214 protein-coding genes, 3 tRNA genes, 1 other RNA gene, 7 pseudogenes and 1 riboswitch (2 of these 226 only partly in view) are annotated in these 230,686 nt (G+C 55.1%); of the genes and pseudogenes, 114 read left to right on the forward strand and 111 right to left on the reverse strand.

The genetic code is table 11. The features are described 5' to 3' along the window. The 7 genes in view from rpoN to SK51_RS06815 are tightly spaced (at most 47 nt apart) and all read right to left on the reverse strand, a layout consistent with a single transcriptional unit that may run on beyond the window. Positions 1 to 540, reverse strand: partial view of an RNA polymerase factor sigma-54 gene (gene rpoN, locus SK51_RS06785; protein WP_022649530.1) — the start only. Its footprint begins 894 nt before the window's first position; only the first 540 of its 1,434 coding nucleotides appear in the window; it begins with the start codon at positions 538 to 540; the stop codon falls past the left edge of the window. Positions 541 to 587: 47 nt separating this feature from the next. Beyond that, complete coding sequence (gene lptB, locus SK51_RS06790) at positions 588 to 1,313, reverse strand: LPS export ABC transporter ATP-binding protein (RefSeq protein WP_003861862.1); 726 nt, start codon at positions 1,311 to 1,313, stop codon at positions 588 to 590. Positions 1,314 to 1,319: 6 nt separating this feature from the next. Further along, entirely contained in the window at positions 1,320 to 1,874 is a 555-nt protein-coding gene (gene lptA / locus SK51_RS06795) for a lipopolysaccharide ABC transporter substrate-binding protein LptA (protein ID WP_006812136.1), read from the reverse strand. After that, a complete protein-coding gene (gene lptC / locus SK51_RS06800; protein ID WP_022649529.1) occupies positions 1,843 to 2,418 on the reverse strand; it encodes an LPS export ABC transporter periplasmic protein LptC in 576 nt (191 codons plus the stop codon). The genes lptA and lptC overlap by 32 nt, the downstream gene beginning before the upstream one ends. Beyond that, the gene (kdsC, locus tag SK51_RS06805; RefSeq protein ID WP_017382729.1) at positions 2,415 to 2,981 is read right to left on the reverse strand and encodes a 3-deoxy-manno-octulosonate-8-phosphatase KdsC; all 567 of its coding nucleotides are present in this window, start codon (positions 2,979 to 2,981) and stop codon (positions 2,415 to 2,417) included. Before kdsC ends, lptC begins: the two co-directional genes overlap by 4 nt. 14 nt (positions 2,982 to 2,995) lie before the next feature. Beyond that, a complete protein-coding gene (gene kdsD, locus SK51_RS06810; RefSeq protein ID WP_003861853.1) occupies positions 2,996 to 3,982 on the reverse strand; it encodes an arabinose-5-phosphate isomerase KdsD in 987 nt (328 codons plus the stop codon). Between the two features lie 13 nt (positions 3,983 to 3,995). Then, positions 3,996 to 4,973, reverse strand: a complete 978-nt coding sequence (locus tag SK51_RS06815; RefSeq protein WP_003861852.1) for a calcium/sodium antiporter — start codon at positions 4,971 to 4,973, stop codon at positions 3,996 to 3,998. 227 nt (positions 4,974 to 5,200) lie between these two features. On the opposite strand from SK51_RS06815, the gene mlaF reads away from it, so the two are divergent. The 7 genes from mlaF (at position 5,201) to murA (ending at position 9,994) form a co-directional block, all read left to right on the forward strand. Further along, complete coding sequence (gene mlaF, locus SK51_RS06820; RefSeq protein WP_022649527.1) at positions 5,201 to 6,013, forward strand: phospholipid ABC transporter ATP-binding protein MlaF; 813 nt, start codon at positions 5,201 to 5,203, stop codon at positions 6,011 to 6,013. 7 nt (positions 6,014 to 6,020) lie between these two features. After that, a complete protein-coding gene (gene mlaE / locus SK51_RS06825) occupies positions 6,021 to 6,803 on the forward strand; it encodes a lipid asymmetry maintenance ABC transporter permease subunit MlaE (RefSeq protein WP_003861848.1) in 783 nt (260 codons plus the stop codon). Positions 6,804 to 6,807: 4 nt separating this feature from the next. Then, positions 6,808 to 7,356: an outer membrane lipid asymmetry maintenance protein MlaD gene (gene mlaD, locus SK51_RS06830; RefSeq protein WP_022649526.1), complete on the forward strand. Its 549-nt coding sequence runs from the start codon at positions 6,808 to 6,810 to the stop codon at positions 7,354 to 7,356. A gap of 18 nt (positions 7,357 to 7,374) precedes the next feature. Then, positions 7,375 to 8,010 carry a phospholipid-binding protein MlaC gene (mlaC, locus tag SK51_RS06835; RefSeq protein WP_023307064.1) on the forward strand — a complete coding sequence of 212 codons (636 nt, stop codon included), beginning with the start codon at positions 7,375 to 7,377 and terminating at the stop codon, positions 8,008 to 8,010. Further along, positions 8,010 to 8,303 carry a lipid asymmetry maintenance protein MlaB gene (gene mlaB, locus SK51_RS06840; protein WP_022649525.1) on the forward strand — a complete coding sequence of 98 codons (294 nt, stop codon included), beginning with the start codon at positions 8,010 to 8,012 and terminating at the stop codon, positions 8,301 to 8,303. The genes mlaC and mlaB overlap by 1 nt, the downstream gene beginning before the upstream one ends. A 126-nt stretch (positions 8,304 to 8,429) precedes the next feature. Then, positions 8,430 to 8,684 carry a BolA family iron metabolism protein IbaG gene (ibaG, locus tag SK51_RS06845; RefSeq protein ID WP_003861840.1) on the forward strand — a complete coding sequence of 85 codons (255 nt, stop codon included), beginning with the start codon at positions 8,430 to 8,432 and terminating at the stop codon, positions 8,682 to 8,684. Between the two features lie 50 nt (positions 8,685 to 8,734). Then, positions 8,735 to 9,994: a UDP-N-acetylglucosamine 1-carboxyvinyltransferase gene (murA, locus tag SK51_RS06850; protein WP_006812128.1), complete on the forward strand. Its 1,260-nt coding sequence runs from the start codon at positions 8,735 to 8,737 to the stop codon at positions 9,992 to 9,994. A 63-nt stretch (positions 9,995 to 10,057) separates the two neighbouring features. On the opposite strand, the gene sfsB is transcribed toward murA, so the two are convergent. Both sfsB and ispB read right to left on the reverse strand, forming a co-directional pair. Beyond that, the gene (gene sfsB / locus SK51_RS06855; RefSeq protein WP_022649524.1) at positions 10,058 to 10,345 is read right to left on the reverse strand and encodes a DNA-binding transcriptional regulator SfsB; all 288 of its coding nucleotides are present in this window, start codon (positions 10,343 to 10,345) and stop codon (positions 10,058 to 10,060) included. Positions 10,346 to 10,574: 229 nt separating this feature from the next. Continuing rightward, positions 10,575 to 11,546 (reverse strand): octaprenyl diphosphate synthase, encoded by a 972-nt coding sequence (ispB, locus tag SK51_RS06860; protein ID WP_023307063.1) that lies wholly within the window; start codon positions 11,544 to 11,546, stop codon positions 10,575 to 10,577. A 257-nt stretch (positions 11,547 to 11,803) separates the two neighbouring features. On the opposite strand from ispB, the gene rplU reads away from it, so the two are divergent. The 4 genes from rplU to cgtA all read left to right on the forward strand — a co-directional run bounded on the left by rplU (position 11,804) and on the right by cgtA (position 14,644). Further along, positions 11,804 to 12,115 (forward strand): 50S ribosomal protein L21, encoded by a 312-nt coding sequence (gene rplU, locus SK51_RS06865; protein ID WP_003025032.1) that lies wholly within the window; start codon positions 11,804 to 11,806, stop codon positions 12,113 to 12,115. Positions 12,116 to 12,134: 19 nt separating this feature from the next. Then, positions 12,135 to 12,392 carry a 50S ribosomal protein L27 gene (gene rpmA / locus SK51_RS06870; RefSeq protein ID WP_003861831.1) on the forward strand — a complete coding sequence of 86 codons (258 nt, stop codon included), beginning with the start codon at positions 12,135 to 12,137 and terminating at the stop codon, positions 12,390 to 12,392. Between the two features lie 95 nt (positions 12,393 to 12,487). Further along, a complete protein-coding gene (locus SK51_RS06875; RefSeq protein WP_003861826.1) occupies positions 12,488 to 13,453 on the forward strand; it encodes a DMT family transporter in 966 nt (321 codons plus the stop codon). Positions 13,454 to 13,468: 15 nt separating this feature from the next. After that, on the forward strand, positions 13,469 to 14,644 hold the full coding sequence (gene cgtA / locus SK51_RS06880) for an Obg family GTPase CgtA (RefSeq protein ID WP_003861823.1): 1,176 nt from the start codon (positions 13,469 to 13,471) through the stop codon (positions 14,642 to 14,644). A gap of 33 nt (positions 14,645 to 14,677) precedes the next feature. Here cgtA and pmrB read toward each other — a convergent pair whose 3' ends face one another. Genes pmrB through dacB form a run of 3 tightly spaced genes read right to left on the reverse strand, consistent with a single transcriptional unit; the run spans position 14,678 to position 17,816 of the window. Beyond that, positions 14,678 to 15,721 (reverse strand): two-component system sensor histidine kinase PmrB, encoded by a 1,044-nt coding sequence (pmrB, locus tag SK51_RS06885; protein WP_023307062.1) that lies wholly within the window; start codon positions 15,719 to 15,721, stop codon positions 14,678 to 14,680. Beyond that, positions 15,718 to 16,380 carry a two-component system response regulator PmrA gene (gene pmrA, locus SK51_RS06890; RefSeq protein ID WP_003861819.1) on the reverse strand — a complete coding sequence of 221 codons (663 nt, stop codon included), beginning with the start codon at positions 16,378 to 16,380 and terminating at the stop codon, positions 15,718 to 15,720. The genes pmrB and pmrA overlap by 4 nt, the downstream gene beginning before the upstream one ends. A gap of 2 nt (positions 16,381 to 16,382) precedes the next feature. Further along, entirely contained in the window at positions 16,383 to 17,816 is a 1,434-nt protein-coding gene (gene dacB, locus SK51_RS06895; RefSeq protein ID WP_003861817.1) for a serine-type D-Ala-D-Ala carboxypeptidase, read from the reverse strand. 228 nt (positions 17,817 to 18,044) lie between these two features. Between dacB and greA the strand changes: the two genes are divergently transcribed. Next, positions 18,045 to 18,521 carry a transcription elongation factor GreA gene (gene greA, locus SK51_RS06900; protein WP_014171793.1) on the forward strand — a complete coding sequence of 159 codons (477 nt, stop codon included), beginning with the start codon at positions 18,045 to 18,047 and terminating at the stop codon, positions 18,519 to 18,521. 151 nt (positions 18,522 to 18,672) lie between these two features. On the opposite strand, the gene yhbY is transcribed toward greA, so the two are convergent. Continuing rightward, a complete protein-coding gene (gene yhbY / locus SK51_RS06905; protein ID WP_003861814.1) occupies positions 18,673 to 18,966 on the reverse strand; it encodes a ribosome assembly RNA-binding protein YhbY in 294 nt (97 codons plus the stop codon). A 127-nt stretch (positions 18,967 to 19,093) separates the two neighbouring features. Between yhbY and rlmE the strand changes: the two genes are divergently transcribed. The 6 genes from rlmE (at position 19,094) to SK51_RS06935 (ending at position 24,685) form a co-directional block, all read left to right on the forward strand. Next, entirely contained in the window at positions 19,094 to 19,720 is a 627-nt protein-coding gene (rlmE, locus tag SK51_RS06910) for a 23S rRNA (uridine(2552)-2'-O)-methyltransferase RlmE (RefSeq protein WP_003861812.1), read from the forward strand. A 102-nt stretch (positions 19,721 to 19,822) separates the two neighbouring features. Beyond that, entirely contained in the window at positions 19,823 to 21,757 is a 1,935-nt protein-coding gene (ftsH, locus tag SK51_RS06915) for an ATP-dependent zinc metalloprotease FtsH (RefSeq protein WP_003861810.1), read from the forward strand. A gap of 98 nt (positions 21,758 to 21,855) precedes the next feature. Next, the gene (gene folP / locus SK51_RS06920; protein WP_022649520.1) at positions 21,856 to 22,704 is read left to right on the forward strand and encodes a dihydropteroate synthase; all 849 of its coding nucleotides are present in this window, start codon (positions 21,856 to 21,858) and stop codon (positions 22,702 to 22,704) included. Beyond that, positions 22,697 to 24,034: a phosphoglucosamine mutase gene (glmM, locus tag SK51_RS06925; protein ID WP_003861804.1), complete on the forward strand. Its 1,338-nt coding sequence runs from the start codon at positions 22,697 to 22,699 to the stop codon at positions 24,032 to 24,034. Before folP ends, glmM begins: the two co-directional genes overlap by 8 nt. Before the next feature lie 222 nt (positions 24,035 to 24,256). Further along, complete coding sequence (gene secG, locus SK51_RS06930; protein WP_003861803.1) at positions 24,257 to 24,589, forward strand: preprotein translocase subunit SecG; 333 nt, start codon at positions 24,257 to 24,259, stop codon at positions 24,587 to 24,589. A 9-nt stretch (positions 24,590 to 24,598) separates the two neighbouring features. Beyond that, positions 24,599 to 24,685, forward strand: a tRNA-Leu gene (locus tag SK51_RS06935). A gap of 187 nt (positions 24,686 to 24,872) precedes the next feature. Here SK51_RS06935 and argG read toward each other — a convergent pair. Further along, positions 24,873 to 26,219 (reverse strand): argininosuccinate synthase, encoded by a 1,347-nt coding sequence (gene argG / locus SK51_RS06940; protein ID WP_022649518.1) that lies wholly within the window; start codon positions 26,217 to 26,219, stop codon positions 24,873 to 24,875. A gap of 287 nt (positions 26,220 to 26,506) precedes the next feature. Here argG and SK51_RS06945 point away from each other — a divergent pair. The 12 genes from SK51_RS06945 to mtr all read left to right on the forward strand — a co-directional run bounded on the left by SK51_RS06945 (position 26,507) and on the right by mtr (position 40,210). Next, positions 26,507 to 26,583, forward strand: a tRNA-Met gene (locus SK51_RS06945). Between the two features lie 207 nt (positions 26,584 to 26,790). Beyond that, positions 26,791 to 27,243, forward strand: coding sequence for a ribosome maturation factor RimP (gene rimP, locus SK51_RS06950; RefSeq protein ID WP_014833432.1), 453 nt, complete (start codon positions 26,791 to 26,793; stop codon positions 27,241 to 27,243). A gap of 28 nt (positions 27,244 to 27,271) precedes the next feature. Next, the gene (gene nusA, locus SK51_RS06955; RefSeq protein WP_003861798.1) at positions 27,272 to 28,774 is read left to right on the forward strand and encodes a transcription termination factor NusA; all 1,503 of its coding nucleotides are present in this window, start codon (positions 27,272 to 27,274) and stop codon (positions 28,772 to 28,774) included. A gap of 24 nt (positions 28,775 to 28,798) precedes the next feature. Beyond that, positions 28,799 to 31,486 carry a translation initiation factor IF-2 gene (gene infB / locus SK51_RS06960; RefSeq protein ID WP_022649517.1) on the forward strand — a complete coding sequence of 896 codons (2,688 nt, stop codon included), beginning with the start codon at positions 28,799 to 28,801 and terminating at the stop codon, positions 31,484 to 31,486. A gap of 106 nt (positions 31,487 to 31,592) precedes the next feature. After that, positions 31,593 to 31,997 (forward strand): 30S ribosome-binding factor RbfA, encoded by a 405-nt coding sequence (gene rbfA, locus SK51_RS06965; protein ID WP_003861793.1) that lies wholly within the window; start codon positions 31,593 to 31,595, stop codon positions 31,995 to 31,997. After that, complete coding sequence (gene truB / locus SK51_RS06970; RefSeq protein WP_023298718.1) at positions 31,997 to 32,947, forward strand: tRNA pseudouridine(55) synthase TruB; 951 nt, start codon at positions 31,997 to 31,999, stop codon at positions 32,945 to 32,947. Before rbfA ends, truB begins: the two co-directional genes overlap by 1 nt. 154 nt (positions 32,948 to 33,101) lie before the next feature. Then, complete coding sequence (gene rpsO / locus SK51_RS06975) at positions 33,102 to 33,371, forward strand: 30S ribosomal protein S15 (protein WP_003861789.1); 270 nt, start codon at positions 33,102 to 33,104, stop codon at positions 33,369 to 33,371. A gap of 242 nt (positions 33,372 to 33,613) precedes the next feature. Beyond that, complete coding sequence (gene pnp, locus SK51_RS06980; RefSeq protein WP_022649515.1) at positions 33,614 to 35,752, forward strand: polyribonucleotide nucleotidyltransferase; 2,139 nt, start codon at positions 33,614 to 33,616, stop codon at positions 35,750 to 35,752. Between the two features lie 110 nt (positions 35,753 to 35,862). Further along, entirely contained in the window at positions 35,863 to 36,747 is an 885-nt protein-coding gene (gene nlpI / locus SK51_RS06985) for a lipoprotein NlpI (protein WP_003861782.1), read from the forward strand. A gap of 107 nt (positions 36,748 to 36,854) precedes the next feature. Then, positions 36,855 to 36,935 (forward strand): protein YrbN, encoded by an 81-nt coding sequence (gene yrbN, locus SK51_RS25160; RefSeq protein WP_097397692.1) that lies wholly within the window; start codon positions 36,855 to 36,857, stop codon positions 36,933 to 36,935. Continuing rightward, on the forward strand, positions 36,928 to 38,823 hold the full coding sequence (locus SK51_RS06990) for a DEAD/DEAH family ATP-dependent RNA helicase (protein ID WP_048206627.1): 1,896 nt from the start codon (positions 36,928 to 36,930) through the stop codon (positions 38,821 to 38,823). Before yrbN ends, SK51_RS06990 begins: the two co-directional genes overlap by 8 nt. Positions 38,824 to 38,965: 142 nt before the next feature. Then, entirely contained in the window at positions 38,966 to 40,210 is a 1,245-nt protein-coding gene (gene mtr, locus SK51_RS06995) for a tryptophan permease (protein WP_023307060.1), read from the forward strand. Between the two features lie 84 nt (positions 40,211 to 40,294). Here mtr and SK51_RS07000 read toward each other — a convergent pair whose 3' ends face one another. From SK51_RS07000 to ubiU, 3 genes are all read right to left on the reverse strand, one after another. Continuing rightward, a complete protein-coding gene (locus SK51_RS07000) occupies positions 40,295 to 41,302 on the reverse strand; it encodes a luciferase-like monooxygenase (RefSeq protein ID WP_023307059.1) in 1,008 nt (335 codons plus the stop codon). Positions 41,303 to 41,379: 77 nt separating this feature from the next. Next, on the reverse strand, positions 41,380 to 42,258 hold the full coding sequence (locus SK51_RS07005) for a U32 family peptidase (RefSeq protein ID WP_023307058.1): 879 nt from the start codon (positions 42,256 to 42,258) through the stop codon (positions 41,380 to 41,382). 7 nt (positions 42,259 to 42,265) lie between these two features. After that, complete coding sequence (gene ubiU / locus SK51_RS07010) at positions 42,266 to 43,261, reverse strand: ubiquinone anaerobic biosynthesis protein UbiU (protein WP_003861773.1); 996 nt, start codon at positions 43,259 to 43,261, stop codon at positions 42,266 to 42,268. A gap of 221 nt (positions 43,262 to 43,482) precedes the next feature. Here ubiU and ubiT point away from each other — a divergent pair, with 221 nt between their 5' ends. Further along, on the forward strand, positions 43,483 to 44,007 hold the full coding sequence (ubiT, locus tag SK51_RS07015; protein WP_023307057.1) for a ubiquinone anaerobic biosynthesis accessory factor UbiT: 525 nt from the start codon (positions 43,483 to 43,485) through the stop codon (positions 44,005 to 44,007). Then, positions 44,001 to 44,504, forward strand: coding sequence for a GNAT family N-acetyltransferase (locus SK51_RS07020; RefSeq protein WP_022649509.1), 504 nt, complete (start codon positions 44,001 to 44,003; stop codon positions 44,502 to 44,504). Before ubiT ends, SK51_RS07020 begins: the two co-directional genes overlap by 7 nt. Here the strand turns inward: SK51_RS07020 and SK51_RS07025 are convergent. Then, on the reverse strand, positions 44,491 to 44,820 hold the full coding sequence (locus SK51_RS07025) for a GIY-YIG nuclease family protein (protein ID WP_023307056.1): 330 nt from the start codon (positions 44,818 to 44,820) through the stop codon (positions 44,491 to 44,493). The genes SK51_RS07020 and SK51_RS07025 overlap by 14 nt on opposite strands. Positions 44,821 to 44,834: 14 nt before the next feature. Between SK51_RS07025 and SK51_RS07030 the strand changes: the two genes are divergently transcribed. After that, the gene (locus SK51_RS07030) at positions 44,835 to 45,269 is read left to right on the forward strand and encodes a YhbP family protein (protein WP_022649508.1); all 435 of its coding nucleotides are present in this window, start codon (positions 44,835 to 44,837) and stop codon (positions 45,267 to 45,269) included. On the opposite strand, the gene SK51_RS07035 is transcribed toward SK51_RS07030, so the two are convergent. Beyond that, positions 45,249 to 45,767 carry a type 1 glutamine amidotransferase domain-containing protein gene (locus SK51_RS07035; protein WP_015571965.1) on the reverse strand — a complete coding sequence of 173 codons (519 nt, stop codon included), beginning with the start codon at positions 45,765 to 45,767 and terminating at the stop codon, positions 45,249 to 45,251. The genes SK51_RS07030 and SK51_RS07035 overlap by 21 nt on opposite strands. Positions 45,768 to 45,895: 128 nt before the next feature. Between SK51_RS07035 and SK51_RS07040 the strand changes: the two genes are divergently transcribed. Together SK51_RS07040 and SK51_RS07045 are read left to right on the forward strand one after the other, a co-directional pair. Further along, entirely contained in the window at positions 45,896 to 46,540 is a 645-nt protein-coding gene (locus SK51_RS07040; RefSeq protein WP_022649507.1) for an NAD(P)H-binding protein, read from the forward strand. Between the two features lie 40 nt (positions 46,541 to 46,580). After that, positions 46,581 to 47,618, forward strand: a complete 1,038-nt coding sequence (locus SK51_RS07045) for a permease (RefSeq protein ID WP_023307055.1) — start codon at positions 46,581 to 46,583, stop codon at positions 47,616 to 47,618. Positions 47,619 to 47,668: 50 nt separating this feature from the next. Here SK51_RS07045 and dolP read toward each other — a convergent pair whose 3' ends face one another. From dolP to SK51_RS07065, 4 genes are read right to left on the reverse strand one after another with little or no spacing between them, the layout of a single operon-like run. Beyond that, complete coding sequence (gene dolP, locus SK51_RS07050; RefSeq protein WP_022649505.1) at positions 47,669 to 48,244, reverse strand: division/outer membrane stress-associated lipid-binding lipoprotein; 576 nt, start codon at positions 48,242 to 48,244, stop codon at positions 47,669 to 47,671. A 9-nt stretch (positions 48,245 to 48,253) separates the two neighbouring features. Beyond that, on the reverse strand, positions 48,254 to 48,844 hold the full coding sequence (gene diaA, locus SK51_RS25165) for a DnaA initiator-associating protein DiaA (RefSeq protein WP_003861754.1): 591 nt from the start codon (positions 48,842 to 48,844) through the stop codon (positions 48,254 to 48,256). Positions 48,845 to 48,865: 21 nt separating this feature from the next. Beyond that, entirely contained in the window at positions 48,866 to 49,261 is a 396-nt protein-coding gene (locus SK51_RS25170) for a YraN family protein (protein ID WP_022649504.1), read from the reverse strand. Beyond that, positions 49,219 to 51,357, reverse strand: coding sequence for a penicillin-binding protein activator (locus tag SK51_RS07065; protein WP_023307054.1), 2,139 nt, complete (start codon positions 51,355 to 51,357; stop codon positions 49,219 to 49,221). Before SK51_RS07065 ends, SK51_RS25170 begins: the two co-directional genes overlap by 43 nt. Positions 51,358 to 51,418: 61 nt before the next feature. Between SK51_RS07065 and rsmI the strand changes: the two genes are divergently transcribed. Further along, entirely contained in the window at positions 51,419 to 52,282 is an 864-nt protein-coding gene (rsmI, locus tag SK51_RS07070; protein WP_023307053.1) for a 16S rRNA (cytidine(1402)-2'-O)-methyltransferase, read from the forward strand. 67 nt (positions 52,283 to 52,349) lie between these two features. On the opposite strand, the gene SK51_RS07075 is transcribed toward rsmI, so the two are convergent. The 11 genes from SK51_RS07075 to kbaZ form a co-directional block, all read right to left on the reverse strand. Then, the gene (locus tag SK51_RS07075) at positions 52,350 to 54,239 is read right to left on the reverse strand and encodes an alpha-galactosidase (RefSeq protein WP_023307052.1); all 1,890 of its coding nucleotides are present in this window, start codon (positions 54,237 to 54,239) and stop codon (positions 52,350 to 52,352) included. Positions 54,240 to 54,255: 16 nt separating this feature from the next. Next, positions 54,256 to 55,428 carry a MalY/PatB family protein gene (locus SK51_RS07080; protein ID WP_023307051.1) on the reverse strand — a complete coding sequence of 391 codons (1,173 nt, stop codon included), beginning with the start codon at positions 55,426 to 55,428 and terminating at the stop codon, positions 54,256 to 54,258. A gap of 12 nt (positions 55,429 to 55,440) precedes the next feature. Next, positions 55,441 to 57,012 (reverse strand): maltose/glucose-specific PTS transporter subunit IIBC, encoded by a 1,572-nt coding sequence (gene malX, locus SK51_RS07085; RefSeq protein ID WP_022649499.1) that lies wholly within the window; start codon positions 57,010 to 57,012, stop codon positions 55,441 to 55,443. Positions 57,013 to 57,128: 116 nt separating this feature from the next. Continuing rightward, a complete protein-coding gene (kbaY, locus tag SK51_RS07090) occupies positions 57,129 to 58,001 on the reverse strand; it encodes a tagatose-bisphosphate aldolase subunit KbaY (protein WP_003861740.1) in 873 nt (290 codons plus the stop codon). 12 nt (positions 58,002 to 58,013) lie between these two features. After that, entirely contained in the window at positions 58,014 to 59,159 is a 1,146-nt protein-coding gene (locus tag SK51_RS07095; protein ID WP_023307050.1) for an SIS domain-containing protein, read from the reverse strand. A gap of 246 nt (positions 59,160 to 59,405) precedes the next feature. Continuing rightward, positions 59,406 to 60,539, reverse strand: coding sequence for an N-acetylglucosamine-6-phosphate deacetylase (gene nagA, locus SK51_RS07100; protein ID WP_023307049.1), 1,134 nt, complete (start codon positions 60,537 to 60,539; stop codon positions 59,406 to 59,408). Continuing rightward, positions 60,536 to 60,970, reverse strand: a complete 435-nt coding sequence (gene agaF / locus SK51_RS07105; protein WP_023307048.1) for a PTS galactosamine/N-acetylgalactosamine transporter subunit IIA — start codon at positions 60,968 to 60,970, stop codon at positions 60,536 to 60,538. The genes nagA and agaF overlap by 4 nt, the downstream gene beginning before the upstream one ends. A gap of 16 nt (positions 60,971 to 60,986) precedes the next feature. After that, the gene (agaE, locus tag SK51_RS07110) at positions 60,987 to 61,865 is read right to left on the reverse strand and encodes a PTS N-acetylgalactosamine transporter subunit IID (RefSeq protein WP_022649494.1); all 879 of its coding nucleotides are present in this window, start codon (positions 61,863 to 61,865) and stop codon (positions 60,987 to 60,989) included. Beyond that, positions 61,855 to 62,634, reverse strand: a complete 780-nt coding sequence (gene agaW, locus SK51_RS07115; protein ID WP_003861730.1) for a PTS N-acetylgalactosamine transporter subunit IIC — start codon at positions 62,632 to 62,634, stop codon at positions 61,855 to 61,857. The genes agaE and agaW overlap by 11 nt, the downstream gene beginning before the upstream one ends. 10 nt (positions 62,635 to 62,644) lie before the next feature. Continuing rightward, positions 62,645 to 63,118 carry a PTS N-acetylgalactosamine transporter subunit IIB gene (agaV, locus tag SK51_RS07120; protein ID WP_003861728.1) on the reverse strand — a complete coding sequence of 158 codons (474 nt, stop codon included), beginning with the start codon at positions 63,116 to 63,118 and terminating at the stop codon, positions 62,645 to 62,647. A 20-nt stretch (positions 63,119 to 63,138) separates the two neighbouring features. Continuing rightward, the gene (gene kbaZ, locus SK51_RS07125) at positions 63,139 to 64,446 is read right to left on the reverse strand and encodes a tagatose-bisphosphate aldolase subunit KbaZ (RefSeq protein WP_032676534.1); all 1,308 of its coding nucleotides are present in this window, start codon (positions 64,444 to 64,446) and stop codon (positions 63,139 to 63,141) included. A 239-nt stretch (positions 64,447 to 64,685) separates the two neighbouring features. Between kbaZ and SK51_RS07130 the strand changes: the two genes are divergently transcribed. Next, on the forward strand, positions 64,686 to 65,489 hold the full coding sequence (locus tag SK51_RS07130; RefSeq protein WP_015571958.1) for a DeoR family transcriptional regulator: 804 nt from the start codon (positions 64,686 to 64,688) through the stop codon (positions 65,487 to 65,489). Positions 65,490 to 65,596: 107 nt separating this feature from the next. On the opposite strand, the gene garD is transcribed toward SK51_RS07130, so the two are convergent. Beyond that, positions 65,597 to 67,168 (reverse strand): galactarate dehydratase, encoded by a 1,572-nt coding sequence (gene garD, locus SK51_RS07135; protein WP_023307046.1) that lies wholly within the window; start codon positions 67,166 to 67,168, stop codon positions 65,597 to 65,599. A 366-nt stretch (positions 67,169 to 67,534) separates the two neighbouring features. Between garD and garL the strand changes: the two genes are divergently transcribed. The 11 genes from garL (at position 67,535) to SK51_RS07185 (ending at position 81,326) form a co-directional block, all read left to right on the forward strand. Further along, a complete protein-coding gene (gene garL, locus SK51_RS07140) occupies positions 67,535 to 68,305 on the forward strand; it encodes a 2-dehydro-3-deoxyglucarate aldolase (RefSeq protein ID WP_032676532.1) in 771 nt (256 codons plus the stop codon). Positions 68,306 to 68,326: 21 nt separating this feature from the next. Beyond that, entirely contained in the window at positions 68,327 to 69,217 is an 891-nt protein-coding gene (gene garR / locus SK51_RS07145) for a 2-hydroxy-3-oxopropionate reductase (RefSeq protein ID WP_022649490.1), read from the forward strand. Positions 69,218 to 69,273: 56 nt separating this feature from the next. After that, positions 69,274 to 70,419 (forward strand): glycerate 2-kinase, encoded by a 1,146-nt coding sequence (gene garK / locus SK51_RS07150; protein WP_022649489.1) that lies wholly within the window; start codon positions 69,274 to 69,276, stop codon positions 70,417 to 70,419. Between the two features lie 32 nt (positions 70,420 to 70,451). Then, positions 70,452 to 70,828: RNase P RNA component class A (gene rnpB / locus SK51_RS23645), an RNA gene on the forward strand. A gap of 672 nt (positions 70,829 to 71,500) precedes the next feature. Then, positions 71,501 to 72,421, forward strand: a complete 921-nt coding sequence (gene tdcA, locus SK51_RS07155; RefSeq protein WP_023298702.1) for a transcriptional regulator TdcA — start codon at positions 71,501 to 71,503, stop codon at positions 72,419 to 72,421. 96 nt (positions 72,422 to 72,517) lie between these two features. Further along, a complete protein-coding gene (gene tdcB, locus SK51_RS07160; RefSeq protein ID WP_023298701.1) occupies positions 72,518 to 73,507 on the forward strand; it encodes a bifunctional threonine ammonia-lyase/L-serine ammonia-lyase TdcB in 990 nt (329 codons plus the stop codon). 10 nt (positions 73,508 to 73,517) lie between these two features. Beyond that, a complete protein-coding gene (gene tdcC, locus SK51_RS07165) occupies positions 73,518 to 74,849 on the forward strand; it encodes a threonine/serine transporter TdcC (RefSeq protein ID WP_023307044.1) in 1,332 nt (443 codons plus the stop codon). Positions 74,850 to 74,879: 30 nt separating this feature from the next. Further along, the gene (gene tdcD / locus SK51_RS07170; protein WP_023307043.1) at positions 74,880 to 76,088 is read left to right on the forward strand and encodes a propionate kinase; all 1,209 of its coding nucleotides are present in this window, start codon (positions 74,880 to 74,882) and stop codon (positions 76,086 to 76,088) included. Between the two features lie 15 nt (positions 76,089 to 76,103). After that, complete coding sequence (pflB, locus tag SK51_RS07175; RefSeq protein ID WP_032676528.1) at positions 76,104 to 78,398, forward strand: formate C-acetyltransferase; 2,295 nt, start codon at positions 76,104 to 76,106, stop codon at positions 78,396 to 78,398. Positions 78,399 to 78,672: 274 nt separating this feature from the next. After that, a complete protein-coding gene (locus tag SK51_RS07180; protein WP_022649483.1) occupies positions 78,673 to 80,004 on the forward strand; it encodes an SLC5/6 family protein in 1,332 nt (443 codons plus the stop codon). Between the two features lie 20 nt (positions 80,005 to 80,024). Continuing rightward, a complete protein-coding gene (locus SK51_RS07185) occupies positions 80,025 to 81,326 on the forward strand; it encodes an L-cysteine desulfidase family protein (RefSeq protein WP_048206628.1) in 1,302 nt (433 codons plus the stop codon). A 94-nt stretch (positions 81,327 to 81,420) separates the two neighbouring features. On the opposite strand, the gene SK51_RS07190 is transcribed toward SK51_RS07185, so the two are convergent. After that, a complete protein-coding gene (locus tag SK51_RS07190; protein WP_023307038.1) occupies positions 81,421 to 82,122 on the reverse strand; it encodes a pirin family protein in 702 nt (233 codons plus the stop codon). Between the two features lie 104 nt (positions 82,123 to 82,226). Here SK51_RS07190 and yhaJ point away from each other — a divergent pair, with 104 nt between their 5' ends. After that, entirely contained in the window at positions 82,227 to 83,129 is a 903-nt protein-coding gene (gene yhaJ / locus SK51_RS07195) for a DNA-binding transcriptional regulator YhaJ (RefSeq protein ID WP_022649480.1), read from the forward strand. 47 nt (positions 83,130 to 83,176) lie between these two features. On the opposite strand, the gene SK51_RS07200 is transcribed toward yhaJ, so the two are convergent. From SK51_RS07200 to SK51_RS07260, 12 genes are all read right to left on the reverse strand, one after another. After that, complete coding sequence (locus SK51_RS07200) at positions 83,177 to 83,542, reverse strand: DUF805 domain-containing protein (RefSeq protein WP_023307037.1); 366 nt, start codon at positions 83,540 to 83,542, stop codon at positions 83,177 to 83,179. Between the two features lie 106 nt (positions 83,543 to 83,648). After that, complete coding sequence (locus SK51_RS07205) at positions 83,649 to 84,635, reverse strand: glutathione S-transferase family protein (RefSeq protein WP_023298697.1); 987 nt, start codon at positions 84,633 to 84,635, stop codon at positions 83,649 to 83,651. Positions 84,636 to 84,707: 72 nt separating this feature from the next. Continuing rightward, positions 84,708 to 85,100: a DoxX family protein gene (locus SK51_RS07210; protein ID WP_006812075.1), complete on the reverse strand. Its 393-nt coding sequence runs from the start codon at positions 85,098 to 85,100 to the stop codon at positions 84,708 to 84,710. Positions 85,101 to 85,354: 254 nt separating this feature from the next. Then, on the reverse strand, positions 85,355 to 85,651 hold the full coding sequence (locus SK51_RS07215; protein WP_022649477.1) for a YqjK-like family protein: 297 nt from the start codon (positions 85,649 to 85,651) through the stop codon (positions 85,355 to 85,357). Then, positions 85,648 to 86,046: a phage holin family protein gene (locus SK51_RS07220; protein ID WP_003862647.1), complete on the reverse strand. Its 399-nt coding sequence runs from the start codon at positions 86,044 to 86,046 to the stop codon at positions 85,648 to 85,650. Before SK51_RS07220 ends, SK51_RS07215 begins: the two co-directional genes overlap by 4 nt. Positions 86,047 to 86,048: 2 nt before the next feature. Further along, positions 86,049 to 86,354, reverse strand: a complete 306-nt coding sequence (locus tag SK51_RS07225; protein WP_008503141.1) for an ElaB/YgaM/YqjD family protein — start codon at positions 86,352 to 86,354, stop codon at positions 86,049 to 86,051. A 29-nt stretch (positions 86,355 to 86,383) separates the two neighbouring features. Further along, a complete protein-coding gene (locus SK51_RS07230; RefSeq protein ID WP_017382428.1) occupies positions 86,384 to 86,752 on the reverse strand; it encodes a DUF1090 domain-containing protein in 369 nt (122 codons plus the stop codon). A gap of 143 nt (positions 86,753 to 86,895) precedes the next feature. Further along, on the reverse strand, positions 86,896 to 87,279 hold the full coding sequence (gene mzrA / locus SK51_RS07235) for an EnvZ/OmpR regulon moderator MzrA (RefSeq protein WP_022649476.1): 384 nt from the start codon (positions 87,277 to 87,279) through the stop codon (positions 86,896 to 86,898). 2 nt (positions 87,280 to 87,281) lie between these two features. Beyond that, on the reverse strand, positions 87,282 to 87,944 hold the full coding sequence (yqjA, locus tag SK51_RS07240) for a DedA family general envelope maintenance protein YqjA (protein ID WP_022649475.1): 663 nt from the start codon (positions 87,942 to 87,944) through the stop codon (positions 87,282 to 87,284). A 341-nt stretch (positions 87,945 to 88,285) separates the two neighbouring features. Beyond that, complete coding sequence (gene exuR / locus SK51_RS07245; RefSeq protein WP_023298695.1) at positions 88,286 to 89,062, reverse strand: transcriptional regulator ExuR; 777 nt, start codon at positions 89,060 to 89,062, stop codon at positions 88,286 to 88,288. Between the two features lie 119 nt (positions 89,063 to 89,181). Beyond that, a protein-coding gene (locus SK51_RS24930; RefSeq protein WP_105318584.1) for an IS3 family transposase occupies positions 89,182 to 90,539 on the reverse strand; the annotation gives its coding sequence in 2 pieces (ribosomal slippage) (positions 89,182 to 90,077 and positions 90,077 to 90,539; 1,359 coding nt in all). A gap of 163 nt (positions 90,540 to 90,702) precedes the next feature. Next, positions 90,703 to 92,001, reverse strand: a complete 1,299-nt coding sequence (locus SK51_RS07260; protein WP_023307035.1) for an MFS transporter — start codon at positions 91,999 to 92,001, stop codon at positions 90,703 to 90,705. A gap of 475 nt (positions 92,002 to 92,476) precedes the next feature. On the opposite strand from SK51_RS07260, the gene uxaC reads away from it, so the two are divergent. Then, positions 92,477 to 93,889 (forward strand): glucuronate isomerase, encoded by a 1,413-nt coding sequence (gene uxaC, locus SK51_RS07265; protein ID WP_023307034.1) that lies wholly within the window; start codon positions 92,477 to 92,479, stop codon positions 93,887 to 93,889. A gap of 17 nt (positions 93,890 to 93,906) precedes the next feature. Further along, positions 93,907 to 95,394, forward strand: a complete 1,488-nt coding sequence (locus SK51_RS07270; protein ID WP_023307033.1) for a UxaA family hydrolase — start codon at positions 93,907 to 93,909, stop codon at positions 95,392 to 95,394. 139 nt (positions 95,395 to 95,533) lie between these two features. Here the strand turns inward: SK51_RS07270 and sstT are convergent, their stop codons facing one another. The 4 genes from sstT to SK51_RS07290 all read right to left on the reverse strand — a co-directional run bounded on the left by sstT (position 95,534) and on the right by SK51_RS07290 (position 99,840). After that, entirely contained in the window at positions 95,534 to 96,775 is a 1,242-nt protein-coding gene (sstT, locus tag SK51_RS07275) for a serine/threonine transporter SstT (RefSeq protein WP_023298692.1), read from the reverse strand. A 275-nt stretch (positions 96,776 to 97,050) separates the two neighbouring features. Next, positions 97,051 to 98,016, reverse strand: a complete 966-nt coding sequence (locus SK51_RS07280; RefSeq protein ID WP_022649470.1) for a TerC family protein — start codon at positions 98,014 to 98,016, stop codon at positions 97,051 to 97,053. A gap of 251 nt (positions 98,017 to 98,267) precedes the next feature. Continuing rightward, complete coding sequence (locus SK51_RS07285) at positions 98,268 to 99,266, reverse strand: Gfo/Idh/MocA family protein (RefSeq protein WP_022649469.1); 999 nt, start codon at positions 99,264 to 99,266, stop codon at positions 98,268 to 98,270. A 70-nt stretch (positions 99,267 to 99,336) separates the two neighbouring features. After that, positions 99,337 to 99,840 (reverse strand): M48 family metallopeptidase, encoded by a 504-nt coding sequence (locus tag SK51_RS07290; RefSeq protein ID WP_023298690.1) that lies wholly within the window; start codon positions 99,838 to 99,840, stop codon positions 99,337 to 99,339. Between the two features lie 83 nt (positions 99,841 to 99,923). On the opposite strand from SK51_RS07290, the gene rlmG reads away from it, so the two are divergent. Continuing rightward, a complete protein-coding gene (rlmG, locus tag SK51_RS07295) occupies positions 99,924 to 101,060 on the forward strand; it encodes a 23S rRNA (guanine(1835)-N(2))-methyltransferase RlmG (RefSeq protein ID WP_023298689.1) in 1,137 nt (378 codons plus the stop codon). Positions 101,061 to 101,192: 132 nt separating this feature from the next. Here rlmG and SK51_RS07300 read toward each other — a convergent pair whose 3' ends face one another. The 3 genes from SK51_RS07300 to lsrR all read right to left on the reverse strand — a co-directional run bounded on the left by SK51_RS07300 (position 101,193) and on the right by lsrR (position 105,958). After that, positions 101,193 to 103,214 (reverse strand): NADPH-dependent 2,4-dienoyl-CoA reductase, encoded by a 2,022-nt coding sequence (locus SK51_RS07300; protein WP_023307032.1) that lies wholly within the window; start codon positions 103,212 to 103,214, stop codon positions 101,193 to 101,195. Between the two features lie 152 nt (positions 103,215 to 103,366). Then, positions 103,367 to 104,953 carry an autoinducer-2 kinase gene (gene lsrK, locus SK51_RS07305; RefSeq protein WP_023307031.1) on the reverse strand — a complete coding sequence of 529 codons (1,587 nt, stop codon included), beginning with the start codon at positions 104,951 to 104,953 and terminating at the stop codon, positions 103,367 to 103,369. Positions 104,954 to 104,986: 33 nt separating this feature from the next. Continuing rightward, positions 104,987 to 105,958, reverse strand: a complete 972-nt coding sequence (lsrR, locus tag SK51_RS07310; RefSeq protein WP_022649464.1) for a transcriptional regulator LsrR — start codon at positions 105,956 to 105,958, stop codon at positions 104,987 to 104,989. 215 nt (positions 105,959 to 106,173) lie between these two features. Here lsrR and lsrA point away from each other — a divergent pair, with 215 nt between their 5' ends. The 6 genes from lsrA to lsrG are packed head-to-tail and all read left to right on the forward strand — an operon-like array spanning position 106,174 to position 111,859. Beyond that, positions 106,174 to 107,661 carry an autoinducer 2 ABC transporter ATP-binding protein LsrA gene (lsrA, locus tag SK51_RS07315; protein WP_032676525.1) on the forward strand — a complete coding sequence of 496 codons (1,488 nt, stop codon included), beginning with the start codon at positions 106,174 to 106,176 and terminating at the stop codon, positions 107,659 to 107,661. Then, positions 107,658 to 108,689, forward strand: coding sequence for an autoinducer 2 ABC transporter permease LsrC (lsrC, locus tag SK51_RS07320; RefSeq protein ID WP_032676523.1), 1,032 nt, complete (start codon positions 107,658 to 107,660; stop codon positions 108,687 to 108,689). The genes lsrA and lsrC overlap by 4 nt, the downstream gene beginning before the upstream one ends. Further along, positions 108,690 to 109,667: an autoinducer 2 ABC transporter permease LsrD gene (lsrD, locus tag SK51_RS07325; RefSeq protein WP_023307028.1), complete on the forward strand. Its 978-nt coding sequence runs from the start codon at positions 108,690 to 108,692 to the stop codon at positions 109,665 to 109,667. Between the two features lies 1 nt (position 109,668). Continuing rightward, the gene (lsrB, locus tag SK51_RS07330; protein WP_023307027.1) at positions 109,669 to 110,670 is read left to right on the forward strand and encodes an autoinducer 2 ABC transporter substrate-binding protein LsrB; all 1,002 of its coding nucleotides are present in this window, start codon (positions 109,669 to 109,671) and stop codon (positions 110,668 to 110,670) included. An 11-nt stretch (positions 110,671 to 110,681) separates the two neighbouring features. Next, positions 110,682 to 111,569, forward strand: a complete 888-nt coding sequence (gene lsrF, locus SK51_RS07335) for a 3-hydroxy-5-phosphonooxypentane-2,4-dione thiolase (RefSeq protein WP_023307026.1) — start codon at positions 110,682 to 110,684, stop codon at positions 111,567 to 111,569. Further along, on the forward strand, positions 111,566 to 111,859 hold the full coding sequence (gene lsrG / locus SK51_RS07340; protein ID WP_022649458.1) for a (4S)-4-hydroxy-5-phosphonooxypentane-2,3-dione isomerase: 294 nt from the start codon (positions 111,566 to 111,568) through the stop codon (positions 111,857 to 111,859). The genes lsrF and lsrG overlap by 4 nt, the downstream gene beginning before the upstream one ends. 85 nt (positions 111,860 to 111,944) lie before the next feature. On the opposite strand, the gene ygjG is transcribed toward lsrG, so the two are convergent. Then, positions 111,945 to 113,324: a putrescine aminotransferase gene (ygjG, locus tag SK51_RS07345; RefSeq protein ID WP_022649457.1), complete on the reverse strand. Its 1,380-nt coding sequence runs from the start codon at positions 113,322 to 113,324 to the stop codon at positions 111,945 to 111,947. A gap of 422 nt (positions 113,325 to 113,746) precedes the next feature. Between ygjG and SK51_RS07350 the strand changes: the two genes are divergently transcribed. Then, a complete protein-coding gene (locus SK51_RS07350; protein ID WP_023307025.1) occupies positions 113,747 to 115,267 on the forward strand; it encodes a methyl-accepting chemotaxis protein in 1,521 nt (506 codons plus the stop codon). Between the two features lie 239 nt (positions 115,268 to 115,506). Continuing rightward, a complete protein-coding gene (locus tag SK51_RS07355) occupies positions 115,507 to 117,066 on the forward strand; it encodes a methyl-accepting chemotaxis protein (protein WP_048206632.1) in 1,560 nt (519 codons plus the stop codon). Here the strand turns inward: SK51_RS07355 and SK51_RS07360 are convergent. Further along, positions 117,063 to 117,557, reverse strand: a complete 495-nt coding sequence (locus SK51_RS07360) for a PadR family transcriptional regulator (protein WP_017382401.1) — start codon at positions 117,555 to 117,557, stop codon at positions 117,063 to 117,065. The two genes, SK51_RS07355 and SK51_RS07360, sit on opposite strands and share 4 nt — an antisense overlap. Positions 117,558 to 117,702: 145 nt before the next feature. On the opposite strand from SK51_RS07360, the gene SK51_RS07365 reads away from it, so the two are divergent. After that, positions 117,703 to 118,467: a siderophore-interacting protein gene (locus SK51_RS07365; RefSeq protein ID WP_023307023.1), complete on the forward strand. Its 765-nt coding sequence runs from the start codon at positions 117,703 to 117,705 to the stop codon at positions 118,465 to 118,467. Here the strand turns inward: SK51_RS07365 and SK51_RS07370 are convergent, their stop codons facing one another. Beyond that, a complete protein-coding gene (locus tag SK51_RS07370; protein ID WP_023307022.1) occupies positions 118,468 to 119,637 on the reverse strand; it encodes a coiled-coil domain-containing protein in 1,170 nt (389 codons plus the stop codon). A gap of 450 nt (positions 119,638 to 120,087) precedes the next feature. Then, positions 120,088 to 120,579: an Hcp family type VI secretion system effector gene (locus SK51_RS07375; protein WP_023307021.1), complete on the reverse strand. Its 492-nt coding sequence runs from the start codon at positions 120,577 to 120,579 to the stop codon at positions 120,088 to 120,090. 206 nt (positions 120,580 to 120,785) lie between these two features. On the opposite strand from SK51_RS07375, the gene SK51_RS07380 reads away from it, so the two are divergent. The 5 genes and pseudogenes from SK51_RS07380 to SK51_RS23600 all read left to right on the forward strand — a co-directional run bounded on the left by SK51_RS07380 (position 120,786) and on the right by SK51_RS23600 (position 122,991). Continuing rightward, positions 120,786 to 121,178, forward strand: coding sequence for a polymorphic toxin type 44 domain-containing protein (locus SK51_RS07380; RefSeq protein WP_023307020.1), 393 nt, complete (start codon positions 120,786 to 120,788; stop codon positions 121,176 to 121,178). Next, the gene (locus SK51_RS07385; RefSeq protein WP_023307019.1) at positions 121,156 to 121,620 is read left to right on the forward strand and encodes a hypothetical protein; all 465 of its coding nucleotides are present in this window, start codon (positions 121,156 to 121,158) and stop codon (positions 121,618 to 121,620) included. Before SK51_RS07380 ends, SK51_RS07385 begins: the two co-directional genes overlap by 23 nt. A gap of 77 nt (positions 121,621 to 121,697) precedes the next feature. Further along, positions 121,698 to 122,096, forward strand: a complete 399-nt coding sequence (locus tag SK51_RS23595; RefSeq protein WP_050582625.1) for a hypothetical protein — start codon at positions 121,698 to 121,700, stop codon at positions 122,094 to 122,096. 8 nt (positions 122,097 to 122,104) lie between these two features. Beyond that, a pseudogene (gene lysC / locus SK51_RS25565) lies at positions 122,105 to 122,218 on the forward strand (Rz1-like lysis system protein LysC); the annotation flags it as partial. Positions 122,219 to 122,271: 53 nt separating this feature from the next. Then, on the forward strand, positions 122,272 to 122,991 hold the full coding sequence (locus SK51_RS23600; protein ID WP_050582624.1) for a hypothetical protein: 720 nt from the start codon (positions 122,272 to 122,274) through the stop codon (positions 122,989 to 122,991). A gap of 573 nt (positions 122,992 to 123,564) precedes the next feature. Here SK51_RS23600 and SK51_RS07400 read toward each other — a convergent pair. Together SK51_RS07400 and SK51_RS07405 are read right to left on the reverse strand one after the other, a co-directional pair. Further along, the gene (locus SK51_RS07400) at positions 123,565 to 124,137 is read right to left on the reverse strand and encodes a serine acetyltransferase (RefSeq protein ID WP_023307017.1); all 573 of its coding nucleotides are present in this window, start codon (positions 124,135 to 124,137) and stop codon (positions 123,565 to 123,567) included. Positions 124,138 to 124,365: 228 nt separating this feature from the next. Continuing rightward, positions 124,366 to 124,441: transfer RNA gene (locus tag SK51_RS07405), tRNA-Ile, on the reverse strand. A gap of 124 nt (positions 124,442 to 124,565) precedes the next feature. Between SK51_RS07405 and mug the strand changes: the two genes are divergently transcribed. Further along, entirely contained in the window at positions 124,566 to 125,072 is a 507-nt protein-coding gene (mug, locus tag SK51_RS07410; RefSeq protein WP_023306981.1) for a G/U mismatch-specific DNA glycosylase, read from the forward strand. A 102-nt stretch (positions 125,073 to 125,174) separates the two neighbouring features. Here mug and rpoD read toward each other — a convergent pair whose 3' ends face one another. The 3 genes from rpoD to rpsU all read right to left on the reverse strand — a co-directional run bounded on the left by rpoD (position 125,175) and on the right by rpsU (position 129,249). Beyond that, positions 125,175 to 127,019 carry an RNA polymerase sigma factor RpoD gene (rpoD, locus tag SK51_RS07415; protein WP_006812010.1) on the reverse strand — a complete coding sequence of 615 codons (1,845 nt, stop codon included), beginning with the start codon at positions 127,017 to 127,019 and terminating at the stop codon, positions 125,175 to 125,177. 153 nt (positions 127,020 to 127,172) lie between these two features. Beyond that, positions 127,173 to 128,918 carry a DNA primase gene (dnaG, locus tag SK51_RS07420; RefSeq protein ID WP_003862574.1) on the reverse strand — a complete coding sequence of 582 codons (1,746 nt, stop codon included), beginning with the start codon at positions 128,916 to 128,918 and terminating at the stop codon, positions 127,173 to 127,175. Between the two features lie 115 nt (positions 128,919 to 129,033). Beyond that, positions 129,034 to 129,249, reverse strand: a complete 216-nt coding sequence (gene rpsU / locus SK51_RS07425; RefSeq protein ID WP_001144069.1) for a 30S ribosomal protein S21 — start codon at positions 129,247 to 129,249, stop codon at positions 129,034 to 129,036. A gap of 236 nt (positions 129,250 to 129,485) precedes the next feature. Between rpsU and tsaD the strand changes: the two genes are divergently transcribed. Then, positions 129,486 to 130,499 (forward strand): tRNA (adenosine(37)-N6)-threonylcarbamoyltransferase complex transferase subunit TsaD, encoded by a 1,014-nt coding sequence (tsaD, locus tag SK51_RS07430; RefSeq protein WP_022649449.1) that lies wholly within the window; start codon positions 129,486 to 129,488, stop codon positions 130,497 to 130,499. 87 nt (positions 130,500 to 130,586) lie between these two features. Here the strand turns inward: tsaD and ureG are convergent, their stop codons facing one another. The 10 genes from ureG to plsY form a co-directional block, all read right to left on the reverse strand. Next, the gene (gene ureG, locus SK51_RS07435) at positions 130,587 to 131,204 is read right to left on the reverse strand and encodes an urease accessory protein UreG (protein ID WP_023298635.1); all 618 of its coding nucleotides are present in this window, start codon (positions 131,202 to 131,204) and stop codon (positions 130,587 to 130,589) included. Positions 131,205 to 131,213: 9 nt separating this feature from the next. Continuing rightward, the gene (locus SK51_RS07440; protein ID WP_023306980.1) at positions 131,214 to 131,888 is read right to left on the reverse strand and encodes an urease accessory protein UreF; all 675 of its coding nucleotides are present in this window, start codon (positions 131,886 to 131,888) and stop codon (positions 131,214 to 131,216) included. After that, positions 131,888 to 132,427 carry a HupE/UreJ family protein gene (locus SK51_RS07445; RefSeq protein WP_003862561.1) on the reverse strand — a complete coding sequence of 180 codons (540 nt, stop codon included), beginning with the start codon at positions 132,425 to 132,427 and terminating at the stop codon, positions 131,888 to 131,890. Before SK51_RS07445 ends, SK51_RS07440 begins: the two co-directional genes overlap by 1 nt. A 9-nt stretch (positions 132,428 to 132,436) precedes the next feature. Then, entirely contained in the window at positions 132,437 to 132,901 is a 465-nt protein-coding gene (ureE, locus tag SK51_RS07450) for an urease accessory protein UreE (RefSeq protein ID WP_023306979.1), read from the reverse strand. Positions 132,902 to 132,910: 9 nt separating this feature from the next. Then, positions 132,911 to 134,614, reverse strand: coding sequence for an urease subunit alpha (ureC, locus tag SK51_RS07455; RefSeq protein ID WP_023306978.1), 1,704 nt, complete (start codon positions 134,612 to 134,614; stop codon positions 132,911 to 132,913). Continuing rightward, positions 134,607 to 134,921 (reverse strand): urease subunit beta, encoded by a 315-nt coding sequence (locus tag SK51_RS07460; RefSeq protein WP_015571906.1) that lies wholly within the window; start codon positions 134,919 to 134,921, stop codon positions 134,607 to 134,609. The genes ureC and SK51_RS07460 overlap by 8 nt, the downstream gene beginning before the upstream one ends. A 10-nt stretch (positions 134,922 to 134,931) precedes the next feature. Continuing rightward, positions 134,932 to 135,234, reverse strand: coding sequence for an urease subunit gamma (locus SK51_RS07465; protein WP_003862556.1), 303 nt, complete (start codon positions 135,232 to 135,234; stop codon positions 134,932 to 134,934). Between the two features lie 10 nt (positions 135,235 to 135,244). Then, positions 135,245 to 136,072 carry an urease accessory protein UreD gene (locus tag SK51_RS07470; RefSeq protein WP_023306977.1) on the reverse strand — a complete coding sequence of 276 codons (828 nt, stop codon included), beginning with the start codon at positions 136,070 to 136,072 and terminating at the stop codon, positions 135,245 to 135,247. 155 nt (positions 136,073 to 136,227) lie between these two features. Continuing rightward, positions 136,228 to 137,694 (reverse strand): MFS transporter, encoded by a 1,467-nt coding sequence (locus tag SK51_RS07475; RefSeq protein WP_023306976.1) that lies wholly within the window; start codon positions 137,692 to 137,694, stop codon positions 136,228 to 136,230. 91 nt (positions 137,695 to 137,785) lie between these two features. Beyond that, on the reverse strand, positions 137,786 to 138,400 hold the full coding sequence (gene plsY / locus SK51_RS07480; RefSeq protein ID WP_022649440.1) for a glycerol-3-phosphate 1-O-acyltransferase PlsY: 615 nt from the start codon (positions 138,398 to 138,400) through the stop codon (positions 137,786 to 137,788). Between the two features lie 107 nt (positions 138,401 to 138,507). Here plsY and folB point away from each other — a divergent pair, with 107 nt between their 5' ends. Continuing rightward, positions 138,508 to 138,885, forward strand: a complete 378-nt coding sequence (folB, locus tag SK51_RS07485) for a bifunctional dihydroneopterin aldolase/7,8-dihydroneopterin epimerase (RefSeq protein ID WP_023306975.1) — start codon at positions 138,508 to 138,510, stop codon at positions 138,883 to 138,885. Between the two features lie 98 nt (positions 138,886 to 138,983). After that, complete coding sequence (gene bacA, locus SK51_RS07490) at positions 138,984 to 139,805, forward strand: undecaprenyl-diphosphate phosphatase (RefSeq protein ID WP_003862545.1); 822 nt, start codon at positions 138,984 to 138,986, stop codon at positions 139,803 to 139,805. Between the two features lie 13 nt (positions 139,806 to 139,818). Here bacA and SK51_RS07495 read toward each other — a convergent pair whose 3' ends face one another. Continuing rightward, entirely contained in the window at positions 139,819 to 141,060 is a 1,242-nt protein-coding gene (locus tag SK51_RS07495) for a multifunctional CCA addition/repair protein (RefSeq protein WP_023306974.1), read from the reverse strand. A 60-nt stretch (positions 141,061 to 141,120) separates the two neighbouring features. Continuing rightward, on the reverse strand, positions 141,121 to 141,741 hold the full coding sequence (locus SK51_RS07500) for a TIGR04211 family SH3 domain-containing protein (RefSeq protein ID WP_001303390.1): 621 nt from the start codon (positions 141,739 to 141,741) through the stop codon (positions 141,121 to 141,123). Positions 141,742 to 141,978: 237 nt separating this feature from the next. On the opposite strand from SK51_RS07500, the gene SK51_RS07505 reads away from it, so the two are divergent. From SK51_RS07505 to hldE, 3 genes are read left to right on the forward strand one after another with little or no spacing between them, the layout of a single operon-like run. Beyond that, entirely contained in the window at positions 141,979 to 143,280 is a 1,302-nt protein-coding gene (locus tag SK51_RS07505) for a CYTH domain-containing protein (RefSeq protein WP_023306973.1), read from the forward strand. 21 nt (positions 143,281 to 143,301) lie between these two features. Beyond that, on the forward strand, positions 143,302 to 146,157 hold the full coding sequence (gene glnE, locus SK51_RS07510; RefSeq protein WP_022649435.1) for a bifunctional [glutamate--ammonia ligase]-adenylyl-L-tyrosine phosphorylase/[glutamate--ammonia-ligase] adenylyltransferase: 2,856 nt from the start codon (positions 143,302 to 143,304) through the stop codon (positions 146,155 to 146,157). Between the two features lie 40 nt (positions 146,158 to 146,197). After that, positions 146,198 to 147,628, forward strand: coding sequence for a bifunctional D-glycero-beta-D-manno-heptose-7-phosphate kinase/D-glycero-beta-D-manno-heptose 1-phosphate adenylyltransferase HldE (gene hldE / locus SK51_RS07515; RefSeq protein WP_023298624.1), 1,431 nt, complete (start codon positions 146,198 to 146,200; stop codon positions 147,626 to 147,628). A gap of 114 nt (positions 147,629 to 147,742) precedes the next feature. On the opposite strand, the gene ubiK is transcribed toward hldE, so the two are convergent. Beyond that, positions 147,743 to 148,039 carry a ubiquinone biosynthesis accessory factor UbiK gene (gene ubiK, locus SK51_RS07520; protein ID WP_000566823.1) on the reverse strand — a complete coding sequence of 99 codons (297 nt, stop codon included), beginning with the start codon at positions 148,037 to 148,039 and terminating at the stop codon, positions 147,743 to 147,745. Positions 148,040 to 148,159: 120 nt separating this feature from the next. After that, a riboswitch (FMN riboswitch) is annotated at positions 148,160 to 148,310 on the forward strand. A 105-nt stretch (positions 148,311 to 148,415) separates the two neighbouring features. Here ubiK and ribB point away from each other — a divergent pair. Beyond that, the gene (ribB, locus tag SK51_RS07525) at positions 148,416 to 149,069 is read left to right on the forward strand and encodes a 3,4-dihydroxy-2-butanone-4-phosphate synthase (protein WP_003862538.1); all 654 of its coding nucleotides are present in this window, start codon (positions 148,416 to 148,418) and stop codon (positions 149,067 to 149,069) included. Positions 149,070 to 149,113: 44 nt separating this feature from the next. Here the strand turns inward: ribB and SK51_RS07530 are convergent, their stop codons facing one another. From SK51_RS07530 to zupT, 5 genes are all read right to left on the reverse strand, one after another. After that, positions 149,114 to 150,175, reverse strand: coding sequence for a type 1 fimbrial protein (locus tag SK51_RS07530; protein WP_032621917.1), 1,062 nt, complete (start codon positions 150,173 to 150,175; stop codon positions 149,114 to 149,116). Then, positions 150,159 to 150,920 (reverse strand): fimbrial biogenesis chaperone, encoded by a 762-nt coding sequence (locus SK51_RS07535; RefSeq protein ID WP_023306972.1) that lies wholly within the window; start codon positions 150,918 to 150,920, stop codon positions 150,159 to 150,161. The genes SK51_RS07530 and SK51_RS07535 overlap by 17 nt, the downstream gene beginning before the upstream one ends. Before the next feature lie 9 nt (positions 150,921 to 150,929). Next, the gene (locus tag SK51_RS07540) at positions 150,930 to 153,374 is read right to left on the reverse strand and encodes a fimbria/pilus outer membrane usher protein (RefSeq protein WP_048206634.1); all 2,445 of its coding nucleotides are present in this window, start codon (positions 153,372 to 153,374) and stop codon (positions 150,930 to 150,932) included. A 76-nt stretch (positions 153,375 to 153,450) separates the two neighbouring features. Then, complete coding sequence (locus tag SK51_RS07545) at positions 153,451 to 154,011, reverse strand: fimbrial protein (protein WP_022649431.1); 561 nt, start codon at positions 154,009 to 154,011, stop codon at positions 153,451 to 153,453. Positions 154,012 to 154,277: 266 nt separating this feature from the next. Next, a complete protein-coding gene (gene zupT, locus SK51_RS07550) occupies positions 154,278 to 155,051 on the reverse strand; it encodes a zinc transporter ZupT (RefSeq protein WP_023306970.1) in 774 nt (257 codons plus the stop codon). Between the two features lie 130 nt (positions 155,052 to 155,181). Here zupT and ygiD point away from each other — a divergent pair, with 130 nt between their 5' ends. Then, positions 155,182 to 155,970, forward strand: coding sequence for a 4,5-DOPA-extradiol-dioxygenase (ygiD, locus tag SK51_RS07555; protein WP_023306969.1), 789 nt, complete (start codon positions 155,182 to 155,184; stop codon positions 155,968 to 155,970). A gap of 81 nt (positions 155,971 to 156,051) precedes the next feature. On the opposite strand, the gene SK51_RS07560 is transcribed toward ygiD, so the two are convergent. From SK51_RS07560 to tolC, 3 genes are all read right to left on the reverse strand, one after another. Further along, positions 156,052 to 157,212, reverse strand: a complete 1,161-nt coding sequence (locus SK51_RS07560; protein ID WP_022649428.1) for a glutathionylspermidine synthase family protein — start codon at positions 157,210 to 157,212, stop codon at positions 156,052 to 156,054. Between the two features lie 2 nt (positions 157,213 to 157,214). After that, positions 157,215 to 157,880, reverse strand: a complete 666-nt coding sequence (locus SK51_RS07565) for a DUF1190 family protein (RefSeq protein WP_006811983.1) — start codon at positions 157,878 to 157,880, stop codon at positions 157,215 to 157,217. Between the two features lie 627 nt (positions 157,881 to 158,507). After that, the gene (gene tolC, locus SK51_RS07570; protein ID WP_023306968.1) at positions 158,508 to 159,986 is read right to left on the reverse strand and encodes an outer membrane channel protein TolC; all 1,479 of its coding nucleotides are present in this window, start codon (positions 159,984 to 159,986) and stop codon (positions 158,508 to 158,510) included. 203 nt (positions 159,987 to 160,189) lie between these two features. On the opposite strand from tolC, the gene nudF reads away from it, so the two are divergent. From nudF to parE, 5 genes are read left to right on the forward strand one after another with little or no spacing between them, the layout of a single operon-like run. After that, positions 160,190 to 160,822 (forward strand): ADP-ribose diphosphatase, encoded by a 633-nt coding sequence (gene nudF, locus SK51_RS07575; protein ID WP_022649425.1) that lies wholly within the window; start codon positions 160,190 to 160,192, stop codon positions 160,820 to 160,822. Next, the gene (locus SK51_RS07580) at positions 160,819 to 161,241 is read left to right on the forward strand and encodes a DUF1249 family protein (RefSeq protein WP_003862516.1); all 423 of its coding nucleotides are present in this window, start codon (positions 160,819 to 160,821) and stop codon (positions 161,239 to 161,241) included. Before nudF ends, SK51_RS07580 begins: the two co-directional genes overlap by 4 nt. A 27-nt stretch (positions 161,242 to 161,268) precedes the next feature. Further along, on the forward strand, positions 161,269 to 162,096 hold the full coding sequence (gene cpdA, locus SK51_RS07585; protein ID WP_032676514.1) for a 3',5'-cyclic-AMP phosphodiesterase: 828 nt from the start codon (positions 161,269 to 161,271) through the stop codon (positions 162,094 to 162,096). Beyond that, positions 162,096 to 162,677 carry an esterase YqiA gene (gene yqiA / locus SK51_RS07590; protein ID WP_023306967.1) on the forward strand — a complete coding sequence of 194 codons (582 nt, stop codon included), beginning with the start codon at positions 162,096 to 162,098 and terminating at the stop codon, positions 162,675 to 162,677. The genes cpdA and yqiA overlap by 1 nt, the downstream gene beginning before the upstream one ends. Positions 162,678 to 162,705: 28 nt before the next feature. Further along, positions 162,706 to 164,598: a DNA topoisomerase IV subunit B gene (gene parE / locus SK51_RS07595; RefSeq protein ID WP_023306966.1), complete on the forward strand. Its 1,893-nt coding sequence runs from the start codon at positions 162,706 to 162,708 to the stop codon at positions 164,596 to 164,598. 126 nt (positions 164,599 to 164,724) lie between these two features. Here the strand turns inward: parE and SK51_RS07600 are convergent, their stop codons facing one another. Further along, positions 164,725 to 166,854, reverse strand: a complete 2,130-nt coding sequence (locus tag SK51_RS07600; protein WP_032671488.1) for a TonB-dependent siderophore receptor — start codon at positions 166,852 to 166,854, stop codon at positions 164,725 to 164,727. A gap of 384 nt (positions 166,855 to 167,238) precedes the next feature. Between SK51_RS07600 and SK51_RS07605 the strand changes: the two genes are divergently transcribed. From SK51_RS07605 to SK51_RS07625, 5 genes are read left to right on the forward strand one after another with little or no spacing between them, the layout of a single operon-like run. Further along, the gene (locus tag SK51_RS07605; RefSeq protein WP_023306964.1) at positions 167,239 to 168,051 is read left to right on the forward strand and encodes an ABC transporter ATP-binding protein; all 813 of its coding nucleotides are present in this window, start codon (positions 167,239 to 167,241) and stop codon (positions 168,049 to 168,051) included. Continuing rightward, positions 168,048 to 169,031, forward strand: a complete 984-nt coding sequence (locus SK51_RS07610; protein ID WP_022649420.1) for a FecCD family ABC transporter permease — start codon at positions 168,048 to 168,050, stop codon at positions 169,029 to 169,031. Before SK51_RS07605 ends, SK51_RS07610 begins: the two co-directional genes overlap by 4 nt. After that, positions 169,028 to 170,068, forward strand: coding sequence for a FecCD family ABC transporter permease (locus SK51_RS07615; protein WP_023306963.1), 1,041 nt, complete (start codon positions 169,028 to 169,030; stop codon positions 170,066 to 170,068). Before SK51_RS07610 ends, SK51_RS07615 begins: the two co-directional genes overlap by 4 nt. 9 nt (positions 170,069 to 170,077) lie before the next feature. Further along, positions 170,078 to 171,028 carry an iron-siderophore ABC transporter substrate-binding protein gene (locus SK51_RS07620; RefSeq protein WP_023306962.1) on the forward strand — a complete coding sequence of 317 codons (951 nt, stop codon included), beginning with the start codon at positions 170,078 to 170,080 and terminating at the stop codon, positions 171,026 to 171,028. Beyond that, positions 171,025 to 171,900 (forward strand): MurR/RpiR family transcriptional regulator, encoded by an 876-nt coding sequence (locus SK51_RS07625; RefSeq protein ID WP_015571883.1) that lies wholly within the window; start codon positions 171,025 to 171,027, stop codon positions 171,898 to 171,900. Before SK51_RS07620 ends, SK51_RS07625 begins: the two co-directional genes overlap by 4 nt. 466 nt (positions 171,901 to 172,366) lie before the next feature. Here the strand turns inward: SK51_RS07625 and SK51_RS07630 are convergent, their stop codons facing one another. Then, positions 172,367 to 173,206, reverse strand: a complete 840-nt coding sequence (locus tag SK51_RS07630) for an AraC family transcriptional regulator (protein ID WP_022649417.1) — start codon at positions 173,204 to 173,206, stop codon at positions 172,367 to 172,369. A 166-nt stretch (positions 173,207 to 173,372) separates the two neighbouring features. On the opposite strand from SK51_RS07630, the gene SK51_RS07635 reads away from it, so the two are divergent. The 3 genes from SK51_RS07635 to SK51_RS07645 are packed head-to-tail and all read left to right on the forward strand — an operon-like array spanning position 173,373 to position 177,700. Further along, positions 173,373 to 175,187 carry a DUF2264 domain-containing protein gene (locus SK51_RS07635; RefSeq protein WP_023306960.1) on the forward strand — a complete coding sequence of 605 codons (1,815 nt, stop codon included), beginning with the start codon at positions 173,373 to 173,375 and terminating at the stop codon, positions 175,185 to 175,187. Between the two features lie 31 nt (positions 175,188 to 175,218). Beyond that, a complete protein-coding gene (locus SK51_RS07640) occupies positions 175,219 to 176,484 on the forward strand; it encodes an oligosaccharide MFS transporter (protein ID WP_022649415.1) in 1,266 nt (421 codons plus the stop codon). A gap of 28 nt (positions 176,485 to 176,512) precedes the next feature. Then, positions 176,513 to 177,700: a glycoside hydrolase family 88 protein gene (locus tag SK51_RS07645; RefSeq protein WP_048206635.1), complete on the forward strand. Its 1,188-nt coding sequence runs from the start codon at positions 176,513 to 176,515 to the stop codon at positions 177,698 to 177,700. Positions 177,701 to 177,712: 12 nt separating this feature from the next. Here the strand turns inward: SK51_RS07645 and SK51_RS07650 are convergent, their stop codons facing one another. The 6 genes from SK51_RS07650 to qseB form a co-directional block, all read right to left on the reverse strand. Beyond that, a complete protein-coding gene (locus SK51_RS07650) occupies positions 177,713 to 178,240 on the reverse strand; it encodes a hypothetical protein (RefSeq protein WP_023298611.1) in 528 nt (175 codons plus the stop codon). Positions 178,241 to 178,279: 39 nt separating this feature from the next. Further along, positions 178,280 to 178,720, reverse strand: a complete 441-nt coding sequence (lysM, locus tag SK51_RS07655; protein ID WP_022649412.1) for a peptidoglycan-binding protein LysM — start codon at positions 178,718 to 178,720, stop codon at positions 178,280 to 178,282. A gap of 151 nt (positions 178,721 to 178,871) precedes the next feature. Then, positions 178,872 to 179,186, reverse strand: coding sequence for a putative quinol monooxygenase (locus SK51_RS07660; protein ID WP_003862506.1), 315 nt, complete (start codon positions 179,184 to 179,186; stop codon positions 178,872 to 178,874). 30 nt (positions 179,187 to 179,216) lie between these two features. Next, entirely contained in the window at positions 179,217 to 179,798 is a 582-nt protein-coding gene (locus SK51_RS07665; RefSeq protein ID WP_022649411.1) for an NAD(P)H-dependent oxidoreductase, read from the reverse strand. Between the two features lie 104 nt (positions 179,799 to 179,902). Further along, the gene (gene qseC / locus SK51_RS07670) at positions 179,903 to 181,252 is read right to left on the reverse strand and encodes a quorum sensing histidine kinase QseC (RefSeq protein WP_023306956.1); all 1,350 of its coding nucleotides are present in this window, start codon (positions 181,250 to 181,252) and stop codon (positions 179,903 to 179,905) included. Next, positions 181,249 to 181,908, reverse strand: coding sequence for a quorum sensing response regulator transcription factor QseB (gene qseB, locus SK51_RS07675; RefSeq protein ID WP_022649409.1), 660 nt, complete (start codon positions 181,906 to 181,908; stop codon positions 181,249 to 181,251). Before qseB ends, qseC begins: the two co-directional genes overlap by 4 nt. Positions 181,909 to 182,047: 139 nt before the next feature. Between qseB and SK51_RS07680 the strand changes: the two genes are divergently transcribed. The 5 genes and pseudogenes from SK51_RS07680 to SK51_RS07700 form a co-directional block, all read left to right on the forward strand. Continuing rightward, the gene (locus tag SK51_RS07680) at positions 182,048 to 182,449 is read left to right on the forward strand and encodes a YgiW/YdeI family stress tolerance OB fold protein (protein WP_022649408.1); all 402 of its coding nucleotides are present in this window, start codon (positions 182,048 to 182,050) and stop codon (positions 182,447 to 182,449) included. 118 nt (positions 182,450 to 182,567) lie between these two features. Continuing rightward, on the forward strand, positions 182,568 to 184,826 hold the full coding sequence (parC, locus tag SK51_RS07685; protein ID WP_023298608.1) for a DNA topoisomerase IV subunit A: 2,259 nt from the start codon (positions 182,568 to 182,570) through the stop codon (positions 184,824 to 184,826). Between the two features lie 163 nt (positions 184,827 to 184,989). Next, positions 184,990 to 185,727 carry a 1-acylglycerol-3-phosphate O-acyltransferase gene (gene plsC / locus SK51_RS07690; protein WP_022649406.1) on the forward strand — a complete coding sequence of 246 codons (738 nt, stop codon included), beginning with the start codon at positions 184,990 to 184,992 and terminating at the stop codon, positions 185,725 to 185,727. Between the two features lie 61 nt (positions 185,728 to 185,788). After that, positions 185,789 to 187,201 carry a cell division protein FtsP gene (gene ftsP, locus SK51_RS07695; protein WP_023298607.1) on the forward strand — a complete coding sequence of 471 codons (1,413 nt, stop codon included), beginning with the start codon at positions 185,789 to 185,791 and terminating at the stop codon, positions 187,199 to 187,201. Positions 187,202 to 187,352: 151 nt separating this feature from the next. After that, positions 187,353 to 188,528, forward strand: a pseudogene (locus SK51_RS07700) (YgiQ family radical SAM protein); the annotation flags it as partial. 135 nt (positions 188,529 to 188,663) lie between these two features. On the opposite strand, the gene SK51_RS07705 reads toward SK51_RS07700, so the two are convergent. Further along, on the reverse strand, positions 188,664 to 189,299 hold the full coding sequence (locus SK51_RS07705) for a hypothetical protein (RefSeq protein WP_023279901.1): 636 nt from the start codon (positions 189,297 to 189,299) through the stop codon (positions 188,664 to 188,666). Between the two features lie 613 nt (positions 189,300 to 189,912). On the opposite strand from SK51_RS07705, the gene SK51_RS07710 reads away from it, so the two are divergent. From SK51_RS07710 to SK51_RS24940, 6 genes and pseudogenes are all read left to right on the forward strand, one after another. After that, a complete protein-coding gene (locus SK51_RS07710; protein WP_007897923.1) occupies positions 189,913 to 191,160 on the forward strand; it encodes a tyrosine-type recombinase/integrase in 1,248 nt (415 codons plus the stop codon). Beyond that, positions 191,147 to 192,070, forward strand: a complete 924-nt coding sequence (locus tag SK51_RS25570; RefSeq protein ID WP_230679785.1) for a hypothetical protein — start codon at positions 191,147 to 191,149, stop codon at positions 192,068 to 192,070. Before SK51_RS07710 ends, SK51_RS25570 begins: the two co-directional genes overlap by 14 nt. 102 nt (positions 192,071 to 192,172) lie before the next feature. Next, a complete protein-coding gene (locus SK51_RS25575) occupies positions 192,173 to 192,913 on the forward strand; it encodes a hypothetical protein (RefSeq protein ID WP_223866366.1) in 741 nt (246 codons plus the stop codon). After that, entirely contained in the window at positions 192,901 to 195,018 is a 2,118-nt protein-coding gene (locus SK51_RS07720) for a hypothetical protein (RefSeq protein ID WP_048206636.1), read from the forward strand. Before SK51_RS25575 ends, SK51_RS07720 begins: the two co-directional genes overlap by 13 nt. A 3-nt stretch (positions 195,019 to 195,021) precedes the next feature. Further along, a complete protein-coding gene (locus SK51_RS07725; RefSeq protein WP_017384060.1) occupies positions 195,022 to 195,450 on the forward strand; it encodes a hypothetical protein in 429 nt (142 codons plus the stop codon). Between the two features lie 90 nt (positions 195,451 to 195,540). Continuing rightward, positions 195,541 to 196,229 (forward strand): annotated as a pseudogene (locus SK51_RS24940) (IS3 family transposase); the annotation flags it as partial. Between the two features lie 546 nt (positions 196,230 to 196,775). Here the strand turns inward: SK51_RS24940 and SK51_RS07735 are convergent. Together SK51_RS07735 and SK51_RS07740 are read right to left on the reverse strand one after the other, a co-directional pair. After that, positions 196,776 to 197,084, reverse strand: coding sequence for an ArsR/SmtB family transcription factor (locus SK51_RS07735; RefSeq protein ID WP_032415288.1), 309 nt, complete (start codon positions 197,082 to 197,084; stop codon positions 196,776 to 196,778). A gap of 95 nt (positions 197,085 to 197,179) precedes the next feature. Beyond that, entirely contained in the window at positions 197,180 to 198,304 is a 1,125-nt protein-coding gene (locus tag SK51_RS07740) for an alkene reductase (protein ID WP_023279877.1), read from the reverse strand. Between the two features lie 260 nt (positions 198,305 to 198,564). Here SK51_RS07740 and SK51_RS07745 point away from each other — a divergent pair, with 260 nt between their 5' ends. From SK51_RS07745 to SK51_RS07765, 5 genes are all read left to right on the forward strand, one after another. Next, the gene (locus tag SK51_RS07745) at positions 198,565 to 199,497 is read left to right on the forward strand and encodes a LysR family transcriptional regulator (RefSeq protein WP_158287950.1); all 933 of its coding nucleotides are present in this window, start codon (positions 198,565 to 198,567) and stop codon (positions 199,495 to 199,497) included. Positions 199,498 to 199,579: 82 nt separating this feature from the next. Then, a complete protein-coding gene (locus SK51_RS07750) occupies positions 199,580 to 200,455 on the forward strand; it encodes an MBL fold metallo-hydrolase (RefSeq protein WP_017384065.1) in 876 nt (291 codons plus the stop codon). A gap of 106 nt (positions 200,456 to 200,561) precedes the next feature. Further along, positions 200,562 to 201,413: a DMT family transporter gene (locus tag SK51_RS07755; protein ID WP_023279882.1), complete on the forward strand. Its 852-nt coding sequence runs from the start codon at positions 200,562 to 200,564 to the stop codon at positions 201,411 to 201,413. A 75-nt stretch (positions 201,414 to 201,488) separates the two neighbouring features. After that, positions 201,489 to 202,325 carry a helix-turn-helix transcriptional regulator gene (locus SK51_RS07760; RefSeq protein WP_023279881.1) on the forward strand — a complete coding sequence of 279 codons (837 nt, stop codon included), beginning with the start codon at positions 201,489 to 201,491 and terminating at the stop codon, positions 202,323 to 202,325. Between the two features lie 294 nt (positions 202,326 to 202,619). Then, on the forward strand, positions 202,620 to 203,279 hold the full coding sequence (locus SK51_RS07765) for an SDR family oxidoreductase (RefSeq protein WP_007897903.1): 660 nt from the start codon (positions 202,620 to 202,622) through the stop codon (positions 203,277 to 203,279). A 41-nt stretch (positions 203,280 to 203,320) separates the two neighbouring features. Here SK51_RS07765 and SK51_RS07770 read toward each other — a convergent pair. After that, positions 203,321 to 203,917: pseudogene (locus SK51_RS07770) on the reverse strand (LysR substrate-binding domain-containing protein); the annotation flags it as partial. Between the two features lie 447 nt (positions 203,918 to 204,364). Further along, a complete protein-coding gene (locus SK51_RS23990; RefSeq protein ID WP_022649401.1) occupies positions 204,365 to 204,691 on the reverse strand; it encodes a four-helix bundle copper-binding protein in 327 nt (108 codons plus the stop codon). A 431-nt stretch (positions 204,692 to 205,122) separates the two neighbouring features. Between SK51_RS23990 and SK51_RS07780 the strand changes: the two genes are divergently transcribed. Both SK51_RS07780 and SK51_RS07785 read left to right on the forward strand, forming a co-directional pair. After that, a complete protein-coding gene (locus tag SK51_RS07780) occupies positions 205,123 to 206,256 on the forward strand; it encodes a glutathione-independent formaldehyde dehydrogenase (RefSeq protein WP_022651297.1) in 1,134 nt (377 codons plus the stop codon). A 569-nt stretch (positions 206,257 to 206,825) separates the two neighbouring features. Continuing rightward, positions 206,826 to 207,125: pseudogene (locus tag SK51_RS07785) on the forward strand (IS66 family transposase); the annotation flags it as partial. A gap of 71 nt (positions 207,126 to 207,196) precedes the next feature. On the opposite strand, the gene SK51_RS07790 reads toward SK51_RS07785, so the two are convergent. Continuing rightward, positions 207,197 to 209,848: an excinuclease ABC subunit UvrA gene (locus SK51_RS07790; RefSeq protein ID WP_012561117.1), complete on the reverse strand. Its 2,652-nt coding sequence runs from the start codon at positions 209,846 to 209,848 to the stop codon at positions 207,197 to 207,199. Between the two features lie 616 nt (positions 209,849 to 210,464). On the opposite strand from SK51_RS07790, the pseudogene SK51_RS07800 reads away from it, so the two are divergent. Beyond that, a pseudogene (locus SK51_RS07800) lies at positions 210,465 to 211,598 on the forward strand (IS3 family transposase). A gap of 199 nt (positions 211,599 to 211,797) precedes the next feature. On the opposite strand, the gene fghA reads toward SK51_RS07800, so the two are convergent. The 5 genes from fghA to SK51_RS07825 form a co-directional block, all read right to left on the reverse strand. Then, positions 211,798 to 212,634 (reverse strand): S-formylglutathione hydrolase, encoded by an 837-nt coding sequence (gene fghA, locus SK51_RS07805; protein WP_012561110.1) that lies wholly within the window; start codon positions 212,632 to 212,634, stop codon positions 211,798 to 211,800. 64 nt (positions 212,635 to 212,698) lie between these two features. Then, on the reverse strand, positions 212,699 to 213,097 hold the full coding sequence (locus tag SK51_RS07810; protein WP_012561111.1) for a VOC family protein: 399 nt from the start codon (positions 213,095 to 213,097) through the stop codon (positions 212,699 to 212,701). A 43-nt stretch (positions 213,098 to 213,140) separates the two neighbouring features. Further along, positions 213,141 to 214,250, reverse strand: a complete 1,110-nt coding sequence (frmA, locus tag SK51_RS07815) for an S-(hydroxymethyl)glutathione dehydrogenase (RefSeq protein ID WP_017384070.1) — start codon at positions 214,248 to 214,250, stop codon at positions 213,141 to 213,143. A 34-nt stretch (positions 214,251 to 214,284) separates the two neighbouring features. Beyond that, on the reverse strand, positions 214,285 to 214,560 hold the full coding sequence (gene frmR, locus SK51_RS07820; RefSeq protein ID WP_017384071.1) for a formaldehyde-responsive transcriptional repressor FrmR: 276 nt from the start codon (positions 214,558 to 214,560) through the stop codon (positions 214,285 to 214,287). Positions 214,561 to 214,673: 113 nt separating this feature from the next. Continuing rightward, positions 214,674 to 215,371 (reverse strand): IS1 family transposase gene (locus tag SK51_RS07825; RefSeq protein WP_223195083.1). Its coding sequence is split into 2 segments (ribosomal slippage): positions 214,674 to 215,122 and positions 215,122 to 215,371, totalling 699 coding nucleotides; the frame shifts between segments, so codons are not numbered across the junction. Positions 215,372 to 215,771: 400 nt separating this feature from the next. Here SK51_RS07825 and acuI point away from each other — a divergent pair. After that, positions 215,772 to 216,755 (forward strand): acrylyl-CoA reductase (NADPH), encoded by a 984-nt coding sequence (acuI, locus tag SK51_RS07835; RefSeq protein WP_023280857.1) that lies wholly within the window; start codon positions 215,772 to 215,774, stop codon positions 216,753 to 216,755. A 62-nt stretch (positions 216,756 to 216,817) separates the two neighbouring features. On the opposite strand, the gene acuR is transcribed toward acuI, so the two are convergent. Next, positions 216,818 to 217,474: an acrylate utilization transcriptional regulator AcuR gene (gene acuR / locus SK51_RS07840; RefSeq protein ID WP_023280966.1), complete on the reverse strand. Its 657-nt coding sequence runs from the start codon at positions 217,472 to 217,474 to the stop codon at positions 216,818 to 216,820. Between the two features lie 423 nt (positions 217,475 to 217,897). Continuing rightward, on the reverse strand, positions 217,898 to 218,194 hold the full coding sequence (locus tag SK51_RS07845) for a helix-turn-helix transcriptional regulator (RefSeq protein ID WP_017384073.1): 297 nt from the start codon (positions 218,192 to 218,194) through the stop codon (positions 217,898 to 217,900). 858 nt (positions 218,195 to 219,052) lie between these two features. Between SK51_RS07845 and SK51_RS07850 the strand changes: the two genes are divergently transcribed. Continuing rightward, positions 219,053 to 219,541, forward strand: coding sequence for a P-loop NTPase fold protein (locus tag SK51_RS07850; RefSeq protein ID WP_023280967.1), 489 nt, complete (start codon positions 219,053 to 219,055; stop codon positions 219,539 to 219,541). A gap of 44 nt (positions 219,542 to 219,585) precedes the next feature. After that, positions 219,586 to 220,697 (forward strand): IS3 family transposase gene (locus SK51_RS07860; protein ID WP_154957020.1). Its coding sequence is split into 2 segments (ribosomal slippage): positions 219,586 to 219,844 and positions 219,844 to 220,697, totalling 1,113 coding nucleotides; the frame shifts between segments, so codons are not numbered across the junction. A 1-nt stretch (position 220,698) separates the two neighbouring features. Here SK51_RS07860 and SK51_RS07865 read toward each other — a convergent pair. Then, positions 220,699 to 221,846, reverse strand: a protein-coding gene (locus SK51_RS07865; RefSeq protein ID WP_088581786.1) for an IS3 family transposase whose coding sequence is annotated in 2 segments (ribosomal slippage) — positions 220,699 to 221,609 and positions 221,609 to 221,846 — 1,149 coding nt in all. Because the reading frame shifts where the segments join, the coding sequence is not laid out codon by codon here. Between the two features lie 246 nt (positions 221,847 to 222,092). On the opposite strand from SK51_RS07865, the gene SK51_RS07875 reads away from it, so the two are divergent. The 3 genes and pseudogenes from SK51_RS07875 to SK51_RS07885 form a co-directional block, all read left to right on the forward strand. Next, a complete protein-coding gene (locus tag SK51_RS07875; protein WP_157843391.1) occupies positions 222,093 to 224,807 on the forward strand; it encodes a P-loop NTPase fold protein in 2,715 nt (904 codons plus the stop codon). Between the two features lie 204 nt (positions 224,808 to 225,011). Continuing rightward, positions 225,012 to 225,341, forward strand: a complete 330-nt coding sequence (locus tag SK51_RS07880; protein WP_000140246.1) for a hypothetical protein — start codon at positions 225,012 to 225,014, stop codon at positions 225,339 to 225,341. Between the two features lie 114 nt (positions 225,342 to 225,455). Beyond that, a pseudogene (locus SK51_RS07885) lies at positions 225,456 to 226,469 on the forward strand (radical SAM protein); the annotation flags it as partial. 89 nt (positions 226,470 to 226,558) lie between these two features. Here the strand turns inward: SK51_RS07885 and dkgA are convergent. Continuing rightward, positions 226,559 to 227,386: a 2,5-didehydrogluconate reductase DkgA gene (gene dkgA / locus SK51_RS07890; protein ID WP_023306942.1), complete on the reverse strand. Its 828-nt coding sequence runs from the start codon at positions 227,384 to 227,386 to the stop codon at positions 226,559 to 226,561. Positions 227,387 to 227,491: 105 nt separating this feature from the next. Continuing rightward, entirely contained in the window at positions 227,492 to 228,655 is a 1,164-nt protein-coding gene (gene yqhD / locus SK51_RS07895; RefSeq protein WP_048206638.1) for an alcohol dehydrogenase, read from the reverse strand. 195 nt (positions 228,656 to 228,850) lie between these two features. Here yqhD and SK51_RS07900 point away from each other — a divergent pair, with 195 nt between their 5' ends. After that, complete coding sequence (locus SK51_RS07900) at positions 228,851 to 229,750, forward strand: AraC family transcriptional regulator (RefSeq protein ID WP_017382749.1); 900 nt, start codon at positions 228,851 to 228,853, stop codon at positions 229,748 to 229,750. Positions 229,751 to 229,795: 45 nt separating this feature from the next. On the opposite strand, the gene yghB is transcribed toward SK51_RS07900, so the two are convergent. Then, on the reverse strand, positions 229,796 to 230,455 hold the full coding sequence (gene yghB, locus SK51_RS07905) for a DedA family general envelope maintenance protein YghB (protein ID WP_015571869.1): 660 nt from the start codon (positions 230,453 to 230,455) through the stop codon (positions 229,796 to 229,798). 142 nt (positions 230,456 to 230,597) lie between these two features. Next, positions 230,598 to 230,686, reverse strand: partial view of a cystathionine beta-lyase gene (metC, locus tag SK51_RS07910; RefSeq protein WP_023306940.1) — the end only. Its footprint extends 1,099 nt past the window's final position; the window shows 89 of its 1,188 coding nt (coding positions 1,100-1,188); the start codon falls outside the window, past its right edge; it ends in the stop codon at positions 230,598 to 230,600.

Raw genomic sequence — 230,686 nt, forward strand, 5'->3', positions numbered from 1 at the left:
TTTCAGGACGGCTTCGATCTCTTCCAGTTCAATCTCGTCATCGCCGATGCTTTCCAGAATCTCGTCCAGCGTCACGGTCAAATAGCCCGTGTCGTCAACGGCATCGACAATCGAGGTGGCAATGGCGCGATCGGTATCGGAGAAAGGCGTCAGCTCCACCTGCCACATCAGGTAGTCCTGAAGCGACTGGGTAGTTTCGCCCTGGTAGACCGGGAGTTCATCGTCCTGGTAATCTGCACGCGTCCCGGAAGGGGTACCCGCGGTGTAGATTTCATCCCAGCTGGCATCCAGCGGCAGTTCCTCCGGCATCTCTTTCTGTTCGAGCGCATCTACGGAGTCGAGCGTTTCTGTGTCCTGCGTCTGCTGAGCGTCTACCTCGTCATGAAGATCGGTTTGCTCCAGCAGCGGATTGCTGTCCAGCGCCTGCTGGAGCTCCTGCTGGAGTTCTAACGTGGACAGCTGCAACAGACGGATTGCCTGTTGTAGCTGCGGCGTCATGGCCAGTTGCTGGCTGAGCCGTAATTGCAAACCTTGCTTCATGTTCAGAGCGTTTTTCTCCGGTTCGGCGTGACTTAACCTCTACCCTATCAGAGTCTGAAGTCTTCCCCAAGGTACACGCGCTTAACATGCTCATCTTCGAGGATTTGCTGTGGCGTGCCGTGGGCAATCAGATGGCCCTGGCTCACTATGTAGGCGCGCTCACACACGGCCAGCGTTTCACGAACGTTGTGGTCCGTGATCAGTACGCCAAGCCCGCTGTCGCGCAGGTGCTCAATAATACGTTTGATATCGATAACGGAGATGGGGTCAACGCCCGCAAACGGTTCATCCAGCAGGATAAATTTCGGGTTTGCTGCCAGCGCGCGCGCAATCTCAACGCGGCGGCGTTCACCACCGGACAGCGCCTGACCGAGGCTGTCACGCAGATGTTCGATATGAAACTCTTCCATCAGCTCGTTCGCACGGTCAGTGCGCTGCTCGCTGGTCAGATCGTCACGGATCTGAAGCACGGCCATCAGGTTGTCGAACACGCTTAAGCGGCGGAAGATGGAGGCTTCCTGCGGCAGATAGCCGATGCCACGACGCGCGCGGGCATGCAGTGGCAGCAGACTGATATCTTCATCATCGATGATGATGTTGCCGGCGTCACGCGGGACGATGCCCACCACCATGTAGAAGGTCGTGGTTTTACCCGCCCCGTTAGGGCCAAGCAAACCCACGATTTCGCCGGAGTTGACGGTCAGACTGACATCTTCGACGACGCGGCGGCCCTTATACGCTTTCGCGAGGTTTTTTGCAGTTAAAGTTGCCATAACGAATTAGTTACTCTTTTTCTGTGCCGGAGCCTGGCCGTTGTTCTTGTCCTGCAATTGCGAAGGCACAAGAACGGTCGTGACGCGTTTGCCTTTTTCACTGGAGGCCTGCATTTTCTGCTCTTTCACCAGATAAGTGATTTTGTCGCCTTTGATATTGCTGTCCAGCTGTTCCAGGTAAGCATTACCGGTCAGGATGACCAGATCCTTCGCCAGTTCATAGTGCATATGCGAGGCATGGCCTTTCACCGGCTTGCCGTTGTCCTGCATCTGGTAGAAGGTGGCCGGGTTGCCATAACCATCGATAATCTCTTTGCCCTGCTCGCCGCCCGGTCGGGTAACGACCACTTTGTCGGCGTTGATTTTGATGGTGCCCTGGGTCATGACCACGTTGCCGGTAAAGGTGACGACGTTACCCTGCATATCCAGAGACTGGGTATCGGATTCAATATGAATCGGCTGTTCGGTATCGCCAGTCACAGCAAGCGCGGGAAGACTGGCCGCCAGCAGCGCGCTGGCGATAACAACTTTAAGGCTGAGTTTGTTTGTTTTGAATTTCATAGGAGGTTCTAACCTTTTCAATCAGCTCGGCGTTTTTGCTGCGTAAGTTCCCGCGCATTCTTAAACCGCTGGAATTAAATGTTGTGCCATACAGGGTGACTAAATCCTGCGACGTGACATCCTGGGTGACCAGGTTGATCTGGGCGTTATCCGTCGTAATTTTTCGCAGTTGCGCGTCAGCGGTCAGGGCGTTGACTTCAACGTGACCATACAGGTAAAGCATACGGTCATTTGTCAGTTTTGCCCGGTCAGACTTGATAGACCACGTCGGCACTTTGTCCGTATCAAAGGTGGTCATGACCGGTTGGGTAAACCACGAAGTACCGTCATCTGAAAAATATTCTACATGCTGAGCAACGAGGCGATAGTTCAGCGCACCTTCCGGGCTATAGACCACGGTGTCGCTGTGATCGCTTTTATAGGTCGGGTCGCTCGTGTTAACCACTTCCGCTTGCGTATCTTCGCGGTCAGCGAGGTTTACGCCAATCAGTACCAGGGCGACAAGCGCAAGCAGAATGATAACCCAACGTCTGGTTTTACTCATATCGATTGCCCTTTCGCCTCATCAAGCTTGCCCTGCGCCAGCAGAAGCAGATCGCAGACTTCACGGACGGCGCCGCGGCCACCGTGAATATGGGTAACGTAATCAGCACGCGGGATCAGCAGCGGGTGCGCGTCAGCCACGGCGATGCTCAGACCCACCTCCGCCATGACTGGCCAGTCGATCAAATCATCCCCGACGTATGCCACATTCTCTGGTGCAATGGCCAGTTTTCCCAACAGATCCCGGAAGGCTACCATCTTATCAGACTGCCCCTGATAGAGATGGGTAATGCCCAGCGTTTCACACCGATCTTCTACCAGTTTAGCTTTCCGCCCGGTGATGATTGCAACTTCAATACCGGACGTGAGCGCACAGCGGATACCGTAACCGTCGCGAACGTTAAAGGCTTTCAGCTCTTCGCCGTTATTGCCCATATAAATCAGACCGTCGGAGAGCACACCATCCACATCGAGGATCAGCAGGCGGATATTTTCCGCCTTTGCCATCATGTGGGCGCTCACCGGGCCATAACAGGTTGCAAGGGATGCACCCGCATTACTCATTGTCTTATCCTTCATTACACTACGCCAGCGCGCAGCAGATCATGCATATGTACCACACCCAGCAGTTGGTCGCCATCGGCAACCATCACTGAGGTAATATGACGGGACTGCATCAGGTTCAGTACATCTACCGCCAGCGTGCCCGGACGGACGCGGATCCCGCCTGGTGTCATTACATCAGCGATGCCCAGCGTTCGGACATCCACACCCATATCGAATACCCGGCGCAGGTCGCCGTCGGTGAAAATGCCCTGAATTTTCATCAGATCGTCGCAGATAACCGTCATGCCCAGGTTTTTACGGGTAATCTCCAGTAACGCGTCGCGCAAAGAGGCCTCTTTGCTGACGTGCGGGATCTCATCCCCGGTGTGCATAATATCGTTGACCCGCAGCAGCAGTTTGCGCCCGAGCGCGCCGCCGGGGTGAGACAGAGCGAAATCTTCAGGCGTAAAACCGCGGGCTTCCAGCAGCGCAACGGCAAGGGCATCGCCCATCACCAGCGCGGCGGTTGTGCTGGAGGTCGGCGCCAGCCCCAGCGGACAGGCTTCTTTAGGCACCTTCACGCACAGGTGAATATCTGCCGCACGCGCCATGCTGCTTTCCGGGCGGCTGGTCATGCAAATCAGCGGTACGTGCAGACGCTTCAGCACCGGGATCAACGCCAGGATTTCATTCGATTCCCCGGAGTTGGACAGCGCAATAACCACGTCCTGCGGCGTAACCATGCCGAGGTCACCGTGCGCGGCTTCACCGGGATGAACGAAGAATGACGACGTGCCGGTACTGGCAAAGGTCGCCGCCATTTTGCGCCCGATATGGCCGGATTTGCCCATTCCCATCACCACGACTTTACCGGCGCAGTAGAACATCTTCTCACAGGCCAAACTAAAATCCTGATTAATGTACTGATCTAACTGCGCCAGACCTTCACGTTCAATCTCCAGAACGTCTTTGCCTGCTTTCTGAAAGTCAAAACCCGGCTGCAATTCTATTTGCGACATAATGCGTTTCCGTTTACCCAGAGAGAAGTGGCGAGAGCCAGTACAGCATCGCCAGCCATACGATAAATCCACCCGTCAGCAGCGCGCCCGCGCCTTTGCCGATCTGCTCTTTTCGCCGCCAGCAGAGCAGGGCGAAAATTACGCTGACCAGTAGCATCACACCGTAATCGCGCGTGAAGACCATAGGGTTAAACGGCCCCGGTGAGATTAATGCCGGCAGCCCCGTCACGATCGCGATATTGAAAATATTCGAGCCAATGATATTGCCGATGGCGATATCATCTTCCCCTTTACGCGCCCCGGCGATGGCGGTAGCCAGCTCTGGCAGGCTGGTGCCGATGGCGATGACCGTCAGACCGATTGTCAGTTCGCTCATCGCAAACGCGTTCGCCAGCACCGTCGCGTTATCGACCACCATCCGCGTGGCCATTGGCATTATAATCAGCGCGACGCCCAGCCACAGCAGGGCGACGGGTAAGGTCCCTTCCCGTGGCAGTTCGGCGAGATGCTCACGCGTGAGGCTATCGTTACCCTGTTTTTCCGCCAGACGTGCGATCTTCACGCTGTAAAGCAACCAGATCACGGCCAGGGCGAGCAGGAATATACCGTCACCGACGCTCAGCACCCCGTCATAAAGCACATAGCCTGCCAGCAGACTGACGACTAACATTAGCGGCAATTCACGACGCAAAACATCGGAATGTACGCGAAATGGATGCAGTAATGCGGCTAAGCCTAAAATCAGCAAGATATTGACGATGTTAGAGCCAATCGCAGTGCCAATAGCGAGGTCGACCTGGCCATGCAACGAGGCTGAAACAGAAACAATGATTTCAGGAAGCGATGTGCCTACACTGACCACCGTCATCCCAATAATGATGGGCGGCATGCCAATGAGTCGACAGAGAATGGATGCGGCAAAGACCAAACGGTCAGCACTGTAGACCACCAACAGTAAACCAATTATTAACAGTGCTGTTGCTAAAAGCATCAAAAGTCCTTTCTTCAGGTATACTCGCTGGTCCACTGCGCACGAATTTTAGCGCCAGATGAAGTCTGAGACGTGACGAATTCCTAATTTTGACTTTATGCGCCGGAAAAGTAAAACAAATGCCAGCTTTCGCTAACCCCAATAGTGAATATTCTGTAAAAATGCGGGGTTTAGGGCTGATTTACGCTTCATGCCAGCAGTGAAGCAAGGTAAGTAAGGAACCATAAATGAGCCAAACGATGGCGAATATAGTCGATGTCCGGGGCGTCAGTTTTTCTCGCGGCAACCGGGTGATATTTGATGATATTTCGCTGACCGTGCCGCGCGGTAAAATCACCGCCATCATGGGGCCGTCAGGGATCGGTAAAACGACGTTGCTGCGTCTTATCGGCGGGCAAATCCCCCCTGATAGCGGCGAAATTCTCTTCGACGGTGAAAACGTCCCGGAGATGTCTCGCTCGCGCCTCTACACGGTTCGCAAACGGATGAGCATGCTCTTTCAGTCGGGTGCGCTGTTCACCGATATGAACGTATTTGACAACGTGGCCTATCCGCTGCGTGAGCATACCCATCTTCCTCCTGCGCTGTTGCACAGCACGGTGATGATGAAGCTCGAAGCCGTGGGGTTGCGGGGGGCTGCGAAACTTATGCCGTCCGAACTCTCGGGTGGGATGGCGCGCCGCGCCGCGCTGGCGCGTGCTATTGCCCTGGAACCCGATTTAATCATGTTCGATGAACCGTTCGTTGGGCAGGACCCTATCACCATGGGCGTGCTGGTGAAGTTAATCTCGGAGCTGAACAGCGCCCTTGGCGTCACCTGCGTGGTGGTTTCCCACGACGTGCCGGAAGTGCTGAGCATTGCTGATTACGCCTATATTGTGGCTGACAAAAAGATCGTCGCCCACGGCAGCGCTCAGGCGTTGCAGGAGAATGGCGATCCGCGCGTGCGGCAGTTCCTGGACGGTATCGCAGATGGGCCGGTGCCTTTCCGCTATCCGGCGGGCGACTATCATGACGATTTACTGGGAATAGGGAGTTAATCCACTCATGCTGTTAAATGCGTTGGCGGGTCTTGGACACCGTGGCCTAAAAACCATCAGTACGTTCGGGCGTGCCGGATTAATGTTGTTCAACGCGCTGGTTGGCAAACCGGAGTTCCGCAAGCATGCGCCGTTACTGGTGCGGCAGCTTTATAACGTCGGCGTGCTGTCGATGCTTATCATCATCGTGTCGGGTCTGTTTATTGGCATGGTGCTGGGGTTGCAGGGGTATCTGGTGCTGACAACCTACAGCGCGGAAACCAGCCTTGGCATGCTGGTGGCGCTCTCGCTGCTGCGTGAACTCGGGCCGGTTGTAGCAGCGCTGCTGTTCGCCGGGCGTGCCGGATCAGCGCTGACGGCTGAAATTGGCCTGATGCGCGCCACAGAGCAGCTCTCCAGTATGGAGATGATGGCGGTCGATCCGCTGCGCCGGGTGATCTCGCCGCGCTTCTGGGCCGGGGTTATCTCCTTGCCGTTACTGACTATCCTCTTTGTGGCGGTAGGTATCTGGGGAGGCGCGCTGGTTGGCGTCAACTGGAAAGGCATTGATGCCGGGTTCTTCTGGTCTGCCATGCAGGACGCCATCGATCTGCGGATGGATCTGGTGAACTGTCTGATCAAGAGCGTGGTTTTCGCTGTGACGGTTACCTGGATTGCGTTGTTTAATGGTTACGATGCCATTCCGACGTCGGCGGGCATTAGCCGTGCAACGACGCGTACTGTCGTACATTCGTCGCTGGCCGTTTTAGGTCTGGATTTTGTGCTCACCGCACTGATGTTTGGGAATTGAGTTCATGCAAACGAGAAAAAATGAAATTTGGGTTGGCGTGTTTTTGCTTCTGGCGCTGCTGGCCGCGCTGTTTATCTGCCTGCGCGCGGCGGACATCACCTCTGTTCGCACCGAGCCGACGTATCGCGTCTACGCGACTTTCGATAATATCGGCGGCCTGAAGGCGCGCTCACCGGTCCGTATTGGTGGCGTCGTTATTGGACGTGTCGCTGACATTACGCTTGATGAGAAAACCTATCTGCCGCGCGTCGCAATGGATATCGAAGAACGCTATAACCACATTCCGGACACCAGCTCGCTCTCTATCCGCACCTCTGGCCTGCTGGGGGAGCAATATCTGGCCCTTAACGTTGGTTTTGAAGATCCTGAGCTGGGAACGTCTATCCTTAAAGACGGTAGCGTAATCCAGGATACCAAGTCAGCGATGGTGCTGGAAGATATGATTGGTCAGTTCCTTTACAACAGTAAAGGGGATGATAAAAAGTCTGACGATGCCCCTGCGCAGAGTGAAGACCACACCAACGTCGAACCGACGCCAGGCGCGACGAATTAATTTCAGGAGAAGTCATTCATGTTTAAACGACTGTTAATGGTTGCCATGCTGGTCATTGCCCCTCTAACCGCGGCGCACGCTGCGGATCAGAGTAACCCGTACAAACTGATGGATGAGGCCGCGAAGAAAACCTTCGACCGTCTTAAAAACGAACAGCCAAAAATCCGCGCTAACCCTGATTATCTGCGTGATGTGGTGGATCAGGAACTGCTGCCGTATGTGCAGATCAAGTACGCGGGCGCACTGGTGCTGGGCCGTTACTACAAAGACGCGACCCCGGCGCAGCGCGAGGCTTACTTTGCGGCGTTCCGTGAATACCTGAAACAGGCTTACGGCCAGGCGCTGGCGATGTACCACGGGCAGACCTATCAGATTGCTCCTGAACAGCCGCTGGGCGATGCCACCATCATTCCTATCCGCGTGACGATTATCGATCCAAACGGTCGTCCACCGGTACGCCTGGACTTCCAGTGGCGTAAAAACAGCCAGACCGGAAACTGGCAGGCGTACGACATGATCGCTGAAGGCGTCAGCATGATCACCACTAAACAGAACGAGTGGAGCGATCTGCTGCGCACCAAAGGCATCGATGGCCTGACGGCTCAGCTTCAGTCCATCTCTCGTCAGAAAATTACCCTGGACGAGAAGAAGTAATGTCACAGCAGCTTAGCTGGGCGCGTGACGGCGAGACGTTGACGCTGACGGGAGAGCTGGATCAGGATCTGCTTAACCCGCTGTGGGACGCTCGCCATAACGCGATGCAGGGCGTGACGTTGATTGATCTCCATGGCGTCACGCGGGTAGATACCGCCGGTATCGCCCTGCTGGCGCACCTGGTGGCCACGGGCAAAAAGCAGGGGAGTAGCGTCACCCTGACGGGGGTAAGCGATAATGTCGTAACCCTTGCACAGCTTTACAATTTGCCTGAAGACGTATTACCTCGCTAACTTTTTCAGTACGTTACTTCCGAAAGCCCCGACAGTTTACGCGTCGGGGCTTTTTGCTTGTTTAAGACCGCGCCACTTTGCTCTAAGATGTTGAGCTTGTTTTCACTATCAGATGATGTAGACCCCATGGAAAATAATGAAATCCAGACAGTGCTGATGAATGCACTCTCCCTTCAGGAAGCCCACGTCTCTGGCGATGGCAGTCACTTCCAGGTTATTGCTGTGGGTGAGATGTTCGACGGAATGAGTCGCGTGAAGAAACAGCAGGCTGTGTACGCGCCGCTGATGGAATACATTGCGGATAACCGCATCCACGCCCTGTCGATTAAAGCGTTCACCCCACAGGAGTGGGCACGCGATCGCAAACTAAACGGTTTTTGAGCTGAGGGCGAAGCGCCCGCAGCACGGTTGAATTTATAAGAGAGCAAACGATGGATAAATTTCGTGTACAGGGACCCACGCGTCTCCAGGGCGAAGTCACAATTTCTGGCGCTAAAAACGCCGCGCTGCCCATTCTTTTCGCTGCGCTGCTCGCAGAAGAGCCGGTAGAGATCCAGAACGTACCGAAGCTGAAAGATATCGACACGACCATGAAGTTGCTCGGCCAGTTGGGCACCAAAGTGGAGCGTAACGGTTCCGTCTGGATCGATGCCAGCAACGTGAACAACTTCTCAGCGCCTTATGAGCTGGTGAAAACCATGCGTGCTTCCATCTGGGCGCTTGGCCCGCTGGTGGCGCGTTTCGGTCAGGGACAGGTTTCACTGCCGGGCGGATGCGCTATCGGCGCCCGTCCAGTCGACCTGCATATCTTCGGTCTGGAAAAGCTGGGCGCGGAGATCAAGCTGGAAGAGGGGTACGTTAAAGCGTCCGTCAATGGTCGCCTGAAAGGCGCGCACATTGTCATGGACAAAGTGAGCGTGGGCGCAACGGTAACCATCATGTCGGCTGCTACGCTGGCAGAAGGCACTACCATCATCGAAAACGCCGCCCGAGAGCCGGAAATCGTGGATACCGCGAACTTCCTGGTCGCGCTGGGGGCGAAGATCAGCGGGCAGGGCACAGACCGTATCACCATCGAAGGCGTTGAACGTCTGGGTGGTGGTGTGTACCGCGTACTGCCAGACCGTATCGAAACCGGTACTTTCCTGGTAGCGGCTGCCATTTCTGGCGGTAAGATTGTTTGTCGTAACGCACAACCGGATACCCTGGATGCGGTGCTGGCGAAACTGCGCGATGCGGGTGCGGACATTGAAATTGGTGAAGACTGGATCAGCCTCGATATGCACGGGCAGCGTCCTAAAGCCGTTAACGTGCGCACTGCGCCACATCCGGCATTCCCGACGGATATGCAGGCACAGTTCACCCTGTTGAACCTGGTGGCCGAAGGCACAGGCTTCATCACGGAAACTATCTTCGAAAACCGTTTCATGCACGTACCGGAACTGATCCGTATGGGTGCGCATGCTGAGATTGAAAGCAACACGGTCATTTGCCACGGCGTTGAAAAACTGTCCGGTGCGCAGGTGATGGCGACCGATCTGCGCGCGTCTGCGAGCCTCGTACTGGCAGGTTGTATTGCAGAAGGGACTACCGTTGTCGATCGTATCTACCACATCGATCGTGGTTACGAGCGTATTGAAGACAAACTGCGCGCGCTGGGTGCGAATATCGAGCGTGTGAAGGGCGAGTAATCGTTCCGGCACCCCCCTGCCAGAACAGGCCGGGGGATTGCTGTTCCTGTAAATCCGGGTGCATCAGTCCTGATGTGCTTTCTTCGCTTTGCTCTGGCGCATCATGCGCGTTCTGTCGATAAATTCATGAGTAATGGGATCGTGATAGCGTGACGGCCATATCACCCACGGATGCGTATCCAGCGCCGTCGCAATAATCAGTTCCCCCTTCGGCCATGGGCGGGTCAGGGCGTTTGCCAGCGTCGACGAGCTCAGCCCATGACGACGTGATTCGGCAGCCAGCGATGTCCCTTTTTTACGCAGTGCCGCAATAATGTCCGCAGAATGCCAGTCGATGAATTTTGTGTCCATAATGCTGTCCTTGTGTTCGTTATCGTCCACGTCGTTTCGTGTGAAAAGACAGCATTACTATACTCACTTCGAACATCTGTTCTAAAAAGTTCATGTTACGAGAAGCAATATTCAGAATAAGGCACGGCTTTATACATACGGCCTGTAACCTGATGAGCTTACGCGTAAATGTAATTTATTGGTGCGTACTGGAACCTCCCTACGAGATCGCAGGGAGATGAGGAGGGGATTAACGGTCGCGCTGGACGGCGATGTGCGCGAGGCCGATTAGCGCATCACGCCATGGGCTGTCGGGAATGACCTGAATTGCGGCGATGGCTTTGTCTGCTTCTTCTTCAGCACGCTGACGCGTCCACTCAAGGGAACCACAGATGGCCATTGTTTCCAGTACCGGTTCCAGAAGATGGCGACCATTTCCCTGCTCGATAGCCTCCCGGATCATTTTCGCCTGCTCTGGTGAGCCATTGCGCATCGCGTGGAGCAGCGGCAGCGTTGGCTTGCCTTCGTTCAGGTCATCGCCAACGTTTTTACCGAGCGTTTCGCCATCCGCGCTGTAGTCCAGCAAATCATCAATCAGCTGGAACGCGGTGCCGAGGTAACGGCCATAGTCCTGAAGCCCTTTTTCCTGAGCTTCGCTACAGCCTGCCAGAATGCCGGAGCACTGCGCGGCGGCTTCAAACAGACGTGCGGTCTTGCTGTAAATCACCCGCATATAGTTTTCTTCGGTGATATCCGGGTCGTTGACGTTCATCAACTGTAGGACTTCGCCTTCAGCGATAACGTTTACGGCTTCTGACATCACTTCCAGCACCTTCAGCGAGCCAAGGCTGGTCATCATCTGGAAGGCTCGGGTATAGATAAAATCCCCTACCAGAACGCTTGCCGCATTACCAAACGCGGCATTGGCGGTGGCTTTGCCACGACGCATGTCTGATTCATCCACAACATCGTCATGAAGCAGGGTGGCGGTGTGGATAAATTCGATCAGCGCCGCGATCGTGACGTGGGCATTTCCCTGATAGCCAACCGCGCGTGCGGCCAGAATGGCAATCATCGGACGAATACGTTTACCGCCGCCGCTGACGATGTAATAGCCCAACTGATTGATCAGCTGAACGTCAGAGTTGAGTTGCTCCAGGATTGCTGCATTCACACCCGCCATATCTTGCGCGGTTAACTCATTGATTTTTTCTAAATTCATCGCAAAAGCCGGGCTTTTTATCCTGTTTATCCCACACGAGATGGGTACACAAAGGGTTTCGGTTTATAAATAGTATTGCTGATTGTACTGAAAAAATGGCTCAGATAAACGTTACCGTACGTGTTGTGTTTTTTTTCTTCATGTATTGATGGTAGCACTTGTCAAAGGCTCGCGTTTTGCGTAATATTCGCGCCCTATTGTGAATATTTATAGCGCACTCTGAATCATACGAGGATGTGCGCGGAAGCGGAGTTTATATGTACGCGGTTTTCCAAAGTGGTGGTAAACAACACCGAGTAAGCGAAGGTCAGACCGTTCGCCTGGAAAAGCTGGACATCGCAACTGGCGAATCTGTTGAGTTCGCTGAAGTTCTGATGATCGCAAACGGTGAAGAAGTCAAAATCGGCGTTCCTTTCGTTGATGGCGGCGTTATCAAAGCTGAAGTTGTTGCTCACGGTCGTGGCGAGAAAGTTAAAATCGTTAAGTTTCGTCGTCGTAAACACTATCGTAAGCAGCAGGGCCACCGTCAGTGGTTCACTGATGTGAAAATTACTGGCATCAGCGCCTAAGACCTGAGGAGAGATTTAAATGGCACATAAAAAGGCTGGCGGCTCCACACGTAACGGTCGCGATTCAGAAGCTAAACGCCTGGGCGTTAAGCGTTTCGGTGGCGAATCCGTTCTGGCGGGTAGCATCATCGTTCGTCAGCGTGGCACCAAGTTCCACGCGGGTACCAACGTAGGTTGCGGTCGTGACCACACTCTGTTTGCTAAAGCAGACGGTAAAGTGAAATTTGAAGTTAAAGGCCCGAACAACCGTAAATACATCAGCATCGTTGCTGAGTAAGGTTTTCTCGGTCCGGTAACGGATTAAAGCCCCGCAACGTGTTGCGGGGCTTTTTACATTGGAAACCCGGAAAATTTTCTGTAGGGAAAACGGGCATGAAGCAGCAGGCCGGCATTGGTATTCTTTTGGCGCTCACTACCGCGATGTGCTGGGGTGCGCTGCCAATTGCAATGAAGCAGGTACTGGAAGTGATGGAACCGCCCACGGTGGTGTTTTATCGCTTCCTGATGGCAAGTATAGGCCTGGGCGCCATTCTGGCCGTCAAAGGTAAGCTGCCACCGCTGCGCATCTTCCGAAAACCGCGCTGGCTGGTGTTACTGGCTATCGCGACGGGCGGTCTGTTCGGTAACTTCATTCTGTTCAGCTCTTCCCTGCAATATCTTAGCCCTACAGCGTCGCAGGTGATTGGTCAGCTATCACCGGTCGGCATGATGGTCGCCAGCGTATTCATCCTCAAGGAGAAGATGCGCGGTACGCAGATCATCGGGGCAAGCATGCTGCTTTGCGGTCTGGTGATGTTCTTTAACACCAGTCTGATCGAGATTTTTACCCGCCTGACGGATTACACCTGGGGTGTCATTTTTGGGGTGGGTGCAGCAACGGTCTGGGTGAGTTATGGCGTCGCGCAAAAGGTGTTATTGCGTCGTCTTGCCTCACAGCAGATCCTCTTTTTGCTGTACACTTTGTGTACACTGGCATTATTGCCGTTAGCTAAGCCGGGGGTGATTACCCAGCTCAGCGACTGGCAACTGGCGTGCCTCATTTTTTGTGGGCTGAACACGCTGGTCGGTTATGGCGCGCTGGCTGAAGCCATGGCGCGCTGGCAGGCAGCACAGGTGAGCGCCTTAATCACGCTTACCCCGCTGTTTACGCTGTTATTTTCAGATTTGTTATCAATGGCCTGGCCCGATGTCTTCGTCAAGCCGATGCTCAACCTGTTGGGTTATCTCGGTGCGTTTGTCGTGGTTGCGGGCGCGATGTATTCCGCCATTGGTCATCGTCTCTGGGGGCGTTGGCGCAAAAATGAAGCGGTTGTAATAGTCCCCCGCTCAGGCGAATGAGTTACGGAGAGTAAAATGAAGTTTGTTGATGAAGCGACGATTCTGGTCGTGGCAGGTGATGGCGGTAACGGTTGTGTAAGCTTCCGCCGTGAAAAATATATTCCTCGTGGCGGTCCTGACGGCGGTGACGGTGGGGACGGTGGCGACGTGTGGCTGGAGGCGGATGAAAACCTCAACACGCTGATCGACTACCGTTTCGAAAAATCTTTCCGCGCCGAACGTGGGCAGAATGGCCAGAGCCGCGACTGTACCGGTAAACGCGGTAAAGACGTGACGATCAAAGTGCCGGTAGGTACGCGTGTCATCGATCAGGGCACGGGCGAAACCATGGGTGATATGACCAAACACGGTCAGCGCCTGATGGTGGCGAAAGGCGGCTGGCACGGTCTGGGTAACAGCCGTTTCAAATCTTCCGTTAACCGTACCCCGCGTCAGAAAACCATGGGTACCCCGGGTGATAAGCGCGACCTGCAACTGGAACTGATGCTGCTGGCGGATGTGGGGATGCTGGGTATGCCAAACGCCGGTAAATCGACGTTTATCCGTGCGGTCTCTGCGGCGAAACCAAAAGTGGCGGATTATCCGTTTACGACGCTGGTACCGAGCCTGGGCGTTGTCCGTATGGATAACGAGAAGAGCTTCGTGGTCGCTGACATCCCGGGTCTGATTGAAGGGGCAGCAGAAGGCGCCGGTCTGGGGATTCGCTTCCTGAAGCACCTTGAGCGTTGTCGCGTACTGTTGCACCTCATCGACATCGATCCAATCGACGGTTCCGATCCGGTTGAAAACGCCCGTATCATTATCGGTGAGCTGGAGAAATACAGTGAAAAACTGGCGCAAAAACCGCGCTGGCTGGTATTTAACAAGATCGACCTGATGGATAAAGCGGAAGCTGAAGCGAAAGCGAAAGCGATTGCCGAAGCGATGGGTTGGGAAGATAAGTACTACCTGATCTCTGCCGCCAGCCAGGTTGGCGTGAAAGATCTCTGCTGGGATGTGATGACCTTTATCATCGAGAATCCGGTTGTTCAGGCAGAAGAGGCGAAACAGCCTGAAAAAGTCGAATTCATGTGGGATGACTACCACCGCCAGCAGCTCGAAGAGCTGGAAGCGGAAGAAGATGATGAAGACTGGGACGATGACTGGGATGAAGACGACGAAGAAGGCGTCGAGTTCATCTACAAGCACTAACCTCAGTATAAAGCCCCTTAACGGGGCTTTTTTTTATCCTATTTTCGCCGGTAACCAACAGCTGGCGATGAGGCCGCCCTCAGCGCCGTTCTCCAGCGTTAAATAGCCATGATGGAGCTGTACGATACGCTGTACGATGCTCAGCCCAAGGCCGCTGCCGCCGTAGCGCTGGTCGAGACGTCGGAAAGGTTCGGTGATCGACTGGCGGTGTGCCTCATCAATACCCGGCCCCTGATCGGTAACGCTCACCTGGGTACCACTTTCCGTCGCTGTTAATGCCACTTCAATGGTTGTGCCTGCCGGGCTGTAGCGGGCGGCATTCTCCAGAAGGTTCCTTAGCATCAGACGTAACAGGACGGCGTCCCCCTGAACCGTCAGCGCGCTGTGGGCCGGCCATATCACCGTATGCTCTTTGGCTTCATGCTCCAGGCTAAGCGGAGCAATGATCGTCTCAGTCCAGTTCACGGTATCGTAATGGCCGCTGGCCATCGCCTGTCCGGCACGCGCCAGCATCAGCAGCTGTTCCACCGTGTGCATCAACTGATCGATCCGGTTTATCAGTGGCGTGGCCTGCGGGGAACCGGACTGAGCCATCAGTTCCAGATGGAGCCTGATCCCCGCAAGCGGCGTACGTAACTCGTGTGCCGCATCGGCGGTAAACAGGCGTTCCTGTTGAATAGTGTGGTCCAGCCGGGCGAGGAGTTGGTTGAGGGACGTGGTTACTGCGCCTATCTCTTCCATATCAGAATACATCGGCAGGGGAGTCAGATTATCCGCCGAACGGTTCGCAAGGCTGGCGCGAAGTTTGTTGAGTGGTCGGGTGATCCAGGTGACGGCCCAGAATGAGAAGAGCAGGGTAAAACCGACCATCACCAGAGAAGGGACCAGCAGGGAGGCAATGGCTTCGCGGATCTCTTTTTCGACATGGTTGTTGCGCGCTTTCGCAGACAACGTTTCATTCACCAGAAAACCGATTTGCTCGCGGCTCTCATGCCACAGCCAGACTACGCTAACCAGTTGAAAAAATAGCAGTATAACCGCCAGCAACACCATTAATCGCCGGCGCATACTGTTCATTTCTGGCTCTCCAGACGGTAACCCACGCCACGTACGGTTTTGATGCGATCTTTACCGAGCTTGCGGCGCAGATTATGAATGTGAACTTCAAGCGTGTTTGATCCTGGATCGTCCTGCCAGGAGTAGATGTCCTGTTGCAGCGTTTCACGGTGCACGGTCTGCCCGCTGCGCATGATCAGGCGCGTCAGCAGAGCGAACTCTTTTGGGGTCACTTCCACAGGCTGAGACTGGCGCAGCACCTGCTGAGTTTGCAGATTGAGGGTGATATCCCCGTCCGTTAGCAGGTTGTCGCTGTGGCCCTGATAGCGGCGGATTAACGCCCGTACGCGAGCCTGTAGCTCGGCAAGGGCGAAGGGTTTTACCAGATAATCGTCAGCGCCAGAATCCAGCCCGTTAATTCTGTCTTCAATGGCATCGCGGGCGGTGAGAATCAATACGGGATTCTCCACTCCGCGACGACGCCACTGGCAGAGCAGCGTCGCGCCGTCTTTATCCGGCAGTCCCAAATCCAGGATCACAAGGCTGTATTCTCCGCTCTGGATCAAGGCATCTGCTTCAGCCGCCGTGGCGGCACAATCCAGGGCGTAGCCCTCATTCCCCAGTGCCAGCGCTAACCCTTCCTGTAATAACAGATCGTCTTCAACTATCAGTAGTTTCATCGCTAGTTATTCTGGTAGATGTCCTTATAGAGCCTGCTTTCGAAACGCACCAGTGGAATACGACGATTGCGCTGGTCAGCCGGTTCGACGGCATAGCCGGAAAGATACTGCACAAAGGCCATGCGTTGCCCGCTGGCTGTCGTGATAAAACCGGCAAGGTTGTAAACGCCCTGCAGGGAACCCGTTTTGGCTGACACTTTGCCATCCACGCCTGCAGCGTGAAGGCCCGCACGGTACTGAAGTGACCCATCGTGTCCGGCGAGCGGCAGCATTGTAATAAAGTTTAGCTCAGCGTCATGCTGAGCGATGTACTGCAACACCTGCATCATGGTGGCCGGTGAGATCAGGTTATGGCGCGATAAACCAGAACCGTCGACAGCGATCGTATTGCCCAGATCGATACCCGCCTGCTGGCGCAGGATCTGACGTACGGCATCAGAACCGGCCCGCCAGGTTCCTGGCACACCAAAGCGTGCGTGCCCAATCATACGGAACACGGTGTCGGCAATCATGTTATCCGACTTTTTCAGCATAATCTTAAGCAAATCATGCAGTGGCGCGGACTGTTTGCTGGCAATCACCGTGCCTGGTTCATTCACCTGCGTCTGGCGCAGCAGCGTTCCGGTGTAGGTTATGCCCGCCTGCTTCAGTTCATCTTTAAAAATGGCACCGGCATAGCCTGCGCCATCCTGAATGGCAAAGGCCAGCGGGAGGGGATCGGCCCGCTGGGTCAGGCAGCCGGTGAGCGTATAGCGATTGAGATCGCCCGGTACCACGTCGAGCTCACAATACTGTGCCTCCGGGGAGCCTTTCGCCAGCGTCCGCACCTGGCTGAACATCGTGACCGGGTAGTAAGACGCCACGCGGATAAACGCTAAGTCATTGGGTTTTGGCGCGCTGTAAAGCGATACGGAGAAGCAGTTACGGTCAACAATGGCGGCGGCTGGCGGGGCGCTAAAGCACTGCGTCATGTCGTTCCATGGCCAGCCAGGCGCTTTATCGTGGCTGGCGAAAATGGAGGTGTCGATCAGCACGTTGCCATCAATTTTTGTTACGCCGGATTTTTTCAGTACCGCCACCATGTTGCGGACATCCTGGCGCTTAAAGGTGGGATCGCCACCAAAACGGGCGATAAGATCGCCTTTCAGTTCGCCACCCTCAACGTTACCTCTGGTTTCAAGGGTGGTAGTAAAACGGAAGTCAGGCCCGAGCTGGAGCAGGGCGGCGAGGGCAGTGATCACCTTCTGGGTACTGGCAGGCAGCGCCATCTGTTGACTGTGATAGTCAATCTCGGGAGCCTGCGCGCCAACCTTCTGCACCATCAGGGCAAGGTTCGCGCCGGCGGGCAGTTGATTAATGTACTCATCAACATTCGCGGCCTGAACGGTGAACGTTATACTGGTAGTCAATCCGATGATAAAACTGGAAAATCGCATAATCTCGCGCTAACAACCCGAAAACAAACCGTCATACTACGGTGCATGGCACTGTAAAGTAAACGATGACCCATAGTGAACTTCGCGGTAAAATGCGTATCAAATTGAAAAATTGCTGCTGACCTGGGGCGTTGCTCCCGGGTCGGTTTTCTTTTTGCTTCTGGCCTGTTCAGGTGGGCTGGAGCAGGGAACACTGCTCCCAACAGGAATGTTTAAGAGGTATAACAAATGCAAGCTATTCCGATGACCTTACGTGGTGCCGAAAAACTGCGCGAAGAGCTGGATTTTCTGAAATCCGTACGTCGCCCTGAAATCATCGCCGCTATCGCGGATGCGCGTGAGCATGGCGACCTGAAAGAGAATGCTGAATACCACGCGGCGCGTGAGCAGCAGGGTTTCTGCGAGGGGCGTATCAAAGATATCGAAGCGAAACTGTCCAACGCGCAGGTTATCGATATCACTAAAATGCCAAACAACGGTCGCGTGATCTTCGGCTCTACCGTCACCGTCCTGAATCTGGACAACGACGAAGAGCAAACCTATCGCATCGTGGGTGATGATGAAGCGGACTTCAAACAGAACCTGATTTCGGTGAACTCCCCGATTGCTCGCGGCCTGATTGGCAAAGAGCAGGATGATGTTGTGACTATCCGCACCCCAGGTGGCGAAGTGGAATACGAAATTATTAAGGTTGAATACCTGTAATTCGCTTCTCTTCTAAGATGTTGATACATTGTAAAGAAAAGAAAAAGGCCGCATAGCGGCCTTTTATCAACTCAAGGAGCATGGCATTTTGCTCGCCTGCTGAAAGAAATCCCTCGTTTCACACAGAAAATGTGTTTGATTCAGGATATCCTTAACGTGGCAGCGAGATTTTGCGCTCTTTAGATGGGCGATAGAGCACCAGCGTTTTACCGATGACCTGTACATTACAGGCGCCGGTTTCGCGCACGATGGCTTCCACGATCAGGTTTTTAGTGTCTCTGTCTTCAGAGGCGATTTTCACCTTGATCAGCTCGTGGTGTTCCAGCGCTTGTTCAATCTCGGCAAGCACCCCTTCGGTCAAACCATTGTTGCCAAGCATCACTACAGGCTTGAGCGGATGTGCCAGACCTTTAAGGTGCTGTTTTTGTTTAGTACTCAGATTCATCGTATATTTTTGCTTACGTTGGGATTGAAAACGGTTCATTCTACCGCCATCTCCCTAATATCGCCAAATAGCTGCGTAGAAATTTACGTCACAGGCAAGTAACGATGAACCAGGACGGAAATGTTAAATGACAGGTAAAAAGCGTTCTGCCAGCTCCAGCCGCTGGCTTCAGGAACACTTTAGCGATAAATATGTTCAACAGGCGCAGAAAAAGGGGTTACGTTCCCGCGCCTGGTTTAAACTTGATGAAATACAGCAAAGTGACAAACTTTTTAAACCGGGAATGACGGTGGTCGACCTCGGTGCGGCACCTGGCGGATGGTCCCAGTATGCGGTTACGCAGATCGGCGGAACGGGCCGAATCATCGCATGCGATCTTTTACCAATGGATCCCATCGTCGGTGTCGACTTCCTTCAGGGCGACTTTCGTGATGAATTAGTGCTTAAAGCATTACTTGATCGTGTAGGTGACAGTAAGGTCCAGGTTGTCATGTCGGATATGGCACCAAATATGTGTGGAACACCGGCGGTGGATATCCCCCGCGCCATGTATCTGGTGGAACTAGCGTTAGAAATGTGTCGTGATGTACTAGCGCCTGGTGGTAGTTTTGTTGTGAAGGTGTTTCAGGGCGAAGGTTTCGAGGAGTATCTTAAGGAAATTCGCTCCCTGTTTGCGAAGGTCAAAGTTCGTAAGCCGGACTCTTCCCGGGCCCGTTCCCGTGAAGTGTATATTGTAGCGACCGGGCGAAAATGATAACCGGTAGATTTCAGGCGAAAGTTTGAATGAAACTGGATATAGAGTATCCTGACGCTGTTTTTAACACAGTTGTAATATGAGGTTAATCCCTTGAGTGACATGGCGAAAAACCTAATACTCTGGCTGGTCATTGCCGTTGTGCTGATGTCAGTTTTCCAGAGCTTTGGGCCCAGCGAGTCGAATGGCCGCAAGGTGGATTATTCTACCTTCCTGCAAGAGGTCAATCAGGACCAGGTTCGCGAAGCGCGTATCAACGGACGTGAGATCAACGTTACCAAGAAAGATAGTAACCGTTACACGACTTACATCCCGGTGAACGATCCTAAGCTGCTTGATAACCTTCTGACCAAAAACGTCAAAGTGGTAGGCGAGCCGCCGGAAGAACCAAGCCTGTTGGCTTCTATCTTCATTTCCTGGTTCCCGATGCTGCTTCTTATCGGTGTCTGGATCTTCTTTATGCGCCAGATGCAGGGCGGTGGTGGCAAAGGTGCCATGTCGTTCGGTAAGAGCAAGGCGCGTATGCTGACGGAAGACCAGATCAAGACCACCTTTGCTGACGTAGCAGGTTGTGACGAAGCAAAAGAAGAGGTGGGTGAACTGGTTGAATACCTGCGCGAGCCGAGCCGTTTCCAGAAACTGGGCGGTAAGATCCCGAAAGGCGTCCTGATGGTCGGCCCTCCGGGTACCGGTAAAACCCTGCTGGCAAAAGCCATTGCGGGTGAAGCGAAGGTCCCGTTCTTTACTATTTCAGGTTCTGACTTCGTTGAAATGTTCGTGGGTGTCGGTGCATCTCGTGTGCGTGACATGTTCGAGCAGGCTAAGAAGGCAGCACCGTGCATCATCTTCATCGATGAAATCGACGCCGTTGGCCGCCAGCGTGGCGCAGGCCTGGGCGGTGGTCACGATGAACGTGAGCAGACCCTGAACCAGATGCTGGTTGAAATGGACGGCTTTGAAGGTAACGAAGGTATCATCGTTATCGCGGCAACTAACCGTCCAGACGTACTCGACCCTGCGCTGCTGCGTCCAGGCCGTTTCGACCGTCAGGTTGTGGTCGGTCTGCCGGATGTTCGTGGTCGTGAACAGATCCTGAAAGTGCATATGCGTCGCGTACCGTTGGCGCCAGATATCGACGCGGCAATCATCGCGCGTGGTACTCCAGGCTTCTCCGGGGCGGATCTGGCTAACCTGGTCAACGAGGCAGCACTGTTTGCCGCTCGCGGTAACAAGCGTGTAGTGTCCATGGTGGAATTTGAGAAAGCGAAAGACAAAATCATGATGGGTGCGGAACGTCGCTCCATGGTGATGACGGAAGCGCAGAAAGAGTCCACGGCATATCACGAAGCGGGCCACGCGATTATCGGTCGTCTGGTGCCGGAACACGATCCGGTACACAAGGTGACGATCATTCCACGCGGTCGTGCGTTGGGTGTGACCTTCTTCCTGCCTGAAGGTGACGCGATCAGCGCCAGCCGTCAGAAGCTGGAAAGTCAGATTTCAACCCTGTACGGCGGTCGTCTGGCAGAAGAGATCATCTACGGTGCGGAACATGTTTCCACCGGTGCGTCGAACGATATTAAAGTGGCGACAAACCTGGCACGTAACATGGTGACCCAGTGGGGCTTCTCCGACAAACTCGGTCCGCTGCTCTATGCAGAAGAAGAGGGCGAAGTATTCCTGGGCCGCTCCGTGGCAAAAGCGAAACATATGTCCGATGAAACGGCTCGTATCATCGACCAGGAAGTGAAAGCGCTGATTGAGCGTAACTACGCTCGCGCCCGTCAGATCCTGAATGACAATATGGACATCCTGCATTCGATGAAAGATGCGCTCATGAAATATGAGACCATCGATGCGCCGCAAATTGACGACCTGATGGCTCGCCGCGAAGTGCGTCCGCCAGCAGGCTGGGAAGACCCAGGCGCGTCTAACAATTCTGACAACAATGGCACCCCGCGTGCACCGCGTCCGGTCGATGAACCGCGTACGCCAAACCCGGGCAACACCATGTCAGAGCAGTTGGGCGACAAGTAAGTCACTGCTGTTGAAGCGTTTGTCTGTACATCAAACCCTGGAGCGTGCTCCGGGGTTTTTCTTTTTTATATAACCATGAAAATAACAGGGATTTAGCCATGAAACTCTTCGCCCAGGACTCGCATCTCGACCTTTCACATCCGCATGTGATGGGAATCCTGAATGTCACGCCTGATTCCTTCTCTGACGGCGGCACGCATAACTCGCTTATCGACGCGGTTAAACACGCGAATTTAATGATCAACGCGGGTGCCACCATCATTGACGTTGGAGGGGAGTCAACGCGGCCTGGCGCGGCGGAGGTTTCGGTGGAAGAAGAGCTGGCGCGCGTGGTGCCGGTGGTGGAGGCTATCGCCCGGCGCTTTGAAGTGTGGATCTCCGTTGATACCTCCAAACCCGAAGTGATCCGTGAAGTGGCGAGAGTGGGTGCTCACATTATTAATGATATCCGCTCGCTGACCGAGCCGGGCGCAATTGAAGCCGCCGCTGAAACCGGGCTACCGGTGTGTCTGATGCATATGCAGGGCCAGCCTAAGACAATGCAGGAGGCGCCAAAATATGAAGATGTGTTTGCCGACGTCACCCGCTTCTTTATTGAGCATATCGAACGCTGTGAACGTGCGGGTATCGCAAAAGAGAAATTGCTGCTCGACCCGGGCTTCGGTTTCGGTAAAAATCTCTCACACAATTACGCGTTGCTTGCGCGCTTATCAGAGTTTCATCAGTTCGGCCTGCCACTGCTAGTGGGAATGTCGAGAAAATCGATGATTGGTCAGTTGTTGAATGTCGGGCCGAACGAACGTCTGAGCGGCAGTCTGGCCTGCGCGGTGATTGCCGCGATGCAAGGTGCACACATCATTCGCGTCCATGACGTAAAAGAAACAGTAGAAGCCATGCGTGTGGTGGAAGCCACACTGGCAGCGAAGGAAAACAAACGCTATGAGTAATCGTAAATATTTTGGTACCGATGGCATCCGTGGGCGCGTAGGCGATGCGCCAATTACCCCTGACTTTGTCCTGAAGCTGGGTTGGGCGGCGGGTAAGGTACTGGCGCGTCATGGCTCCCGTAAGATCATTATTGGTAAAGATACCCGTATTTCGGGTTATATGCTGGAGTCCGCGCTGGAAGCCGGGCTGGCGGCGGCGGGGCTTTCAGCTTCCTTTACGGGGCCAATGCCGACCCCTGCTGTTGCCTATCTGACTCGTACCTTCCGTGCGGAAGCGGGCATCGTGATTTCAGCTTCTCATAATCCGTTCTATGACAACGGTATCAAATTCTTCTCCATCGACGGCACTAAACTGCCGGATGACGTGGAAGAGGCGATTGAAGCGGAAATGGAGAAAGAGATCACCTGTGTCGACTCCGCTGAGCTGGGTAAAGCCAACCGTATTGTCGATGCCGCAGGCCGCTACATTGAATTCTGCAAAGGCACGTTCCCGAATGAACTGAGCCTGGCACACCTCAAAATTGTAGTGGACTGTGCAAACGGTGCGACCTATCACATTGCGCCGAATGTTTTCCGCGAGCTGGGTGCGAAAGTGATCACCATCGGCTGCGAGCCGGACGGTCTGAACATCAATGAAGAAGTCGGCGCGACAGACGTGCGTGCCTTGCAGGCGCGTGTACTGGCTGAAAAAGCCGATCTGGGTATTGCCCTGGATGGCGATGGCGATCGTGTGATCATGGTTGACCACGAAGGTAACAAGGTCGATGGCGATCAGATCCTCTACATCATTGCGCGTGAAGGCCTGCGTCAGGGGCAACTGCGCGGTGGCGCGGTGGGCACGCTGATGAGCAATATGGGTCTGGAGCTGGCGCTGAAACAGCTGGGCATCCCGTTTGTTCGCGCGAAAGTGGGTGACCGCTACGTGCTGGAAAAACTTCAGGAAAAAGGCTGGCGCATTGGCGCGGAAAACTCCGGCCACGTGATCCTGCTCGATAAAACCACCACCGGTGACGGCATTGTGGCGGCGCTTCAGGTTGTTGCCGCGATGGCGCGTAACCATATGAGCCTGCACGATCTGTGCAGCGGCATGAAAATGTTCCCGCAGATCCTGGTGAACGTGCGTTTCACCGCTGGTAAAGGCGACCCGCTGGAAAATGATAACGTGAAAGCGGTGATGGCAGAGGTGGAAGCGACGCTTGGCAGCCGTGGACGCGTCCTGCTGCGTAAGTCGGGTACCGAGCCGCTGATCCGCGTGATGGTGGAAGGTGAAGACGAAGCGCAGGTAACTGAATTTGCGCACCGCATTGCGGATGCAGTGAAAGCTGCATAATCTTTCAGAATAAGTGTTTAAAAAGGCGGCGTTTGCCGCCTTTGTTTTAAGCAATTAATGGCTTTTTGCTGTTTTTTTCCGCAGTTGATACAATGCCTCGAAAATGCCCTTGCGAAGGTGATTCGCTTTGGTTAGTATTCACACCCGCTTCAGTGGGAAACAAAATCCTGCTAATTGGTCGAAGCATTGGTATGCGGCAAATCCGCAAGGAACAGGTTGATTATGTACGAAGCTCTTTTAGTTATTTTCCTTATTGTAGCCATCGCTCTCGTAGCGCTGATTATGCTGCAGCAAGGTAAAGGCGCTGATATGGGAGCCTCCTTCGGAGCAGGCGCTTCCGGTACGCTGTTCGGTTCAAGTGGTTCTGCGAACTTCATGACCCGTACGACGGCGATTCTGGCTACGCTGTTCTTCATCATCAGTCTGGTGCTGGGCAATATCAACAGCAACAAGACCAGTAAAGGAAGCGAGTGGGAAAATCTGAGCGCGCCAGCAAAAACTGAGCAAACTCAGCCAGCTGCACCGGCTAAGCCAACCAGCGATATCCCGCAGTAAGTATTCAGTACCGAGGTGGTGGAATTGGTAGACACGCTACCTTGAGGTGGTAGTGCCCTAACGGGCTTGTGGGTTCGAGTCCCATCCTCGGTACCAATATTCCAGAAGAAAGACGTCGCAAGACGTCTTTTTTTTCGTCTGTACATTCTGTGTTTCCGATCTATTGTAGGGCGGGTAAGCGCAGCGCCGCCCGCCGTTTTGCCCGGTGGCGCTGCGCTTACCGGGCCTACGAAGACCACAAAAAAGGCGCCCATTGGGCGCCTTTTGCATGTCTTGCTGTCGATCACTTCTTATCGCTGTGTTCCAGGTTCTCAACCTGCGGCAGACCATTACCGGAATTCGCGGAGAGCAGGCCATTCTCAACATAGTTGAACAGCTTCTCACGGGTATCGGTGATGTCCAGGTTACGCATGGTCAGCTGGCCAATACGATCGTCCGGAGAGAATACTGACTCACCTTTCTCCATGGTCAGACGCTCTGCTTTATAGGTCAGGTTGTCAGACACGGTATTGAGGATGGAGTAATCATTGCCGCGACGCAGTTCCAGCGTCACTTCGCCGGTGATTGCGCTCGCCACCCAACGTTGCAGGGCGTCACGCAGCATCAGCGCTTGTGGATCAAACCAGCGACCCTGATACAGCAGTTTGCCCAGCTGACGGCCATGAGCGTGATACTGCTCAATGGTGTCTTCGTTGTGAATACCGGTCAGCAGACGCTCGTAAGCGATGTGCAGCAGCGCCATCCCCGGAGCTTCGTAAATGCCACGGCTTTTCGCTTCGATGATACGGTTTTCGATCTGATCGCTCATACCCAGACCGTGACGACCGCCGATGCGGTTTGCTTCCAGCATCAGTTCAACATCGTCTGAGAAGGTTTTACCGTTCAGGGCAACCGGATGACCGCGTTCGAAACGCACGGTCACTTCTTCCGCCGGGATCTTCACGTTCTCATCCCAGAATTTTACGCCCATGATCGGGTTAACAATTTTTACGCTGGAGTTCAGGAATTCCAGGTCTTTCGCTTCGTGCGTCGCACCCAGCATGTTGGAGTCGGTTGAGTAGGCTTTCTCAACGGACATCTTATAGTCAAAGCCGCAGGCAATCATAAACTCAGACATTTCATGACGGCCACCCAGTTCGTCGATGAAGTCGGTATCCAGCCACGGTTTGTAGATCTGCAACTCGGCGTTGGTCAGCAGACCGTAACGATAGAAACGTTCAATATCGTTGCCTTTATAGGTACTGCCATCACCCCAGATGTTCACGCCATCTTCTTTCATGGCGGCGACCAGCATGGTGCCGGTGACAGCACGACCCAGCGGAGTGGTATTAAAATAGGTCAGGCCGCCGGTAGTGTTATGAAAAGCACCGCACTGGATAGCGGCAATGCCTTCAGCGACCAGTTGCTTACGGCAGTCAATCAGACGTGCGTTCTCTGCGCCATACTCCATGGCACGACGAGGGATCGCGTCATAATCTTCCTCGTCCGGCTGACCCAGGTTCGCAGTATATGCATACGGAACCGCTCCCTTCTGGCGCATCCACAGCAGTGCAGCGCTGGTATCCAGGCCGCCTGAGAAAGCGATGCCAATACGTTGTCCTACCGGAAGATGCTTGAGAATCGTCGTCATAGAATAAAACCCTGCTTGATTGACTGATTAGAGACCGCTTTCGCTCTCTTGTGCATTTTTATGCAAAATAAATGAGTATTCATTTAATCATCTTTTGTCGAAGACCGGAAGAGACTCGTGCGTTTTTTGTAAAAAAATTGGTCTGTTCTGTCTGGCAGAAGCTGGGTTGACAGGTGGGGTCAACTATCAATATACTAAACGCCGATTTTACGTCCCGTCTTCGGTACCAAATCCCAGCATTATTTGCAAATTCTGTCCAAAACGCGTAGAATTTGCCACGTTTCAGGCGCGGGGTGGAGCAGCCTGGTAGCTCGTCGGGCTCATAACCCGAAGGTCGTCGGTTCAAATCCGGCCCCCGCAACCACTTTCCTATAAAGTTCTTTTTCAAATATACTGTGAAGACTTAGAGCCTTCGTAGCTGGATTTGAAAAAATTCTTTCGGAAAGTGCTCCAGGCCACAGTTGTGGCTATAGGGTTCAGTTATCTAAAGCCCCGATTTATCGGGGTTTTTTGTTATCTGACTACAGAATAACTGGGCTTTACGCCCTTTTTTTATGTCTTGGGGGTGGGCTTGTCCACATTAGAGCAAAAATTAACAGAGATGATTACTGCACCGGTCGAAGCACTGGGCTACGAACTGGTCGGCATCGAATTCGTTCGCGGCCGCACATCGACGCTGCGCATCTATATTGATAGTGAAGATGGCATCAATGTTGATGATTGTGCTGATGTCAGCCACCAGGTGAGTGCGGTTCTTGATGTTGAAGATCCGATTACCGTTGCGTACAACCTGGAAGTTTCCTCACCTGGCCTCGATCGTCCGATGTTCACGGCCGAGCACTATGTGCGCTTTACCGGTGAAGAAGTGGCTCTCGTTCTGCGTATGGCCGTACAGAACCGCCGTAAATGGCAGGGAATTATCAAAGCCGTTGATGGTGAAATGATCACGGTGACAGTCGAAGGCAAAGATGAAGTGTTCGCGCTGAGTAATATCCAGAAGGCGAACCTGGTTCCCCACTTTTAACAGTCTGGATTGAGGTGAAAAGCCCGCGATGAACAAAGAAATTTTGGCTGTTGTTGAAGCCGTCTCCAACGAGAAATCACTGCCGCGTGAGAAGATTTTCGAAGCGCTGGAAAGTGCACTGGCTACAGCAACCAAGAAAAAATACGAACAAGAGATCGATGTTCGCGTAGAAATCGATCGTAAAAGCGGTGACTTCGATACATTCCGTCGTTGGGTAATCGTTGAAGAAGTGACCCAACCGACCAAAGAGATCACGCTGGAAGCGGCACGTTTTGAAGACGAAAGTCTGAACGTGGGTGACTACGTTGAAGATCAGATTGAATCTGTCACCTTCGACCGTATCACCACCCAGACCGCGAAGCAGGTTATCGTGCAGAAAGTTCGCGAAGCCGAGCGCGCGCTGGTTGTCGATCAGTTCCGCGATCAGGAAGGCGAAATCATCACTGGCGTGGTGAAGAAAGTGAACCGCGATAACATCTCTCTGGAGATCAAATCCGAAGGGCTGCCGGGTAACGCTGAAGCCGTTATCCTGCGTGAAGACATGCTGCCGCGTGAAAACTTCCGCCCAGGCGACCGTATTCGTGGTGTGCTGTATGCCGTACGTCCTGAAGCACGCGGTGCACAGCTGTTCGTGACGCGTTCTAAACCAGAAATGCTGGTTGAACTGTTCCGTATCGAAGTGCCGGAAATCGGCGAAGAAGTTATCGAAATCAAAGCGGCGGCCCGCGATCCGGGCTCCCGTGCGAAAATTGCGGTGAAAACCAACGACAAGCGTATCGACCCGGTCGGTGCTTGCGTCGGTATGCGTGGCGCACGTGTTCAGGCGGTTTCTACCGAACTGGGCGGCGAGCGTATTGATATCGTTCTGTGGGACGACAATCCGGCGCAGTTCGTGATCAACGCAATGGCACCGGCTGATGTGGCGTCTATCGTTGTTGACGAAGACAAACACACCATGGATATCGCTGTAGAAGCGGGCAACCTGGCGCAGGCGATTGGCCGTAACGGTCAGAACGTACGTCTGGCGTCACAGCTGAGCGGCTGGGAACTCAACGTGATGACCGTTGATGACCTTCAGGCCAAGCATCAGGCTGAAGCCCACGCGGCGATCGATACCTTCACCAAATACCTGGACATTGACGAAGACTTCGCCACTGTGCTGGTTGAAGAAGGTTTCTCTACGCTGGAAGAACTGGCCTACGTGCCAATGAAAGAGCTGCTGGAAATTGACGGTCTGGATGAACCAACCGTTGAAGCCCTGCGTGAACGCGCTAAAAACGCACTGACCACCCTGGCGCTGGCTCAGGAAGAAAGCCTTGGCGATAAGAAGCCGGCTGATGACCTGCTGAATCTGGAAGGTCTTGATCGTGCGATTGCGTTCAAGCTGGCTGCCCGTGGTGTTTGTACGCTGGAAGATCTCGCTGAGCAAGGCGTTGATGACCTGGCTGATATCGAAGGTTTAACCGACGAGAAAGCCGGCGAACTCATCATGGCCGCACGTAATATTTGCTGGTTCGGCGACGAAGCGTAATAAACTGTAGCAGGAAGGAACAGCATGACTGATGTAACTGTAAAATCGCTGGCTGCTGAGATTCAGACCTCCGTGGACCGCCTGGTACAGCAATTTGCTGATGCAGGGATCCCGAAGGCCGCTGATGACTCGGTGACCGCGCAAGAAAAACAAACCTTGTTAGCGCACCTGAACCGTGAACACGGCTCTACGCCTGACAAGTTAACGCTGCAGCGCAAAACGCGTAGCACGTTGAACATCCCTGGTACCGGTGGCAAAAGCAAATCGGTACAAATTGAAGTCCGCAAGACGCGCACCTTTGTAAAACGTGATCCGCAAGAGGCAGAACGCCTTGCTGCGGAAGAGCAGGCACAGCGTGAAGCGGAAGAACAAGCTCAGCGTGAGGCAGAAGCCACTGCCAAACGCGAAGCAGAATTAAAAGCTGAACGTGAGGCCGCAGAAAAAGCGAAACGCGACGCCGGTGAAAAAGCGAAGCGTGACGCTGCGGAAAAAGACAAAGTGAGCAATCAACAGACCGACGAAATGACCAAAACTGCCCAGGCTGAAAAAGCCCGCCGTGAAAATGAAGCTGCCGAGCTGAAGCGTAAAGCGGAAGAAGAAGCCCGCCGCAAGCTTGAAGAAGAAGCTCGCCGCGTCGCCGAAGAAGCGCGTCGCATGGCAGAAGAAAACGAGAAGAACGGTGTGAATACCGCTGAACCAACTGAAGACAACAGCGATTATCACGTAACCACTTCTCAGCATGCGCGCCAGGCAGAAGACGATAACGACCGTGAAGTTGAAGGTGGTCGTGGCCGTACTCGCAGTACAAAAGCGGCGCGTCCTGCGAAAAAAGGTAACAAGCACGCTGAATCTAAAGCTGACCGTGAAGAAGCACGTGCAGCGGTTCGCGGTGGTAAAGGCGGTAAGCGTAAAGGTTCCGCTCTGCAGCAGGGCTTCCAGAAGCCAGCTCAGGCCGTTAACCGTGACGTTGTGATCGGCGAAACCATCACCGTTGGCGAACTGGCTAACAAGATGGCGGTGAAAGGCTCTCAGGTCATCAAAGCGATGATGAAGCTGGGCGCAATGGCCACCATCAACCAGGTCATCGACCAGGAAACCGCACAGCTGGTTGCCGAGGAGATGGGCCACAAAGTTATCCTGCGTCGTGAAAACGAGCTGGAAGAAGCAGTAATGAGCGACCGTGATACGGGCGCAGCGGCTGAACCGCGCGCACCGGTTGTGACCATCATGGGTCACGTTGACCACGGTAAAACCTCTCTGCTTGACTACATTCGTTCTACTAAGGTTGCCTCCGGCGAAGCGGGTGGTATTACCCAGCATATCGGTGCTTACCACGTAGAAACCGAAAACGGCATGATCACCTTCCTGGATACCCCAGGCCACGCAGCGTTTACCTCAATGCGTGCTCGTGGTGCTCAGGCAACGGATATCGTTGTTCTGGTTGTTGCTGCCGATGATGGCGTGATGCCACAGACCATTGAAGCTATCCAGCACGCGAAAGCGGCGCAGGTGCCTTTGGTTGTTGCAGTCAACAAAATCGATAAGCCAGAAGCCGATATGGATCGCGTTAAGAACGAACTGTCACAGTACGGCGTTATGCCGGAAGAGTGGGGCGGTGAAGCGCAGTTCATCCCTGTATCTGCAAAAGCAGGTACCGGTATCGACGACCTGCTGAACGCTATCCTGCTTCAGGCTGAAGTTCTGGAGCTGAAAGCGGTTCGTAAAGGTATGGCGAGCGGCGCGGTAATCGAATCCTTCCTGGATAAAGGTCGTGGTCCGGTTGCAACCGTTCTGGTTCGCGAAGGTACTCTGCACAAGGGCGACATCGTTCTGTGTGGTTTCGAATACGGTCGCGTTCGTGCGATGCGTAACGAACTGGGTCAGGAAGTGCTGGAAGCGGGTCCGTCCATCCCAGTGGAAATCCTCGGCCTGTCCGGTGTTCCGGCTGCCGGTGACGAAGTAACCGTGGTACGTGACGAGAAGAAAGCACGTGAAGTGGCGCTGTATCGTCAGGGTAAATTCCGTGAGGTGAAACTGGCTCGCCAGCAGAAATCTAAACTCGAGAACATGTTCGCCAACATGACTGAAGGCGAAGTTCACGAAGTGAACATCGTTCTGAAAGCGGACGTACAGGGTTCTGTGGAAGCGATCTCCGACTCCTTGCTGAAACTGTCTACCGACGAAGTGAAAGTGAAGATCATCGGTTCTGGCGTAGGTGGTATCACCGAAACCGACGCAACCTTGGCAGCCGCGTCCAACGCTATCCTGGTTGGCTTCAACGTTCGTGCTGACGCATCTGCGCGTAAAGTTATCGATGCTGAAAGCCTGGATCTGCGTTACTACTCCGTCATCTATAACCTGATTGACGAAGTGAAAGCAGCGATGAGCGGCATGCTGTCTCCTGAGCTGAAACAGCAGATCATCGGTCTGGCTGAAGTACGTGACGTGTTCAAATCACCGAAATTCGGTGCGATCGCGGGCTGTATGGTTACCGAAGGGACCATTAAGCGTCACAACCCAATCCGCGTACTGCGCGACAACGTGGTTATCTACGAAGGTGAGCTGGAATCCCTGCGCCGCTTCAAAGATGACGTTAACGAAGTTCGTAACGGCATGGAATGTGGTATCGGTGTTAAGAACTACAACGACGTTCGCGTTGGCGATATGATCGAAGTGTTCGAGATCATCGAAATTCAGCGTACCATCGCGTAATCTTCGTCAACTGAAGATTAATTAGCGTAGGCCGGGTAAGCGAAGCGCCACCCGGCAGTAATTTTAAAAAGGGGCTTAAGCCCCTTTTTTGTCTGGAGAATTTATTATGGCGAAAGAATTTGGTCGCCCACAGCGCGTCGCGCAGGAGATGCAGAAAGAGATCGCTCTCATTCTGCAACGTGAAATCAAAGATCCACGCGTGGGGATGATGACCACCGTGTCTGGCGTGGAAATGTCCCGCGACCTGGCGTACGCCAAAGTGTTTGTGACATTCCTGAATGACCAGGATGAAGACGCCGTGAAGAACGGCATTAAAGCGCTGCAGGAAGCCTCTGGTTTCATCCGCTCTCTGCTTGGCAAAGCGATGCGTCTGCGTATTGTGCCGGAGCTGACCTTCTTCTACGACAACTCGCTGGTTGAGGGTATGCGTATGTCCAACCTGGTGACCAGCGTGGTGAAACATGACGATGAGCGTCGTGTTAACCCGGCGGACGACAGCAAGGAGGACTGATGAGTCGTCCTCGTCGTCGCGGTCGTGACGTGCATGGCGTGCTGTTGCTGGATAAACCACAGGGCGCATCCAGCAACGACGTGCTGCAAAAAGTAAAGCGTATTTATAACGCCAATCGCGCGGGGCACACCGGCGCGCTGGATCCGCTGGCAACCGGGATGCTCCCGATCTGCCTGGGTGAAGCGACAAAGTTTTCCCAGTATCTGCTGGATTCCGATAAGCGCTACCGCGTGATTGCCAAACTGGGCCAGCGCACGGACACTTCCGATGCGGATGGTCAGGTCGTTGAAGAGCGTCCGGTAACCTTCAGCGCAGAGCAACTTGATGCGGCGCTGGAGAGCTTCCGGGGCGACACAATGCAGGTGCCGTCGATGTATTCGGCGTTGAAATATCAGGGCAAGAAGCTTTACGAATATGCGCGTCAGGGCATTGACGTTCCGCGTGAAGCCCGTCCGATTACCGTGTATGAGCTGTTGTTCATTCGCCACGAAGGTGATGAGCTGGAGCTGGAAGTGCACTGCTCGAAAGGGACCTACATCCGCACCATCATTGACGACCTCGGTGAAAAGCTGGGCTGCGGCGCGCATGTGATTTATCTGCGTCGTCTGGCGGTCAGCAAGTATCCGGTCGAACGTATGGTAACGCTTGAGCATCTGCACGCCCTGGCTGAACAGGCGCAAGCGCAGGGAATTGCGCCGGCAGATCTGCTGGATCCGCTGCTGATGCCAATGGACAGTCCGGCAGCAGATTTCCCGGTTGTTAATCTTCCTTTAACATCGTCCGTTTATTTTAAGAACGGAAACCCGGTCCGCACAACGGGGGCGCCGCTTGAGGGCCTGGTCCGTGTGACGGAAGGGGAGGAAGGCAAGTTTATCGGGATGGGCGAAATGGACGGTGAAGGGCGCGTTGCCCCGCGTCGTCTGGTCGTCGAATACCCGGTCGAAGCGTGACGGTGATAACGCCTCACCTTGCGATAAGCAGGGGAGACGAGTAGAATATCGCCGCTTAACGCCTGGTAAATTGTTTAACAATCTGCGGGGCGTACATGGGATAGCTGAATTAGAGATCGGCATCCTTACATTCTTTATACTTTGGAGTTTGAAAATGTCTCTAAGCGTTGAAGCTAAAGCTAAAATCGTTTCTGAGTTTGGTCGTGGTACTAACGACAGCGGTTCTACCGAAGTTCAGGTTGCACTGCTGACTGCACAGATTAACCACCTGCAGGGTCACTTTGCAGAGCACAAAAAAGATCACCACAGCCGTCGTGGTCTGCTGCGTATGGTTTCTCAGCGTCGTAAACTGCTCGACTACCTGAAGCGTAAAGATGTTGCACGCTACACCGCGCTGATCGAGCGTCTGGGTCTGCGTCGCTAATTCTTGCGAGTTTCAGAAAAGGGGGCCTGATGGCCCCTTTTTTCAACCAGACGGCAGCAATTCAGGGGAAACTATTGTATTGTTGCTATAAATGATCTTCATTGCAGAGGTTCGCGCGGCTAATGAGAGGCTTCACCCATGGGGGTGTCGGTTGTCATTAGTCGCGAGGATGCGAAGAAGGTCGGGTTAAATCGTCAGCACACCTGAGGTGTGCTTTCAAACATTTAAGAAAGGACAGAATTTTGCTGAATCCGATCGTTCGTAAATTCCAGTATGGTCAGCATACCGTCACGCTGGAAACCGGCATGATGGCTCGTCAGGCTACTGCTGCCGTAATGGTAAGCATGGATGACACTGCTGTATTCGTTACCGTAGTTGGCCAGAAAAAAGCTAAACCAGGTCAGGACTTCTTCCCACTGACCGTGAACTACCAGGAGCGTACCTACGCTGCCGGTAAAATCCCGGGTGGCTTCTTCCGTCGTGAAGGCCGTCCAAGCGAAGGCGAAACCCTGATCGCGCGTCTGATTGACCGCCCGGTTCGTCCGCTGTTCCCGGAAGGTTTCGTCAATGAAGTGCAGGTTATCGCAACCGTTGTTTCCGTTAACCCACAGGTTAACCCGGACATCGTAGCGATGATCGGTGCGTCTGCTGCCCTGTCACTGTCTGGTATCCCATTCAATGGCCCAATCGGTGCCGCGCGCGTCGGTTACATCAACGACCAGTACGTGCTGAACCCAACTCAGGAAGAGCTGAAAGAGAGTAAGCTGGACCTGGTTGTTGCCGGTACTGAAGCAGCAGTTCTGATGGTTGAATCTGAAGCAGAACTGCTGAGTGAAGACCAGATGCTGGGCGCAGTGGTCTTCGGCCACGACCAGCAGCAGATTGTTATCCAGAACATCAACGACCTGGTGAAAGAAGCTGGTAAACCACGTTGGGACTGGCAGCCAGAAGCGGTAAACGACGCGCTGAACGCACGCGTAGCTGCACTGGCAGAATCTCGTCTGAGCGATGCATATCGCATTACAGACAAACAGGAGCGTTATGCTCAGGTTGACGTGATCAAAGATGAAACCATCGCAACCCTGATCGCGGAAGACGAAACGCTGGACGCTAACGAGCTGAGCGAAATCCTGCACGCTATCGAGAAAAACGTTGTTCGTAGTCGCGTACTGGCAGGCGAGCCGCGTATTGATGGCCGTGAAAAGGACATGATCCGTGGTCTGGATGTGCGTACTGGCGTGCTGCCACGTACTCACGGTTCCGCGCTGTTCACCCGTGGTGAAACCCAGGCGCTGGTTACCGCTACCCTGGGTACTGCACGTGACGCACAGAACATCGATGAACTGATGGGCGAGCGCACTGACAGCTTCCTGTTCCACTACAACTTCCCTCCGTACTCTGTGGGCGAGACCGGTATGGTTGGCTCACCGAAGCGTCGTGAAATTGGTCACGGTCGTCTGGCGAAGCGCGGCGTGCTGGCAGTAATGCCAGAAGCAGACAAATTCCCGTACACCGTACGTGTCGTGTCTGAAATCACTGAATCCAACGGTTCTTCTTCCATGGCTTCCGTGTGTGGTGCCTCTCTGGCGCTGATGGATGCAGGCGTGCCGATCAAAGCCGCCGTTGCGGGTATCGCAATGGGTCTGGTGAAAGAAGGCGACAACTTCGTTGTTCTGTCTGACATTCTGGGTGACGAAGATCACCTGGGTGATATGGACTTCAAAGTGGCGGGTTCCCGCGACGGTATCTCTGCCCTGCAGATGGATATCAAAATTGAAGGTATCACCAAAGAGATCATGCAGGTTGCTCTGAACCAGGCTAAAGGTGCGCGTCTGCACATTCTGGGCGTGATGGAACAGGCTATCAACGCACCACGCGGTGATATCTCTGAATTCGCTCCGCGTATTCACACCATCAAGATCAATCCAGACAAGATCAAAGATGTTATCGGTAAGGGCGGTTCTGTTATCCGTGCACTGACCGAAGAAACGGGCACCACCATCGAAATCGAAGATGACGGTACTGTGAAAATCGCAGCAACCGACGGTGAGAAAGCGAAATATGCTATCCGCCGTATCGAAGAGATTACAGCAGAAATCGAAGTGGGCCGTATCTACAATGGTAAAGTGACCCGTATCGTTGACTTTGGTGCATTCGTTGCCATCGGTGGCGGTAAAGAAGGTCTGGTACATATCTCTCAGATCGCTGACAAGCGCGTTGAGAAAGTGACCGATTACCTGCAAATGGGTCAGGAAGTACCGGTGAAAGTTCTGGAAGTTGACCGCCAGGGCCGTATCCGTCTGAGCATTAAAGAAGCAACCGAGCAGTCTCAGCCTGCTGCGGCGCCGGAAGCTCCGGCTGCTGAACAGCAAGGCGAGTAAGGTTGCCATTTGCCCTCCGCGCAGGCGGAGGGCTTATTATCAGGCAGGACGCCTTGTTAAGCCGCCGGGGGACAGGACGTTCATCCAATAGTTGTCTTCGGGAGTGGGAAATGAAGCCTTTTTTGCGCTGGTGTTTCGTTGCGACAGCTTTAACGCTGGCAGGATGCAGCAACTCTGCCTGGCGTAAGAGCGAAGTCCTCGCAGTGCCATTGCAACCGACTTTGCAGCAGGAAGTGATTCTGGCACGCATGGAACAAATACTTGCCAGTCGGGCTTTAACCGATGACGAACGCGCACAGCTTTTATATGAGCGCGGAGTGTTGTATGATAGTCTCGGTCTGAGGGCATTAGCGCGAAATGATTTTTCACAAGCGCTGGCAATTCGACCTGATATGCCTGAAGTATTCAATTACTTAGGCATTTATTTAACGCAGGCAGGCAATTTTGATGCTGCCTATGAAGCGTTTGATTCTGTACTTGAGCTTGATCCAACTTACAACTACGCGCACTTGAATCGCGGTATCGCATTGTATTACGGCGGTCGTGATAAGTTAGCGCAAGATGATCTGCTGGCGTTTTATCAAGACGATCCTAATGATCCTTTCCGCAGCCTGTGGCTTTACATCGTTGAGCAGAAGCTCGATGAGAAGCAGGCCAAAGAAGCACTGAAACAGCGCTTCGAGAAATCGGACAAGGAACAGTGGGGATGGAACATTGTCGAGTTCTACCTGGGCAACATTAGCGAAGCAACGCTGATGGAACGCCTCAAGGCGGACGCAACGGATAACACCTCGCTCGCTGAGCATCTCAGTGAAACCAACTTCTATTTAGGTAAGTACTACCTAAGTCTGGGGGATATGGACAGCGCTACGGCACTGTTCAAATTAGCGGTTGCTAACAACGTACATAACTTCGTTGAGCACCGTTATGCATTGTTGGAATTATCGCTCTTGGGCCAGGAGCAAGACGACCTGGCAGAATCGGACCAGCAATAGCTGACGACATAAACATCAGCCCGTAATCTTTTGATTGCCATCACCTTCACTGGTGAGGGCGTTGTTGTTCGTCAATACACCTAATTTGAGCCGGTTCACACTTTTCAATGAAAATTGCTAATCATTTTCACGATGAGCTAAGTAGACTGGCCGCCATTAATATCGAGGCACTTGTACTACATGGCTGAATTCGAAACCACTTTTGCAGATCTGGGCCTGAAGGCTCCTATCCTTGAAGCCCTTAACGATCTGGGTTACGAAAAACCATCTCCGATCCAGGCTGAGTGTATCCCACACCTGCTTTCTGGTCGTGACGTGCTGGGCATGGCCCAGACCGGTAGCGGTAAAACCGCAGCATTCTCGCTGCCGCTGCTGAACAACATTGATCCGGACCTGCGTGCGCCGCAGATCCTCGTCCTGGCTCCAACCCGTGAACTGGCTGTTCAGGTTGCTGAAGCAATGACGGAATTCTCTAAACATATGCGCGGCGTAAACGTGGTAGCCCTGTACGGCGGCCAGCGTTATGACGTGCAGTTACGCGCCCTGCGCCAGGGCCCACAGATTGTTGTCGGTACGCCGGGCCGTCTGCTGGATCACCTGAAGCGCGGTACCCTGGACCTCTCTAAGCTGAGCGGCCTAGTACTGGATGAAGCAGATGAAATGCTGCGTATGGGCTTCATCGAAGACGTTGAAACCATCATGGCGCAGATCCCGGAAGGTCATCAGACCGCTCTGTTCTCTGCAACCATGCCAGAAGCGATCCGTCGCATTACCCGCCGCTTCATGAAAGAGCCGCAGGAAGTGCGTATTCAGTCTAGCGTGACCACTCGCCCGGACATCAGCCAGAGCTACTGGTCTGTATACGGCATGCGCAAAAACGAAGCGCTGGTCCGTTTCCTGGAAGCGGAAGATTTTGATGCGGCGATTATCTTCGTACGTACCAAAAACGCGACCCTGGAAGTTGCTGAAGCGCTGGAGCGTAGCGGCTACAACAGCGCAGCGCTGAACGGCGACATGAACCAGGCGCTGCGTGAGCAGACTCTGGAGCGTCTGAAAGACGGTCGTCTGGATATCCTGATTGCAACCGACGTGGCAGCACGTGGTCTGGACGTTGAGCGTATCAGCCTGGTTGTAAACTACGATATCCCAATGGACTCCGAGTCTTACGTTCACCGTATCGGCCGTACCGGTCGTGCGGGTCGTGCGGGCCGTGCGCTGCTGTTCGTTGAGAACCGCGAGCGTCGTCTGCTGCGTAACATTGAACGCACCATGAAGCTGACCATTCCAGAAGCTGAGCTGCCAAACGCAGAACTGCTGGGCAAACGCCGTCTGGAAAAATTCGCCGCGAAAGTACAGCAGCAGCTGGAAAGCAGCGATCTGGATCAGTACCGTGCGCTGCTGTCCCAGATCCAGCCTGTCGCTGAAGGCGAAGAGCTGGACATGGAAACACTGGCCGCAGCACTGCTGAAAATGGCGCAGGGCGAACGTAGCCTGATCGTGCCACCTGATGCACCGATGCGTCCTAAGCGTGAGTTCCGTGACCGTGACGATCGTTTCGAACGTCGTGGCGACCGTAACGACCGTGGTCCACGCGGTGACCGTCCAGAGCGTGGTGGTGAAGACCGTCCACGTCGCGAGCGTCGTGACGCTGGCGAAATGGAACTGTATCGCATTGAAGTGGGCCGTGATGATGGTGTTGAAGTTCGTCACATCGTTGGCGCGATCGCTAATGAAGGCGACATCAGCAGCCGTTACATCGGTAACATCAAGCTGTTCGGTTCACACTCAACGATCGAGCTGCCAAAAGGCATGCCGGGCGAAGTACTGCAGCACTTTACTCGCACCCGCATTCTGAACAAGCCAATGAACATGCAACTGATGGGTGATGCACAGCCTCGCTCTGACCGCGGTGGCGAACGCCGTGGCGGTGGTCGCAGCTTCGGTGGCGAGCGTCGTGAAGGCGGTCGTAGCGAAGGTCGCACTGGCGAACCTCGTCGTTTCTCCGGCGAGCGCCGTGAAAATCGTGGCCCACGCCGCGAAGAAGGCACCAGCCGTCGTCGTTCCGGTGACGCGTAAGCCTTTTCGCTTTTGACGTAAAGTAAAATATACAGCCCCGATAGTTGTTATCGGGGCTTTTTTTATTCCTTTTGTACTCTTGTACTGGTACAGTGCATCACATTAAAATGCACACCACATTTTTGACTGGAGATAAGGCCGCATGGCAACACTAACCACCACCCAAACGTCACCTTCGCTGCTTGGCGGCGTGGTGATCATCGGCGGAACCATTATTGGTGCCGGGATGTTCTCCCTGCCAGTGGTTATGTCCGGTGCGTGGTTCTTCTGGTCGCTGGCGGCGCTGGTTTTCACCTGGTTCTGCATGCTCCATTCCGGGCTGATGATCCTTGAAGCAAACCTGAACTACCGCATTGGCTCCAGCTTCGACACCATCACCCGAGATCTGCTGGGCAAAGGCTGGAACCTGGTGAACGGGTTGTCCATCGCGTTTGTACTCTATATCCTGACCTACGCGTACATTTCAGCGAGCGGGTCGATTCTGCATCACACCTTCTCCGAGATGTCGCTGAACGTTCCGGCGCGTCTGGCGGGTCTCTGCTTCGCGCTGGGCGTGGCGTTTATCGTCTGGATGAGTACCAAAGCGGTCAGCCGCATGACGGCGATCGTGCTGGGCGCCAAGGTCATCACCTTCTTCCTGACCTTCGGCAGCCTGCTGGGGCACGTCACGCCGGCCACGCTGTTTAACGTTGCGGAAGTGAACACCTCCTACACGCCATACCTGCTTATGACGTTGCCATTCTGTCTGGCGTCGTTCGGCTACCACGGCAACGTACCGAGCCTGATGAAGTACTACGGCAAGGATCCGCGCACCATCGTGAAATGCCTGATTTACGGCACGCTGCTGGCGCTGGGGCTGTATTTGATCTGGCTGCTGGGGACGATGGGTAACATCCCGCGTCCGGAATTTATCGGCATTGCGCAGAAGGGCGGTAACATTGATGTGCTGGTACAGGCGCTGAGTGGCGTGCTGAACAGTCGCAGTCTGGATCTGCTTCTGGTGGTCTTCTCTAACTTTGCGGTGGCGAGCTCATTTCTCGGCGTGACGCTGGGCCTGTTTGACTACCTGGCAGATCTGTTTGGTTTTGATGACTCTGCGATGGGGCGCTTCAAAACGGCGCTGTTAACCTTCCTGCCGCCGATTGTGGGCGGCCTGCTGTGGCCGAACGGTTTCCTGTACGCCATCGGCTATGCAGGACTGGCGGCTACCATCTGGGCGGCGATTGTACCGGCGCTGCTGGCGCGTAAATCACGTAAGCGCTTCGGCAGCCCGAAATTCCGCGTGTGGGGCGGAAAACCGATGATTGCGCTGATCCTGGTATTTGGTATCGGCAACGCGGTGGTGCACATGTTGTCGAGTTTTAATCTGTTGCCTGTGTATCAGTAAACAGAAAGCCCGGTGGCGCTACGCTTACCGGGCCTACAGGGATCGCGTAGGCCGGATAAGGCGAAGCCGCCATCCGGCAAAAAACTACCCCACCAACTCCTCTTTCACCTGCATCGCCAGATCAAATGAATGCAAACGCGCCTGATGATCGAAAATCTGGCCGTTGACCATAATTTCATCCGCCTGCGTTTCTCGTAGCACTGCCTCCAGACCGTGACGCACCTTCGCCTTATCACCCACCAGCGACATGCTCAGGGCCTGCTGCACGCCATACTGCTCGGAGGCCGACCACAGCTGATGCATATTTTCTACCGGTGGCGGCAACTGGCCCGTCTCGCCGCGACGCAGCTTCACAAACGCCTGCTGCATGGAGGTAAACAGGAATTCCGCGTCGCGGTTGCTGTCGGCGGCAATGATATTGATGCACACCATCGCATACGGCTTCTCAAGACGCTCGGAAGGCTTGAAGTTTGTGCGGTAGAGATGCAGAGCCTGATGCAGCATATCCGGTGCGAAGTGGGAAGCGAACGCGAACGGCAGCCCCAGCTGAGCGGCAAGCTGTGCGCTGTACAGACTTGAGCCTAACAGCCATACCGGGATCTTTTCCCCGTACCCCGGCACAGGACGCACGTGCGGGTTCGGATCCCGCGCGTCAAACCAGTCCACCAGCTCGGCCACATCGCGCGGGAAGTTATCGATATCGCCGCTCATATGGCGACGCAGGGCGCGCATGGTCGGCTGGTCGCTGCCCGGCGCGCGGCCAAGCCCTAGATCAATACGGCCCGGATAAAGGGTATTCAGCGTCCCGAACTGCTCGGCAATCACCAGCGGGGCATGGTTCGGCAGCATCACGCCACCGGAGCCAAGGTGCAAAGTAGTGGTATTCGCCGCCAGATAGCCAATCAGTACTGAGGTGGCGGCGCTGGCGATGCCCACCATATTATGATGCTCCGCCAGCCAGTAGCGGTGATAGCCACGTTTTTCGGCAAGCTGAGCCAGATCCAGAGAGTGCGAAAAGGCTTCTCTTGCCGAGGAGCCTTGTGGAATCGGTGCCAGATCCAGCACCGAAAACGGAATGGTTTTGTCAGTCATAACAGCTCACTTTGTCGACGGTCAATCTTTAATACTGCATTAAAAAATGATAACCGTTGTTAACAAAGTGAGCTTTTTTACCCCTGCAATTCCAGCCCGGCGAGACGTTTCCAGTAACCGTTGCAGTCGCTGTTTGCCGTCAGCGGCAGCGGCGAGGCGCCGTTTTCGTTGGCACGGAAGGCGTCCAGCATGGTGAACACGCCGGTATCGAGCGGCGAAAGACGCACCATATCCACCAGCCCATGCATTGACGCCAGCTCGTTGCCGAGGTTATAGACGTAACCGCTCATAGTCTGAATGCCGTTGAGGACAAACACCTGCTGATTCTCCTGTGACAGCATGCTGCGTCCGTTCGGGTACTTAATGCAGCAGGTTTCACACTCGTCTTTCGGGCGATCTTCGGAACGCGCGGTGAAGCAGCGGGCAGAGTAGGCCAGCGGCAGATGGCCGTAGCTCAGCACTTCGACTTCAAACTGATTGCGAATGCCCAGCTCGTCACACTGATTTAGCAGGTTGACCAGCCAGTCGCGGGAGAGCTCAACCGGCATGCACCAGCGTGTCATCCCCTGTTTGAGCAGCAGGCGCAAGGTCACCGCGTTATAGCAGTTCAGCGCATGTCCGGCGACAAACGGCAGCTTACGCTCGGCGCACATGTTCACCACGCCCAGGTCGCTCGCCTCCAGCAGGAACTCACCGTTTTCGACGTAGCGCTTCAGCTCGCCCAGTTCAGAGGACGCCTGCACCAGCGCCAGCGTCGAGAGCACCACCTGCTTGCCGCTGCCGGCCAGGCTTTTCGCCATATCCAGCCAGTCGCCCACTTTGGTGGCGCGGCGCTTGCTGCACACCGCTTCGCCGAGGTAAATCACATCGGCGCTGCTGTTAGCCGCCTGCTGGTAAAAAACTTCCAGCGTCTCTTTTGGCCAGTAGTAAAGCACCGGCCCTAATGAATATTTCATGATTATCTCACTGCCATTTACGGTGATACGCGCCGAGCGTGGTTTGCGTGCCTTCGGACATCGCGCCGAGCGTCTCCATCCAGGCCGCCTGCGGGGCGTAGTTTTGCGGGTCCGCCATGCAGCGGTCGATGGCCTGACGCCACACCTTCGCCACCTGGCTCACGTAGGCCGGGCTACGCTGGCGGCCTTCGATTTTCACCGAGGCAATGTTGGCGGCCAGCAGTTCCGGCAGCAGCTCCAGCGTGTTGAGGCTGGTGGGCTCCTCCAGCGCGTGGTAGCGCTCGCCGTCCACCAGATAGCGGCCTTTGCACAGCGTCGGGTAGCCCGCGTTTTCACCGTCCTGATAGCGGTCGATTAACACATCATTCAGGCGCGACTCCAGTCCCTGCGGCGTTTGCTGCCAGCGAACGAAGCGGGCAGGCGAGCAGGCACCGACGGTATTTGGCGATTCCCCGGTAAGATAGGAAGAAAGATAGCAGCGGCCTTCGGCCATGATGCACAGGCTGCCGAAGGCAAAAACCTCCAGCGGCACTGGCGTGACGCGCGCCAGTTGCTTAACCTGATGAATAGAGAGCACGCGCGGCAGCACCACGCGAGCCACGTCAAAGTGTCGATGATAAAAACGCACGGCCTCTTCATTGGTGGCCGATGCCTGAACAGAGACGTGGCGCTCAATATGCGGATAACGTTCTGCCGCATACTCAAGCATAGCGAGGTCGGCCAGGATCAACGCATCGGCGCCCAGCTGGGCCGCCATATCCACGGCGCGCTGCCAGCGGGCGTAGCCATCAGGATGGGCAAAGGTATTGATGGCGATGTGCAGTTTGCGCCGGTGCTGGTGAACGAAGTTAACGGCTTCCTGAAGCTTTTTCTCCGTAAAGTTAAGACCCGCAAAATGGCGGGCATTGGTATCATCTTTCAGCCCGATATAGACCGCATCGGCCCCATTTTCGATGGCCGCCTTAAGCGCCGGAAGGTTTCCGGCAGGGCAGAGCAGCTCCATAATTTATCCCGATGTTGTCGATCGCAGGGATCGTAAAAAATGTTAACGAGCTGGGATTTTAATTAACCCATACGCGACAATTTTTGATTTAAGGCAGCTAATGGCGTATTGATGGCACCAATAATGAGGTATACCGGACAACGGTTTGTTGATTTACGCCGCTATCTTCTTGTCGGGATATGGCAAAATAGCAGGACTATAGCTATCAGGGAGTAAAGCTCGTGCTGGATAAACTGCGTTCACGTCTCGTACAATTTGGCCCATCAATGCTGAGCGTGCCGGTAAAACTGGCGCCGTTCGCGCTTAAACGCCAGGTGCTGGAACAGGTACTGAGCTGGCAGTTCCGCCAGGCGCTACAGGACGGTGAGCTTGAGTTTCTGGAAGGCCGCTGGTTAAAGATTGAAGTACGCGATATCGGGTTGCGCTGGTTTACTTCCGTAGAGAACGATCGGCTTATCGTCCGTGAAACCGCCGAGGCGGATGTCAGCTTTAGCGCGGATGCCAGCGATCTGCTGATGATCGCCGCGCGCAAACAGGATCCGGACACCCTTTTCTTCCAGCGTCGTCTGGTGATTGAAGGCGACACGGAGCTCGGTCTGTACGTCAAAAATTTAATGGATGCCATTGAGCTGGAGCAGATGCCGAACGCACTGCGTATGATGTTGATGCAAATGGCAGATTTCGTTGAGGCCGGGCTAAAAACCCCGCCGGACAGTAAACACACTTCAGTAGGTGAACCATGCTGATTCGAGTCGAAATTGGGATTGATGCGCCGGGTATCGATGCGTTGTTACGCCGCTCTTTTGCAGGCGACGCCGAAGCTCAACTGGTTCACGATCTTCGCGAAGATGGCCTGATTACGCTGGGCCTGGTTGCCACCGACGATGAGGGGCAGGTGGTCGGCTACGTGGCGTTCAGTCCGGTGATTGTGCAGGGCGAAGAGTTACAGTGGGTCGGCATGGCGCCGCTGGCGGTGGATGAAAACTACCGTGGACAGGGCCTGGCACGCCAGCTGGTCTATGAAGGGCTGGATTCCCTGAATGAATTCGGCTATGCCGCTGTCGTCGTTCTGGGCGATCCGGCGTTCTACGAGCGTTTAGGCTTTGAGCCAGCGTCCAGATACGATCTGCGCTGCCACTGGCCAGGCACGGAAACATCTTTCCTGGTACATCCTCTGGCGGACGATTCGCTCGATGGGGTTACCGGTCTGGTGGAGTACCACGATCATTTCAATCGTTTTTAAGCAGGCTTTCGCGTAGCGCCTCGAAAGAGCCGTCCCCGTTGACGAGACGCTCTTTCTGGCGCTTCGTCAGCTGCTTGATGCGGTATTCCAGCCTGAGCGCCAGGGATCTGTCGCCCACGGCGGCTGAAAACGCCAGCTGAAGTTCACCTTTCCCCCGCAGTGCTTTCGCCCCTTTTCCCGTTTGATGTTGTAAAAAACGCCGTGCCACATCGGTAGTGATCCCGGTGTAGAGTGCGTTATCAGGGGTTCGGACAAGATAGAGAAACCAGCACACGGTAAACAGATTCAGTATGTTAAGGTGAACGCACCATAGCATGAGAGAGAGCGAAAATGGAAACACTGGCCGCCATTAACCGCTGGCTGGCAAAGCAGCATGTTGTGACCTGGTGCGTCTGTAAAGACGAGGAGATGTGGTGCGCAAATGCCTTTTATTACTACGATCCCGAGCGCGTGGCCTTTTACGTGATGAGCGAAGACAAAACGCGGCATGCGCAGATGACGGGCCAACAGGCAAAAGTGGCGGGCACGGTAAATGGTCAGCCTAAAACCGTTGCGCTGATCCGCGGGGTCCAGTTCAAAGGCGAAATTCGTCGCCTGGAAGGTGAGGAAAGCGACGCCCAGCGTAAACGCTATACGCGCCGCTTCCCGGTGGCCGCAGCGCTAAAAGCCCCGGTGTGGGAAATCCGCCTCGATGAGCTGAAATTTACCGACAACACCCTGGGCTTTGGCAAGAAGCTGCACTGGTTACGCACCGAGCAGGCGTAGCGCTTCGCGGTTAAACGCTGGAAGATCGTCCGGCGTACGGCTGGTGATCAGCTGATCGTTATCGTTCACCACTTCCTGATCGTAGAACTCGGCACCGGCGTTTTTCAGATCAATAACGATCGGTTTCACCGCGGTGAGCTTACGCCCGCGTACCACCTCGGCGCTGATCAGCAGCTGCGGGCCGTGGCAAATGGCAAACACCGGTTTACCGGTGCCGACGAAGTCACGGGTAAAGGTGACGAAACGCTCGTCCCCGCGCAGGGAATCCGGTGAATGGCCGCCCGGTAACAGCAGGGCGTCGAAATCCGACGGGCTGACGTTATCAATGGATTCGTCAATGGTCACGCTGGCTTCTCCCTTGTGGCCCTTCACGGTTTTACCCGCTTCTTTTTCGATGGTGACCACCTCGTGGCCCGCCTTGCGGAATGCCTCTGCTGGCGACGTAAATTCTGAATCTTCAAACTCGTCGGTAATCAAGACTGCGATTTTTTTACCCATGCTTCCTCCGTTGTTTTCGCTTCAGACTGTTTTTTTCCCGTTTGTGGTAAATACTTACCGGTAACAGACTTTTAAGTGTGGTAGAGCAGGCCCAGATCGCAAACGGACAATTCTGTAAAGGGGACAAGATGAGTCAGGTACTGATTACCGGCGCAACCGGGCTGGTGGGTGGACATTTGCTGCGGCTGTTGATCCAGGATCGGCATATCAACTATATCGCCGCCCCGACGCGTCGCCCGCTGTTGGATATCACCGGCGTCTATAACCCGCACGATCCCCAGCTTACCGACGCGCTGGCGCAGGTGCAGGATCCCATTGATATCGCCTTTTGCTGCCTTGGCACCACCCGACGGGAAGCGGGCAGTAAGGAAGCCTTTGTCCATGCAGATTACACGCTGGTGGTAGATACCGCCCTGACGGCCAAGAAGCTGGGTGCTAAGCATTTCCTGGTGGTCAGCGCGCACGGCGCGAACGCAGGCTCGCCGTTTTTTTACAACCAGGTGAAGGGCAAAATGGAAGAGGCGTTAATCGCGCAGCAATGGGAGCGCCTGACCATCGTGCGGCCTTCCATGCTGATGGGCCACCGCGACGAACGGCGTTTTAACGAGTCTTTTTTCGCTCCGCTGTTTCGCATCCTGCCAGGTAACTGGAAGTCCATCGAGGCGCGGGATGTCGCGCAGGCGATGCTGAAAGAGGCACTGGCTCCGTCGCAAGAGGGGGTTAATATTATCCCTTCGGCAAAACTGCGTGAAATCGCGCAGGGCGAGGCGTAAACTTCCCCGGCTTATTAAATAACACCTTCCGGGGAATGGTATGACTGGTCAGTCTTCATCTCAGGCGGCAACACCTGTTCAGTGGTGGAAGCCCGCACTCTTCTTTCTCGTGGTCATCATTGGCCTCTGGTATGTGAAATGGCAGCCGTACTACGGTAAAGCCTTCACCGCCGCCGACACCCACAGCATCGGTAAATCGATTCTCGCGCAGGCCGATTCCAGCCCGCTTCGCGCGGCGTGGGATTACGCAATGGTCTATTTTCTTGCCGTCTGGAAAGCGGCGGTATTGGGCGTATTGCTGGGCTCGCTGATTCAGGTACTTATCCCGCGTAACTGGCTGATAAAAACCCTGGGACAACCGCGCTTGCAGGGCACGCTGCTGGGAACGATTTTCTCCCTGCCGGGCATGATGTGCTCCTGCTGCGCTGCACCGGTGGCGGCGGGTATGCGCCGACAGCGCGTGTCGATGGGCGGTGCGCTTGCCTTCTGGATGGGTAACCCCCTGCTGAACCCGGCAACGCTGGTGTTTATGGGCTTCGTTCTCGGCTGGCATTTCGCGTTTATCCGTCTGGCGGCTGGCCTGCTGACGGTGGTGCTTGTCGCTACGCTAGTGCAGCACCTGGTGAAAGACAACGAGGCCGGGCCTGCCTCCGTTGAGCTGGACCTCAGCGATCCGCAGGGCAGTTTCTTAGCTCGCTGGGGCAAAGCGCTGTGGCAGCTTTTCTGGAGCACAATCCCGGTCTATATCCTGGCCGTACTGGTGCTCGGGGCGGCGCGCGTCTGGCTGTTCCCGCATGCGGATGGCGCTATCGACAACACGCTGATGTGGGTGATTGCGATGGCGGTGGCCGGTTGCCTGTTTGTGATCCCAACCGCGGCGGAGATCCCGATTATTCAGACCATGATGATGGCTGGCATGGGTACCGCACCGGCGCTGGCGCTGCTCATCACGCTGCCGGCGGTGAGCCTGCCGTCGCTGATCATGCTGCGTAAGTCATTCCCGGCGAAAGCGCTGTGGCTGACGGCGGGGCTGGTGGCGTTGAGCGGAGTGATTGTGGGGAGTATGGCGCTGGTGTGAAAGAAAGCCCGGTGGCGCTGGCGCTTACCGGGCTTACAGTCAGGTGTGAATTACTTGATATAAGTAAAGGCGGTGGTGACGTGCTTCACGCCGCTCACCCGGCTGGCGATATCCGCCGCCGCTTTCCCTTCACGTTCTGTCACCAGGCCCAGCAGGAACACTTCGCCGTTCTCCGTGGTTACTTTCACGTTTGAGGATTTCACCTGGTCGGTACCCAGCAGCTGGGAACGCACTTTGGTGGTGATCCAGGTATCAGATGACGCGGTGCCGAGACCAATCGGCTGGCCCTGGCGGATCTCGTTAAACACTTCCGCCGTACCTTCTACGCCCATCGCGATCTGTTTGGCGCGCGAGGCGAGTTCAGGGGTTGGCGCCTGGCCTGCCAGCAGAACTTTACCCTGATAAGCCGTCACGTTAATGCGTGCTTCCTTCTTGATCTGTTCGTCTTTCGACAGCGCACTGTTTACGCGCAGCTCAAGCGTACCGTCATCCACCTGCGTCCCAACGGTACGCGGATCGGTCGCTGCTTTGGTGCCGACCGCTGCGGTACCGACTACAGCGGCAGCGATGCATCCCTGAAGCAGTAATGCAGACATCACGACTGCAAGGGCCGATAAAACCTTCATGAGAACTCCTTAATCATCCTGGTGAGGGAAAAGCGTGTTATCGATCAGATCGCATAAGCAGTTCACCGTGAGCATATGCATCTCCTGGATGCGGGCGCTACGGTGCGAAGGAATGCGGATCTCCACATCCTGCGGCCCCAGCAGGCCAGCCAGCTCACCGCCGTCGTAACCGGTCAGGGCGACAATCGTCATGTCCCGGGTTACTGCCGCTTCAACCGCCTTAACGATATCCCGGCTGTTACCGCGCGTGGAGATCGCCAGCAGCACGTCTCCGGCATGGCCTAAGGCGCGCACCTGCTTGGCGTAAATTTCGTCATGCAGACGATCGTTGGCAATCGCAGTTAAGACCACGTTATCGGTGTTTAGTGCAATGGCAGGTAAACTCGGTCGCTCGGTTTCGAAGCGATTGATCATGCTGGCAGCAAAATGCTGTGCGTTGGCGGCGGACGTGCCATTGCCACAACAGAGGATTTTGTTGCCGTTGAGCAGCGACTGAACCAGCGTCATCGCTGCACGCGAGATCGCGTCCGGAAGGGCTTCCGCTGCGGCAATCTGCGTTTGAATGCTTTCTGTGAAGCACACTTTTATTCGTTCGAGCACGGTATCCCTTTAAAATCTTATTTATGCGTCTTCGCCAAACGCGTTTTTAAGCCAGTCGATCGCATTTCCGGTGAAGGCTACCACATCGAAACGGCAATCCACAGTATCAAAACTCCCATTATGGCGGGCAAGCCACAAGTGGGCAGTCTGTAATAATTTTTGTTGTTTGGCGAGCGTCACGCTGGCGGCAGCACCGCCAAAACGGGACGACTGTCGGTAGCGTACTTCAACAAACACGATGGTTTGACCGTCTTTCATAATCAGGTCAATCTCGCCGCCGCGCCCGCGAACGTTGGCGGCGACAAAGCGCAGTCCTTTGCCTTCAAGCCAGCGGCGCGCTTTTAGCTCCCACGCGTCGCCGGTCTCTTTGCGGCTTAACTGGCCGGGACGATCTGCCCCTGCTGGTATTTGAGCCATGATAACTTCCTGTTAATCACACAATCCTGATCGGCGGTCAGATCGCCGGTATTCCCGTTAAGCTCAAAGCCCGGTACCTGGCGCATCTGGGTAAAGTGGTTTGCCAGCGCCCAGGCATCGACGCCCATCGCGTACAGACGCGCCAGGGAATAATCATTGCGCACCGCGCCCAGCGCCTGCTGCATCAACTGCGGGTTGCTGCCTGCCAGCATAGGGATCTCGCTGTATTGCAGTCCTTCCATTTCCAGACGGAAATCCGGGCCTGCGGTACCCTGTGCGCTGCGGGAGCTGGCGTAGAGCGTTGCGCCGCTCTGGCTGCCGTTACGCATGGCGATCATTGGTTTGATAAAGGCGATCTCTTCCGGCGTAGCGACGATGTATGCCGAATCCACTTTACCGCCGCCGCTGATTTGCGCGTCGGTAGGAGGGGCTGGGATCGTCAGACCGCCGATGGTGACGCTCTGCTGCTGCGGCAGGCTGGCGGATACCGGGCTACCGTTGAGGGCAATACCTGCCCCGCCGTTCACGCCCGCTCTCAGTTCGGAAGCTGAGCCAAATTTCTGCTGCAACACCACGCCACCGCCAAGGGTCTGCCACTCTTGCGCAAAGGCGTTGGCAACGCGGTCGCCCAGCGTGCTGCGTGGGATCAGCAGCAGCGGCGCCTGTTTGCCCTGCTCGTGGATATGACGGGCCGCATCGCGGGCTTCATCCTCCGGAGAGAGGGCGAAGTAACAGATATTGGCGCGGTTCTGAACCTGCTCAGGCTGGTTAAGCGCCAGCACGTTCAGCGTGGTGTTGCTCTTCATCAGCGCTTCCACGTTGTTTTTCAACAGCGGGCCGACAACGATGCTGGCCCCGTCCTGCTGAACCTGCGCCAGCACCTGGTCAAGCGGCTGGGCGCTGGTGTCGTAGATTTTCAACTCTGCACCAGGGTTAGCGCTGGTGGTGGCCACAGCCTGCGGCTGGGCTGCTGGCTGCTGTTCCGGCTGCGCGGTTTGCGGCTGAGGTTGTTCTGCCGTCGCGGGCGCCGGAGTTTCAGCCGGGGCCTGTGTTGCCGCAGGCGCTGAGGTAGCGGGTTGCGTCGTTGGGGCGGTAACCGGATTCTGCATGGTGCCCTGGGCAGGGGTTTGCGCGGTGGTCAGGTCGCTGGTTTCGGCGGCTGACGGACTGACGACGTCATTCACATTCGCCGCCTGTGCTGCCTGCGCCGGAACGGCGCTGCCGGTGACGGCGGTAGTGCCGTTTTTCGCGGCTTCAAAACCTTGCTGAATGGCGCGGCCAAACACCGCTGCCTGGCCGTTTAACGGCAGCAGCAGGGCGATTTTGCTGGTGGAGGCGGGCTTAAAGTTTTGCACGTTCACCAGCTGCGTTGGCAGCATTTTTGCTCCCGGGTTTTGCGGGTAGCGCTTTTGCCAGTCGGTAATGCCGGCTTTCAGCATGTTCGGATCGCTGCGGTTGTTGAACCACATCTGTTGCAGATCCAGCCAGCCTTGCAGGACATTTTCATCGGCGTTGATCACCAGCGCTCTGGCCTGATCCTGGGTCATGGAGGCGAGTGCCTGCCAGGTTGCGTCAATATTTTTCTGCTTGTCCGCACCCGCAAGCAGAGGCTCCTGGGCAATCAGCGCGCGGAGAAGCGTCAGGGAGGGGCGACCCTGCTCAGCGGTGATACCGGCCTGCCAGAAACGGGCCTGCTGATTCTTATCCAGCGCGCTCAGTTCGATAGTGCCGAGGATCTTCTTCGCGCCGTCGAAATCTTTCTGCGCGACCTTCAGTTCTGCCGACAGCAGCGTCTGCTCATGGTGCTGATCGTCGTTAAGATCCTGCGGCAGCTGGCTGAACAGCTCGGCGGCCTGCTGGGTTTTTCCTTCCTTCAGCAGTGCACGAATGGCGAGTAATTGCCAGTTGATCCTGGTATCATTTGAACTCTGCGACATTTGTTGCAGATAAAAGCCAGAATCAGCCTGAGCGGATCCCTGCATATGAGCAGTGCTCTGGTCAGGTGCCTGGGTGCCGCAGCCGGTAAAGATCAGGGCTGCCAGCAGGAGGGGCACGCTGTGCGCGGCTTTTTTTCGAAGAAACGTTAACGGTACCATACTGTATCCAGTGATTTTTTTACGCAATGCTCAATATTAAATCGGCAATACGGACGAAACAATGAAACAACACGAAACGGCAGATAATTCTCAAGGCCAGCTTTATATTGTACCTACTCCTATCGGGAATTTGTCTGATATTACCCAACGTGCACTCACTGTATTGCAAGCTGTTGATTTAATTGCTGCTGAAGACACCCGTCATACCGGTTTACTGCTGCAGCACTTTGCCATTAACGCCCGTTTGTTTGCCCTGCACGATCACAATGAGCAACAAAAAGCCGAAACGCTGGTGGCGAAGTTGAAAGAAGGGCAGAACATCGCGCTGGTCTCCGATGCGGGTACGCCGCTTATCAACGATCCGGGCTACCATCTGGTGCGCACCTGCCGTGAAGCAGGGATCCGCGTTGTGCCGCTGCCGGGGCCGTGTGCTGCTATTGCCGCATTAAGTGCGGCGGGCCTGCCGTCCGATCGTTTCTGCTACGAAGGTTTCCTGCCTGCTAAATCCAAAGGCCGTCGCGACGTGTTAAAGGATCTGGAAGCAGAGCCGCGTACCCTGATTTTTTACGAATCAACCCACCGCCTGCTGGAAAGCCTGGAGGATATGGTTACCGTCTGGGGCGAATCCCGCTACGTGGTGCTGGCGCGCGAGCTGACCAAAACCTGGGAAACCATTCACGGCGCGCCGGTTGGCGAACTGCTGGCGTGGGTGAAAGAGGATGAGAACCGCCGCAAGGGCGAAATGGTGCTGATTGTCGAAGGGCATAAAGCGCAGGAAGACGCCCTGCCTGCCGATGCGCTGCGTACGCTGACCCTGCTACAGGCTGAACTGCCCCTGAAAAAAGCGGCGGCGCTGGCGGCGGAGATCCACGGCGTGAAGAAAAATGCGCTGTATAAATATGCGCTGGAGCAGCAGGGGGAGTAAGCCCCTGCCGCCTGTTTTGCCGGGTGACGGCTTCGCCTTACCCGGCCTACACCGTGTCAAAGCCTTACTATTTTCCCGGAATCGCCTCAAACACCAGCGTTTCCAGCGGTTGCAGCGTAATCACCACAGCGTTTTTATATTCCTCTGGTACGGTCGAATTACTGCCGTACACGGCTTTCAGGGTAAACTGCGAGCGCTCTCCTGCCGGGATCTCAAAATCTTTGGTTAAATCCAGGTAGTAACGTTGCGGCTTATCCGACGGGTTGCGTAAACCAAAAATCGCTTTGTCTTTACTCCATGAGGCCCAGCCGTAAACCTCAAGCGAAGTTGGGTCACCGCCAATCCAGTGCGTATCCACCAGCACGCTGGCATTCTCACGCGACCACTTCGCCGCCTGTGCCAGGGTGTCCCACTTCGCCTTGTTAAGCATGGACGGCGTGATGTACAGCTCCTGAAGTTGAGTTCCGGTCGCGAAGTAGCTCCAGACCTGATCGGCAAAATCACCGTCCGTTTGTACTTTCTCCAGTCCATAGTAAGCGTTCTCTGCACTGACGATCCCGTGGTACATCAGGGAGTTCAGCGGGAACAGCGGGCCTTTGCGTACGATGGAGCGATAAGTTTCGGCATCCCGGTAGGTCATCCACTGCTGCACTGGCGTGCCGGGACCGTACAGGTTGATATCATCGCCCTGACGCCAGATTGAATCAGCATAGAACAGCCAGGACGGGCTCGCGTCGGTCCCGGTGGTCAGGTTGATAAACAGGTTCGGGTTTGCGCTGCGCATGTTGTGCAGCAGGGCAATGGACGCGTCAAAATCCGATGCAAATGGGCTGCCCTTGATATGCGAATTGGCGTTACCCATTCCGTCGAGTTTGAACGAGGTAATGTGCTCGTTTTTGATCAGCTTAATGATCTGATCGTTAAAGTTTTTAAAGTAGTTCGGCCCCGACAGCGCCAGCTTGCCGTCTACGGTTTCGAAACCATACTCTTTTGCATGCGAGACGCGAATATCGCGCGGCTTGTTGTAACCGCCCCACGGTGAAAGCCACAGCCCAACCGAGCTATGCAGGCTATCGGCTTTTTCCCTGACTTTGCCAAAACCGTTGCTGAATGCCGGGCCAAACAGCCAGCGTCCGGTGCGATCGTCCCAGCCATCGTCCAGCAGGAACGCGTCCAGCGCCACCCCGCGTCCGGCAATAAATTCTTTATTCCATTCGTCCATCCGCCCAATGACATCCTGCTCGGAGTAAGGAGTAAAGAAGCCAATGTCCATCCAGCTGTTGTAGTGCAGATAAGGCTTATAAGGCCGCGGGCGCACGGCATCGATAAACTGGTTTACGCTTCGCCGCAGCTGATTAGTTTCCGGGAAAGTGCCGAACCAGGTGGTAAAACTGACCGGTGTCTCAGGCAGAATTGGCGTTTTCAGCTCCACGTTGAGGTTCGTGGTGGCTTCATAAGCGTAAGTATTCACAATCGGTTTGTCTGGCAGGATGAAGAACGAGTCGGCCACGATTGGCGAGCTGTTAATCGCCCCGTCAACGTAAGGTGCCTGAGACTGCTTCTTCGTCGGGAAGAAGGTCATTTTCGCTACGTCCCGCGGCTGCCCGACGGCGGCGATGGTGTAGCCGATGCTGGCGTATTTTCCCTTCACCAAGTTCAGTTTCACCGTTACGTTAAAATCCGGATGCGTAAAGTCGATGACTATCGCGTTGTCCTGCTTTTCGACGTGCTTGATTTTGAAATCAGCGGTGTGGATTTTTGTTTCATCCGGCAGCGTCAGAAAGAACAACTCCTGGGGCGTGAGCGGATGGTTAGCTTTGCTGTCCGTTACTACTACCGTTGCATTTGCATCATCAAACGAAAGGGCAATATTGTTGTTACTGAGCGCGTAGTTTGCTGCCGCCGCGCCATGAGAAACACAGAGAGCCAGCAGCGAGAGAGTGAGCCTTGTTTTCATCGGGGTAAGATCCTTATCAGTAATGCTTCAGCATTCGGTTGATGGACTGTTCCAGCCAGTAGCGCTGGGTGCCGAAGTTAATACGCAGGTAGTTTTCGCCGTTTTGTACGTAGTGGCTGCCATCTTCGATGACCACGCCAGCCTGTTTGGCGAAATGTTGGGTTAGCGCCGTCGCACTGCGATCGTCCGCACTGACGTCTATCCAGGCGAGATACGACGACTCCGGGTTCATCATCTTCCATGCAGGGAAGTGGGTCTGGATGGCATCCGCAAGGTAGCGGGCATTGCCGCGCAGATAACCATTCAGCGCGTCGAGCCATGGCAGACCTTGCTGATAGGCCAGAATAATCCCCCACACGCCGAAGATATTCGGCGAGGTAATGGAGTTCTTCTCCAACTGCTGGCGGAAACGCTGGCGCAGCGAATCGTCTGGAATCATTGAGTAGGATGTTTTTAGCCCGCCAAGGTTGAAGGCTTTATTGGGGGAGGTCAGCACAATCAGGTTGTCCTGGGCGGCACAGCCCGAAGTCAGACAGCTGACGAATGTACCGTCCAGAATGTGCTCGGCGTGAACCTCATCAACCACCAGAATCGTGCCGTAGCGCTTACAGAGATCGGACACCTGGCGTATCTCATCCGCGCGCCAGATGCGGCCCGAGGGGTTATGCGGCGAGCAGAAGAACCACAGTTTTGGACGGTGAGTTTTGAGCTGAACTTCAATCAGATTAAAATCCAGCTGATAGCGGTTTTCCTTCACGCTCAGCGGATTTGCAAGCACCCGCACGCCCTGTCGCTGTGTCGCCATCGCAAACGGGTCATACACCGGGGTGTTCATCATCACGCAGTCGCCGGGATTGCAGAACGCCTGAACCGTATAGTGCAGCGTAGAAACGGTGCCGTAGGTCAGGGTGATCCATGACTTATGCACCTCAACCTGATGACGGGTGCGCTGGAAGGCGATGACCGCATCGTAGAATTCGTCGAAGCACCAGGTGTAACCGAAGGTGCCATGCTCCACGATGCGCTGGAAGCCTTCAATCACGGCGGGTGGCGAGGTGAAATCCATGTCTGCTATCCACAGCGGGATAAATCCCTCCGGGACATCACCGAAACGCGAACACACAAACGCATGATCCCATTTACGGCATTTATCGCTTTTACGCTCAATGATTCTGTCGAAATCAAACACAACGACCCCCTGTTAAATTAAGGCTTCAATGCCGGATTTGACGCTCTGCACCTGTGGGCCGATGATCACCTGAACGCTGTGGGCATCAAGCACCACGACTGACAAGGCGCCAGCGGCCTTCAGCGCCTGCTGGTCGATAAGCCCCATATCTTTCACCACCAGACGTAAGCGGGTAATGCAGTTGTCGAGCGACTCAATATTCTCTTTACCGCCAAGCGCGCGAAGAATAAGCCCATGATCGTATTTTGATTTTCCACGTGCCCGGGTATTGGCTTCCACCGCCTGGAGCGCACCCTGCGCGTCAACCTCACGGCCTGGCGTTTTTATATCGTGCTTGAGGATGTACCAGCGGAAGACGAAGAAGTAGATAGCAAACCAGGCAATACCCACCGGGAACAGCAGATACCATTTGGTCGACATCCCCTGCATGACGCCGAAGATCAGCAGATCCAGAATACCGCCGTCAGTGTTGCCGATGGTGACGCCGAGCAGCGCCATCACCATCAGCGCCAGGCCAGACATAACGATATGAAACGCGTAAAGCACAGGGGCAATAAACAGGAACAGGAACTCAATCGGCTCTGAAATACCCGTGACAACTGAAACCAGCACGCCTGAAAGCAGCAGCCCTTTAATCACCGGACGGTTTTCCGGGCGCGCGGTGCGGTAGATAGCGTAAGCCACGGCAGGCAGGCCGAAGATAAAGGTCGGCATAAACCCTTGCGATAAAAATGCTGTAACGTGCGGGCTAAACGGCAGGCCCGCTTTCAGCTCGGCGTAGAAAATGTTCAGCGCACCGGCCACTTCCTGGCCGTTAACCATCTCAATGCCGCCCGCCGGGGTGAAGCGCACCATCGCCAGCAGGATGTGATGCAGGCCAAAAGGTTTGAGTAGCAGCACGCCCACGCCATACAGGAACGGCCCAAAGACGCTGGTGCTCTGGATGATATGACCAATCCCGGCAATGCCCATTGCCACATATTCCCACAGCAGGGGGATGACCAGGCCGACCAGCGACAGGGTGAGGGCGGTAACAATCGGTACAAAACGAATGCCGCTAAAGAAGGCAAATGCGTCGTGCAGCACCGTGTCCTGGAAGCGTTCGTGCAGGAAGTAGGTGATCACCCCTACCACAATACCGCCGAGCACGCCCATCTCCAGCGTTTGAATGCCAAGCACGATGGATTGTCCCACCTGTCTCATGGTGGCGGCATCCGCAAGCTGGTGGGTGGCGGTCAGGTAGTAGTTGATGCTCATGTTCATCAGCATGTAGCCAACGAATCCGGCAAAAGCGCCCACCGCTTTATTACGTCTGGCAAGGCCCATTGGGATCGCCATGGCAAACATCAGCGGCAGATAGGTAAAAGCAAAGCCACCGACCATGGCGATAAAACCAAAGGTGAGCTGCGTTAACTCGCCGCCCAGAAAGGGAAAACTTTTGATGGTGGAAGGGCTGGTGACAGAACTACCGATACCTAACAACAACCCCATAAAGGCCAATAGCGAAACCGGGAACATAAACGTCTTTCCCAGGCTCTGGAAAAACTCCCACGCTTTCGATTTAAACGACTTTTCCTGTGTCATGTAGGGACTCCTCGGATTTTTAGGATAATGGAAGGCGCTGTCCGGCTTAAGGACGCGCCTTCATATTTGCGAGGCTTATAGTTATTTTTTAGGTACTAACGTTATGCGCGATGGGTTCAGGCTTCAGCCGGAAGCAGCAGCCGGTTCGCCGAGCCGCAAACGGTGATTTTGCTTCTGACCACCTCTTTCATGGCATCCATGCCGACGCGCATGTAGAAGCGCGGATCGTTGCCCTGTGGGTTCTCGGCAAACCAGGCTTTGACTGCGTCAGAGAAGGCGATTTTCAGCTCTGTTGCGACGTTAACTTTGCAGACGCCCAGCTCAATGGTGCGGCGCACATCCTCATCCGGAACATCGCTCGCACCGTGCAGTACCAGCGGCACTGTCACTACCTCGCGGATCTCGGCCAGCCGCTGGAAGTCGATTTTTGGGCGTTTGGTATAGAGGCCGTGCGCGGTTCCGATGGCAACGGCGAGGCTGTCCACGCCTGTCAGTTCGACAAAGCGTTTTGCTTCCTGCGGGTCTGTCAGGAACGCGCTTTCGGCGTCGACGCTCATGTCATCTTCCACTCCACCCAGTCGGCCCAGTTCGGCCTCGACGCTACAGTCGTTGAGGTGACAGAAATCGACGACCGATTTCACCAGCTTGACGTTTTGTTCGAAGGGGTAATGGCTACCGTCGATCATTGCGCTACGTACGCCGGCATGGACTTTGCGGCGAATGTCATCCAGCGATTCGTGGTGATCGAGGTGTAGCGCCAGCGGCATGTCATAAGTAAGGGAATATGCGCTGCACAAGGCGTAGATCTCTTCCAGCGCAATATGTTTAAACGTCCCCGGCGTACCCGCGAGGATCACCGGGGATCGCATTTCGCTACAGACTTCGAGGATCGCCTGGATCGTCTCGGCGTTATGAATGTTAAAGGCCGGAACGGCATAGCCCTTTGCCTGTGCGTCCTGCAAAAGATATTTGGTGGAAATAATACTCATGAGCCTGTCCTCTTAAGCCTGCCACGGATGAATAACGACGCCCTGGACCACACGGTTAACCGTACCGCTGGCGGATGGCGTATCTGGCGTATTGCCAACGTGCAGAGACTGGGTCAGTGCGAAGACCTGGGCGTACATCAGGAAGCAGAACGCCTGCTCCATATCGTTAAATGAACGAGAAGGCGGCAGCAGGATATGCGGGCCAGCTTCAATGACCGGATCCGTTTCGGCTGCAATCGCTACTACCCGCATAGCCTGACGATCGCGACGTAGCTCGGCGAGCAGATCCAGATCGTACTGACGCGTGTACGGATGGCTGGAGACAAACACGACGACCAGCGTTTCGTTGTCCACCAGTGACTTAGGCCCGTGACGGAAACCCGTTGGCGAATCGTAGAATGCCGCCAGCTTGCCGGCGGTCAGCTCCAGCACTTTCAGCGCAGACTCCCGTGCGGCGCCCTGTAATCCACCGCTGCCCAGATAAACAATGCGTTTCCACGGTTCGTTACCAAAGACGCCGGGGCTGAAATCGCCAAGCGAAGTGAGGATCGCCTGACAGCGATCGGACACGTTCCGGAACGTTTTGCTGTTGATCGTTTCCGGTGCGAATACCGCCAGGCAGCTCGCCATCATGGTGGTGATGCTGCTTGTCATCGCGAACCCGCGATCGTGCGTTTCGGCTGGCATGAGCAGAGCGCAGGCGTTATCGCTGTCGACGGCATTCTGGTACAGGCTGCCCGCTTCATTACAGGTGATCGACAGGTGGTAGCACTCCGGTACGAACTGATTCGCCAGCTCAACGGCGGCGACGCTCTCCGGGCTATTGCCAGAACGGGCGAAAGAGACCAGAAGCAGCGGGTGCGTAGGGCTGAAATAATCCATCGGGTTGGTGACCAGATCGGTCGTAGGTATCGCGGTGATGTTTTTCCCCGTGTGGCTGGCAAGCCATGGCGCAATGATGTCGCCGATAAAAGCGGACGTACCCGCGCCGGTCAGAACGATCCGCAGATCGGGCTTGCGCAACAGTGGCGTCAGAAAACTGTCGATCGACGCGCGCAGATTATCAATATTGTTGAGCGAGCGAAGCCAGCTGGCTGGCTGCTGGCGGATCTCTTTTTCGGTCCAGGTGCCGGTGGTGGCGGTAGTGGTTTGTGGCATAACTCAGTCCTTAGTCGTGTGAATTCCACATCAGACGCTGGCAAACGTGTCGCTATCTTTCGTTTCGTTTCACTTGTTCACTTTAGCAGTTAAATAAAATCTATAGAAAAGAAATCGAAAGTTCAATGGCGTAAAAGAAATAAAACGAAAAGTGTGATCGCGAAAGGAAAGGAGAAAATCAAGGAAAGGAAAAGAAAGGCCTTACGATCGTCTTCCGTAAGGCCAACAGGGCACACTGTGAAAGGGCTACAGGGAAAGAGCCTGACCCTGGATCCAAATCTGCCGGAGGTGTAAACCCGCATCCAGCGCAATAATATTGGCGCGTTTGCCAGGCGCTAACGATCCCAGCAGGTGATCCATACCGAGCAGACGGGCGGGATGCAGTGAAGCCATATGGATAGCTTGCTCTGGGGCGACCCCCGTATGCTCCACCATATTTCGCACGGCGGCATCCAGCGCGAGCGTGCTGCCCGCCAGCCCGCCTGAGGCCGTGCGGACAACGCCGCCCTGCATCTCGACATTTCCACCACACAACGTATAGCGTCCATCAGGCATACCCGCCGCCTGCATGGCATCGGTAATCAGCACCGTACGATCCTTCGCGCAGCAACAACACAGCCGCATGGCTCCAGGATGAACGTGATGCCCGTCGGCAATAAGCTCCAGCCACGCGCGTGGGTCCGTAAGGCCAGCGCCAACCATGCCGGGCTCCCGGTGGTGTAACCCCGTCATGCCGTTGTAGCAGTGCACCAGCCCGGCTGCGCCTGCATCAAATGCGGCCAGGGTTTGCGCGTATGTAGCGGCGCTGTGGCCCAGCATGACGCGTATCCCTTTTTGCTTGAGGTGATGGATCGCCTTCAGGGCTTCCGCTTTTTCCGGAGCAAGCGCCACTACCCGCAGCGTGTTCTGCGAAACCGCAATCAGATCATCAAGTTCCGCGAGATCCAGTTCGCGAAACAGTTCTTGCGGATGTGCCCCTTTGTTCTGCGGCGTAAAGTACGGGCCTTCCAGATAGCTGCCCAGGACCTGCGCACCGGGGCCACCGACATGACAGCGTCGGGCAATGCGCCGTAACGCGCTATGGATCGCCTCCAGCGGAGCGGTGACGGTGGTAGGCAGAAACGCCCCCACGCCTTCACGCGCTTTATGCATGGCTAACCGGTCCAGCACGTCGGGGGCATCATCCATCACATCCACACCCGCGCCGCCGTGGACGTGGATATCAATGTATGCCGGGCAAAGCAGGTCTGCCTCGCGGGTGTTAACCCCTGCCGGAATCGGCTCGATGGCGGTGATGACGCCCCTATCCATGCGCAGCTGATGGTCATCCAGCCAGCCCTGCCCGGTAAGCAGACGACGCGCGCGCAGCAGCTGGCTCATATCCCTTCCTCGGCGGGCGCTTCCTCGCGACAGCGTGCAAGCTCATCCACCAGGCTGGTCAGGCCGCGATGGCCGCACTCCAGCGCCTGCAAACGAAATGCTTCACTGCTTAACCCGTCGCGCTCCAGAACCATCTCCAGCAAAAGCTGGAGATTGGTGCCGGTGATCACTTCGCTGCCGGGGTGTTGCATCGCGAGGGTAGAGGCCACACGAAACGGCGTACCGCCGAGAAGATCGGTGAGAAACACGATATCGTGTTCTGCATCCAAATCATTCACTGCCTGCTTAAGCTGCGCGGTCAGCCGCGCAGTGGTGGAGCTTTCCGGAAAATCGATGGCGATAAACTGCGGCTGTTCGCCGAGGATTTGCTTCATCGCCTGTTCCAGCCCGCTGGCAAAACCGCCATGACCCGTCAAAATAATGCCTAACATCGCAACCTCTTTGCTTTTACAGGAAGTGACAGAATTTACCGACAACGCCCAGCACCACGGTGATACCAATCAGGCGCAGCGGGCTCCAGCCACGGCGTACCAGCCAGAACATGGTCAGGGTGTAGACCAGCGGCAGAAAGGCGGGCATCAGTTTGTCGATCACGTCGGTTTGCAGTTTGACGACCGCATCCCCGGCTTTAATCTCGAGTGTGGTATTCAGGCGCACATAGGTTGCCACCAGTGCACCAATCACCGTCATCCCGACAATGGACGCAGCATGACCAACCTTTTTGGTGTTGGCCTTGATCAGCGGGATCGCGGCGACACCCATCCGGTAGGCATAGTGCGCCAGACCAAAACGCAGGCCGAGATGCACCACGTTAAACAGCACGATAAAGACCACGGCGCCAAGAATGGATCCCTGTAGCGCCAGGCTGGCGCCAATCCCCCCGCAAATAGGCAGCAGGGTTAGCCAGAACATGGCGTCACCAATGCCACCGAGCGGTGCACCGACGGCAATTTTAGTGCTCTGGATGCTGTTCACATCCTGCTTGGAACGCTCCATTGCCAGAATAATGCCGATGACGAAGGTCACCAGGAACGGGTGGGTGTTAAAGAAGCCCATATGGCCTTTCATGGCGCGCGCCAGGTCCCGCTTATTGGTGTGGATCTTTTTCAGCGCGGGCAGTAGCCCATACAGCCAGCCGGAGGCCTGCATTCGCTCGTAGTTGAACGAGGCCTGTAGCAGCATGGAACGCCAGGCGACACGGTTAATATCCTTTTTCGTTAGCTCAGCGCCAATACTCTGGTCTTCGTAGACGTTTTCATTCACGCCGGTCAGCAGCGTCTCTTCACTTTCAGACACGCCCGGCAGGGTGGTTGGATTAGATGCCATCTTCAAATTCCTCTTTCTGGGCCGCAGGCGCCGTCGGTTCAGGCGATTTGCGCAGCAGGTCGATCAGCGCCATCGCCAGCGCAGCCGCGGCAATCGCCAGCACCGGCAGTTTCAGCCAGGCCGCGGCGACAAAGCCGATAATGAAGTAAGGGATGTAGACGTTTTTCATCATGATCTTCAGCAGCACGGCGAAGCCGATAGCTGGCATGATACCGCCCGCGACGCCCAGACCGTCGATCAGACGTTCCGGCAGGACATCAATGGCGGTTTTCGCGTGTTCAGCCCCGAAGTAGATGGGCAGAAACGCACACAGGAAGTAGAAGACGCCGAGCGCCAGCAGTGCCAGATAGTTGACCCGTTCAATACCACGGGTGTCTGCGTTAGCCGCCATGCGATCGCAGCGGGACATCACGCCGGACATCACCGAGAAGAGGAAAGTGATCCCCATCTGAACCGCCACGGCAAACGGCACGGCGACTCCAACTGCGACATCCGGTTTCACGCCTGTGGTAATGGCAAATGTGGTGCCAACGATGGTGCCGATAATCACGTTTGGCGGCTGCGCGCCCGCCAGCGGCGCGAGACCCATCCAGACCAGTTCTAACGTACCGCCGGTCAGAATTCCGGTGTGCAGATCGCCCAGAATCAGGCCAACCAGTGGCCCGAGCACCACCGGACGGTGCATGTGTGTTAAGCCGTTAAACATATCCAGGCCCGCGATAAAGGCGAGAAGCCCCAGCGCGAAAGCCTGCAACAGACTGATTTCCATTGTGAATCCCTCAGAGCAGTTTAAAGAGATCCAAAGCAGTCTCTGTTGGAACGCCCTGAACGAAGCATTCCACTCCGGCCGCCTTCAGGCCGTTAAACGCGGCGATATCGTTCGCGTCTACAGATACCGTTTTGGCAATTTGCTGTTTGCCACTGGCATAATGCATATTTCCGACGTTGATACGGGTGATAGGCACGCCGCCCTCGACCAGCGTTAAAAAATCAGCCGGTGTTTTACAGACCAGCAGAATTTTCTGCCGATCGGCGGCGCGATGAATGTTGTCGATCACTTTTTGCAGGGACCAGAAACGCACGGCGATGCCTTCCGCAAGCACCATCTCCATCAGGTTTTGCTGAACCGGATCGTCTGCAACCTCGTCATTTGCCACCAGCACCAGGTTCGCCCCCGCAAACCCCACCCACTGTACGCCCACCTGACCGTGGATCAGGCGTTCATCAATGCGGCATAAGACAATGTTTGGCATAGCGTTTTCCTCTTTTTTAATTATGCGTGTTGAGTCGTTACGCCTTCGCAGGCGGTATGGTACTGCTGGAGTATGTCCTGAATGTGGTCGAGAATGAGCTCCCGTGGTATGGACCTGAGAGCACCCTCGCGAACTTTGCTGTACTGCAACGGCAGATACTGGCTGATCAGCGGCAGCGGGATCGGTTCATCCGCCAGGTTGCGTACCAGTCGCTCAAAAGCCTCGTCAATCTGGCTGTCTGGCCAGTAATAGCGCACGCGGTCGGAATAGCTGTAACCGCGGGCCAGGCGACGGGCATTGCCGTCGCCGTGATAGTGGCTTTGCCAGTATTCCGGGCGATCGAGCATCACGTTTTCCAGGACGTGACGCAGTCCTGAGCAGGCTTTTGCCGGCAAAAGCTCTTCTTCAATTGCAGCCAGTGAGAACAGCGCTTCGCGCAGCGCGAAGGTTAGCGCAGGGCCGACTTTCAGAATGGCGAAGTGATCTTTCACCAACTGGCGCAGCGCCTGCGGCGTCTGGTAATCGGTAGAGTGTGCTTCAAATACGAGCGTGTCGTAGGCTTCAACCATCTTGCTCAGTGCGACGGCTTTATGCGGTTGATAGTCACAAACATGCGCATGGTCGAACTCAACGCCAGGCTGAACCACCAGGCCAATAATGCGCGGCCAGATGTCGCTTAACCCTTCCTTCTCGAATGCGTGGCGGTGTGCCTCAAGCGTGGCACGTGCCGCCTCTGGTGTGGTGACCTCAAGCTCGGTCAGCGTTTCGTGTGCCCCACCGGGAACCGGAACTTCCGTGCCGATAACGTAGACCAGATCCGCTACGCCAAATTGCTCGATACAGGTGGTTTCGGCAATTTTAGCCAGCCGAGCGGCACGCCCGGCAACGATTGCATCGGTTAAAGGAACCGGATCGTCTTCGCAGGACATGCTGCAATCGAGGTGAATTTTTTTAAATCCGGCCGCCACGTAGCTTCTGATCAGATCGTCGGCGTTCGCCATCGCCTGCAAAGCTGGCAGGTTTTGCCAGCGGTTAGGACCTAAATGATCGCCGCCAAGGATCAGCTGTGAGGTGGGGAAACCGAGGGATCCCGCCAGATTGCAGACAAACCCATAAAAATCGGCGGGCGTCATACCGGTATAGCCGCCAAATTGATCCACCTGGTTTGAGGTGGCTTCAATCAGCAGAGGCGTCTGTTGTGAATGGGCGTAACGAATTGCAGCTTCAAGTACCAATGGATGTGCGGAACAGACGGCGTAAATCCCGTTTGTATTCCCCCGTTTATGTTGTTCCACCATTTCTGTCAGATGTTTCACTTTCCTCTCCATTTCGGATGGTGTTGGTATTCATCTTTCGTTTTGTTTCATTTGATACTGCATTATGGTGGGGTAAAAATAAAACGAAAGATAATAGTTTTCCGATCTGTTTCACAAAAGAAACATAATGAAAGGTTTCAGCGGCGGTTAAGCTTGCGTCTGCTCACCATACAGGGCTTGCATTCCCTCAAAAGAAAGGCGTTAATAAGCAAAACGAAATGAAACGAAAGTTTATTTACTAAGGAGCTCGTATGAGCAGCACCGATTCATCCGCAGAGAAGCGCATCACCGGCACCAGTGAAAGGCGAGAGCAGATCATTCAGCGGTTGCGGGCGCAGGGAAGCGTGCAAGTTAACGATCTTTCTCTTTTATACGGCGTGTCGACGGTGACGATCCGTAACGATCTGGCCTTTCTGGAAAAGCAGGGGATTGCCGTTCGCGCTTACGGCGGCGCGCTGATTTGTGAAGGTAATGCCCCCGGCGTGGAGCCGTCCGTTGAGGACAAAAGTTCCCTTAATACGGCTGTGAAGCGCAGCATCGCGCAGGCGGCGGCTGAACTGGTGAAGCCGGGTCATCGCATTATTCTGGACTCCGGCACCACAACCTTTGAAATTGCCCGCATGCTGCGCCAGCATACCGATGTCATTGCCATGACCAACGGGATGAACGTGGCAAACGCGCTGCTGGAAGCGGAGGGAGTGGAGCTGCTGATGACCGGCGGGCACTTGCGCCGTCAGTCGCAGTCCTTCTATGGTGACCAGGCGGAGCAGTCCTTACAGAATTACCATTTTGACCTGCTGTTCCTGGGCGTCGATGCCATCGATCTCGATCGGGGGGTGAGTACGCACAACGAGGATGAAGCCCGTCTGAACCGGAAAATGTGCGAGGTGGCGGAGCGTATTATCGTTGTCACTGATTCCAGCAAGTTTAACCGTTCAAGCCTGCATAAAATCATTGATACTCAGCGGATCGACATGATTATCGTTGATGAAGGTATTCCGGCGGAAAGCCTGGAAGGGTTACGCAAAAGCGGGATCGATGTGGTGCTGGTCTAAAGAGGCTTTTCCCCTCACCCTAACCCTCTCCCCATAGGGGAGAGGGGACTGCTCGGTGCGGTTTTTTTACCCTCTCCCCGGTGGGGAGAGGGCAGGGTGAGGGGCCATCATGTCACCGGTGCCGGGTTAAACACCGCCAGCGAGTTATGCAATCCCCATTGATCGGAGAAGGTTTTCTTCCGCCCGCTTGCCACATCCAGAATGAAGTGGAACAGCTTCCAGCCCACCTCTTCAATACTCTCTTCCCCGGTGGCGATGGTGCCCGCGTTGATATCCATTAAGTCATACCAGCGGTTTGCCAGCTCGGTGCGGGTCGCCATTTTGATCACCGGTACCGCCATCAGGCCGTACGGCGTGCCGCGTCCGGTGGTAAAGACCTGTACCGTAATGCCGGATGCTACCTGCTGGGTGCCGCACACGAAATCACTGGCAGGCGTTGCCGCGTAGATCAGACCGCGTTTGGTTGGTCGCTGGCCAGGTGAGAGCACTTCCACAATCGCGCTCTGGCCGGATTTGGCAATCGACCCGAGGGCCTTTTCCACCACGTTCGCCAGGCCGCCTTTCTTGTTACCCGGGGACGGGTTGGCGCTGCGGTCGGTTTTGCCCATGTCGAGATAGTTATCGTACCAGGCCATCTCCTCCAGCAGGCGTTTGCCCACCTCTTCGTTAACGGCGCGCGGCGTGAGCAGGTGGATAGCATCACGCACTTCGGTGACTTCGGAGAACATCACCGTGGCGCCGCAGCGCACGAACAGATCGGAGGCATAACCTACCGCCGGGTTAGCGGTGACGCCGGAAAACGCATCGCTGCCGCCACACTGTGTCCCAACCACCAGTTCAGAGGCCGGGCAGGTTTCACGCTGGCGTTTGTTCAGCTTCTCCAGATGGCGCTCTGCCACCTGTAAAATGTCGTCGACCATCGATCTGAAGCCGACATGGTGTTCATCCTGAAGACGCACAATACTGGCCTCGTCAACCGGAATGGCTTTCACATCCTCAGTACCCTGCAACAGGCGTTCTGGCTGCAATTTTTCACAGCCGAGGCCAATCACCATCACCTCGCCGCCAAAGTTCGGGTTAAGGGCGATATTGTGGATCGTGCGGATCGGCACGACCGCTGCGGGCGCGTTGATCGCCACGCCGCAGCCGTACAGGTGGTTAAGCCCCACCACGCCGTCAACGTTGGGGTATTTCGGCAGCAGATCGCGCTCAATAATTTTCACCACGTAATCCACGACACCCGCCACGCAATGCACGCTGGTGGTGATGCCAAGCAGGTTTTTGGTTCCCACACTGCCATCCGCGTTGCGGTAACCTTCGAAGGTATAACCCTCCAGCGGAGGTAACGGCTCAGGGACGCGGGTAGCCAGCGGCAACGTCTCCAGCGGCGGGGCGGTGGGCAGTTCAACCAGCGACTCCTCAATCCAGCTACCCTGCGGGATAGCGCGCACCGCATAGCCGATGACTTCGCCGTAGCGCACGATTTCGCCCTGCGCCGGGATATCGACCAGTGCGACTTTGTGCCCCTGCGGAATGTGCTCAATCAGCTCCAGCCCGTCCGGAAAGCGGGTACCCGCTTTTAAGCCATTGTCGTTGACAATAATCGCCACGTTATCGGTATCGTGCACTTTTATATAGAACGCCGTCGGCGACGCCTGTCGAATTTCAATATCGGCCATTGTTCACTCATCTCCAGCAAAATATCTGATACTAAATATAGCCAGATGGTTAATCGTTTCTTATTGAGGAAATAAAGAATGTCAGGAGAGGAAAAGTGAGAATGTGATCGCGATCGCTCCCGAAACACTAATCGTTGATTCTGTGCATCAGCGCCCACTGCATTGGGCATATGCTCAAAATAGCGTGCTAACCCCGTTGGATAATTGAGCATTGAGACAATGTGCTGCCGGGTGGTGACGATTATACTGAATGACGATTTTATAACGCCAAAATTCAGTCAGTAAATAAATATAACGCTGACGCTGAGTCGGAATAAATAAGAAAAGCTACTGGCTAAAACTGCGGAATTAAAAAAGGTATACGTAATGAGTAACGACATCTTCCCGAATAAATTTAAAGCGGCCCTTGCGGCGCATCAGATTCAGATTGGCTGCTGGTCTGCGCTGGCCAACCCCATCAGCACCGAAGTGCTGGGCCTGGCCGGATTCGACTGGCTGGTGCTGGACGGCGAACATGCGCCAAACGATATCAACACGTTTATTCCGCAGCTGATGGCGCTGAAAGGCAGCCACAGCGCGCCGGTGGTGCGTGTACCTACCAACGAGCCGGTGATCATCAAGCGTCTGCTGGATATCGGCTTCTACAACTTCCTGATCCCGTTTGTTGAAACGGAAGAAGAAGCGGTGCTGGCCGTAGCTGCCACCCGCTATCCGCCGGAAGGGATCCGCGGCGTGTCTGTCTCGCACCGCGCCAACATGTTTGGCACCGTGCCGGACTATTTCGCCCAGTCCAACAAGAACATCACCATTCTGGTTCAGATCGAGAGCCAGCAGGGGGTCGATAACGTCGACGCCATTGCCGCGACCGTAGGTGTCGACGGTATTTTCGTCGGCCCGAGCGATCTGGCGGCCGCCTTTGGTCATCTGGGCAACGCCAGCCACCCGGACGTGCAGCGGGCAATCCAGCACATTTTTGCCCGTGCCAAAGCGCACGGTAAACCGTGCGGCATTCTGGCGCCGGTGGAAGCCGATGCCCGCCGCTACCTGGAGTGGGGCGCAACGTTTGTCGCCGTCGGCAGCGACCTCGGCGTATTCCGCGCCGCCACGCAGAAATTAGCAGACGCTTTTAAAAAATAACCATCATTGAGGAAACAGATTATGACGCTGAAAGTGGGTTTTATTGGCCTGGGTATCATGGGCAAACCAATGAGCAAAAACCTCATCAAAGCAGGTTACTCACTGGTGGTTTTAGATCGTAATTCAGACGCGGTGGCAGAAGTGATTGCGGCTGGCGCAGAAACGGCGACAACTGCAAAAGCGATCGCCGAGCAGTGCGATGTCATTATCACCATGCTGCCAAACTCCCCGCACGTGAAAGAGGTGGCGCTGGGTGAGAACGGCATTATCGACGGCGCGAAGCCGGGTCTGGTGGTGATCGACATGAGTTCTATCGCGCCGCTGGCGAGCCGCGAAATCAGTGAGGCGCTGAAAGCGAAAGGCGTGGAGATGCTGGATGCGCCGGTCAGCGGCGGCGAACCGAAAGCCATCGACGGTACTCTGTCGGTGATGGTGGGGGGCGATAAAGCCGTGTTCGACAAATACTACGACCTGATGAAAGCCATGGCTGGCTCCGTGGTGCATACCGGTGAAATTGGCGCAGGCAACGTCACCAAGCTGGCAAACCAGGTGATTGTGGCGTTGAACATCGCGGCCATGTCCGAAGCACTGACGCTGGCCACCAAAGCGGGCGTTAATCCGGATCTGGTCTATCAGGCCATTCGCGGTGGTCTTGCGGGCAGCACCGTGCTGGATGCCAAGGCACCGATGGTGATGGATCGTAACTTCAAGCCGGGCTTCCGCATCGATCTGCACATTAAAGATCTGGCGAATGCGCTGGATACCTCCCACGGCGTGGGCGCGCAGTTGCCGCTGACTGCCGCCGTCATGGAGATGATGCAGGCGCTGCGTGCGGACGGTCTGGGCACCGCCGATCACAGCGCGTTAGCGTGCTATTACGAAAAGCTGGCGAAGGTTGAAATTGCTCGCTAATGACGTCCCGCCCGGTGGCGTTACGCTTACCGGGCCTACGGCTCAGGCATACAACTATGAAAATCGTAATCGCGCCAGACTCTTATAAAGAAAGCCTGTCTGCCACTGAGGTGGCGCAGGCGATAGAAAAAGGATTTCGGGAAATTTTCCCCGACGCTCATTACGTGTCTGTTCCCGTTGCTGACGGCGGAGAAGGTACGGTTGAAGCGATGATCGCCGCGACGCAGGGCACCTGGCAGCAGGCTGTCGTCACCGGCCCGTTAGGGGAAAAGGTGAAGGCCAGCTGGGGGATCTCGGGCGACGGTACCACCGCGTTTATCGAGATGGCCGCCGCCAGCGGCCTGGTACTTGTTCCTCCCGCGCAGCGTAACCCGCTGGTCACGACGTCGCGCGGGACGGGGGAGCTGATCCTCCGCGCGCTGGATAAAGGCGCGCGCAACATCATTATCGGTATCGGCGGGAGCGCAACCAACGATGGGGGCGCGGGTATGATGCAGGCGCTGGGCGCGAGGTTTACGGATGCGAACGGGACGGAGATCGGCTACGGCGGCGGCAGCCTGATGGCGCTGAACCGTATTGATATTTCTGATCTTGATCCGCGTCTTCAGGGGTGCGCAATCCGCGTCGCCTGTGACGTGACGAATCCGCTGGTCGGTGAAAGCGGCGCGTCGCGTATCTTTGGCCCGCAAAAAGGCGCCACGGAGGAGATGATCCTCGAACTCGACGCCAGTCTTAGCCACTACGCCAACGTGATCAAAAAATCGCTGCGCATTGACGTCAACCCGGTTCCGGGGGCAGGAGCGGCGGGCGGCATGGGCGCGGCGCTGATGGCCTTCCTGGGCGCTGAGCTGAAAAGCGGCATTGAGATTGTCACTCAGGCGCTCAATCTTGAAGAACATATTCACGACTGCACGTGGGTGCTGACGGGAGAAGGGCGCATCGACAGCCAGAGCATTAATGGCAAAGTGCCTGTCGGCGTGGCGAGCGTCGCCAAAAAATACCATAAGCCAGTGATAGGGATTGCCGGAAGTCTGACGCAGGATGTGGGTGTGGTGCATCAGTACGGCATCGACGCGGTGTTCAGCGTATTGACCCGCATCGGTTCACTGGAAGAGGCGTTCCAGGGAGCGTACGACAACATTTACCGCGCCTCGCGCAATATCGCGGCCACATTGCAGGTAGGCATGCGTAGCCAGGGGTGACAGCGGCGCGCAAACCCTCTATACTGCGCGCCGAAGCTGACCAGACAGTCGCCGCTTCGTCGTCGTCCCTTTCGGGGGAGACGGGCGGAGGGGAGGAAAGTCCGGGCTCCACAGGGCAGGGTGCCAGGTAACGCCTGGGGGGGAAACCCACGACCAGTGCAACAGAGAGCAAACCGCCGATGGCCCGCGTAAGCGGGATCAGGTAAGGGTGAAAGGGTGCGGTAAGAGCGCACCGCGCGGCTGGTAACAGTCCGTGGCACGGTAAACTCCACCCGGAGCAAGGCCAAATAGGGGTTCACATGGTACGGCCCGTACTGAACCCGGGTAGGCTGCTTGAGCCAGTGAGCGATTGCTGGCCTAGATGAATGACTGTCCACGACAGAACCCGGCTTATCGGTCAGCTTCAACTTCTTACGAAACCCCGCTTCGGCGGGGTTTTTGTTTTCTGAAGGTTGCAGGCCGGGTAAGCGAAGCGCCAAACAACATCAATTCTCAGTTTTGCGACGCTAAGCACATTTCACTACTTTACCGATTATGCGTTCCTTTCATCTGCTGCGCATGATCGTAATCACAAAATTTAACGCTATAAAATTAGAAAATTTTAGTGTTGAACAGATGTTGTTAATGTTGAATCAGTGATGCTGAATGTTATTCATTTGATAATTTAATATTGAATCTAAAAACATTCTTCTGGTGAATGTGTGATATATCCCACTCTTTAACCGGAAGCTGAGAAAATATTCCTGATAAAGTTGATAAACCACAAAAATGTTTTAAAAGAATAATGATGGTTTATTAACCTTTAATTGCCTGAAAGATAGTCTTTATTAATATTGTTAAGGCAAAAAAATTCATGCTGGTTATTGCCATAAAATAAATTTATTACCGCGGATTTTGTTGATCAATATCAGCGTAATTGCGTATTTTTAGCTATCTAACTGTTTGAATAATAAGATTATAAATCGATTTTAAATGTGGTTGTAAAAAGGGCATCCTGGCAAATTGTGAGTAACAGCACATACCCCCTGAAACAATATTGGGTAGAATCCGCTGCGTCATAGGGAAATAAGCGCAGAATATTATGAATACTATTATTCTACCGAAAACACAGCACCTCGTGGTATTTCAGGAAGTCATCAAAAGTGGCTCTATAGGTTCTGCTGCAAGACAACTGGGGCTGACGCAACCTGCCGTCAGCAAAATCATCAGCGACATCGAATCTTACTTTGGGGTGGAAGTGATGGTGCGTAAAAACACCGGCGTAAAACTCACTGCCGCCGGTCAGGTGCTGCTGTCCTACGCTGAGTCGATCACCCGCGAAATGAAAAACATGGTGAGCGAGATCAACAGCCTCAGTTTCAGTACCGTCATGGACGTCTCCTTCGGCTATCCGTCGCTGATTGGCTTCACCTTCCTGTCCGGGATGATCAAAAAATTCAAGGAAGTGTTCCCGAAGGCGCGCGTCTCAATGTATGAAGCGCAGCTCTCTTCATTCCTGCCCGCCATTCGCGATGGCCGGCTGGATTTCGCCATCGGCACGCTAAGCGACGGGATGTTGCTTCAGGATCTTCACGTTGAGCCACTGTTTGAATCTGAGTTTGTGCTGGTGGCGAGTAAATCACGAACGTGTACCGGCCCGACCAGACTGGCATCGCTCACGCACGAGCAGTGGGTGATGCCGCAAACCGATATGGGCTACTACAACGAACTCCTGACCACCCTGCAAGATAACCACATCAGCATTGAAAACATCGTCCAGACCGATTCTGTCGTCACCATCTATAACCTTGTCCTCAATGCCGATTACCTGACGGTGATCCCCCGTGACATGATTGCGCCATTCGGCTCGGACCAGTTTATTGTCCTGCCGGTGGAAGATGCATTACCTGTGGCGCGTTATGCTGCCGTGTGGTCAAAAAATTACAGTATTAAAAAATCGGCGTCAGTATTAGTTGAACTGGCAAAACAATATTCGTCGATGAATATCGAAAAACGACGATAGAAATAATGATGATTTAAAATACCCGGAGCGACGATTTTTAACGCTCTGATACCCTGACTTTGCCTGAAAACAATGAATTATTATAACGAGGATATTATGCACATTACTTACGATCTCCCGGTGACCATTGACGATATTCAGGACGCCAGAAAAAGACTGGCGGGAAAGATCTATAAAACCGGTATGCCGCGCTCAAATTATCTGAGCGAACGGTGTAAGGGTGAGATATTCCTGAAATTTGAAAATATGCAGCGTACCGGTTCGTTTAAAATACGTGGGGCGTTTAATAAATTAAGCTCGCTGACCGATGCGGAAAAACGCAAGGGCGTGGTTGCCTGTTCCGCAGGGAACCACGCGCAGGGGGTGTCGCTCTCCTGCGCCATGCTCGGCATCGACGGCAAAGTGGTAATGCCTATGGGCGCGCCGAAATCCAAGGTGGCCGCCACGCGCGACTACTCCGCCGAAGTAGTGCTGCACGGCGAGAACTTTAACGACACTATCGCCAAAGTGAGCGAAATCGTCGAGATGGAAGGGCGCATATTTATCCCGCCTTACGACGATCCGAAAGTGATCGCCGGTCAGGGCACCATCGGCTTGGAAATCCTCGAAGATTTATACGACGTGGATAACGTGATTGTTCCCATCGGCGGTGGTGGTTTAATTGCCGGTATTGCGACAGCAATTAAATCCATCAACCCAACTATCAATATTATCGGCGTGCAGTCTGAAAACGTGCACGGAATGGCGGCGTCGTATCAGACCGGTGAAATAACGAACCACCGCATTACCGGCACATTAGCGGACGGCTGCGACGTGTCTCGCCCGGGTAATTTAACCTTCGAAATCGTTCGTGAACTGGTTGACGACATTGTGCTGGTCAGCGAAGACGAGATTCGCAACAGCATGATCGCGCTTATTCAGCGAAATAAAGTGGTTACGGAAGGTGCTGGCGCGCTGGCGTGCGCGGCGTTATTAAGCGGCAAGCTGGACCACTATATTCAGGGCCGAAAAACCGTCTGCATTATTTCCGGCGGCAATATTGATCTCTCCCGTGTTTCCCAAATTACCGGCTTCGTTGACGCATAAAGGATGACTTATGAGCAACACAGAAAGCATTATCGTTGGCCAGACAAAAACGTCCACCTGGCGTAAATCGGATACCACCTGGACGCTCGGCCTGTTTGGTACCGCCATTGGCGCAGGCGTGCTGTTCTTCCCTATCCGTGCAGGCTTTGGCGGCCTGATCCCTATCCTGCTGATGCTGGTACTCGCGTTCCCGATTGCGTTTTACTGCCACCGCGCGCTGGCGCGTCTGTGTTTGTCCGGCAGTAACGTCTCCGGCAACATCACCGAAACGGTGGAGGAGCATTTTGGTAAGACCGGCGGGGTGGTGATCACCTTCCTCTACTTCTTTGCTATTTGCCCGCTGCTGTGGATTTACGGCGTCACCATTACCAACACCTTTATGACCTTCTGGGAAAACCAGCTCCAGATGCCTGCCCTGAACCGCGGCGTGGTAGCGCTGTTCCTGCTGCTGCTGATGGCCTTTGTGATCTGGTTCGGTAAAGACCTGATGGTGAAGGTGATGAGCTACCTGGTGTTCCCGTTCATCGCCAGCCTGGTGCTGATTTCTCTCTCGCTGATCCCGTACTGGAACTCAGCGGTGATCGACCAGGTTAACCTGAGCGATATCGCCTTCACCGGTCATGACGGCATTCTTGTCACGGTGTGGCTGGGGATTTCCATTATGGTCTTCTCCTTCAACTTCTCGCCTATCGTCTCCTCGTTTGTGGTCTCCAAGCGCGAAGAGTACGAGCCGGAGTTTGGTAAAGAATTCACCGAGCAGAAATGTTCCAAAATCATCGGTCGCGCCAGCCTGCTGATGGTGGCGGTGGTGATGTTCTTCGCCTTTAGCTGCCTGTTTACGCTCTCTCCGCAGAACATGGCGGACGCCAAAGCGCAGAACATTCCGGTGCTCTCTTACCTGGCGAACCACTTTGCGTCGATGTCAGGCAGTAAATCCACGTTCGCCACGGTGCTGGAGTACGGCGCGTCCATCATCGCGCTGGTCGCTATCTTTAAATCCTTCTTCGGTCACTACCTGGGCACGCTGGAGGGGCTGAACGGCCTGATCGTTAAGTTCGGCTACAAGGGCGACAAGAAGAACGTCTCCGTGGGCAAGCTGAACACCATCAGCATGGTCTTCATCATGGGCTCCACCTGGATTGTGGCCTATGCCAACCCGAACATTCTGGACCTTATTGAAGCCATGGGCGCGCCAATTATCGCCTCTCTGCTGTGCCTGCTGCCGATGTACGCCATCCGCAAAGCACCGGCGCTGGCGAAATACAAAGGCCGGACCGAGAACATCTTCGTAACCGTGGTCGGCCTGCTGACCATTCTGAACATCGTGTACAAATTGTTTTAAACCAAAGCTCAGGAAGAGCGGAGCCATACCATGATTGAGTTTCCGGTAGTACTGGTCATTAACTGCGGATCGTCCTCTGTTAAGTTTTCGGTGCTGGACGCCGCAGGCTGCGATGCCCTGCTGACGGGCATTGCGGACGGCATCAACACAGAAAAAGCCTTTATTTCCGTGAATGGGGGTGAGCCAGTCAGACTGGCTCATCAGGACTACGAAGGGGCGCTGGCCACCATCGCCCTGGAGCTGGAGAAGCGCGACCTGATGGGCAGCGTGGCTTTGATTGGCCATCGCATTGCCCACGGCGGCGATCTCTTCAGCGAGTCGACCCTGATCACGGAAGAGGTGATGGAGCAGATCCGCCAGGTCTCCCCGCTGGCGCCGCTGCATAACTACGCTAACCTGAGCGGCGTGGAAGCCGCAGAGCGACTCTTCCCCGGGGTGCAGCAGGTGGCGGTATTTGATACCAGCTTCCACCAGACCATGGCGCCGCAGGCGTATCTGTACGGCTTGCCGTACCGCTATTTTGAAGAGCTGGGCGTGCGCCGCTACGGCTTCCACGGCACCTCTCACCGCTACGTGGCGGCGCAGGCGCACGCGCTTCTCGGGCTCTCCGCCGAAGACAGCGGCCTGGTGATTGCCCATCTCGGCAACGGGGCGTCCATTTGCGCGGTGCGTAACGGCAGAAGCGTGGACACGTCCATGGGGATGACGCCGCTTGAAGGACTGGTGATGGGCACGCGCTGTGGCGACGTAGATTTTGGCGCGATGGCGTGGATTGCCCGGCAGACCGGCCAGACGTTCGAGGATCTGGAGCGCGTGGTCAACAAAGAGTCCGGGCTGCTGGGGATCTCCGGCATCTCCTCCGATTTGCGCGTGCTGGAGAAAGCCTGGCATGACGGCAACGAGCGGGCGCGGCTGGCGATAAAGACCTTTGTCCACCGCATAGCGCGGCATATCGCCGGTCATGCCGCATCCCTGCACCGTCTGGATGGCGTGGTGTTTACCGGCGGGATCGGTGAGAACTCCGTGCTTATCCGCGCGCTGGTGGTGGAGCACCTGAAGGTGTTTGGCATCATCCTCGACGAGTCCAAAAATGCCCTGCCGGGCAGCGCGGGTGAGCGCGTGATCTCCACCGAGTCGTCCCGCGCGGCCTGCGCGGTGATCCCTACCAATGAAGAAAAAATGATCGCGCTGGATGCCCTCCGTCTTGGGAAGGTCACCCCGGCTGCGGCTTACGCCTGATAAAGCGAGAATCTGATGAAAGTAACAATCGATACGGGCGTCGCGCCTTACAGCGACGCATGGGCCGGGTTTCGCGGTGAAGAATGGAAAAACGCCGTTAACGTGCGCGATTTTATTCAGCATAACTACACCCCTTATGAAGGCGATGAAGCTTTCCTCGCGCAGGCGACGCCAGCAACGACGGCGCTGTGGCAGAAGGTGATGGTCGGCATTCGCCAGGAGAATGCTACTCACGCTCCGGTGGATTTTGACACCAACATCGCCACCACCATTACCGCGCACGGGCCGGGCTATATTGACCAGGAGCTGGAGACGATCGTCGGCCTGCAAACCGACAAGCCGCTCAAGCGGGCCCTGCATCCGTACGGCGGAATCAATATGATCCGCAGCTCATTCGAAGCCTACGGTCGCGAGATGGATCCGCAGTTTGAATATCTCTTCACCGACCTGCGCAAAACCCACAACCAGGGCGTATTTGACGTTTATTCCCCGGAGATGATGCGCTGCCGAAAATCCGGCGTGCTCACCGGTCTGCCGGACGGCTACGGGCGTGGACGCATCATCGGCGACTACCGCCGCGTGGCGCTGTACGGCATCAGCTATCTGGTGCGCGAGCGGGAACTTCAGTTCGCCGATCTCCAGGGGAAACTGGAGCGCGGAGACGATCTGGAGGCCACGATCCGCCTGCGCGAGGAGCTGGCGGAGCATAAACGTGCGTTGCTCCAGATCCAGCAGATGGCGGCGAACTATGGCTTTGATATTTCACGTCCGGCGACGAATGCGCAGGAAGCGGTGCAGTGGGTCTACTTTGCCTACCTTGCCGCAGTGAAATCCCAGAACGGCGGGGCGATGTCGCTGGGGCGCACGGCCTCGTTCCTCGATATCTACATTGAACGCGACATGCAGGCAGGAAGGCTGAACGAGGTGCAGGCTCAGGAGCTGATCGACCACTTCATCATGAAGATCCGCATGGTGCGCTTCCTGCGCACGCCGGAGTTCGACACGCTCTTCTCCGGCGATCCGATCTGGGCCACGGAAGTGATCGGCGGCATGGGGCTGGATGGCCGTACGCTGGTGACCAAAAACAGCTTCCGCTATCTGCATACCCTGCACACCATGGGGCCTGCGCCGGAGCCAAACCTGACGATCCTCTGGTCCGAACAGCTGCCGATCGCGTTCAAGAAATACGCCGCGCAGGTCTCGATCGTCACCTCCTCGCTGCAATACGAGAACGACGATCTGATGCGTGCCGACTTTAACAGCGACGACTACGCCATTGCCTGCTGCGTCAGTCCGATGGTGATCGGCAAGCAGATGCAGTTCTTCGGCGCACGCGCCAACCTGGCGAAAACGCTGCTGTACGCGATTAACGGCGGGGTGGATGAGAAGCTGAAGATCCAGGTGGGGCCGAAAACCGAGCCGCTGCTGGATGAGGTACTGGATTACGACACCGTAATGGCGAGCCTCGATCACTTCATGGACTGGCTGGCAGTGCAGTACATCAGTGCGCTGAATCTCATTCACTACATGCATGATAAATACAGCTACGAAGCCTCGCTGATGGCGCTGCACGACCGGGACGTTTACCGCACCATGGCCTGTGGCATTGCCGGGCTGTCGGTGGCGGCGGATTCCCTGTCGGCCATCAAGTACGCCACGGTAAAACCGGTGCGCGACCACACCGGTCTGGCGGTCGATTTCGTCATCGAAGGCGACTATCCCCAATACGGCAACAACGACGATCGCGTGGACAGTATCGCCTGCGATCTGGTTGAGCGCTTTATGAAGAAAATCCAGGCGCTGCCGACGTACCGCAACGCCGTGCCGACGCAGTCGATTCTGACCATCACCTCCAATGTGGTTTACGGGCAGAAGACCGGCAACACGCCGGACGGACGTCGCGGCGGTACACCGTTTGCGCCTGGCGCCAACCCGATGCACGGGCGCGACAGAAAAGGAGCGGTGGCGTCGTTGACCTCGGTCGCCAAGCTGCCGTTCACCTATGCCAAAGACGGGATCTCCTACACCTTCTCCATCGTGCCGCAGGCACTGGGCAAGGACGAGCTGGTGCGCAAAACCAACCTTGTCGGGCTGCTGGACGGGTACTTCCACCACGAAGCGACCATCGAGGGCGGGCAGCACCTGAACGTCAACGTGATGAACCGGGAGATGCTGCTGGATGCCATCGCCCATCCGGAGAACTATCCGAACCTGACGATCCGCGTTTCAGGCTATGCGGTGCGGTTTAACGCTCTGACGCGCGAGCAGCAGCAGGACGTGATTTCGAGGACGTTTACGCAGGCGATCTAACACAGGCTCCATCTTCAGCCTCCTCAGATGAGGAGGCTTTTAATTTTGTGAACACCGTCAATTTTAGAAAACTCGCTCTCTTTTCTGCTATCCCGAAGTAATATTTTCCTCTCGCCTAAGGAAATCCCTATAAAAGTTGTGACTTTTTTCTCCCGCGCTCCGGATATGATCTCCCCATACCAATAACTCACACCTGCACCCTCTGACTCGCAATCGCTGGCGATCGGAACCTTATAAAAACAAATCGTTACCCTACAAAATAAGCGAGTGCCCAATGAATATGGCAACAAACAGCAGTGTGATTGTGAGTGATTCCCCTGCGGCAAGGCGGGCGGGAATGAGCGAAAGCGAATGGCGAGAGGCGATTAAATTCGACAGCACCGATACGGGCTGGGTCATCATGAGTATTGGGATGGCTATCGGCGCGGGCATTGTTTTTCTTCCGGTGCAGGTTGGATTAATGGGGCTATGGGTATTTTTACTCTCGTCGATAATTGGTTATCCGGCCATGTACCTGTTCCAGCGCCTGTTTATTAATACGCTGGCGGAATCACCGGAATGTAAAGACTATCCGAGCGTTATTAGCGGATATTTAGGCAAAAACTGGGGCATCTTATTGGGTGCACTTTATTTCGTGATGCTGGTGATCTGGATGTTTGTCTATTCGACGGCCATTACCAACGACAGCGCATCCTATTTACACACCTTCGGCGTAACCGACGGTTTGCTCTCGGAAAATCCGTTCTACGGCTTATTCCTGATCTGCATTCTGGTCGCCATTTCGTCGCGCGGTGAAAAGCTGCTGTTTAAAGTCTCCAGCCTGATGGTGCTGACCAAATTATTTGTGGTGGCGGCGCTGGGGCTTTCGATGATTGGCCTCTGGCATTTAGCCAACGTCGGCATGCTGCCGCCAATGGGGCTGCTGATTAAAAACGCCATTATTACGCTGCCTTTCACCTTAACCTCCATTCTGTTTATTCAGACATTAAGCCCGATGGTGATTTCCTATCGTTCAAGGGAAAAATCCGTTGAGGTGGCGCGTCATAAAGCGCTGCGGGCAATGAATATCGCCTTTGGCGTGCTGTTTGTGACGGTCTTTTTCTACGCTGTCTCCTTCACCCTGGCGATGGGGCACGACGAGGCGGTAAAAGCCTACGAGCAGAATATTTCCGCCCTGGCAATCGCAGCACAGTTTATCAGCGGTGACGGCGCGGGCTGGGTCAAAATTGTCAGCGTAATCCTCAATATTTTTGCCGTGATGACCGCGTTCTTTGGCGTCTATCTCGGCTTTCGTGAGGCGACGCAGGGCATTGTGATGAACATCCTGCGCCGCAAAATGCCGGCGGAGAAAATCAATGAAAATGCCGTCCAGCGCGGGATTATGCTGTTCGCCATCCTGCTGGCCTGGAGCGCGATTGTGTTAAACGCGCCGGTGCTGAGCTTCACTTCCATCTGTAGCCCTATTTTCGGGATGGTGGGCTGCTTAATTCCGGCGTGGCTGGTCTACAAAGTGCCCGCACTTCATAAATATAAAGGCGTATCGCTGGTGATTATTGTGATTACCGGGCTGCTGCTTTGTGTTTCTCCTTTCCTCGCCTTCTCATGAGGTTAAATAAGGTCGTAACGATGTCTGAGCAAATTAATCCTTTATGGAACCATTTTATTCGCGCGGTGCAGGAAGAGGTAAAGCCTGCGCTGGGCTGTACCGAACCCGTCTCGCTGGCGCTGGCGTGCGCGATGGCTGCCGGACAGCTTGACGGTGAGGTGACGCGTATCGAGGCGTGGGTATCGCCGAACCTGATGAAAAACGGGCTTGGCGTAACGGTGCCCGGTACCGGTATGGTCGGTTTACCCATCGCGGCCGCGCTGGGGGCGACAGGCGGTAATGCACACGCCGGGCTGGAGGTGTTGAAAGACGCGTCGTCCGAGGCGCTAACGCGCGCCAAAGCACTGCTGAACGCGGGTCTGGTGCAGGTAAAATTGCAGGAGCCGTGCGATGAGATCCTCTATTCACGTGCCTGCGTTTACGTCGGTGAATCCTCGGCGATGGTGACCATCGCTGGCGGGCACACTCGCGTGGTGGAGGTAGTTTGTCAGGGCGAAACGCGCTTCAGGCTTGACGATAATCAGAGCCAGAACAGCGACGATCCGCTGGAGGTGCTCTCGACCACCACGCTGTCGCAGATCCTTGAGTTTGTAGAGCTGGTGCCGTTCGACGCGATCCGCTTTATCCTCGATGCGGGACGGCTGAACGATGCGCTCTCCCGCGAAGGTTTACGTGGCAACTGGGGGTTGCATATTGGTGCGACGCTCAATAAACAGCGCACACGCGGATGGATGGCGCAGGATCTGGGTTCAGACATTGTTATCCGCACCAGCGCAGCTTCGGATGCCCGCATGGGGGGCGCGACGCTGCCGGCGATGAGCAACTCGGGTTCCGGGAATCAGGGCATCACCGCCACCATGCCGGTGGTGGTGGTGGCTGAGCACGTTCAGGCCGATGACGAACGGCTGGCGCGGGCGCTGATGCTCTCGCACCTGTCGGCGATCTATATCCATTACCAGCTTCCGCGCTTGTCCGCGCTGTGTGCGGCGACAACAGCCGGAATGGGGGCTGCGGCGGGGATGGCGTGGCTGATGGGCGGATCTTACCAGACTATTGCCATGGCGATCTGCAGTATGATCGGCGACGTCAGCGGGATGATCTGTGACGGGGCGTCTAACAGTTGCGCAATGAAGGTCTCGACCAGCGTCACCAGCGCCTGGAAAGCCGTGATGATGGCGTTGGATGATACTGCCGTGACGGGTAATGAGGGGATTGTGGCGCACGACGTGGAGCAGTCGATTGCGAACCTGTGCGCGCTGGCGTGCCGCTCGATGCAGGCAACGGACCGGCAGATTATTGAGATTATGGCGAGTAAGGTGTAAAAATTTCCCCTCACCCCAACCCCTCTCCCCATAGGGGCGAGGGGCTCGATCGTTCCCTCTCCCCTTTGGGGAGAGGGCTAGGGTGAGGGGGGGGTTAAACCGGCAAATCAATCAGCAGCGCGCGCAGCGGCGTATCCGCCACCAGGGTGATATTCGCTTCATCACGAATAAACGCGCCGTCGCCGCAGATGAGCGCCTCTTTTTCTTCCGCGTGCGTCACCGCATGCACCGTACCGTGAATGGACTGCAGATAGGCGCGCGGACCATGAAGCTGGAAGCTCGCCTGTTCACCTTTCTTCAGCTCGATATGATGCAGCCACACCTGCTGGCGCAGCTGCAGGCTGCCTTTGCTGCCATCAGGGGAGGCAATCAGCTGCTGTTTATCGTCCTTCAGATCGATTTTTTGCACCAGCGGATTTTCCCGCTCCGGACAGGCATCCAGCCACAGCTGCATGCGGGTCAGCGTTTTGTCTTTGCTGAGGTTATGCTCGCTATAGCTAATACCCGGCTGCGTGGAAATTAACAGCGCCTCGCCAGCCTTCGCCTGGACATGATTGCCCTCGCTATCGCGGTATTCTGCCTCGCCTTCCAGGATTAGGTTCAGGATATCGACTTTCGGGTACGTGCGCGGCTGGAAGGACGCGCCCGGGGCGAGCACTTCCTGGTTCAATACGCGCAGTGAAGCGTAACCGAGAAGTTTAGGGTCAAAGTAGTGTCCAAAGGAAAAGGTGTAGCGGGCCTGCAACCAACCGAAATCGGCTTGTCCGCACTGTTTCGCTGTTCTTGTCGTAATCATAAACTTGACCTCTCTTTACACTAAATCAATGGTAAAGGTATGGACGCTGCATTGTTAGCCAGATATTCTGCCTGGTATGTTCAAATTTCCTGAATGAGAACGAGATGGCTAAAGAGAGAGCATTGACGCTTGAGGCGCTTCGCGTCATGGACGCGATTGACAGGCGCGGCAGTTTTGCCGCGGCGGCAGATGAACTGGGGCGCGTTCCGTCTGCGCTGAGCTATACCATGCAAAAGCTGGAGGAGGAGCTGGATGTTGTGCTCTTCGATCGCTCTGGTCATCGAACAAAATTCACCAACGTTGGGCGGATGCTGTTGGAGCGCGGCCGCGTATTGCTGGAAGCGGCGGATAAACTGACGACCGATGCCGAAGCGCTGGCCCGCGGCTGGGAAACCCATCTGACGTTAGTGACCGAAGCGCTGGTGCCCACCGAGGCGCTGTTCCCGCTGGTGGACAGACTGGCCGCGAAAGCCAATACCCAGCTGTCGATCATCACCGAGGTACTGGCCGGGGCGTGGGAGCGTCTTGAGACGGGCAGGGCGGATATCGTCATTGCGCCGGATATGCATTTCCGCTCATCGTCAGAAATTAACTCGCGCAAACTGTACAGCGTGATGAACGTTTACGTCGCTGCGCCGGGTCACCCGATCCATCAGGAGCCGGAACCGCTCTCTGAGGTCACGCGCGTGAAATACCGCGGCGTGGCGGTGGCGGATACCGCGCGCGAGCGCCCGGTGCTAACGGTGCAGTTGCTGGATAAACAGCCGCGTCTGACGGTGACGTCGCTGGAAGATAAGCGTCAGGCGCTGCTGGCGGGGCTGGGCGTGGCGACCATGCCGTATCCGTTCGTCGAAAAGGACATTGCAGAGGGACGGCTGCGCGTTGTCAGCCCGGAATACACCAGCGAAGTGGATATTATTATGGCGTGGCGTCGTGACAGCATGGGCGAAGCCAAATCATGGTGTTTACGCGAAATTCCGAAGCTTTTCACGCAATATAATAAATAAAATCGTAATTTGTAGGCCCGGTAAGCGAAGCGCCACCGGGCTTTTTTTTATGCGCAGATCTTCGGATCCGGACCAAAGCGGTTTTCTCCCGGCGTTCCGCTCTGACAGTTGAAAATCAAAATCACAATCCAGCCGACAAGCGGGATCAACAGCAACAGCAGCCACCACGCCGAACGATCGGTGTCGTGAAGACGACGAAACAGTACGGCCCATGAAGGCAGCAGAACCAACACACCATAAATGGTGGTGAGAATGCCTTCGCCCCCCTCGCGTTCCCAGCCGAGGATTTTGTCCACAATACCCAGCACCATAATCAGGACGAAGTTCACCAGAACGAACATCCAGTACTCTTTACGGCGGGCACGGCCACCAAATCCAACGTAGTTGCGCAGTACTTTTAAATACCAGTCCATTTTTCCTTGCCTCTTAGTCAGTCAATCACTTGTTTTCTAAGCGATCGAGGTAAGGATAGATGTATGCCGTGAATTAAAAAAGGGAATCAATTGATTCCCTAAATAATTATCCGAAACGCACGTCGCGCCCGTGTGGTTCATCCAGATCCTGCCACGGACCAATGGAGATAATGCCCGTTGGGTTGATGGTCTTATGACTGCGGAAATAATGGGTGCGAATATGGTCAAAATTGACCGTCTCCGCAATACCCGGCATCTGATAGATGTCGCGCAGGAAACCGTGCAGGTTCAGATAATCGCTGATGCGATGCTTGTCGCACTTGAAGTGGGTGACATACACCGGATCGAAGCGGATCAGCGTCGTCCACAGGCGGATGTCTGCTTCGGTGAGGCGATCGCCCGCTAAATAACGATGCTGGCCGAGGATCTGCTCCAGACGTTCCAGGGATCCAAACACGTTGCCGACCGCTTCGTCGTACGCTTCCTGACTGGTGGCAAAACCGGCTTTATAGACGCCGTTGTTGACGTTGTCGTAGATCCAGCCGTTCAGCTCGTCAATTTTCTCGCGCAGCTCAACCGGATAGTAATCCCCGGCGCGGGCGCCGTGCGCATCAAACGCGGTATTGAACATGCGAATGATTTCAGCGGATTCATTGCTGACGATCGTCTGGTTTTTCTTGTCCCACAGCACAGGCACCGTTACGCGTCCGGTGTAGTGCGGATCGGCGCGCAGATAGAGCTGATACAGGAAATCGTGATGATAAAGCTCATCACCCGTCGCGGCCGGGAAGTCACTGTCGAACGTCCAGCCGTTTTCCAGCATCAGCGGGTTGACCACCGAAACCGGAATTAGCGATTCGAGACCTTTAAGTTTGCGCACAATCAGCGTGCGGTGCGCCCACGGACAGGCGAGAGAAACATACAGATGATAACGATCTTTCTCCGCCGCAAAGCCCCCTTCGCCACTCGGGCCGGGTGCGCCGTCGGCGGTCAGCCAGTTACGGAAGGCCGAAACAGAGCGCTTAAAGCGTCCACCGGTGGATTTGGTGTCATACCAGACATCCTGCCAGACGCCGTCTACGAGTTGTCCCATTTTTTACTCCTCCGTCAGATAGCAAAAGCGAGGAGATGTCTCCTCGCTTTGAATTTAATCAGTATAGCGTGCTTACCACTTCTTATTCAGAAGACGGTCGATGCTGTAGGCGCCCGGACCCGTGATAGCCAGCAGCAGGAAGCCACCCGCGATGGTCAGGTTTTTCATGAACATCAGGGAGTTCACGCCTTCCGCAAAGTTGCTGTGGAAGATGAACGCGGTCAGCAGGGTAAAGCCTGCGGTGAACAGCGCCGTGGTGCGGGTCAGGAAACCGAACAGCACTGCCAGGCCGCCGCCGAACTCAAGCAGGATGGTCAGTGGCAGCAGGAAACCCGGTACGCCCATCGCTTCCATATACTGCTGAGTGCCCGCATAGCCGGTAATTTTGCCCCAGCCTGCGGTGATGAACAGCACAGGCATCAGAATACGCGCTACCAATACACCAACATCTTCTAATTTTTTCATTTTACTCTCCAGGAAACCACATCAGCGGCTAAACGTTATTTGCGTGCAAATTCGGGTAGATACCGCGTCTTTGCTGTCGATGGAGAGGAGTGTAAACGGGGCGGATGGCAATTGTTAGCAAGGAAAACTGTCAATCTTTTTCAAAGATATTGAGTAAGGGAGCATAGAGAGATTTTGCCTGGTGACGGCTACGCCTTACCCGGCCTACTTTTTTACCGTAGGCCGGGTAAGCGCAGCGCCACCCGGCGAGAAGGCTAGCGCAGCTGCTGCTGACGAATCGTTGCTTTCACCAGACGCCATGCGCTCCAGACACCAAAGCCACGGCGTGCCCAGCGAATCAGCATGTTTGGATGACGAATCGTCCAGATCGCCATCACGCTGCTACCCACCAGCGCCCACGAACGCAGGCTCAGAAGAGTATTCCAGCCGCGATCGTAACGCTGGGTCAGCTCCAGCCAGTCGCGACGGCTGGCGGACAGGTCCAGCCGCTGCTGCTGGATCTGGCTCAGCAGATACGCTTTCCGCTTTTGACGTTCGGCTTTGTCGCTCACGACTTATCATCCTCCAGCAGGGCGCGGTCGTTGGCCAGCTCCTGGCGAGTATGGCGCAGGAAGGTCGACGTGCGCGCTTTATGCAGGGTCCAGATACCGCCTATCAGCGCCGCCACCAGCAGAACCACGGTAGTCGCAATCATCGCGTTCAGTCGATACTGTGGATCGATAGCCCAGATGATTAACACCATCAGGCTCATCAGACCAAACGCGGCAAAGAGCATCGTAAGCCCAAGCATGAGCAGCATCTGGAAGAGATTGGCTTTCTCCTCTTCCAGTTCCACTACCGCAAGCCGGACGCGCGTTTCGGCAATCCCGACCAGCGTCGTAAGAATACGCTGGCCGATGCCGAGGACGTTTTTAGCAGGCCCTTGTGCGTGACGTGGATCTTCCATAATCAACGACGCGTCAGCAGGACACCCAGCACCACACCCACTGCGGCACCAATACCAACGCCTGTCCATGGATTGTCACGTACATATTCGTCTGCGCGCGCAGCCGCTTCGCGGGTCTGTTTCGCCAGTGCATCACCGGTTTCACCCAGACGGTAACGGCTCTCTTTCAGTGCCTGCTCCGCTTTGCTGCGCAGTTTGCTGACTTCTTCTTTCGATTTATCGGCAGAAGAGTTCAGCACCTCTTCCAGGGTGTCCGCCAGGGATTTCAGCTCAGCGCGCAGATGTTCTGAAGTTGTATCTTTTGACATGATTCTCTCCTGTTGAGATTTCCGTTAACTCAATAATCGCGAGCTTCCAGCGCTTTCAGTTCGTCCTGCGCCTCTTGCAACTTCCTCTCGCGCTTGGCAATTTTTTCCGCATCACCTTTCTCTTTCGCTTCTTGCAGGTCTTGACGGCGCTCGGCTATCTCGTCCTTCTGTTCAGCGATTTTTTCCTGATGATCGGCACGCAGCTTGCTGTCCGTACAATTGTCTTTCACTTCGCTCAGCGCTTTTTTCAGTCCGTCGATCCGGTGCTGATTGTTATGCTTTTCGGCATAACTGATTTCGCGTTGAATATCCTGTTCTTTCTCCTGACAAAGAGACATAGCGAAGGAAGCTGTGCTTAAAGAAAAAAGGGCCAGAGCCAGGGTGATGCGGTATTTCATTATAGAAACCTTCCATTGTGTTACGGCGTAAGCCGTGTTCCAGAACTATGCGGAGAACATCTGAGGGGTGCTCCGCGTACTTAAGCATAGTAAGTAAACGGGAGTTTCACCAAAGTGGGTGAAAATATTCGGAATATTAGTCGTTAGCCAAATCGATGCGACGTGTCGCGTAACCGTGACATCCAGGAGGCTACGTGGCTGTCATCATCCTGTTGCGCGATGATGTAACCCTGCGGCAACGTGCGGTCCAGCACCGCTTTCGCCGCGGCGCTTTGCGCACTGGAGTCAAATTTTATCAGCAGTACATCGTCTTGCGGCGTGATGCTCTTAAAGCGGATCCCGTTAGCGTCCAGATGATGCCAGATGGAAAAACCATCCGGCACGCTGGTTCCTTGACTCACAGGACGGATAGTCAGCGTCGACTCCTGGTGCTGTAGGGCAGACCATAGCAGGATGAGAGCGCTGAACATCATTAGCGCGACGATGGCGTAAGAGAAGCGGCGCAGCGCGAGCGGGGAGATAACCATCGTTAACCCCTGGCTCCGTATTTCTTTTTCCACAGTACGACCAGTGAACCGACCAGGCCAAACACCAGCAGGACGACGGGCAGCAGCATCAGGCAAGACATCAGCTGGTCTTCATATTTCATAAAGACCGGCGTTTTACCGAGCGCGTAGCCGAGCGTGGTCAGGATCAGAACCCATAGCAGGCCGCTCATCCAGTTAAAGAACTGGAAGCGCGCGCTGCTCAGGCCGGACAAGCCCGCAATGGTCGGCAGCAGGGTGCGTACGAATGCGATAAAGCGGCCAATCAGCAAGGCGGAGAGCCCGTGCTTATGGAAAAGGTGGTGCGCTCGCTGGTGATAATGTGCCGGAAGATGCGAAAGCCAGTTCTGAACGATTCGCGTGTTGCCCAGCCATCGCCCCTGAATATAACTCACCCAGCAACCCAGGCTGGCGGCAATGGTCAACAGCAGAACCGTTTGTGGGAAAGCCATCGCCCCTTTTGCACAGAGCACCCCAACCAGCACCAGCAGGCTGTCGCCCGGTAAAAAGGCAGCAGGCAGCAGACCGTTCTCAAGGAACAGGATCATAAATAACACAAAGTAGAGCATGCCAATCATGGACGGGTTGGCCAGCGTTTCGAAATCCTGAGCCCAGAGGGCGTTCAGTAGTTGGGTCAAAAGTTCCATTCAGTGTTCCTGGAAATCGGTTAACGTCACGCCTGTCATTCGGGAAAACAGCACGGCGACATTGTTATGATTTCATTATGGTCGCTCGCGGACACAATGATGTGTGGCCAACACTGTTCCCTGTTAATTGGCTGGTTAGCAAGCACTAACTTACAAAATAACGAAGTGAATCCAATTGTAACAAAGCCCGACGTTCTGCGTCACAGAATTTGAGGGGAAACACGATTTTGGCGTAAGCCACGGAGGGGAGCGAGAGATTTTACAAAGGCTGACACTATAGAGGTTTTCTTACCCTGTCTGGCCGGAAGGCGCGGCGGTGCGCCTGCCAGCAGTTCAGGAGGTTATTTTGCGACATTGGTCGCGGTATCGAGGTGAACCACCGGATTATCAGCAAAAAGATAGCGGTCAGCGTTAAATTCAAAGTCATCACTCGTTTCATTAAAAAGCATCTGCTTGGTGTTCTCCAGATGCTGCCACATTGCCAGTTTCGCCGCATGCGGATCTTTACGAATCAGGGCCTTAAGAATCTGGTCGTGGTCGTCACACCAGTTATCTACCGTGCGGGAATCAATGTGATCATGCAGTTTCTTCCAGTACGGGTTGTGAACGCGCTGAGTCCACATTTTTTCAACGATTGCCGCCAGCGCTGTGTTCTGAGTCGCAAGGGCGACCTGAACGTGGAATTGCAGGTCCCATTCGGAATCGCGGAAACATTTTTCTTTACGCGCATGATCCTGGATTTCCATCAGCTTCATGATGTCCTGCTTGGTGACCTGCGTCGCTGCGAATTCTGCGATATTGCTTTCAATCAGCTGGCGAGCCTGGAGAAGCTCAAACGGACCGTAGCTGGCAAATTCCAGACTTTCGTCCGGCGTGGGGGAGTGTTTCGCCTGGCTGGAAATCACGTGAATACCGGAACCTTTGCGTACCTCAACATACCCTTCAACTTCCAGCATGATGATGGCTTCGCGGACCACCGTGCGGCTGACGCTTTTTTCATCCGCAATAAAACGCTCAGCGGGAAGTTTATCACCGACAAGATAGACCCCTTGCTCGATGCGATCTTTCAGCTCGGCGGCAAGTTGTTGATATAAACGACGTGATTCGGTGATTTCCATATGCGCTCCAGGCAGGGTACGGCGAATGATTTGTTATACCACTTTTGCGTGCCACTCTCCAGATTTCGCCATTAAAAAAGCCGCCCGGATGAAGTGAACCCCATATATTGGACACGTTCTTAACTGGCGGCTGACATGGCCTGGGTTCGGTATTGTACCGGACTCAGGCCGTTTAGTTTTAGCTTGATTCGTTCGTTGTTGTAGTAGTGGATATACTCTTCCACCGTTTTTCGTAGATGGTCTGTATTTTCAAACTCTTCGTGGTACCAACATTCTGTTTTCAGCAGACCAAAAAAATTTTCTATCACTGCATTGTCCAGACAGTTCCCTTTGCGCGACATGCTTTGTTCTATGCCTTTAGCTTTAAGTTTCTCCTGATACCGTGCCATCTGATACTGCCAACCCTGATCAGAGTGCAGTACCGGTCTGTCACCCGGTTTCAGCCTCTTGACGGCTTTGCTGAGCATGTTTTCGACCAGATTCATTCCCGGATGCGTCGTCATATTCCAGGCTATTATCTCGCTGTTATACAGATCAAGCACTGGTGACAGATACAGCTTTGTCCCTTTTACGTTGAACTCTGTCACATCCGTGACCCATTTCTGGTTTGGACTGCTGGCCTTAAAATCACGTGCAAGGGTATTTGGCGCTACTTTACCGTAGGTGCCTTTGTATGACTGATACTTTTTGCTTCTCAGGCATGAGGCCAGCCCCATCTTGCGCATCAGTTTCCGTACTGTTTTATGATTAATGCCATAGCCTTCATTACGCAACGCCAGGGTAATGCGCCGGTAACCATATCGTCCTTTATGATAGTGGAACAGTGCGGCTATTCTTTGCTGTTCGCCCTCATAGCGCTCTCCACGGCTATCTGCTTTGACATGCCAGTAGTACGTGCTGCGAGGTAATCCTGCTATATGAAGCAGCATTCTCAGGTTATGGTTTCGCCTCAATTCGGTAATTATTTTTGCTTTGTCTTCTGCTTTTCCCGAATCAAGGCCTGAAGCTTTTTTAGGTAGGCATTCTCAACACGCAGGTATTCAAGTTCTTCCTCAGCGTTCTGGAACGCTGGACGGGGATTATTAAGTTCTTTATCTGAAGTTTCGTTCTTCCCTGACTTCATCTGGCGTCCTCTGGGTTTATCCTGTAGGGCAATGATACCGCCAGTACGGTAAAGACGCTCCCATTTGCTGACAGTACAAGCGGCTGCAATACGAAACTCCGCCGCAGCTTTCCGGGATGATTTGTTGTGTTGCTGCATCCAGAGCACGACAGACTCTTTAAACTCGGCAGAGTAAGCCCTGGTAGGAATGGTAAAACTGTCCATCCCATTCACTTTCCAGTGCTCAGTCCAGCGTCTGACCGCTCCGTGATCAACGCCGAACAACCGCGCTGTTTTCTTTGCACCATCACTGCTGAACAGATAGTGGAGTACGACTTGCTGCTTGAATTCAGGTGAGTATTTTTTTCTGCCCATTGAAACGCAAAACCCCTAATCGTTGGATGTCCAACTTTCGGGGTTCACTTCACGGAGGCGGCTTTTGCGACATTTTTGCCGGGTGGCGCTACGCTTACCCGGCCTACGGTTTTATCGGGTGTTGTAGGCCGGGTAAGGCGAAGCCGCCACCCGGCACAACAAGCTAACTCTGCGTCGCCGGTCCCCCAAGGGACTCTTTCGCCAGTTCCTCGGCGGATTTACTCTTCAGCACCGTCCAGATAACCACTGCACCCAGCAGGTCGAAGATGGCCAGTACCGCGAACAGCGGGCTGAAGCCGATGGTGTCTGCCAGCGCGCCGACCACGAGGGCGAACAGGGTACTTGCGGTCCAGGCGGCCATCCCGGTCAGACCGTTGGCGGTGGCAACTTCGTTACGACCAAACACGTCGGACGAGAGCGTAATCAGCGCGCCAGACAGAGACTGGTGAGCAAAGCCCCCGATACACAGCAGGGCGATAGCCACGTAAGGACTGGTGAACAGGCCAATCATGCCAGGGCCAATCATCAGCAGGGCGCCCATGGTGACCACCATCTTACGGGACACAATCAGGTTCACGCCAAACCAGCGCTGGAACAGCGGTGGCAGGTAGCCGCCGACGATACAGCCCAGGTCTGCAAACAGCATTGGCATCCAGGCGAACATCGCGATCTCTTTCAGGTTAAAGCCGTAGACTTTGAACATGAACAGCGGGATCCAGGCGTTGAACGTACCCCAGGCCGGTTCCGCCAGGAAGCGTGGCAGGGCGATACCCCAGAACTGACGGGTACCCAGGATCTGCCAGACGGACATTTTCTTGCCGTTGTCGGTCTGATGATGAGATTCCTGACCATTGATAATGTAGTCACGTTCTTCGGTAGACAGCTTTTTCTGGTCGCACGGGTGTTTATAGAAGATCAGCCACGCCATGGCCCAGGCAAAGCTCAGCACACCGGAGATGATGAACGCCATCTGCCAGCTGTGCATCACAATCGCCCACACCACCAGTGGCGGAGCAATCATCGCCCCGATGGAGGAGCCCACGTTGAAGTAACCGACAGCGATTGAACGCTCTTTTGCCGGGAACCATTCAGAGCTGGCTTTCAGACCCGCGGGGATCATCGCCGCTTCGGCAGCACCTACCGCACCACGCGCCAGCGCCAGTCCGCCCCAGCTGCCGGCCAGCGCGGTCGCCCCACAGAAGACGGCCCAGGCTACAGCGAAGAAGGCATAACCAATTTTTGTACCCAGAATATCAAGAACATAACCTGCAACAGGCTGCATTACGGTGTAAGCGGCAGAGTAAGCCGCAATGATGTAAGAGTATTGCTGCGTGGAGATATGTAACTCTTCCATCAACGTTGGCGCCGCTGCTGCCACGGTGTTACGTGTCAGGTAGCCCAGCACGGTGCCGAGCGTCACCAGTGCGATCATGTACCAACGTAACCCTTTAATTTTACGCATGTAAAACCTCATCGTTATGTTATTTCCGTGTCGGGACACGGCAACAACTCAACCGTTGCCGGGAGCTGTTCTGTAACGGGAGGGGCGTAACCGGGAACCTGTCCCGGAACGGCCCGAACCTTGCCATAAGTCATCGTGCTAAGTCGGCTTCCGTACCGTTAAATCCGATGTAACAAACACCGGTAATGCATTCCGTCGGCTTATAGTTTGCGACGGCGAAAAGATAACTTGTCATACAACTTTAAAAGGTGAGTGACATCACAAAAGAGTGAATCTTTGTAGGGATATTATGAGGCGTGCGCAAAGCCAGATCTGGCGCGGTCTGCAAGAAGGTTTACCCCTTTGAGGGTAATTTATTTGTCGACGTTTATTGATCTAACTCACGAAAAAAACGTCGGACTCTGGAAATTGGTGTGATAACTTTGCAGCATCTGAACATAAGCTTTCTGACGCTCCCGTAATGAGGAAGACGATAATGACACCGTTTATGACCGAAGATTTCCTGTTAGATACCGAATTTGCTCGCCGCCTGTACCACGACTACGCAAAAGATCAGCCGATTTTCGACTACCACTGCCATTTACCGCCGCAACAGGTTGCCGAAAATTACCGTTTCAAAAACCTGTATGATATCTGGCTGAAGGGTGACCATTATAAATGGCGCGCGATGCGCACCAACGGCGTGGCCGAGCGCCTGTGTACCGGCGACGCGACCGATCGCGAGAAGTTTGACGCCTGGGCCGCTACCGTTCCCCACACCATCGGTAACCCGTTATACCACTGGACGCACCTCGAACTGCGTCGTCCGTTTGGCATCACCGGCAAGCTGCTCTCTCCCGCCACGGCGGATGAAATCTGGGATCAGTGCAACGAACTGCTGGCGCAGGATAGCTTCTCGGCGCGCGGCATCATGCAGCAGATGAACGTGAAGATGGTGGGCACAACCGACGATCCGATCGACTCCCTGGAGCACCACGCGGTTGTCGCGAAGGACAGCACCTTTGACATCAAAGTGCTGCCAAGCTGGCGTCCGGATAAAGCCTTCAACATTGAGCTGCCGACCTTTAATGACTACATGACGAAGCTGGCGGAAGTATCGGATACCGATATCCGTCGTTTCGCCGATCTGCAATCCGCGCTGACCAAACGTCTGGATCACTTTGCCGCACACGGCTGTAAAGTGTCTGACCACGCGCTGGACGTGGTGCTGTTCGCGGATTCCAGCGAAGCCGAGCTGGACAGCATCCTGGCGCGTCGTCTCTCAGGCGAAGCCCTGAGCGAGCATGAAGTCGCCCAGTTCAAAACCGCGGTGCTGGTGTTCCTCGGTGCGGAATATGCCCGTCGCGGCTGGGTTCAGCAGTACCATATCGGCGCGCTGCGTAATAACAACCAGCGTCAGTTCAAACTGCTGGGCGCGGACGTAGGCTTTGACTCCATCAACGACCGCCCTCTGGCGGAAGAGCTGTCAAAACTGCTGAGCAAACAGAACGAGCAAAACCTGCTGCCGAAAACCATTCTCTACTGCCTGAATCCGCGCGATAACGAAGTACTGGGCACCATGATCGGCAACTTCCAGGGCGAAGGGATGCCGGGCAAGATGCAGTTCGGTTCCGGCTGGTGGTTTAACGATCAAAAAGACGGCATGGAGCGTCAGATGACGCAGCTGGCGCAGCTCGGCCTGTTGAGCCGCTTCGTTGGCATGCTGACTGACAGCCGCAGTTTCCTCTCCTATACCCGCCATGAATATTTCCGCCGCATTCTGTGCCAGATGATTGGCCGCTGGGTGCACGCGGGTGAAGCGCCAGCGGATATCCAGCTGCTGGGCGAAATGGTGAGAAACATCTGCTTTAACAATGCGCGTGACTACTTCGCCATTGAATTGAACTAAGGCCGTTTGAGGTTGATATGCAATACATCAAAATCCATTCGCTGGATAACGTTGCCGTCGCGCTGGCAGATTTAGCCGAAGGGATGGAAGTGACCTTCGACAACCAGTCGGTGACGTTACGCCAGGCCATTGGACGTGGACATAAGTTTGCCCTGATCCCCATCGCGAAAGGGGAGAACGTGGTGAAGTACGGTTTGCCCATCGGTCATGCGCTGGCGGATATTGCGCCGGGTGAATACATTCATTCCCACAATACCCGCACCAATCTCAGCGATCTGGACGAGTACAGCTATCAACCTGACTTCCAGCCAGAAGAAGGACAGGCGGCCGATCGTGAGGTACAGATTTACCGCCGCGCCAGCGGCGAGGTGGGGATCCGCAATGAGCTGTGGATCCTCCCGACTGTCGGCTGCGTGAACGGGATCGCGCGTCAAATTCAGACGCGTTTCCTGAAAGAGACTAATGATGCTGAAGGCACCGACGGTGTGCATCTGTTCAGTCACACCTATGGATGCTCCCAGCTGGGTGACGACCACATCAATACTCGTACCATGCTGCAAAACATGGTGCGCCACCCGAACGCGGGCGCGGTGCTGGTGATCGGCCTCGGCTGCGAGAACAATCAGGTCGACGCCTTCCGCGACACGCTGGGCGAATTTGACCCTGAGCGCGTGCACTTTATGGTGTGTCAGCACCAGGACGACGAAGTGGAAGCGGGCGTTGAACAGCTGCACCAGCTGTACGAGGTGATGCGTCACGACAAGCGCGAGCCGGGCAAGCTGAGCGAACTGAAGTTTGGCCTGGAGTGCGGCGGATCTGATGGCCTTTCCGGCATTACCGCTAACCCAATGCTCGGTCGCTTCTCGGATTACGTGATTGCTAACGGCGGCACTACGGTGCTGACCGAAGTGCCGGAGATGTTCGGCGCAGAGCGCATTCTGATGAGCCACTGCCGCGACGAAGAGACCTTTGAGAAGACCGTCACCATGGTGAACGACTTCAAACAGTACTTCATCGCCCATAACCAGCCGATATACGAGAACCCCTCGCCGGGGAACAAAGCGGGCGGGATCACCACGCTTGAAGAGAAATCCCTGGGCTGCACCCAAAAAGCGGGCGCCAGTCAGGTGGTAGACGTGCTGCGCTATGGTGAACGGCTGAAAACGCACGGCCTGAACCTGCTCAGCGCACCGGGCAACGATGCGGTCGCCACCAGCGCGCTAGCGGGAGCGGGCTGTCATATGGTGCTGTTCAGTACCGGGCGCGGTACGCCGTACGGCGGGTTTGTGCCGACGGTGAAAATCGCCACTAACAGCGAACTGGCGGCGAAGAAAAAGCACTGGATCGACTTTGACGCGGGCCAGCTGATCCACGGCAAAGCGATGCCGCAGCTGTTGAGCGAATTCGTGGACACGATTGTGGAATTTGCCAGCGGCAGGCAGACCTGCAACGAGAAGAACGACTTCCGCGAGCTGGCGATCTTTAAGAGTGGTGTAACGCTATAAGTCGGGTGCGGGCTGGTGCCCTCACCCCGGCCCTCTCCCACAGGGAGAGGGTGCAAACACTAAAAACGGCAACACATGTTGCCGTTTTGCATTTACCTTGTAGGCCCGGTAAGGCGTAGCCGCCACCGGGCTTTTCTTTTTAACTGCGCAGGGCGTTCTTCGCTAAACGCGCATCTTCCGCCTGACAGGCTGCGGCGGTAAACAGCACGTCGGTAGAGGAGTTCAGCGCGGTTTCGCAGGAATCCTGCAATACGCCGATAATGAAACCGACCGCGACAACCTGCATGGCAATCTCGTTCGGAATACCGAACATGTTACAGGCCAGCGGGATCAGCAGCAGAGAGCCGCCCGCCACGCCGGATGCGCCACAGGCACACAGTGATGCAACGACGCTCAGCAGCAGCGCGGTTGGCAGATCTACCGGAATACCCAGCGTATGCACCGCCGCCAGCGTCAGCACGGTGATGGTAATCGCCGCACCGGCCATGTTCACGGTTGCACCCAAGGGAATCGACACCGAATAGGTATCGCGGTCCAGGTTCAGCTTCTCCGCCAGCGCCATGTTCACCGGTATGTTCGCCGCTGAGCTGCGGGTGAAGAAGGCATACACGCCGCTCTCGCGCAGGCAGGTCAGCACCAGCGGATACGGGTTGCGGCGGATCTGCCAGAACACCAGCAGCGGGTTGATCACCAGCGCCACCAGCAGCATACAGCCGACCAGGACGACCAGCAGCTGCGCGTAGCCCCACAGTGCGTCGAAACCGGTGGTGGCCAGCGTCGAAGAAACCAGACCAAAGATACCGACTGGTGCAAAGCGAATCACCAGCTTCACCATGAAGGTCACTGCATTGGACAAATCGTTAACCAGGTTTTTCGTGGTCTCGTTGCCATGACGCAGCGCGAAGCCCAGACCAATCGCCCAGACCAGGATGCCAATGTAGTTTCCGTTCATCAGTGCGGTGATGGGGTTAGAGACCATGCTCATCAGCAGGCCGCGAAGGACTTCCACAATCCCGGACGGCGGGGTGATATCACCGGCCGCGCTGGTCAGGTGCAGCGTGGACGGGAACAGGAAGCTAAACACAACGGCCGTTAAGGCAGCAGAGAAGGTTCCCAGCAGATACAGGAACAGAATAGGGCGAATGTTGGTTTTTTGTCCGTGCTGATGGTTGGCAATCGACGCCATCACCAGCATCAGCACCAGTACCGGGGCGACGGCCTTCAGTGCGCCAACGAAAAGGGTGCCGAGCAGTCCCGTCGCTTCCGCCGCAGGTTTTGACACCATCGCCAGCAGAATACCCAGTACCAACCCGACCAGAATTTGTTTTACAAGACTGCCCTGCGCCAGGCGCGCAAGCAGGCCCTTAGATTGTGTGCTCATACGTTATTCCTGAGTGAAATTGCGTTCCATCCTGGATGTGCTCTAAGTCACATTTGTATCCGGATGTAAGTATTTGTTTGCCTGGTTGAGTATCAGGGAAAGCAGCGAAAGGCGGAAGCGTAAAATGCTGGATTTTACGTGTTGCGTCATGTTTTTTAACTATTGGTTAACGAAAGTGCCGGGTGGCGCTGCGCTTACCCGGCCTGCATTGCATTTCCCCCTCTCCCCGTGGGAGAGGGGTGGGGTGAGGGCATCAGCCCGCACCGAACGTTGCACTAAGCCTGCTGCTTCTTATCGTGCTGGCGGTTAACCCAGGTATTGATAATCAGCGTCACCAGCAGAATGCCAAACACCACGCCGAGCGAAATGGCGATCGGGATATGGTAGAAATCAACAATCAGCATCTTGATACCGATAAAGACCAGAATCACCGACAGACCGTACTTCAGCATTGAGAAGCGCTCTGCCGCGCCCGCCAGCAGGAAGTACATCGCACGCAGGCCGAGGATCGCGAACAGGTTCGAGGTCAGGACGATGAACGGGTCGGTGGTAACCGCGAAGATAGCCGGGATACTGTCCACCGCGAAAATCACGTCGCTCAGCTCGACCAGAATCAGCACCAGCAGCAGCGGGGTGGCGAACAGCAGGCCGTTCTTACGCACGAAGAAATGCTCGCTCTCGATCTTGTCCGTCATGCGCAGATGACCCCGGATCCACTTCACCAGCGGCTTATCACCGATACCGGTATCGTCTTCTTTCGCCAGCGCCATTTTGACCCCGGTGAACAGCAGGAACGCACCAAACACGTACAGCAGCCATTCGAACTGGGTAATCAGCCAGCTACCGGCGAAGATCATGATGGTACGCAGGATGATGGCGCCTAGCACGCCGTATACCAGCACGCGGCGTTGCAGGGCCGCAGGCACGGCGAAGTAACTGAACAGCATCAGCCAGACGAAGACGTTATCAACCGCCAGCGCTTTTTCAATCAGATAGCCGGTGAGGAAGGCGAGTGCCTGAGGATCGGCCACCGCGCGACCTTCGGTTGAGGCCAGATACCACCAGAAGGCGGCGCAGAAAAGAAGTGAGAGGGTAACCCATACCAGCGACCAGACGGCGGCTTGCTTAACGCTCATGCCGTGTTCGCCGCGACGACCCTGCAAAAAGAGGTCGATCGCCAGCATGATGAGCACGACAACCGCGAATCCGCCCCACAGCATTGGAGTGCCGACAGAATGCATACTATTTTCCTTACACATAAAAAACAAAAACGGCTATGGTCAGAAGACGATAGCCGTTAGCTTTTTATGCATAGACCTCGCCTTCCGGCAAGGTCTCACTTACAACCACGAAGGTTGCCCGGCGACCGGATGCGGTTTTGCACGCATCGTAATGACGATCCACCGGCGAAGAAGTTACTCCCCTTTGCAGGTAACAAATTATGTCAGACCATCGATTTCGTCAATGGTCTGCACGATTTCATTACACAGCTTTACGCGACGGCTTCCACATTCACGCCGTCTGCGGGGAAGATTACGCCGGTCTGTCGGCGGATCTCCGTTTGCAGCTTCGCCGTGGTGCGGCTGATCGCCAGTCCCGGGTGGTTCACTTCGTTGTCTTCTACCAGACGGGCGAAGACCTCTGCCTCATAAAGCATAGTGTTAATATGCTGAGGCTGTGTCAGCTCCTGCGCTTTTCCGCCGCGCGGGACGATGCTGAGCTTCTGGCATTCGGAGATTTTTTCGATCACCAGCGAGCCGTCTTCGCCCTGAATTTCGCTTGGCAGCACGGAGTCGCTGACCTTCGAGTGCTGCAACGTCACGCTGAAATCACCGTAGTCCAGCACCACAACGCCGTGTGCATCCACGCCGCTCTCCAGCAGGCTGGCGGTGGCTGTCACGCCGTGTGGTTCCCCCCACAGCGCAACCGCAGAGGCCAGGCAGTAAAAACCGATATCCATAATCGAGCCATTCGAGAAGGCCGGGTTAAAGGTGTTCGGGTTTTCGCCGTCCAGATAGCGCTGGTAGCGCGAGGAATACTGGCAGTAGTTGATAAAGGCTTTACGCACTTTGCCAATTTTCGGCAGGGACTGCTGCAACAGCAGGAAGTTGGGCAGGCTGGCGGTTTTGAACGCTTCAAACAGCACCACCTGGTTTTCGCGGGCAAGCGCAATGGCGGCTTCCACTTCGTGGATATTCGACGCCAGCGGCTTCTCGCAGATCACATGCTTTTTATGGCTGAGGAACAGCTTCGTTTGCGGGAAGTGCAGAGCATTCGGGCTGGCGATATAGACCGCGTCAATGGCGTCGCTTTGCGCCATCTCATCGAGTGAGGTGAACAGATGTTCAACCAGGTAGTCATTTGCAAAACTTTGCGCCTGCTCAAGGCTGCGGGAATAGACTGCGGTGAGCTTATATTTGCCGGTTTCGTGGGCGGCGTCGACGAACTGGCGCGTGATCCAGTTCGTACCGATGACTGCGAAACGTATCATAAACGTTTACGTACTCCGTAGCAGGGAACCTAAAGCCACTGTAGCACGTCCTCATGACATTTCGCGTGCGCTACTGCGCATTACTCTTTAACGATAAATGCGTCAGCCACAAACGGGTATCAAACTCCAGCTGGTGGTACTGCGGCTCCATATGGCAGCACAGGGAATAGAACGCTTTGTCGTGATCTTTCTCTTTCAGGTGCGCCAGCTCGTGCACCACGATCATCCGCAGAAAGGCTTCCGGCGCATTGCGAAAGACGGTCGCGACGCGGATCTCCGCCTTAGCCTTCAGCTTGCCGCCCTGCACGCGGGAGATGGCGGTATGCAGGCCGAGCGCGTTTTTCAGCACGTGGATCTTGTTGTCGTACATCACCTTGTTGATCGGCGGGGCGCTCTTCAGATACTGGCTTTTCAGATCCTGCGTATACTGCCAGAGGGCTTTGTCAGTCGCGAAATCATGCGTGCCCGGGTAGCGTTTTTCCAGCACCGCGCCGAGCTTTCCCGCGGCGATCAGGTCGCGAACCTGGGATAGTAATTGCTCCGGGTAGCCCTGGAGATAAGTCAGCTGGTTCATCAAAACCCCAAAATAGTGTGAAAACGGGTATACTCACGCACCCTTTTCAGGGATACGCCAAATTTTACCATTCAGGAGGGCCGATGAGCCACTTAGACAACGGTTTCCGTTCACTCAACCTTAAACGTTTCCCGGAAACGGACGACGTGAACCCGCTTCAGGCGTGGGAAGCGGCGGATGAATATCTGCTGCAGCAGTTGGATGAGACTGAAATCCGCGGCCCGGTTCTGATCCTGAATGACGCGTTTGGCGCGCTGGGCTGTGCGCTGGCGGAACATGCGCCTTACAGTATCGGCGATTCTTACTTAAGCGAGCTGGCGACGCGTGAAAACCTGCGTCACAACGATATCGACGAATCCAGCGTGAAGTTCCTCGACAGCACCGCGGACTACCCGCAGGCGCCAGGGGTGGTGCTGATTAAAGTGCCCAAAACCATGGCGCTGCTGGAGCAGCAACTGCGCGCGCTGCGTAAAGTCGTGACGCCAGAAACGCGCATCATCGCGGGCGCCAAGGCGCGTGATATTCACACCTCGACGCTGGAACTGTTCGAGAAAGTGCTCGGCCCGACCACTACGACGCTGGCCTGGAAAAAAGCGCGCCTGATCAACTGTACCTTCAGCGCGCCGGAACTGGCCGACGCGCCAGAGACCCTGAGCTGGAAGCTGGAAGGGACCGACTGGACCATCCACAACCACGCGAACGTCTTCTCCCGTACCGGTCTGGATATCGGCGCACGCTTCTTTATGGAACATCTGCCGGAAAACCTGGAAGGGGAGATTGTCGATCTCGGCTGCGGTAACGGCGTGATTGGCCTGACGCTGCTGGCGAAGAACCCGGAGGCCAGCGTGGTGTTCAGCGACGAATCGCCAATGGCGGTGGCTTCAAGCCGTCTGAACGTGGAAACCAATCTGCCGGAGGCGCTGGATCGCTGCGAGTTTATGATCAATAACGCGCTGTCCGGCGTAGAGCCTTTCCGCTTCAACGCGGTGTTTTGCAATCCTCCGTTCCACCAGAAGCACGCCCTGACGGATAACGTCGCGTGGGAGATGTTCCACCACGCGCGCCGCTGCCTGAAAATCAACGGCGAACTGTACATCGTGGCGAACCGCCATCTGGACTACTTCCACAAGCTGAAGAAGATTTTCGGTAACTGCGTCACCATTGCCACCAATAACAAATTCGTGGTGCTGAAATCGGTGAAGCTGGGGCGTCGTCGGTAAGATCGCTTTGCCTGGCGGCGCTTCGCTTGCACAGGCCTACGGTTTCAAATGCCCGGTGGCGCTTCGCTTACCGGGCCTACAATGGCCTCGGACCCGTAGGCCCGGTAAGCGAAGCGCCACCGGGCGATGCCGTTAAATACTCAGCGCCAGTTTTGTCCCCTGCGCAATCGCCCGCCGCGCATCCAGTTCCATCGCCACGTCGCACCCGCCGATCAAATGCACCGTTTTACCCGCTTCGCGCAGCGGATCGGCCAGATCGCGCTTTGGCTCCTGCCCGGCGCACAAAATCACATGATCCACGCGCAGCAGCTGCGGTTCACCACCGATCAGCACATGCAGCCCGTCGTCGTCGATCTTCTGGTAGCTCACCCCCGGGATCATCTTTACCCCGCGCGAGAGCAGGGTGGCGCGGTGGATCCAGCCTGTGGTTTTCCCCAGCCCTTCACCCGGCTTGCTGGCTTTACGCTGGAGCATCACGATCTGACGCGGGCTTTTCGGCAGTTGCGGACCTTCCGGGCGTAAACCACCGGACTGACTGAGACTGGTATCAATGCCCCATTCCACGCAGAACTCAGCGATGTTCTGGCTGGTGGCTTCGCCCGGCTGGCTTAAATACATCGCGGTATCAAAACCGATCCCGCCGCAGCCGATGATCGCCACCTTCTCGCCAACCGGCGCTTTGTCGCGCAGCACGTCCAGATAGCTCAATACCTTCGGATGATCGATGCCTTCGATCGCAGGGGTGCGCGGGGCGATCCCACTCGCGAGGATCACCTCGTCGAAACCGATCAGATCCGCCGCGCTGACAACCTGATTGAGCCGCAGATCGACGCCCGTCACCTCGATCATCCGGCGGTAATAGCGCAGCGTTTCATAGAACTCCTCTTTGCCGGGGATCTGTCTGGCGATAGTAAACTGCCCGCCGATTTCCGCCAGCGCATCAAACAGCGTCACGCTGTGCCCACGCGAGGCGGCATTGACCGCAAACGCCAGGCCAGCGGGTCCTGCGCCCACCACGGCCAGACGCTTCTTGTTGGTCGCAGGAACGATCGGCATTTTGGTTTCATGGCAGGCGCGGGGATTCACCAGGCAGGAGGTGACCTTGCCGACGAAGATCTGATCCAGACACGCCTGGTTACAGCCGATACAGGTGTTGATCTCATCCGCACGGCCGCTTTGCGCTTTGGAGAGCAGTTCGGCATCCGCGAGGAACGGACGCGCCATCGACACCATATCGGCGTCGCCGCGGGAGATCACATCGTCCGCCACCTGCGGATCGTTAATGCGGTTAGTGGTCACCAGCGGAACGGAGACTTTGCCTTTCAGCTTGCGCGTTACCCAGCTGAACGCCGCACGCGGCACCGGCGTGGCGATGGTGGGGATGCGCGCTTCGTGCCAGCCAATCCCGGTGTTGATAATGGTGGCACCGGCGGCTTCAATCGCCTGCGCCAGCTGCACGGTTTCGTCGAAGGTGCCGCCGCCTTCCACCAGGTCGAGCATCGACAGGCGGAAGATGATAATAAAATCCGCACCCGCACGTTCACGCACCGCACGCACCACCTCCACGGCAAAACGCATGCGGCGGGCATAGTCACCACCCCATTCGTCGTCGCGCTGGTTGGTGCGCGCGGCGAGAAATTCGTTGATCAGATAGCCCTCGGAGCCCATCACCTCCACGCCGTCGTAACCCGCTTCTCGCGCGAGCGCGGCGCAGCGAGCAAAGTCATCTATCAGCGCCAGGATCTCGTCATGGCTGAGGGCATGGGGAGTAAAGCGGTTAATCGGCGCCTGAATAGCCGAGGGGGCAACCAGGTTCGGCTGATAGCTGTAGCGCCCGGTATGCAGAATTTGCAGGGCGATTTTGCCGCCCTCGTTGTGAACCGCGTCGGTCACCATGCGGTGGTGCGGCAGCTGTGTCGCATCGTTCAACACCGCGCCGCCCTCCATCGTCACCCCGGAAGGGGCAGGGGCTACGCCGCCAGTGACAATCAGCGCCACCCCGTGGCGCGCGCGCTCGGCATAGAAGGCTGCCAGACGTTCAGCCCCGTCCGGACGCTCCTCCAGCCCGGTGTGCATTGAGCCCATTAACACGCGGTTTTTGAGGGTAGTGAACCCCAGATCGAGAGGGGCGAATAACGACGGGTAGCGGCTCATAGTCTCTTCCAGTGTAAAATTATTGTTATGTGGTCGGATGAGTTACTAATTTAGCCAGCGGCGGCAGAAAGGTAAAAGCGGGATCGAATGATTGTGATAGATCTCAAAGAACTTCACCCCTCACCCCGGCCCTCTCCCCTCTGGGGAGAGGGTTAGGGTGAGGGGCGTGTGTCGCGCATCAGGCCCGGCGCCTGCCACATCGACGTGGTCAGCCCGCTGTCCACCAGCCCGAGCTGGTCCGCGTATACCGCCTGCCATTTCTGCATCATGCCGTCGTACAGCTCGCGGTGCTGCGGGTTTGGCGTGAACTCGCGGCTCCACTTCACCAGCCGCTCGCCCGTCGAAGCCATATCCGCGAACAGCCCCGCGCCAGCTCCTGCGGCAATGGCGCAGCCGAGCGCCGTTGCCTCTTTGACTTCTGGCACGCGCACCGGCAGGCCGGTGACGTCGCTTAAAATCTGGCTCCACAGGGCGCCCTTTGCGCCGCCGCCCGCAAACACCAGGCTCTCAAACGTCACGCCGGAGAAGCGCGAAATCTGCGCCAGGTTGCAGGCCGAGACGATCGCCGCGTTCTCCTCCAGCGCGCGGAACAGCGTCGCTTTGTTGCACTTTTCCGGGTCAATGGAGAGGTTAATAAACGACGGTGCCGCGTGGTACCACTGCTTAAAATGCATCGCGTCGGAGAAGATCGGCATCACCCCGTGGGAGCCCGGCGGGACGCGGCTCGCCATCTCTTCGAGCAGGGAGTAGGGGTCCATTCCCATGCGTTCGGCAATCAGCTTCTCTTCGGCGCAGAAGGCGTCGCGGAACCAGCGCATGGTCAGCCCGGTAAAGAAGCTGATCGACTCTGCCTGCGCCATGCCGGGGATAACGTGCGGGTTTACGCGGATGTTAATCTCAGGGTCGGTGCGCACCTGCGGCAGGTTCACCACCTGTTGCCAGAAGGTGCCGCCCAGCACCGCCGTTTGTCCGGCGCGCACCACGCCCAGCCCCAGACAGCCCAGCTGCACGTCGCCGCCGCCCATCACCACCGGGGTGCCCTCGCGCAGGCCGCTCTGTTGTGCGGCTGCTTTGGTGATGGCCCCCAGCACGGTGCCGGTCTCTTTTACCGGGGAGAGGATATCGGCGCGCAGCCCGGCCATGTCGAGCAGCGCCGGACGCCAGTCGCGGGAGAAGAGATCCAGCATGCCCGTCGTGCCCGCATTGGACGGGTCCACCGCCAGCTCGCCGGAGAGCTTCGCCGCCAGCCAGTCGCTGATCATAGTAATGGTGGCGGCTTTACGATAAATATCCGGACGATGGTGCGCCAGCCACAGCAGGCGCGGCATGGCGCTGAGGGCAAGCGTCTGGCCGGAAACGTCATACACTTCGGATTCAAACCGGTAGTCGTGGATCTCTTTGAGTTCAGCTACCTCGCGGCTGGCGCGGGCGTCGACGTTGGCGCAGGCCCAGATAGCCTCGCCGTTGCGGTCGTACAGCACAATCCCTTCGCGCATCGAACAGCAGGCGACGGACTGAATATCCGCCGCGCTCAGGCGCGCGCGCTCCAGCGCCTGATGAATACACCGGCAGGCCAGCTGCCAGTTGGTGTCGAGGTCGAACTCCATCGAGCCCGGCACGTTCTCGACGCTCAGGTGTTTCCACTCGGCCTGGCCAACGGCAATCTGGTTGCCCTGCAAATCGAAAATAACGGCGCGAACGCTGCCTGTCCCTGCATCTAACGCTAAAAGGTAACTCATGAGCATGCCTCATTGTTAGCGCAGGGAGGGCTCTTAAATGGCCAGAGCCAGCACCGCGCGGGCTGTCGTCTCTTCCGTCACCAGGCCATTAATACGGCGGCCCTTCAGTGCGGCATAAATCGCATCGGCTTTCTCTTCCCCCCCGGCCACGCCTACGATGGTGGGCAGCTGTGCCAGTTCATCGAGCGTGACGCCCAGTAGTTCTTTGTGGATCTCCAGCTCCTCGACGCATTCCCCTTCGGCATTGAGGAAATAGCCAAGGATATCGCCGACCGCGCCCTTGCGGGCGTACATCAACTGTTCACCTTCGCTGATATAGCCGGAGCGCAGTATCGTCGCGTCACGGCGCTGGTTCACCGAGCCAATGCCGACCACCGCCACGTCAGCGGCGGTGGCGGCGAGGATCACGTCCCGCACGCTGGTTTCGCGCTTTAAGATCCCGGCGACTTCAGCGGATGACACGCGAAGCGGGGCAGGGATCATGCTGACGCTACAGGCCGCATCCAGCTGGCCGATACCGGTCATATACGGCCCCACGCCGCCGGAGAGCGTCACCAGGCGGATCTGCTGTGAGCTAATAAAGCCGCTCAGGTGTTGCAGGCTGCTCATGGTGGTTTCACCGAAGCCCACCGCTAACAGCTGGCCGGGCTCCAGCACGCCCATCAGCGACTGGGCCGCGCCAATGCCTAACCGCACGTTCATCGGCGGCGTATTCAGGGCGGGCATCACGCGCACCAGCTTCAGGCCAAATCGTTGTTGCAACTCGGTTTCCAGCGCCAGGCAGCCCTCGTAGCGGGAGTTTATCTGCACGCGGATCACCCCGGACTGACGGCCTTTCTCCAGCAGGCGGGAGATCTTCAGGCGCGGCAGCCCGAGCCGCTCGCCGATGTCGTTCTGGGTCAGCCCGTCGTGGTAGTAGCACCAGGCCACGCGCGCCACCAGCTCCTCTTCCGCCAGTGCCAGCCCGGCAAACCGTCCTTCTTCCGCAGTGCGTTTATCGCTCATAGTTGAACTCTTATAAAAATTTAGATCATATGTTCGTGATGGTGCGGCGTGAAAATGTGAGCCACGCGACAAAACGGATCTTTTCGATCCTTTCCGGTTTATCTGAATCTCAATCGATAAAACTGTGATCCCTGCACGGTTGTAAATATAGTTCACCGTCTACGCTTTTGAACATTATTAAATCTAAAAATCATTTGTTCAATAGCGGAGCGATGATGACACCACTTCTCGAGGCACGTGACATCTGCAAACAGTTCTCTGGCGTGCCTGTGTTAAAAGGCATTGATTTCACGCTGCTTGCTGGGCAGGTGCATGCGCTGATGGGCGGTAACGGCGCGGGAAAATCGACGTTGATGAAAATCATCGCCGGGGTTGAAACGCCGGATCGCGGTGAGCTTTCGGTTGCGGGCGAGTCTTTTGCACGGCTTACCCCGTCGCAGGCGCACCGGTTAGGCATTTATCTGGTGCCACAGGAGCCGCTGCTTTTCCCCAACCTGACGGTGCGGGAAAACATCCTGTTTCGTCTGCCGCGCGAACGAGATCGGGAAAAGCGGCTGGCGGAGAAACTCCAGCAGCTGCAATGTCAGCTTAATCTCGATGCCGCTGCCAGCACTCTGGAAGTCGCGGATCAGCAGATGGTGGAGATCCTGCGCGGGCTGATGCGCAACGCCAGAATTCTGATCCTCGACGAACCCACGGCATCGCTCACGCCGGGCGAAACCGAACGCCTGTTTCGCCAGATCCGCGCGCTGCAGGATCTCGGCGTTGGCATTGTTTTTATCTCGCACAAGCTGCCGGAAATTCGCATGCTTTCGAGCCACGTCTCGGTGATGCGCGACGGCGCGGTGGTGCTGAGCGGCGAAACCGCGCACTTTGACGATAACGCCCTGATCGCCGCGATGACGCCGGTCAGCCGGGAAAAGTCGCTAAGCGATACGCAAAAGCTGTGGCTGGCGCTGCCGGGCAACCGCCGAACCCAGGCGCAGGATTTCCCGGTGCTGCGGGTGGAGGATCTCACCGGGGAAGGGTTTATCGATCTCAGCCTTGAGATTTACGCCGGGGAGATCGTCGGTCTGGCCGGGCTGGTGGGGTCCGGGCGTACCGAGTTTGCCGAAACGCTTTACGGCCTGCGTCCGGTACGCGGCGGGCGAGTGTGGCTGGAGAACCAGGAGATCACCGCCGATCCGGTCAGTTCCCGTCTGGAAAAAGGGCTGGTTTATCTGCCGGAAGACAGGCAGGTGTCCGGCCTGTTTCTCGACGCGCCTGTCCGCTGGAACACCGTGACGCTGAACGAGCCGTCGCTCTGGCAGCAGCGAAAGCGGGAGTCTGCGGTAGTGGAGCGTTACCACCGGGCGCTGGGGATCAAGCTCAACCATGCGGATCAAACCGTGCGCACGCTCTCCGGTGGTAATCAGCAGAAGGTGCTGCTGGCGCGCTGCCTGGAGGCTAATCCTTTATTGCTGATCGTCGATGAACCGACGCGCGGCGTGGACGTATCGGCGCGCGCCGATATCTACCAGCTGCTGAAAAGCGTGGCGGCGCAGAACGTGGCAGTGCTGATGATCTCAAGCGATCTCGATGAATTTCCCGGCCTCGCGGATCGGGTGCTGGTAATGCATCAGGGCGTGCTCAGCGGCGAACTGCCGCGCCAGGCCGTCAGCCTCGATCGGATGATGACGCTGGCGTTTGGAGGGCAATCATGAAGATCTTACTGAAAAACCGCGAGCTGAGCGCGTTTCTCGCCATTCTGGCCCTGTTCGCCGTGCTGGTGGCGCTGAACCCGTCCTACCTTAGTTTACAGACCCTGGGGATGATCTTCGCCAGTTCGCAGATCCTGATTTTGCTGGCCATCGGCGCGGCGCTGGTGATGCTGACCCGTAATATCGACGTCTCCGTCGGCTCCACCGTCGGGCTGTCCGCCATTGCCGTCGGCGTGGCGCTCAACAGCGGCTACAGTCTGCCCGTTTCCATTCTCTTCGCGCTGTCGATTGGCGCGCTGGCGGGGGCGTTCAACGGTTTTCTGGTGGTGGGGCTGCGCATTCCAGCGATTGTCGCCACCCTCGGCACGCTGGGGCTGTATCGCGGAGCGATGCTGCTCTGGACCGGCGGGAAGTGGATTGAAGGGCTGCCGCCGGGGCTGAAATCCCTCTCTGAGCCTGCCGCCGTCGGCATTTCGCCGCTCGGCATTGTGGTGTTGATAATCGTGGTCACAGGCGCGTGGATACTGTCGCGCACCGCCTTTGGTCGTGATTTCTACGCCGTGGGGGATAACCTCGCCGCCGCGCGTCAGCTGGGCGTGGCGGTGAACCGCACCCGCATGATCGCCTTTACCCTCAACGGCATACTCGCGGCCTGCGCCGGGATCGTCTTTGCCGCGCAGATTGGCTTTGTGCCCAACCAGACCGGCAGCGGGCTGGAGATGAAGGCCATCGCCGCCTGCGTGCTCGGCGGCATCTCGCTGCTGGGCGGCACCGGCACGCTGATCGGCGCCTTCCTCGGCGCGTTCTTCCTCACCCAAATCGACACCGTGCTGGTGCTGTTCAGGCTGCCGGCCTGGTGGAATGACTTTATCGCCGGGCTGGTGCTGCTGGGCGTGCTGGTGCTCGACGGGCGGCTGCGTCAGGCGCTCTCACGGCATCAGCGGGCGCTGAAATACAGCCGTTTCCAGCCGGGTAACAGAGGGGGAAAGCACGTCACCCCGTTTCCCAAACGCAACAAAGAGGTGGCGTAAATGAGGCTTAACTGGGAAAGCGCGCTGCTGTTTTTACTGGTGCTGGAGATCCTGCTCTTCGGCGCCATCAACCCGCGCATGCTCGACATCAATATGCTGCTGTTCAGCACCAGCGACTTTATCTGCATTGGTATCGTGGCGCTACCGCTCACGCTGGTGATTATCAGCGGCGGGATCGACATCTCCCTCGGCTCAACCATCGGCCTGTGCGCTATCGCGCTGGGGGTGATGATGCAGGCGGGGTGGCCGATGGCGGTCGCCATCCCGCTGACGCTGCTGCTCGGCCTGCTGTGCGGACTGTTGAATGCGGCGCTGATCCACTACACCGGCATCAGCCCTTTAGTGATCACCCTCGGCACGCTTTACCTCTACGGCGGCGGGGCGCTGCTGCTCTCCGGCATGGCGGGCGCGACGGGCTACGAGGGGATCGGCGGCTTTCCGGACAGCTTCACGGCGTTCGCTAACCTCACGGTGTTGGGCCTGCCGATCCCGCTGGTGCTGTTCGCGGTGATTACCGCTTTCTTCTGGCTGATTACCCATCGCGGGCGCTTTGGTCGACATCTGTTTTTAATTGGCCAGAATCCGCGCGCGGCGCGCTATGCGGCGCTGTCGGTGAACGGTATGCCGTATGCGCTGTACGGCCTGGTGGGCGTGGCCTCGGCGATTGCCGCGCTGGTGATGGTCTCCTATTTCGGCTCCGCGCGTTCGGATCTGGGGCGCGATTTACTGATGCCTGCGCTCACCGCCGCCGTGCTCGGCGGAGCGAATATCTACGGCGGCTCAGGTTCGGTTGTCGGTACGGCGCTGGCGGCGCTGCTGGTGGGGTACCTGCAACAGGGTTTACAGATGGTTGGCATCCCCAACCAGGTGTCGAGCGCGCTGTCAGGGGCGCTGCTGGTTGTGGTGGTGATGGGGCGTTCGCTGAGTCTGCACCGTGAATGGGTGCGTTCTCTCTTCAGAAAACTATCCGGAGCGTAAGATGAAAACAAAACTGCTCGTCCTGGCAATGGCCCTCAGCTTCGCTTCGGCGCAGGCGGCGGACCGCATTGCCTTTATCCCGAAACTGGTGGGTGTGGGATTCTTCACCAGCGGCGGCAACGGCGCGAAAGAGGCGGGGAAAGAACTTGGCGTGGACGTGACTTACGACGGCCCGACCGAGCCGAGCGTCTCCGGCCAGGTGCAGTTGATCAATAACTTCGTCAACCAGGGCTATAACGCCATCATCGTCTCTGCCGTGTCGCCGGACGGTCTCTGCCCGGCGCTGAAGCGCGCGATGCAGCGCGGCGTGAAGGTCCTGACCTGGGATTCCGACACCAAACCGGAGTGCCGCAGCATTTACATCAACCAGGGCACGCCGGAACAGCTGGGCGGCCTGCTGGTGGAGATGGCAGGCAAGCAGGTCACCAAACCGAACGCGAAAGTGGCGTTCTTCTACTCCAGCCCCACCGTCACCGACCAGAACCAGTGGGTGAAAGAGGCGAAGGCCAAAATCGAGAAAGACCATCCCCAGTGGCAGGTCGTCACCACGCAGTTTGGCTATAACGACGCCACCAAATCCCTGCAAACTGCCGAGGGGATCTTAAAAGCCTATCCGGATCTGGATGCGATCATCGCCCCGGACGCCAACGCCCTGCCGGCGGCGGCACAGGCGGCGGAAAACCTGAAGCGGGAAGGGGTGGCGATTGTCGGCTTCAGCACGCCAAACGTGATGCGTCCGTACGTTGAGCGCGGCACGGTGAAAGCCTTCGGCCTGTGGGACGTGGTGCAGCAGGGCAAAATTGCGGTCAATGTCGCCGATCGTTTGCTGAAAAAGGGCGATCTTAACCCTGGCGACAGCGTGGAGGTGAAAGATATCGGGACGCTGAAGGTCGAGCCGAACAGCGTGCAGGGCTACCAGTATGAGGCGAAGGGCAACGGCATCGTGCTGCTGCCGGAGCGGGTGGTGTTCACCAAAGAGAACATCAACAAATACGATTTCTGACGGGGGAGCAAATGGCTGATTTAGACGACATCAAAGACGGCAAGGATTTTGGCATCGGTACGCCGCAGCAGAATGTGCCGTACACCCTGAAGGGCTGCGGTTCGCTCGACTGGGGCATGCAGTCCCGGCTTTCGCGCATTTTCAACCCGCAGAGCAACCGCACGGTGATGCTGGCCTTTGACCACGGTTACTTTCAGGGACCGACCACCGGTCTTGAGCGTATCGATCTCTCCATCGCGCCGCTGTTTGGCGAAACCGACGTGCTGATGTGTACCCGCGGCATCCTCAGGAGCCAGGTACCTGCCGCGACGAACAAACCGGTGGTGCTGCGCGCCTCCGGCGGTAACACGATTCTGGGCGAGCTGTCTAACGAGTGCGTGGCGGTTGCGATGGAAGACGCGCTGCGCCTGAACGTCTGCGCGGTGGCGGCGCAGGTCTATATCGGAAGCCCGTTTGAACATCAGTCGATCAACAACATCATCAAGCTGGTGGATGCGGGGGCACGTTACGGCATGCCGACGCTGGCGGTGACGGGCGTGGGTAAAGAGATGGCGCGCGACGCGCGCTATTTCTCGCTCGCCAGCCGCATCGCTGCCGAAATGGGGGCCCAGTTCGTCAAAACCTACTACGTGGACGAGGGCTTTGAAAAAGTGACCGCCAGCTGTCCGGTGCCGATTGTTATCGCGGGCGGCAAAAAGCTGCCGGAGCATGAGGCGCTTGAGATGTGCTGGCGGGCGATTGACCAGGGCGCGTCCGGCGTGGATATGGGGCGCAACATCTTCCAGTCCAGCGCGCCGCTCGCCATGCTGAAGGCGGTGAAGAAAGTGGTTCACGAGAATATGAGCGCCCGTGAGGCGTTCCAGTTCTGGCAGGAAGAGAAACAGGGAGAAGCAAAATGAACGTGACGCTGGTGGAAATCAACATCAAACCCGAGCGGGTGGATGAGTTTCTGGAGGTATTTCGCGCCAACCACGAGGGGGCGATCCAGGAGCCGGGAAACCTGCGCTTTGACGTCTTGCAGGACCCGAGGGTGAAAACCCGGTTCTTTATCTATGAGGCCTATAAAGACGAAGAGGCAGTGTTGGCGCATAAGCAAACGCCACACTATCTGGCGTGCGTGGACAAGCTTGAAGAGTTGATGTCAGAGCCGCGCAAAAAACGCTGCTTTGTGGGGTTGTTGCCGGAGTAGCGTTTTGCCCGGTGGCGCTGCGCTTACCGGGCCGACATCTGCAGTATGTTGTAGGCCGGGTAAGCGTAGCGCCACCCGGCGTTTTTTACGCCTCTTCCACGCTCACCCGCAGCGCCGCCAGCGCCTTACGCGCCGCCTTCAGCACCTGCTCACACTGCTCAATGGTGAGCGTCAACGGTGGCTCAATGCGGATGGTTTTCGAGTTGTTGAGCGTTCCCGCCACCAGTACCCGCTGGCGGAACATCTCGCTTGCGAAGCTATAACCGGTTTCGTTATCAACGAACTCAATCGCCATCAGCATCCCTTTCCCGCGTGCATCCTGTACCAAATCCGGGTATTCCCGGCCCAGCTGACGGAAGCCGTCCAGCAGCATGTCGCCTTTCTGCTCCGCCTGCGCAGGCAGGTTTTGCTCCAGCAGCACGTTGATGGTGGCCAGCGCTGCCGCACAGGCCAGCGGGTTACCGCCAAAGGTGGTGGTATGTAAGAACGGGTTGTCGAATAGCACCGAGAAGACCTCCTCAGTGGCGACCGTTGCGCCAATCGGCATCACGCCGCCGCCGAGCGCTTTCGCCAGGCATAAAATGTCTGGCTGAACGTTCTCATGCTCGCAGGCGAACATCCTGCCGGTACGCCCCATCCCGGTCTGCACTTCGTCGAAGATCAGCAGCGCGCCAAACTCATCGCACAGCTGACGCACGGCGGGCAGATAGCCCTGCGGCGGGAGGATCACGCCTCCTTCGCCCTGAATCGGCTCCAGGATCACCGCCGCCACGTCGTCGCCGGTTTTACGGCATTCACTCAGCATGGTGCGCATGGCGTTGATGTCGCCGAACGGTACGTGGCGGAAGCCCGGCAGCAGCGGCATAAACGGTTTGCGGAAGGTGGATTTGGCGGTAGCAGACAGTGCGCCCAGGGATTTCCCGTGGAACGCGCCGCTGGTGGCGATAAAGGTGAATTTCCCGCGCGGCGACTGGTACGCTTTGGCGAGTTTAATCGCCGCTTCGACCGATTCGGTGCCGCTGTTGCTGAAGAAGCTGTATTTCAGCTTACCGGGCGTTAAGGCTGCCAGCGTTTTCGCGAGCATGGCGCGAAGCGGATCGAGCAGTTCCTGGCTATGGAGAGGTTGTTTCGCAAGTTGATTCTGTACGGCGGAAACCACAACTGGATTACGGTGCCCCACGTTGAAAATACCAAAACCACCCAGGCAATCGATAAACTCCTGTCCCTGGGTGTCGACAAGCGTATTCAGACTCCCCGCTTGCCACTCTACGGCTCCGTAATCCCCGCCGGCGGTAACAGATTTGCGATACTCCAGAAAACCAGGATTCACATGCTCTTTAAAGTAATCAATGACCTCACGGTTAAGTTGTTTCATCTCCTCATGATCAAGCGTTCGCTTTTCAATGAGATTCAGTGCGTGCGCGGTACAGGCAAGAGCCGAGGCGCTGGAAGGTAACCTGTTCAAAATATGCTCCCGGGGATCGCGTATCACATGATACTGAGTTAAGTATTGCAGGGATTACGCCACCTCAGATGCCTTAACAAAAATCGGGATAAACGCCAGGTGAAATCAGAGTTGCACAATATTTAATCATGCCATCGCGCGCCGCACGGGATAAGGGATAACGAGCCGGGGATGGGGTTTCGTCAATTGCACTGCTCCAGGGCAGGAAATGCGCCTTAAGTGTGCGCCGGGGGATCATGCTTTGTAGGTAGTTTAGTGTCGAAAGTATTTTAAATCAATTAATTAGAAAAGCGTACGAAAAGTGCGGTTTAACCGAGATTTGCGATCTCAATCATATTTAACAACTAAAGATAAATTTTTTATCGCCGAAAAAACATAAGCCACAAAATTAACATTCAAATAACCTGCAAGGGATGCTCACTATGTCCTCTCCTGACTATGTCACCCAGAATGAATATCCGCTGGACGATGACACCACGCTTATGTCGACCACCGACCTCCACAGCTACATGACCCACACTAACGACACCTTTGTGCAAGTGAGTGGCTTTACGCTTCAGGAGTTGCTCGGGCAGCCGCACAACATTGTGCGCCACCCGGATATGCCGAAAGCGGCTTTTGCCGACATGTGGTACACGCTGAAAAAGGGCGAGCCCTGGAGCGGGATTGTCAAAAACCGACGTAAAAATGGCGATCACTATTGGGTACGCGCCAATGCGGTACCAATGGTGCGTAACGGTCAGATGACGGGCTATATGTCCATTCGTACCCGCGCCACCGAGGACGAGGTCGCCGCGGTGGAGCCGCTTTATAAGGCGCTCAATGAAGGACGTAGCAAAAAACGCATTCATAAAGGGCTGGTGGTGCGCAAAGGCTGGCTCGGCAAATTACCGGCGATGCCGCTGCGCTGGCGCGTGCGTAGCGTAATGGCGGTACTTTTTGCGGTGATGGCCGCAACGCTGGTTGCCAGTGCCGCAGGCTGGGCTTCGCTGGTGGCGGCAGCCGTGGTGATGCTGCTTGGCACCCTGGTGTTTGAGCAACAGATTGTCCGCCCGGTGGAAAACGTCGCACGGCAGGCGCTCAGGGTCGCTACCGGCGAGCGTAACAGCGTGCAGCATCTTAACCGCAGCGATGAACTGGGGCTGACGCTGCGGGCCGTCGGACAACTGGGGCTGATGTGCCGCTGGCTTATCAACGACGTCTCCAGCCAGGTGGTGAGCGTGCGCGACGGCAGCGACAGGCTGGCGCAGGGTAATGAAGATCTCAACGACCGCACGCGCCAGACCGTGGCTAACGTGCAGCAGACCGTGGCAACAATGAACCAGATGGCGGCGTCGGTGCAGAGTAACTCTGAGACCGCAGCCGAAGTCGACAAGCTGTCGATGGCTGCCAGCAGCGCGGCCACGCAGGGCGGCACCGTGATGCAGACCGTGGTGAAAACCATGGATGACATTGCCGACAGTACCCAGCGCATTGGCTCTATTACCTCGCTTATCAATGACATCGCCTTCCAGACCAATATTCTGGCGCTGAACGCCGCGGTTGAGGCGGCACGCGCGGGCGAACAGGGGAAAGGCTTTGCGGTGGTGGCGGGCGAAGTGCGTCATCTTGCCAGCCGCAGCGCGAACGCGGCTAACGATATTCGCAAGCTGATCGACGCCAGCGCCAGCAAAGTGCAGTCGGGCGCCGATCAGGTCCACGCCGCGGGACGTACCATGGATGATATTGTCGAGCAGGTGAAAAACGTCACGCAGCTTATCGCGCAGATCAGCCACTCCACCTCCGAGCAGGCGACAGGCCTGACAGAGCTGACCCGTGCCGTGGCAGAACTGGACAGCATTACGCAGAAAAATGCTGACCTGGTCGAAGAGAGCGCGCAGATTTCCGCGATGGTTAAGCACCGGGCCGGACGTCTTGAAGATGCGGTTACCGTGCTGCATTAAGAAATGCATGCTTCGATAAAGCCGTTTATTCCTCCGGGGTAAACGGCTTTTTTGTTTTTCAGAATAAGTTATGTTGTTAATGAAATATTAAGTAACTAAAAAAAATACCCGATTTTTAATTGCTACGCCCCGGATTCATTGAAAGTGAGAAATAAAAAAACGATCAAAGTCATAAAGTTATCGCGTTTCCTACCGATAACAGCGATCGTCTGAGAAATAATCACATCGATGGGGTAAATATGTTCATACATGACGTAAAGATCGGCACGAAATTATTTCTGGCGTTTGGATTATTTATTGTCCTGATGGTCGTCAGCGCAAGCTTGTCTCTGATGAGCCTGAATCGGGCAAACAATGGAATGCAAACCATTCTTACCAGCGACTATCCAACTACGGTAAAAGCGAACCAGTTAATCGACAACTTCCAGGAATTTATCAGCACGCAGCAGCTCATGCTGCTGGACGAACAGGGAATGTACACGACGCAATCAGAACAGCGTCTGAAGGCGATAAGCGAGCGCATCACCGCAATCCTGAGCGAGCTGGACAACGCTCTCAAGGATAAAAAATCCCAACAGGTGCTGGCGGACATCCACGGCGTACGCCAGCAATATCTTGACTCGCGCTACCGCATTTTGCAGGCCGTGCAGAATAACGACCGTGCAGGCGCGATAAACGAGATGATGACCAACACCCTGGACCTGCAACAGTCTTATAAAGCGAAAGTGCAGGCGCTGATTGCGATCCAGGATCATGAAATGCAGAGTGCGGGCGAGCAGGTGGAAGGCGATTTCCGCACTAATCGTCTGCTGCTGATCCTGATTACGCTTTTCAGCGTCGCGGCAGCCAGCCTGACTGGCTGGTTCATTGTGCGATCCATTACCCGCCCGCTGAACGACGCGGTGAATTTTGCGGAGGCCATCGCCGATGGCGATCTCACCGGCAGCATTACCTCGCACGGTAAAGATGAAACTGGACTGCTCCTCACCGCACTGATGGAGATGAAAACGCGCCTGCTGGAGATTGTGCAGCAGGTGCAAACCGGATCGGAAAACATCTCCAGCGCCGCCGCGCAGATTGTCGCAGGCAACCAGGATCTGGCTGCCCGCACTGAGGAGCAGGCCAGTTCCGTTGAACAGACGGCCGCGTCGATGGAGCAGATTACCGCCACGGTGAAGAACACCGCGTCCCACACCGGAGAAGCGACGAACCTGTCTGCCGATGCGGCTGCCGTGGTCAAAAACAACGGCGAGATGATGAAGCAGGTCACCAGCAAAATGCGCCTGATTAACGAAACATCGAACAGGATGTCCGACATTATCGACCTGATCGACGCCATTGCCTTCCAGACCAACATTCTGGCGCTGAACGCGGCGGTCGAAGCGGCGCGCGCAGGTGAGCATGGTCGCGGCTTTGCGGTGGTGGCGGGTGAGGTACGCCAGCTCGCGCAGAAAAGTGCAACATCTGCGAGTGAGATCCGCCAGCTGATTGAAAGCTCCACAAGCCAGACGCAGGACGGCATGAACCTTGTGGAGAAAGCCAGCGGGCTTATCAACGGCATGGTCGGCAACGTGGAAGAGATGGACGACATCCTGCGTGAAATTCGCCAGGCCAGCCATGAACAGAAGGAAGGTATCTCGCAGATCAACAGCGCGATTGGCCTGATAGACGCCACCACCCAGCAGAACTCCGCGCTGGTGGAGGAGTCCGTTGCGGCGGCGGCATCCCTTAACGAACAGGCGATGCACCTCAAAGAGCTGGTCCGCGTGTTCCGCGTGAGCGACGGCGTGCTGGCTTAATCCAGCTGGGAGATCTCCAGTGCCGCGCGGTCAATCACGCCGATAATCTGTTTTAACTGCGCGTCGCTGAGTTCTCCCTGATTAACCTTCAGATCCAGAACCGCTTTGAAGTTATCCAGCGCCCGCTTCATCTGTGGGTTTTTGCGCAGCTGGAACCCGACGGAGCGCGCCTTGATACGCGTCTGGATCTGCTCCAGCTGTTCCCGATTGTCATCCAGCCATTGCTGCCCGGCGGCGTTAATCGCAATCCGCTTACGGCCGTTCTCTTCTTCGGTAATGGTGATCAGCGCCTGATCCTGCAAGTAATCCAGCGTCGGGTAGATCACGCCAGGGCTTGGCGTGTAATGTCCCTGCGTCAGGTTCTCGATCTCTTTAATCAGCTCATAACCATGGCTCGCGTTGCGGGTCAGGATATCCAGGATCACCAGCCGCAAATCACCATGGCCAAAAAATCGTGGCCGGCGTCCGCCGCCGTCGTGTTCGTGTCGCATGTTTCTTCCTCAATTTGATATATCTAAACTATATCTAAGATATATTCAGATGCAATCTAAAAGATCTTGATTTCTGAGTTAATAGCAATCATTATCATTAAAAATTCATTCCGATATATCGTATTCACCTGAGAAGGGCATCAACATGGCATCTACCCGTTACCCTCAACGTGTCCGCAATGACCTGCGTTTTCGTGAGCTGAACGTGATGCGCACTGAGCGAGTCAGCGCAGGATTTCAGCGCATTGTACTAGGCGGCGAGGCGCTGGAGGGCTTTAGCTCTCGCGGCTTTGACGACCATACCAAAGTCTTTTTCCCGGCACCGGGCACCCCTTTCGTGCCGCCTGTGGTGACCGATGAAGGCATCGACTGGGGCGACGGGGTGCGTCCGCAGGCTCGTGACTACACCCCGCTGTACGATGACGAAAAACACGAGCTGGCGCTCGATTTTTTCGTGCATGATGGCGGCATTGCCAGCAAATGGGCGGTAGAGGCGAAGGTGGGCGACAAGCTGACCATCGGCGGTCCGCGTGGTTCGCTGGTGGTGCCGGAAGATTACGCCTGGCAGTTGTACGTGTGCGACGAGTCGGGTATGCCCGCGCTGCGCCGCCGTTTAGAAAGCATCGCAAAACTGCCTGTTCCCCCGGCGATCCACGCCATCGTCACCGTGGGCGATGCGGCGTACCAGGACTATCTGGCGCACCTGAGCGGGTTCAACATCACCTGGGTTATCGGCCACAACGAGCAGGCGGTAGCCGACCATCTTGCAGCGCTGGCCGTGCCGGAAGAGGATTACTTTATCTGGCTGACCGGAGAGGGGAAGGTGGTGAAACGCCTGAGCCGTCAGTTTGAAACCGACGCAATTGACCCACAGCTGGTACGTGCCAGTGCGTACTGGCACGCCAAATAATCAGGCTGCGGGATCCAGCTGCGCTTCGCTCACCTGATGTTCGAGCGAGGCGCATACCTCTCTCAGCGCTTTCTCCTGCTGGGCAAAGTAGGCTTCCATATTGCTGAGCGACGAGACGAGCAGCCAGGACTCTTCCTTCTCCAGCTCTGCCAGCTCGTTCACCAGGGTGTCGATTTGCTCACGCACCTGCGCCATTTTTTTGCGAATACGTTCCAGGTCGTTCAGCCTGTCGCTCGCCATCATCGGCTCAAACCCTTGTTGCAGACGGGCGACCAGCGAGCGAATGGCCTTCACGTCGCCGCGCTGTTTGGCCTGGTTGAGTTGCACCATCATCCTGTTGGCTTCCTCTTTTAAATCATCGGCAACCAGATCCGGGTGGCATAGCTTGCTCGCCTGACGCCAGAGCCGCTTCAGCTCGTTCCGATCCTCTTCAGAGAGATCCTTGCCTTTACGCAGGCGCACTTCGGCATCATGATGCTGTTCGCGATACTTTTTGTATTCTTCGTTGGCCTCATCGCGCGCCTGACGAGCTGGCTCTTCTTCACGCGTTAAACCGGTCTCCAGCTCCATCGCTTCGGCCAGCAGGTTGGCAATCAGATTACTTTGCTGCTGAAGATGCTTGCGCGCCTCTGCCGCCTGAACGGAATCCGCAGGCAGATCTCGCCAGCGCCGGGTGAGCGTTGTCAGAACCTCTACGGCCTGCGCCATATAGCGCTGGCAGCGGCGGTAATCCTCTTCCCGACGACGCGTCTCCGCCTGCTGACGACGCAGGTTAAGCTCCGCCAACGTTTTACGCAGGGTGAGGATCTGCTGCATCAACGGCCCGAGGCGGGAGAAATAGAGATCGTTGAACTCATCAAGCTGCTGTACCCGGGCGTTACGGCGATCAATCAGATCGCGCAAGCGCTCTTCCAGAGCCTTCAGCTCCAGCTTGCTGGCCGCCAGTTGCGGGTCACGCCACGGGGTAACGGCGCGCTGGCTTTGCAGCCAGGCGGTGATAGCGCGAAGGGCTGCGGTGTAATTTTTCTGCTCAAGCGCCGCGACGATGGACAGGAGATTATCGTCAAAGGCTTCCTCTTTGAGACGTTTCAACTGGCTCCGGATGATGTCGTCATCTTCCAGCTCAATGGCATTTTTAATGATTTCTAGCCGTTTGATCGGTGTGCTCATGATGCCTTTCGCTCTGGCGCTTAAGTATTTGAGTTAAGGTTAGTTGTTGTAAAAGCTACAGGAAATAATACACACGGATGATGATCGGCGCGATGGGGGATTTCTTTAGTTTTTAGGGTTTGTGAAAGAGTGAGAGTTATTGAATCTTCCTTCTGGAACGGGGAGCACGTGGTTAAATGTGACCTTAGAGTTCACTTTTGAATGCGTGAGCCGAGAAACTCGAAAATTTGGGGTTCTGGAGGCATGCAGCGGTACGCCGCAATAACTGCCAGAGAATGCTTAACAGCATTAAGCATGATTAAAATACCCCAAATGTATAAAAAGTGCGGAGAGCTGGCACCAGGTGATCGCGCGGGATGTTGCCATTGAGGGGAGGCTACGTGCTGGCAAACCGAGGGGGCGAAAGTATTGGCACTAAAAACAATACAGGGCGGATTAACCGCCCTTTTTTTACGCTGTAACCCGCTCGTTCCACGCGTCCGAGTATTGGATGTTCCCATCGCAATACTTCCAGGTGATCCGCTCATAGCGGAGCTGTATTCCCTCATTATGATTGTGTATCTGTAACGCTGGCTCTTTACAGTTATGCATGACGGGGTTAATGCTGACTACCCGGACGTTTTCAAGCAGCATATTGAAATATTCAACCTCCTGGCCCGCATCGTTGATTTTATACCACTTGATCTCTGCGCTTTTCAGCGTTTGGCCGGTGGCTACCGCTTTGTAGAGATACGGGCTGGAGCTATCAAACTCTTTTTCAATTACGAGCGGCGCGTGTAAGCGCGTGCCGGTGATCTTGCCTGTGTTACTATCGGTCGGAACTAACAAGCCGTGACTAAAAGAGAGTATCTCTATACTACCTTCTCTATTTTGAACATCCACAGATCCCTTAATCGGGTTGCCGCCATCATCCTTAAGCCATAGATAAGCAGGAATAGCCATTTTTAAAACTCCATTTCCATTGAGGGTAAACCCTCATTAATGACTAAATACGGATCGCAGGTGATACAAATTGTGTTATAGGTTCGTGTTATTTAATTTCGTTACTTATTGATGTTGCAAATAAAATTAATAAATTGATCTTCAGCAATACGCGTTACCGTTATTGCTCTTATGTTGCCCTTTTTGCCTGGCAGAAAGGAAGAACGATGGCATGTATACCGATTTATCCACCCCGCGGGCTGGAGATATTGCGCGAACACATAAGGCTCGCGCGGGCGCGTCACGAAGTCCAGAATATGGCCGCCCCGCTTACGTATACGTGGTTTTATGAGCGAGTAAGAAACGGCGGGCCGTGGGATTACAAACAACAAAAACGGGCTTATGCTGACTTCGGGAATTTCCATTACGGCGCTGTGGGTTATGCAGCGTGCATCCCTGCAAAGATTTTGCTTATTGCTGCCGGCGCGGCGCAGTGGAAAGCCGGCACATCAAGACCCGAATGGGGTAATTTCATGGGGGCCCCGCCGTTTGGTGATGATCCGATTGACCAATTTTGGATAAAGCAAGGCATCGACTATGTTAAACAGCATCACTTTTAGGACGCTGCACTGGATCGCCACTATTCTTATGGCCCTGGCGGTCGCGGGATACTGTTATTTCCAACATATACAGCGTTTAACTGTTAGTGATCGGCTATATCAAGTTCGCCAGCTCACGCCCCGGACCTGGTTATACATTACTGAGTATGACGGCTCGAACATGACCACCGGGGAAGTGTATCGTTATTTTTTAGCGAGTAAGATTGACGGTGATCCGCTGGTGGCTCTCGAAAAACAACATATCGCGCCCACGCTTACAGCGAATACCGCCCGCGCAAAAGTTGAAGGCATAGGCAACAATATCTCATTTACTGTTCACGGCACAGTGTACAGCTTTACAACGTCCGCATTTTTTTATGATGCTGAGGGAATAGCGGCCGTGCCGTCAATTGACTTAACGGCCCGCGGCGAGAGCTGGGACAAGGGGAAATTTAGTCGATAGATAAATATTTATTTAAAAATCCCTTGCGGTCGGGTCAATGACCCGATGAGCAGCGTGTAAGTTTTCACGGCGTACCCGTGCGATATTGGGAAACAGCAGCATCCACCGGGCAAAGGTCTGCCCCACATCAGCCAGGCGATTCAGCAGCGGATATCCAGCCAGACAGTGGCGGCGATACACCGATCTGGTGTTGCGCTGGTTTACCGGGTACGTGGAACGCTCAGCAACCTGCTGAAAGCGACTTTCAGCGTCTGTTTGTTCGTAAACTGGTCGGCGTATTCGAACGCCTCTGGCCATGTTCCTTCCAGCCCCCCACGCTGCGCGACGTGGCTAGCTGGCTGACAGAGCACAGCGGCCTGACCTTCAGCGTGCCGGATGCAGATTATTTAGACCGTCCGATCCCACATTTCACCCACAGCGGAACGGGGTATCAGCTACTGGATAATCTCGGAAAGACCTTCGGCATACAGCGCTGAGCTGCCTGATGTTGTGCGCAGGCTGCACACCCGCGCCGGTTGCGCCTCCGCCGGTCATTGTTTACAGCGCCTGCCCGAAAGTGAGCTATTGCCCGATGCCGGGAACCCGGATAAAGACACACCTGTTTATTCAGCTGTACCGCTACCGATTCCTATGGCGGGTAATGATTCGGGGATGTTCCAGTTTCCGCCCGAAGGGACGCTGGTTGAGATCGCTTTCACTGGCGGACGGCCGGATAAGCCTTTTGTGCGGCAGACCGTGCCGGACGGAACCAGTCTCCCGGATATCCAGCCAGGCGAGCAGCTGCAACAGCAGCGTGCGGAAGTGTCGCAGCGCGTCACCCAGGCGGGTGACTGGGTGAGGCAGACAGACCAGACGATCAGTGAAACCTCTATGGCGCGGGTGGTTAAGGCCGATACAGAACAGCGGGAGCTGGTCAGCCGCGAAACCACGGTTAAGGCCACGGATAAAATTACCGTGCTGGGCACGTCCACACTACTGGCCGGAGCCATTCAGCAGGTGTGTACGGGGGATTACAGCCAGGCAGTCAATAATCGCGTGGCGAGTATCGGCGGCAATGATGAAACAGACATAGCCGGGAGCAAGACAGTCACAACGGGTAAAGACCTGGTTGAGAAAATTGGCCAGATACCTAAAAGCGTGGCGGCCGTGCAACAGCAGATTATTGCCCCGGTGGTGTGGATTGGCTCTGGCACCATCAACGTGGCACAGCTGATGCTCGACACGCTCGACGTGGTTAAAGAGCTGGCAGAGCAAACGGCAAGCCACACGCACAGCAATACGGGAGCACCGACCAACGCGGGAGCCATCCGGAACACGGGAACGAAAGCGGACACGCTGAACGGCAAATATTCCCCGGTGATTGGCAAGTAAATCAGTCCAGAACATAACCCGCGTAAGCGGGTTTTTTGATGCCCTTCATCCCCTGGCGGGGATATCTCTTTTCTTACCACTTAAGCGGCTATCGCTACGCGCTGTCAGCGGCGCTCTGGCGCGTTCAGCCTTTTCGCACACTCAGAGCCACCCTTAAAACAGATCGTGTCCACAGCGGGGCGCTGGCGCGTCACAGCATGGCCAAAAAATCTTTCACAGACCAAAATCGCACTACACCGCACCCGCCTGCGGTTTTTGGATCATAAAAATTTTTCAGTTTTATTTTTCTACAAACCAGACCGCCAGACCGCGCCAGTGCGGGCGGTCTTGCGTAAAACCAGAACTGAAAAGATTGAAAAAAATTTCAGTGTTTTTCACTTTTATGGATCTGTGGAGGATCTAATGAAATTCGTAACTATCAGATAGTTAATAACATTTTAGATTTTATGTGAAAAAAGAAGATCAAATTGTGAGAGGCGAAAAACTCAGGGAAAACCCGCACGGTGAGAGCTGGCGCGGGTTTGGTGGCAGGAAGTCACTTTTAAAAAACTGAAACGTGTAGCAGTGCCTGTTTCATGCTGCATGTAATTTGTTCGGTATGACATGCAAAGTCTTTTCGCTGTAGACGGTGGTGTTACTGGGAATGTCTTTGTTCACAAATGACATAGCGCCGATTACAACGTTGTCACCGATGCGAATCTTATCTGAGATGATACAGGAATTCGCGCCAATGCTGACATTGTTGCCAATAACAATGGATATCGGCTCTTTATGAATACTAGCACCGGTAATGCCAATCGTTGTGTTCTGTCTGATACGCAAAGAGTGGCCGATGACAGCGGAGCCGTTTATCACTATCCCGTGATGGTGGGAAATCACCAGTCCGGGTCCGATGTGTGCCCCTAACTGAATCTCAGTTCCATATTTGAAAATGAGGTTTCTGTTTATCTTCGCAGCTCGTTTTTTCAGGAAGTTACTGTCTGAATGATGCCAGTACGAAGCAATGCGCCACCAGAAGTGGAAACGGCGATTGGGGCATTTGATAGCTTTATGCAGCACCCTGAACCATGAAAATGTTTTTGAACTCATCATTACTTCCCGGCGCAAGCATTCATGCAAATGTTCTAATTGTAATTTTTTATCCATATCGTCTTATCCCTTAGCATTTGTGCGGAAATTTAAATGTAAAAGGTGTGAAAGGCAATCTTGAGTTTCCCTTTATCAGACGTATTTTTAGCCCGAATTTTTGCAAACGATGCTTGATACATGACGCAATCGGTAATGTGAGGGGACAAAAAGGGGACATCCGCAATCCCAACAACAAAAAAGCCACTCAATCGAGTGGCTTAACGGGATGATTCTAAAGCTAAAATTTGGTGGCCCCTGCTGGACTTGAACCAGCGACCAAGCGATTATGAGTCGCCTGCTCTAACCACTGAGCTAAGGGGCCGTGGCGGTGAATTATAAAGTAACTCACCTCAGCAATCCAGCCATTCACACCTGCCTGCTGTTTTTATAAACAACGCATAATCAATCCTTTATACTTATCTTAAGATGCATAGACAGGAGTAGAGATGATCAATGATATTCTGGCCCCTGGCCTGCGGGTGGTGTTCTGCGGAATCAACCCGGGCAAGTCCTCGGCGCACACCGGTTTTCACTTTGCTCATCCGGGAAATCGCTTCTGGAAGGTGATCCACCAGGCCGGTTTTACCGACAAACAGCTTAAGCCGGAAGAAGAGCAGCAGCTGCTGGATACGCGCTGTGGCATCACCATGCTGGTCGAGCGTCCAACGGTGCAGGCGAGCGAAGTAAATCTGCATGAGCTGCGTACTGGCGGGCGGGAACTGGTGAAGAAGATTGAAGACTACCAGCCCGCGGCGCTGGCGATCCTCGGCAAGCAGGCCTACGAGCAGGCGTTCAGCCAGCGCGGTGCGAAGTGGGGTAAGCAGAACATTACCATTGGCATAACGCAGGTTTGGGTGTTGCCGAATCCGAGCGGGCTGAACAGGGCGACGCTGGACAAGCTGGTGGAGGCGTATCGGGAACTTGATGAGGCGCTGGTGGTGAGGGGGCTTTAGCTCCTCTGCGGCCTGATGCCCTCACCCTGGTCCTCTCCCACAGGGAGAGGGAATAAACAAAAAAAAAGCTCCCGATTGGGAGCTTTTTGCGGTTTACATGGGTTAGTCGTCCAGGAAGCTACGCAGTACTTCAGAGCGGCTCGGATGGCGCAGCTTACGCAGCGCCTTCGCTTCGATCTGACGGATACGTTCGCGGGTCACGTCAAACTGTTTACCCACTTCTTCCAGCGTGTGGTCGGTGTTCATATCGATACCGAAACGCATACGCAGCACTTTCGCTTCACGGGCGGTCAGGCCAGCCAGCACGTCGTGCGTAGCGGCACGCAGGCTCTCGGTGGTGGCAGAGTCCAGCGGCAGCTCGAGGGTGGTATCCTCGATGAAATCACCCAGATGCGAATCTTCATCATCACCAATTGGTGTTTCCATGGAGATTGGCTCTTTAGCGATTTTCAGCACTTTACGGATCTTGTCTTCCGGCATCAGCATGCGTTCAGCCAGCTCTTCCGGCGTCGGCTCGCGACCCATCTCCTGCAACATCTGGCGAGAAATACGGTTGAGCTTGTTGATGGTCTCAATCATATGCACCGGAATACGGATGGTGCGCGCCTGGTCTGCGATAGAGCGGGTGATCGCCTGACGGATCCACCAGGTAGCATAGGTGGAGAACTTGTAACCACGACGGTATTCAAACTTATCTACCGCTTTCATCAGACCGATGTTGCCTTCCTGAATCAGATCCAGGAACTGCAGGCCACGGTTGGTGTATTTCTTGGCGATAGAGATAACCAGACGTAAGTTCGCTTCAACCATCTCTTTCTTAGCACGGCGGGCTTTCGCTTCACCGATAGACATACGACGGTTGATGTCTTTCACCTGCTCGATGGTCAGGCCGGTCTCTTCTTCAATCTGATGCAGCTTTTGCAGGCCGCGCTGTACGTCTTCTTTCACGTCGTGCAGCTTTTCAGACCACGGCTTGTTCATCGCGATAGCGGCGTTGAACCAGGTTTCGCTGGTTTCATTGCCGGTGAAGAGGGTGATGAAATTCTTCTTCGGCATTTTGCACTGTTCAACACACAGCTTCATGATGATACGTTCCTGGGTACGTACGCGATCCATCATCACGCGCATGCTGTTCACCAGGTAGTCGAACTGTTTTGGCACCAGGCGGAACTGTTTGAACACTTCCGACAGCTTCAGGATCTCTTCCTGAGCGGCAGCATGGCTGCGGCCTTTCGCTTTGATGGTGTCACGCGTCACTTCGTACTGAGTACGCAGCTCGGCAAACTTCTCGCGCGCCAGTTCAGGGTCGATGCTGTTGTCGTCGTCGCTGCTGTCGTCGTCTTCTTCTTCATCTTCGTCTTCGTCGTCATCCATCTCTTCCTGAGACAGCTCAGAACCGACGTGAGTGGCGGTTGGCGCCATATCTTCTTCAGCGTTCGGGTCGACAAAGCCAGTGATCAGATCGGACAGACGCGCTTCTTCCGCTTCAACGCGATCGTACTGCTCCAGCAGATAGGTAATCGCTTCCGGGTATTCGGCAACAGAGCACTGAACCTGGTTGATCCCGTCTTCGATGCGTTTTGCGATGTCAATTTCGCCTTCGCGGGTCAACAGTTCAACGGTACCCATTTCACGCATGTACATGCGGACCGGGTCAGTGGTACGCCCGATTTCAGATTCCACGCTGGACAGTACCTGTGCAGCAGCTTCTTCCGCATCTTCGTCAGTGTTGTTGGAGGTTTCAGCCAGCAACAGATCATCGGCATCCGGTGCTTCTTCCATCACCTGAATGCCCATGTCATTGATCATTTGGATGATATCTTCGATCTGATCTGAATCGACGATATCTTCCGGCAGATGGTCATTGACCTCGGCATAGGTCAGATAGCCTTGCTCCTTACCGCGTTGGACAAGAAGTTTCAGCTGTGACTGCGGGTTTTGCTCCATAAGACGGTATCCACACTTAATTCGTTTGATTGGTGTCGGCGATAGGGCTGCCAACCTTTAAAGCGAGGGCGTACTTATATTTTTGCCGCTGCCTCTCAGTGCGGCTGCCGGGGGCTTCCCGATCGATATTCGGCACTTAAGCCGTTAAATTTTTTATTTCTTCGCCAGTTCCTGGTTAATCATCCAGAGCTCCCGGCGTTCTTCGCTGCTTAAGCCATGGGTGCGCTCGCGAGCTATCAACTCTTCCTGGCGCAACTCAAGCATCGAATCAAACATATGGTTGAGTGAGTCGGTGAACGTTTTTTCTGCGATATCCTTATCTGCTATATCGTCCCACATCGACAGTTTTTCAAGGGTAGCGGCCTCTTTTGTGCCGCGATAATGCTCTAAAAGTTGTCCGGTGGTCAGACCTGGCTGAGACAAACAAGTGTTGACCAATTCTGAAAATAAGCCAAGTCCGGGCAATTTTTCGTGGTTCAAACCCGCCAGTGACGGCACTTGCGGAGCAAGTTCGGGGTTTTGCACCAGCAACCCTATCAGTATACGCATGGTTGTGCGTTTTAGCTGAGGCGCGGGGCGTACCGTGCCGTTTTCAGCCTGTTTAGGCATTAAACGTTCAAGCTGGCTGTCATCCAGAATGCCGAGCTTGTTGCCTAACTCCTGACGCAGATAGATGCGCAGCGTTTCGCCGGGCACCTGGCTGATTAACGGCAGCGCCAGCGTGCTGAGCTGCGCGCGCCCGTCAGGGGTACTCAAATCAACCTGCGGCATCAGGCTGTTAAACAGAAACGTGGAGAGCGGCTGTGCCTGCTCCATCCGCGCTTCAAATGCCGCTTTGCCCTCTTTACGCACCAGCGTATCCGGGTCTTCACCGTCGGGCAGGAACATAAAGCGTAGCTGACGCCCGTCGGTCATATACGGCAACGCGGTTTCCAGCGCTCGCCAGGCGGCGTCGCGTCCTGCGCGGTCACCGTCGTAACAGCAAATCACGTTGTTGGTGACGCGGAACAGCAACTGGATATGGTCCGCCGTGGTGGACGTTCCCAGCGACGCAACGGCATAGTTAATGTCGTACTGCGCCAGCGCAACAACATCCATATAGCCTTCGACGACCAGAAGACGCGGAGGTTCCGCATTATCCTGCTGTGCCTCATAAAGACCGTAAAGCTGGCGGCCCTTATGGAAAATATCGGTTTCCGGGGAGTTAAGGTATTTCGGCAGGGCATCACCCAGCACGCGACCACCAAAACCTATCACCCGGCCACGCTTGTCGCGGATCGGGAACATCACCCGTTCACGGAAGCGGTCGTAGCTTCGTCCCTGGTCGTTGGTGACCAGCATGCCTGCGTCGATGAGGGATTTACGATCTTCGCTATTGCCGCCAAAACGCTTTAACACGTTGTCCCAGCCGGGCGGGGCGTAACCAATAGCGAAACGCGCAATCACATCGTCGCTCAGTCCGCGCTTGTTCAGATACTGACGCGCAGGCTCAGCCGCAGAGTGCTTAAGAGACTGTTGGTAAAACGAATTCAGGCCATCCATCAACTGATATAGCGTTTGCCGCTGATGGCGCTCGATCTGACTTGGTCCACTGCCTGCTTCATATGGCACTTCAAGGTTATGCATCGCCGCCAGCTCTTCGACGGTTTCAACGAACTCGAGCTTATCGTAGTTCATCAAAAAATCGACGGCATTACCGTGTGCGCCACAGCCGAAGCAATGGTAGAACTGCTTTTCACCGTTTACGGTGAAAGAGGGGGTTTTTTCGTTATGGAACGGACAGCACGCATGGTAGTTCTTGCCCTGCTTTTTTAGCTTCACCCGCGCGTCGATGAGATCGACGATGTCGGTTCTGGCAAGCAGGTCATTGATGAAAACGCGTGGGATTCTTCCGGCCATATGCCCCAAAAATTTAAGCGACTTATAAACGAAAACAAGCCGCGCATTCCTTCCGGAAGCACGGCCTTACGACTACAACTCTGTCTGTCAATTGAGGGCTGTGGCCCTCAACAGATTAGTACAGACGAGTACGGCGTGCGTTTTCGCGAGCCAGTTTCTTCGCGTGACGTTTCACAGCGGAAGCTTTAGCGCGCTTACGTTCGGTCGTTGGTTTTTCATAAAACTCACGACGACGAACTTCAGCCAGAACACCTGCTTTCTCGCATGAACGTTTGAAGCGACGCAGTGCTACGTCGAACGGCTCGTTTTCACGTACTTTAATTACCGGCATGTAACTCTCACCTTTAATAAATTCGGTTTGCCGCTGGCATCAACGCCAGCTTATTTCAAAATGGTGCGGAATTTTACTGCAAATGCTGCTGCTTTGTAAAGCACCGATGCGATTTTGAAAGGGACTTTTATAAGGGGGAAGAGTATACACGAGGCTTCTTCCTGGGGCGAACAAAGTTTTACATCAACCCGCCCAGGCTCTACACTGCGCGGTATTGAAACGAGGTAAAACAAGTCATGCGTGTACTGGGTATTGAAACATCCTGCGATGAAACCGGCATCGCGATTTACGACGACGAAAAAGGGCTTCTGGCCAACCAACTGTATAGTCAGGTGAAATTGCACGCTGACTACGGCGGCGTCGTGCCTGAACTGGCCTCTCGTGACCACGTGCGTAAAACGGTTCCCCTGATTCAGGCGGCACTGAAAGAGGCCGGGTTAAGTGCAAAAGATATTGATGCCGTGGCCTATACTGCAGGACCGGGCCTGGTTGGCGCGCTGCTGGTCGGCGCAACGGTAGGGCGTTCGCTGGCCTTCGCGTGGGACGTTCCGGCCATTCCGGTTCACCATATGGAAGGACATCTTCTGGCTCCGATGCTGGAAGCCAATCCGCCAGCGTTCCCGTTTGTGGCGCTGCTGGTCTCCGGCGGTCATACGCAGCTGATTAGCGTAACGGGCATTGGCAAGTATGAGTTGCTGGGCGAATCGATCGACGACGCGGCCGGTGAAGCCTTCGACAAAACCGCCAAGCTGCTGGGCCTGGATTATCCTGGCGGCCCGATGCTGTCGAAAATGGCCGCGCAGGGAACGGAAGGGCGCTTTGTCTTCCCGCGTCCGATGACCGATCGTCCGGGGCTGGATTTTAGTTTCTCCGGTCTGAAAACCTTCGCGGCGAACACCATTCGCAATAACGACGACAGCGAGCAGACGCGTGCCGACATCGCCCGCGCGTTCGAAGATGCGGTGGTGGATACGCTGATGATCAAGTGCAAGCGTGCGCTGGATCAGACGGGCTTTAAGCGCCTGGTGATGGCCGGTGGCGTGAGCGCCAACCGTACGCTGCGCGCGAAGCTTGCCGAAATGATGCAAAAGCGTCGTGGGGAAGTGTTCTACGCGCGTCCGGAATTTTGTACCGATAACGGGGCGATGATCGCCTACGCCGGGATGGTGCGCCTGAACGCTGGCGCCACGGCTGACCTGAGCGTGTCCGTGCGTCCGCGCTGGCCGCTGGCGGAGCTGCCTGAGGCGTAAGTCTTTTGCCCGGTGGCGCTGCGCTTACCGGGTCTGCAAAAATCGTAGGCCGGGTCAGGCGAAGCCGCCACCCGGCAATAAACCGCACTACATCCGCAGCATCCCTTTCTCTTCCAGAAACGCAATAATCGTCGCCAGCCCGTCACCCGCCTTCAGGTTGGTAAAGGTCCACGGACGCTCGCCGCGCATGCGATTAGTGTCGCGCTCCATTACCTCCAGCGACGCCCCCACGTACGGCGCGAGGTCGGTTTTATTGATCACCAGAAAATCGGATTTGGTGATCCCCGGCCCGCCCTTGCGCGGGATTTTTTCCCCCTCGGCCACGTCGATCACGTAGATGGTGAGGTCCGCCAGCTCCGGGCTGAAGGTCGCGCTCAGGTTATCCCCGCCGCTTTCGACGAAGATCAGATCCAGATTGCCGAACTTCTCGCTCAAGGCTTCCACCGCCGCCAGGTTCATTGAGGCATCTTCGCGGATGGCGGTGTGCGGACAGCCGCCCGTTTCCACCCCTACGATGCGCTCTGGCTCAAGCGCACCCGCCTCGGTCAGGATGCGCTGATCCTCTTTGGTGTAGATATCGTTAGTCACCACCGCAAGATGATAGGTGTCGCGCATCGCCTTGCAGAGCGCTTCCAGCAGGGCGGTTTTGCCCGACCCTACCGGGCCGCCCACGCCAACGCGCAGGGGATGTTTGTAATCAGCCATATTGACTCCTCAGGAACGGAATAGTCGTGAATATTGGGTTTCGTGGCGTGCGGAGGCGATGGCGGACAGCGGCGTAGCTGCCCCCAGCGCGTCGTCGCCACGTAAAAATGCCTGTTCAAACTCGGCGGCAAAATGGTCGCTCAGGTCGATAATCAGCTGTTGTGCGGCCTGCTGCCCAAACGGCACCAGCTTGACGCCCGCCATCACCGCGCTCTCAATCCAGCTGTAGCCGAGGCTCAGCGCCAGCTCGCGCACGCTAATGCCCCAGCGCACGCCGAGCCACGCCATACCGCCGAGCTGGCTCTGCATCAACAGCGGCAGCCATTCTGCCGGGCAGGCGGGTTCCCAGCTTTTAACCAGGCGCGTAAAGGCCGCGCCGCGGTTGCGTTCTTCCTCGCGCAGTTCGCGCGTTTCCCGACAGGCGAGCAGGTATGCCGTCCAGCGTTTTGCTGTCGCGACCTCCTGCTTCTCGCAGGCATGATACAGGCGGATAAACAGCGGCAGGTCGACGCAGAAAAAGCTCTGCTCCATCTGCTGGATCTGCCAGCGCCTGAAGGCCTCAGCGTCCGTGATCCACCCGGCCTCGACAGCCCACTCCAGCCCCTGTGACCAGGTAAACGAACCGACCGGCAGGCTACTGCTGGAGAGCTGCATCAGGCGCAGCCGCTGGCGGGCGTGCTCCATCAGCTCATCAACGCCAGCAGGGCAGAGACGATCAGCCCGCCGCCGAAGGTTTTACGCAGGCCGTCGTGACGGCGCAGCAGCAGCCCTGCCGCGAAGCTGGCGCACAGCACCGTGGCACTGGCTAACATAAATCCGCTGGTAAAGAGCCAGAAGCTGTGGCCGGACATCTCCACGCCGTGCGCCCAGCCATGGAACATCGCCAGGGCTGGAACCGCCAGCAGCAGGCGATTTTCAGTCTTAAACATCATCACGCCGCAGACCGCCAGCGAGGCGATAATCAGCATCTCCATGCCGCTAAAGCCGCCGAGCAGGCTGCCCGCAACGGCGCCAGCAAGCATCATGCCGAGCGTTGCTAACGGCAGCAGCAGCTTGCGGCCGCTCAGGGCGGACAGCACGCCAGCCCCCGTCAGCATCAGCAGGTGATCCAGCCCGGTCAGCGGATGGAGAAAACCTGCCTGAAAGCTGTCGGTTCCGTGCCCGGGATGGGCAAGCGCCGGAACGGAAAAGGCCAGCAGAAACAGCGGTAAATACTTACGCATGATGAGTCCTTAATGTGAATGAGCGTGGGAGTGGCCATGGCTGTGGGCATCGCTGGTGTAAGCGCCCGCTTCCGGTTCAAAGGGCAGGCTGGCGAAGGTCACCTCCAGCCCGAACTGACGTAGCATGTCGTCGAGAACGTGATCGTGGTGGTAGCGCAGTTCGCCGGGCATGATTTGCAGCGGTACGTGGCGGTTGCCCAGGTGATAACAGGCGCGGGCGAGCAGGAAAGGGTCGGCGCAGCGCACCACGGAAACCGACTCCGGGGCGGCGATCACTTCGATCACTTCGCTGCCGTCGTCGGTAGTCAGCAGGTCGCCCCCGCGCAGCAACAGGCCGCGCGGCAGCATTAGCCCGGCTTCGCGACCGTCGTTCAGCGCCACGCGGGCGCGGCTTTTCACCCGCACGTCAATCGGCAGCGTGACGCTGGCGGTAATCGGGTGCGCGTGGTCCAGGCGTTGGGTTAAATAAATCATCATCACTCCTCAAAACAGAAAATAGCGTTGCGCCATCGGCAAAACTTCTGCCGGTTCGCTGGTGATCAATTCGCCGTCGACGCGAACCTCATAGGTTTGCGAGTCAACGGTGATATTCGGCTGTAAATCGTTGTGGATCATGTCGGCCTTTTTCACCGTCCGGCAGCCTTTCACCACCGCAGTGGCGCTTTGCAATCCGAGCCGCTGCGGAATGCCGCTGGCATCAGCGGCCTGCGAGACAAACGTCAGCCGCGTGGCGTGGCGTGCGGCACCAAGTGCACCAAACATCGGGCGGTAATGCACCGGCTGCGGCGTGGGGATCGAGGCGTTGATGTCGCCCATCGGCGCGCAGGCGATCATCCCGCCTTTGACGATGGTGGCCGGTTTGACGCCAAAGAAAGCGGGGGACCAGACCACCAGATCCGCCAGCTTGCCCGCCTCAATAGAACCGACCTCATGGGCGATGCCGTGGGTAAGAGCCGGATTAATGGTGTATTTGGCGACATAGCGCTTCACGCGGAAGTTGTCGTTCTCGCCTGTCTCTTCCGGCAGTGCGCCGCGCTGCACCTTCATGCGGTGCGCCACCTGCCAGGTGCGGATAATCACTTCCCCCACGCGGCCCATGGCCTGTGAATCTGACGAGGTGAGCGAGAACGCGCCGATATCGTGCAGCACGTCTTCGGCGGCGATGGTTTCCCGACGAATACGGGATTCTGCAAACGCCACGTCCTCGGCGATATCCGGGTCGAGATGGTGACAGACCATCAGCATGTCCAGGTGCTCGTCGATGGTATTCACCGTGTAGGGCAGCGTCGGGTTGGTGGAGGAGGGCAAAATATTCGGGTGCGCGCAGGCGGTGATGATATCCGGCGCATGGCCGCCGCCCGCCCCTTCGGTGTGGAAGGTGTGGATGGTGCGCCCGGCGATGGCAGCCAGCGTGTCTTCGACAAAACCGGACTCGTTCAGCGTGTCGCTGTGCAGCGCCACCTGAATATCCATCTCTTCAGCGACCTCCAGCGAGCAGTTGATTGCCGCAGGCGTCGCGCCCCAGTCTTCGTGGATCTTAAGCCCGATGGCGCCAGCCGCGATCTGCTCGCGCAGCGCGTCCGGGTTTGAACCGTTCCCTTTGCCCAGCAGGCCAATATTCACCGGCAGCGTATCGGCGGCCTGCAACATGCGGGCGATATACCACGGCCCCGGCGTGCAGGTGGTGGCGTTTGTACCTGCCGCAGGGCCGGTGCCGCCGCCGATCATGGTGGTGACGCCAGAGACCAGCGCCTCTTCCGCCTGCTGCGGACAGATCCAGTGGATGTGGGTGTCGATCCCGCCAGGGGTGACGATCTTCCCTTCGGCGGCGATCACTTCCGTTGCCGCGCCAATCGGGATCGTCACGCCGGGCTGAATGTCCGGGTTTCCGGCTTTGCCGACGGCGAAGATCCGCCCATCTTTTATGCCGATATCCGCTTTCACAATCCCCCAGTGATCGACAATCAGCGCGTTGGTGAGCACCAGATCCACGCAGTCGTCGGCGGTCATCTGCCCCTGTCCCATGCCGTCGCGGATCACTTTTCCGCCGCCGAATTTAACCTCTTCGCCGTAGATCGTGAGATCGTCTTCCACTTCGATCCACAGCTCGCTGTCGGCCAGCCGCACTTTATCCCCGGTAGTGGGGCCGAACATATCGGCATACGCCTGGCGTGAAATCTCAGCCATGTTTCACCTCGCCCATGACCTCGCCGCGAAAACCGAAAATGCGCTGCGCGCCCGTCACCTGCACCAGCGTCACTTCCCGCTTCTGGCCGGGTTCGAAGCGCACGGCAGTACCGGCCGGGATGTTGAGTCGGTAACCTCGGGTGGCTTCGCGATCGAATTTCAACGCCGGGTTGACCTCGTAAAAGTGGTAATGCGAGCCGACCTGGATCGGCCTGTCGCCGTGGTTTTCCACGATCACACTTCGGGTTTCGCGCCCGACGTTGAGTGCAATGTTGCCGGACTGGATCCGGTATTCGCCTGGGATCATCACGCGCTCCTTACACGATCGGATTGTGGACGGTGACGAGCTTGGATCCGTCCGGGAAGGTGGCTTCCACCTGTATATCCGGGATCATCTCCGGCACGCCCTCCATCACCTGATCGCGCGTCAGGACGTGGCGGCCGGCTTCCATCAGCGAGGCGACGGTTTCGCCATCGCGCGCGCCTTCCATAATAAAGGCGCTGATCAGCGCGACCGATTCCGGGTAGTTGAGCTTTACCCCGCGCGCGAGGCGGCGTTCGGCAACCAGCGCGGCGGTGAACAGCAACAGCTTGTCTTTTTCTCTGGGAGTCAGTTCCATAGCGTTTCTCTTATGTCTGCCAGATACGCGGCGAACAGGCGGTTTTGGGGGTTAAAAGCGGGCGAAGCGACTGCCAGATATCGCGCATCACCCGCTGGCAAATGAGGTTGTCGTGGGAGAGAAAACGCACCGACAGCAGGTCGTCGGTGAGCGTCGCCCCGCCAAAGTTTTCCAGCGGGGCGAGCCGCTCGCGCACTGTATCAAGATGAGCTTCCCGGGCCGGGTAGAACAGCAGCGTGCCGACCCACGGATGGCCTGCGACGGGCGACAGATCGCCATCGTTAAGATGCAGTCGCTCAATCAAACGCGGCTCGCCATCCACCCACACCTCAAGGCGGCTCTCCAGCGTGCCGTGGCTGAAGGTTTCGTTTATCACCGGACGGCCCAGACAGTACAGCTCCCACGCCAGCAGCGTGCTGGTGGCCTTAAGGTGGAAGACGGAACGCAGCGCGGCGTTAGCGCCGGGGAAAATTATGGTGTCCTGCGGCAGCCACTCCAGCGTGGCCTCTTCGTCGAGGTAAAAATGCTGATTCAGACAGGCCTGCGGGCCGCTGCTGCGATAGAACTTGCTGGCGCCGGGCATGGTGATGAGGGCATGGCTTTTGGCGTCGAGCCGCACGGAAATATCCAGCGTATCCCCGCCCACAATCCCGCCTGGCGGATGCAGCAGGTAAAGATGGCAGGTCTCGCCTTCAGGGTAAAACGGGCGCTGAACGGTGAGCGGCCCGGTGTGACGCGCGGAATGGAGGAGGGTTTTTTCAGGGGTATAACAAAACTGGAGGGCAAGCGTGGCCTGCCAGCCTTTGTATGAATTATCAGTGACCTGAGTTGCTAACATGGTGCTTCCACTTCCGCACTATCGAGATACGTTTCAGTATGCCCTGGCGGAAATGAAGGCTGTCATATGAGTCGCTTATGGATAAAAAACCGGCTCATGTGAGCCGGTTTCAGTAATGTAGGCCGGGTAAGCGCAGCGTCACCCGGCAAGAAAGGCTAGCGATAATCCTCTGCATCCACATCATACCCCGACGGCTCCCAGCGGATCGCCAGCAGCGATACCAGGCCGATAAACGGCGCCAGCGCAATCACCCAGAACACGGCGGTATCCAGCGACGCGACCAGTAGCGGGAACAGAAACAGTGACAGCGTTGAACTGCTGCGCATCAGCGTCTGGTTAAGCCCCACGCCCACGCCGCGCAGCGAGGTCGGGTAGCTCAAGGAGGCAAACGTCATGGTATGCGCACCCGGACCAAAACCCTGGCCAAACAGGAACAGCGCCAGCATCGCGACGGCGACCACGCCTTCCGTGGCCCCGTCAGGGCGGCCAATCAGCGCCAGACCGAGCAGCGCCACCAGCTGGCAGGCGTAACCCGCTAGTGACATTCGCCACGCGCCGAAGCGCGGAACATAGCGCACTGCCAGCAGCCCGCCGACAAACGCAAACAGCAGGTTAAGCGCCAGCGAGATCAGAATGGTGGTCAGCATCGACTGCACAAAGAAGCTGGAAATGATCACCGGCAGGCCAAAGGCTACGGCGTTATAGGCGAACGAGGAGACAACCGACAGCAGCGTGGCGAGCGTGGTACGCCGCAGGTAGATACCGCGGAACAGATTCAGGTAGTTCGACCATTTTGCCTTATTGACCACCGGCGCGGGCTGGTCAAGCGCATCCTGCGGCACGTGGGCATTAATGTTGTACGACTGTCGCAGGATGGACGCCGCCTCCTTCAGATTGCCCTGATTCGCCGCCCAGACCGGGGATTCGCTCATATAGCGGCTGCGGATGGCGATAATCACCAGCGCGGGCACCGCGCCGAAGCCAAGGATCAGACGCCAGAGCCAGTCGCTGTGGCCTTCCGGCAGCACGGCGTAGAAGAAGAGCACCAGAAGATAAGAGATGCTGATGGCCGCATACCAGGTGGGGCACCACATTGCCACGCTGGAGGCTTTATTCCCCGGGCCTTTCAGCCTGGCGAACTCGCTGAGAAACGCCATCGCCACGGGAAGGTCGATCCCGACGCCAAGACCCATCACAAAGCGTGCGCCCGCCAGCACATATTCGTTCGGAGCCAGCGCACAGGCGATGGCGGCGACGACAAAGAACACCATGTCGGCCATAAAGACGCGGTAGCGCCCGATTTTATCCGTAAGATAGCCGCCGAGCAGCGCCCCGACAATGGCACCAAAGGTAATGGCTGAAGCCACCATGCCGGTACCAGCGGGCGTCAGGTTAAATTCGCGGGTGATGTCTTTGATGCCGAATGCCAGCGCGCCGAGATCGTAGGCATCGAGAAAAATTCCCCCGAGCGCGATACCGACCACGATGCGGGCATTGGCCCGGCCCTGAGAGCCGTCATTAACGAGACGTGAAACGTCCGATGCGCTGCGTACCCACTTGATGTCGCCATCCGGGGTGTTTCCTGCCGTTGGGAGGGGAGTTGTGTCTGTGATTTCTGCCATTTTCTTTTATGTGGTTGTGTTGTGTACCTAACAGTTACCACAGGCAGAAGGGGACAAAAATCACATTTGGTTATAAGGCATAACGAACGGTTTACTGAGCGTCTTTCTTTTTACGCTTGAGCTTCGTCCAGATTTTGGTTTCCTGGCGACGCCACAGGCGCTGAATGTTGTCATGATGACGCAGCAGGATCAGGCACGAGAGCATCGATACCGGGAAGGTAAACTGCGGTTTGAACCACCAGACATAAAACGGAGCGATCAGCGCGCTGACGATGGCGCCCAGCGATGAATAGCCGCTCAGCAGGATGGTCAGCAGCCAGGTGCCCGCCATCACGCCAGTGAGATCCCAGCCGATCGGCGCAATCGCGCCAAACGCGGTTGCAACGCCTTTACCGCCTTTAAAACCAAAGAAAACGGGCCAGATATGGCCGACGCAGGCGGCGATAGCAATCAGCCCCAGCCAGAAGGGTGTGACGCCCAGCGCATACGCACCCCAGACGGGGAGCATTCCTTTCAGAACATCAAAAATCAAAACCGCTACGGCTGCTCCCTTGCCGCCAATTCGTAGTACATTGGTCGCCCCCGGATTCCCGGAACCACTTTCACGCGGGTCAGGCAACCCGGCGATGCGGCAGACCAGAATGGCGCTGGAGATTGAGCCGCAAAGGTAGGCGAGGATAATCATTCCAGGCGCGATTGCACTCATAACGCTGTTCCGTTTTGAAAATGTATCTGTATTCTCAGCATCTGTGGATAATACGCATAATTCGCCGGAAGTGGTATCCGGTTTAGCCAAAAAGCAGGCAGGTCGTGATGGATATTGTATTTATAGAGCAACTTTCGGTAATCACCACAATTGGTGTTTACGACTGGGAACAGACCATCGAGCAGAAACTGGTGTTCGATATCGAAATGGGCTGGGATAACCGTAAGTCAGCAAAAAGCGATGATGTGAATGACTGTCTGAGCTACGCCGACATCAGTGAAGCGGTCATCGGCCACGTGGAAGGGCAACGATTTGCGCTGGTGGAACGCGTGGCGGAAGAGGTAGCGGACCTGCTACTGAGCAAATTTAACTCCCCGTGGGTGCGCATCAAACTAAGCAAGCCGGGCGCGGTGGCGCGCGCCGCCAACGTGGGCGTGATTATCGAGCGTGGCACAAATCTGAAAGGAAAAGATTTAACGTCATAATAGCTAAACCATTTTAGGTTATATCGGTCTTAAAGCTGTATCTTTCACGGTTGTCCGCGTGGGACACCGTTTTTTTATATCTTTTTAGGGGTTTATAGATGAGCGATATGCACTCGCTGCTGGTGGCGGCAATTCTGGGTGTGGTCGAAGGATTGACGGAGTTTTTGCCGGTGTCCAGTACGGGCCATATGATTATCGTTGGCCATCTCCTGGGCTTTGAAGGCGATACCGCAAAGACGTTTGAGGTGGTGATTCAGCTGGGCTCTATTCTGGCGGTGGTCGTCATGTTCTGGCGTCGTCTGTTTGGTCTGATCGGCATCCACTTCGGGCGTTTACCGCAGCGTGAAGGAGAGGGCAAGGGGCGCCTGACGCTGATTCATATTCTGCTGGGGATGATCCCGGCGGTGGTGCTGGGGCTGGTGTTCCATGACACCATAAAATCGCTTTTCAACCCGATTAACGTGATGTACGCGCTGGTTGTCGGCGGCTTCCTGCTGATTGCCGCCGAAGTGCTGAAGCCAAAAACCCCGCGTGCAGAAGGTCTGGACGATATGACGTATCGCCAGGCGTTTATGATTGGCTGCTTCCAGTGTCTGGCGCTGTGGCCGGGCTTCTCCCGTTCAGGGGCAACCATTTCCGGCGGGATGCTGATGGGCGTGAGCCGTTACGCGGCGTCTGAGTTCTCGTTCCTGCTGGCGGTACCGATGATGATGGGCGCCACCGCACTGGATCTCTACAAAAGCATTGGCTTCCTGACCGTAGGCGACATTCCGATGTTCGCCGTGGGCTTTATCACCGCCTTTATCGTGGCGCTGATTGCCATCAAAACCTTCCTGCAACTGATTAAGCGTATCTCGTTTATTCCGTTCGCGATCTACCGCTTTATCGTCGCGGCTGCCGTGTACGTGGTCTTCTTCTGATGACCGACCGCCCTCAGTCTTTCGGCTGAGGGCAACGTTTTTCCTTCCACGCCGCGACCGCATCAATCCGCCGTTTCGTCAGCTCTTCGCGGATCTCCGGGCCTTTAAACCCTGCCTCCACCACCTCTTTCGTTGGCACCGCTTTTGCGATTTCCCACGCCTCGCGCAGCAAACGACCCTGCGGATAATCGGACGCTTCAAACCCGGTACGGCCGCGCACGTCCGCTTCGCTGGTCAGCGCAATTTGCTCCACGCGCTGCGGCTTGCGCCAGGCGTCGATGTTATCGAACAGCCTGACGATGGTGGCGGGTTTCAGGATCGGGAAGGTGTGGATCAGGTCGTGGAACTCGGCGACCAGTTTTGCCAGATCGCGAATGTCATTCGGCACGCGCAGGCGCTGACAAAGCCCTTCAACCAGCTTCACGCCAGCCGGACCGTGCCCGTGGTGGCGTGGCCACAACTCCTTTGGCGTTAACCCTTTGCCGAGGTCATGGCAGAGGGTAGAAAAGCGCACGTCCACCTCCGGGCTGAGCATGGCGGCCATGCTCAGCGTCATCAGGGTGTGAATGCCGGTATCAATTTCCGGGTGCCATTTCGCCGGGGCGGGCACGCCAAACAGCGCATCTATTTCCGGGAACAGCACTTTCAGCGCCCCGCAGTCGCGCAGAACCAGGAAAAAGACCTGCGGATTACGGGTAGTCAGGGCGTTTTCGGTCTCTTTCCAGACGCGTTCTGGCGTCAGGTGTTCCAGCTCGCCCGCGTCGGTCATGGCCGTCATCAGCGCCATCGTCTCGTCGGCGATGCGGAAGCTGAGATGGGCATAACGGGCGGCAAAACGCGCCACGCGCAGTACGCGAAGCGGATCTTCAGAAAAGGCGGGGGAGATATGGCGTAAAAGACGGTCACGCAGATCGTTCTGGCCGCCGTAGACATCGATAATATGGCCGTTTTCGTCCTGCGCCAGGGCATTAATGGTGAGATCGCGGCGCAGTAAGTCCTGCTCCAGCGTCACATCCGGCGCGGCATAACAGGTGAAGCCGGTATAACCGGAACCGGATTTCCGTTCGGTACGCGCCAGGGCGTACTCTTCCCGGCTTTTCGGATGGAGGAACACAGGAAAATCGCGGCCTACCTGCTGGTAGCCCGCGTCAATCATCGCTTCGGGCGTGGCACCGACCACGACCCAATCTTTATCTTTGACCGGCAGACCTAATAACGCATCACGTACCGCACCACCGACCAGATAACTCTTCACGCCAACACTCCCGTTTTCTCTTTTCGCAAGATGATACGTAAGTGTGGCAGAGAAGACGAGTTAGTTCATCCAGCGGTCTTTACGTTTACGGCTTGGGATAAGGTGAGGAAGCACCAGACCCAGCACCAGACCGACGCCCAGTACGCCGCCGCCATACATAAACCACTGCATGATGATGGTGCGTTGTTTGTCATCCAGCTGTAGATTCGCGGCGTTTACTTTCTTCTGTGCGACGATCAGCTCATTTTTCAGCTTCTGATTTTCGTCTTTCAGGCCGGCGATCACGCTGTCGCTTTGCGCCACTTTCTGCTGCATCTCTGCGGTGCGCTGGTTCCAGGTACCGTCAATGTTGTTCAGCTTATCGGTCAGAGTTTTCACCTGATTTTCCAGATCCGGCACGCGGGTGCGCAGGCTTGGCACTGTGCTTAGCTCTTTCAGCGGGATCCATGAGGTGCGGCCAGAGCTGTCACGAACCTGACCGTAATTGGTGTCTGCGTTAGTTTGCAGCAGAGTCACTTCCTCGCCGGCATTTACCGTACCCACGAGGCGATAATTGTCTCCAGGGCCGCTGCGTACCCAGGTATTCAGTTCATCAGAAACGTAACGTTTCTCTTCAGCGTGGACCGCGGTTGCGGCGCTAAAAGCGAGTAAAGTAAGTCCAATCAGGCGTAATTTAAGCATATCAGTCGTTATTTTCATAAAAAGTGGAACGATAGTAGTGGTATCAGTGTCGCTACGCAAAGGATTCATCATCAATCGGAATCATCTGTGTCATGATTTCCACCGCTTTAAACTTTTACGCCCGTCAAATTGCTCATTGCGTGGCAATTTGGCGCAAAATACTATGTACTGACAAACAAATGGCGAGGAAGTTCGCCTTCATCGACGCGTCTGTGACGCACGCAAAAGTACAAGGCTATGGCACAAGAGATCGAATTAAAGTTTATCGTCGAAAAAGACAGCGCTGACGCGCTCCGCCAGCATCTGAACACGCTGTCCGGCGAGCACCATGAACCCGTACAGCTGCTCAACATCTATTACGAAACGCCGGACAACTGGCTGCGCAACCACGATATGGGCCTGCGCATCCGTGGTGCGAACGGGCGCTACGAGATGACGATGAAAATCGCCGGTCGCGTGATGGGCGGTTTGCACCAGCGTCCGGAATACAATATCGACATCAGTAAGCCAGAACTTGAGCTGGATCGTTTTCCGGCGGAAGTGTGGCCGGAAGGGACGCTGCCCGCAACGCTGTCGGCAGAGGCGCAACCGCTGTTCAGCACCGATTTCTGGCGCGAGAAATGGCTGGTGACGGAAGGCAAGAGCCGTATTGAGATCGCGTTTGATCGGGGTGAAATTAAGGCTGGTGAAGAGCAGGAGCCGATCTGCGAGCTGGAGCTTGAACTGCTGGAAGGCGACGCGAGCGACGTGCTGAAGCTGGCGCGCAAGCTGGTAAACCAGCCTGGCCTGCGTCAGGGCAGCCTGAGTAAAGCGGCGCGCGGCTATCACCTGGCCGCCGGGAATGCGCCGCGCGTGCTGCGAGAAACCCCGATTCTGCGCGTTGTGCCGAAAGCCTCCGTTGAGCAGGGCATGGAAGCGGCGCTGGAGCTGGCGCTCTCTCAGTGGCAGTACCACGAGGAGCTGTGGGCGCGTAACGTGAAAAATGCCAAAAAACAGGTGCTCGCTGCTATGGGGCTGGTGCGTCACACCCTGGCGCTGTTCGGCGGTATTGTACCGCGTAAAGCCAGCGCTCACTTACGTGATCTGCTCACTCAAACCGAAACGCTGATGCTTTCTGACGTGTCGGCACAAACGGCGATCTACAGCCCGCAAAACGCCAGCGCGAAACTGGCGTTGACCGAATTTCTGGTGACGCGCGGCTGGCGCATTTTCCTCGATGCGAAAGGGCAGACTAAAATCGCGGAAAACTTCAAACGTTTTGCGGATATCCACCTCTCCCGTCACGCGGCCGAGCTGCGAACCACCTTCGCGCATCCGCTGGGCGATCAGTATGGCGATCAGCTTCCCCGCCTGGCGCGTAACATCGACAGCATGTTGCTGCTGTCAGGTGCGTATGAGGGCGTGAAGGCGCAGGCCTGGCTGGAGAACTGGCAGGGGCTTAAGCATGCCATCGAGACCCGTCAGCAGATTGAGATCGAGCATTTCCGCAACGAGGCCATTTCGCAGGATCCGTACTGGCTGCACAGCGGAAAACGTTAATTCTGGCAAGGAACCCCTGATATGCCGCTTTCTTCGCAGTTACAGCAGCACTGGCAGACCGTTTGCGAACGCCTGCCTGAGTCGTTACCCGCGTCATCGTTAAGCGAGCAGGCGAAAAGCGTGCTCACGTTCAGTGATTTTGTGCAGGAGAGCGTCAGCGCTAACCCGGACTGGCTGGCAGCGCTGGAAAGCGCGCCGCCGCAGGCTGACGAGTGGCGGCATTATGCTGGCTGGCTGCAAACCGCGCTGGCAGAGGTGGCAGATGAACCCACGCTGATGCGCGTTCTGCGTCAGTTCCGCCGCCGGGTGATGGTACGCATTGCCTGGGCGCAGGCGCTGGAGCTGGTGAGTGAAGAGAGCACCTTGCAGCAGTTGAGCGAGCTGGCGCAGACGCTGATCGTCGCCGCGCGGGACTGGCTCTACGCCGCCTGCTGTAAAGAGTGGGGCACGCCGTGCAGCGAAGACGGGGTTCCGCAACCGCTGTTGATTCTGGGGATGGGCAAGCTGGGCGGCTGCGAGCTCAATTTTTCCTCAGACATCGACCTGATTTTTGCCTGGCCGGAGAACGGCACCACGCGCGGCGGTCGTCGCGAGCTGGACAACGCCCAGTTCTTTACCCGCCTGGGGCAACGGCTGATTAAGGCGCTGGATCAGCCCACCCAGGATGGTTTTGTCTACCGCGTGGACATGCGTCTGCGTCCGTTTGGCGACAGCGGGCCACTGGTGCTGAGCTTTGCCGCGCTGGAAGATTATTACCAGGAGCAGGGGCGCGACTGGGAGCGTTACGCGATGGTCAAAGCGCGGATCATGGGCGACAGCGACGATGCCTACGCCAACGAGCTGCGCGCCATGCTGCGCCCGTTCGTGTTCCGCCGCTACATCGACTTTAGCGTGATCCAGTCCCTGCGAAATATGAAAGGGATGATTGCCCGCGAGGTGCGTCGCCGTGGCCTGAAGGACAACATCAAGCTCGGCGCGGGCGGCATTCGTGAGATCGAATTTATCGTCCAGGTCTTCCAGCTGATACGCGGCGGGCGCGAACCTTCTCTGCAATCCCGCTCGCTGCTGCCAACGCTAAGCGCTATCGATCAGCTGCATCTGCTGCCGGAAGGCGATGCGCAAACGCTGCGTGACGCTTATCTCTTCCTGCGTCGTCTGGAAAATTTGCTGCAAAGTATCAACGACGAACAGACCCAGACGTTACCGGGCGATGAGCTGAACCGGGCGCGTCTGGCCTGGGGGATGCGGGTGGATGACTGGGCGGCGCTGACGGAACGGCTGGAAGCGCATATGGCGGGCGTGCGCCGCATCTTTAACGATCTGATCGGCGACGACGAAAGTGAATCGCAGGACGATGCGCTCTCCGAGCACTGGCGCGAACTGTGGCAGGACGCGCTTCAGGAAGATGACACCACGCCGGTGCTGGCGCACTTAAGCGACGATGCCCGCCATCGCGTGGTGGCGTTGATTGCTGATTTCCGTCTCGAACTGAACAAACGCGCCATTGGCCCGCGCGGTCGTCAGGTGCTGGATCATCTGATGCCGCATCTGCTGAGCGATGTCTGCTCCCGCGAGGATGCGCCGGTGCCGCTGTCGCGCATGATGCCGCTCCTGAGCGGGATCGTCACGCGTACCACCTACCTTGAACTATTAAGTGAGTTTCCCGGCGCGCTGAAGCATCTGATTTCCCTTTGCGCCGCCTCCCCGATGGTGGCGAACAAGCTGGCGCGTTATCCGCTGCTGCTCGACGAACTGCTCGACCCGAATACGCTCTATCAGCCGACGGCGACGGATGCTTACCGCGACGAGCTGCGTCAGTATCTGCTGCGCGTGCCGGAAGAGGACGAAGAGCAACAGCTTGAGGCGCTGCGTCAGTTTAAGCAGGCACAGATGTTGCGCGTGGCGGCGGCAGATATCGCCGGTACTCTGCCGGTAATGAAAGTGAGCGATCACTTAACCTGGCTGGCGGAAGCGATCATCGACGCGGTAGTCCACCAGGCGTGGGTGCAGATGGTGGCCCGCTACGGGCAGCCGAAGCACCTTGCTGACCGTGAAGGCCGCGGTTTTGCGGTGGTTGGTTACGGCAAGCTGGGCGGCTGGGAGCTGGGCTACAGCTCCGATCTGGATCTGATTTTCCTCCACGACTGTCCGGTTGACGTGATGACCGACGGCGAGCGCGAAATCGACGGGCGGCAGTTCTACCTGCGCCTGGCCCAGCGCATCATGCACCTGTTCAGCACTCGCACCTCATCCGGCATTCTGTATGAAGTGGATGCGCGTCTGCGCCCGTCCGGCGCGGCAGGCATGCTGGTTACCTCCACGGAGGCTTTTGCCGACTATCAGAAGAACGAAGCCTGGACGTGGGAGCATCAGGCGCTGGTGCGCGCCCGCGTGGTGTACGGCGATCCGCAGCTCAAAACGCAGTTCGATGCGATCCGCAAGGCGGTCATGACGACCCCGCGCGAAGGCTGTACGCTGCAAACCGAAGTGCGGGAAATGCGTGAGAAAATGCGCGCGCACCTTGGCAACAAACATCGCGATCGCTTTGATATCAAAGCTGATGAGGGCGGGATTACCGATATTGAGTTTATCACTCAGTATCTGGTGCTGTTGCACGCGCACGATAAGCCGAAGCTGACCCGCTGGTCGGATAACGTGCGCATACTGGAACTACTGGCGCAGAACGACATTATGGATGAGCAGGAGGCGCAGGCATTAACCCGCGCCTACACCACGCTGCGTGACGAGCTGCACCATCTGGCCTTACAGGAACAGCCGGGCCATGTGGCGCTGGACGGTTTCACCGATGAACGCGCGCAGGTGACCGCAAGCTGGCAGAAGTGGCTGGTGGAACCGTGCGTAACAAAACAAGTGTGATATTATCGCGCGCAAATTGTGAATCTTTCTGGAGTCAGGAATGAAAGTAACACTGCCAGAGTTTGAACGTGCTGGAGTTATGGTTGTCGGGGATGTGATGCTGGATCGCTACTGGTATGGGCCGACCAGCCGTATCTCTCCGGAAGCGCCGGTGCCGGTAGTTAAGGTCGACACCATTGAAGAACGTCCAGGCGGCGCGGCAAACGTGGCGATGAACATAGCCTCGCTGGGCGCGCATTCGCGTCTGGTGGGCCTGACCGGCATTGACGATGCGGCGCGTGCGCTGAGCCAGTCGCTGGCGGACGTGAACGTGAAGTGCGACTTCGTTTCTGTTCCGACCCACCCAACCATCACCAAGCTGCGCGTGCTGTCGCGTAACCAGCAGCTGATCCGCCTCGACTTTGAAGAAGGGTTCGAAGGCGTTGATCCTGAGCCGCTGCATGAGCGCATTAGCCAGGCGCTGGGCAATATCGGCGCGCTGGTGCTGTCTGATTATGCCAAAGGTGCGCTGGCGAGCGTGCAGACCATGATCCAGCTGGCGCGCAAAGCCAGCGTTCCGGTGCTGATCGACCCGAAAGGCACCGATTTCGAGCGCTATCGCGGCGCAACCCTGCTGACGCCCAACCTCTCTGAGTTCGAAGCGGTGGCGGGCAAGTGCAAAACTGAAGAAGAGCTGGTTGAGCGCGGCATGAATATCATCGCTGATTTCGAGCTGTCTGCGCTGCTGGTGACCCGTTCCGAACAGGGCATGACGCTGCTGCAACCGGGCAAGGCGCCGCTGCATATGCCAACTCAGGCGCAGGAAGTGTACGACGTGACCGGTGCCGGTGATACGGTGATCGGCGTGCTGGCAGCGACGCTGGCGGCGGGGAACTCCCTGGAAGAAGCGTGCTACTTCGCGAACGCCGCGGCGGGCGTGGTCGTCGGTAAACTCGGGACCTCCACCGTTTCGCCAATCGAGCTGGAAAATGCTGTGCGTGGGCGTGCGGATACCGGCTTTGGCGTCATGACCGAAGACGAGCTGAAAGTGGCCGTTGCCGCCGCGCGCAAACGCGGTGAAAAAGTGGTGATGACGAACGGCGTGTTCGACATCCTGCATGCGGGTCATGTCTCGTATCTGGCGAATGCGCGCAAGCTGGGCGACCGCCTGATTGTGGCGGTCAACAGCGATGCCTCAACCAAACGTCTGAAGGGTGAAACGCGTCCGGTGAACCCGCTGGAGCAGCGCATGATAGTGCTCGGCGCGCTGGAAGCGGTGGACTGGGTGGTCTCATTTGAAGAAGACACCCCGCAGCGCCTGATTGCCGGAATTCTGCCTGACCTGCTGGTGAAGGGCGGTGATTACAAGCCAGAGCAAATCGCAGGTAGCGAAGAGGTCTGGGCGAATGGCGGTGAAGTGATGGTGCTCAACTTTGAGGACGGGTGTTCAACCACCAACATCATTAAGAAGATCCAGAAAGACAGTCAGTAAAAAACGGGCCAGTTGGCCCGTTTTTTTATGTCGGGTGGCGGCTGCGCCTTACCCGACCTACGCGTTCATGTAGGCCCGGTAAGGCGTAGCCGCCACCGGGCACAACAGACCGCACTATGCCTGGTCATCCACCGGTGGAATAGCTGGCGCTGGCTTCACCTCTTCCGGCGCATTGCGGCTCTCCAGCTCGCTCAGACGCTGTTCCAGCAGCGCCAGCTTCTCGCGGGTGCGCAGCAGCACCTGCGTCTGCACGTCAAACTCTTCGCGGCTGACTAAATCAAGGCGAACCAACTGTGCCTGCAACGTCTGGCGAATTTTCTTCTCAACGTCATCACCAAACTCACGAATACCTTTCGGCATGGACTCATGAACCTGACGCGCGATCTGCTCAATTTTCTTTGGGTCAATCATTGTCGTTTCCCTTGATGAAAAGGTGTTAGTGCCTATTGTAGCGCGTCATGCCGCGGGTTAAACAAAATTGTTTGAAGCTTATGCATTGCCCAGGGTAATCAATAGCGTTATAGTTATCTCGCTTATTCTCAGGGCGGGGCGAAATTCCCCACCGGCGGTAAATCAGCTTAACGCTGAAAGCCCGCGAGCGCTTTGGGTGAATTCTCAAAGGTCAGCAGATCCGGTGTAATTCCGGGGCCGACGGTTAGAGTCCGGATGGGAGAGAGTAACGATCCAGTCGGGCAAGGCCCGCTCACGTTATTTTTTTGCCGCTTGTACGGCGCTCCTAAGACTGCCCTGATTCTGGTAACCATAAAGTTAATGAGGTTTTTTTACCATGAATCAGACGCTACTTTCCTCTTTTGGCACTTCAACTCAACGTGTTGAACATGCACTGGATGCACTGCGCGAAGGCCGCGGTGTGATGGTGCTTGACGATGAAAACCGTGAAAACGAAGGCGACATGATTTTTGCCGCCGAGAACATGACCGTTGAGCAGATGGCGCTGACCATCCGTCACGGTAGCGGCATCGTATGCCTGTGCATCACCGAAGACCGTCGCCAGCAGCTTGATCTGCCGATGATGGTTGAAAACAACACAAGCGCCTTTGGTACCGGCTTCACCGTGACCATTGAAGCGGCACATGGCGTCACCACCGGGGTGTCGGCGGCTGACCGCCTGACTACCGTGCGTGCAGCGATTGCTGATGGTGCAAAACCCTCCGATCTGCACCGCCCTGGTCATGTCTTCCCGCTGCGCGCGCAGCCGGGCGGCGTGCTGACCCGTGGTGGTCATACCGAAGCGACCATCGATCTGGTGACGCTGGCTGGCTTCAAACCCGCAGGCGTGCTGTGCGAACTGACCAACGATGATGGCACCATGGCGCGCGCGCCGGAGTGCATCACCTTTGCGCGTCTGCACAATATGCCAGTGGTGACGATTGAAGATCTGGTTGAATACCGCCGGGCGCATGAGCGTAAAGCCAGCTGAACATGCTGATGTGAAAAAGCCGGGGAAACCCGGCTTTTTTGTTTCTAGTGGTAGTTAATTTTGAACAGTACCACGGTTTCAAACGGCCCGGACTGAATCGCTTTTCCTTCATCCCGCGAAAGTTCAGCCGTGTAGTTTTGCTCAAGATTCATCATATCGCCCGTAAAATCGGCGTATTCCTTGTACTGGTTGAATGTGTAAGGCTCCGTTCCGTTAAGAATACGCAGCTTTAACCCATTCCCTATCAGTACCGCGGTGTCGTCTGCGCTGAGCGTTTCGGTTGTGTAAAATGACGAGTCCATCTTAAATCCGTCCGAGCACTGGGCATCCTGCACTTTGGTGGTTCGAATTGAAAACGTGCGAATACGCTTCTGCTGATTCACAATGTCGCGCGCACTGAAGGTGCCGAAGTCGATCTCCTGATTCTCAGGGTAAATGCTAAACGTCGCCCCGCAATCCAGTACCGTAATGTTTTGCAGCCCGTTGATGTGATACTTCAGGTTCTTCGCGTCGGCCATCTGATTAACGCCACCCTTACCGTCAAATTGCACAACGATGTAATCGCTGAGCGAACTGACATAGCCATGCGGCGGCACAGCCTTTATTCTCACGAAAAGTCGTAATCGGGCGACGAACGTGCGCGAAATATGGATATCATCCGGATTACCAGAGCAAATGCGATTCTCCCACCCCATCTGGCGGATTTGAGCAGGGGTGTAAATAGTGATGTTATTGTTGTCCAGACACTGGCGGGTATCCACGCCGTTGGGCTGACCTGTAGCATCGTAATCTATACCTTCATAGGTGACGCCCAGCTCATAATAGGGATCGGTTGCGACAGGATAAGGATTTACCCAGGCAAAGACATCTTCCGGCTTAAAATTGCTCGAGACGTTGTTGTCACACGTCACCGGAATCCTAATGTCATCAGACTCCCATATTTTTTGGCCAATTTGGGCGTTGCTGGGTATGGCAAAGGGGGAGATCGTTTTTGTCTCCTCGACGGAACCGCCAGAGCCACCCAGATAACAGTTAAGCGCCATCGCATCTTCCAAAGGTAGCGCTGAAAGCAGCAATGTAAGCAGGACACTAGCGAGCTTTCGCATCTTTATCGATTTTCCGTTCGGTAAGTTTACATTGCGCCGTTCCGGTGCACTGCACGTCGACTTTTTTCAGGGCACCGTAATCGTCGATATAGCCGATGCTGTAATAACTACCGTGGTAATCGCCGGTAGACGCGGTTGCCGTGGCGAAAGGCGCAATCATCAGACTGTCAAAACCCGGCAGCATGGTTTTAGCATTTTTGCTCAGCCACGCCAGCGTGATGTAGTACGGCGTAGGGTTGTGGACCGTGAGCCCATCCGCGTTGGCGGAAATTTCCATTCGCATTTCAGTCAGTTCGCCGGATTTTTTGCTAATCGCTTCTGGACGCCAGAACAGCTTAATTCGGCTCTGCATTGCTACCTGCATCACGCTGCGCTCCTCGCTGGCGCTGGTGTTTTTTGGCGGTACTTCACGCAGGTTGAAATAAAACAGCGATTCCCTGTCTCCTGGCAGCTGGCGAGTAGTGGCTTGTTTAACAATCCTTATCTGCGACGAGGTGCCCGCTTCGATACGTTGAATGGGGGGAAGCGCCATAAAGTGCGTATCTTCTTTTTGTCCCTTTTCATCTTCAATCCAGGAGAGCGCCAGATAAGGCAGCACCTTGCTCTGATTGTCCACTTTCAGGCTGCTGGCCTTGTCGCTTTCTGGAAAAACAATGCGCGTGCGGTCCAGATTAATGGCTGCGTGGGTAGCAAATGCTGTGCTGGTTAGCATCAGGCACAGGCTTTTAAACGGCGTTAATTTCATGATGATTTCTTACTGACACGGCAGTATCAACTGCATACTGTTTTCTAAGTGAGAAGGTAACGAGAAGCGACACTGTTGGTTGTCGCCCCATGTCACGCGAAACTGCTGTTCTGGCTCAACGGCGGCCAGCCAGACGCGGCCTTCATCGGCCACCATCCCAACCTGCAAATTGCTTGCTTCCAGGCGAACAATCGCCCCGAGAGGTGGCGCTCCTGATGACATTCGCAGAACGCCTGTCACGTCCTTACCTGCGCGCGTGGCAATCTGACGATAACCAATGGCTCCCTCAGTCCAGGTTGAGGTCACGACGCGGTTGTCTACGTCCACGCCATCAGGGAGGTTGTTCAGATTGACCTGCACGCTGGAGGGGGAATAGCTGGAGAATGACGGTAAAACGCCGATGCCAAAACGGTTGGTCTCATCTCGCGACATGTTCAGCGGGATATTGCCTACCCCGTCGGTGCTGACCATCACACGAGGTTCATTACCGTAGCTTCGCCGGTGCAGCGCGGCGCCTTTCGCCGTTGAGGTGAAGGAACCACTCCAGCTCGCGCTGAGGGAGTTATATTCGTCAGCTTTATAGCTGCCTGAGAGATTGAGATCGCCGTACGTAGAATAATGCTGATAATTCCCGCTGACCTGCGCGCCGGAATCTGGCTTTCCGCTCTCCGCGCCTGCGGAAACGCCCCAGGTATTATTGCGATCCGACGTGTCATACCACGACACGTTATGACTCAGCGTGTCGCTGTTACGCAGGTCATAGTTAAGACGATGATCGGGATCGAGCGGTACGCTGAGCGAGAGATAGAACTGAGTATCGTCACTTTCGTCTTCCTCATCGTAATGCGTTTTACTCCAGGACAGGGTTACGCCGAGGTTCTTCCAGCGGCCCATATCAAAGTTGTAGCCCGCCGTGATGCTGCCGGTCGTGGAAGGTGAATCATTCCACCATGTCTGACGCAGCATGTTGACGTACAGGTTCAGGGATAACGCTGAAATGTACTGGCTTGCCGTCATGCTCAGGGTTTGTTTCTCCGACTGGCGGTCACCGTCGTCATAATCAAGGTAGCGGGCGTAGCTCAAAAACTGGGGGTCTGAGTAGCGGTAGCTGGCAAGCGTAAGCTGACTGCCGGTGGTATCGAAACGCTTGCTGTAGTTAATGCGATAGCTGTAACCCGTCTGACTGCGCTGGTGTGGCAGCTGGCTGGTGGCCTGCGTGACGTCAAAAGAGAGCGCCCCCAGCCAGGCCATATTCTGGCCGATCCCGGCAGCGACGGAACGATAACCGTCGCCATCAGTCAGCGTGCCGCCATACAGGAAGGTATGTGACAGCATGCCCCAGGAAAATTCGCCGCTCATGAAGGCGTTATCTTCAACGTCATGGGAGGCACCCTGGCGCGCTTTACCCGCCGCGAACTTGTAGCGAACCTGACCCTTGCGCGTTAAAAACGGCACGGACTCGGCAGAGACCTGGAAGGTGCTGACGCGGCCGTCCTCTTCCGTGACTTTGACGTCCAGCGTGCCCTGAACCGACTGGTTAAGATCCTGAATAACAAACGGGCCTGGTGGCACTTTACTTTGGTAAATCACGCGATCGGCAAGGCTTACAGTCACCGTGGCGTTGGTTTGCGCTATCCCGGTAATCTGCGGGGCATAGCCGCGCAGCGACCATGGCAGCATACGTTCTTCGCTGATTAGCGATGCGCCGGTATAGGTAAAGGCGTCAAAAATTGCGGACTGGAAATCCGTTTCACCCAGCGTCAGTTTCGCTCCGATTGAGGGCAGAGGGCGGAACATATATACGCGTGAAAAACGGCCATCCTGCTCTGAGCCTGCTTCAGTATCGCTTCGCGTGTACTGGTAATCGCTTCGCAGGCGCCACGCGCCCATGTTCGCACCGACGGTGCCATAGGTATTGGCGTTGTTATTGCTGCTGCCGCTATTGGGCTGATAATGGCTGGCAAAAAGATTGTAATCCAGCAGTACGCCCGGCACGCCGTTGTCCCAGGTGGATGGCGGCATCCAGTCCACCGCACGGTATTGCAGCCATGCCTGGGGGATCGTCACATTCAGGGATTGGCTATCTTGCTCAAACGTAAATCTGATGTCTGGTCTGGCGGCGAAATCAACGCATCCCTCTTTTTCTGGCAAAGCGTGACGAACCTCATCCTGTAACGCAAATGTATCGGCCAGTTCGTGAGGAATACACACTTGAACTGCATTATTTATTTCTCTCCAGCGAAGGAGCCAGCCATTTGCCAGCGGAATATCATTAACTGAAACGGTAACGAAATAGCTTCCCGGCGTAACCGATATTTGATCTTTAAAACGTGATAAATCGACGCTGCCGCGCTGATCTTTATCAATGGCATTTATATTAAATTCAGTGGCAGAGGTAAGTCTCGTCATTAACAGGGATGCAATGATGATTATCCATTGTAATTTGTATGTCATCATCCTGTTACTCGAATATATAAAGGATGCCGACCGGCATGAATTACCAGTCGGCTAATACTGTTACGTAACAGAACTATTTGTACAACAGGACGTAGTTAGCCGTGGCTTCAACCTGGCCTGCCGTCGCAGTTTTACCCGTGGGGACTTCCATAACCGCTTTGAAATGCAGCGTCTGGGTGGTTGATCCTGCCAGCAACTCAACCTCGTTGGATTCTCCCAGCGTGATAGCAGCCTCCGCATTATCCAGCAGACGTACACCCACGTTCTGCGCACCACTTGCATAGGTGTTACTCATCAGGCTGGTGTCTGTCGCGTCTGTCGCTGCGCTGGTGAAGGTGACATCCACTTTGGTAATTGGCGTGTCGGTTTCGTCTGCCGGATCGTCAAGCTGGCAGTTTTCCAGATTAATATCGACCGGAACCGGCGTGGATTTTTTGTTGGCGTTGATAACGGCCGTAGTCACTTCACCCAGATCGACTTCTTTATCAACGCTGTCTGGTGCGATGCTGCACGGTGCGTCAATAACAACACCTTTGAATTTGATTTTGCCAGAGCCTTGATCTTCAGCAAAAGCAGAACCCGACACAATGCCAGCCATAGCCGCTGCTAACAGTAATTTCTTACCCATATACATGGAAATATCCTTTTTCAGAGTGATTCATAATGTGAATATTAATTTCAGAATACTTGCAAAGTATACGGATTGGGGTGGGAATACGCGATTAACGTGACTTAAATATATTTGTAGGTGCTTTTAATTAATATTTTCAGGCTATCTTAAGAGACGCCTTTTTTTGAAATTCTAATGGGTTTATATTTGGTGGGTTATTATAGGGTAAATATATAGGATTGTTATTTTGAATAATATAATGCCTCCGTATGAAACGGAGGCATTAATTCTTAACCAATACCTGCCGTTTGTAGCAGAACCAGACTCATCCCCATCACTGACATTCCACACAGCACGCCGTAGCTTGGGTTATTGTTGGGATCGATCTCTTTTGCCAGCGGCATCAGCTCATCGACAGAGAGCGCGACCATAATTCCGGCCACGGCAGCCATAATTGCAGCCATTACAACCGGGGATACGAGGCTACCGAGGATCAGCCACGCCAGCACGCCGCCGAGAATTTCAGCCATCCCGGAGATACCCGCCCAAAAGACAGCTGTACGTTTTGAACCCGTGGCGGCATAAACGGGCCCGGCAACGGCAAGTCCTTCAGGAACATTGTGCAAAGCAACGGCCAGCGCGACACCAAAACCCATTTCCAGGTTGCTGCTGGCCGTGACATAGGTGGCGATACCTTCCGGAAAGTTATGCAGGCTGATACCCAGCGTCAGCAGAATGGCCGTGCGTTTGATATTGCCAGGGATGGGGGCAACGCTTTTTTGCATTAGATCCTGCGGGTGCGCGTGAGGAAGGATACGGTCGAGTGCAAAATAACCCAGCAGGCCAATGATAAACATGCCATAGCCCAGAACAGGCGACATCCCTTCGGCGTGAAGCGCGGCGGGCAGCATCTCCATCAGCGAGATAAGCAGCATAATCCCGGCGGCGAAACCCAGCGAGAAGGCCAGCAGGCGATTAGAGGGTTTTTGACCGAGTACCCCAAGGAACGCACCGATAAAGGTCGCGGCGCCCGCAAGTAAGGTCAAAATCAAAGGTACTGACATGCATTCTCCTTAAGCGATATCTGGCATTCAAATTTCCTGATGATGATCTTCACGGTTATCTACGTTCATCTTCACCTGAATGCGCGTAATGTAGGCCCATCACTTTGTCACTTCCTCTAAGGATATCACCATGTCTCCTTCTCGTATGCCAGCACTGTTTTTAGGCCATGGCAGCCCCATGAACGTTCTGGAAGATAACGTCTATACCCGCGCCTGGTGTCAACTGGGTAAGACGTTACCGCGTCCGAAGGCAATTGTGGTGGTCTCTGCGCACTGGTTTACCCGGGGTACCGGCGTGACGGCCATGGAAGCGCCAAAAACGATCCATGATTTTGGCGGTTTTCCGCAGGCGCTGTACGATACGCATTATCCGGCCCCCGGTTCGCCTGAGCTGGCGCAAACGCTGGTGGATTTGCTGGCACCTTTCCCGGTCACCCTGGATAAAGAGGCCTGGGGCTTTGACCATGGCTCGTGGGGCGTGCTGATTAAGATGTATCCTGATGCGGATATCCCGATGGTGCAACTGAGTATCGACAGCACCAAACCGGCTGCCTGGCACATGGAGATGGGGCGTAAGCTGGCTTCGCTTCGTGATGAGGGCATCATGCTGATTGCCAGTGGCAACGTGGTACACAATCTGCGTACGGTACGCTGGCACGGTGAAAATACGCCGTACCCTTGGGCAACAGCCTTTAATGACTATGTAAAAGACAACCTGACCTGGCAAGGGCCGGTCGAACGGCACCCTTTGGTGAACTATCTGGATCACGACGGCGGTTCGCTCTCTAACCCGACGCCGGAACACTTCTTGCCATTGCTGTATGTATTAGGCGCATGGGACGGTCAGGAGGTTATTACAACACCGGTCGACGGTATTGAGATGGGGAGCTTGAGTATGCTGTCGGTGCAGGTGGGGTAAAACATGCCCGGTGGCGCTGCGCTTACCGGGCCTACGCTCAACATGTAGGCCGGGTAAGGCGAAGCCGCCACCCGGCAAGTCTTATTCAATAAAAATATGCGGGTAGAAACGCGACAGATCCTGCGTAATCAGCGCGCGATCTTCGCGAATACCAATCCCGGCAGGCTGATCGTTAATAAGCCAGCTGCCGATCAGCGTATAGCTGTCGCCAAACTTCGGCAGTTGATAAAACGCCTGGACGATCATCCCTTCCTCACCGTACGGCCCTTCAACCGCTTCCAGCGTTTTACCGTTTTCGATAATCGAGACGTTCGCGCCTTCACGGGAGAAGATTGGCTTAACGACGTATTTCTCCATCGGCGGGAAATCATCTTCGGCAAAGTAAGCAGGCAGCAGGTTCGGGTGGTTCGGGAACATCTCCCACAGCATTGGCAGCAGGGCTTTATTGGAGATAATGCTCTTCCAGGCTGGTTCCAGCCAGCGCACACCGGCGTCTTCCAGCTTGGTAGAAAACATTTCGCGCAGCATGTATTCCCACGGGTAGAGCTTGAACAGGTTGCTGATCACCTGATCCTGCGTGTCCGTAAACTGACCTTTTTCACCTAAACCGATCTCTTCGATATAGAGGAATTCCGTCGCCACTTCCGCTTCGGCTGCGCAGTCCTGCAAATACTGAACCGTACCGCGATCTTCTTCGGTATCGCGACAGCAGGCGAGGTGCAACAGGTTGAAACCGTGCTGTTCACGCAGTTCGGCGAAACGCTCAATCAGTTTTTCCTGAAGGCTGTTGAACTGGTCGCTGCCTTCCGGCAAGTTTCCGGCATTCGCCTGATCTTCCAGCCAGATCCACTGGAAGAACGCGGCTTCGTACAGGGAGGTTGGCGTATCTGCGTTGTTTTCTAAAAGCTTCGGTTCACCCACGCCATCCCATGCCAAATCGAGGCGAGAGTAGAGAGAAGGCTGGTTCGTTTTCCAGGACTGACGAACAAAGCTCCAGGTGTGCTTCGGAATGCGGAATTTGGTCATCAGCTCATCGCTGTCGATGACTTTCTCTACCACCTTCAGGCACATCTGGTGCAGTTCTGCGGTCACCTCTTCAAGCTTTTCGACCTGCGCGAGCGTGAGCTTATAGTAAGCGTCTTCACACCAGTACGGCTCGCCGTACATGGTGTGAAAGTTGAAACCGTATTCGGTGGCTTTTTCGCGCCAGTCCGGGCGCTCGACAATACTGACTCGTTCCATGATCAGCCGCCCATTGAGCGAGTCGAAGAGCCGGTCGCACTACGCTGCATGGTGGTTTGTTTCGCCACAGACTCACCGAAGCCGCCACGGGTAATGGTGCTGGTAGTGGCTGGTTTCGGTGCCATCGCGGTTTTCGGTACGGTCATCGTACGGCCAGGCGTTGCAGCACCGTAACCCTTGCCGGTGGCATCGGTGTATTTACCGTACGCCGGGCTGTTTGGGTTTTTAGAACTAAACAGCGGTTGCTGCTGGTAGCCCGCGCCGCCGCTCATCAGACGGCCCATCATATAACCCGCCATCAGAGGCATCCAGAAGCTACCGCTGGACTGTGCCTGCGCCTGGTTTTCCGGCGCCATACCTGCCTGAGCAGGAGCCTGCTGGCACTGGCCTTCGCCGAATTCGGCTACACAGTCTTCGCGTGAGGCATATTTCGGCGCGGTACGTTCTGCCTCTTTCAGGGCGTTGTTATAGGCCGTCGTACACTCGGCGGCTTTACCGGTTGCGCTCGCACAATCGTCAGCGTTTTGATAGAGCGACACCGTTTCGTCGCTTTGCTCACAGCCTGCCAGCATAAAGACGGCGGTGACCGCCAGCGCGACAGGTGTCAGGTGGCGTGCGTTCCAGCTTTTGCGGAACGACGCGTGATTCATCGTTTTTGTCCGTTTCATATTTGTCTTCCAGGACCCAGGGGTATTAACGCTCAGGATAGAGGATGAGTGGTTGAAAATGAAGCGAAGAGGGGCGAAATCCGGGGGATCTTTACGTTGGCTTACGTTCGGGAGGGATTAATGTGCTCCCTCTCCCTGTGGGCTGAGGGATCCCCAGTAATTTTTTTATGCAGAAGCAATAAAGTTGCTTTCTAAATGACTGAGGGCTGTCAGCGATGCCCTGGTCCGGCTGTAAATCGCTGAGGCGTTTCCTGCAGGCCGGGGCGAGGCGCAGGGATGCGCCGAGAGGGCGGCTTTACAGGGACGTTGCCTCCGCCCGTACCCGATAAGCCGGAAGGAATAAGCCGAGGGCACCGCGAAGCGGCGATTTACCGCCGGGAGCCCGGGTCGCCAGGGTGGTGGCGACTGAGCCACCCTGGCACGTTCACCGGTCATGTCGTTACAGAGTAGCAAGGAACATAAAGTGAACGGAATGACCACCACCGCCGTATGTTCCCCTCACCCTAACCCTCTCCCCGGAGGGGCGAGGGGATTGCTCAGTGCTCGCATTAATTTGTGGGGAACCCTCAGCCCTGTGGGAGAGGGCTGGGGTGAGGGCATCAGGCCGCATTGGGCCTGATGACACACTTAGTTACGGAACGGATTCGTGCCGCTGCTCGCAGGTGAGGTGCTGCGCGCTGCCGCTGGCTGTGCAGCCGGGGCGCTGCCGTTAGCGTTGAAGTTATCAACCGCGGCATCCTGCTCTGGATTTTCCGGCGCCACGCTGTCAGGCGACGTGGATACCGGTTTACCCAGCGTACTGTTCAGCATTTGCAGATCCTGCTCGTTCAGCGTACCCAGCGCCTGCTTGATGTTCAGCTGGTTAATCAGGTACTGGTAACGTGCGCTGGAAAGCTGCTGTTTCGCGTTATACAGCGTGGTCGTTGCGTCTAACACGTCAACGATGGTACGCGTACCGACGGAGTAGCCTGCTTCCATCGCGTCCAGAGAGCTTTGCGCAGAGACAACGGCCTGTTTGTAAGCGTTGATGCTACTGATAGAGGCATTGACGTTGTTAAAGGAAGAACGCACGGTCTGCACCACGTTGCGGTGCGCGCTTTCCAGCTGCTCGCTGGCACCCACAAAGTTGTATTGCGCCTGTTTCACCTGAGAGTTAACCATCCCGCCCTGGTACAGCGGCAGAGAGAAGCTAAGGCCCACTTTGTTCTGGCCAACGTTGCTGTCGTCATAGGCCTGAGACGTCGTTTTAGACCCGCTGTAGCTGGTATCCGATACGCCGGTAGAGGCGCTCAGGCTCAGGGTTGGCAGGTGACCATCCTGTGCAAGGCGGATCTGCTCGCGTGCCAGATCCTGGCTCAGGCGCGCCTGCAATAAGGTCAGGTTACGGTTTTCCGCTTCTTTCAGCAGAGCATTAACCGCCTGTGGTTTATCCGTTTTGAAACTGTCCACGTTCAGAGAGGCCAGCTCAGGATAGTAGTTACCGGTGACCTGACGCAGTGCTTCCAGTGCGTTGTCGAGGTTGTTACGTGCGGTCACTTCGTTAGCCAGTACGGTATCGTACTGTGAACGGGCGTTCTGCACGTCAGTGATCGCAACCAGACCCACATTAAAACGCTGGGTGGTTTGATCTAACTGACGGTAAATCGCCTGTTTCTGCGCTTCGGTATAGGAGAGCGCGTCAATCGCGCTCAGTACCTGGAAATAGGCGGTCGCGGTATTCAGGATCAGCGTCTGCTGATCGGTCTGATAGGTGACATCCTGAATGCCTGCGCTCTTTTCCTGCAAACTCAGTTCACGCCATTTGGACATGTCGAACAGGGTCTGTGTAAGCTGTAAAGAGGCGCTGGTGGCATTCGAGTCGATGCCATTGTTATCGCGAAAACCGTTAGTGTAGGTATAATCTGCACCTAAGCCTAACTGCGGCAGCAGTGGACTACGTGCTTCGTTAATCTTTTCAAACGCAGCATCACGATCGGCCGCTGATTTACGTAAATCAGGGTTGCCCAGACGTGCCTGCTGGTAGACCTGTAACAGGTTCTCTGCCTGGCTCATTGCACTGAAGCCCGTCAGGCTCAGGCCGATAAGGATGGGGAGCAATTTCTTCATTTGCATTCCTTGTTGTGAAGCAGTATTAGCGCTGATCTAATTAAAAATAATTGCCGATTCTAACAGAATCATCCACACCAAAAGGTTGGCGTAACGTGCCATCTGGCGGTAATTTGCTCCAATCTACCATATAGCCATACAAACGGCAGCCAAACAGCCTTGAAATTCACAATTTCATCACCATTGCTACCAGGACTCGACCGATGCAAAAACCAGAAAACGTGCCTGTCACCTTCGCCAAAAACGATGTAGAAATTATTGCACGAGAAACGCTTTATAGCGGTTTTTTTTCAATGGAACTTTACCGTTTCAGGCATCGCCTGTTTAACGGTGAAATGAGCGGTGAAATCAAACGCGAAATTTTTGAGCGCGGGCATGCGGCAGTCTTGCTACCCTTTGACCCAGTGCGTGATGAAGTCGTGCTGGTCGAGCAGGTCCGTATTGCGGCGTATGATACCAGCGAAACGCCGTGGTTGCTGGAGATGGTGGCCGGGATGATCGAGGAGGGTGAGTCGGTCGAAGACGTCGCTCGCCGTGAGGCGCTGGAAGAGGCAGGCCTGGCGATCGGTCGGACGAAACCGGTGTTGAGCTACCTGGCAAGTCCGGGGGGAACAACGGAACGCTCATCTATTATGGTGGGCGAAGTGGACGCCACGACAGCGAAAGGGATCCACGGTCTGGCAGATGAAAACGAAGATATTCGGGTTCATGTGGTGAGTCGGGAGCAGGCTTACCAATGGGTAGAAGAGGGTTTAATCGACAACGCAGCGTCTGTCATCGCCTTGCAATGGCTGCAACTGCATCATCAGAATTTACGAAACGAGTGGAAAAAATGAAGCGCTATACACCTGACTTCCCAGAAATGATGCGCCTGTGCGAAACCAATTTCGCCCAGCTGCGCCGCCTGCTGCCGCGAAACGACGCGCCCGGCGAAACGGTAAGCTATCAGGTGAGCAACGCGCAGTATCGGTTAACGATAACAGAATCAACGCGCTACACTACGCTGGTGGAGATTGAGCAAACGGCGCCGAGCATCAGCTACTGGAGCCTGCCGTCAATGACGGTACGTCTTTATCATGATGCGATGGTCGCTGAAGTGTGTTCAAGCCAGCAGATCTTTCGCTTCAAAGCGCGGTATGATTATCCGAATAAAAAGTTGCATCAACGCGACGAAAAGCATCAAATTAACCAGTTTTTAGCCGACTGGCTAAGATATTGTTTAGCACATGGAGCAATGGCGATTCCGGTTTGTTAGCGTCATAAACCTACCTAAGGACACCATTTGGAAAGCCTGTTGAACCTGACTGTTGCTGGTGGGGCGCCAGTCAGGATATTACAAATCACCGACACCCACCTTTTTGCCGAAAAGCATGAGACGCTTCTGGGCGTGAACACCTGGGAGAGTTATCAGGCGGTTCTTGACGCGATCCATGCTGAAAAGCGGCCATGCGATCTGATCGTCGCGACAGGCGATCTGGCGCAGGATCAATCCTCCGCAGCCTATCAGCATTTCGCCGAAGGAATTGCGAGCTTTAGTGTGCCTTGCGTCTGGCTACCGGGCAATCACGATTTTCAGCCCGCCATGTACAGTTCGCTTCAGGAGGCGGGGATTTCGCCGGCAAAATGTGTCTTTACGGGGGACAAGTGGCAAATTCTGCTCCTCGACAGTCAGGTGTTTGGCGTTCCGCACGGTGAGTTGAGCGACTATCAGCTTGACTGGCTGGAGACAAAACTGGCCGCCGAACCGAATCGTAATACGCTGCTGTTACTGCATCATCATCCGCTGCCGGCGGGCTGTAGCTGGCTTGATCAGCACAGCTTACGCAACTCTGCGGCGCTGGATAGCGTGCTGGCGAAATTCCCGCGCGTGAAAAATTTGCTGTGTGGGCACATTCACCAGGAACAGGATCTCGACTGGAACGGTCGCCGCCTGCTCGCGACGCCGTCCACCTGCGTGCAGTTCAAGCCCCATTGCGCTAACTTCACGCTGGACACCATCGCACCGGGCTGGCGCTGGCTGGACCTGCATGCCGACGGCTCGCTGACCACCGAAGTGTGCCGTCTGGCTGGCGCGCAGTTCCGCCCGGATACCGCTTCAGAAGGCTATTGATGTCGACGCTCCTCTATCTGCACGGGTTCAACAGTTCTCCGCGTTCCGCAAAGGCGACGCAGTTTCGCCAGTGGCTGAGCGAACATCATCCGCACGTGGAGATGATTATTCCGCAGCTGCCCCCTTATCCGGCGGACGCGGCAGAAATGCTGGAATCGATTGTGCTTGAACACGGCGGCGAATCGTTTGGCGTTGTCGGCTCGTCCCTCGGCGGCTACTACGCCACCTGGCTGTCGCAATGCTTTATGTTGCCCGCTGTCGTCGTTAACCCGGCGGTCCGGCCATTTGAGCTGTTAAGGGACTTTCTTGGCGAAAACGAGAACCCCTACACCGGCCAACAATATGTGCTAGAGTCACGCCATATTTACGATCTCAAAGTTATGCAGGTCGACCCGCTTGAAGCGCCCGATCTTATCTGGCTGCTGCAACAGACGGGAGATGAAGTGCTGGATTACCGCCAGGCAGTGGCGTATTACGCATCCTGCCGCCAGACTGTAGAAGAGGGCGGAAACCATGCTTTCACGGGCTTTGAAGATCATTTCACCCAGATTGTCGATTTTCTTGGACTGCACAGCCACTGACAATCAATGCGAATTGCTAGCTTAAATCATGACGCAAACCTATAACGCTGATGCCATTGAGGTACTCACCGGGCTTGAGCCGGTTCGCCGCCGCCCGGGGATGTACACCGATACGACGCGCCCAAACCACCTGGGCCAGGAAGTAATTGATAACAGTGTGGACGAAGCGCTGGCAGGTCATGCCAAACGCGTGGACGTTATCCTGCACGCCGATCAGTCGCTGGAAGTCATCGACGATGGCCGCGGCATGCCGGTGGATATTCACCCGGAAGAGGGGGTTCCTGCCGTTGAGCTGATCCTCTGCCGTCTGCATGCGGGCGGTAAGTTCTCCAACAAAAACTACCAGTTCTCTGGCGGCTTGCACGGCGTGGGGATCTCCGTGGTTAACGCCCTGTCAAAGCGCGTGGAAGTGAACGTCCGTCGCGACGGCCAGGTGTATAACATCGCGTTTGAAAACGGCGAAAAAGTGCAGGATTTGCAGGTCGTCGGGACGTGCGGTAAACGCAACACCGGCACCAGCGTCCATTTCTGGCCTGACGAAAGCTTCTTCGACAGCCCACGCTTTTCTGTTTCCCGCCTGACGCACCTGCTGAAAGCCAAAGCGGTGCTGTGCCCAGGTGTAGAAATCACCTTTAAAGATCACGTTAACAACACCGAACAGAGCTGGCGCTACGAAAAGGGTCTGAACGACTACCTGTGCGAAGCGGTTAACGGCCTGCCGACCCTGCCGGAAAAACCGTTCGTCGGGAATTTCGAAGGTGATACCGAGGCGGTGGACTGGGCGCTGCTGTGGCTACCTGAAGGCGGTGAGCTGCTGACGGAAAGCTACGTCAACCTGATCCCAACGCTGCTCGGGGGGACGCACGTCAACGGCCTGCGTCAGGGTCTGCTGGATGCGATGCGCGAGTTCTGCGAATACCGCAACATTCTGCCGCGCGGCGTGAAGCTTTCCGCAGAAGATATCTGGGACCGCTGCGCCTACGTGCTTTCCGTGAAAATGCAGGATCCGCAGTTTGCCGGTCAGACTAAAGAGCGCCTGTCGTCACGCCAGTGTGCGGCGTTTGTTTCCGGCGTGGTGAAAGATGCGTTTACCCTGTGGCTGAACCAGAACGTTCAGGCCGCAGAAATGCTGGCTGAAATGGCGATCTCCAGCGCCCAGCGTCGTCTGCGCGCGGCGAAGAAAGTGGTGCGTAAAAAACTGACCAGCGGCCCCGCGCTGCCGGGCAAGCTGGCGGATTGTACCGCGCAGGATCTCAACCGCACCGAGCTGTTCCTGGTGGAAGGGGACTCGGCGGGCGGATCGGCCAAGCAGGCGCGCGATCGTGAGTATCAGGCGATCATGCCGCTCAAGGGTAAGATCCTCAACACCTGGGAAGTCTCGTCTGATGAAGTGCTGGCCTCGCAGGAAGTACACGACATCTCCGTGGCGATCGGCATCGATCCGGACAGCGACGATCTGAGCCAGCTGCGCTACGGCAAGATCTGCATTCTCGCGGATGCGGACTCCGATGGTCTGCACATCGCCACGCTGCTGTGCGCGCTGTTCGTGAAGCACTTCCGCACGCTGGTGAAAAACGGTCACGTCCACGTGGCGCTGCCGCCGCTGTACCGTATCGACCTTGGCAAAGAAGTCTACTATGCGCTGACGGAAGAAGAGAAAGCGGGCGTGCTGGAACAGCTGAAGCGCAAGAAGGGCAAACCGAACGTGCAGCGCTTTAAAGGGCTGGGCGAGATGAACCCGATGCAGCTTCGCGAAACGACGTTGGATCCGAACACGCGCCGTCTGGTGCAGCTGACGATCAGCGACGAAGACGAACAGCAAACCAACGCCATGATGGATATGCTCCTTGCCAAGAAACGTTCGGAAGACCGACGTAACTGGCTGCAGGAGAAAGGCGATATGGCGGATATTGAGGCCTGATGCTGAAAAAGCCCTGCGATGCAGGGCTTTTTTTTGCCCGGTGGCGCTGCGCTTACCGGGCCTACGATCGATCCCCTCGCCCCTCTGGGGAGAGGGTTAGGGTGAGGGGAACGCCTCGCACTGACGTCAAAACTCCATCTTCACCGTAAACTGCACTTCACGCGGGTCGCCAATCTGGTTGCCCAGGTTATTGGTCGCAATCGACGACGTGTAGTAGGTCTTATCAAACAGGTTTTTCACGTTCACCTGTAGCGTCACCGGATATTGCAGCTTCATTTTGTACGCCGCAAATGCATCCGCCACGAAATAGCCCGGCAGATAATAATCCGCACCGTTAGTCGCTGAACGACGGCTCACGCCGTGCCCGCCGCCGCCAATTGTCAGCGTATTCCCGGCAAACGCATTGTGAATATCGTACGTCAGGAACAGGGAGCCGGTATGGCGCGGCACGTTCGGCAGCGGTTTGCCCGCGTAGTCCGGGTCTTCCAGCACTTTCGCATCGGTATAGCCGTAGCTGGCGATAATGTTGGTGTTCTCGGTCAGCGATCCGGCGAGATCCACTTCGACACCCTGCGAGCGCACGCGGCCCGCGGTTTTGGCGACGGTTTCATCACCGATGCTCTCGGTGTACAGCACGTTGCGCTTGTGGATATCAAACAGCGCGATGTTGGCAGTAATCCCGTCGAACAGGTCGAATTTAGCGCCTATTTCATACGCGTTCGACGTTTCCGGCGGCAGGTCGCCGATGTAGCTCGCAATGGACGACTGCGGCATAAACGTCTGGGAATAGTTAGCAAACAGGGAGACTGCCGGCGTGAGCTTGTATACCAGGCCCAGCTTCGGCGTCCACTGGTCGTCGCGGCTGTCGGTGTTGACGTTAAACGGACGGCCTTTGCCCGCGTACTGGGTGTAATACTGGTAGCGCAGCCCGGCAACGGCGATCCATTTATCGGTCAGGTACAGCGCGTCCTGCGCGTAAGCGGAGTAGCTCTCCTGCTTGATGGTTTGATCGCTGTCGGATGCCGAGACGGTGGTGCACTTGCCGAGGCTGCCATAGCTCGGGTTGTAAATATTGAAATCCTTAACGTTCTTACAACGGATCATGTCCGTACGCAGCAGATCGTAATTCTCATACGACACGCCGGTCAGGATCTCATTGTAAAAGCCCGCGATGTCCACGTTCCCCTGCAAATCTGCCCGCGTTGTGTGCATACGCTGGGTCGAACCCTGGGTCGCATCCACGCGGCGGGTCAGGTTGCCGGTTTTTGAATCGTAGGCCATCACGCGAGCCTGGTTATCGCTGTACTTATCCTGGCTGTAGCTGTAGTCGAACTTCGCGGTCCACTGGCTGTTAAGGCGATACTCCGCATTAAGCTGAGCGAGGTCGGACTGACCGTCGGTCACGTTAAATGGCTCATCAAAGCGGGTTTTGCGATCGACGTCGACGGCCTTTTTGGTGTTGAGATCGAAGATCGTTCCGCGATCGAACGGCGTTTTATAGTCGCGATGCGAATAGAGCACGGTCACGGTGGCATCATCGCCGAACCAGGTCAAAGACGGGGCGATAAAGGTGCTGCGTTCGGTGCCGAAATTACGCCAGTAATCCTCGTCCTGATACTCCCCCGTCAGGCGATAGGCCAGACGCGTACCTTCAATCGGACCGGTGACGTCAAACTGTCCGGTACCGCCGCCAAAGCTGGTTGATGTGGCAGAAATCGAGCCGCCGAAGGTTTTCTCCGGGCGTTTGGTCACCACGTTAATCAGGCCGCCGGGGTCGAGAATACCGTAAAGGGTCGAGGCCGGGCCTTTTAGCACCTCCACGCGCTCGGTTGCGGCATTGAAGCTGCGCGGCAGCACGGTGCGCAGGCCGTTGGTCATGATCGAGCCATCGCGGTTTGCGCCGAAGCCACGGCGCACGAAGGCATCCTGCGTGCCGCCCAGGGTGTTGGTCTGCACCACGTTGCTGACGTTATACAGCGCCTCGTCGAGCGTGGTCGCGTTTTGGTCTTCCAGCACTTTATCGCTGACGGTATTGACCACCTGCGGGATGTCCAGCATCGGCATGTTGGTCAGCGTGGCGGTGGAGGTGTTCAGGGGCTGATAGCCGCTGGTGGCGTCGGTGGAAGCGTAAGGGTCGGCAGTGACGGTAAGCGTCTCACCGTCTTTTGCTGCTGCGTGCACCAGAGGCGCCATGAACAGGAGTGAAAAGAGCGCGCGCCCTTTTACCCCGGCGAATGAAGGTGTGAACTTAGCCATTACATCTGTTTTCCCAAAATATCCTGCGATGAAATGCTCGCGGAAGAATGTGTGAGTCATTGCCCTTACGGTCTGTCCGTTAGCCTCTACGGCATCGGACTTGTAATTGAGAATCATTCAAGCATGAGGGAATGTAGTAGTAAATGGAATAAATAAAAATTTCGCTACAGAGGTTTCTCTCTGGCTAATACGCGTTGATTTCCTGTTTAAGGCATTGAAAATAATTGATAAAAAGGAATTTCGATTTGTGAATCGATGCTCAGTTATCCCTGGGGTTTACAGGGTATATCTTCGCTTGACTACTACATGGCGCGGCGGCAAACTCACAAAAGAGAATGAGTTTTATTTTTATTTGTTGGTTTTTTTTCTTACGTTGGCGTTCACGTGGCTCACTACATCAAAAAGCCGGGACTGGTTCTTGAGAACCTCTCCGCGGGTTACCAGAAAAAAATCATCGTTGATGATATCTCCCTTGCGATCCCCCAGCAGAAAATGACTGTTCTGGTGGGCGCAAACGGCTGCGGAAAATCGACGCTGTTAAGTACCCTCGCGCGACTGCTTCAGCCGCTCGGCGGCAGCGCGGTGCTGGACGGCAAAGCCATCCACTCGCAGCCAACCAAAGCGGTCGCCCGCCAGCTCGGGATCCTCCCGCAGTCTCCGCTGCTTCCAGAAGGGTTAACCGTATTTGAGCTGGTCTCGCGCGGACGTTTCCCCTGGCAGAACGTGATGCGCCAGTGGAGCGAAGAAGACGAGCGGGCCGTGGAAGAGGCGTTACGCCTGACCGGAACGGCAGAGTTTGCCCATCATCTGGTTGAAAGCCTGTCCGGCGGCCAGCGCCAGCGCTGCTGGATCGCCATGGTGCTGGCGCAGCAAACGCCCTACATCCTGCTGGATGAACCCACGACGTACCTCGATCTTCGCTACCAGGTAGAGATCCTCGAACTGCTGCACACGCTGACGCGCCGGCACGGGCGCACCGTGGTGGTGGTTCTGCACGATCTCAACTTCGCCGTGAACTACGGTGATTCGCTGGTCTTTTTACGTCAGGGAAAGGTTGAGGGGGTACTGCATGAGGGCGACGCCTGCACGCCGGAGCTGATCAAAGCGGTGTTTGATGTCGACGTGCATATGTCGGTTAACCCGCTGACCGGCAAGCCGTTCTTTATGCCGTTCCGTCAGGCTGTCGACAAACCATGATGCGCACGTCTGTGGCCTTTATTCTCTTTACGCTGCTGCTTCTGGCAGGCGCGATTGCGCACCTGAGCATCGGGGCGCGCGTTATCGCCCCCCGGACGGTAGTAGACGCATTTTTCCACTTCGACCCGCGCAATTTTGAGCATAGCGTGATCGTCAGGCTGCGCTTGATGCGGCTGTGCGCCGCCCTGGTGACGGGCGCGGCGCTCGGCGTCGCGGGCGTGCTGCTGCAGTCAGTGATCCGCAACCCGCTCGGCGAGCCGCATATCCTGGGGCTAAATGCAGGGGCGGCGCTGGCGGTGGTGCTGACGAGTGCCCTCGGGCTGTCGCTGCCGTTTGGCCGCCCTCTGATAGCCGCAGCCGGCGCCGCCGCGCTCTTTTTGCTGGTGCTAACGTTCTCCTCATCCGGGCGTACCGGTCTCACGCCGATGAAGGTCACGCTGTGCGGCGTGGCGATGTCGGCATTTGCCTCATCGATAACCGCCACGGTGTTGATTCTGGATGAACAGACGCTGCTGGCCATGCGGACCTGGCTTGCGGGGGATGTGGCGGGAGTCATCGGCGAGACGACCGCTAGCGCCGCGGGGGCCGCTGCCGTGGGTTTTGCGCTGGCGCTCTGGCTGTCGCCGTCGCTGAACATGCTGGCGCTGGGGGACAGAATGGCGCAGGGGCTTGGCGTGTCACTGCTGAAAACGCGCCTGCTCGCGCTGCTGGCCATCGCCCTGCTGTGCGGCGCGGCGGTTTCAGTTGCCGGACCGATCGGGTTTATCGGACTCGTGGTGCCGCAGCTGATTCGCCGTCTGGTATCGGTGGACCTGCGCGTGATGGTGCCGCTCTCAGCCCTCTGCGGGGCGCTGGTTCTGCTGATGGCGGATATCGCCGCCCGCACGCTGTTTACGCCGTATGAGCTGGCAACCGGCGTGATGACTGCGCTGGTCGGCGCGCCGGTCTTTATCCTTATGGCGTCAAGGATGTTCAAATGAACCGGGCTGGATTGAGGGCAGTACGATTTTCCTCCTTCTCGGCGCTGGTTCGCCCGAGGGCGCTGCTGTATCTGACCGTTTTAACCCTTGCCGTTTTACTGCTGCTAAGTTTTGGCCTGACGCACGGCTCGCTGCCCATTCCTGCTTCCGCCATCGGACGTGCGCTGTTTTATCCTGAACGTCTGACGGCGGATGCGCATTACATTGTGATGGATATCCGCCTGCCGCGCCTGCTGATGGCGGTGCTGTGCGGCGCGATGCTCGGCATGGCGGGGGCGGCCATGCAGTCCATTACCCGCAACGGCCTTGCTGACCCCGGACTTATCGGCGTGAAAGAGGGCTGTAGCGCGGCGGTGCTGCTGCTGATTTTTCAGTTTCCGGGATTGGGGCCGTACTGGCGTCCACTTATCGGCATGGCCGGTGGGCTGCTGACCGCGCTGCTGGTAGTGGCGCTGGCGCGTGATATCTCGCGCCCGCGATTCATCCTGATCGGCATCGGCGTGTCATGGGCGTTTGCCGCCGCGATGGGGGTCTTTATGACGACCGCCGACGTGCGCGACGTCCAGACGGCGATGCTGTGGCTGGCGGGGAGTCTGCATGCGGCAAGCTGGACGCTGGTCAGCATCGCTGCTGCCTGGACAGTGCCGGCGTTTGCGCTGCTGCTCTTTACCGCGCGCGCCGCAGACGTAGCCTTGCTCGGCAACCACATTGCGACGGGGCTGGGCGTGCGGACTTCACGCCTCGCGCTGCTGCGCGTGTTTGCCCCCGTGGTGCTCACCGCGGCCTGCGTCTCCTGCGTGGGGAGTATCGGCTTTGTCGGGCTGATTGCCCCGCACATGGCGCGCCTGCTGCTGCGCGGAGGGCAAACGGCACTGCTGACGGGAAGTGCCGTACTGGGCGCGCTGCTGGTGCTGCTGGCGGATAACGTCGGGCGGCTGGCATTTCTCCCGTTGCAGCTGCCGGCGGGAATTGTCATTTCACTGATTGGCGGACCGTTTTTCCTGCTGCTGCTCTGGCAGCGTCGGGATCGATTTTAGGGGATAGAAATGCGCGTATTTTTTGCAATGCTGGTGCTGGTGGGTTTTGCTGCAGGAGCCGCAGAGCCAACGCAGACGTTTACTGACGACCTGAACCGCAAAGTGGTGGTGCCGGTTAACCCGAAGCGGATTGTGTCCCTGCACGACCTGGATATCACCATTCCGCTGATCGAGCTTGGCGTACCGCCGGTTGCCAGCCATGGCCGTACCCGACCGGACGGCAGCCATTTTCTGCGCTCCAGCGGCATGCTGACGGGCATCGATTTTGATAATTCCGACATCACATTCATCGGCACCGCCGATATCGATATTGAAGCCATCGCCGCGGCGAAGCCGGATCTTATCATCACCGAGCCGACCCGCAACACGCCGGTCGAACAGCTGGAAAAAATTGCCCCGACGGTGAGTATCGATCACCTCGACGGCGGCGCGCCGGAGATCTACCGCAAGCTGGCGCAGCTTACCGGGACAGAGGCGCGGCTGAAGATTCTGGAGCGTCGCTATCAGGAGCAGATCGAGGCGCTAAAGGCGACCATCGATACGAGCAAACTGACCGTCTCGGTGATTCAGGCCAATCAGGGCAAAATCAACGCCATGCACAGCTACCACTCGCTTGGGCGCGTGCTGCGCGACGCAGGGTTCAGGTTCCCGCCGCTGATTGAGAGCATCCCGGAGGGCGGGCGCATCGACGTCAGCGCCGAGCGCCTGCCGGAGCTGGATGCTGATTTTGTCTTTGCAACCTGGCGCGGGGACACCGGCGGAAAACCGCAGGACGAGCTGGCGGCGATGGATGCGGTGATGCCGGGCTGGTGTCAGTTTCTCAACGCCTGCCGAACCGGGCATTACGTGCTCATCTCCCGCGAGGAAGCGATCTCAAATTCATTTGCCTCGCTGGGGCTGATGGCCGCGCAGGTGCAGTCGCAGATAGCGGGCCGTCCGCTGCCGGAGGCCGCACGATGATCCGAAAAATTGATGTCTACGGCGACCGCCTCCGCTCGCGGGCGCACCAGCTGACGCCGCGCCTGCTGCAGGTGGCGAGCTATATCAATGAAAATCGTGAAGCGGTTATGGAGCAGACGGCAATGGAGATTGCCGCTGTGCTACACACCTCGGACGCCACCGTGGTGCGTGCCATTCAGGCGCTTGGGTTTGGCGGGCTGCGGGATCTCAAGCAGACCCTGGAGCAGTGGTTTGGCCCGGTGGTCACCTCCAGCGAGAAGATGTCCACGACGGTAAACACGCTTACCAGCGACGTCGACGCGAGCATCGATTTTGTGCTGGAAGGCCATCAACACACCTGCGCGGTGTTGTCCGAACCGGGCAACCGCTACGCGATGGCGCAGGCGGTGTCGCTGCTGGCGCAGGCGAGACAGGTCGCTATTTTTGGCATTGGCGCATCCGGCATTCTGGCTGAGTACACCTCGCGACTGTTTAGCCGTATAGGCCTGCCTGCGATCCCGCTCAACCGCACCGGTATTGGCCTCGCCGAACAGCTGATTGCCCTACAGCGCGGTGACGTGCTGGTAATGATGGCGCAAAAATCCGCGCACCGGGAGGGACAGACCACGCTGCGCGAAGCGAAGCGCCTGGGTATTCCCACCATTTTGCTGACCAACGCCACGGACTCGCGCTTTAGCAAAGAGGCAAGCGTAGTGATCCACGTCCCGCGCGGCGGCGAGAAGGGCAAAATCCCGCTGCACGGCACGGTGCTGCTGTGCCTGGAGATGATTATTCTGTCCGTCGCCTCCACCGAGCCGCAGCGCACCATCAAGTCGATGAAGCGCATCAACGAGTTACACCGCGGATTAAAGCCGGGCAAGAAGAGCGGTTGATTTTCCCCCTCTCCCCGTGGGCTGAGGGATCCCCAGTAATTTTTTTATGCAGAAGCAATAAAGTTGCTTTCTAAATGACTGAGGGCTGTCAGCGATGCCCTGGTCCGGCTGTAAATCGCTGAGGCGTTTCCTGCAGGCCGGGGCGAGGCGCAGGGATGCGCCGAGAGGGCGGCTTTACAGGGACGTTGCCTCCGCCCGTACCCGATAAGCCGGAAGGAATGAGCCGAGGGCACCGCGAAGCGGCGATTTACCGCCGGGAGCCCGGGTCGCCAGGGTGGTGGCGACTGAGCCACCCTGGCACGTTCACCGGTCATGTCGTTACAGAGTAGCAAGGAACATAAAGTGAACGGAATGACCACCACCGCCGTATGTTCCCCTCACCCTAACCCTCTCCCCGGAGGGGCGAGGGGATTGCTCAGTGCTCGCATTAATTTGTGGGGAACCCTCAGCCCCATGGGTGAGGGCGTCAAACCGCACGATGGTTCTTCCGGTACTGCAGCGGCGTCTCGCCAATCCCTTTTTTAAACGCGCTGATAAACCACGTCACGTCGGAAAAACCCGTCTGTGCGGCAATGTCACGCACGCTCGAATCAGTGTGGAGTAAACACTCACACGCCTTACGCAACCTTAGCGTATTCAGGTAGTCGTGAATTTTTTCGCCCGTTTCCGCATGGAATTTTCGCGATACGTAGCTGCGGGATTTTCCCAGCTCATTGGCCAGCGCATCCAGACGAAATTTCTCCTGATAATGCTCGTCGAGCCAAAACATCACCTGGCTGGCGATCCCCTGGCTGTTTCCCGGCTCGCCGTCGCGATCGTCGGGCAGCATCGCGAACAGGCCTATCAGCAGGCTGGCGATGCTCTCGCCGTTCATCGGCGGTTTATAGCAGCTAAACAGATGGTCGATATGGTGATGGAAGTGGGCTAAATCGGCGACCCACGCTTCGCCGCCACGGCGTGACAGCCGCTCCAGACGCTGCCGGGTCTGGGGAAAATCCCGCAGGATCTTCAGCACCGCGTGCTGGTCGAGATGAATAATGGTGCGGCGGTAAATTGCCTCCGCCTGTTCGTCCACCATGACCTTGTGCAGCGTAAAAGGCGGGAAGAAAAACAGCCGTCCGGGGCGCATGGTGTAGTGACGATTATCGACAATCGCCACGCCAAAGCCCTCTTCCACATAGAGGATCTCCAGACACTGGTGCCAGTGATGGTAGCGCACGGTATTGGCAAACAGGCGGCTGAACGAGGCCACGGTATCGTTCAGGGCGATCAGTTCCAGAAGATCGGATGTCGGCGTGTCGCGCATAGTGCAATAGAACTCAACTTTTTCCCGTCTGACCGTCTTTATAAACCACCTTTTTAAATTTTCTCAACTGGAGGTTTATTCATCGTTCATGCCTGTGACACGGCTAACATTTCTGCCCCTTGCGGATTCACTATGCTTTGCCGCAGTTGATTACGAGGGCGAACCGATGTGGGCGGCAAACAAAGAAAAATCAAATCCGTTGTCTTCACGCCAGGAGGTAGTGGCGTCGTTGAATGCACTTTTACAGGCGCTGGACACGCAATTTCCGGCGAACCGTTCACGATTCTCGCTGGGTGATACCTGCGCCCATTACACAGCGGATATTGCGCAGATGGAGGGACTTTCCCGCGCGCTGTGGGGGCTGTTTCCGCTGATGGCATCCGGCGAAAGCACGCCGTTCAGCGAGAAGTACCTTACTGCCATTAAGCTTGGTACCGACCCGCAAAGCACCGGCTACTGGGGTGAAACCGGCCCGTACGATCAGCGTCTGGTGGAGATGGCGGCCTACGGTCTGGGGCTCGGTCTGCTGGGAGATAAACTCACCGCGCACTTTACCGGGCGCGAGGTGATTAACCTGCACGCGTGGCTCAACCAAATCACCGACGCGCAGATGCCGGACAGCAACTGGAACTATTTTGCCATTATGGTCCAGCTCGGCTTTAAGCGCGCCGGCCTGCCGTACGATCAAGCCGCCATTGACCACCGCTTTGCGCTGATGGACGCCTACTATCTCGGCGACGGCTGGTACTCCGACGGTCCTGGCCGCCCGAAAGACTATTACATCTCCATGGCTTTCCATTTTTACGGCCTGATTTACGCCACCCTGAGTGACGACGAGGCGAGGGCGAAGGTGCTGCGCGAGCGCTCGCGTCTGTTCGCGGAAGACTTTATCTACTGGTCCGCCGCCGATGGTGCCTCGGTGCCGTTTGGCCGCAGCCTGACCTACCGCTTTGCCATGGTTGCCTTCTGGAGCGCGGTGGCCTTTTCTCAGCTGGACGTCTTCACCCCGGGTATCGTGAAGGGCATTGTGCTGCGGCATCTGCGCTGGTGGCAGCAGCAGTCGATTGTCGATCGCGACGGTATTCTTACCCTGGGGTTTGCGTATCCGAACCTGGCGATGTGCGAGGATTACAACTCCCCCGGTTCACCGTACTGGGCGCTGAAAACCTACCTGATCCTGGCGCTGCCGGAGGCGCATCCGTTCTGGCAGGCCGACGAGCAGCCGCTGCCCGCGCTTGCTGAAAAACATGTGATCCCGCATGCGCAGCAGATCCTGATGCATTCGAAAGCTTCGCAGCACGTCGTCATGCTCACGGCTGGTCAGCTGGAGCTGAATAACTACGTTAACACCGAAGCGAAATACACCAAATTTGCCTACTCCAGCCGCTTCGGATTCACCATTGAGCGTGGACGATTTGGCCTGAAGCATGCCGCCTGCGATTCCATGCTGCTGCTGGCGGACGAAGATGACTATTTCCGCGGTCGTCGCGAGTGCGAAGAGGTTCGGGTGGATGAACATTACATTTTCTCGCGCTGGTCGCCGTGGCGCGACGTGCAGATTGCGACCTGGCAGATCCCGTTCGGGGAGTGGCACCTGCGCCTGCACCGCATCAACAGCGCGCGCACTCTGCAAACCGTCGAGGGCGGCTTTGCGGTGATGAAAACCGCCCACCAGGTGCGCGATCGCGGTTGTTATCTGATGGCTGAAAACGGCAGCAGCGTCATTGTCGATCTTTCGCCGGTCATTCACCGCCAGCCAGACAGCATCGTCACGCCGCCGAACAGCAGCATTATGTTTGCGGAGTGCGCTTCCATTCCGTTGTTAAAGGCCGACCTCCCGCAAGGGGAAAGCTGGCTCTGTTGCGCCGTTCTGGCTGGCGGAAAACAGCCCGTTGCGGCGACGCCGCAGCTGAATATAACCCATAGCCGGGTCGTCATTAGCGAACCCGGAAGCGAACGTAAGCTGTCGTTCACATTATAAAAATCTGGCCCTACACCCCGGCGAGGATGATATGAAAAGCACATCGACAACTAACAGAACTGAATATTACAAAATCAGTAGCTTTATCTTTCTCTATTTCTTTACCTGGTCTGCCAGTATTGGACTGCTGGCGATCTGGCTTGGCCAGAAAGCCAATCTCAGCGGCTCGGTGATTGGAACCGTTTTTGCGGTGAACGGGATATTCTCCGTTATTCTTAAACCGATCTACGGCTATATTCTCGATAAGATCGGCATGAGCAAATACCTGCTCTATTTTGTGGTGATCATGTCGGCCCTGATGGCGCCGTTCTTTATTTACGTATACCAGCCGCTGTTAATGTCTAATACCCTGCTGGGGATTATTATCGGCGCGCTCTATTTAAGCTTTGCCTGGTACGCGGGTGTGGCGGCGTGCGAATCGTATTCCGACCGCTTTAGCCGCTTAAACGGCATGGAGTTCGGGCAAATTCGCATGTGGGGTTCGCTCGGCTGGGCGGTGGCATCGTCCTTCTCCGGCCTGCTGTTTAACCTCTCACCGGCGTATAACTTTATTCTCGGCAGCGTGGCATCGGTGGTGATGCTGATCGTCCTGCTGAGCCTGAAAGTGAACACTAACTCCATTCACGCGGGCGAGGTGCTGACGAAAGAGAAAATCGCCCCGTCAGACGTTTACGCCCTGCTGCGAAACCGCAAATTCTGGGCCTTCTGCCTGTACGTGGCGGGCGTGGCGTGGATGATGTTTATCGCCGAGCAGCAGTTCTCGCGCTATTTCGTCACCTTCTTCGATGATATTCATGAGGGCAACGCGGTATTCGGTTATCTCGGGACCGTGCAGTCGGGCATGGAATTTGTCATGTATATGGTGGTCCCGCTGTTTGTGAACTTTATTGGCGCCAAACGCGGGCTATTAATTGTCGGGCTGGTGGTCGGGGCGCGTCTGATTATTTCCGGCATGTGTGATTCTCACCTGTTAATTTCAGTGCTTAAGCCGCTGTACGGTCTGGAAATTTGTCTCCTGCTGGTGTCGGTATTTAAATATATCGCCGAGCATTTCGACAAGCGCGTCAATGCCACCATGTATTTACTCGGCTATCAGGCAATGCTCTACGTTGGCAACGTGGTGGTCTCTTCCCCTGCCGGCTATATGTATGACCGTATTGGCTTTGAGCACACCTATATCATCATGGGCGCAACGGCGCTGACCTTTACCCTTATTTCTGCTTTTACGTTATCTGCCTGTCAGAGCAAATGGCGCGGGGCTCGTGCGCTGAACGTAGCAGAAACGTCAACACGATAAATTACGCCGTCAAAGAAGGAACCGAAATATGTTAAGTCGTATCAAAGAAGAACGTCTGACTGTTATCGCTGCGCCCGTTGACTCCCGCGCATTCAGCGATGAACTGAATTCGGCGCGCAGCCACGTTCTGGACCTGATTAGCCGTCATTTAACGGAGTTCGGCGACAAATTCCCGGCGGAAACCTGCCAGAACGGTTTTTATCCGCTGACTGACAACGTGGAGTGGACCACCAGCTTCTGGACCGGGCAGCTATGGCTGGCATGGGAGATGAGCGGCGAGGAAAAATTCCGCGCGATGGCGGAAAAACACGTGCGCTCGTTTGGCCTGCGCATCGCCGGGCGCAACGACACCAACACCCACGATTTAGGCTTCCTCTACACGCTCTCCTGCGTAGCCGCGTGGCGGCTGACCGGAAACCGCGAGGCGCGCGGCTTCTCGCTGCTGGCGGCGGAAGCTCTGCTGGAACGCTTCCACGAGAAAGCGAAGATCATCCAGGCGTGGGGCGATCTCTCCGATCCGGACCAGGCCGGGCGGATGATCATCGACTGCAACATGAACCTGCCGCTGCTCTACTGGGCAACGGAGCAGACGGGCGATCCGCGCTTTGCCGACGCCGCAAAAGCGCACGTCATGCAGGCGGCGACGTACCTCATTCGTGACGATGCCTCCACATTCCACACCTACTATATGGATGTGACAACCGGCGCACCGCGCTACGGCAACACCCAGCAGGGCTACGCCGACGACTCCTGCTGGTCACGCGGGCAGGCGTGGGGAATTTACGGCTTCCTGCTGAGCTATATCTATACCGGCGACGAGACGATGATCGCCCTGTCAAAACGGCTGGCGAACTACTTCCTCAATCGCCTGCCCGACGACTACGTCTGCCACTGGGATCTGGCGCTGGTGGGCACCGACGCGCTGCGTGATTCTTCCTCGGCGGCGATTGCGGTATGTGGGCTGCTGGAGTTGCTGAAACACCTGCCGGTCACGGATCCGGATCGCGAGCGCTATATGGAATGGGCTAAAGGCATTATGTCGTCACTGACGAAACACTATCTGATGGGGAGAGAAGAAAAGGGCAACGGGCTGCTTAAACACTCGGTTTACCACCTCGGGAGCAACAAAGGCGTGGATGAGTGCGCAAGCTGGGGAGATTACTTCTACGTTGAGGCGCTGGTGCGTTTCACCCGGAGCTGGAAACTGTACTGGTAACTGGCCGGGGGATTACCATCCAAGCACGTCTTTAATGACGCGCCGGTAGGGCGTATCAAGCTGGGCAGGCACGCGGCAAATATAGTCCCGCGCATGGCTGCGGGTCTCTCCGCTGAGGCCGTCGAGATAAGCGATGGCTTCGTCCACGGCAGGAACCCTGCCTTCCTGTGACGCGCTTCTCGGCGGGAGCCCGGTCCAGATGATCGCTTCAATACCTTTCTCCCTGGCCCATGTTGTCAGGATACCCGTGTCGCGTCCGGTGATTAGCAGCGAGCCAATACCATCGCAGCGATCCTCGGGAATGGCTTCGCGCTCACGCAAAGCGCGGCAGGCCACGCTCAACGTTGTGGCCTCCAGCCATGCCCAAAGCACCGGCACGGCAGGGGCATTCATACAGATGGCGGTCGCCAGTTCACCGCCATCGCTGACCCGACAGAACTCGACGGGCAAAGAAGGCCCGTCGGTCTGCCACTCACCGGCTACCGGTAACGCGCCGCTTTTCCAGATTAACGAACCCCAGCCAAGACAAGCTATTTTCATTCTGTTCCTCTGCGCGACGTGAACCGACTGTTTTAGACGTTATGCTTTAGGAATACGCAGCGTCTGGCCGGGATAGATTTTATCGGGGCTGGAGAGCATAGGGCGGTTAGCCTCAAAAATCTTGTTGTACTGGTTAGCATCGCCGTACACGGTTTTAGAGATCGCGCTCAGGGTATCGCCGGATTTCACCGTATAGTAAGTAGCTTCATCTTTGGCATCTGTCGCGGTGATGTTGTTCTCCACCTCGCTGACGCCTGCGATGTTGCCGACGGCGACCTGGATTTTTTCTTTCTGCTCCTGCGTCAGCCCGTCGCCCGTCACGCTGGCTTTGCCGTCGGTGACGTCAACCTGAACCTTATCGGAACCGGGAATGTTGAGTTTCTTGAGGTGCTCGGTGATTTTGTCGCTCTGACCCTTATGATCGGTCAGATTGTCCCACAGCTTTTCGCCTGCTTCTTTTACGAAATTAAAAAGACCCATTCCATCCTCCTGTTTAACATGAAGTCAGAATAAGCATAGCAGTTGAGTGTTAAGGTGATAAAAAAAGCCCGGTGGCGTTAACGCTTACCGGGCCTGGGAGGGAAGTTGTAGGCCGGGTAAACGCAGTGCCACCCGGTAAATTTCACAGAACTTAAACCCCTTGCTCCAGAATACGAATATGGGTTTCCAGAACGTCCCCTTTCACCGCGTCGCTCCACGCTTTCATATGCGCGGTCTGCAAATGCGCTTCAAGGTGCGCGACGGTTTCCCACTGCTCAACCATGATAATCGAGTCTGGCGCGGTCGCCTGGAAGCTTGCGCTGGTGGCGGCGTCCACCATTGGCGCGTAGCCGTGGCAGCCTTCTTCTTTCAGTACGGTCGGGATGATCTTTGCGAACTCATCCAGCACCGCCTGGCGGTGATGTTGGCCAGGACGCGTACGGATTTCAGCAATAACGGTAAGCATAATTAACTCCTTCTAATTCCAGGCTACCAGTTAAGCAAAAATTTCCGCGAGATGCTTGCGATATTCTGCGATATAGCGTGGGACGTCCGGCATTTTAATTACGTCATTGACGATAAAGGTCGGCAGCGGCTCCATAGCCAGGAACTGATTCGCCTTGTGGAATGGCAGATACGCGCCGTCTACGCCTACGCCTTCAAAGAACTGATCTTGCTCGGTGAACGCTTCAAGCGGGGCATTCCAGGTCAGGGAGAGCATGTATTTCTTGCCCTGCAACAGGCCGCCGGAACCGTATTTTTTAGACGCGTCTGAGCGGGTGCGGCCGTCGCTGGCATACAGCGAACCGTGACCTTCGGTAAACACATCGTCCATGTATTTTTTCACGGTCCACGGTGCGCCCATCCACCAGCCCGGCATCTGCCAGATAACCACGTCGGCCCACAGGAAGTTCTGCACTTCGGCCTTCACGTCGTAATCGCTGTCCGCGCGCACGACCTTAACATCATGTCCGGCGTCGCGCAGGAAACCATCCGCGACCTCGGTCAGGGTGTCATTGAGCTGGCCTTTAGAGTGCGCAAATTCTTTCGCGCCGTTGATAATCAGAATGTTGCTCATTATTTGTCCTCGATGCTGAGAGTATGCCAGGTATTCTACGCGCGAGGACGGAGCGGAAAAATAAGCAAAATGTGCAAAGTCTTTTGCGCTCAGCGCAATAATGGCTACCAGCTGACGGTCACCTCAAAGCCCCCTTCAGGCGCATTGCCCAGCGAGACGCGCATCCCGTGTAACGCCGCGATGCGCTTCACAATAGACAACCCCAGACCGCTGCCGGTGGCGTCCTGGCCCGGTGGACGATAAAAGCGCTCGCCGAGACGCGCCAGCGCATCGGTTGAAATGCCCGGGCCGTTGTCGCGCACGGTAAAGCTTTGGGTGTTCAGCGTCACGTCCACCACGCTGCCGCGCGGGCTATAACGAACGGCGTTGTCCAGCAGGTTACGCGCCAGCAGGCTCAGCAATAGCGGCTGTCCGTGACGCATCACCTCGGGCGCGTTGACGTTGAGCCGAATATCAATGCCCGCCTGCTGCGCCGGATGCCAGATATCCAGCACCGCGGATTGCAGCAAATCGGCCATCATCACGGGTTCGACGTCATCAAGATTATCCAGTGAATCCAGGCGCGACAGGGTGAGAAGCTGATCCACCAGCCGGGAGGCGCGGTCGATGCCCGCATGCAATTGCCCCAGCGCTTTAGACTGCGCCCCGGGATCGTCAAGGGAAAGCTGCGCCACGTCGGTTTGCACCTTCAGCGCGGCAAGCGGGCTGCGCAACTCATGAGCGGCATCCGAGGTGAAGCGGCGCTCGCGGGCCATCATCTCCTGCGTACGGGCGAAAAGATGGTTAAGCGCATCAAGCAGCGGGCGAACCTCCGTCGGCACGCCGTGGGTGGGCAGCGTATCGGTCGCATCCGGCGAGCGTGAACGCAGGGTCTGCGCCAGGTTTTTCAGCGGTTTCAATTCCCGGCTCAGCAGGACAATCAGCAACAGAAGCATTACGGGCAGCGCCACCAGCCACGGCGTCAGCTGCGAGCTGACCACGTCCAGCGCCATATCTTGTCGGTACTCCCACTCCTGGCCAACCACCACGCGGTATTTCCCGTCCGGGGAGGTCAGCCACAGGAAACGCCATTCGTCGTTGTCATCCTGCAACCGACCGTCATCAAATCCGTCCCGGCGGTAGTGATAAGGTATGTCGCGCCCGTTCTCACCGTCGTTAAGCACCATGCTGCCGTCTGCGGTGAAGATTGCGAAGGCCAGCGCATCGTCGTCAAGATGGCCGTGTTTGGCTTTTTTCGGCACCTCGCGCATGCGTTCCGGGGCGCGGAGTTCGTCCACGTCCATCGTCAGCAGCCGTTTGGCAAACAGCATCTGCTGGGTATCGAACAGCTTATCGAGCTTGTCGGTCGTCTGGTGCCAGGCCACCACGCTTGCGGCAAACCAGGCCGCCAGGGACAGCAGCAAAAAGAGGAGCGTCAGGCGCAGCTTCAGGCTCAGGCGTTGGGTCAGTTTCATGCGTCACCCAGGGTATAACCGATGCCGTGCACGGTGCGGATAAATTCGCTGCCGAGCTTGCGGCGTAAATGATGAACGTGGACTTCGACGGCGTTGCTGGAGACGTCATCATCCCAGTTGTAGAGTTTCTCTTCGATGGCCTTGCGCGGCAGCACGCGGCCCGCGTTGCGCATCAGCAGTTCCAGCAGGGCGAACTCTTTGGGTTTGAGCACCAGCGTTTCGCCCTCCAGCGTGGCGACGAGACTTGCCGGATCGAGCGTGACCTTGCCGTGACGCAGCTCGCTGCGCGCCTGCCCGTGGCTGCGGCGCACCAGCGCTTCGAGGCGGGCTGCCACTTCAATCAGCGCGAACGGCTTACACAGGTAATCATCCGCCCCCAGGCGTAACCCTTCGACGCGCTGATTCAGCGCATCCCGCGCGGTGAGGATCAGCACCGGTTCGCTCTTACCGCTTTCGCGCCAGGCGCGCAGGATCTCAAGCCCGTCGATTTCCGGCAGCGTCAGGTCCAGCACCACGGCATCGTACGGCGCGGTGTACAGGGCCGCCTGCCCGGTTTTACCGTCGGTAAACCAATCCACGTTAAAGCCCATTTTGCTTAAGCCCGCTTTGATGCCATCGCCGATGAGCTTGTCGTCTTCTACCAGTAAAATGCGCATATTTCCTCCTTGATGCCGTCAGTAAACCTTCTGCAAGCGCCTGCTGTACAGTAAAAATAAATAAATTTTCCCCTTAAGAAGTTGTTAAGGTTTACCCTGTTTAATGGATTGTGAAACGACATTAAAGGGAGAGATTAAGATGAAAAAATACGCTGCAATTGCTGCCATCATGATGATGACCACTGCCCCTGTTTTTGCTGCACAGGGTGGCTTCTCTGGCCCATCTGCGACACAGACCCAGACGCAAACCCAGCAGGGTGGCTTTGTCGATAATAACGCCAACCTCACTACCGCGGCTAAAGTCAAAGATATGAAGGACGACAGCTGGGTGAAGCTGCGCGGTAATATTACCGAGCGCCTGTCCGATGACCGTTACACCTTCCGCGATGAAAGCGGCACGGTGGTGGTGGAGATCGACCACAAGCGCTGGAACGGCGTGACGGTGACGCCACAGGATAAAGTCGAACTCCAGGGTAAAATCGATAAAGACTGGAACGAGTTTGAAATCGACGTGAAGCAGGTTATCAAGCTGAACAAATAACCCGGAAAGGGCCGCATGAGCGGCCCTTTTTCTTTGTGACTCAACTCGCCAGATGAGGTAGTATCTGCGGCAATATTGCCTGAAACCCATCGGTTTCTGAGTTGAGGAATCACACGTAATGAGCGATATGGCAGAGCGCCTCGCGCTACATGAATTCACGGAAAACGCCTACCTGAACTACTCCATGTACGTCATCATGGACAGGGCGTTGCCGTTTATCGGGGATGGCCTGAAGCCCGTTCAGCGCCGCATCGTCTATGCGATGTCCGAACTGGGGCTGAATGCGACCGCCAAGTTCAAGAAATCCGCCCGTACCGTCGGTGACGTGCTGGGGAAATACCATCCGCACGGTGACAGCGCCTGCTATGAAGCGATGGTGCTGATGGCCCAGCCGTTCTCTTACCGCTATCCGCTGGTGGATGGTCAGGGGAACTGGGGGGCGCCGGACGATCCGAAATCCTTCGCGGCGATGCGTTATACCGAATCCCGTCTGTCTAAATATGCCGAAGTGCTGTTGGGCGAACTGGGGCAGGGTACGGTCGACTGGGTGCCAAACTTCGACGGTACGATGCAGGAGCCGAAAATGCTGCCTGCGCGTCTGCCGAACATCCTGCTGAACGGCACGACCGGTATCGCCGTGGGCATGGCGACGGACATTCCGCCGCACAACCTGCGTGAAGTGGCGAAAGCGGCCATCACCCTGATTGAGCAGCCAAAAACCTCGCTGGACGATCTGCTGGATATCGTGCAGGGGCCGGACTATCCGACCGAAGCCGAGATCATCACCTCGCGTGCGGAAATCCGTAAAATCTACCAGAACGGCCGCGGCTCCGTGCGCATGCGCGCGGTATGGACCAAAGAGGATGGCGCCGTGGTGATCACCGCGCTGCCGCACCAGGTCTCCGGCGCGAAGGTGCTGGAGCAGATTGCCTCCCAGATGCGCAATAAAAAGCTGCCGATGGTGGACGACCTGCGCGACGAATCGGACCACGAAAACCCGACCCGTCTGGTGATCGTGCCGCGCTCTAACCGCGTGGATATGGAGCAGGTGATGAACCACCTGTTCGCCACTACCGATCTGGAAAAAAGCTACCGCATCAACCTGAACATGATTGGTCTGGACGGTCGTCCGGCGGTGAAAAACCTGCTGGAGATCCTCACCGAATGGCTGGCCTTCCGCCGCGATACGGTGCGCCGCCGTCTGAACCATCGCCTGGAGAAAGTGCTTAAGCGCCTGCATATCCTCGAAGGTTTGCTGGTGGCGTTCCTCAACATTGACGAAGTGATTGAGATCATTCGTACCGAGGACGAACCTAAGCCTGCCCTGATGTCGCGCTTTGGCATCAGCGAAACCCAGGCCGAAGCGATCCTCGAACTGAAGCTGCGCCATCTCGCTAAGCTGGAAGAGATGAAGATCCGCGGCGAGCAGAACGAGCTGGAAAAAGAGCGCGATCAGCTTCAGGCGATTCTGGCGTCCGAGCGCAAGATGAACACCCTGCTGAAGAAAGAGTTGCAGGCCGATGCCGACGCCTTTGGCGACGACCGTCGTTCTCCGCTGCATGAGCGCGAAGAAGCGAAGGCGATGAACGAGCACGACATGCTGCCGTCCGAGCCGGTGACCATCGTGCTTTCCCAGAGCGGCTGGGTGCGTAGCGCCAAAGGCCACGATATCGACGCGCCGGGTCTGAGCTACAAATCCGGTGACAGCTTCAAGGCGGCGGTGAAGGGCAAGAGCAACCAGCCGGTGGCGTTTATCGACTCCACGGGCCGCAGCTACGCCATTGATCCGATCACGCTGCCATCCGCGCGCGGGCAGGGCGAACCGCTGACGGGCAAGCTGACGCTGCCGCCGGGCGCCACGGTTGACCATATGCTGATGGAAGCCGACGATCAAAAACTGCTGATGGCGTCTGATGCTGGCTACGGCTTTATCTGCACCTTTAACGATCTGGTATCGCGTAACCGCGCCGGTAAAGCGCTGATCAGTCTGCCGGATAACGCCCACGTCATGCCGCCGCTGATCATCGAGAACGAAAGCGATATGCTGCTGGCGATCACCGCTGCCGGACGCATGCTGATGTTCCCGGTCAGCGATCTGCCGGAGCTGTCGAAAGGGAAGGGCAACAAGATCATCAGTATCCCGTCAGCGGAAGCGGCAAAAGGCGAAGATAGCCTGGCGCATCTCTTCCTGCTGCCGCCGCAGAGCACGCTGACCATTCATGTCGGCAAACGTAAGATCAAACTGCGTCCGGAAGAGTTGCAGAAGGTGGTTGGCGAGCGCGGACGTCGCGGCTCACTGATGCGTGGCCTGCAGCGCATCGACCGCGTGGAGATCGACTCGCCGGCGCGCAGCAAAGCGGACGACAGCGAAGAGTAACCTGTTTCATCCCCCCCTCTTTCCGGAGGGGGATTACCATAAAATTTCCCGTAAAAACGTTGTTAATTCGTGCGTTGCGATTAACAATACGCGCTCGTAATAAAGTCCTTACCTGGCCACAGGTGAAGTATAATTGTCAGCTGTCAGGGCTTCAGAGGTCGCTATGCTATACATTGTTCGTCTTATTCTTACCGTTATTTACTGCATTCTGGTCTGTATTTTCGGATCGATTTATTGCCTGTTCAGCCCGCGTAACCCAAAACATGTCGCGACGTTCGGGCACATGTTTGGTCGCCTTGCGCCATTGTTCGGCCTGAAGGTTGAAAAGCGTCTGCCTGAAGGGGCGGAGAATTTCGGTAACGCCATCTATATCGCTAACCATCAGAACAACTACGATATGGTGACGGCCTCAAATATTGTTATTCCGCCGACCGTAACCGTCGGGAAAAAGAGCCTGCTGTGGATCCCGCTTTTCGGCCAACTGTACTGGCTCACCGGTAACTTGCTGATTGACCGCAACAACCGTGCGAAAGCGCATGGCACCATTGCGGAAGTGGTGGATCAGTTTAAAAAGCGCCGGATCTCAATCTGGATGTTCCCGGAAGGGACGCGCAGCCGCGGTCGCGGCCTGCTGCCGTTCAAGACCGGCGCGTTTCATGCTGCAATTGCGGCAGGCGTTCCAATTATTCCCGTGTGCGTTTCCAATACATCGAATAAGATTAATCTTAACCGTTTGAAAAACGGACTGGTCATTGTCGAAATGCTACCGCCGGTGGATACCTCCAAATACGGTAAAGACCAGGTGCGCGAGCTGGCCACGCACTGCCGCGAGCTGATGGCTCAGCACATTGCACAGCTCGATAAAGAAGTTGCAGAGCGAGAAGCCGCCGGTAAGATTTAACCCGGTTTCGTTCAAGGGAAAACGAATTCCCGCGTTGTTAGTCGTTTCAGATGGAGCTTATATGTCACTCAGTCGGCGTCAGTTTATTCAGGCTTCGGGTATCGCCCTTTGTGCGGGTGCGATGCCGCGGACAGCCAGCGCCGCCGGGCAGCAACAGCCGCTGCCTATTCCGCCGTTGATTGAATCCCGTCGCGGACAGCCGCTATTCCTCACGCTTCAGCGTAGCCACTGGTCCTTTACCCAGGGAACGCGCGCGCAGGTATGGGGCATTAACGGACGCTACCTCGGGCCGACCATTCGCGTGTGGAATGGGGATGACGTCAAGCTCATCTACAGTAACCGGACGACGGAAAATGTCGCAATGACCGTCAGTGGGTTGCAGGTGCCGGGGCCGCTGATGGGCGGCGCGGCGCGCATGATGTCGCCGAATGCCGACTGGGCGCCCGTCCTCCCGATTCGTCAGAGCGCGGCGACATTGTGGTATCACGCCAACACCCCGAACCGCACCGCCCAGCAGGTCTATAACGGCCTGGCCGGGATGTGGCTGATTGAAGATGAGGTCAGTAAAACGCTGCCGATCCCGAATCACTACGGTGTTGATGATTTCCCGATCATTATTCAGGACAAGCGTCTGGATAACTTCGGTACGCCGGAGTACAGCGAGCCGGGCAGCGGTGGCTTTGTGGGCGATACGCTGCTGGTTAACGGCGCGCAAAGCCCGTATGTCGAAGTGTCTCGTGGCTGGGTGCGTCTGCGTCTGTTGAATGCCTCTAACTCGCGCCGCTACCTGCTGCAAATGAGCGACGGCCGCGCCCTGCATGTGATTTCAGGCGATCAGGGGTTATTACCTGCGCCGGTGTCGGTGAAACAGCTGGCGCTTGCGCCGGGCGAACGTCGTGAAATCCTCGTGGATATGACCAACGGGGATGAAGTGTCCGTGACCTGCGGCGAAGCGGCAAGCATTGTTGACCGCATTCGCGGCTTCTTTGAACCGTCGAGCGTTCTGGTCTCCACGCTGGTGCTGACGCTGCGCCCGACCGGCCTGTTGCCGCTGGTGACCGACAGTCTGCCGATGCGCCTGCTGCCGCAGGAAATTGTGACCGGCCCTGCAGTACGCAGTCGCGATATCAGCCTTGGCGACGATCCGGGCATCAACGGCGCGCTGTGGGACGTAAACCGTATTGATATCACCGCCCAGCAGGGAACCTGGGAGCGCTGGACCGTCCGCTCGGAGATGCCGCAGTCGTTCCATATTGAAGGGGTGTCATTCCTGATCCGCAACGTCAACGGGGCGATGCCGTTCCCGGAAGACAGGGGCTGGAAAGATACCGTTTGGGTGGATGGGCAGGTAGAACTGCTCGTCTACTATGGACAGCCGTCATGGCCGCACTTCCCGTTCCTGTTCCACAGCCAGACGCTGGAGATGATGGACAGGGGGTCGGTAGGGCAGATGCTGGTGAATCCGGCACCGTAAAACGAGTCGGGTGGCGGCTTCGCCTTACCCGACCTACAGGCCCGTAGGCCCGGTAAGCGTAGCGTCACCGGGCAATAAATACCCCTTCATTTCCCCCGATAAACCAGCGTATAATCCCGCTCCTTTTGTCTATTTTTTCTTCGGAAGCATTATGAGCGCAATTTCCCTGATCCAGCCGGATCGCGACCTCTTCTCCTGGCCCCAGTACTGGGCAGCCTGCTTTGGACCGGCGCCGTTCCTGCCGATGTCCCGGGAAGAGATGGATCAACTGGGCTGGGACAGCTGCGATATCATTCTGGTGACGGGTGATGCGTATGTCGATCACCCGAGCTTTGGCATGGCGATCTGCGGCCGTATGCTGGAAGCTCAGGGTTTCCGCGTGGGGATTATTTCTCAGCCTGACTGGAACAGCAAAGACGACTTTATGCGTCTGGGTAAACCTAACCTGTTCTTTGGCGTGACCGCGGGCAACATGGACTCGATGATCAACCGCTATACCGCGGACCGTAAGCTGCGTCATGACGACGCTTATACGGCAGATAACGTGGCGGGTAAACGTCCCGATCGCGCGACCCTCGTCTACACCCAGCGATGCAAAGAAGCATGGAAAGACGTGCCGGTGATCCTGGGCGGCATCGAGGCGAGCCTGCGCCGCACCGCGCACTACGACTACTGGTCTGACACCGTGCGCCGTTCGGTGCTGGTGGATTCGAAAGCCGACATGCTGATCTTCGGCAACGGCGAGCGTCCGCTGGTGGAAGTGGCGCATCGCCTGGCGCAGGGTGAAGCGGTCAGCGAGATCCGCGACGTGCGCAACACCGCGATCATGGTGAAAGAGGCGCTGCCGGGCTGGAGCGGGGTGGATTCCCGCATTATCGATATGCCGGGCAAAATCGACCCTATCCCGCACCCGTACGGTGACGATCTGCCGTGCGCGGATAACAAACCAGTTGAGCCGAAGAAAGCGGAAGCAAAGGCCGTGGTGGTGCAGCCGCCGCGTCCGAAGCCGTGGGAAAAGACCTATGTGCTGCTGCCGTCATATGAGAAGGTCAAAGCTGACAAGGTGCTCTACGCACACGCCTCCCGTATTCTGCACCATGAAACCAACCCGGGCTGTGCCCGCGCGTTGATGCAAAAGCACGGCGAGCGTTATATCTGGGTTAACCCGCCGGCGATCCCGCTCTCTACCGAAGAGATGGACAGCGTTTTTGCCCTGCCGTACAAGCGTGTGCCGCATCCGTCATATGGCAACAGCCGTATTCCGGCGTACGAGATGATCCGCTTCTCGGTCAACATCATGCGCGGCTGCTTCGGCGGGTGCTCCTTTACTCTTGTTTTTATGTATTTAGAGTTAAACTCTACTTTTCTATTTTTAGAATTCAAGCTATTCATCGTAATTGAGAGATATCCTTTTAATGTTCAGCAAGCCTGTTAAAAGCACTTTATCTGAACCGCGTTTTGCCTAAATCCTGCTCAATATATACTCTCCCTGAGTTCTGAAATCCTCAAATTCCCCAATCTTAAAGCATTGATACATAGATGATGTCAGATAATGCGCAATCATCTCACCGCCAATATGGATCCGTTCCGGGTGTGAGTATGTCGCCTGTATAGCCCTTTGTTCATTCATCATTACAGGAATTGTCTGCAACAAATCCCCATCCAGGATTTGGCACTCAGGTTTTACTCCTGTTCCGTATTGTAATTGCTCTGATTCGAAATCATGGACTGAGCGATAGGCGAACGAAACGATATTTCCTGTTTCCTCGCAAATTGCGAACTGATAAACACTGGTTGTCACCGTTGAAGAAGAGGGAATTGCATGGTCATGCTTGTATTGTTTCCACAGCCTCCTTAGACAGGCCGATGTATGATAATTGAGATTTTGTATACCTGATACGACCATTCTGGTTGATGCTTCAAGCAACCAGGTGTTAGAAAATCCACCTGCCCCCGTACCTGCTATGATGGTTCTTAGCTGGGGGATGTAACCTGCTTTGGAAACAAAAGATAACGGCTCCCCATTATCGGTGACGGCAAGGGTATCTGTTACAATCAGTGCTTGTGCTTCGTCTGTATAAAATATCAGTGATGACATATTTTCCTCATCCAGAAAAGACATTACATGAATCACAGAACAGGTCACTACAACCACGTGAAAGGGAGTCAGACCATTTTCCAGAGGTAAATATATTCTTGTGTTTGGACGCGTTGCGGTTCTCTGTAAAAAATATATAGCACAAACAAAAGTCCCCGCAGGGATAAATATAGTTATATGCGCTTTTTCTGCTGGCTTTTACAATTGAAAGTGACAGGTAAACGAAATGTGTTACAGGTTTCTTTTGCTTTTCGTTGGGTTCTGTATATGCGAATTTACCCTGTGTGTTATTTTTGCAATGGACTCAGGCTGTATTCAATCAATTAAGGTTTACTTCTGGCATTAAGATGTATCCGTTGCCTGTTTTTTAAGGGCACGGTTTGTGCCGGGAAATGAAAATCACATCTTAAGTTCTTCACTCAAAGGATTTGTGATGTTTATCACGTATGGTCCGGGTAACGTGTTGAGGTCAATGTATTGCATCGTGATGGTGTCGTTACATCTTTTACTTTCCTCCTGATTTGCATATTCACTCCCGGCAACCTGGTTGTTTGTTTTTTCTTCTTCCGGATTTATAGTGTAGGCATGAGGTGGCGTTTCAGGGCGACAGACTGTGAGGATAATCACTAACATTCATGCGCGTTATGGGCGTGTCAGCAAACTGGATGCAACAGAGCCGAAACTGAAATTTGAACCCGGATTTCTGTATGCTGAAATACCTTATATTAGCGGCATCCAGAATCGAAAACTGAGCCGATATGTACACTTTTATCTTATGGATAAAGCTATCCTGCAGGCCAGGGATTTAAAGCCTTTAGCCCGGGCATTTTTACGCTGGATAAGGTGGCTGGAGGATAACGGACTTGACCCTTTCACCCCGGGAACGTTGAAATACCAAAGCCCTACATATGGCTTCAGGGAGTATCTTCTGGGGGCCGTAAGGCAGGGGCGCATCGCCTCATCCACCGCGGCGGTGTACATCAGCGTTATCCGACGGTTTTACGTATTTCTGGGCAAGTGTGGTGAGCTGGCTGCCAGCTCATTTTTTACGTTGGTCGAAAAAGTCGTTGACGGGCGACGCAAGGTGATAAGTTCGGATCTTGCCATCAGGATAACCAGCACAACAAAAAGGACAATCAACCCACTGAATGATGCAGAGGTTCATATCCTGGATGAGGCACTGAAATCTGAGTCCGGGTTGTTCAGTTTAATGATTGTGCTGATGAAAAATTGTGGGTTACGGCTGGATGAAATGCTGACCCTGCCGTCGTCACTCTTTACTGAAGAGTACCTTGCCAGTGTCCCTGTATCTGAGTTGACCATCAGGGGGCTTCATATTGGTCCGAGATGCGGAGTTCATACGAAGTTTGGGATGACGCGAGAACTCTTCATCACCAGACGATTGTACGAGCAGGTTCTGGATTATCTGGCGGATGAGGAGTATGAAAAGAAGATCCAAAAATGGCGTGCACGACAGGGTGGGGAAGGGCGGCACGAGCCTTTATTTTTAATGGCAAACGGGAAACGGATGTCTGAAAAAGCCTTTTACTCCCGCTGGTACAGTTTTCGCCATCGCCTGGCCCGGTCTGCTCCGGGAAATGTGTTCAGACATAAACCCCATGATTTGCGGGCAACGTTTGCGACCCATTTTTTACGCTCGGCACTGAGTTGCTATCCCGATCAGGCCGCAAATGCGCTGGGTACAGTAAAATACTGGATGGGCCATAAAAGCGAAAATACGACGATGAAATACATCGTCTTTCTTCAGCAAAACCAGATTTCTGATGCAGTCGCCGGGGTCATGGACGCATTGATTGACGGTGCTGCAGGTCGCGATGGAGCCATATATGAGCCGGAGTGAAACGCAGATAACGTGGATGGCCGAAAATGTGCTGTCATGGGAGACGGTCAGCGGACACATCACTCAGCGGGATCTGAACCGATATTATTTACTTGACGTTTATCTTCAGGCTCATTTTTCAGATTATGTGTTGCTCCCCGGATGGTTTAGTGAACATTCGCATCTTGCCCGCCCTGAAAAACGCGATTTTATTGCCTCTCTGAAACGATTTCTTCTGTCTTACCGTCCCGCCGGAAGGTTAACCATTTTCCGTTATCTCAATATGTTTTTTATATGGCAGTCAGTCAATCAGTATGACTATGGCACGGCTGAAGGCGTTGAAATGTATATTAAACATCTCATGAACGATATTCGTCGGCGAAAAATTTCAGTCAGGATGGCAAGACACTACTTGTCCGTGGTCAACCGGTTTTTGCTTACGGGCGGGCAGATTCAGAGGCGGTATGAATATGAATTCTTACCGAAAGGAACGTATCAGCAGCAGGGAAGGGATAGCTATACCAGGAATGAACTTTCCGAGATCCTGAGGCAGTTGTCATCCATGAATGAGTTCCTTGCGGGATGTATCCGGGAGCATATCGCTAAATCGGAAAAAGGGGTGCGGCATTTCTCACCGTCTTTGCTGGCACCTGTTTATGAAGCGTATTTCCGGTATCCGGGAGAGAACGGGGTCAGCAGGGCAGAGATCATCATCAGGGACGTTCTGGAAAATTACTTTCTTACTTCTTTTTTTCTGTTCTGTTACCACACATGGGGAAACACCTCTCAGGTTCTGGGTCTGACGCGGGATGATATACATCTGGATGAAAAGGGTATCAGCACTGATTATGTTTATAAGGGGAGAGCGAATAAGTATATACGTCTGACGATAGGTAAATCGGAGTATGTGACCAAACGTGCGGGCTATTAATGGTTTCTGTCTTTTATCAGGCTCAGGGACGACATCGTTAACTATCTGGTTTCCGCAGATAACTTCCCTCCGGTACAGGCGCTGTTTCTGAGTGAGCCGCAGGTGAAATTCCGTAAGCTTTATTCTCTTAATCCCAGTCATCTGACTAAATTTTCTAACTCTGAGGGGGCGTGGGCCACGATGCGGCAGCTTAATCCCTCGCTTCCATCAATTACCGTTTCTGGCTTGCGCAAAACGTCTGAGCAGTATACGGACAGAACATTAAAGAATGGTCTGATTACGGCGGAAAAAGCACAGCATAACTGGGGCACTTACAGGCGGAATTATGCTGCAGGTAACCCACAGGGGGCGAAGGAAAACTTCAGTGCTGCACTTGATACGCTTATGAATCAGGGGATTGCGACACGTGCGTTATCCGAGCGGGTAAAAGTTGCTGATGAGCTGGGGATCGATCTGCGTGGAAGCGATGAGGGTGTGGATCTTTTATTGAATGGCCTGGGATGTCGATCGCAGGAGCCGCCTACAGATATTGAATTGCGCTTTATAAAAAAGCAAAAACGATTTGGCCGGACACCAAAGGCTTGTGCGGATTTTTCTCATTGTGTCGAATGTTCAAAAAGTTGCGTTGTGGAAACGCTGGAGTCTGTATGGCTCCTGCTGTCATTCAGGCATGCTATCGAGTATGGAAAACCGTTGTACATCGGTTCGGTCAATGCTGTGGAGCGTTATGAAACGTTACTCCTGAAGATTGATTTACGGCTTGGGCTGGTAGATGAGGCGACCCTGAAAAAAGCGCGCGTTAAACTTCAGCGAGAAGGTGTGGCTCCGGTATGGCAGATTTGAAGAAAAAAGAGGTAAGCCGTAGTCGAATGGCGGAGTTTCCTGCCGGAACGCCGCTTCGTTCAGGGGATGAGTTTCCGACTGAGGATATCATCTGTGAGGCACTAGAAAACAAAATCTTTGAACGTCTGAATAACTGCCTGGTTATCGCCAGCTCAGATGAACATGATATGCGTTTTATCAATGAGGAGACGCTGAATATTTATTTCAGGGATGATGTCTGGACCAATCGCTATGTCAGAACCCATATTGGTGAAACGTTAAGAACCGTTAATTTTTCAGGCATACGGGATCCTGAACTGCGTCTTGAAGCCAAAATCATCTCAGCCAGCCTGCTCTGGATTGTCGGCAGGACCGCGAAGACGCAGTCCCTGATCCGGAAATGTGCAAACATTGTGGCGGGAGCCCGTATTATTGAGTCTATGGGGTATCGCAGTCTGTTTCAGCTTCGTTTTCCGCTTGTCCGGAATGCTTTCATTGTAAAGATGAAGGAGGAGGATGAGCACGGCAGGAAGCGTTCTGAAAGAACATTACGTAATTACTTTATGGACCTGGCGGATATCTCGCTGACAGGTCATACCCGTCTTCGAAAATACGGTTACTTTCCTGATATTAGCTTCGACAGTTACAACAGTGTGGATGATTCAAACCAGACATATTGTATGCCTTTCAGTCTTATGATGTCTGTCTGGGAAGGGCTGATTACTGAACTGGATGCTGAAATCAGTGATTTCGATTTTGACGGGTTTTCCCGGCTGTGCGCTATCATAAACGGTTTTTATGATTCGCCTTACTATACGTCGATGCTGGAAGCCCGTAAAAGAGGGACAGCAAAAAGCATACCGGATTACCGGGCCGCGTATTACTACAATATTGTTGCCGGGGAAATTCGGGCGCTTTTCGCGACACTTGGCCCCGGGATGCAGGGCTGGTTCTCGGTACATAAAAATAAGCGCTGGAGATCTGATTTTATTGGCGTTGATCACATAAAGCTGAACACCTGGCATTTTGAGCTGACGTTAAAAGTCATGAATGTGATACAGGCCATGTCGGGGATGAGACACAGCGAAGTGCTTGGCGTGATGCACGGTTCACTGATTTATGATGGTGATATCCTGGGACTTCGTTCGGTGTTGCATAAGTTCGCCCCGGAAGGTGGAAGTCACGAAGACTGGGTTGTTTGTCGCTATGTGGAAAAGCCTTTTCAGCATTTACGCAGAATTAATCAAATCATGACAGGCCTGGACGGGAAGACGCTGGACAATGTTCCATTGTCTTTAAATATCAGGTCGTGGTTCTCGGAGCAAAAACTCTCTTTTATGGGGACGCAGCGCCAGACTGAGTGGGCAAAGAAATTTGTGAAAAGACACCATCTGTTCATCCGACGTGACCATATTGATGAGTTCAGGCTTTTAAATCCAAACATACGTGATGATGAACGCGTTGCGATGGAGATTCGGGAGGGGGCTTTCTGGCCATTGCGAACCCATCAGTTTCGCCGTTCACTTGCTGTACACCTCAGGCGTCTTGATCTGATTTCTACTAATGATCTTATCCGGCAGTTTAAGCACTTAATCAGAGGCATGACGGAGTGGTATATGTCCGGTGCACTCAACGCTTCGCATTTTAGCCGGGCGATCCCTCAGGCATTCGCTGCCGAGATTGAGAGGGTTGATACCGAACTCTCAGCTTCCAGGGCTGTTTCTTATCAGCATGAAGGCCTGCTTTATGGCGAAGGCGGGAAGTTACTGATGTCCCAGAGAGGTGGGCACTTACATCAGATGACGTTTCCTACACTGAAAAAAGCGATGAGCATGGCTAAACGAGGCGGGCAAAAACTGGTATCTCTTGGAAACGGTTTTTATTGCATGAATGGCCATGACTGCGAGTTTAAGGCGGTTGTTCAGTCAGCGTCCTGCAATCCGGGATGTGAGAACATGCTGGCCGGAGCTGATTCTGTTCCCGTGTGGAAACGCAGGATGGCTCATTATGACAACCTTCTGGAGATTGCCGTGCGAAATAATGCTCCTCAGGCTGACAGGGATTTTCTGATGCTTGAGAGAGATTTTTATGCAGATGCTGTCCGTTTTTTTGAAAAGGATGAATAGAGCATGACGAACGAACAGTCGGGGGTTAAAAAAACACAGGCAAGAGCAGAGCAGGCCCTGAGGGAACTGATGTTATCAGGGGAGCGTATCAGCCAGTATGCTGTGGAAAAACGAGCGGGGCTGGCAAACGGCACCCTGAATTATAACTGTCCTGAGTACAGGCAGGTCAGGGAGGCTATCCGCAGTCTGAAAAAAACGTGCCAGGGCACCGCGCCGGTTGATGAGCAGGGCATTGAGCAGCAGATCAAGCTGAAAGAAAAGTATCGCCGTCAGAGAAATGAGCTGAGGGAAGAAATCAAAAAGATGATGGCTGAAAATGTAGAGCTGTTACATAACCTTATACTTTTACAGCAGTATGTCAGGGAGCTTGAACGCAACACCGGGAGGGAGAAAGGGGACGTCATTCCGTTCTCGGGTGGTGTCAGGGACTGAGGCTATACTGAACGGAAGGACGCGAGGTGAATCGCCACAGGTTTAACAGACACCTCAGAGTCATTTAAGATGACTTAAAGAGAGGTGCCCATGAGCGGTAAGCGTTATCCTGAAGAGTTTAAAATTGAAGCAGTCAAACAGGTTGTTGATCGCGGTTATTCTGTTGCCAGCGTTGCAACGCGTCTCGATATCACCACCCACAGCCTTTACGCCTGGATAAAGAACTACGGTCCGGATTCTTCCACTAATAAAGAACAGTCAGATGCTCAGGCCGAGATCCGCCGTCTTCAGAAAGAGCTGAAGCGGGTTACCGACGAACGGGACATATTAAAAAAAGCCGCGGCGTACTTCGCAAAGCTGTCCGACTGAGGTACGCCTTTATTCGTGACAACACCTATTGCTGGCCTGTTCGCCTGCTCTGTCGGGTGCTGGATGAACATCCCAGTGGTTTTTACGCCTGGCTTCAGCAGCCGCATTCACAACGCCATCAGGCAGACCTGAGACTGACAGGACAGATTAAACAGTTCTGGCTGGAATCGGGATGCGTCTATGGTTATCGCAAAATCCATCTGGATCTGCGGGACAGCGGGCAACAGTGCGGAGTGAACAGAGTCTGGCGACTGATGAAACGTGTCGGGATAAAGGCTCAGGTCGGATACCGGAGCCCGAGGGCATGTAAAGGCGAGGCCAGTATCGTGTCGCCCAACAAGCTCCAGCGACAGTTCAATCCGGATGCTCCGGATGAGCGTTGGGTAATCACAGCGTGGTTTCCTCAAACCCTCGCTGTGAATTAACTGAAATACTTCATTGAAGCTGTAACCAAACAGTTAACTGAAAGAATGAGCCCGCAGAGCATTGCACAGCGATGACACCATTTGTTGAGCTTCACCGTTTTCGCATACAACCGTCCGGAATTTGGAAAAGCACTGTCTTTTTGTACTGACCGATCATGATTAAGTGACACCTCTTCGAAAAAGAGAGCGCGATGAGCGATTAATATATGGCTCGAAAGACAATTATGTTGGGCTTTTATGACCGCTGTCAGAGGTATTATCTTACCCGGACGGCAACAGGGTCGGAATGTCATCAGCGGCACTGTAACAAGCTATCCGCCATCTTAAATATCTGCAGGTCCTTGCACCGAGTATGCACACCAACCGACAGAGTGATTTGACCCAAACTGGTGGATATTTTGCAAAACTATTAGCCTCTTATGACCGGTCTGCAGCCTGATATTGAGGAATTAGTGCGCTTTCATGGAATGCCTGCCGGGATCGCAAGTACGAACCCCCGGTACTGTTACACTGAATGTGCTCAGTCCTGTATCAGATTGTATTTTTCAGCAACTCAAGAACAACCCTTATTTTATCATTGTCACGTTTGTAGTACGTCCAGGGACCGATGCGCTGAGAAGTAACAAGTTGTGCCCGTTGAAGAGCTGAGAGGTAAAGAGAAACGGTAGACTGTGAGAGCCCGACCTTTTCCTGAATGATACTGACACACACACCGAACTCGTCCGCATCAGCATAAGGCTGATGGAAGTGTATTTTCGGTTCCTTGAGCATATGCAGAATTTTTCTTCTAACAGGGTTTCCCAGCGCCTTAATCACGTCATTCAAATCAATATCAGGCATAAACTCTGTCACTTGTCGCATTGAGGAATTGCAATGTTACGATACTTCTCTACGTTAAGCATCAGCTTTTGAAAAGCTGATGCTCATAAGAATGGTTAGCCAAAGGCGGGATAATCTGTGTAGCCTTTTGCCGTTCCACCATACATGGTTGTTGGATCGACCGGATTCAGTGGCCATTCATGATAAAGGCGCTGCGGTAAATCCGGATTAGCTATGAACGGGCGGCCAAATCCGATAATGTCTCCCCAGCCAGCACCGATAATCCGTTCGGCTTTTTCTTGCGTATATCGCCCGGCATACATAATTACACCGCTGAATAACTTACGGACTTCAGCTCTGAATGCTTCAGGCAATTCGGGAGCATCATCCCAGTCGGCTTCAGCAAGAGAAATATAGGCTATTCCGATTTCTTCAAGAATTTTAACGGCTTCGGTATAGGTTTCATGGGGATCATCTTCCACCAGGCCAAGATAGACCCTTACTTCATCCGTGGTCTGAAAGAGCGGAGCAAAACGGACTCCCACACGGTCTTTACCGACCACATCAGCGACAGCCTGCGTCACTTCGCGCAGAAACCGCAGCCGGTTATGTAATGAGCCACCATATTCATCCTCTCTTTTGTTGCTATGGGATGACATGAACTGGTTAACCAGGTATCCATTTGCACAGTGAATTTCCACACCGTCAAAACCGGCATCAAGGGCGTTCTGAGCTGCCCCGGCGTACATCCTGACAATCTCACTAATTTCCTCTTTTTCCAGTGCGCGGGGGCAGGAAGCGGTAGCCAGCGCACCCTCTCCCGGCCCGGTTTCGATGAATACCTTAACGTTTTCCCCTGCCGGTATCGCCGACGGAGCGACAGGCGAGGCGTTACATGGCTGCAGGGAGTTATGGGATACTCTTCCGACATGCCAGAGCTGGGCAAAAATGATGCCTTCTTTTTCATGCACTGCCCGCGTCACTTTCTTCCAGCCTTCCACTTGCCGTGAGCTGTAGATCCCCGGGGTCCACGCATAACCCTGCCCACGAGGTTCGATTTGTGTTCCTTCGGTCACCATAAACCCGGCACTGCTGCGCTGTGCGTAATATTCAGCCATCAGTTCGTTCGGAATATCACCCGGTTGTGAGCTCCGTGAGCGGGTTAAAGGCGGAAGTACAACACGATTCTTCAGGGTGTAGGGACCTAGTCTGGTGGGAGAGAACAGGTTTTTCGTCTTCATTACATATCCTGATATAGCGAATTTTCAATATCACTGAAACGCCATGTCTCAGCATTTACGACCTGGCATGTCGTCGTTCGGCCGATGTAGCCGCAGAACCACGACACTTTATTCCACATATTGAGATTTACCAATATCTAGATTTATAAAAATTATGATCGGATGAGCGGAACGGGGGGGTTGCCTGATGGCTCACAGAATCGGCATCATGAACCTAAATGGTTCTGATAATGTTATCGGAGATCCTGAACGGGAACGGTATGCGTCACGATTTTAATGACTATGTTGCATTCATGGCAGTAGCACAGGAGTGCAGTTTTTCACGGGCTGCTGTCCGCCTCGGGATCTCGGCATCCACGCTTTCACACACGATACGTCGTCTCGAGGAGCGCGTTGGCATGCCGTTACTTATGCGTACAACCAGGCGGGTGGCTGTCACCGAAGCCGGTAAACAATTATTACTGACGCTTGAACCCGGTCTTGCGCGCATTGAAGCGGGCGTGACAGCTCTTCAGAGACTGCGCCATACACCGGCTGGGCTGGTCAGACTTACGGTATCAGATCACATGATTCATGAATGTCTCTGGCCACGATTGTCACCGTTACTAAAAAAATATTCGGATATCAAGGTGGAAATGTCGCAGCAGAACGGTTTTGTCGACATTGTTGAGGGCAATTTTGATGCCGGAGTCCGAATTGGTGATGACATATTAAAGGATATGGTGGCCGTCCGAATCGCACCGGACATACGGTTTGTCGTCATTGGATCGTCCACCTATCTTGCAGAAAGAGGTCTGCCGCTACATCCCTCTCAGCTGGAAAAACATGACTGCATCAATATACGTCTGTCACCCACAGGCCCGCTGTATGGCTGGGAATTTGTCAGGCAGGGGGATATTGTGAAAAAAGTGGACGGGCAGCTTACTTTTTCAAGCATTTATCCAATGCTTCAGGCAGTAAAAGATGGCTACGGCCTGGCCTACCTGCCGGAGTCTTCTGCCCTGGCGGGGATTGAGGCGGGACACTATTGTCGGGTGCTTGAGGACTGGTCAGAGGCTTTTCCCGCCGACATGATAATTCCAATAATGTCCATTACAGGCTCCGGTAAAGATAATACCGACACCTTACATGAGAAAGGCAAAAGCAATATAACCTGCTGTGCTCCGGATTTTAAGAATGAGCGGTTTACGTAGCAGGATGAGCAGTTCGAACCAGAAATTTCGTTACTATTGCTAAAGTAAAACCTGATGACCTCTAATCGTAACGGAGACCAATATGACTTCACAACTGAACTGGCAGGCCCCGGCTATCAATCGCAAAAAAGTAGGTGACATGACTGTGACCATGCTGAGTGATGGCTATCTGGACGTATCTTTTGAGCTGCTGTCTGGTATTGACGGCTCACGTGCCGAGGATTTACTGCAGAAGCGCGGTGTGCCAGCAGTACCCCGTATTAATATCAACGTCTACGTTATCCAGACGCCTGAGCGAACCATCCTGATTGACAGTGGTGCCGGAGGTATCAATGGCTGGGGCGGTCGGCTTCAGGTAGCCCTGGCCGCGGCAGGCATTGACCCGCTTCAGATTGATACCCTTCTCCTGACTCACGCGCATCCTGACCATATCGGCGGGCTTGCAGGCCCCCTGCAGACTCCCGTTTTCCGCAATGTTCAGCAGTTGTTTGTGCATGAGAAAGAACTCGCTTTCTGGCGTGATGAAACCATTTCCGCTGGCGCGCCTGACGCATTCAAGCCGTTCTTTGAAGTAGCAAGGAACGCCTTCAGCGCTTATGACGACAAACTGGTGCCATTCCGCGAGGAAGCGATTTTACCAGGTATTCAGACTGTACCGCTGTTCGGCCATACACCAGGACATACCGGTTATCTGCTGGGTGATGAAAAAGAGTCGCTGCTCATCTGGGGTGATATTGTTCACTTCCCGCACATTCAGGTTGCTCAGCCTGACGTTACTATCGCGTTCGACAGCGATCCTGCGGCGGCGGCGGCCATCCGTAGCAAAGTGCTTGACCGCGCAGCGAGCGATAACCTGGCTGTCAGTGGTATGCACTTCAACCTGCCTACTACCGGTAAGGTTATCCGTGAAGGTAACAGCTTCGCACTGAATTACGACCTGTGGTCACCCGCAGTCTGATCACCTTCCTTCCCGGTGCACACAATAGTGACCGGGAAGATCCCCTTTCATATCGCCCGACAAGAACCCACCTGCAATACTATGAATATCACTGCCTCACAAAAAAATGGCTCATTACTCTTGCGCCCTGGCTTTTTGTATTCCTCTGGAGTCAGGGTTTGTCGCAGCCAAATTTACCGTGCAGTACAGCGCGCCGTTTCATCTTTTATTCCTGCGTGGCGCATTTTCCTGTCTGGTCCTTCTGCTGCTTACACTGGGGTTCAGGGCCCGTTTTCCGTCCGGCAGAGGAATGGTTCGCAACCTGATTGTCGGACTTTTCCTGCAGAGCTTCTTTCTGGGCGGATGCTTTTATGCCATCCATCGTGGCATGCCGTCAGGCATTGTGGCGCTCATCACCGGCCTGCAGCCGGTACTGACTGCAATACTGGTTTCACTCATGCACCGTCAGTCCCTGCATCCCCGGAAATGGCTGGGTATTGCGATTGGCTTTGCGGGCGTTTTCCTGGTGCTCTCGCCAGGCCAGCATAGTTTTGCACTGGATCCTGTGGCTTTTGGGTCGGTCATGCTGGGGTTATTTGGCGTAACGATCGGAGCGCTTTATCAGCGCCGTGCTCAGGGAGATGGACATATCTTTGCGAACACGTTTTTACAGTACGTCACTTTGACAATATCGATGGGTGCAATTAGCCTGATGTTCGAATCTGCTCCGACGCAGTGGAGCTTATCATTTGCGCTGGGTCTGGGCTGGCTGGTTATTGGCGTATCGGTTCTGGCGATTATGTTGCTGATTTTTATGATACGAAGCGGTGAAGCAACCAAAGTCGCTACTTACTTTTACCTGGTTCCCATTCTCACGGCAGCTGAAGCGTGGTTGCTGTTTGGAGAGGCCATTACATTGCCCATGCTTGTGGGTATGGCAATAACTATAATCGGCCTGATTTTTGTCATCCGGGAATAGACAACCGCACGCGTCGCTGTATGCTTTTGTATATGGCGACGTATAATAGCGGTCAAAGTCAAATTCCGGATGAATATGCAAACAGTCAGCTTTTCCGATTCTCCCGTTGATGATCTCCTCGCTGAGCTTCTTACCCTGGCACGCTCCCGTTTTCCACTTCCCTGCGATTGCCTTCGCGCAGAACAGACGCATCAGGTAAAGAAGTTCGAGGTGGAAGGTGCGACCCTTTCCTTCCCGCTGGAAGGAGAATTCCGGTATCGTGAAAATGAGAAATGGCACCGGGTGATCCCGGGCGAGATTATGGTCGTCCCGAATGCCCGTAGCATCGATATAGAATATGCCCCTTCAGAACAAAGTGGTGAGTTTGTTGCCCTGAGCGTGGTGCTCGCGGAGGAACAGCTTGAAGCAGCCAGGCTGTTACTTGCCGCACCACCACCACAGGACACCGGCAGCATCGCAGCCATTTCCGTATCAGCTCTTCTTTCACCCCTTAACCGCTGGACAGCCGCAATGCGGGAAGGGAAGCGTCCGCTTTCCCTGCACGCCATGGTTGAAGTGGTGCTCTGGCTTTATGGCATGGGATACCATGCTTTGCTGCGAGCCCGGCAGCCAAGTCTGGCCATGAAAATCCGTCAGATGGTAGCGGACAAACCGGCTCATCCCTGGAGTGCTGCTGAAATTGAAGATCTGACGGGACTCAGTGGCCCCACGCTTCGGCGCCACCTGGCCAGTGAGTCAACCAGCTTACGCTCAGTTATCGCCGATGCACGTATCGCGGAGGCTCTCCGCCTGCTGATGACATCGACGCTGCCGGTAAAAACGGTCGCGGGGCGGGTGGGTTACAATTCACTATCGAGCTTCAGCAAGCAGTTTTCTGAACGCTATGGAATCGAACCTTCAGGGTTCCGCTGACTTCAGTTCGTTCAAGGTACACATTGCGTCCCTCGCACTTCAGTAACTTGCGTGGATCTTTCGAATATAACGGAAGATATTGGCCGGCATTGCGTGTAACCGGTTCAGGAGTTCTCATCGTGACGGGAGAGCTAAATCGGTACGGCTGTTGTTCTCAGCTATAAGAACAACTGAGTATCTGACCAGCTGTCTGGTGCTGGCAGCAGCATGCAGTGCAATCGGTCAGGCTCAAAGGAACTGACCTGATGTCAGGTTATAATTTCGGACACATCATAACCCCAGAAGGAGACAACTGTGGTTCATGTTTTCATTATCGGTGGTGCAGGCAAAATCGGCCAGCGTCTGTGCAGGATCCTTTCAGGTAGGGGGCATGCTGTTCGTGCCCTCTACCGTAAGCCAGAGCAGCAGGCATTGCTAGGCGAGCTGGGTGCTGAGCCCGTCAGTGGGAGCCTGACAGAGCTGGATGCAGCTGCGCTGGCGATGCACTTTGCAGGTAGTGATACAGTGGTGTTTACTGCCGGTGCCGGCGGTAAGGGGGGACAGGAGATGACCAATGCGGTCGACGGCGAAGGGCTGAAAAAGTCGGTAGCTGCCGCCCTCAGTGCCGGTGTGTCTCGCTTTCTGCTCGTTTCTGCATTCCCGGAGTCCGCACGGGGAGAAACCACTTCTGAATCATTCGAAAATTATATGCGTGTTAAAAAAATGGCCGATGTGGAACTAGCACAAAGCGAGCTTGACTGGGTGATCCTGCGCCCCGGCGCGCTGCAGGATAAGACTGGTACGGGTTATGTACGTGCCGGCCTGGCCATCCCGTATGGTAACGTGCCCCGTGATGACGTGGCGGCTACGCTGGCTGAACTCATTGAGCAACCTGCCGTCAGCCGCGTCATCATTGAGCTGACGTCTGGCGATGCTCCTGTCCGTGAAGCCATACAGAAGCTGGCGGGCCGATAAAAGGCAGCGCACGTACCAGCAGGCTGCAGGCCCCCAGGCGTTTACAATAAACTTTCCAGCCAGTCGGTAAACGCCCGTACTTTTCGGGAGAGATGGCGGTGCGGATACAGAAGTTACAGTTTGCGATTCGGGGACGTATTATCTGGCAGAACCTCTACCAACAGCCCGCGATCGAGATAAGGCTGCAAAAAAATATTCATGCCCTGTAGTATTCCCAGCCCCGCCAGGCCTGCTGCAATGTAGGCTTCTGAGTTATCCACGACAAGCCTGCCTGGAAGTTCAATTTCGGTGGAGCCCTCTGACGTCCCGAATGTCCAGGGCATAACTTGTCTGTTGCTGCTGTTAATCCAGTTGACGGCCTGATGCTGCTGCAACTCGTCCATTGTTTCCGGGGTGCCGTGTTGATCAAGATACGCAGGACTGGCGCAGGTCGTCATTTTAACGGTTCCCACCTCCTTTGCGATATAGTCGCCATCGTCCAGCTCCCCCACCCTCAGTATGCAGTCCAGGCCATCATGCAGCATATTCCGTCGGCGGTCTGAGCTGCTCAGGATAATTTCAATTCCGGGATGCTGGCGATAAAAATCAGGCAGGTTGGGTATAACAAGTAAAGCCGCAAACGCGACAGGCATATCTATGAGCGAATAGCGGGCGTCAAAATGATAGCGACAGGAAAGTTCTGCCATATTAAACATAACAACCCTTGGGCGCACCGCCGCAGGCGCCCTCAGCACGTTTCTGCGGCCTCCCGCCTGTTTCCGGCACCTTTCAAACGCCCCTGATGATTTCTGCGCGTCTGCATGGCTATGCAGTGAGATCTGCTCTCCACCGATTAGTGCATGCAGATTTTGGAAACGTCCAATTCTGGCACGAAGCGGTCACCCCGGCGGGGTGCAGTCCGCTGTCAGCGAAAACGGACATTGAGCCAATCAAATAATCTGTGCCAGAATTTGTCATTGAGGCTAGTACTTTCGAGTAGATCTATTTCCCGCCCGTACTCTTAAACTCATCTATCTCATCCTTCTACGACTTATTACCGGGAATATAAAACCCCGCCGAAGCGGGTTTGGTAATTTGAGTTTTTCTCAGGCGGCCATCTTTCTGCATTGTTCGGCGCAGTGATGACAAGCGCTTGAGCAATCCTGACAATGGTCATGTTCATGCTTTCCACACTCGTCACCGCACTTCTGACAAACATCAGCGCAAAGACGGCAAAGATCCTGGGCAGACCCGCTATTTAGTGTCATGAATTGAGCTGCAAGACGGCAGATATTTGCACACTGCATATCCAGTTTTATGCACTCGCGCATCATCTCCAGATTCTCTTCGTCGAGACACGAAGCCGCACAGTTATCACATGCCGTTGCACATAGATAACAGGCTTCGATGCATTTTTTGTATTCGTCTAACATAATTTCTCCTTAGCTAAGGTTACGTATTAAGCATGGAAGAGATAACTGATTATTCAAATTTTGAATTAGTTAATTACCTTTTCAGCATTTCATATCATTGATTCAAAGTGCATCTCTAGGGTTACCTAATTCACCTATGTCTACTTCTGGCACAATGCAGAAATGAGATAGATTTACTTTATCCGCTTCTCGCTCAAAGCTGTCCGTAATCCCTTGCCTGCTTAAAAAAACCGGATTAACGTGTGATGTTTTTACGTTTTCCAGGCAGCCTTCATCGGTAAGTACCTGTCTTACAGACTTCAATGCACTTAGTTAAGAAACATCCTAATCGTCCTTTCGCCGATCGCGAGATCTGTTATGGCAGCTAAACTCGATTGATACCCCAATCCGCGGGGCAGCATTTCCTTTCCGCACGCAAGAAGGAGAAGATCATGAAAGCAGTAATTTACAACGGTCCTTATGATGTAAAAGTAAAAGACGTACCGGATGCGAAAATTGTCCGCCCCACGGATGTACTCGTCCGCATCACCACCACCAACATTTGTGGGTCGGACTTGCACATGTATGAGGGCCGGACCAGCTTTGAACAGGGACGGATTCTGGGTCACGAAAACCTGGGTGAAGTGGTCGAAATTGGCTCAGGCGTTGAACGTATTAAGGTGGGCGACTATGTTTGTCTGCCGTTTAACGTGGGATGTGGTTTTTGCGAAAACTGTGAAAAAGGTCTGACCGGCTTTTGTCTCACTACCAATCCGGGTACGGCAGGCGCAGCTTATGGTTTTGCTGAAATGGGTCCCTGGGAGGGAGGTCAGGCGGAACTTCTTCGGGTGCCATTTGCCGACTTTAACTGCCTTGTTCTTCCCCCTGATGCGGCAGAAAAAGAAGATGATTATGTGATGCTCTCTGACATTTTTCCTACCGGCTGGCATGCAACAGAACTTGCCGGATTGAAGCCTGGTGAAAGCGTGGCCATTTATGGCGCGGGGCCGGTCGGTTTGATGGCAGCTCATTCGGCGATCATTAAAGGTGCTTCACAGGTGTTTGTGGTTGATACGCACACAGACCGGTTGGCTCTGGCTGAAAAAATGGGGGCGACGGGCATCAATGCTACTGGCGATGAAGCTGTACAAAAAATTCTCGACCTGACGGATGGACGCGGTACGGATTGTGGCTGCGAATGTGTTGGCTATCAGTGCTGTAACAAACATGGCCATGAAGATAACTCTGTTACCATGAACAGTCTTGTTGCGTCGACGAAAGCAACCGGGGGAATTGGTGTGGTTGGCGTCTTTATTCCTCAGGATCCGGGGGCTGAATCGGAGCTTGCCAGAGAGGGTAAGATGCCATTTGATTTTGGGAGTTTCTGGTTTAAAGGACAGGCAATCCGTACCGGCCAGGCGAACGTTAAGGCCTATAACCGTCAGCTGTCTCGCCTCATCCATCACGATAAAGCCAGTCCGGGCAAAATAATTTCTCATCGTCTTTCGCTTGAAGAGGCTCCTGCCGGATATAAGCACTTCGATGAGCGGGATGAAGGATGGACGAAGGTTATCCTTAAGCCTTAAATAGAGTTATCCGGTATGAGAAAGCAAAAACCGGGAAAGAATGTATGACTTTTGACAGGGTGCAATAAAATATCCTGTCAGGGCGTTATTATTCATACTTTCAGCTGCCAGGCGCTTCCATATCCAGACTTGTTCCCTGATTTTGCCGACGAGATAGCAAAATTAATACATTCAGGAGGAGGCATCTGCGGTTGATCTGTTCCGTATTTATTAACGCCCTGTGCTGTAAGTATTGTCTGCCTCTACCACATAGCAGACATGTGCGCAGGAACGGTCCGCTATGAGCGAAAAGCGGACTTCCGGTCCTTGCGCAAACTCCCGTTCCGAGAAGTTGCAGTTCACAAATCACCTGTTAAAGAAGGTATGGTAGCCCACAGCATTAATTTTGCTTCCATCTTCAGTCAGACTGGCCGGTACCGGCTTCCGATAAGTTTCGTCGGCTGAGGCCCGCTAAAGTAGAGAGGTCAAAAAATAACCTTGACGTACAATAATTTTCGATATCCAAACTGACCCCTAATTAGGTGGACACCTGATGACTGACTTAAAATTTCTATCACGCCAGCGTTACACATCCGCAGTCGCATCTTGCGGGGTTCAGCGGGGTGTTGCAGGCGGACGTGCACGTGCGGACGCCCTCTGACACCACGACCGAAGCGCTGTGCCGTATCGGCGAGCTGTATGGCATCGAGGCGGGCATCCGGGGCAAAAGCGCGGCGGAACGGCTGGCCATTCGGCAGGAAAAAGCGGTACCGCTGCTGACCGCGCTGGAGGGCTGGCTGCGTGAAAAGCAGAAAACGCTGTCACGGCACTCGGAGCTGTCGAAGGCGTTCGCGTACGCGCTGAACCAGTGGGATGCGCTGAAATTATACCTGCGGGAGATTACTGATACAGAACACGCCGGGAATGTGCCGCCATTGACGCAATGACGACACAGCCCTTTTTAACCGTTCCGTGAGAGTTCCCTGGCAATATACTGTGCGGTACGGCTTTCTTTGACCTGCGATACCTGTTCGGGAGTTCCTGCGGCAACCAGGCGTCCTCCCTCATGTCCCGCTCCAGGACCGATGTCGATAACCTGGTCTGCCTGAGTAACCGCCCGCATATCGTGTTCAATCATTATCACCGTATTTTCTGCATCAACAAGCCGCTGCAGCTGCACAAGGAGGCGGTCGGCGTCTGAAGCATGCAGGCCGGTTGTCGGTTCATCTAGGATATACAACGTGTGGCCACGTTGGCTACGTTGTAGTTCGGTTGCCAGCTTGATCCTTTGCGCCTCCCCTCCGGATAACTCGGTTGCTGGTTGTCCCAGACGCAGGTAGCCCAGACCAATTTCACTCAGCAGACGGAGGGGACGAGCCACTGGTTCTTCAGTCGCAAAGAACTGACTGGCTTCATCCACCGTCATATGCAGGACCTCCGCGATATTTTTGTCCTGCCAGCAGATCCTGAGAGTATCCCGGTTATACCGCGCGCCATGGCAGGTCGGGCACGGTGCATACACGCTCGGCATAAACAACAGCTCCACGCTGACGAATCCTTCACCTTCACAGGTTGCACAGCGGCCTTTTGCCACATTGAAAGAGAATTGACCCGCATCGTAATGATGGAGTTTGGCGTCAGTCGTTCCGGCAAAGAGCTTACGAACAGGATCAAACAACCCGGTATATGTCGCCAGGTTTGAACGGGGGGTCCTGCCTATCGGTTTCTGGTCAACCTGAACCAGACGCTTTACCAGTCCGGTATCACCGGTCAGGGTACCGTACGTTTTCTCCGTTACGGATGGCCCCTCAGCGTCGCTGGCTTCGGAAAGCACGTCTTCTGGCTCACCGCCAAGTGAAGAAAGCACCAGTTCCGGTAAGGCCTGGGCAATCAGACTGGATTTACCGGAGCCAGAGACTCCCGTCACGGCTGTCAGCACACCCAGAGGAATATCAACATCGATCCACTTAAGATTGTGGCGATGGATCCCCTGCAGTTTCAGCCACCCGGATGGGATACGGGCAAAAGATTGTGGTGGCCGGACTTCATCAAATAAATAACGCGCGGTACGAGATTGGGTGACGGCTTTCAGATCTTCAGGAATACCACTGTAGAGAACATGTCCTCCCTGTTCACCAGCCGACGGTCCCACATCAACAAGCCATTGCGCCCGTCGCATCAGGTTAAGATCATGTTCAACGACAAACACCGAGTTGCCGGCATCACGAAGGTTCTCAAGCGCATCGTAAAGCGCTTTACTGTCTGAGGGGTGCAGACCCGCAGACGGTTCATCAAGAACATAGACCACACCAAACAGCATCGAACTGAGTTGCGTGGCAAGACGCAGTCGCTGAAGCTCTCCTGCAGATAGAGTTGGGGTTGCTCTGTCCAGCGTAAGATAACCCAGCCCCAGCTTCTGCAACTGATACAACCGGGCCATGACACCACCGGTCAGCCGTTGTGCCGCCAGTCGTTTCTCTTCCGATAACGCCGATGTCCGGCAGACATCGGCGTTATCGGAATGGACCGCTTTTCCGGATGCAGCACGCTCTGTCAGATCCCGACGGGTGATATCCCTGTCGGCATCTGCGCCGGCGTGGTGGGCACTGAAATCCCCCCGGGAGATTGGAAGGAGCAATTCCGCCAGCTGGTCTAAGGGCATCTGCATAAATTCACCAATGTCCACACCGGCAAAGGTGACGGACAATGATTCTGACTTCAGTCTTTTCCCGTGACAGACCGGACACAGCTTGCCTTCCATAAAACGGGAGACTCGTTTTCTCATCAACGCGCTTTGCGTGCTGGCGAAGGTATGTAGCACATAACGACGTGCCCCGGTGAAGGTCCCCATATAACCCGGCGTCATTTTTTTCCTGACGGCTTCGCGCGTATCTTCCGGACTCAGTCCCGGGAAAACCGGTACAGTGGGGGTGTCTTCGGTAAAAAGGATCCACTGACGGTCTTCCGCTGGCAGATTTTTCCAGGGAGTGTCGATGTCATACCCCAGCGTCACCAGAATATCCCGCAGATTCTGTCCGTGCCAGGCCGGGGGCCAGGAAGCAATAGCCTTTTCACGGATACTAAGTGAGGGATCGGGCACCATCAGTGTTTCAGTTACCTCATAGATATGGCCCAGACCATGGCAAGAAGGGCATGCCCCCTGCGGCGTGTTGGGAGAAAAATCCTCGGCATACAGCATCGGTTGTCCGGCAGGATAAGCGCCCGCCCGTGAGTACATCATTCGCACCAGACTGGATAAGGTGGTCACGCTGCCGACAGAGGAGCGCGCGTTACTGGCACCGCGTTGTTGCTGAAGCGCAACGGCTGGCGGCAGTCCGTCAATGGCATCCACATCCGGAACCCCGACCTGATCAATGAGGCGACGAGCGTAGGGGGCAACCGATTCAAAGTAGCGCCGTTGCGCCTCAGCATAAATGGTGCCAAAGGCCAGTGAAGACTTACCCGAGCCTGACACACCCGAAAAAACAACCAATGCGTTGCGCGGAATGGAAACATCCACCTCTTTAAGGTTGTTCTCGCGAGCACCGCGAATCACAACTGAATTGTTGTCGTCAGTCAGGATGGGATGATAACCGAAAAGTTTCTTTGCCATAGAATTTCCTGTGCTAGGTGTGTCCGCTCTTAATAAGGCCACCTCTTGTGACGGTATCTGGTGTGCCGGACCGCTCGATCAGAAAGCCCGTCGAAAAAAGCGTTTGTGTGACTGGAAACAGATTGCTGAAGCTGGGCCCGGTGGTACCATGTGGGACACCGCTGAAGTTTCAGCGGTACCCTGCGGATCCGCCTTCTGTATGAGAACTGGCTGGCGGCGTACCCGGGACCGGAGATTTGGCTCCCGTGATAATGCGGGCTCCCCGGTACGCGACGCTGTGGTTCCAGACCCAGCTGATGGCGACACTCAGGCGGTTTCGGGTACCAATTAAAAAATACAGATGAATAATGCACGTGATTTCATATGTCATTTCCTTTCATTACAGTTTTAGACCCCATCAGACATCTGCCTGGCAGAGTTAACGGAGATAGGAGCGGACTATCGAAATGGTGTCGTCGATTGACCTCTTCTGCGACTCATTTCGTTTGCCCGTATCGGGGAATTCCTCCCGAAGATAGCTTTCCAGAACAACCGCCATCAGGTCGTTAACGGCTCCCTGGACTGACCCCGCCCCGGTAGACGATCCTGCCCTATAGTTTGAGTATAGGAGGAGCGTATGGGCACACCACGATTTACACCTGAATTTAAGGAAGAAGCCGTCCGTCAGATAACGGAACGCGGTTATTCCGTCGCCTAAGTATCTGAGCGTCTGGGCGTCTCTGCACACCGCCTCTACAAGTGGCTACGGGCTATCAAACCTGATAACAGCGAGCAGCATGCCCGGGATTTACTGGAAGCTAAAAGCGAGATCCTGAAACTCCGGGCGCAGCTAAAACGCACCGAAGAAGAACGGGATATCCTGAAAAAGGCCGCGCGGTACTTTGCAAAGGAGCCCGACTGAAGTACCGCTTTATCAATGAGCACCGAACTGTATGGGGTGTGATGACGATGTGTCGGGTACTGAATGTCGCCCGGGCCGGGTTCTATGCGTGGCTGCATAACCCTGTCTCGGCGCGTGATAAAGATAACCAGCGCCTGCTGATGCTTATCCGCGACTCATATTCCCTGAGCGGAGGCGTATACGGTTACCGGCGGGTTCATGGCGATCTGAACGAAATCGGGGAAACCTGTGGTAGAAACCGGGTGGGTCGGATCATGCAACTGGACCGGATTAAAGCTGTGCGCGGCTATAAAGCGCCACGTCGTATCGCTGGCAGGCCTTCAGTCGTTGCTCCTAATCTCGTGCAGCGGCAGTTCACCGTTGTCCGGGCCACCCAGGTCTGGGTCACCGATATTACTTATATCCGCACCTGGCAGGGCTGGCTGTATCTGGCGGTGGTTATCGATCTCTTCGCCCGTAATGTGGTCGGCTGGTCGATGAAACCCACTCTCTCACGCGAACTGGCGCTCGACGCGCTGATGATGGCGGTCTGGCGCCGAAAACCAGACAGCGAGGTTATCGTACATAGCGATCAGGGCAGCCAGTACGGCAGTGACGACTGGCAGCGCTTCTACCGGGCCAATAACCTGGCGCCGAGCATGAGCCGGCGTGGCAACTGCTGGGATAATGCGGTGGCCGAATCGTTCTTCAGTTCGCTGAAAAAAGAACGGATCAGAAAACGCATATATAAAACCAGGGATCTGGCCCGGGCGGATCTTCGATTACATTGAAGTCTTCTATAACCGGTCCCGGCGCCACAGCCACCTCGGCGACGTCAGTCCGGAGGCCTTCGAACAGGCCTCGTCGTGAGGACAGGATTTGTCTACAGGCGTGGGGTCAGTCCAAACTATAGGGCAGGATCGTCTACCGGGGCGGGGTCAGTCCATCAACGGCTCGGAAGTGTCTAGATTATCCGTGGCGATTCAGTTACAGTACATCTCAGGTCTGCAGGGTTCAGGCCCTGTTCAGGCCTGAAAATTAAGCACATTTTCTGAGGCTGGAAATCAACTCATGCTGACAGCCTGAGCCTGTTGGCATGGTAAGCAATGTGCTCACCAATAAAGCTGGAAATGAAATAATAGCTGTGGTCGTATCCAGTATGATATCGGAACGACGCATTGAGGTTCATCTCATTGCATACTCTCTCAAGGATTTTGGTGCGCAGTTGCTCTTCATAAAAGGCGTCACTCAGCCCCTGATCAATGAAGATTTCTGGTAATTTTTCACCCTGTAAAATGAGGCTGACTGGATCGTAGGCTTCCCACGTTTTTCTGTTTTCACCCAGGTAAGCGCTAAATGCCTGTTGCCCCCATGGCACCTGAGAAGGCGATACTATCGGGGAAAATGCTGATACGCTCACATATTCACCAGGATTTCGCAGAGCCAGCACCAGAGCACCCAGCCCTCCCATAGAATGACCGGATATAGATTTTCTTGCCGTTGCAGGAAAATGATTCATGACGACATCCGGAAGCTCTCTGAGAATATAGTCATACATCCTGTAATGAACATTCCACGGCTGTTCCGTCGCGTTCAGATAAAAACCGGCCCCCTGGCCAAGATCGTAACTGTCGGCATCCGGGACATTATTACCCCGGGGACTGGTATCCGGGACAACAACGATGACGTTATGCCGGGCTGCATAATGCTGCATACCTGATTTGGTGATGAAATTCTGCTCAGTACAGGTCAGGCCCGACAACCAGTATAGTACCGGCAGTTTTTCTGTTACTGCTTTGGGAGGAAGATACACACCGAAATTCATTTCACAATTAAGGGATTGTGAATAATGCCGGTACACGTTTTGCCAGCCGCCAGAGCTGGCATGCTGCTCAATGAGTTCCATCAGCCGTTATCTCATGGTTATTTCCCCTGACCGAAGCCAGGGGAAGTATCTTTAAATCCGGACGTCAGATAAACGTATACGCCGTGATTTTGTTACCCGCCGGATCCCGCAGGTAGGCAGCATAGGCCCCGGGAAGGTGACCACGCGGGCCAGGTTGACCTTCATCAGCTCCACCGGCGGCAAGGCCGGCAGCATGGAAAGCATCAACCTCTTCCGGGGTGGCAGCAGCGAAGCCGACAGTCACCCCGTTAGCGGAAGGTGCTTCACCGTTGCCCGGACGGGCAATGATAAATGCCGGCTTTTCGCGGCCATAGAGTACCCAGCCGTTGCCAAACGGGCCGAGGTTATTGATACCAAGCGTGCCCAGGACGACATCGTAAAATGCGGAGGATTTCTCGACATCGGCTGCGCCAATGAACACATGAGAAAAGATGCCGTCACCAGAAATTACCGGAGTTGTCATTTTCCACTTCCTTCAGTTTGAGTTGATTAAAATTCTGATGGGATCAGTAATGAATCACTGTCCGGATAGATTTGCCTTCATGCATAAGCTCGAAGGCGTCATTGATTTCATCCAGTGTCATCGTATGGGTTACAAATGGCTCAAGGTCAATATCCCCCTTCATGGCATCCTCGACCATACCGGGGAGCTGAGTGCGGCCTTTTACTCCGCCAAACGCGGAACCTTTCCATACGCGCCCGGTGACCAGCTGGAAAGGACGGGTGGAAATCTCCTGTCCGGCCCCTGCGACACCAATGACAACGGACTGCCCCCACCCACGGTGAGCACTTTCCAGCGCTGCACGCATGACGTTAACGTTACCGATACATTCAAAGGTATGGTCAATACCCCACTTGTTGATATCCAGCAGAACATCTTTAATCGGTTTGTCATAATCATTCGGGTTAATGCAGTCAGTGGCCCCGAACTGACGGGCCAGGTCAAATTTTGTCGGATTAGTATCGATAGCGATAATACGTCCCGCTTTTGCCTGACGGGCCCCCTGTACCGCAGCCAGACCAATTGCCCCCAGACCAAAAATGGCAACTGAATCGCCCGGCTGCACTTTAGCCGTGTTATGGACGGCGCCAATACCGGTAGTCACGCCACAACCCAACAGGCAGACGTGTTCATGGTTCGCCTCCGGGTTAATTTTTGCCAGAGAAACCTCGGCCACAACGGTGTATTCACTGAATGTGGAACATCCCATGTAGTGGTAAAGAGGCTGACCGTTGTATGAAAAGCGAGTGGTCCCGTCAGGCATCAGTCCTTTGCCCTGAGTCTCGCGAACCGATACACAGAGGTTCGTTTTACCGGACTGGCAGAATTCACACTCCCCGCATTCAGCGGTGTAGAGCGGAATAACATGGTCACCCGGCTTCACACTGGTGACGCCTTCACCAACTTCAACGACGATACCGGCTCCCTCGTGGCCGAGAACCACCGGGAAAACGCCCTCAGGGTCATTCCCTGAGAGGGTAAAGGCATCGGTATGGCAGACACCTGTGTGGGTGTTTTTAATCAGCACCTCGCCTTTTTTAGGCGGAGCAACATCAATTTCAACAATCTCCAGGGGCTTCCCTGGTGCAAATGCAACAGCGGCACGTGATTTCATACGTAATATATCCTCAATGTAATAATGGCCTCACCTATTTAAGATAGGCACGAACCAGCTCAATCGTATCGTCAACTGATTTACTGACTTCATGACTGTAGCTGTCATTCTGGTCAAAGGTTTCCCGTATGTGGCTCTCCAGCACCTCTGCCATCAGTCCGTTAGCGGCGCCCCGGACGGCGGCGATTTGCTGGAGAACGGAACGGCATTCAGCGCCACTTTCAAGTGCTCTTTCCAGAGCATCAATCTGACCCCGGATACGGCGAACCCGGGTTAGGACCTTTTTTTTCTCTTCAGGAGTACTGGGCATTGCTTACCTCACTGCTCTGTATTTCTTATACTATAGGGGAGTATTACATTAAGATCAACACATACCCCACTATAGTATAATAAATATATCAGAGCACCGGTAATGACTCCAACTTACTGATAGTGTTTTATGTTCAGATAATGCCCGATGACTTTGTCATGCAGCTCCACCGATTTTGAGAACGACAGTGACTTCCTGCCCAGCCTTGCCAGATGCTGCCTCAGATTCAGGTTATGCCGCTCAATGCGCTGCGTATATCGCTTGCTGATAACGTGCAGTTCTCCCTTCAGGCGTGATTCATAAAGCGGCCAGCCATCCGTCATCCATACCACGACCTCAAAGGCCGACAGCAGGCCCAGAAGACGCTCCAGCGTGACCAACGTGCGTTCACCGAATACGTGCGCCACAACCGTCCTCCGTATCCTGTCATACGCGTAAAACAACCAGCGCTGGCGTGATTTAGCGCCGACGTAACCCCACTGTTCGTCCATTTCCGCGCAAACAATGACGTCACTGCCCGGTTGTATGCGTGAGTTTACCGACTGCGGCCTGAGTTTTTTAAGTGTCGTAAAATCGTGTTGAGGCCAACGCCCATAATGCGTGCACTGGCGCGACATCCGACGCCATTCATGGCCATATCAATAATTTTCTGGTGTGTACCGGGCTGAGAGACGGTGTAAGTGAACTGTAGCTGCCATGTTTTACGGCAGTGAGAGCAGAGATAGCGCTGATGTCCGGCAGTACTTTTACCGTTACGCACCACGCCTTCAGTAGCTGAACAGGAGGGACAGCTGATAGAAACAGAAGCCACTGGAGCACCTCAAAAACACCATCATACACTAAATCAGTAAGTTGGCACCATTACCCGAATTACCAGCGTCTGCTCTTGGCACGGAGCGGACCTATTTACTGAGCCGAAGGTCCGCTCAGACTAACTCATTAAAGCCTGGTTGTTTTATCGCATCATCAGCCGTGTTCTGAAGCATTAGCTATGTATCTTCAGGGATGCTGATTTTCCCTCTGCACCAGATAAACCAGAATACAGTTTGATGTCGGTCAAAAAAGACAGCTTTAAGTGCATGAAATGAATAATGTTTCTTGAATGCTGGCAAAGCACTGGGATAGTAGTGTTGATTATTAGACGATCGGTCAATATTATTTATTGACGACTTAATGACTGAACGGTAAACGCCCGGACAAACGAGGTGAACGTGTTTAAATCTTTATTAATCAACAAAACAGATGGACGCTATAGTGCGCAACTTGCTGAAATCGCTGAAAGTGAACTACCGCAGGGGGATGTGGAGGTCAATGTTGACTATTCATCCATCAACTACAAAGACGCACTGGCCATTACGGGCCGGGGCCCAATCGTCCGACGCTTTCCCATGGTGCCCGGCATTGATTTTACCGGTACAGTGTCCGCCAGTTCACATCCCGAATATCAGGCCGGAGATAAGGTTCTCCTGACCGGCTGGGGTGTTGGGGAAAAACACTGGGGCGGACTATCCGAAAAAGCACGGGTAAATGGAGACTGGCTGACGCCGCTCCCGGCTGGCGCTAACGGCAAACACGTAATGGCAATCGGAACAGCTGGGTTTACCGCGATGCTGTGCGTAGACGCACTTCTGAATCATGGTATTAAGCCTGAAGATGGTCCGGTACTTGTTACCGGTGCCAGCGGCGGCGTCGGGAGCATTGCGGCCATGATCCTTGCATCAATGGGGTACCGCGTTACGGCGTCTACTGGACGCCCGGAAGAGGCTGCCTGGCTCTATAAAACGGTCGGTGTGGACGAGATTATTAACCGTTCCGAGCTCTCCTGTCCCGGAAAACCGTTACAGAAAGAACGCTGGGCTGCCGCCATTGATACAGTCGGTAGCCATACGCTCTGCAATGTATGCGCCGGGGTGCGTTATGGCAGTATTGTTGCAGCCTGCGGCATGGCACAGGGGATGGAACTAATGGGGAATGTGGCTCCGTTTATCCTGCGTGGCGTCACGCTGAAAGGGATTGACAGTGTCATGTTCGCGAAGGAAAAAAGAGCGGCGATCTGGCAGCAGGCGGTACAGTATTTACCGGAGTCCAGACTGGATAGCCTGACCACCGTTTATCCGCTGAGTGATGCCATCAATGTGGCCGAAAAACTTCTGAGTGGCGGAATTCGTGGCCGGGCAGTAATTCAGTGTAGCTAATGAAGTGGAAGCCAGGCTCAGCCTGGGTTTGATAATTATTATCAGGGGCTGCGGCCCCTTTTTTACTTTTCAACAGCCGTGTCCTTAGAGGGCTGATAGCGTACTGACTTTTTGAAATAGCTCCAGAAGTCGTACACAGGCTGGGTTGAGCAATAAAGTTTGGCACGCATTACGGCACCCTCCCAACTGCTCCAGAAAATGGCCGCCAGTTGCGTATTATTCATATCGGAACGGATTTCGCCCGAAGATAACGCGTCGGACAGACAGCACGCCACAAGCGCCTGCCAGCGCTCAAGTATTTCGTGGAGCTGTTTGATAAAGGACAGTGGAAGACCCGGACTCTCCTGCATCATATTGCCAACCAGACAGCCCCGGGTGAAATTGTACTTTTTAATGCCGTCGCAGGCATCGTCGATGAAATTTTCCAGACGCATCATTGGTGTGAAGGATGATTCATACAGATGTTTTTGGAGTTTATGCACAAAGAAACTGTCATAGGCGCTCAGAACAGTCTGGGCATACTCTTCTTTGCTCTTGAAATAGTAATAAAATGAGCCTTTAGGAACACTGGCATTTTTGACAATGGCATCGACTCCCGTTGAAAGAAAACCATTCTGCGTGAGCAGTTCAAGCCCGCTTCGGATCAGGTCATTACGGGTATCTGTATAGGTACTCTCTGTTTTTCGTGGCCTGCCTCGCCCACGAATTTCGCCAGTCATGACTTTGCTCCTGCATTTTATTAACGGAAAAGAATAAGTGATTTTGCGCGGAGGCTTCAATCAGTTTATCCCCGGCGGTGACGAGGTGGCCACCTATGCCGACTGGACAGGGGACTGACTATTGCCATAACGCCATCGCAGGTTGCTTCAGTAAACCTGCTAATCCCGTACAATGGCGAATTCGCTATATCCGCTTCTCGCACTTAGCTGCCATAAATCGGCCAGGCAATCACAGGTCATTTCTGTCTCGCAAAGAAGGTGCCGTTTCTGCTTTGCGTTGACACCCCTAAATATTAGAATTAAAAGGAGAGAGTTACTGGAAAAAGGCAGCGGAGGCAGTGACAATCGTGGCTTGAAGCCACTACTCGATGGATGCGGACATGTAGTTGGCGTCATTCGACAAAACTAGCAAACTTCTAATAGTCACCATTTCTCCCGTCTGGCGGGAGTGCTGTCAAATGCCCCCCTCATCTCTGTGTGGGAAATGAAGGGTGAAGGGGAAATAGATGACAGCGTTATTTCTACGCCCAGAATACTGAATACCTTGTACAGACGATCAATACTGGCGCTAGCAGGGTTTGCTTCCAGGCGGGCATAGGTTTGCTGCGTTACGCCAAGCCTCTCAGACACATCTTTTTGCGTGAAGCCCTTGATTTTGCGAAACCCGATTAGCACAGGTCTGAGCTGGTTCAGCGTTTTTATCGGGAACTGATTATTCATAAGTGACCTGCCTCGCAGACTGAGTAGGGAGTACCGCCCTGTAATACAGCAGGTAAGGTGTATTTTGTGTTATACAGACTATAGGCTGTAAAACCTTTATTGAAAAGATGCTGATGTTCCAGGGGCATGCCGAGCATGGACGATTTTCTGCGGGGCGGTATTTCGCTACGGGGGAGATTGCGTTCGGGCAATGTACCGGTGTAAAAAACGTCAATTTTTCAAAACCGCTGTTATCGGGATAAGCTGAAAACTCCGAAGGCAGACACAGCCACGAATAATGTCAGACTTAAACTCTGTAGCTGTCTTCTTTTGCCTGTAAATAACGTCTAGTTTGACTCTGATGAAGGCTGTACCAGGCAGAGAACATGTCACTCTCGGGGCCGGATGATAAAATGTGTTCAACTGGCTGGGCAGGGTAATAGCGAAGAACGTTCTCTGAAATTCGATTCAGCTCAGCGTAACGTGCGCTGTAGGTATGTATAATCCATTGCATCAATTTTGCATCCGTATTATTCGCAGATTACACACAAGAAGCTTAACAATGGCTGAAAGAGTGAGCAGGGATATGTAACAAAAACAAGGGCTTCAAGATGAACTGGATAAAACCGGAGCAGAGCAAGCCCTGTTCCGGTTTGTCAGGCTTTGGAATTTCTTCCAGGCCCCTGCAGCTAGTCACAACAAACACATTAATGTTTTCATTGCTTCAATTCAATATTATTGTGTGAAAGGGATTCCATCGAAATCGGCTTATGCATGCTTAAAACTAAACTGCCCCGGCTGCAGTCATTTGGTTGCTGTGGGCTCTGTACTGTGTCTAATAGTGAAAGAATCTTACGTTATAACGAAGGAAATTGCTGAATGACTCTACGATTGCAGACGGAATCACCCGCTGACCAGGATATGTTTAGAGGCAGCAGTCATGAAAAAGTTGCAGAGAATGTGGCTCAGATCATCAGGACACCTGATGTCAATATTATTGGTCTGGAAGGTGAGCTGGGTTCAGGTAAGTCAACAATATTGAAGTTCCTGCAGAAAAAGCTTAAAGATGATTTTACGTTCATTAACTTTGATGCAGAACGTTACCATCATGGCTCAACTAAAAAAGCGCTTATCGATGTCATCCACCACGGGGTCAGCCTACAATGTCCGGGCTCCCGGGATGTGTTGGATAAGTATAAAAATCTGGCTCTGGGTAACATCGTTGAATACGACAAGAGGGTCAGCAGCAGGCTAAGCTGGTTGACCGTCGTTTTTATTTTACTGTCATTGCTTTCCGTGCAGATGCTTCGTTATGTGCTAACAGACCTTAATCAATATTTTACTAACAATGATCTTACCCACGAATAGTGGACACACGACTAAGTGAGTAAACTCTTAACCAGAGGTGACTCATGACAAAACCAGCATCAACCAGTAAGAAGCCCCGCAAACAGTACACGCCTGAATTCCGCAACGAAGCCCTGAAGCTTGCGGAACGTATCGGTGTTGCTGCCGCTGCCCGGGAACTCAGCCTGTACGAATCCCAGCTCTACGCATGGCGCAGTAAGATTAACAATGCCCGCAGCTCTTCCGAACGTGAGCAGGAAATGTCCGTTGAAATTGCCCGTCTTAAGCGCCAACTGGCGGAACAGGCAGAGGAGCTGGCCATTCTCCAAAAGGCCGCGACATACTTCGCGAAGCGCCTGAAATGAAGTATGTCTTTATTGAAAAACATCGGGCTGAGTTCAGCGTCAAAGCCATATGCCGGGTACTGCGGGTCGCCCGTAGCGGCTGGTATGCGTGGCGTCTGCGTCGTCAGCAGATAACACCACGTCAGCAGTTCCGGCTCGTCTGTGATACTGCTGTCCGTCAGGCATTCACTGAGGCAAAACAGCGTTATGGTGCGCCTCGTCTCGCTGACGAACTGCCTGAGTACAACGTCAAAACCATTGCCGCCAGCCTGCGGCGTCAGGGGCTTCGCGCAAAAGCGGCCCGGAAGTTCAGCCCGGTCCGATACCGCGAACATGGCCTGCCGGTGTCTGAAAATCTGCTGAAACAGGATTTTTACGCGAGTGGCCCGAATCAGAAGTGGGCGGGTGACATCACGTACTTGCGCACGGACGAAGGCTGGTTGTACCTGGCGGTGGTCATTGACCTGTGGTCCCGTGCTGTCATCGGCTGGTCGATGTCGTCGCGGATGACAGCGCAGCTGGCCTGCGATGCGCTACAGATGGCACTCTGGCGACGTAAGCGCCCGGAAAATGTCATCGTGCATACGGACAGAGGCGGGCAGTACTGTTCGGCAGACTATCTGGCGTTACTGAAGCGGCATAATCTGCACGGTAGCATGAGTGCCAAAGGATGTTGTTACGACAATGCCTGCGCGGAAAGCTTCTTCCACTCGCTGAAGGTGGAATGTATCCACGGGGAACGCCTTATCAGCCGGGAAATCATGCGGATGACGGTGTTTAATTATATCGAGTGTGATTACAATCGGTGGCGCCGACTGAATCGCCACGGATAATCTAGACACTTCCTAGCCGTTGATAATACTGGTTTTCATATTCTGTCGGTGACATCTGATCGCTGGAACCATGCCGACGCTTACTGTTATAAAACATTTCGATGTAATCAAAAATATCGCTGCGGGCTTCTTCCCGCGTTCCGTAGCTCTTTTTCTTTATCCGTTCGCGTTTCAACAACTGGAAAAAGCTTTCTGCAACCGCATTATCATGGCAGTTACCGCGACGGCTCATGCTGCCCTCCAGGCCGTGTGATTTCAGGAACGACTGCCACTCATGGCTTGTGTACTGACTGCCCTGATCCGAATGAACCAGCACCTGTTTTTGGGGATTACGGCGCCATACAGCCATCAGCAGTGCGTTCAGGACAATGTCCTTTGTCATCCGGGATTGCATGGACCAGCCGATAATTTTGCGTGAGAACAGATCAACAACCACGGCAAGATACAGCCAGCCTTCGTGGGTCCTGATGTAGGTTATGTCCGTTACCCAACGCTTATCCGGAGCATCCGGATTGAACTGTCGCTGGAGCCTGTTGGGCGACACGATACTGGCCTCGCCTTTACGTGCCCGCGGGCTCCGGTATCCGACCTGAGCCTTTATCCCGACACGTTTCATCAGTCGCCAGACTCTGTTCACTCCGCACTGTTGCCCGCTGTCCCGCAGATCCAGATGGATTTTGCGATAACCATAGACGCATCCCGATTCCAGCCAGAACTGTTTAATCTGTCCTGTCAGTCTCAGGTCTGCCTGATGGCGTTGTGAATGCGGCTGCTGAAGCCAGGCGTAAAAACCACTGGGATGAACATCCAGCACCCGACAGAGCAGGCGAACAGGCCAGCAACAGGTGTTGTCACGGATAAAGGCGTACCTCAGTCGGACAGCTTTGCGAAGTACGCCGCGGCTTTTTTTAATATGTCCCGTTCGTCGGTAACCCGCTTCAGCTCTTTCTGGAGACGGCGGATCTCGGCCTGAGCATCTGACTGTTCTTTATTAGCGGAAGAATCCGGACCGTACTTCTTTATCCAGGCGTAAAGGCTGTGGGTGGTGATATCGAGACGTGTTGCAACGCTGGCAACAGAATAACCGCGATCAACAACCTGTTTGACTGCTTCAGTTTTAAACTCTTCGGGATAACGCTTACCGCTCATGGGCACCTCTCTTTAAGCCATCTTAAATGACTCTGAGGTGTCTGTTAAACCCGTGGCGATTCAGACACAGTGCCTGTGGCGGACTCAGTCCCGAACAATTTGAAAACCAGAACCTCGCTTAGGGCCGTGTCCACATTACGTGGGTAGGATCACAAGGAGTCATTATTAGGGTGGCTTTTTTATGTTGAGGTGGCCGCGTTTCTTTCTCCTGCCATTATGGTCGCAGGACTGGCATGCCTGCAGAACATGGAATGGTACAGAAAGAAAGGGTATTCGAGTATTGGTGATTTGTTCAAACGCAACAGTACTGACAGGATTGAAGAGACTTGGCTAGTTAATAAGGAGGTCGGAGCTATTGAGCTGGCTGAAGCTCTGCAGGGATTTACCTCCAAAGAGGTCATTTCCCATGGAGATCGCTTCATCCTTATCATTGATAATCTGGACCGAATCAGTGCAGACAAAGTGAAAGAGCTCTGGAGTGATATGGAGCTTATTGCCGGAGCCACTCATGAACACTTCAGGATAGTGGTGCCCTATTCGGCAAGACAGGTTTCAGCCTCACTTTCTGTGGCGGGTTTCAGCGGGCGTGAGTTTATTGCAAAGCGGATTCCTGTAAGTTTTCAGGTTCCTCCTCTTATTTCGGCAGGATGGCAGGAAGCGTTAAGGCAGTACTGGAAAGAAACAGTAAATGAGGATGCAGGGATAGCGTGCCGGGAAGCAACGGTGTTGCTTGAGCGCTGGAAACCCTCTGAGTATCCTCGTATCACACCGCGATTAATGAAGAAGTTTGTTAATGATATTCATATTCTGAACCTTACCGTTCCTGCAACAGAAGATCATCGCCATATTCTTATTGCTCTCTACTTACTGGTGGTCAGATACGGGGAGCGAGATATTAAAGTATTACTTCGCGATCCCAAAGCTAGTCAGACCGAACCCGGTATTGCTCCGGATGATTTTGACGAGATGCTCTCGCTAACTTATCAACAAATATCCCGAATTTTTAATAACGATACAGAAAGATGGAGCGAATTTCTGATGAGCATCCACTATCAGTCCACGGTGGAGCTTGCCAGGAGCGAGTTGCTTGATACGCCTCTTAAAGACGCGATTGGTGCTATAAATATCCCACGGCTTGAAGAACTGACGGCCTTGTGGGGTTTCGCTGAAGCATGGCAGCGAGTGGCACCACATATTCAGATGCGAGACTGGCTGGTTTCTTATAGCCGGATGGATGAGAAGTGTCAGGCTCTCGCCGAACCGCAACTCAAAGTCGCAGTGCAAATGCTGAATCAGAGTTATGCTGTTTCACTCAGAGAAAAGAATGATGAAGGTTTCGTATTGAGTCTGCAGAAACTGATGGCTGACGGGCGGATAAGCCTAGAGCCTTTCGTCGAAAGGCAAATATCGTTTATTGTGAGTAAACTTGATGAAATTCAGGATTCAGAAAAATTGGAGGCTGAATCCACGCAGACGTTGCTGCAGGAAGCTGATTCATACTCTGTTCTGGCCGGTGAATCACTACTGAATAAAATGGAGAATTTTGTAGATGGCGTATTTTATGTGGAATACCTTGTCAATAATGAAGAGACCTTGTCAAACCTGAAAATTGGCACACTAGATATCGGAAATCACGGTCGGGAGGAGATGTTACGCTATGGAGCTGAGCAACCTCAGATAGACCTTTTTAATCCGGGAATTATCCGGCATATCAATATTGCATCGAAGGCGGTACAGAACGTAATTGGAAAGAATGATGGTACAGGTGGGGCTCAGGTTAGCTCTGCAATAATGACGCTTAAAAATCGTCAGGTTGTTGAGGACGTTATCCATTTCAGAAAAATTGTTCTGAGCCCGGACTGGAATAATAATGTTTTAAATCAATATTATCTTAATAATACGGCGACGAGGAATCTCTTCCCTGCGGAATTTGCTGCACAGGCTGTTGCTCACATGGTGCTCCATGGTAACTATGCCGGTATCGAGTCGTACAGTGAACATATTGGTGAGGAACGGTTTGACCTGGCTTTGGCTGCATATCTTCGTTATCTACGTACTGCCGAGAGTATCTTTATAGCACTTAAGGATAAAAATGTTCTGCCGTACATCAAAAATGCTGTTGGCAGGATTGTTGATTTAGGTCTTCTGGTGAATATACCTGTCCTGAGCTTTGTTAAAGGTCAGTATGACGTCATCAAAGAAGCTACAAATGCAACCTCTCTTTTAATATTTGTGCGAGAGCGTCAAAAAGCACTGTCAGAGAAAATAATTGAGTCTGATGTGAATGCTATGGGTCCAGTATTTCTCCATGACGTATATCAGTCAGGTGAGCAGTTTGATATTTTGAAGAAAAAGCTGAACGCCCTGGCATGTGGAGTATTTAGTTCTTCTGAAAGGCTTATTGAGTGTTTTACGGTTCTTCCTGTGAACATGCGCTTTATCCTTGAACAAATGCAACTTCAGGGGCAGCATATCCGGATGGAAGGTAGTGTGGGTATCTTTGCATCATGGTTCCGTGATGCAGAGCCAGACGTTGTCACAAATGCCGAGAACATTCATTTCCTGTGGTCTTGCCTCGACGATACCCAGAGAGAGACTGTACTTGATGAGTTGCACGATGTCTTACTTGAAAGACATATTCGTATTGACAGCCGTATTGCGATTATTACCCGTTTTCATAATGAGTTGTCGTTTATTGAACCTGAGAAGGCCGTTGAACGCAGGGCTATTGCGGCGCTGTTTAGCGCTTCTGTTGATAATGTATTATTGTCTCAATGGCTTGACCGTCAGACGTTTTCATTTTCATCATGGTCTCCGGAGGACGCCCGTACGGCAACGAGTTGTATAATGAATAACTCGGAGATTTTTCCTCTCATCTGCAGGAATTCACAGTATATTAAAAACAGAATGTTACCAGAGAAAGCGGACGTTACAGAAGATAGTGATACGTTTCCGGACTGAGTTCGTTCTTTAAATCCTATACCTGAAGACCACAGCGGTGGTCTTTGGGAGTTTTTTTATTGCCTGATATACATTAAGCATGTTATATCTTGCTAAGAAATAATCATTCAGGGATTAATCATAACTACTGAAGTTATGTTGTGTTCTTTTCTTTTAAAAATAAATTATTCAGATTTATTTTCTATTGATTTAATGAGGTAGGGAATGACAGAAAGTGCTTTGCTTTTGCGAGAGGCATTTAATGAATCGGTTAACTATATGACATGGTCTTTTTATTCACTGATAACTGCTTACGTTTCGATGGCTTTTTATGATAGAGTTGAGGTTAAGACCCGAATAAATAATTATCTGAATAAGTTACTTTTCGTGATTGCTATGTCCGTTTTTATCCCAAATATGTACTTTGTTTCAATGGTGTTCAGTCAGAAGTTAGGCACCGCAGCTGGCGTTGCGTCATTCATTATTGGGCTACTTTTCATGATGTTAAACTCGGCGCCTGTAATTACTGGTATCGTACAGCAGCGCAAAGATTGAGTTTTATGAGTATAGTCAGTTGGGTTTTCATCTGTTTTATCAGACTTAGAAAAATGAAATCTTTCAATTCATTGATTTTAAACGCAAAAAAATTTCTAAATGATCAGAATTATAGGGTGCTCGCTCTGTTCGATCACCGAACACGAAGGTCGTATTATTCAGAGCCGTTCCGAAGAGTCGATTGTTAACGAGATCGAAGCGATTCGCGACACGGTCCCGGGCTTTACCGGCGTAATCTCCGATTTGGGTGGTCCAACGGCTAACATGTACATGCTGCGCTGCAAATCGCCGCGCGCTGAGCAGACCTGTCGTCGTCTCTCCTGCGTCTATCCGAGCATTTGCGAGCATATGGACACCAACCACGAGCCGACGATCAACCTTTACCGTCGCGCCCGTGACCTGAAAGGCATCAAGAAGATCCTGATCGCCTCCGGCGTGCGTTACGACATTGCGGTGGAAGATCCGCGCTACATCAAAGAGCTGGCGACGCACCACGTTGGCGGTTATCTGAAGATCGCCCCGGAGCACACCGAAGAGGGCCCGCTGTCCAAAATGATGAAGCCGGGCATGGGCAGCTATGACCGCTTTAAACAGCTGTTTGATACCTTTTCAAAACAGGCGGGGAAAGAGCAGTATCTGATCCCATACTTCATCTCCGCGCACCCCGGCACCCGTGATGAAGACATGGTGAACCTGGCGCTGTGGCTGAAGCAGCGTCGATTCCGTCTGGATCAGGTGCAGAACTTCTACCCGTCGCCGCTCGCTAACTCGACGACCATGTATTACACCGGCAAAAACCCGCTGAGTAAGATTGGTTATAAGAGCGAAGACGTGGTGGTGCCGAAAGGGGATAAACAGCGCCGTCTGCACAAAGCGCTGCTGCGCTATCACGACCCGAAAAACTGGCCGCTGATCCGTCAGGCGCTGGAAGAGATGGGGAAAAAGCACCTGATCGGCTCGCGTCGTGATTGCCTGGTGCCTGCGCCAACGCTGGAAGAGATGCGCGAAGCGCGCCGCCAGAACCGCAATACGCGCCCGGCGCTGACCAAGCACACGCCAATTGTGCATCAGCGTTCGAACGGTGGGGCTTCGGGGACGAAAAAAACGGGAAAACGTAAGATCGGATAACGATGATGCCCTCACCCCGGCCCTCTCCCACAGGGAGAGAGTGGAAAGCATTCCCTCTCCCTGTGGGAGAGGGTTAGGGTGAGGGGAAACTACCCGCCGAACTGATCCGGGTCCGGCCCTAAACGCTTGCCCTGATCCAGCTTCGCAATTTCACCCAGCTCGTCTTTATCCAGGCGGAAATCCCAGACGTCGAAGTTCTCGGCGATACGCGATGGCGTGACCGATTTCGGGATCACCACCAGACCGCTATCCAGATGCCAGCGAATGACGATCTGCGCCGGCGTTTTGCCGTACTTATCCGCCAGTTCACGAATGATTTTCTGGTCAAACACCCCTTCGCCGCCCTGGGCCAGCGGGCTCCAGGATTCGGTCTGGATCTTGTGCGTGGCGTTCCACGAATGAAGCTGGCGCTGCTGCATCAGCGGGTGTAGCTCAATCTGGTTAATCACCGGCGCGACGCCCGTTTCATCAATCAGGCGTTGCAGGTGATGAACCTGGAAATTACAGACGCCGATGCTTTTAATCAGCCCCTCTTTTTGCAGCTCAATCATCCCTTTCCAGGCATCAACGTAATGGTCGATAGCCGGTACCGGCCAGTGCATGAGATAAAGATCGACGAAATCGAGCTGGAGTTTCTCCAGGCTCTCCTGCAACGCTTCGCGGGGACGCTTTTGATCGTCGTTCCACAGCTTGGTGGTGATGAATAACTCATCGCGGGGAATGCCAGCGCTGGCAAGCGCGGTCCCCACGCCGTCCTCGTTTTTATAGGCGGCGGCGGTATCAATGGACCGATAGCCGACTTCCAGGGCTTTATGAATGGCGGAGACGACCTCGTCGTTACCGGCTTTCCATACACCTAGCCCCAGCTGGGGCATCACGTTACCGTCCTGTAGCTTGATTACGGTTTGGTTTGCCATTTTTCCTCCTTCAGGTGCTCATCGCCGGAGGGAACCTCCGACGATGTGATGTGCATTAAGTCTGGACGAAATGTCAAAAAACGAAAGTCAGGATCCTAAAAACGCTTAGCGTGCCGCTTCGTAAATGCGACGGCTGACGTCCAGGGTGATGTCGCCATGCTCGCCGATCTGCGTCATACCGTGTGCTTCCAGCTTCGCCAGCAGGGCAGGGATGGAGCTGCCGTCCAGGCCGTAGTCAGAGAGACGCGTTGGCACACCCAGGCTTTCAAAGAAGTGACGGGTGGCTGCAATTGCGGCATCAATACGCGCATCGTCGGAACCCTCGGTGATGTTCCAGACGCGTTCGGCGTACTGGAGCAGTTTGGCGCGTTTAGCGTCACGTTTTTCATTCCACAGCGCAGGCAGAACCACCGCCAGCGTCTGGGCGTGATCCAGACCGTGCATCGCCGTCAGCTCGTGACCGAGCATATGGGTCGCCCAGTCCTGTGGCACGCCTGCACCGATAAGGCCATTCAGTGCCTGTGTTGCAGCCCACATCACGTTAGCACGCACGTCATAGTTTTCAGGCTCTTTCAGCGCTTTCGGACCTTCTTCAATCAGCGTCAACAGAATGCCTTCCGCGAAACGATCCTGAATTTTGGCGTTCACCGGGTAAGTGACGTACTGCTCAACGGTGTGAACAAAGGCGTCGACCACGCCGTTCGCCACCTGACGCGCAGGCAGGGTATAGGTGTAAACCGGATCGAGGATCGCGAACACGGGCTGAACGTGTTCGTTCATAAAGGCCTGCTTGTCACCGGTGGTTTTACGGGAGATGACCGCGCCTTTGTTGGACTCAGAGCCGGTGGCCGGCAGCGTCAGCACGGAGCCCATCGGGATCGCACTGCTGATGTCGCTGCCGCCCGTTTCCAGAATATGCCACGGGTCGATGCCGTCAGCGTAATGCGCTGCCGCCGCGATGAATTTGGTGCCGTCCAGCACGGAACCGCCGCCCACCGCCAGCAGGAAAGTGATCTGCTCTTCACGGGCGATTTTTACCGCGTTCATCAGCGTTTCATAAGACGGGTTAGGCTCGATACCGCCGAACTCGCGTACGTCCAGCCCTTCCAGAGCGCTGTAAACCTGATCCAGTACGCCGGTTTTTTTCACGCTGCCGCCGCCGTAGGTAATCAGGACGCGGGCGTCCGTCGGGATTTGCGCGCGCAGGCCAGCGATAGCGTCTTTACCAAACAGAATGCGGGTTGGGGTGTGAAGATTAAAGTTGTTCATGGCTTGTTCCCTGTAGTGGGTAAAAAATCGTGGTGGCGCAGAAGGCAACCTGATGCTGCACATTGTGGCGGGCAGGCGCTATCCTCTCAATGCACATTCCTGCCGATGTCTTGCCCATTTCTACAGCGCGCTGGAGAAACGGTAAGAAAATGCGCACACTGTTAGCGTCGGAAACCGTACCCGGAGTAACTGAAAATGAACCGTGATGCCATCTGCCGCCAGCTAACGTCGCAGATTAAAAGACTGATAGATAACGGAAATGATTCGGCTGAGCTGTTGCCGGATATCCGATTGCTCTACGGTACCCAGCCCGGAACGCGCACCCCGGTGATGTATCAGCCCGGCATCGTGTTTCTCTTTTCTGGCCATAAGATTGGCTATATCAATGAGCGCGTGTTCCGTTATGACACCAATGAATATCTGCTTCTGACTGTACCTTTACCCTTCGAATGTGAAACTTTCGCGACAGAGGAGGTACCGCTGGCCGGGATCCGCGTCAACGTCGACATTCTCCAGTTGCAGGAGTTGCTGATGGAGATTGGGGAGGACGAACTTTTCCGGCCGTCGATGGCGGCAAGCGGTATCAACTCCGCGACCTTATCGGAGGAAATTCTCTGCGCGATTGAACGCCTGTTAGACGTGATGGAAAGGCCTCTGGATGCGCGTATTCTCGGAAAGCAGATTATCCGCGAAATTCTTTACCATGTGCTGCTGGGACCGGGCGGCGGGGCGCTGCTGGCGCTGGTAAGCCGGCAAACGCACTTCAGCCTGATTAGCCGCGTGCTGAAGCGCATCGAGAGCCAGTACACGGAAAACCTCAGCGTTGATCAGCTGGCGGCGGAAGCCAATATGAGCGTCTCGGCGTTTCACCATAACTTTAAATCCGTCACCAGCACGTCGCCGTTGCAGTACCTCAAAACCTACCGTCTGCATAAGGCGCGGATGCTGATGATCCACGATGGCATGAAGGCCAGCGCCGCGGCGATGCGGGTCGGGTATGAAAGCGCTTCGCAGTTTAGTCGGGAATTTAAGCGTTACTTCGGCGTCACGCCGGGGGAAGATGCGTCACGTATCAGAACCATGCAGGGAGCGTGAGGGGAAACGGAGGCCGGGTAAGCGGTAGCGCCACCCGGCTTTTATTTATGCGCTGCAATACTTTTTCTTGATCACCACCGCAATGGTCCCCACCAGCCCTGCAACCAGCAGGAAAATCGGCAGGATCATCAGGAAGGTCATCACCTGGTCTTCATGGCGCTTAACAAAGGGGATCATATTCAGCGCGTAGCCGAGTGTGGTAACCACGCCCACCCAGAGCAGGGCGCTCAGCCAGTTGAAGAACTGGAAGCGGCGGTTAGAGAGGCCTGAAATACCCGCCATGGTAGGCAACAGGGTGCGAACGAACGCCAGAAAACGCCCGGCAAGCAACGCCAGCAGGCCGTGACGGTCAAACATGCAGGTCGCGCGCTGATGATATTTATGCGGCAGCTGCGCCAGCCAGCCTTTCACCACGCGGGTGTTTCCAAGCCAGCGCCCTTGCAGGTAGCTCAGCCAACAGCCGAGACTGGCCGCAGAGGTGAGGATCACCATTGTCGGTGCGAAGTCCATCACGCCCTTGCCGATTAACGCCCCTGCGAGCAGGAGCAGGCTGTCACCGGGTAAAAATGAGGCTGGCAGTAATCCATTTTCCAGAAACAGCGTCGCGAACATCACGAAATAGACAATCCCGACGACATGTGGGTCCGCCAGCGCGGCAAAATCGTGTTGCCAGAGCGCCGTGATGATATTTTGAATAACAGCCATGGACTTTCCTGTGGAACAGCAGATATAACGCTATTGTACTCCCAATTTTGCCTGTCGGGGTTGATCGCAGGCGCATCTCATACAGACTTTTCTGCTTGCGGTGTTCAGAATAGCGTCCAGGGAGTACATGTCAGCCAGCACTTTACACGATGCGCTCAAATCCTGCCGATAAATCCGCAATTAAATCGTCCACATTTTCCAGCCCGATATGCAGGCGGATTAAGGTCCCCT

It is taken from the genome of Enterobacter sp. MGH85 (genome assembly GCF_001037655.1).
Classification (GTDB): Bacteria; Pseudomonadota; Gammaproteobacteria; order Enterobacterales; family Enterobacteriaceae; genus Enterobacter; species Enterobacter intestinihominis.

Coding starts and splice junctions, on each gene's coding strand:
- SK51_RS07620 (WP_023306962.1), top strand. CDS start 170,078: ATGCGCGTATTTTTTGCAATGCTGGTGCTGGTGGGTTTTGCTGCAGGA.
- lptB (WP_003861862.1), bottom strand. CDS start 1,313: ATGGCAACTTTAACTGCAAAAAACCTCGCGAAAGCGTATAAGGGCCGC.
- rsmI (WP_023307053.1), top strand. CDS start 51,419: ATGAAACAACACGAAACGGCAGATAATTCTCAAGGCCAGCTTTATATT.
- sstT (WP_023298692.1), bottom strand. CDS start 96,775: ATGAGCACACAATCTAAGGGCCTGCTTGCGCGCCTGGCGCAGGGCAGT.
- ubiU (WP_003861773.1), bottom strand. CDS start 43,261: ATGGAGCTGCTCTGCCCTGCCGGAAACCTTCCGGCGCTTAAGGCGGCC.
- kbaZ (WP_032676534.1), bottom strand. CDS start 64,446: ATGGAGAGGAAAGTGAAACATCTGACAGAAATGGTGGAACAACATAAA.
- SK51_RS07900 (WP_017382749.1), top strand. CDS start 228,851: ATGAACCGTGATGCCATCTGCCGCCAGCTAACGTCGCAGATTAAAAGA.
- SK51_RS07040 (WP_022649507.1), top strand. CDS start 45,896: ATGAGTCAGGTACTGATTACCGGCGCAACCGGGCTGGTGGGTGGACAT.
- SK51_RS07470 (WP_023306977.1), bottom strand. CDS start 136,072: ATGTTAGCAACTCAGGTCACTGATAATTCATACAAAGGCTGGCAGGCC.
- SK51_RS06875 (WP_003861826.1), top strand. CDS start 12,488: ATGAAGCAGCAGGCCGGCATTGGTATTCTTTTGGCGCTCACTACCGCG.
- lsrR (WP_022649464.1), bottom strand. CDS start 105,958: ATGAGCGATAAACGCACTGCGGAAGAAGGACGGTTTGCCGGGCTGGCA.
- SK51_RS07025 (WP_023307056.1), bottom strand. CDS start 44,820: ATGCTATGGTGCGTTCACCTTAACATACTGAATCTGTTTACCGTGTGC.
- SK51_RS07035 (WP_015571965.1), bottom strand. CDS start 45,767: ATGGGTAAAAAAATCGCAGTCTTGATTACCGACGAGTTTGAAGATTCA.
- SK51_RS06815 (WP_003861852.1), bottom strand. CDS start 4,973: ATGCTTTTAGCAACAGCACTGTTAATAATTGGTTTACTGTTGGTGGTC.
- SK51_RS07745 (WP_158287950.1), top strand. CDS start 198,565: ATGCGTCACGATTTTAATGACTATGTTGCATTCATGGCAGTAGCACAG.
- SK51_RS07540 (WP_048206634.1), bottom strand. CDS start 153,374: ATGACATACAAATTACAATGGATAATCATCATTGCATCCCTGTTAATG.
- ribB (WP_003862538.1), top strand. CDS start 148,416: ATGAATCAGACGCTACTTTCCTCTTTTGGCACTTCAACTCAACGTGTT.
- kdsD (WP_003861853.1), bottom strand. CDS start 3,982: ATGTCGCAAATAGAATTGCAGCCGGGTTTTGACTTTCAGAAAGCAGGC.
- yhbY (WP_003861814.1), bottom strand. CDS start 18,966: ATGAATCTGAGTACTAAACAAAAACAGCACCTTAAAGGTCTGGCACAT.
- SK51_RS07750 (WP_017384065.1), top strand. CDS start 199,580: ATGACTTCACAACTGAACTGGCAGGCCCCGGCTATCAATCGCAAAAAA.
- SK51_RS07625 (WP_015571883.1), top strand. CDS start 171,025: ATGATCCGAAAAATTGATGTCTACGGCGACCGCCTCCGCTCGCGGGCG.
- fghA (WP_012561110.1), bottom strand. CDS start 212,634: ATGGAACTCATTGAGCAGCATGCCAGCTCTGGCGGCTGGCAAAACGTG.
- SK51_RS07270 (WP_023307033.1), top strand. CDS start 93,907: ATGCAATACATCAAAATCCATTCGCTGGATAACGTTGCCGTCGCGCTG.
- SK51_RS07445 (WP_003862561.1), bottom strand. CDS start 132,427: ATGCGTAAGTATTTACCGCTGTTTCTGCTGGCCTTTTCCGTTCCGGCG.
- SK51_RS07230 (WP_017382428.1), bottom strand. CDS start 86,752: ATGAAATACCGCATCACCCTGGCTCTGGCCCTTTTTTCTTTAAGCACA.
- tdcC (WP_023307044.1), top strand. CDS start 73,518: ATGAGCAACACAGAAAGCATTATCGTTGGCCAGACAAAAACGTCCACC.
- SK51_RS07290 (WP_023298690.1), bottom strand. CDS start 99,840: ATGAACCAGCTGACTTATCTCCAGGGCTACCCGGAGCAATTACTATCC.
- SK51_RS07260 (WP_023307035.1), bottom strand. CDS start 92,001: ATGCGTAAAATTAAAGGGTTACGTTGGTACATGATCGCACTGGTGACG.
- tdcB (WP_023298701.1), top strand. CDS start 72,518: ATGCACATTACTTACGATCTCCCGGTGACCATTGACGATATTCAGGAC.
- mlaC (WP_023307064.1), top strand. CDS start 7,375: ATGTTTAAACGACTGTTAATGGTTGCCATGCTGGTCATTGCCCCTCTA.
- secG (WP_003861803.1), top strand. CDS start 24,257: ATGTACGAAGCTCTTTTAGTTATTTTCCTTATTGTAGCCATCGCTCTC.
- hldE (WP_023298624.1), top strand. CDS start 146,198: ATGAAAGTAACACTGCCAGAGTTTGAACGTGCTGGAGTTATGGTTGTC.
- lptC (WP_022649529.1), bottom strand. CDS start 2,418: ATGAGTAAAACCAGACGTTGGGTTATCATTCTGCTTGCGCTTGTCGCC.
- SK51_RS07640 (WP_022649415.1), top strand. CDS start 175,219: ATGAAAAGCACATCGACAACTAACAGAACTGAATATTACAAAATCAGT.
- SK51_RS07725 (WP_017384060.1), top strand. CDS start 195,022: ATGACGAACGAACAGTCGGGGGTTAAAAAAACACAGGCAAGAGCAGAG.
- lysM (WP_022649412.1), bottom strand. CDS start 178,720: ATGGGTCTTTTTAATTTCGTAAAAGAAGCAGGCGAAAAGCTGTGGGAC.
- rlmE (WP_003861812.1), top strand. CDS start 19,094: ATGACAGGTAAAAAGCGTTCTGCCAGCTCCAGCCGCTGGCTTCAGGAA.
- ftsP (WP_023298607.1), top strand. CDS start 185,789: ATGTCACTCAGTCGGCGTCAGTTTATTCAGGCTTCGGGTATCGCCCTT.
- garK (WP_022649489.1), top strand. CDS start 69,274: ATGAAAATCGTAATCGCGCCAGACTCTTATAAAGAAAGCCTGTCTGCC.
- SK51_RS07130 (WP_015571958.1), top strand. CDS start 64,686: ATGAGCAGCACCGATTCATCCGCAGAGAAGCGCATCACCGGCACCAGT.
- SK51_RS07560 (WP_022649428.1), bottom strand. CDS start 157,212: ATGGAACGAGTCAGTATTGTCGAGCGCCCGGACTGGCGCGAAAAAGCC.
- dnaG (WP_003862574.1), bottom strand. CDS start 128,918: ATGGCCGGAAGAATCCCACGCGTTTTCATCAATGACCTGCTTGCCAGA.
- SK51_RS07365 (WP_023307023.1), top strand. CDS start 117,703: ATGGCATCTACCCGTTACCCTCAACGTGTCCGCAATGACCTGCGTTTT.
- cgtA (WP_003861823.1), top strand. CDS start 13,469: ATGAAGTTTGTTGATGAAGCGACGATTCTGGTCGTGGCAGGTGATGGC.
- SK51_RS07000 (WP_023307059.1), bottom strand. CDS start 41,302: ATGACTGACAAAACCATTCCGTTTTCGGTGCTGGATCTGGCACCGATT.
- lsrA (WP_032676525.1), top strand. CDS start 106,174: ATGACACCACTTCTCGAGGCACGTGACATCTGCAAACAGTTCTCTGGC.
- SK51_RS07380 (WP_023307020.1), top strand. CDS start 120,786: ATGGCATGTATACCGATTTATCCACCCCGCGGGCTGGAGATATTGCGC.
- SK51_RS07220 (WP_003862647.1), bottom strand. CDS start 86,046: ATGGAAGATCCACGTCACGCACAAGGGCCTGCTAAAAACGTCCTCGGC.
- SK51_RS07790 (WP_012561117.1), bottom strand. CDS start 209,848: ATGGCAAAGAAACTTTTCGGTTATCATCCCATCCTGACTGACGACAAC.
- sfsB (WP_022649524.1), bottom strand. CDS start 10,345: ATGGACACAAAATTCATCGACTGGCATTCTGCGGACATTATTGCGGCA.
- frmR (WP_017384071.1), bottom strand. CDS start 214,560: ATGCCCAGTACTCCTGAAGAGAAAAAAAAGGTCCTAACCCGGGTTCGC.
- glmM (WP_003861804.1), top strand. CDS start 22,697: ATGAGTAATCGTAAATATTTTGGTACCGATGGCATCCGTGGGCGCGTA.
- SK51_RS07630 (WP_022649417.1), bottom strand. CDS start 173,206: ATGCGCGACACGCCGACATCCGATCTTCTGGAACTGATCGCCCTGAAC.
- kbaY (WP_003861740.1), bottom strand. CDS start 58,001: ATGAGTATTATTTCCACCAAATATCTTTTGCAGGACGCACAGGCAAAG.
- infB (WP_022649517.1), top strand. CDS start 28,799: ATGACTGATGTAACTGTAAAATCGCTGGCTGCTGAGATTCAGACCTCC.
- glnE (WP_022649435.1), top strand. CDS start 143,302: ATGCCGCTTTCTTCGCAGTTACAGCAGCACTGGCAGACCGTTTGCGAA.
- SK51_RS07755 (WP_023279882.1), top strand. CDS start 200,562: ATGGCTCATTACTCTTGCGCCCTGGCTTTTTGTATTCCTCTGGAGTCA.
- mzrA (WP_022649476.1), bottom strand. CDS start 87,279: ATGGTTATCTCCCCGCTCGCGCTGCGCCGCTTCTCTTACGCCATCGTC.
- dolP (WP_022649505.1), bottom strand. CDS start 48,244: ATGAAGGTTTTATCGGCCCTTGCAGTCGTGATGTCTGCATTACTGCTT.
- SK51_RS07505 (WP_023306973.1), top strand. CDS start 141,979: ATGGCACAAGAGATCGAATTAAAGTTTATCGTCGAAAAAGACAGCGCT.
- mlaD (WP_022649526.1), top strand. CDS start 6,808: ATGCAAACGAGAAAAAATGAAATTTGGGTTGGCGTGTTTTTGCTTCTG.
- SK51_RS07210 (WP_006812075.1), bottom strand. CDS start 85,100: ATGAAAAAATTAGAAGATGTTGGTGTATTGGTAGCGCGTATTCTGATG.
- SK51_RS07360 (WP_017382401.1), bottom strand. CDS start 117,557: ATGCGACACGAACACGACGGCGGCGGACGCCGGCCACGATTTTTTGGC.
- SK51_RS07475 (WP_023306976.1), bottom strand. CDS start 137,694: ATGGCAGAAATCACAGACACAACTCCCCTCCCAACGGCAGGAAACACC.
- argG (WP_022649518.1), bottom strand. CDS start 26,219: ATGACGACGATTCTCAAGCATCTTCCGGTAGGACAACGTATTGGCATC.
- SK51_RS07875 (WP_157843391.1), top strand. CDS start 222,093: ATGGAATGGTACAGAAAGAAAGGGTATTCGAGTATTGGTGATTTGTTC.
- SK51_RS07370 (WP_023307022.1), bottom strand. CDS start 119,637: ATGAGCACACCGATCAAACGGCTAGAAATCATTAAAAATGCCATTGAG.
- SK51_RS07545 (WP_022649431.1), bottom strand. CDS start 154,011: ATGTATATGGGTAAGAAATTACTGTTAGCAGCGGCTATGGCTGGCATT.
- SK51_RS07020 (WP_022649509.1), top strand. CDS start 44,001: ATGCTGATTCGAGTCGAAATTGGGATTGATGCGCCGGGTATCGATGCG.
- pmrB (WP_023307062.1), bottom strand. CDS start 15,721: ATGAACAGTATGCGCCGGCGATTAATGGTGTTGCTGGCGGTTATACTG.
- rlmG (WP_023298689.1), top strand. CDS start 99,924: ATGAGCCACTTAGACAACGGTTTCCGTTCACTCAACCTTAAACGTTTC.
- rpsO (WP_003861789.1), top strand. CDS start 33,102: ATGTCTCTAAGCGTTGAAGCTAAAGCTAAAATCGTTTCTGAGTTTGGT.
- zupT (WP_023306970.1), bottom strand. CDS start 155,051: ATGTCAGTACCTTTGATTTTGACCTTACTTGCGGGCGCCGCGACCTTT.
- SK51_RS07720 (WP_048206636.1), top strand. CDS start 192,901: ATGGCAGATTTGAAGAAAAAAGAGGTAAGCCGTAGTCGAATGGCGGAG.
- kdsC (WP_017382729.1), bottom strand. CDS start 2,981: ATGAGTAATGCGGGTGCATCCCTTGCAACCTGTTATGGCCCGGTGAGC.
- yghB (WP_015571869.1), bottom strand. CDS start 230,455: ATGGCTGTTATTCAAAATATCATCACGGCGCTCTGGCAACACGATTTT.
- mlaE (WP_003861848.1), top strand. CDS start 6,021: ATGCTGTTAAATGCGTTGGCGGGTCTTGGACACCGTGGCCTAAAAACC.
- ispB (WP_023307063.1), bottom strand. CDS start 11,546: ATGAATTTAGAAAAAATCAATGAGTTAACCGCGCAAGATATGGCGGGT.
- SK51_RS07460 (WP_015571906.1), bottom strand. CDS start 134,921: ATGATCCCAGGCGAATACCGGATCCAGTCCGGCAACATTGCACTCAAC.
- mlaF (WP_022649527.1), top strand. CDS start 5,201: ATGAGCCAAACGATGGCGAATATAGTCGATGTCCGGGGCGTCAGTTTT.
- SK51_RS07660 (WP_003862506.1), bottom strand. CDS start 179,186: ATGCTTACCGTTATTGCTGAAATCCGTACGCGTCCTGGCCAACATCAC.
- SK51_RS25570 (WP_230679785.1), top strand. CDS start 191,147: ATGAGCCGGAGTGAAACGCAGATAACGTGGATGGCCGAAAATGTGCTG.
- SK51_RS07385 (WP_023307019.1), top strand. CDS start 121,156: ATGTTAAACAGCATCACTTTTAGGACGCTGCACTGGATCGCCACTATT.
- lsrB (WP_023307027.1), top strand. CDS start 109,669: ATGAAAACAAAACTGCTCGTCCTGGCAATGGCCCTCAGCTTCGCTTCG.
- folB (WP_023306975.1), top strand. CDS start 138,508: ATGGATATTGTATTTATAGAGCAACTTTCGGTAATCACCACAATTGGT.
- murA (WP_006812128.1), top strand. CDS start 8,735: ATGGATAAATTTCGTGTACAGGGACCCACGCGTCTCCAGGGCGAAGTC.
- tsaD (WP_022649449.1), top strand. CDS start 129,486: ATGCGTGTACTGGGTATTGAAACATCCTGCGATGAAACCGGCATCGCG.
- qseB (WP_022649409.1), bottom strand. CDS start 181,908: ATGCGCATTTTACTGGTAGAAGACGACAAGCTCATCGGCGATGGCATC.
- SK51_RS07400 (WP_023307017.1), bottom strand. CDS start 124,137: ATGGATAAAAAATTACAATTAGAACATTTGCATGAATGCTTGCGCCGG.
- SK51_RS07610 (WP_022649420.1), top strand. CDS start 168,048: ATGATGCGCACGTCTGTGGCCTTTATTCTCTTTACGCTGCTGCTTCTG.
- SK51_RS07375 (WP_023307021.1), bottom strand. CDS start 120,579: ATGGCTATTCCTGCTTATCTATGGCTTAAGGATGATGGCGGCAACCCG.
- nudF (WP_022649425.1), top strand. CDS start 160,190: ATGCAAAAACCAGAAAACGTGCCTGTCACCTTCGCCAAAAACGATGTA.
- pmrA (WP_003861819.1), bottom strand. CDS start 16,380: ATGAAACTACTGATAGTTGAAGACGATCTGTTATTACAGGAAGGGTTA.
- truB (WP_023298718.1), top strand. CDS start 31,997: ATGAGTCGTCCTCGTCGTCGCGGTCGTGACGTGCATGGCGTGCTGTTG.
- ygiD (WP_023306969.1), top strand. CDS start 155,182: ATGTCTCCTTCTCGTATGCCAGCACTGTTTTTAGGCCATGGCAGCCCC.
- SK51_RS07780 (WP_022651297.1), top strand. CDS start 205,123: ATGAAAGCAGTAATTTACAACGGTCCTTATGATGTAAAAGTAAAAGAC.
- SK51_RS07500 (WP_001303390.1), bottom strand. CDS start 141,741: ATGCTTAAATTACGCCTGATTGGACTTACTTTACTCGCTTTTAGCGCC.
- SK51_RS07880 (WP_000140246.1), top strand. CDS start 225,012: ATGACAGAAAGTGCTTTGCTTTTGCGAGAGGCATTTAATGAATCGGTT.
- SK51_RS07440 (WP_023306980.1), bottom strand. CDS start 131,888: ATGGAGCACGCCCGCCAGCGGCTGCGCCTGATGCAGCTCTCCAGCAGT.
- ureC (WP_023306978.1), bottom strand. CDS start 134,614: ATGGCTGAGATTTCACGCCAGGCGTATGCCGATATGTTCGGCCCCACT.
- exuR (WP_023298695.1), bottom strand. CDS start 89,062: ATGGAAATCACCGAATCACGTCGTTTATATCAACAACTTGCCGCCGAG.
- SK51_RS07810 (WP_012561111.1), bottom strand. CDS start 213,097: ATGACAACTCCGGTAATTTCTGGTGACGGCATCTTTTCTCATGTGTTC.
- ibaG (WP_003861840.1), top strand. CDS start 8,430: ATGGAAAATAATGAAATCCAGACAGTGCTGATGAATGCACTCTCCCTT.
- SK51_RS07760 (WP_023279881.1), top strand. CDS start 201,489: ATGCAAACAGTCAGCTTTTCCGATTCTCCCGTTGATGATCTCCTCGCT.
- lsrF (WP_023307026.1), top strand. CDS start 110,682: ATGGCTGATTTAGACGACATCAAAGACGGCAAGGATTTTGGCATCGGT.
- ftsH (WP_003861810.1), top strand. CDS start 19,823: ATGGCGAAAAACCTAATACTCTGGCTGGTCATTGCCGTTGTGCTGATG.
- garR (WP_022649490.1), top strand. CDS start 68,327: ATGACGCTGAAAGTGGGTTTTATTGGCCTGGGTATCATGGGCAAACCA.
- malX (WP_022649499.1), bottom strand. CDS start 57,012: ATGACACAGGAAAAGTCGTTTAAATCGAAAGCGTGGGAGTTTTTCCAG.
- greA (WP_014171793.1), top strand. CDS start 18,045: ATGCAAGCTATTCCGATGACCTTACGTGGTGCCGAAAAACTGCGCGAA.
- SK51_RS23600 (WP_050582624.1), top strand. CDS start 122,272: ATGTTCCAGTTTCCGCCCGAAGGGACGCTGGTTGAGATCGCTTTCACT.
- yhaJ (WP_022649480.1), top strand. CDS start 82,227: ATGGCTAAAGAGAGAGCATTGACGCTTGAGGCGCTTCGCGTCATGGAC.
- SK51_RS25170 (WP_022649504.1), bottom strand. CDS start 49,261: ATGGCTCAAATACCAGCAGGGGCAGATCGTCCCGGCCAGTTAAGCCGC.
- SK51_RS07850 (WP_023280967.1), top strand. CDS start 219,053: ATGACTCTACGATTGCAGACGGAATCACCCGCTGACCAGGATATGTTT.
- nlpI (WP_003861782.1), top strand. CDS start 35,863: ATGAAGCCTTTTTTGCGCTGGTGTTTCGTTGCGACAGCTTTAACGCTG.
- SK51_RS07635 (WP_023306960.1), top strand. CDS start 173,373: ATGTGGGCGGCAAACAAAGAAAAATCAAATCCGTTGTCTTCACGCCAG.
- agaF (WP_023307048.1), bottom strand. CDS start 60,970: ATGTTAGGCATTATTTTGACGGGTCATGGCGGTTTTGCCAGCGGGCTG.
- lsrD (WP_023307028.1), top strand. CDS start 108,690: ATGAGGCTTAACTGGGAAAGCGCGCTGCTGTTTTTACTGGTGCTGGAG.
- parE (WP_023306966.1), top strand. CDS start 162,706: ATGACGCAAACCTATAACGCTGATGCCATTGAGGTACTCACCGGGCTT.
- lsrK (WP_023307031.1), bottom strand. CDS start 104,953: ATGAGTTACCTTTTAGCGTTAGATGCAGGGACAGGCAGCGTTCGCGCC.
- acuR (WP_023280966.1), bottom strand. CDS start 217,474: ATGACTGGCGAAATTCGTGGGCGAGGCAGGCCACGAAAAACAGAGAGT.
- dkgA (WP_023306942.1), bottom strand. CDS start 227,386: ATGGCAAACCAAACCGTAATCAAGCTACAGGACGGTAACGTGATGCCC.
- SK51_RS07665 (WP_022649411.1), bottom strand. CDS start 179,798: ATGAGCAACATTCTGATTATCAACGGCGCGAAAGAATTTGCGCACTCT.
- folP (WP_022649520.1), top strand. CDS start 21,856: ATGAAACTCTTCGCCCAGGACTCGCATCTCGACCTTTCACATCCGCAT.
- tolC (WP_023306968.1), bottom strand. CDS start 159,986: ATGAAGAAATTGCTCCCCATCCTTATCGGCCTGAGCCTGACGGGCTTC.
- mtr (WP_023307060.1), top strand. CDS start 38,966: ATGGCAACACTAACCACCACCCAAACGTCACCTTCGCTGCTTGGCGGC.
- yrbN (WP_097397692.1), top strand. CDS start 36,855: ATGAAAATTGCTAATCATTTTCACGATGAGCTAAGTAGACTGGCCGCC.
- dacB (WP_003861817.1), bottom strand. CDS start 17,816: ATGCGATTTTCCAGTTTTATCATCGGATTGACTACCAGTATAACGTTC.
- agaV (WP_003861728.1), bottom strand. CDS start 63,118: ATGCCAAACATTGTCTTATGCCGCATTGATGAACGCCTGATCCACGGT.
- yqiA (WP_023306967.1), top strand. CDS start 162,096: ATGTCGACGCTCCTCTATCTGCACGGGTTCAACAGTTCTCCGCGTTCC.
- plsC (WP_022649406.1), top strand. CDS start 184,990: ATGCTATACATTGTTCGTCTTATTCTTACCGTTATTTACTGCATTCTG.
- SK51_RS07030 (WP_022649508.1), top strand. CDS start 44,835: ATGGAAACACTGGCCGCCATTAACCGCTGGCTGGCAAAGCAGCATGTT.
- nagA (WP_023307049.1), bottom strand. CDS start 60,539: ATGAGCCAGCTGCTGCGCGCGCGTCGTCTGCTTACCGGGCAGGGCTGG.
- garL (WP_032676532.1), top strand. CDS start 67,535: ATGAGTAACGACATCTTCCCGAATAAATTTAAAGCGGCCCTTGCGGCG.
- SK51_RS07075 (WP_023307052.1), bottom strand. CDS start 54,239: ATGAAAACAAGGCTCACTCTCTCGCTGCTGGCTCTCTGTGTTTCTCAT.
- SK51_RS07280 (WP_022649470.1), bottom strand. CDS start 98,016: ATGCATTCTGTCGGCACTCCAATGCTGTGGGGCGGATTCGCGGTTGTC.
- SK51_RS07530 (WP_032621917.1), bottom strand. CDS start 150,175: ATGCGAAAGCTCGCTAGTGTCCTGCTTACATTGCTGCTTTCAGCGCTA.
- ubiK (WP_000566823.1), bottom strand. CDS start 148,039: ATGATTGACCCAAAGAAAATTGAGCAGATCGCGCGTCAGGTTCATGAG.
- lptA (WP_006812136.1), bottom strand. CDS start 1,874: ATGAAATTCAAAACAAACAAACTCAGCCTTAAAGTTGTTATCGCCAGC.
- SK51_RS07650 (WP_023298611.1), bottom strand. CDS start 178,240: ATGAAAATAGCTTGTCTTGGCTGGGGTTCGTTAATCTGGAAAAGCGGC.
- SK51_RS07005 (WP_023307058.1), bottom strand. CDS start 42,258: ATGAAATATTCATTAGGGCCGGTGCTTTACTACTGGCCAAAAGAGACG.
- SK51_RS07740 (WP_023279877.1), bottom strand. CDS start 198,304: ATGAAGACGAAAAACCTGTTCTCTCCCACCAGACTAGGTCCCTACACC.
- garD (WP_023307046.1), bottom strand. CDS start 67,168: ATGGCCGATATTGAAATTCGACAGGCGTCGCCGACGGCGTTCTATATA.
- SK51_RS07465 (WP_003862556.1), bottom strand. CDS start 135,234: ATGGAACTGACTCCCAGAGAAAAAGACAAGCTGTTGCTGTTCACCGCC.
- agaE (WP_022649494.1), bottom strand. CDS start 61,865: ATGGCATCTAATCCAACCACCCTGCCGGGCGTGTCTGAAAGTGAAGAG.
- rplU (WP_003025032.1), top strand. CDS start 11,804: ATGTACGCGGTTTTCCAAAGTGGTGGTAAACAACACCGAGTAAGCGAA.
- SK51_RS07645 (WP_048206635.1), top strand. CDS start 176,513: ATGTTAAGTCGTATCAAAGAAGAACGTCTGACTGTTATCGCTGCGCCC.
- SK51_RS07045 (WP_023307055.1), top strand. CDS start 46,581: ATGACTGGTCAGTCTTCATCTCAGGCGGCAACACCTGTTCAGTGGTGG.
- pflB (WP_032676528.1), top strand. CDS start 76,104: ATGAAAGTAACAATCGATACGGGCGTCGCGCCTTACAGCGACGCATGG.
- SK51_RS07680 (WP_022649408.1), top strand. CDS start 182,048: ATGAAAAAATACGCTGCAATTGCTGCCATCATGATGATGACCACTGCC.
- SK51_RS07225 (WP_008503141.1), bottom strand. CDS start 86,354: ATGTCAAAAGATACAACTTCAGAACATCTGCGCGCTGAGCTGAAATCC.
- plsY (WP_022649440.1), bottom strand. CDS start 138,400: ATGAGTGCAATCGCGCCTGGAATGATTATCCTCGCCTACCTTTGCGGC.
- SK51_RS07600 (WP_032671488.1), bottom strand. CDS start 166,854: ATGGCTAAGTTCACACCTTCATTCGCCGGGGTAAAAGGGCGCGCGCTC.
- SK51_RS07285 (WP_022649469.1), bottom strand. CDS start 99,266: ATGATACGTTTCGCAGTCATCGGTACGAACTGGATCACGCGCCAGTTC.
- SK51_RS23990 (WP_022649401.1), bottom strand. CDS start 204,691: ATGTTAGACGAATACAAAAAATGCATCGAAGCCTGTTATCTATGTGCA.
- SK51_RS07350 (WP_023307025.1), top strand. CDS start 113,747: ATGTCCTCTCCTGACTATGTCACCCAGAATGAATATCCGCTGGACGAT.
- SK51_RS07565 (WP_006811983.1), bottom strand. CDS start 157,880: ATGAAACGGACAAAAACGATGAATCACGCGTCGTTCCGCAAAAGCTGG.
- yqjA (WP_022649475.1), bottom strand. CDS start 87,944: ATGGAACTTTTGACCCAACTACTGAACGCCCTCTGGGCTCAGGATTTC.
- qseC (WP_023306956.1), bottom strand. CDS start 181,252: ATGAAACTGACCCAACGCCTGAGCCTGAAGCTGCGCCTGACGCTCCTC.
- SK51_RS07735 (WP_032415288.1), bottom strand. CDS start 197,084: ATGCCTGATATTGATTTGAATGACGTGATTAAGGCGCTGGGAAACCCT.
- SK51_RS07205 (WP_023298697.1), bottom strand. CDS start 84,635: ATGGGACAACTCGTAGACGGCGTCTGGCAGGATGTCTGGTATGACACC.
- rpoD (WP_006812010.1), bottom strand. CDS start 127,019: ATGGAGCAAAACCCGCAGTCACAGCTGAAACTTCTTGTCCAACGCGGT.
- SK51_RS07300 (WP_023307032.1), bottom strand. CDS start 103,214: ATGAGCCGCTACCCGTCGTTATTCGCCCCTCTCGATCTGGGGTTCACT.
- ureG (WP_023298635.1), bottom strand. CDS start 131,204: ATGGCTGATTACAAACATCCCCTGCGCGTTGGCGTGGGCGGCCCGGTA.
- agaW (WP_003861730.1), bottom strand. CDS start 62,634: ATGGAAATCAGTCTGTTGCAGGCTTTCGCGCTGGGGCTTCTCGCCTTT.
- rpsU (WP_001144069.1), bottom strand. CDS start 129,249: ATGCCGGTAATTAAAGTACGTGAAAACGAGCCGTTCGACGTAGCACTG.
- mug (WP_023306981.1), top strand. CDS start 124,566: ATGATCAATGATATTCTGGCCCCTGGCCTGCGGGTGGTGTTCTGCGGA.
- SK51_RS07355 (WP_048206632.1), top strand. CDS start 115,507: ATGTTCATACATGACGTAAAGATCGGCACGAAATTATTTCTGGCGTTT.
- SK51_RS07200 (WP_023307037.1), bottom strand. CDS start 83,542: ATGGACTGGTATTTAAAAGTACTGCGCAACTACGTTGGATTTGGTGGC.
- SK51_RS07535 (WP_023306972.1), bottom strand. CDS start 150,920: ATGAAATTAACGCCGTTTAAAAGCCTGTGCCTGATGCTAACCAGCACA.
- SK51_RS07705 (WP_023279901.1), bottom strand. CDS start 189,299: ATGTCATCACTGATATTTTATACAGACGAAGCACAAGCACTGATTGTA.
- tdcA (WP_023298702.1), top strand. CDS start 71,501: ATGAATACTATTATTCTACCGAAAACACAGCACCTCGTGGTATTTCAG.
- tdcD (WP_023307043.1), top strand. CDS start 74,880: ATGATTGAGTTTCCGGTAGTACTGGTCATTAACTGCGGATCGTCCTCT.
- SK51_RS07615 (WP_023306963.1), top strand. CDS start 169,028: ATGAACCGGGCTGGATTGAGGGCAGTACGATTTTCCTCCTTCTCGGCG.
- SK51_RS07190 (WP_023307038.1), bottom strand. CDS start 82,122: ATGATTACGACAAGAACAGCGAAACAGTGCGGACAAGCCGATTTCGGT.
- SK51_RS06990 (WP_048206627.1), top strand. CDS start 36,928: ATGGCTGAATTCGAAACCACTTTTGCAGATCTGGGCCTGAAGGCTCCT.
- nusA (WP_003861798.1), top strand. CDS start 27,272: ATGAACAAAGAAATTTTGGCTGTTGTTGAAGCCGTCTCCAACGAGAAA.
- SK51_RS07065 (WP_023307054.1), bottom strand. CDS start 51,357: ATGGTACCGTTAACGTTTCTTCGAAAAAAAGCCGCGCACAGCGTGCCC.
- lsrG (WP_022649458.1), top strand. CDS start 111,566: ATGAACGTGACGCTGGTGGAAATCAACATCAAACCCGAGCGGGTGGAT.
- parC (WP_023298608.1), top strand. CDS start 182,568: ATGAGCGATATGGCAGAGCGCCTCGCGCTACATGAATTCACGGAAAAC.
- SK51_RS07180 (WP_022649483.1), top strand. CDS start 78,673: ATGAATATGGCAACAAACAGCAGTGTGATTGTGAGTGATTCCCCTGCG.
- SK51_RS07095 (WP_023307050.1), bottom strand. CDS start 59,159: ATGCCACAAACCACTACCGCCACCACCGGCACCTGGACCGAAAAAGAG.
- lsrC (WP_032676523.1), top strand. CDS start 107,658: ATGAAGATCTTACTGAAAAACCGCGAGCTGAGCGCGTTTCTCGCCATT.
- yqhD (WP_048206638.1), bottom strand. CDS start 228,655: ATGAACAACTTTAATCTTCACACCCCAACCCGCATTCTGTTTGGTAAA.
- SK51_RS07185 (WP_048206628.1), top strand. CDS start 80,025: ATGTCTGAGCAAATTAATCCTTTATGGAACCATTTTATTCGCGCGGTG.
- ureE (WP_023306979.1), bottom strand. CDS start 132,901: ATGATTTATTTAACCCAACGCCTGGACCACGCGCACCCGATTACCGCC.
- rbfA (WP_003861793.1), top strand. CDS start 31,593: ATGGCGAAAGAATTTGGTCGCCCACAGCGCGTCGCGCAGGAGATGCAG.
- uxaC (WP_023307034.1), top strand. CDS start 92,477: ATGACACCGTTTATGACCGAAGATTTCCTGTTAGATACCGAATTTGCT.
- frmA (WP_017384070.1), bottom strand. CDS start 214,250: ATGAAATCACGTGCCGCTGTTGCATTTGCACCAGGGAAGCCCCTGGAG.
- rpmA (WP_003861831.1), top strand. CDS start 12,135: ATGGCACATAAAAAGGCTGGCGGCTCCACACGTAACGGTCGCGATTCA.
- SK51_RS07845 (WP_017384073.1), bottom strand. CDS start 218,194: ATGAATAATCAGTTCCCGATAAAAACGCTGAACCAGCTCAGACCTGTG.
- SK51_RS07580 (WP_003862516.1), top strand. CDS start 160,819: ATGAAGCGCTATACACCTGACTTCCCAGAAATGATGCGCCTGTGCGAA.
- mlaB (WP_022649525.1), top strand. CDS start 8,010: ATGTCACAGCAGCTTAGCTGGGCGCGTGACGGCGAGACGTTGACGCTG.
- bacA (WP_003862545.1), top strand. CDS start 138,984: ATGAGCGATATGCACTCGCTGCTGGTGGCGGCAATTCTGGGTGTGGTC.